The sequence below is a fragment of the Mangrovibacterium marinum genome (assembly GCF_003046625.1).
GTDB classification, from domain to species: Bacteria; Bacteroidota; Bacteroidia; order Bacteroidales; family Prolixibacteraceae; genus Mangrovibacterium; species Mangrovibacterium marinum.
Window position 1 is genome coordinate 1 of sequence record NZ_QAAD01000008.1, and the last position, 190,358, is coordinate 190,358.

Annotated in this window: 156 protein-coding genes and 1 tRNA gene; 96 read left to right on the forward strand and 61 right to left on the reverse strand. The window is 46.7% G+C overall.

Annotated features, from left to right (window positions below; genetic code table 11):
- Positions 1 to 331: 331 nt before the first annotated feature.
- Positions 332 to 1,084, reverse strand: coding sequence for a S1 family peptidase (locus tag C8N47_RS09175; protein ID WP_211316089.1), 753 nt, complete (start codon positions 1,082 to 1,084; stop codon positions 332 to 334).
- 332 nt (positions 1,085 to 1,416) lie between these two features.
- Between C8N47_RS09175 and C8N47_RS09180 the strand changes: the two genes are divergently transcribed.
- The 5 genes from C8N47_RS09180 (at position 1,417) to C8N47_RS09200 (ending at position 5,075) form a co-directional block, all read left to right on the forward strand.
- Complete coding sequence (locus tag C8N47_RS09180; RefSeq protein WP_107822258.1) at positions 1,417 to 1,977, forward strand: helix-turn-helix domain-containing protein; 561 nt, start codon at positions 1,417 to 1,419, stop codon at positions 1,975 to 1,977.
- Between the two features lie 259 nt (positions 1,978 to 2,236).
- Positions 2,237 to 2,665 carry a hypothetical protein gene (locus tag C8N47_RS09185; RefSeq protein WP_107822259.1) on the forward strand — a complete coding sequence of 143 codons (429 nt, stop codon included), beginning with the start codon at positions 2,237 to 2,239 and terminating at the stop codon, positions 2,663 to 2,665.
- Positions 2,666 to 2,674: 9 nt separating this feature from the next.
- Complete coding sequence (locus tag C8N47_RS09190; RefSeq protein WP_107822260.1) at positions 2,675 to 4,159, forward strand: B12-binding domain-containing radical SAM protein; 1,485 nt, start codon at positions 2,675 to 2,677, stop codon at positions 4,157 to 4,159.
- 120 nt (positions 4,160 to 4,279) lie between these two features.
- Positions 4,280 to 4,633 (forward strand): cupin domain-containing protein, encoded by a 354-nt coding sequence (locus C8N47_RS09195; protein ID WP_211316090.1) that lies wholly within the window; start codon positions 4,280 to 4,282, stop codon positions 4,631 to 4,633.
- Entirely contained in the window at positions 4,584 to 5,075 is a 492-nt protein-coding gene (locus C8N47_RS09200; protein ID WP_146161486.1) for a hypothetical protein, read from the forward strand. The genes C8N47_RS09195 and C8N47_RS09200 overlap by 50 nt, the downstream gene beginning before the upstream one ends.
- Here C8N47_RS09200 and C8N47_RS09205 read toward each other — a convergent pair.
- Both C8N47_RS09205 and C8N47_RS09215 read right to left on the reverse strand, forming a co-directional pair.
- Positions 5,037 to 6,128: a GTP pyrophosphokinase gene (locus C8N47_RS09205; protein ID WP_146161487.1), complete on the reverse strand. Its 1,092-nt coding sequence runs from the start codon at positions 6,126 to 6,128 to the stop codon at positions 5,037 to 5,039. The genes C8N47_RS09200 and C8N47_RS09205 overlap by 39 nt on opposite strands.
- A gap of 350 nt (positions 6,129 to 6,478) precedes the next feature.
- Positions 6,479 to 7,651, reverse strand: a complete 1,173-nt coding sequence (locus C8N47_RS09215) for an IS4 family transposase (RefSeq protein ID WP_107822265.1) — start codon at positions 7,649 to 7,651, stop codon at positions 6,479 to 6,481.
- Positions 7,652 to 8,847: 1,196 nt separating this feature from the next.
- Here C8N47_RS09215 and C8N47_RS09220 point away from each other — a divergent pair.
- On the forward strand, positions 8,848 to 9,105 hold the full coding sequence (locus C8N47_RS09220) for a GIY-YIG nuclease family protein (protein ID WP_107822266.1): 258 nt from the start codon (positions 8,848 to 8,850) through the stop codon (positions 9,103 to 9,105).
- Positions 9,106 to 9,581: 476 nt separating this feature from the next.
- Here the strand turns inward: C8N47_RS09220 and C8N47_RS09225 are convergent.
- Positions 9,582 to 9,655 (reverse strand) — tRNA-Met (locus C8N47_RS09225).
- 172 nt (positions 9,656 to 9,827) lie between these two features.
- On the opposite strand from C8N47_RS09225, the gene C8N47_RS09230 reads away from it, so the two are divergent.
- The 10 genes from C8N47_RS09230 to C8N47_RS09275 all read left to right on the forward strand — a co-directional run bounded on the left by C8N47_RS09230 (position 9,828) and on the right by C8N47_RS09275 (position 20,213).
- Positions 9,828 to 10,211, forward strand: coding sequence for an START-like domain-containing protein (locus C8N47_RS09230; RefSeq protein WP_107822408.1), 384 nt, complete (start codon positions 9,828 to 9,830; stop codon positions 10,209 to 10,211).
- A 63-nt stretch (positions 10,212 to 10,274) separates the two neighbouring features.
- The gene (locus C8N47_RS09235; protein ID WP_107822267.1) at positions 10,275 to 11,783 is read left to right on the forward strand and encodes an LptF/LptG family permease; all 1,509 of its coding nucleotides are present in this window, start codon (positions 10,275 to 10,277) and stop codon (positions 11,781 to 11,783) included.
- Complete coding sequence (locus tag C8N47_RS09240) at positions 11,758 to 12,963, forward strand: glycosyltransferase family 4 protein (RefSeq protein ID WP_107822268.1); 1,206 nt, start codon at positions 11,758 to 11,760, stop codon at positions 12,961 to 12,963. Before C8N47_RS09235 ends, C8N47_RS09240 begins: the two co-directional genes overlap by 26 nt.
- Positions 12,956 to 14,128: a glycosyltransferase family 2 protein gene (locus C8N47_RS09245; RefSeq protein WP_107822269.1), complete on the forward strand. Its 1,173-nt coding sequence runs from the start codon at positions 12,956 to 12,958 to the stop codon at positions 14,126 to 14,128. Before C8N47_RS09240 ends, C8N47_RS09245 begins: the two co-directional genes overlap by 8 nt.
- 73 nt (positions 14,129 to 14,201) lie before the next feature.
- Positions 14,202 to 15,425: a bifunctional 3,4-dihydroxy-2-butanone-4-phosphate synthase/GTP cyclohydrolase II gene (locus tag C8N47_RS09250; RefSeq protein ID WP_107822270.1), complete on the forward strand. Its 1,224-nt coding sequence runs from the start codon at positions 14,202 to 14,204 to the stop codon at positions 15,423 to 15,425.
- A gap of 11 nt (positions 15,426 to 15,436) precedes the next feature.
- Entirely contained in the window at positions 15,437 to 15,652 is a 216-nt protein-coding gene (locus C8N47_RS09255; RefSeq protein WP_107822409.1) for a C1orf53 family protein, read from the forward strand.
- Positions 15,653 to 16,717: 1,065 nt separating this feature from the next.
- Positions 16,718 to 17,557 (forward strand): ATP-dependent sacrificial sulfur transferase LarE, encoded by an 840-nt coding sequence (gene larE / locus C8N47_RS09260; RefSeq protein ID WP_170111350.1) that lies wholly within the window; start codon positions 16,718 to 16,720, stop codon positions 17,555 to 17,557.
- Between the two features lie 45 nt (positions 17,558 to 17,602).
- Positions 17,603 to 18,778, forward strand: coding sequence for a nickel pincer cofactor biosynthesis protein LarC (gene larC, locus C8N47_RS09265; RefSeq protein ID WP_107822272.1), 1,176 nt, complete (start codon positions 17,603 to 17,605; stop codon positions 18,776 to 18,778).
- Positions 18,775 to 19,512 carry a nickel pincer cofactor biosynthesis protein LarB gene (larB, locus tag C8N47_RS09270; RefSeq protein ID WP_107822273.1) on the forward strand — a complete coding sequence of 246 codons (738 nt, stop codon included), beginning with the start codon at positions 18,775 to 18,777 and terminating at the stop codon, positions 19,510 to 19,512. Before larC ends, larB begins: the two co-directional genes overlap by 4 nt.
- A gap of 2 nt (positions 19,513 to 19,514) precedes the next feature.
- Positions 19,515 to 20,213, forward strand: a complete 699-nt coding sequence (locus tag C8N47_RS09275) for an urease accessory protein UreH domain-containing protein (protein ID WP_107822274.1) — start codon at positions 19,515 to 19,517, stop codon at positions 20,211 to 20,213.
- A 43-nt stretch (positions 20,214 to 20,256) separates the two neighbouring features.
- Here the strand turns inward: C8N47_RS09275 and C8N47_RS19100 are convergent, their stop codons facing one another.
- The 3 genes from C8N47_RS19100 to C8N47_RS19105 form a co-directional block, all read right to left on the reverse strand.
- Positions 20,257 to 20,550, reverse strand: a complete 294-nt coding sequence (locus C8N47_RS19100; RefSeq protein ID WP_107822275.1) for a type II toxin-antitoxin system RelE/ParE family toxin — start codon at positions 20,548 to 20,550, stop codon at positions 20,257 to 20,259.
- Positions 20,535 to 20,768 carry a hypothetical protein gene (locus C8N47_RS09285; RefSeq protein ID WP_146161488.1) on the reverse strand — a complete coding sequence of 78 codons (234 nt, stop codon included), beginning with the start codon at positions 20,766 to 20,768 and terminating at the stop codon, positions 20,535 to 20,537. The genes C8N47_RS19100 and C8N47_RS09285 overlap by 16 nt, the downstream gene beginning before the upstream one ends.
- A 158-nt stretch (positions 20,769 to 20,926) precedes the next feature.
- A complete protein-coding gene (locus C8N47_RS19105) occupies positions 20,927 to 23,215 on the reverse strand; it encodes an NADP-dependent malic enzyme (RefSeq protein ID WP_107822277.1) in 2,289 nt (762 codons plus the stop codon).
- Between the two features lie 368 nt (positions 23,216 to 23,583).
- Between C8N47_RS19105 and C8N47_RS09295 the strand changes: the two genes are divergently transcribed.
- The 11 genes from C8N47_RS09295 (at position 23,584) to fmt (ending at position 34,873) form a co-directional block, all read left to right on the forward strand.
- On the forward strand, positions 23,584 to 24,231 hold the full coding sequence (locus tag C8N47_RS09295; RefSeq protein ID WP_107822278.1) for an HAD family hydrolase: 648 nt from the start codon (positions 23,584 to 23,586) through the stop codon (positions 24,229 to 24,231).
- A gap of 385 nt (positions 24,232 to 24,616) precedes the next feature.
- Positions 24,617 to 25,777 (forward strand): hypothetical protein, encoded by a 1,161-nt coding sequence (locus C8N47_RS09300; protein WP_107822410.1) that lies wholly within the window; start codon positions 24,617 to 24,619, stop codon positions 25,775 to 25,777.
- A 1-nt stretch (position 25,778) separates the two neighbouring features.
- The gene (locus tag C8N47_RS09305) at positions 25,779 to 26,282 is read left to right on the forward strand and encodes an FMN-binding protein (RefSeq protein WP_107822279.1); all 504 of its coding nucleotides are present in this window, start codon (positions 25,779 to 25,781) and stop codon (positions 26,280 to 26,282) included.
- Between the two features lie 255 nt (positions 26,283 to 26,537).
- Positions 26,538 to 27,881, forward strand: a complete 1,344-nt coding sequence (locus tag C8N47_RS09315; protein WP_107822281.1) for a TolC family protein — start codon at positions 26,538 to 26,540, stop codon at positions 27,879 to 27,881.
- Between the two features lie 10 nt (positions 27,882 to 27,891).
- On the forward strand, positions 27,892 to 29,112 hold the full coding sequence (locus C8N47_RS09320) for an efflux RND transporter periplasmic adaptor subunit (protein ID WP_107822282.1): 1,221 nt from the start codon (positions 27,892 to 27,894) through the stop codon (positions 29,110 to 29,112).
- A gap of 10 nt (positions 29,113 to 29,122) precedes the next feature.
- Positions 29,123 to 29,872 (forward strand): ABC transporter ATP-binding protein, encoded by a 750-nt coding sequence (locus C8N47_RS09325; protein ID WP_107822283.1) that lies wholly within the window; start codon positions 29,123 to 29,125, stop codon positions 29,870 to 29,872.
- A gap of 12 nt (positions 29,873 to 29,884) precedes the next feature.
- Positions 29,885 to 31,105 (forward strand): ABC transporter permease, encoded by a 1,221-nt coding sequence (locus C8N47_RS09330; RefSeq protein WP_107822284.1) that lies wholly within the window; start codon positions 29,885 to 29,887, stop codon positions 31,103 to 31,105.
- 23 nt (positions 31,106 to 31,128) lie between these two features.
- A complete protein-coding gene (locus tag C8N47_RS09335; protein ID WP_107822285.1) occupies positions 31,129 to 31,800 on the forward strand; it encodes a ferric reductase-like transmembrane domain-containing protein in 672 nt (223 codons plus the stop codon).
- A 98-nt stretch (positions 31,801 to 31,898) separates the two neighbouring features.
- The gene (locus tag C8N47_RS09340; RefSeq protein WP_170111351.1) at positions 31,899 to 32,951 is read left to right on the forward strand and encodes a sensor histidine kinase; all 1,053 of its coding nucleotides are present in this window, start codon (positions 31,899 to 31,901) and stop codon (positions 32,949 to 32,951) included.
- Between the two features lie 9 nt (positions 32,952 to 32,960).
- Positions 32,961 to 33,677, forward strand: coding sequence for a LytR/AlgR family response regulator transcription factor (locus C8N47_RS09345; protein ID WP_107822287.1), 717 nt, complete (start codon positions 32,961 to 32,963; stop codon positions 33,675 to 33,677).
- Between the two features lie 233 nt (positions 33,678 to 33,910).
- On the forward strand, positions 33,911 to 34,873 hold the full coding sequence (fmt, locus tag C8N47_RS09350) for a methionyl-tRNA formyltransferase (RefSeq protein ID WP_107822288.1): 963 nt from the start codon (positions 33,911 to 33,913) through the stop codon (positions 34,871 to 34,873).
- Positions 34,874 to 35,653: 780 nt separating this feature from the next.
- Here the strand turns inward: fmt and C8N47_RS09355 are convergent.
- The gene (locus tag C8N47_RS09355; RefSeq protein ID WP_107822411.1) at positions 35,654 to 36,601 is read right to left on the reverse strand and encodes a glucosaminidase domain-containing protein; all 948 of its coding nucleotides are present in this window, start codon (positions 36,599 to 36,601) and stop codon (positions 35,654 to 35,656) included.
- Positions 36,602 to 36,693: 92 nt separating this feature from the next.
- Here C8N47_RS09355 and C8N47_RS09360 point away from each other — a divergent pair, with 92 nt between their 5' ends.
- Positions 36,694 to 37,185, forward strand: a complete 492-nt coding sequence (locus C8N47_RS09360; RefSeq protein WP_107822289.1) for a cytidine deaminase — start codon at positions 36,694 to 36,696, stop codon at positions 37,183 to 37,185.
- A 341-nt stretch (positions 37,186 to 37,526) separates the two neighbouring features.
- On the opposite strand, the gene C8N47_RS09365 is transcribed toward C8N47_RS09360, so the two are convergent.
- Together C8N47_RS09365 and panB are read right to left on the reverse strand one after the other, a co-directional pair.
- Positions 37,527 to 38,219: an RluA family pseudouridine synthase gene (locus C8N47_RS09365; RefSeq protein WP_107822290.1), complete on the reverse strand. Its 693-nt coding sequence runs from the start codon at positions 38,217 to 38,219 to the stop codon at positions 37,527 to 37,529.
- Between the two features lie 79 nt (positions 38,220 to 38,298).
- Positions 38,299 to 39,114: a 3-methyl-2-oxobutanoate hydroxymethyltransferase gene (gene panB / locus C8N47_RS09370; RefSeq protein ID WP_107822291.1), complete on the reverse strand. Its 816-nt coding sequence runs from the start codon at positions 39,112 to 39,114 to the stop codon at positions 38,299 to 38,301.
- Positions 39,115 to 39,540: 426 nt separating this feature from the next.
- Here panB and dnaK point away from each other — a divergent pair, with 426 nt between their 5' ends.
- Complete coding sequence (gene dnaK / locus C8N47_RS09375; protein WP_107822292.1) at positions 39,541 to 41,451, forward strand: molecular chaperone DnaK; 1,911 nt, start codon at positions 39,541 to 39,543, stop codon at positions 41,449 to 41,451.
- A gap of 240 nt (positions 41,452 to 41,691) precedes the next feature.
- On the opposite strand, the gene C8N47_RS09380 is transcribed toward dnaK, so the two are convergent.
- A complete protein-coding gene (locus C8N47_RS09380; RefSeq protein WP_107822293.1) occupies positions 41,692 to 41,928 on the reverse strand; it encodes a Txe/YoeB family addiction module toxin in 237 nt (78 codons plus the stop codon).
- A complete protein-coding gene (locus C8N47_RS09385) occupies positions 41,928 to 42,176 on the reverse strand; it encodes a type II toxin-antitoxin system Phd/YefM family antitoxin (protein ID WP_107822294.1) in 249 nt (82 codons plus the stop codon). The genes C8N47_RS09380 and C8N47_RS09385 overlap by 1 nt, the downstream gene beginning before the upstream one ends.
- 235 nt (positions 42,177 to 42,411) lie before the next feature.
- Between C8N47_RS09385 and C8N47_RS09390 the strand changes: the two genes are divergently transcribed.
- Both C8N47_RS09390 and C8N47_RS19110 read left to right on the forward strand, forming a co-directional pair.
- On the forward strand, positions 42,412 to 42,648 hold the full coding sequence (locus C8N47_RS09390) for a HipA N-terminal domain-containing protein (protein ID WP_107822295.1): 237 nt from the start codon (positions 42,412 to 42,414) through the stop codon (positions 42,646 to 42,648).
- On the forward strand, positions 42,623 to 42,745 hold the full coding sequence (locus C8N47_RS19110; protein WP_425436627.1) for a transposase: 123 nt from the start codon (positions 42,623 to 42,625) through the stop codon (positions 42,743 to 42,745). The genes C8N47_RS09390 and C8N47_RS19110 overlap by 26 nt, the downstream gene beginning before the upstream one ends.
- Before the next feature lie 312 nt (positions 42,746 to 43,057).
- Here the strand turns inward: C8N47_RS19110 and C8N47_RS09400 are convergent, their stop codons facing one another.
- Positions 43,058 to 43,978, reverse strand: a complete 921-nt coding sequence (locus C8N47_RS09400; RefSeq protein ID WP_107822296.1) for an AraC family transcriptional regulator — start codon at positions 43,976 to 43,978, stop codon at positions 43,058 to 43,060.
- Between the two features lie 343 nt (positions 43,979 to 44,321).
- On the reverse strand, positions 44,322 to 46,661 hold the full coding sequence (locus tag C8N47_RS09405) for a glycoside hydrolase family 3 N-terminal domain-containing protein (protein ID WP_107822297.1): 2,340 nt from the start codon (positions 46,659 to 46,661) through the stop codon (positions 44,322 to 44,324).
- A 79-nt stretch (positions 46,662 to 46,740) separates the two neighbouring features.
- On the opposite strand from C8N47_RS09405, the gene C8N47_RS09410 reads away from it, so the two are divergent.
- Positions 46,741 to 47,229 carry a RagB/SusD family nutrient uptake outer membrane protein gene (locus C8N47_RS09410; protein WP_107822298.1) on the forward strand — a complete coding sequence of 163 codons (489 nt, stop codon included), beginning with the start codon at positions 46,741 to 46,743 and terminating at the stop codon, positions 47,227 to 47,229.
- Here C8N47_RS09410 and C8N47_RS19115 read toward each other — a convergent pair.
- Together C8N47_RS19115 and C8N47_RS09420 are read right to left on the reverse strand one after the other, a co-directional pair.
- Complete coding sequence (locus tag C8N47_RS19115) at positions 47,179 to 47,298, reverse strand: type II toxin-antitoxin system YoeB family toxin (RefSeq protein ID WP_107822299.1); 120 nt, start codon at positions 47,296 to 47,298, stop codon at positions 47,179 to 47,181. The genes C8N47_RS09410 and C8N47_RS19115 overlap by 51 nt on opposite strands.
- A 2-nt stretch (positions 47,299 to 47,300) precedes the next feature.
- A complete protein-coding gene (locus tag C8N47_RS09420) occupies positions 47,301 to 47,552 on the reverse strand; it encodes a type II toxin-antitoxin system Phd/YefM family antitoxin (protein WP_107822300.1) in 252 nt (83 codons plus the stop codon).
- A gap of 392 nt (positions 47,553 to 47,944) precedes the next feature.
- Between C8N47_RS09420 and C8N47_RS09425 the strand changes: the two genes are divergently transcribed.
- The 7 genes from C8N47_RS09425 to C8N47_RS09455 all read left to right on the forward strand — a co-directional run bounded on the left by C8N47_RS09425 (position 47,945) and on the right by C8N47_RS09455 (position 63,008).
- Positions 47,945 to 50,827, forward strand: coding sequence for a glycoside hydrolase family 2 protein (locus tag C8N47_RS09425; RefSeq protein ID WP_107822301.1), 2,883 nt, complete (start codon positions 47,945 to 47,947; stop codon positions 50,825 to 50,827).
- Between the two features lie 140 nt (positions 50,828 to 50,967).
- Positions 50,968 to 53,715 carry a beta-galactosidase gene (locus tag C8N47_RS09430; protein WP_107822302.1) on the forward strand — a complete coding sequence of 916 codons (2,748 nt, stop codon included), beginning with the start codon at positions 50,968 to 50,970 and terminating at the stop codon, positions 53,713 to 53,715.
- 127 nt (positions 53,716 to 53,842) lie between these two features.
- On the forward strand, positions 53,843 to 56,062 hold the full coding sequence (locus C8N47_RS09435; RefSeq protein ID WP_107822303.1) for an alpha-galactosidase: 2,220 nt from the start codon (positions 53,843 to 53,845) through the stop codon (positions 56,060 to 56,062).
- A gap of 337 nt (positions 56,063 to 56,399) precedes the next feature.
- A complete protein-coding gene (locus C8N47_RS09440) occupies positions 56,400 to 56,963 on the forward strand; it encodes an RNA polymerase sigma factor (protein ID WP_170111352.1) in 564 nt (187 codons plus the stop codon).
- 77 nt (positions 56,964 to 57,040) lie between these two features.
- On the forward strand, positions 57,041 to 58,033 hold the full coding sequence (locus C8N47_RS09445) for a FecR family protein (protein ID WP_107822305.1): 993 nt from the start codon (positions 57,041 to 57,043) through the stop codon (positions 58,031 to 58,033).
- Between the two features lie 139 nt (positions 58,034 to 58,172).
- Positions 58,173 to 61,469: a TonB-dependent receptor gene (locus C8N47_RS09450; protein WP_245915695.1), complete on the forward strand. Its 3,297-nt coding sequence runs from the start codon at positions 58,173 to 58,175 to the stop codon at positions 61,467 to 61,469.
- A gap of 21 nt (positions 61,470 to 61,490) precedes the next feature.
- Positions 61,491 to 63,008 carry a RagB/SusD family nutrient uptake outer membrane protein gene (locus C8N47_RS09455; RefSeq protein ID WP_107822307.1) on the forward strand — a complete coding sequence of 506 codons (1,518 nt, stop codon included), beginning with the start codon at positions 61,491 to 61,493 and terminating at the stop codon, positions 63,006 to 63,008.
- 156 nt (positions 63,009 to 63,164) lie between these two features.
- On the opposite strand, the gene C8N47_RS09460 is transcribed toward C8N47_RS09455, so the two are convergent.
- Complete coding sequence (locus C8N47_RS09460) at positions 63,165 to 64,031, reverse strand: AraC family transcriptional regulator (RefSeq protein WP_107822308.1); 867 nt, start codon at positions 64,029 to 64,031, stop codon at positions 63,165 to 63,167.
- A 146-nt stretch (positions 64,032 to 64,177) separates the two neighbouring features.
- Here C8N47_RS09460 and C8N47_RS09465 point away from each other — a divergent pair, with 146 nt between their 5' ends.
- The 8 genes from C8N47_RS09465 to C8N47_RS09500 all read left to right on the forward strand — a co-directional run bounded on the left by C8N47_RS09465 (position 64,178) and on the right by C8N47_RS09500 (position 72,922).
- Positions 64,178 to 64,744, forward strand: a complete 567-nt coding sequence (locus tag C8N47_RS09465) for a sugar O-acetyltransferase (protein ID WP_107822309.1) — start codon at positions 64,178 to 64,180, stop codon at positions 64,742 to 64,744.
- A gap of 128 nt (positions 64,745 to 64,872) precedes the next feature.
- Positions 64,873 to 66,036, forward strand: a complete 1,164-nt coding sequence (locus C8N47_RS09470) for an acyltransferase family protein (RefSeq protein WP_107822310.1) — start codon at positions 64,873 to 64,875, stop codon at positions 66,034 to 66,036.
- Between the two features lie 177 nt (positions 66,037 to 66,213).
- Positions 66,214 to 67,077, forward strand: coding sequence for a helix-turn-helix domain-containing protein (locus C8N47_RS09475; RefSeq protein ID WP_107822311.1), 864 nt, complete (start codon positions 66,214 to 66,216; stop codon positions 67,075 to 67,077).
- A 490-nt stretch (positions 67,078 to 67,567) separates the two neighbouring features.
- Positions 67,568 to 68,149, forward strand: a complete 582-nt coding sequence (locus tag C8N47_RS09480) for a TetR/AcrR family transcriptional regulator (protein WP_107822312.1) — start codon at positions 67,568 to 67,570, stop codon at positions 68,147 to 68,149.
- A gap of 23 nt (positions 68,150 to 68,172) precedes the next feature.
- Positions 68,173 to 69,531, forward strand: a complete 1,359-nt coding sequence (locus C8N47_RS09485) for a TolC family protein (protein WP_107822313.1) — start codon at positions 68,173 to 68,175, stop codon at positions 69,529 to 69,531.
- 34 nt (positions 69,532 to 69,565) lie between these two features.
- Positions 69,566 to 70,555, forward strand: a complete 990-nt coding sequence (locus C8N47_RS09490) for an HlyD family secretion protein (protein WP_107822412.1) — start codon at positions 69,566 to 69,568, stop codon at positions 70,553 to 70,555.
- Positions 70,556 to 70,566: 11 nt separating this feature from the next.
- Complete coding sequence (locus C8N47_RS09495; RefSeq protein ID WP_107822314.1) at positions 70,567 to 71,736, forward strand: ABC transporter permease; 1,170 nt, start codon at positions 70,567 to 70,569, stop codon at positions 71,734 to 71,736.
- Complete coding sequence (locus tag C8N47_RS09500) at positions 71,720 to 72,922, forward strand: ABC transporter permease (protein ID WP_170111353.1); 1,203 nt, start codon at positions 71,720 to 71,722, stop codon at positions 72,920 to 72,922. Before C8N47_RS09495 ends, C8N47_RS09500 begins: the two co-directional genes overlap by 17 nt.
- A gap of 57 nt (positions 72,923 to 72,979) precedes the next feature.
- On the opposite strand, the gene C8N47_RS09505 is transcribed toward C8N47_RS09500, so the two are convergent.
- A complete protein-coding gene (locus tag C8N47_RS09505; RefSeq protein WP_107822316.1) occupies positions 72,980 to 73,927 on the reverse strand; it encodes a LysR family transcriptional regulator in 948 nt (315 codons plus the stop codon).
- A gap of 108 nt (positions 73,928 to 74,035) precedes the next feature.
- On the opposite strand from C8N47_RS09505, the gene C8N47_RS09510 reads away from it, so the two are divergent.
- Together C8N47_RS09510 and C8N47_RS09515 are read left to right on the forward strand one after the other, a co-directional pair.
- The gene (locus C8N47_RS09510; RefSeq protein ID WP_107822317.1) at positions 74,036 to 74,500 is read left to right on the forward strand and encodes a Dps family protein; all 465 of its coding nucleotides are present in this window, start codon (positions 74,036 to 74,038) and stop codon (positions 74,498 to 74,500) included.
- A gap of 158 nt (positions 74,501 to 74,658) precedes the next feature.
- Positions 74,659 to 75,360 carry a peroxiredoxin gene (locus C8N47_RS09515; protein WP_107822318.1) on the forward strand — a complete coding sequence of 234 codons (702 nt, stop codon included), beginning with the start codon at positions 74,659 to 74,661 and terminating at the stop codon, positions 75,358 to 75,360.
- A 67-nt stretch (positions 75,361 to 75,427) separates the two neighbouring features.
- Here the strand turns inward: C8N47_RS09515 and C8N47_RS09520 are convergent, their stop codons facing one another.
- On the reverse strand, positions 75,428 to 77,236 hold the full coding sequence (locus C8N47_RS09520; RefSeq protein ID WP_107822319.1) for a glycoside hydrolase family 15 protein: 1,809 nt from the start codon (positions 77,234 to 77,236) through the stop codon (positions 75,428 to 75,430).
- 296 nt (positions 77,237 to 77,532) lie between these two features.
- On the opposite strand from C8N47_RS09520, the gene C8N47_RS09525 reads away from it, so the two are divergent.
- The 6 genes from C8N47_RS09525 (at position 77,533) to C8N47_RS09550 (ending at position 86,066) form a co-directional block, all read left to right on the forward strand.
- Positions 77,533 to 79,740, forward strand: a complete 2,208-nt coding sequence (locus C8N47_RS09525) for a bifunctional alpha,alpha-trehalose-phosphate synthase (UDP-forming)/trehalose-phosphatase (RefSeq protein WP_107822413.1) — start codon at positions 77,533 to 77,535, stop codon at positions 79,738 to 79,740.
- A 277-nt stretch (positions 79,741 to 80,017) separates the two neighbouring features.
- A complete protein-coding gene (locus C8N47_RS09530; RefSeq protein WP_170111354.1) occupies positions 80,018 to 80,824 on the forward strand; it encodes a toxin-antitoxin system YwqK family antitoxin in 807 nt (268 codons plus the stop codon).
- Between the two features lie 4 nt (positions 80,825 to 80,828).
- The gene (locus tag C8N47_RS09535) at positions 80,829 to 82,484 is read left to right on the forward strand and encodes a S8 family serine peptidase (protein ID WP_107822321.1); all 1,656 of its coding nucleotides are present in this window, start codon (positions 80,829 to 80,831) and stop codon (positions 82,482 to 82,484) included.
- 20 nt (positions 82,485 to 82,504) lie between these two features.
- A complete protein-coding gene (xseA, locus tag C8N47_RS09540) occupies positions 82,505 to 83,944 on the forward strand; it encodes an exodeoxyribonuclease VII large subunit (protein WP_170111355.1) in 1,440 nt (479 codons plus the stop codon).
- A gap of 5 nt (positions 83,945 to 83,949) precedes the next feature.
- The gene (gene xseB / locus C8N47_RS09545) at positions 83,950 to 84,150 is read left to right on the forward strand and encodes an exodeoxyribonuclease VII small subunit (protein ID WP_107822323.1); all 201 of its coding nucleotides are present in this window, start codon (positions 83,950 to 83,952) and stop codon (positions 84,148 to 84,150) included.
- A gap of 221 nt (positions 84,151 to 84,371) precedes the next feature.
- Positions 84,372 to 86,066 carry a DEAD/DEAH box helicase gene (locus C8N47_RS09550; protein WP_107822324.1) on the forward strand — a complete coding sequence of 565 codons (1,695 nt, stop codon included), beginning with the start codon at positions 84,372 to 84,374 and terminating at the stop codon, positions 86,064 to 86,066.
- A gap of 132 nt (positions 86,067 to 86,198) precedes the next feature.
- Here C8N47_RS09550 and C8N47_RS09555 read toward each other — a convergent pair whose 3' ends face one another.
- Complete coding sequence (locus tag C8N47_RS09555; protein ID WP_107822325.1) at positions 86,199 to 86,450, reverse strand: DNA-binding protein; 252 nt, start codon at positions 86,448 to 86,450, stop codon at positions 86,199 to 86,201.
- Between the two features lie 230 nt (positions 86,451 to 86,680).
- Entirely contained in the window at positions 86,681 to 89,644 is a 2,964-nt protein-coding gene (locus C8N47_RS09560) for a serine hydrolase domain-containing protein (RefSeq protein WP_107822326.1), read from the reverse strand.
- Positions 89,645 to 89,729: 85 nt separating this feature from the next.
- Between C8N47_RS09560 and C8N47_RS09565 the strand changes: the two genes are divergently transcribed.
- From C8N47_RS09565 to C8N47_RS09575, 3 genes are all read left to right on the forward strand, one after another.
- Positions 89,730 to 90,905 (forward strand): exo-beta-N-acetylmuramidase NamZ family protein, encoded by a 1,176-nt coding sequence (locus tag C8N47_RS09565; RefSeq protein ID WP_245915696.1) that lies wholly within the window; start codon positions 89,730 to 89,732, stop codon positions 90,903 to 90,905.
- Between the two features lie 167 nt (positions 90,906 to 91,072).
- Positions 91,073 to 92,518: a hypothetical protein gene (locus tag C8N47_RS09570; RefSeq protein ID WP_146161489.1), complete on the forward strand. Its 1,446-nt coding sequence runs from the start codon at positions 91,073 to 91,075 to the stop codon at positions 92,516 to 92,518.
- Positions 92,466 to 93,533: an endonuclease/exonuclease/phosphatase family protein gene (locus tag C8N47_RS09575; RefSeq protein ID WP_146161490.1), complete on the forward strand. Its 1,068-nt coding sequence runs from the start codon at positions 92,466 to 92,468 to the stop codon at positions 93,531 to 93,533. Before C8N47_RS09570 ends, C8N47_RS09575 begins: the two co-directional genes overlap by 53 nt.
- Here C8N47_RS09575 and C8N47_RS09580 read toward each other — a convergent pair.
- Positions 93,530 to 94,942, reverse strand: coding sequence for a CCA tRNA nucleotidyltransferase (locus tag C8N47_RS09580; protein ID WP_107822330.1), 1,413 nt, complete (start codon positions 94,940 to 94,942; stop codon positions 93,530 to 93,532). The genes C8N47_RS09575 and C8N47_RS09580 overlap by 4 nt on opposite strands.
- 181 nt (positions 94,943 to 95,123) lie before the next feature.
- Between C8N47_RS09580 and trxA the strand changes: the two genes are divergently transcribed.
- The gene (gene trxA, locus C8N47_RS09585; RefSeq protein WP_107822331.1) at positions 95,124 to 95,489 is read left to right on the forward strand and encodes a thioredoxin; all 366 of its coding nucleotides are present in this window, start codon (positions 95,124 to 95,126) and stop codon (positions 95,487 to 95,489) included.
- Positions 95,490 to 95,521: 32 nt separating this feature from the next.
- Here the strand turns inward: trxA and C8N47_RS09590 are convergent, their stop codons facing one another.
- Both C8N47_RS09590 and C8N47_RS09595 read right to left on the reverse strand, forming a co-directional pair.
- On the reverse strand, positions 95,522 to 96,841 hold the full coding sequence (locus C8N47_RS09590) for a UDP-N-acetylmuramoyl-tripeptide--D-alanyl-D-alanine ligase (RefSeq protein WP_245915697.1): 1,320 nt from the start codon (positions 96,839 to 96,841) through the stop codon (positions 95,522 to 95,524).
- A gap of 44 nt (positions 96,842 to 96,885) precedes the next feature.
- Positions 96,886 to 98,346 (reverse strand): SUMF1/EgtB/PvdO family nonheme iron enzyme, encoded by a 1,461-nt coding sequence (locus tag C8N47_RS09595; protein WP_107822333.1) that lies wholly within the window; start codon positions 98,344 to 98,346, stop codon positions 96,886 to 96,888.
- A gap of 240 nt (positions 98,347 to 98,586) precedes the next feature.
- Between C8N47_RS09595 and porU the strand changes: the two genes are divergently transcribed.
- The 10 genes from porU (at position 98,587) to C8N47_RS09645 (ending at position 110,606) form a co-directional block, all read left to right on the forward strand.
- Complete coding sequence (gene porU / locus C8N47_RS09600; protein ID WP_170111356.1) at positions 98,587 to 101,973, forward strand: type IX secretion system sortase PorU; 3,387 nt, start codon at positions 98,587 to 98,589, stop codon at positions 101,971 to 101,973.
- 92 nt (positions 101,974 to 102,065) lie between these two features.
- Positions 102,066 to 103,244, forward strand: a complete 1,179-nt coding sequence (gene porV, locus C8N47_RS09605; protein WP_107822414.1) for a type IX secretion system outer membrane channel protein PorV — start codon at positions 102,066 to 102,068, stop codon at positions 103,242 to 103,244.
- A 3-nt stretch (positions 103,245 to 103,247) separates the two neighbouring features.
- A complete protein-coding gene (ispF, locus tag C8N47_RS09610; protein WP_107822335.1) occupies positions 103,248 to 103,727 on the forward strand; it encodes a 2-C-methyl-D-erythritol 2,4-cyclodiphosphate synthase in 480 nt (159 codons plus the stop codon).
- 4 nt (positions 103,728 to 103,731) lie between these two features.
- The gene (locus C8N47_RS09615; protein ID WP_107822336.1) at positions 103,732 to 104,091 is read left to right on the forward strand and encodes a CoA-binding protein; all 360 of its coding nucleotides are present in this window, start codon (positions 103,732 to 103,734) and stop codon (positions 104,089 to 104,091) included.
- On the forward strand, positions 104,091 to 104,423 hold the full coding sequence (locus C8N47_RS09620; protein WP_107822415.1) for a thioredoxin family protein: 333 nt from the start codon (positions 104,091 to 104,093) through the stop codon (positions 104,421 to 104,423). The genes C8N47_RS09615 and C8N47_RS09620 overlap by 1 nt, the downstream gene beginning before the upstream one ends.
- Before the next feature lie 58 nt (positions 104,424 to 104,481).
- Positions 104,482 to 106,701, forward strand: a complete 2,220-nt coding sequence (locus tag C8N47_RS09625) for an ATP-binding protein (protein WP_107822337.1) — start codon at positions 104,482 to 104,484, stop codon at positions 106,699 to 106,701.
- A gap of 202 nt (positions 106,702 to 106,903) precedes the next feature.
- Positions 106,904 to 107,497: a LemA family protein gene (locus C8N47_RS09630; protein WP_107822338.1), complete on the forward strand. Its 594-nt coding sequence runs from the start codon at positions 106,904 to 106,906 to the stop codon at positions 107,495 to 107,497.
- Positions 107,498 to 107,507: 10 nt separating this feature from the next.
- Positions 107,508 to 107,948 (forward strand): TPM domain-containing protein, encoded by a 441-nt coding sequence (locus tag C8N47_RS09635; protein WP_107822339.1) that lies wholly within the window; start codon positions 107,508 to 107,510, stop codon positions 107,946 to 107,948.
- Between the two features lie 5 nt (positions 107,949 to 107,953).
- Positions 107,954 to 108,745, forward strand: a complete 792-nt coding sequence (locus C8N47_RS09640; protein WP_107822340.1) for a TPM domain-containing protein — start codon at positions 107,954 to 107,956, stop codon at positions 108,743 to 108,745.
- Positions 108,746 to 108,989: 244 nt separating this feature from the next.
- Positions 108,990 to 110,606, forward strand: a complete 1,617-nt coding sequence (locus C8N47_RS09645) for a dipeptidase (RefSeq protein ID WP_107822341.1) — start codon at positions 108,990 to 108,992, stop codon at positions 110,604 to 110,606.
- A 93-nt stretch (positions 110,607 to 110,699) separates the two neighbouring features.
- On the opposite strand, the gene C8N47_RS09650 is transcribed toward C8N47_RS09645, so the two are convergent.
- From C8N47_RS09650 to C8N47_RS09665, 4 genes are read right to left on the reverse strand one after another with little or no spacing between them, the layout of a single operon-like run.
- The gene (locus tag C8N47_RS09650; protein ID WP_107822342.1) at positions 110,700 to 111,476 is read right to left on the reverse strand and encodes a zinc ribbon domain-containing protein; all 777 of its coding nucleotides are present in this window, start codon (positions 111,474 to 111,476) and stop codon (positions 110,700 to 110,702) included.
- 24 nt (positions 111,477 to 111,500) lie between these two features.
- The gene (locus tag C8N47_RS09655; protein ID WP_107822343.1) at positions 111,501 to 112,598 is read right to left on the reverse strand and encodes a Nif3-like dinuclear metal center hexameric protein; all 1,098 of its coding nucleotides are present in this window, start codon (positions 112,596 to 112,598) and stop codon (positions 111,501 to 111,503) included.
- A 48-nt stretch (positions 112,599 to 112,646) separates the two neighbouring features.
- A complete protein-coding gene (locus tag C8N47_RS09660; RefSeq protein WP_107822344.1) occupies positions 112,647 to 112,985 on the reverse strand; it encodes a MerR family transcriptional regulator in 339 nt (112 codons plus the stop codon).
- A gap of 12 nt (positions 112,986 to 112,997) precedes the next feature.
- Entirely contained in the window at positions 112,998 to 113,969 is a 972-nt protein-coding gene (locus C8N47_RS09665; RefSeq protein WP_107822345.1) for a M23 family metallopeptidase, read from the reverse strand.
- Positions 113,970 to 114,152: 183 nt separating this feature from the next.
- On the opposite strand from C8N47_RS09665, the gene alaS reads away from it, so the two are divergent.
- A complete protein-coding gene (gene alaS / locus C8N47_RS09670; protein ID WP_107822416.1) occupies positions 114,153 to 116,771 on the forward strand; it encodes an alanine--tRNA ligase in 2,619 nt (872 codons plus the stop codon).
- 735 nt (positions 116,772 to 117,506) lie between these two features.
- Here the strand turns inward: alaS and C8N47_RS09675 are convergent.
- Positions 117,507 to 118,679: an MFS transporter gene (locus C8N47_RS09675; protein ID WP_107822346.1), complete on the reverse strand. Its 1,173-nt coding sequence runs from the start codon at positions 118,677 to 118,679 to the stop codon at positions 117,507 to 117,509.
- 262 nt (positions 118,680 to 118,941) lie between these two features.
- Here C8N47_RS09675 and C8N47_RS09685 point away from each other — a divergent pair, with 262 nt between their 5' ends.
- The 6 genes from C8N47_RS09685 (at position 118,942) to C8N47_RS09715 (ending at position 127,585) form a co-directional block, all read left to right on the forward strand.
- The gene (locus C8N47_RS09685; RefSeq protein WP_107822348.1) at positions 118,942 to 119,505 is read left to right on the forward strand and encodes a dihydrofolate reductase family protein; all 564 of its coding nucleotides are present in this window, start codon (positions 118,942 to 118,944) and stop codon (positions 119,503 to 119,505) included.
- A gap of 608 nt (positions 119,506 to 120,113) precedes the next feature.
- Positions 120,114 to 121,871 (forward strand): hypothetical protein, encoded by a 1,758-nt coding sequence (locus C8N47_RS09690; protein WP_146161492.1) that lies wholly within the window; start codon positions 120,114 to 120,116, stop codon positions 121,869 to 121,871.
- Positions 121,872 to 122,101: 230 nt separating this feature from the next.
- Positions 122,102 to 123,520 (forward strand): hypothetical protein, encoded by a 1,419-nt coding sequence (locus tag C8N47_RS09695; protein ID WP_107822350.1) that lies wholly within the window; start codon positions 122,102 to 122,104, stop codon positions 123,518 to 123,520.
- A 370-nt stretch (positions 123,521 to 123,890) separates the two neighbouring features.
- On the forward strand, positions 123,891 to 125,717 hold the full coding sequence (locus C8N47_RS09705) for an O-antigen ligase family protein (protein ID WP_107822352.1): 1,827 nt from the start codon (positions 123,891 to 123,893) through the stop codon (positions 125,715 to 125,717).
- A 290-nt stretch (positions 125,718 to 126,007) separates the two neighbouring features.
- Positions 126,008 to 126,844, forward strand: a complete 837-nt coding sequence (locus C8N47_RS09710) for a hypothetical protein (protein ID WP_146161493.1) — start codon at positions 126,008 to 126,010, stop codon at positions 126,842 to 126,844.
- Between the two features lie 90 nt (positions 126,845 to 126,934).
- Entirely contained in the window at positions 126,935 to 127,585 is a 651-nt protein-coding gene (locus C8N47_RS09715) for a hypothetical protein (RefSeq protein ID WP_107822354.1), read from the forward strand.
- A gap of 285 nt (positions 127,586 to 127,870) precedes the next feature.
- Here the strand turns inward: C8N47_RS09715 and C8N47_RS09720 are convergent, their stop codons facing one another.
- The 13 genes from C8N47_RS09720 to C8N47_RS09785 all read right to left on the reverse strand — a co-directional run bounded on the left by C8N47_RS09720 (position 127,871) and on the right by C8N47_RS09785 (position 140,545).
- A complete protein-coding gene (locus C8N47_RS09720) occupies positions 127,871 to 128,359 on the reverse strand; it encodes a hypothetical protein (RefSeq protein ID WP_107822355.1) in 489 nt (162 codons plus the stop codon).
- Between the two features lie 26 nt (positions 128,360 to 128,385).
- Positions 128,386 to 128,976, reverse strand: a complete 591-nt coding sequence (locus C8N47_RS09725) for a hypothetical protein (protein WP_107822356.1) — start codon at positions 128,974 to 128,976, stop codon at positions 128,386 to 128,388.
- A gap of 135 nt (positions 128,977 to 129,111) precedes the next feature.
- Entirely contained in the window at positions 129,112 to 129,624 is a 513-nt protein-coding gene (locus C8N47_RS09730) for a hypothetical protein (RefSeq protein ID WP_107822357.1), read from the reverse strand.
- Positions 129,625 to 130,140: 516 nt separating this feature from the next.
- Complete coding sequence (gene argB, locus C8N47_RS09740) at positions 130,141 to 130,917, reverse strand: acetylglutamate kinase (protein WP_107822359.1); 777 nt, start codon at positions 130,915 to 130,917, stop codon at positions 130,141 to 130,143.
- Between the two features lie 173 nt (positions 130,918 to 131,090).
- Positions 131,091 to 132,041 carry an N-acetylornithine carbamoyltransferase gene (locus tag C8N47_RS09745; protein ID WP_107822360.1) on the reverse strand — a complete coding sequence of 317 codons (951 nt, stop codon included), beginning with the start codon at positions 132,039 to 132,041 and terminating at the stop codon, positions 131,091 to 131,093.
- Between the two features lie 191 nt (positions 132,042 to 132,232).
- The gene (locus C8N47_RS09750; RefSeq protein ID WP_107822361.1) at positions 132,233 to 133,480 is read right to left on the reverse strand and encodes a glutamate-5-semialdehyde dehydrogenase; all 1,248 of its coding nucleotides are present in this window, start codon (positions 133,478 to 133,480) and stop codon (positions 132,233 to 132,235) included.
- A 250-nt stretch (positions 133,481 to 133,730) separates the two neighbouring features.
- On the reverse strand, positions 133,731 to 134,822 hold the full coding sequence (gene proB, locus C8N47_RS09755; protein ID WP_107822362.1) for a glutamate 5-kinase: 1,092 nt from the start codon (positions 134,820 to 134,822) through the stop codon (positions 133,731 to 133,733).
- An 11-nt stretch (positions 134,823 to 134,833) separates the two neighbouring features.
- The gene (gene proC / locus C8N47_RS09760) at positions 134,834 to 135,625 is read right to left on the reverse strand and encodes a pyrroline-5-carboxylate reductase (protein ID WP_107822363.1); all 792 of its coding nucleotides are present in this window, start codon (positions 135,623 to 135,625) and stop codon (positions 134,834 to 134,836) included.
- Between the two features lie 152 nt (positions 135,626 to 135,777).
- Complete coding sequence (locus C8N47_RS09765; RefSeq protein ID WP_107822364.1) at positions 135,778 to 136,920, reverse strand: aspartate aminotransferase family protein; 1,143 nt, start codon at positions 136,918 to 136,920, stop codon at positions 135,778 to 135,780.
- 80 nt (positions 136,921 to 137,000) lie between these two features.
- Positions 137,001 to 137,975 carry an N-acetyl-gamma-glutamyl-phosphate reductase gene (gene argC / locus C8N47_RS09770; protein ID WP_107822365.1) on the reverse strand — a complete coding sequence of 325 codons (975 nt, stop codon included), beginning with the start codon at positions 137,973 to 137,975 and terminating at the stop codon, positions 137,001 to 137,003.
- An 8-nt stretch (positions 137,976 to 137,983) separates the two neighbouring features.
- Positions 137,984 to 139,177, reverse strand: a complete 1,194-nt coding sequence (gene argG, locus C8N47_RS09775; protein ID WP_107822366.1) for an argininosuccinate synthase — start codon at positions 139,175 to 139,177, stop codon at positions 137,984 to 137,986.
- A gap of 209 nt (positions 139,178 to 139,386) precedes the next feature.
- Positions 139,387 to 140,055 (reverse strand): GNAT family N-acetyltransferase, encoded by a 669-nt coding sequence (locus C8N47_RS09780; protein WP_107822417.1) that lies wholly within the window; start codon positions 140,053 to 140,055, stop codon positions 139,387 to 139,389.
- A gap of 4 nt (positions 140,056 to 140,059) precedes the next feature.
- Positions 140,060 to 140,545, reverse strand: a complete 486-nt coding sequence (locus C8N47_RS09785; protein ID WP_107822367.1) for an arginine repressor — start codon at positions 140,543 to 140,545, stop codon at positions 140,060 to 140,062.
- A gap of 255 nt (positions 140,546 to 140,800) precedes the next feature.
- Between C8N47_RS09785 and carA the strand changes: the two genes are divergently transcribed.
- On the forward strand, positions 140,801 to 141,886 hold the full coding sequence (gene carA, locus C8N47_RS09790) for a glutamine-hydrolyzing carbamoyl-phosphate synthase small subunit (protein ID WP_107822368.1): 1,086 nt from the start codon (positions 140,801 to 140,803) through the stop codon (positions 141,884 to 141,886).
- A 43-nt stretch (positions 141,887 to 141,929) separates the two neighbouring features.
- Entirely contained in the window at positions 141,930 to 145,169 is a 3,240-nt protein-coding gene (gene carB, locus C8N47_RS09795; protein WP_107822369.1) for a carbamoyl-phosphate synthase (glutamine-hydrolyzing) large subunit, read from the forward strand.
- Positions 145,170 to 145,825: 656 nt separating this feature from the next.
- Here the strand turns inward: carB and C8N47_RS09800 are convergent.
- Positions 145,826 to 146,611: a DUF3825 domain-containing protein gene (locus C8N47_RS09800; RefSeq protein WP_211316092.1), complete on the reverse strand. Its 786-nt coding sequence runs from the start codon at positions 146,609 to 146,611 to the stop codon at positions 145,826 to 145,828.
- Positions 146,612 to 146,854: 243 nt separating this feature from the next.
- Here C8N47_RS09800 and C8N47_RS09805 point away from each other — a divergent pair, with 243 nt between their 5' ends.
- The 6 genes from C8N47_RS09805 (at position 146,855) to C8N47_RS09830 (ending at position 152,621) form a co-directional block, all read left to right on the forward strand.
- Positions 146,855 to 147,424 carry a DUF502 domain-containing protein gene (locus C8N47_RS09805; RefSeq protein ID WP_107822371.1) on the forward strand — a complete coding sequence of 190 codons (570 nt, stop codon included), beginning with the start codon at positions 146,855 to 146,857 and terminating at the stop codon, positions 147,422 to 147,424.
- A gap of 145 nt (positions 147,425 to 147,569) precedes the next feature.
- A complete protein-coding gene (locus C8N47_RS09810; RefSeq protein WP_107822372.1) occupies positions 147,570 to 148,496 on the forward strand; it encodes an ABC transporter ATP-binding protein in 927 nt (308 codons plus the stop codon).
- A 3-nt stretch (positions 148,497 to 148,499) separates the two neighbouring features.
- A complete protein-coding gene (locus C8N47_RS09815; RefSeq protein WP_107822373.1) occupies positions 148,500 to 149,846 on the forward strand; it encodes an ABC transporter permease in 1,347 nt (448 codons plus the stop codon).
- A gap of 240 nt (positions 149,847 to 150,086) precedes the next feature.
- Positions 150,087 to 150,998: a cysteine synthase A gene (gene cysK / locus C8N47_RS09820; protein WP_107822374.1), complete on the forward strand. Its 912-nt coding sequence runs from the start codon at positions 150,087 to 150,089 to the stop codon at positions 150,996 to 150,998.
- Between the two features lie 149 nt (positions 150,999 to 151,147).
- Positions 151,148 to 152,026, forward strand: coding sequence for a helix-turn-helix domain-containing protein (locus C8N47_RS09825; protein WP_107822375.1), 879 nt, complete (start codon positions 151,148 to 151,150; stop codon positions 152,024 to 152,026).
- 82 nt (positions 152,027 to 152,108) lie between these two features.
- Complete coding sequence (locus C8N47_RS09830) at positions 152,109 to 152,621, forward strand: NAD(P)H-dependent oxidoreductase (protein ID WP_107822376.1); 513 nt, start codon at positions 152,109 to 152,111, stop codon at positions 152,619 to 152,621.
- An 87-nt stretch (positions 152,622 to 152,708) separates the two neighbouring features.
- On the opposite strand, the gene C8N47_RS09835 is transcribed toward C8N47_RS09830, so the two are convergent.
- Positions 152,709 to 154,229 (reverse strand): bifunctional GNAT family N-acetyltransferase/carbon-nitrogen hydrolase family protein, encoded by a 1,521-nt coding sequence (locus C8N47_RS09835; RefSeq protein WP_211316093.1) that lies wholly within the window; start codon positions 154,227 to 154,229, stop codon positions 152,709 to 152,711.
- A gap of 412 nt (positions 154,230 to 154,641) precedes the next feature.
- Positions 154,642 to 156,534 carry a biosynthetic arginine decarboxylase gene (gene speA, locus C8N47_RS09840; protein ID WP_107822378.1) on the reverse strand — a complete coding sequence of 631 codons (1,893 nt, stop codon included), beginning with the start codon at positions 156,532 to 156,534 and terminating at the stop codon, positions 154,642 to 154,644.
- A gap of 271 nt (positions 156,535 to 156,805) precedes the next feature.
- Between speA and C8N47_RS09845 the strand changes: the two genes are divergently transcribed.
- The 4 genes from C8N47_RS09845 to rsgA all read left to right on the forward strand — a co-directional run bounded on the left by C8N47_RS09845 (position 156,806) and on the right by rsgA (position 164,544).
- Positions 156,806 to 159,616, forward strand: coding sequence for a M16 family metallopeptidase (locus C8N47_RS09845; RefSeq protein ID WP_107822379.1), 2,811 nt, complete (start codon positions 156,806 to 156,808; stop codon positions 159,614 to 159,616).
- A 305-nt stretch (positions 159,617 to 159,921) separates the two neighbouring features.
- Entirely contained in the window at positions 159,922 to 162,210 is a 2,289-nt protein-coding gene (locus tag C8N47_RS09850; RefSeq protein WP_107822380.1) for a GH92 family glycosyl hydrolase, read from the forward strand.
- Positions 162,211 to 162,424: 214 nt separating this feature from the next.
- Positions 162,425 to 163,138: a hypothetical protein gene (locus tag C8N47_RS09855; protein ID WP_170111357.1), complete on the forward strand. Its 714-nt coding sequence runs from the start codon at positions 162,425 to 162,427 to the stop codon at positions 163,136 to 163,138.
- Between the two features lie 344 nt (positions 163,139 to 163,482).
- Complete coding sequence (gene rsgA, locus C8N47_RS09860; protein WP_107822382.1) at positions 163,483 to 164,544, forward strand: ribosome small subunit-dependent GTPase A; 1,062 nt, start codon at positions 163,483 to 163,485, stop codon at positions 164,542 to 164,544.
- 47 nt (positions 164,545 to 164,591) lie between these two features.
- On the opposite strand, the gene arsB is transcribed toward rsgA, so the two are convergent.
- From arsB to C8N47_RS09880, 4 genes are all read right to left on the reverse strand, one after another.
- Entirely contained in the window at positions 164,592 to 165,635 is a 1,044-nt protein-coding gene (gene arsB / locus C8N47_RS09865) for an ACR3 family arsenite efflux transporter (RefSeq protein ID WP_107822383.1), read from the reverse strand.
- On the reverse strand, positions 165,625 to 166,050 hold the full coding sequence (locus tag C8N47_RS09870; RefSeq protein WP_107822384.1) for an arsenate reductase ArsC: 426 nt from the start codon (positions 166,048 to 166,050) through the stop codon (positions 165,625 to 165,627). The genes arsB and C8N47_RS09870 overlap by 11 nt, the downstream gene beginning before the upstream one ends.
- A gap of 77 nt (positions 166,051 to 166,127) precedes the next feature.
- Complete coding sequence (locus C8N47_RS09875; protein ID WP_107822385.1) at positions 166,128 to 166,466, reverse strand: ArsR/SmtB family transcription factor; 339 nt, start codon at positions 166,464 to 166,466, stop codon at positions 166,128 to 166,130.
- Positions 166,467 to 166,577: 111 nt separating this feature from the next.
- Positions 166,578 to 166,973 carry a globin domain-containing protein gene (locus C8N47_RS09880; RefSeq protein ID WP_107822386.1) on the reverse strand — a complete coding sequence of 132 codons (396 nt, stop codon included), beginning with the start codon at positions 166,971 to 166,973 and terminating at the stop codon, positions 166,578 to 166,580.
- Positions 166,974 to 167,090: 117 nt separating this feature from the next.
- On the opposite strand from C8N47_RS09880, the gene C8N47_RS09885 reads away from it, so the two are divergent.
- Complete coding sequence (locus C8N47_RS09885; RefSeq protein WP_146161495.1) at positions 167,091 to 167,354, forward strand: hypothetical protein; 264 nt, start codon at positions 167,091 to 167,093, stop codon at positions 167,352 to 167,354.
- Here C8N47_RS09885 and C8N47_RS09890 read toward each other — a convergent pair.
- The 5 genes from C8N47_RS09890 to C8N47_RS09910 are packed head-to-tail and all read right to left on the reverse strand — an operon-like array spanning position 167,349 to position 170,136.
- The gene (locus tag C8N47_RS09890) at positions 167,349 to 168,386 is read right to left on the reverse strand and encodes a permease (protein WP_107822388.1); all 1,038 of its coding nucleotides are present in this window, start codon (positions 168,384 to 168,386) and stop codon (positions 167,349 to 167,351) included. The two genes, C8N47_RS09885 and C8N47_RS09890, sit on opposite strands and share 6 nt — an antisense overlap.
- Before the next feature lie 17 nt (positions 168,387 to 168,403).
- The gene (locus tag C8N47_RS09895) at positions 168,404 to 169,102 is read right to left on the reverse strand and encodes an aromatic aminobenezylarsenical efflux permease ArsG family transporter (RefSeq protein ID WP_107822389.1); all 699 of its coding nucleotides are present in this window, start codon (positions 169,100 to 169,102) and stop codon (positions 168,404 to 168,406) included.
- A complete protein-coding gene (locus C8N47_RS09900) occupies positions 169,103 to 169,540 on the reverse strand; it encodes a nitrophenyl compound nitroreductase subunit ArsF family protein (protein WP_107822390.1) in 438 nt (145 codons plus the stop codon).
- A gap of 7 nt (positions 169,541 to 169,547) precedes the next feature.
- Positions 169,548 to 169,781: a thioredoxin family protein gene (locus C8N47_RS09905; RefSeq protein ID WP_107822391.1), complete on the reverse strand. Its 234-nt coding sequence runs from the start codon at positions 169,779 to 169,781 to the stop codon at positions 169,548 to 169,550.
- 58 nt (positions 169,782 to 169,839) lie between these two features.
- Positions 169,840 to 170,136 carry an ArsR/SmtB family transcription factor gene (locus tag C8N47_RS09910; protein WP_107822392.1) on the reverse strand — a complete coding sequence of 99 codons (297 nt, stop codon included), beginning with the start codon at positions 170,134 to 170,136 and terminating at the stop codon, positions 169,840 to 169,842.
- 195 nt (positions 170,137 to 170,331) lie between these two features.
- Here C8N47_RS09910 and C8N47_RS09915 point away from each other — a divergent pair, with 195 nt between their 5' ends.
- Positions 170,332 to 171,378 carry a M20 family metallo-hydrolase gene (locus tag C8N47_RS09915; RefSeq protein WP_107822393.1) on the forward strand — a complete coding sequence of 349 codons (1,047 nt, stop codon included), beginning with the start codon at positions 170,332 to 170,334 and terminating at the stop codon, positions 171,376 to 171,378.
- Positions 171,379 to 171,704: 326 nt separating this feature from the next.
- Here the strand turns inward: C8N47_RS09915 and C8N47_RS09920 are convergent, their stop codons facing one another.
- The 3 genes from C8N47_RS09920 to C8N47_RS09930 form a co-directional block, all read right to left on the reverse strand.
- A complete protein-coding gene (locus C8N47_RS09920) occupies positions 171,705 to 172,937 on the reverse strand; it encodes an ammonium transporter (RefSeq protein ID WP_107822394.1) in 1,233 nt (410 codons plus the stop codon).
- A gap of 12 nt (positions 172,938 to 172,949) precedes the next feature.
- Positions 172,950 to 173,306 (reverse strand): P-II family nitrogen regulator, encoded by a 357-nt coding sequence (locus C8N47_RS09925; protein WP_107822395.1) that lies wholly within the window; start codon positions 173,304 to 173,306, stop codon positions 172,950 to 172,952.
- A gap of 112 nt (positions 173,307 to 173,418) precedes the next feature.
- Positions 173,419 to 174,069 carry a porin family protein gene (locus tag C8N47_RS09930; protein ID WP_107822396.1) on the reverse strand — a complete coding sequence of 217 codons (651 nt, stop codon included), beginning with the start codon at positions 174,067 to 174,069 and terminating at the stop codon, positions 173,419 to 173,421.
- A 642-nt stretch (positions 174,070 to 174,711) separates the two neighbouring features.
- Between C8N47_RS09930 and argH the strand changes: the two genes are divergently transcribed.
- The 3 genes from argH (at position 174,712) to C8N47_RS09950 (ending at position 182,463) form a co-directional block, all read left to right on the forward strand.
- Positions 174,712 to 176,043, forward strand: coding sequence for an argininosuccinate lyase (gene argH, locus C8N47_RS09940; RefSeq protein WP_107822418.1), 1,332 nt, complete (start codon positions 174,712 to 174,714; stop codon positions 176,041 to 176,043).
- A 321-nt stretch (positions 176,044 to 176,364) separates the two neighbouring features.
- The gene (gene gltB, locus C8N47_RS09945; protein ID WP_107822398.1) at positions 176,365 to 180,954 is read left to right on the forward strand and encodes a glutamate synthase large subunit; all 4,590 of its coding nucleotides are present in this window, start codon (positions 176,365 to 176,367) and stop codon (positions 180,952 to 180,954) included.
- A 21-nt stretch (positions 180,955 to 180,975) separates the two neighbouring features.
- Positions 180,976 to 182,463, forward strand: coding sequence for a glutamate synthase subunit beta (locus tag C8N47_RS09950; RefSeq protein ID WP_107822399.1), 1,488 nt, complete (start codon positions 180,976 to 180,978; stop codon positions 182,461 to 182,463).
- 168 nt (positions 182,464 to 182,631) lie between these two features.
- Here the strand turns inward: C8N47_RS09950 and C8N47_RS09955 are convergent, their stop codons facing one another.
- From C8N47_RS09955 to C8N47_RS09970, 4 genes are all read right to left on the reverse strand, one after another.
- Entirely contained in the window at positions 182,632 to 183,051 is a 420-nt protein-coding gene (locus C8N47_RS09955; protein WP_146161496.1) for an META domain-containing protein, read from the reverse strand.
- A gap of 233 nt (positions 183,052 to 183,284) precedes the next feature.
- Positions 183,285 to 183,830 (reverse strand): hypothetical protein, encoded by a 546-nt coding sequence (locus C8N47_RS09960; protein WP_107822401.1) that lies wholly within the window; start codon positions 183,828 to 183,830, stop codon positions 183,285 to 183,287.
- Position 183,831: 1 nt separating this feature from the next.
- Complete coding sequence (locus C8N47_RS09965; RefSeq protein WP_146161497.1) at positions 183,832 to 184,797, reverse strand: lysophospholipid acyltransferase family protein; 966 nt, start codon at positions 184,795 to 184,797, stop codon at positions 183,832 to 183,834.
- A gap of 70 nt (positions 184,798 to 184,867) precedes the next feature.
- Positions 184,868 to 185,728, reverse strand: coding sequence for an N-acetylmuramoyl-L-alanine amidase-like domain-containing protein (locus C8N47_RS09970; RefSeq protein ID WP_107822403.1), 861 nt, complete (start codon positions 185,726 to 185,728; stop codon positions 184,868 to 184,870).
- Positions 185,729 to 185,905: 177 nt separating this feature from the next.
- Here C8N47_RS09970 and C8N47_RS09975 point away from each other — a divergent pair, with 177 nt between their 5' ends.
- Genes C8N47_RS09975 through C8N47_RS09985 form a run of 3 tightly spaced genes read left to right on the forward strand, consistent with a single transcriptional unit; the run spans position 185,906 to position 189,799 of the window.
- A complete protein-coding gene (locus C8N47_RS09975; RefSeq protein WP_107822404.1) occupies positions 185,906 to 186,388 on the forward strand; it encodes an RNA polymerase sigma factor in 483 nt (160 codons plus the stop codon).
- Position 186,389: 1 nt separating this feature from the next.
- The gene (locus C8N47_RS09980) at positions 186,390 to 187,253 is read left to right on the forward strand and encodes a FecR family protein (protein ID WP_107822405.1); all 864 of its coding nucleotides are present in this window, start codon (positions 186,390 to 186,392) and stop codon (positions 187,251 to 187,253) included.
- Between the two features lie 5 nt (positions 187,254 to 187,258).
- The gene (locus C8N47_RS09985; RefSeq protein ID WP_146161498.1) at positions 187,259 to 189,799 is read left to right on the forward strand and encodes a TonB-dependent receptor plug domain-containing protein; all 2,541 of its coding nucleotides are present in this window, start codon (positions 187,259 to 187,261) and stop codon (positions 189,797 to 189,799) included.
- The last annotated feature ends 559 nt before the right edge of the window (positions 189,800 to 190,358 follow it).

Genomic DNA, 190,358 nt, shown 5'->3' on the forward strand with positions numbered 1-190,358 from the left:
GTACAAAACAATAATCGAATTTGAACAACTAAATAATAATCAAAGAATAGCAGCGTAGCGCTTAACTAGCCGTACAGTTTTTTGTTGCATATCCACCCCAGCCCATGATTCCGGCTCCCCCTTGAGCATAAGCGGTAACAAGGGTTCAGTTGCTCCTCGTTTCTAACGACAGGAAGCCGGAAATAATCTTCGGTGCCAACTGAAAACTGAACACCGCTACTGACCACTTCTTCCCGCCCGGCAATAATTACATAACAGCTTCCTATAAGAACACCCGCTACGCCTCCCGCTCCGTAAGCCCTAACGCCTTGCAGCCGGTAAGCTCCGTAAACTACACGTACCCGCTTTCGGTCAATTTTAGCAATATATCTGCAAACCAGGCGCAGTTTAACCCCAATGCCTCATCTATTGCTACGTCTCTTCCGCTAACATCCAAACGAGCCGAATGCACCCCTAATAATATCCAGCCCATACCATTTCGAGTGGAACGGTGATCCAGGCAAACGACAGGCGCTCCGCTGGAGCCGCGATGGGTTCTTGCATCCGTAAGGAAATAGCCATTGCCCTGGAATCGCATCACAAATGAAGATGCATTAATCGCATGTCGAACAACCGGTAGTTTGTGCAAGGTGTCGTAAAATCCCAGTGGAAAGCCCACGATTAACATTGAAGTGCCAATGTCGATCGTTTCTTGTTCGCCCAGAAGGTTTTCCGGTGTAAACGTGGTGTAGATCGCATCCGGTGGGAGTGCTGTTTTGTCGATCTTTATGACCGCAACGTCAATTTTTCCCGTCGAGTCTAAACCAGCAACCCATTGGGATACTCCGTTTTGGTATAAGGGGATGGAATATTCAATCGTCTGCGTAATATTACTGGCATCGGTGTGAAACGTTATTTGAATTCGGTCAGGGAAGTGACCGTCCATCTCATCGTGGAAAACGTGCAGACTGGTTACTAAAAATAGGTTGTTCTCTCGTTGAAAAAAGAATCCCGTTGCATTTGTTAACAGTTGCCCAGCTGAATAAGTCAGGATCGGAGTGGCACTCAATAACAGAGGGTCAATAGACATCGATTTATACTTCATAACTTTACGATCCTCCCGGAACCGGTGTTCGTTAAAATTCATTTTCTCCCAAACTTGGCCTTTTCTTATTTGTCGTTCGGCAGATGATTGGCATTTTCAAGTTCCACATAATAATCTGAATTTGCAAGAAAGTAGCTTTAATAACAATCGGCGTCCTGTAAAACTTCATGCTCTCCCAGGTTCCTTTGGGTGTAGCGTTTAACCTAAAGGCTGAGTTATGCGTAAAATTTTCACAAAGATGCGGAACGGCGAGCTTATTACAGGGCAGTGGACTTACTTTTATAATGCTAGGCGAACTTGCAACTTAATTTTGCCCATAACCCATAGCTAAAATGAAAATTTATATCAAAAATATGGTCTGCATCCGATGTCAAATGGTGGTTAGAGCTGAATTGGAAAAGCTCGGGATTCAGTACTCATACGTAAAAATCGGAGAAGCAAATATTTTGGGAGATGTCCACCCGGAGGAGCTGGTGCAGTTGTCGGTTGCTTTAAAAAAATCGGGTTTGGAGCTGATGGACGACAAAAAAAGTATCCTGGTTGAGAAGATTAAAAATGTGATTGTTGAATTGGTTCACTACACCGACGATCAGATTAAAGTAAACCTTTCGGATTACCTGAGTGAAAAGCTCGGTTACGATTATACCTATATGGCCAACCTGTTTTCAGAGGTAAAAGGCATAACGATTGAAAAATTTTATTTATCCCACAAAATTGAACGGGTCAAAGAACTGATTGTCTATGATGAATTGAATCTGACCGAAATATCCTATAAAATGCACTACAGCAGCGTTGCACACTTATCCAATCAATTCAAAAAAATTACCGGCTTAACTCCCTCTCACTTCAAAAAGCTAAGAAATAAGCGACGCGACTCCCTCGATAATGTGTGAATCATGCAAATTTTACTTGGAATTGTGTAATGCGAAGGTGCTTTTAAATCCGGAACTTTACAAGGAGTAAATCCAGCAATCCTGGAAAATCTTACTGTTTTCTACGATTGCTTTGTCCTATGACTGTTCGTCATCGACTTTGTCTGCGGTTTTGGGTGTTGTCAATCTTGAATAACCCATGGCAAATACCAACTATACAGGGTTAACCCATGCCTTTGAATCGAAGGTTGGAATTAAATAACAAATAAAACAACTCCCCTTGAATGAAAATGAAAAATACTACCTGGAAGATATCTTCCAACGCTTTATTGAACCGCATTTCTCAGTTGTCGATTATGTAATTCTTTTTGAGTGGGATCAGGTGTCAAGAGACTATCGGTACGTTGTAACTCCGAGAGGAGATAAAAATAAGTTTATCTGTTTTTACCTCCACAAAAGCAATCAGATTGATGCTTTTGAAATGGTTATTATTTATACCAAGGTTGGTGCATTTAACTTTCACAATACCCAAAAAATACTTTTCCTTCTGGAACATGATGATGTTGAGCGGTTCAATCGGTTTCTACAGGAGTTTATTGATGATTTGGACGAAAAAAGGCTTTACGGTTCGCTGTTTGATGTTTTCAGTCCCGTTTTCTTTCGGAAACCTGAAAAAAAAATATACCCAAAACATAAACCGAAAACATAAACCGAAAACATGAATATTTTATTGATATACCCACAATGCCCCGATTCGTTTTGGAGTTTTAAAAATGCCTTGAAATTCATCGCCAAAAAGGCGGCGGTTCCGCCTCTCGGATTAATTACCGTATCAGCAATGCTCCCTCCAACCTGGCAAAAAAAGTTGGTAGACCTTAATGTATCCAAGCTTCACGAAAGTGATGTAATATGGGCCGACTTGGTGTTCATTAGCGCAATGTACATTCAAAAAGAATCGGTCGGCAAGATCATTGCAATGTGTTTGAAATGGCAGACTAAAATCGTCGCCGGTGGGCCTCTGTTCACTCAGGAATATTTGAAATATCCGCACATCGACCATTTTGTTTTAAATGAAGCGGAAATCACCCTGCCACCCTTTTTGAGTGATTTAGAACAGCAAAAACCAAAGCGAATTTACCAAACCCAGGATTATGCCGATATCTCTCAAACTCCTGTTCCCGATTACCACTTGTTATCGGTTAAAGACTATGCATTTATGAACATTCAGGTTACCAGGGGATGTCCGTTTGCCTGTAGTTTTTGTGAAATTACCTCCCTGTTGGGCCACAAGGTCAGAATGAAGAAAACTTCCCAGATTATTGATGAATTGAATGTTCTGTACCATCAAATAAAATGGCGAGGCCCGGTATCCATCGTCGATGATAATTTCATTGGCAATAAAAGCATGTTGAAAAGCAGTCTGCTTCCGGCGATGAAAAAATGGATGCAGGCACATCGGTTCCCGTTTTCCTTTAATATTGAGACGTCGATCAATTTAGCAGATGATCCCGAATTGTTAAAACAGCTGGTTGAAACCGGTTTTAATTCTACATTTATTGGCATCGAAACTCCGGACGAGGAGTCGCTACACTACTGCAATAAAGTACAAAACAAAAACCGCGACCTGCTTGAGAGTATTCGAATAATACAAAATGGCGGGATGCAGGTATCTGCGGGCTTTATTGTTGGTTTCGACAGTGATACTCCTTCCGTATTTCAGCGGCAGATTGATTTCATCCAGCAAAGCGGCATCGTTTCAGCCATGGTCGGCTTACTAAATGCCCCGAAAAACACCCCACTGTACCATCAACTGAAAGCTGAAAACAGGCTTCTTGAAGACCCGACCGGAAACAACACCGATATGTCTGTCAATTTTATAACGAAAATGGACCGAAACGATTTGCTGAAAGGCTATAAGCACATTATTCACAGTATTTACAGTATAAAACCTTATTACCAAAGGCTGCGGAAACTGCTGTTGAGTTATAACCCCCGGTCTAATCGCGCAACAAAAATCAATTTCTCCCTGTTCCGGGCATTTCTCAAATCCGTGCTCATCCTTGGCCTGCTTAATAAAGGTCGAAGGCAATATTGGAAGTTGCTGACCTGGACGTTATTTAAACGCCCGAGCGCAATTATCGACGCCGTTACTTATGCCGTTTATGGCTATCACTATCGGAAAGTTTACGGATTGCAGAATTAAGGCCTTGATTTAATACACTAATGTGTGAATGATGTAACTTAAATCGTCAATTATGTAACGCTTTCAATAGCTTTTTCAACGACCTTCACGAAAGCACCGTACACTGGCGAAATCATGCAAATGAATGATGAAATAGAGAAATCGAGAGTACAGGTTCTGATCGAACTGGTCGAATATGCTCCGCATTCGGTTGTCAGTAAAACAATCATCCGGAAAACAACCGGAAACGTAACCGTTATTGCAATTGATACGGAAGAGAAACTAATCGAAAAAATTTCTCCTTTCGATACCTTTATCCAAATCATCGACGGCTCTGCTGAAGTGGTTATCGAACAGAAAAAGAGCCGGTTAGAAGCCGGTGATGCGATCGTTGTTCCTGCCCATACTGCCCACTTTATAACGGCAAAAACCCGGTTTAAAATGATTGCCACAATTATCAAAAGTGGTTACGAAGAAAGCACAACCGCAATCTGACGACAGTAATTATTATCGAGCAGAAGCGAAAGCAAAGACATACGAACGAACGAAAAACACGATGAAGCAAAAAATGGAACAGTACTCAAGCTCAACAGGGCAAAAGACAGAAATGAACGAAAAAATTTCAATCGTTCAGGGGAAGAACGTTGATCATTCGAACTACACCAAACCAAGCCCTAAAGCAAACGGGTATCAGGAAGGTGAATTGGTATATGAACTGGCCAATCCTCGGATCGATTTGATTGTGAGACGTAATGTAGGGAAAAGATATTATTGCAACAAAAGAGGCCAATTGGGAGGCAAAGAATTGGTGTTTTTTGAAAGACAGATCGCCCCAATTAATCAGAGGATACAACCAGTTCATATAACCGTTAACATGGGAGGCGACAAACTTAGCCATCTATTTTCGGTGAGTTGCAGCCTTTCGCTGATAAGGTGATAGGATTGCAGAAAATAGCTTTCGATCAGATAGGTACAGGCAATATCGAATTTTAGTATATGGATTCAGAGCTTTTTTTTCGTTTCGGGCGATATCTTCGGCCGTCTGCAAATAGTTCTCCAAAACACGATTCAATTCACCCTCTGTAAATCCCTCTTTTATTTCCAAAATTTCCTGTACAAATCCATCAACCTTAAACTCGATAAAATTATAATCCGGAAAATGTTTTAACGCCACAAATAAAAAACGGAAGACATCAAGGGGTTTATTGCTCTCGGCAGCATCGCCCATTTTTAACCTGTCACTGATTTTTTTCTCCTCCATCGTTATCTCTTCATCAATCCGAAGAAATTCATCGTCAGCAATTTCGAACAAAGCTGCCAAGCGGTTAATGCGTCGTTTCAAACTTTGCGGGATACTCTTTTTATATTTGATCTTATGGTCCAGCACACTCCAGGCATCCTGAATGATCGTTCTGATCTGTAATTCAAACCGAATAGAAGAGTACGCCGAAAACTCCGGGTTTTTATTGTATTTGTCATTAATAGCCAAATCCAGGTGAAGACTTTTATAGCCGAATTTGTCATCTGTACTCTCTATCTGTATGGTTTTATCCGTAATGGCAACTTCCCGGAAATACTTACTGAGTTCCCTCCGAATCGACTTAACGTCCCTAGAGTAAAGGCAAATAACTCTAATTCCAATAAAATCAGTCAGGTAGTCAAATATTTTGTAGCTTTTATTCGACGATGGAATCCCCTTGGCATATTTTCGCTCAAACTTACTTAAGCACTCTTCGTAATCTTTTACCCGCCCCGAAACGCTTTCTACGTTCGGAAGGGTATTTATGAGTTGAATTAGAAATGACAGAGCTTCATTGTAATATCCCAGGTTGGTGTGATAATAGGAATTGAATTCTTTTATTTTTTGATCAATGTTTTTCATGCTGACTGATTGTCGATTTTCTTGACAAATTAATTCATCTGAATATCCCGGCCTTCTGGGGAAAAACCGCTTAGAAGATAATCCCGGAACAAAAATTGTGCGATACAAACAGTAAAAATAATTCGAAAAATAAACTATCCGTTTTTTTTAATTTACCAAAGATGGACTCCATACCCGCAAATTGTCATACAAACGACATTTGCTATTTCGAGCTTATCGAATGCTCCAGTATGTATCGTGATAAAAGCCAATTTAGCGATTTATAATAGGTTTCCAGCTGATTTTCCGTTATCCCGGTATTTTCATTGCTCGGCTTTGGTGTTGGCATTTCGTCCAAAAATGAGTACAGCTCTGGGTAGTATTCCCAAATTACCATGGTCATTCTCAGAATGTCAGAACTTAGGTCTGCCATTGAATCCTGTGCTATGTTTTTACGATTGTCCATTACTACTGATGCGTTAAAAATTTTCACTAAATAAATTCAATTGTTCTTTGACATCTTGATTGATTTGATATTCTGTAAGCAGTTCTTTTATTGGAGTTTTGTCAAACACAGAAATGCCTAAAATTTGCATGATCTCATAAATTGAGAGGTCACTTTTCAAAGAATGCTTGACTTTAGCAACAATGAGGTAAGTGCAGATTGCTACCCATATATGGATATTGACGGCATTTTCAGAGTGGCCCCAAAGTTTTTTAATTGTAAGATTCTGTTTTATCCATTTGAAAAAAATCTCTATTTGCCAACGATTCCGGTATAGATGAGCAATTTCAAGTGCTGAAGCGGATGTGTTATTCGTTATAAAAGTTAAGAGGGTATCTTTTTCATCATCATAAAACTCAACAAGCCTTAATGGCTCAGGGTACAATTTCTTTGACTTGTATCCATTGAGAATGATGATTTTATCACTTCTTAGCCCTGTGGTCTCGTCAATATTGTAATTGACCTCTGTGACAGAAAAATCCATTGTTGTTTTTGCTCTGGATATAAAAAAGGCTTCAGATTCATTCATGCGACATAATGCTTTAAAATCGATATAAGCCTTATCCATGACATAAATTGCATTTACTTCGGGCGTAATAGCATCAAGCACATTGCTATCATGGTATTTGCCGTCGGTGATCAGGATATAGGATGGAATACTTCCTCTTAAATCCAGCAACGTATGGATCTTTATTGCTCCTCTGGAGTATTTGCCCGGTGCCCAACTGAAAAGCTTTAGGCTAAGTGAAACAGTCGTTGAATCCAAAGCAAACACTTCATTTTTGATGTGAACATCGGGAATTGAAGAGTCTGCATATAATGGCCGAACTTCCCGGATCAGGTAGTTGCCAAAATCAGCAAAGATCCTTGAGTCTCTGTTCTCGTTAGCTCTTGATAGTGTGGATTGATTCACATATTGCTTTATCCCAAGATGATAAAGTTTATTTCTATGAGCTTTCAAACATGTACAGATATCTCGTAACGAGTTTCTTGCTGTTAATTGACCAAAGAACAATTGAATAAACTGATTCCAGCAGTTGAAATCTCTTGTTCGATAATCTCCGTTGTATTGTTTCACGAATTTGTCAAACTCATAGTGGTTTACAAACTGCAGCAGCTGAGCAAAAACATATTTACCAGAATTCATAGCCTTGCATTAAAAAGTGCAAAACTAAAAGTCAAATCAAATCAAAAAATCAAAGAACGCCTGTATTATCTTGAAATATAATTTATTACGAAGTAGTTTTAAAAATTAACGCATCACTAGTAATTGTCCATAAACAAAAAACGATTGGTTTTGTATACACGAAGAAAATTCGCGTTGCCTGATATTAATTACGAAGAAAGGGTTTCGCAAGTTCAACTATTGCAACTTCTTTCCGGACAACCACCGCTAGCGCACTTTTGCAAAGTGTGCCTTTGGGGACTTGTAACCCAACTCCCTCGTTTGAGCGCTAGCGGAAACGAGGGAGTCGTAGTCCGTCGTTTTTAACGACAAATCGAAAATGACTGTGACGGCTCGTAAATTGTAAATAGCTAAATCGTAAATCAACACAGTTTGCAGCCACGTTTACCGGGCCAGCCAGAAACATTTGGGGAGTCTGAGCCTTCTTTCATCTTCTGAGCACTGCCCCCGAAACATCGGGGGAAACTGATTACTAAAAAGAGGACATCGGATTCGTAGGATTCATAGGAAACAGGTGCCGCGAATTGAATTCGCTTATTCTGTCTCCTCCCTGAGACTGAAAACCGCGAATGCGACTGACCATTTCCCCAAATCCTACATTTCCTACGTTTCCTACATCCTCCATCTTAAGTTTATCCTGTTGATAGTGCCCCGAAAGCCTTTTTTACCTGTAGCTTGGCTCGCCTCTTGCAGCCCTGTTTCCTAAACCACTCCGGGACATCGGGGGCGACTGCGACTGAAAACTGCGACTGATCACTGGACACTGGCCACTGCGACTAATCACTTCCCATCCCGCCCGGCAATAATTACATAACAGCTTCCTATAAGAACACCCGCTACGCCTCCCGCTCCGTAAGCCCTAACGCCTTGCAGCCGGTAAGCTCCGTGCCTACGCTTACCCGCTTTCAGGCTTTCAGCGGCCTTGCTACCCGGTCTTTCCGCTACGCTCCAAGCTCAGGCCGCAAGAAAGTAAAATGGGCTTACTTACGCGCTTAAGCGGCTCCGCTCTGTCTTATAGGGCCATTATGTAAAAAATGCCTCCCCCCGCACGCTGAACTGGCAACATTTCCTCATCGGGCAGCATCGCACGAATGCCACAAAAATTCCCCAACCACCCTTGCCCTGTGAAATTCCTGCAAATTTTGTAACTTAATTCAATGTACTACACCCATATTTTGCACAGCGAACTGGATGGTCAGTTCTATGCAGGTTACACACAAAATTTGAAGGAAAGATTTGAGTCGCATTGTCAGGGGCATGTTGAGTCTACCAAAAATCGACGCCCCTTGAAACTGATATATTTTGAGGCATGCATGGATCAGGCCGATGCACTCCGCCGGGAGAAGTATTTCAAAACACATTACGGTAAGATGTTCTTAAAGAAGCGACTCAAATCGTATTTCACAGGGCGCTAAGGTGCAGGGCTAAGTGTTTTACGGCCAATGCCTGCGGCCGCTTCGTTCCGCTTCACTTCAGGACACTTCGGCGCTGCGCTATCGCGCAACTACCCTCCGTGCCCTTCCGTTCTGCCTCACTCAGCCGCCTCGGCAACCCGCGCAAGAGTAGCTTGGCATTCCATTTTATTTCATGCCAGGCTACCCTTGCCTTTGCCAACCCACGCCGACGAACATCTAACCCCCTCCCACAAATTACAAACAGGCAAAGGACAACTGGTGTTTGTCTGCATTCTTCGGCAAGCCTGTTGGCATCAATTTCAGAATATTGGATATTGAAAAGGTATATTCCTTTTATTTCGGAATTATTTTAAAAGGTTATTTGTGTTTAGATATGGTGTAAAATCGGAGATGAAGCTGGCTGTTGATTTGTGTGCAAATTGTGTGCAAATAAAAAGAGGTTACAAGTTTTGATCTTGTAACCTCTTGATTTTCAGTAGCGAGAGGCGGGCTTGAACCGCCGACCTCATGATTATGAATCATGCGCTCTAACCAGCTGAGCTACCTCGCCATTTTTTGTAGAACTGATGCGCTTTTGATCATCTGCGTTGTTCAAAATTGCGGTGCAAATATAGCATTTAATTTTTACGATATGCAAGCGTTTTTCTGAAAAATATTTTGCCAATTTTATTTTCATTGGCTAATTGACCGATTATAACTATATTGCACCAAACATTACAACTATGACCGCAAAATCAAAAATTCAACTTGAGTTCCCGATCAAATGTTCTCCAAGTGTATTGTATAATCGTTTTAGTACTGCATCGGGGCTTAGCGAGTGGTTCGCCGACGATGTGCATGTAAAAGGGAAGAATTACACTTTTATTTGGGAGGGCGCCGAGCAAGTTGCCGAGATGATCCAAAATAAAGACAGTCGCTTGGTGCGCTACAAGTGGGAAGACGACGAAGATGAGGAAACTTACTTCGAGTTTTTGATCACCAAAGACGAGCTGACAGGCGATGTTACCCTCCTGATTACCGATTTTGCGGAGGAAGACGAAATTGATGAAGCCACTGAACTTTGGAACTCGCAGATAACCGATTTGCGAAGGATTCTGGGTTGTTAAGATCGATTAACTTTAATTTTTTCCAAAATAGCTTAGCTTTGTATCGTTTCCCAAATCATTCAAATGAAACGATTACATCAATATGTGCTGAAGAGTTTTCTGGGTCCTTTCTTTATGACCTTTTTCATCTGTGTATTTATCCTGCTGATGCAGTTTTTGTGGAAATACATCGACGATATGGTAGGCAAGGGGCTGGAATGGAGTATTGTAGGCGAGTTGCTGCTTTATGCTTCCCTGGGGCTGGTGCCGATGGCCTTTCCGTTGGCCACGTTGCTGGCGTCAATCATGACCTTTGGTAGTTTGGGCGAAAACTATGAGCTGGTGGCTATGAAAGCCTCGGGCATTTCGCTGTTCCGCATCATGAAGCCTTTGGTGTTTGTTGCCGTTGGCCTGGCTTTGTTTGCTTTTTATTTTTCCAATAATATCCTGCCGCAAACCAACCTGAAGTTTGGCGCTCTGATGGCGAGCATTAAGAAGCAGAAGCCAGAGATGGTTATCTCGGAAGGCGTGTTTACCAACGATATTGATGGTTACAGCATCAAGGTGGATCGAAAAAGCAAGAAGAGCAATTTGCTCTACGGAATTCTGATTTACGATCATACCGAAAATCAGGGAAACACCTCGGTAACGGTTGCCGACTCGGGATTCATGAAGATCTCGGAAGATAAGAAGTTCATGATTATGACCTTGTTCTCGGGCGAAACGGCCATTGATGAAAACCCGCGGCAAAGCCGGCGCGACAAGCGCTACTCTTTTCGGCGTACGCATTTCGAGAAGCAAATTGTTACCGTTCCGCTGAAAGGTTTCGATTTTAAGCGCACCGACGAGGATAACCTCCGCAACATGTACCGGATGCTTACCCTGCGGCAATTGGAGCACTTCGAAGATTCGTTGTACACGGACTATAACCAACGCGTGCGGCGTTTTGCCATCAACATGCGCTATAACCAGAAGTTAAACCGCTCGGTGGTGGATCTGACCCAGGTGGTGGATTCGCTAAAGACCTACCATCCGATGGGGGAGGTGCACGCGGTGAATTTCGACTCGTTGATGGTGAACCAGGATCCGATGCAGAAGGACGAAGTGCTGCAGACGGCTCTGAGCCAGGCGCGCATGAACAAGCAAACCATCGATCAGAATGTCTTCGAACTTTACAATATTAAGAAATCGCTGAATAAATATTCGATGGAGAAACATCGCAAGTTTACCTGGTCGGTTGCTTGCCTGATTTTTTTCTTTATCGGTGCGCCCCTGGGGGCCATTATTCGCAAGGGTGGGCTCGGAATGCCTACTGTTGTCTCCATCCTGATGTTTATCCTGTACTATATGGTGGCCATCTCGGGCGAAAAGGCAGCCCGCGAGGATGTCTGGACCATGGTTGAAGGGATGTGGTTGTCGACCTTTATCTTCTTCCCTCTGGGATTTTTCCTGACCTACAAGGCGGCAACTGATTCCGGTTTGTTAAATGTGGAGACATATCAGTACAAAATCCGGAAATTCATCAACTTTATTCTTCGAAGAAAGAATGATTCTGTAAATTCCGATCATGCGAATCCTACAACTAACCAATAAAACTCCCTGGCCACCAACCGACGGTGGTGCTATTGCTACGCTCAACTTGTCCAAAGGATTTTTCCTGCTGGGGCACGAGGTGACTATTTTGGCGATGAACACGGAAAAACATGCCACCCGCCTGGAGGACATTCCCGAACATTTAGCCGCACAAATTCGATTTAAACTGGTTGATGTGCCTGCCCGAATCACCATCCGGGGGGCCTTGCAGAACTTGTTATTTTCGGATCTGCCCTATAATGCCGCCCGCTTTATAAGCGAGGACTACAGTCGCGCTTTGATCGATTTGCTCGAGGCGGAGGAATTTGATGTGATCCAGCTGGAGGGGCTGTACCTCTGTCCTTACATCCCGCTAATTCGGCAGCATAGCAAAGCCTTGATCGCCTATCGGGCTCATAATATCGAACATGAAATATGGGAACGTACCAAGCGGGTTGCTTCAGGCTTTCATCGTCTCTACCTAAGTTGGCTGGCCCGGCGGATTAAAAAATTCGGATTAAGTTACCTGAATTCCTACGATGTTTTGGTTTCTATTACCGATCGCGACGGCGAGTATCTGGATCGCATTGGAAACACCAAGCCCCGGATTACGTCACAAACCGGGATTGACTTGTCAAGCCTGGTGCCTAACGTGAAAGATCTGGACTTTCCGTCGCTGTTTCATATTGGCTCGCTCGAGTGGGGGCCTAACCAGGAAGGTTTGTTGTGGTTTCTGAACCAATGCTGGCCGTTGATCCATCACAAATATCCGGAGTTGAAGTTTTACGTCGCCGGGCGAAATGCGCCGCAATGGCTGGCTGCCAAGCTGAAGATGCCGAACGTGGTTTTTCTGGGTGAAATTGACGATGCCTACCAGTTTATGAACTCCAAGGCCGTGATGATGGTTCCTTTGCGTTCGGGATCGGGTATGCGGATTAAAATTGTGGAAGGGATGGCGCTGGGAAAAGCCATCGTCACAACCTCAATTGGCGTGGAAGGGATTGCTGCCACCGACCGGGAGCAGCTGCTGATCGCCAATGATCCGGATGCGTTTTTGCAGGCAGTTACGGCTTTGATTGAGGATCGGGAGCTTTTTAAAAAGCTTTCGAAAAATGCGGTGGAGTTCATTCGGGAGAAGTTCGACAATATGACCATTGCCTCGTCGTTGGTCGATTTTTACAAGAAACAGCTGAATGCTTGAGTGGACCTTCTGGATAGCACTGATCACCCTCTTTTACACGTATGTGGGGTATGGCCTGGCGTTGGGCTTGTTGGTTGCGTTGAAGCGTTTGTGGCGCCGGCCGCAGCCGCTGTTGCTTCCCGCCGAGTGGCCCGAAGTGTGTCTGTTTGTGACCGCTTATAACGAAGCAGACTGTGTGGCGGCTAAAGTTGAAAACTCGCTGCAGCTCAACTATCCGGCATCCAAACTGAAGTTTTTGTGGATTACCGATGGCTCGGACGATGGAACACCTGAGCTGTTGACGAAATATCCCGGGATAAGAGTGGAGCATTTGCCCGAGCGGCGGGGAAAAGTTCATGCGATGAACCGGGGGATGCAGTTCGTTGATACGCCTTATGTGGTTTTTACCGATGCCAATACCATGCTCTCACCAGAGGCCATTCAGCAGCTGATCCGCCATTTTCAGGATCCGCAGGTGGCTTGTGTAGCCGGCGAAAAGAGGGTGCTGGCTGCCGACTGGAGTAATGTTGCTGCCGGCGGTGAAAAGATGTACTGGAGTTTCGAGTCGACGATCAAGCAACTGGAGTCGGAGCTGAGCTCGGTGGTGGGGGCGGCCGGTGAGCTGTTTGCCCTTCGTACCAGTCAGTTTCAGCCCCCGAGTGCGGATAGCCTGCTCGACGATTTTCAACTATCCATGGGACTGGCCATTGCCGGTTATCGGGTTGTTTACGAACCGGCAGCGGTAGCTGTCGAGCAGGCATCGCTGAATGTGAGCGAAGAACTCAAACGAAAAAACCGGATTGCTGCCGGAGGACTTCAGTCGATGGTGCGCATGCCAGGGCTGCTTAATCCCTTTCGGGTGGGCTGGCTGAGCTTTCAATATTTCTCGCATAAAGTTCTGCGATGGACCCTGGCTCCATGGGCCTTAGTGCTTGCTTTGGTAACCAACATCTTGCTTGTTGCCGGCAATTCTTCAGAATTAATTTACATCATTCTGCTGGTCCTGCAAGGCCTGTGGTATCTGTTTGCAGGTATGGGTTTTATGCTTGAAGGCCGGTGCCGCGGTAACAAGCTTTTTTTTATTCCGTATTACTTTACTGCCATTCATATCGCTGCATTTACAGGTCTTTACAGGCTTGTGCGGCGTAAGCAGTCGGTGGCCTGGGAGCAGGCCCGCCGGGCATAAGCGAGCAAAGTTATTTGTAAATCGATAAAATTGCTTAGTTTTGCAGCGGCATTTTGAAAACCAACCAATTATAATGAGCGAGTTCAAATTAAATACAATTCCTGAAGCGATCCAAGCCATTAAAAATGGTGACTTGGTTATCGTTGTCGATGACGAAGATCGCGAAAATGAAGGTGACTTTATTGCAGCCGCCGAGTTAATGACTCCCGAGAAAGTGAATTTCATGGCTACGCATGGTCGCGGGTTGATCTGTGTTCCATTAACGGAAAAGCGTTGCGATGAGCTGGAGCTCGACCTGATGGTCGGGAGAAACACCTCGTCGCACGAAACACCTTTTACCGTTTCTGTTGATTTGATTGGCTACGGATGTACAACCGGTATTTCGGCCGCCGATCGGGCCAAGACCATTCAGGCTTTGGTGAATAAAGAGACCAAGCCGGCAGAACTGGGACGCCCGGGACATATTTTCCCCTTGAAAGCCAAGGAACGTGGGGTGCTGCGTCGTGCAGGACACACTGAGGCGGCGATCGATTTGGCCCGACTAGCCGGACTGGAACCAGCTGGTGTCTTAGTCGAGATTATGAACGAAGATGGTACCATGGCTCGTTTGCCCGAGTTGATGAAGGTGGCTGAACGTTTCAATTTGAAGATTGTGACGATCAAAGATCTGATTGAGTACTTGCAGGATTCTGAAAGTCTCATCGAGCGGGGAGAGCAAGTTCCCATACCCACCAAATACGGAGACTTCAATATCATTCCCTTCCGCCAAAAGACAAACGGTATGGAGCATGTTGCTCTGGTGAAAGGGAGCTGGGAAAAAGACGAAGAAATCTTGGTCCGCATGCACTCATCCTGCATGACCGGCGATATTTTTGGGTCGATGCGTTGCGAGTGTGGCGATCAGCTGCATAAAGCCATGGAGATGATTGAAAAAGCCGGTAAGGGCGTGATTGTTTATATGTTGCAGGAAGGTCGCGGTATCGGTTTGATGAACAAAATTGCAGCCTACAAATTACAGGATGAAGGGATGGATACCGTGGAAGCCAACATTCACCTGGGCTTTAAAGCCGACGAACGCGACTATGGCGTAGGCGCACAAATCTTACAAAGCTTAGGGGTGAAAAAGATGAAGCTAATGACCAATAACCCGGTAAAACGGGTGGGCATTGAAGGCTACGGCTTAACGGTTACATCAACGGTGAACATCGAAATTGAACCCAATGAGTATAACCAGCGCTACTTGAAGACAAAGCGCGACCGGATGGGACATTTCCTGCAAAAATTTAAATACGATTAAGCGCCATGGGCATGTTTGATCACCTGTTTAGCGACGGGTACGACGATACAGTCGAGGGGATCGACTACTACATGACGAAAGAGGGATACCGGGTGATGACTGAAAGCTATCTGGTAAAACGCGGATATTGCTGTTCGAACGGCTGTCGTCATTGTCCGTACGATCCCAAAGCGATGAAAGGGAACCGAACCCTGAGGCCCGATGTGGCAAAAAAATATAAGTTATAAGTAAGAGGCTGTCCCTCGGGATGGCCTTTTTTTTGAACGTCTCTTTTTTGACGTTTAAGCGAGCGTTCCGTCAATTCTAATTTGTATAAACAAGGATCTTTTGTCCTACCGGACGGGTTTTACTCTTTGCCTTGAAGCAAAGAGTAAACAGAAAATTCAAGGCTAATTTTTATCTTCAGGTGTCAGCTCCCGAAAGCTAAGTTCAACCGGGTGATTTCCTCCTCGCGTCGGAACGTCCCGGTTTCTCTAAGCTTCCGGTTCGCCTCTCACCATCGATAAAAAGTAGGCCGGTCCCGCTCCGAGCGAGCTTTCGTCCTCTCTAAAATGCCTTCTGCTGTCTTCCACCACTTTCATTCCTGTTGGTGATTCCCGGGAATCATGAAGGTTTTTTGTGAAAGTCCCTTTTTCGACGCTTAAGCGAGCGTTCCGTCAATTCTAATTTGTATAAAAAAGGATCTTTTGTCCTACCGGATGGTTTTTCACTTTTCAGCAATGGCTTTAGCCATTCAATACCGATTAGCTTCAAAAGTGTCGCATCCTATCACTTCGTTCCAATGCTCCTTTTTCAGTCTATCGGCATTATACCGTCCTATTTCATAGCATAAATTAGCCTGTAAAACGGTATAATTTGGGTAGCACGAAAGGCAACACGAAGATTCTCCCGTCCCGTATGGGACGGAATTTTCTCCGGTCGTCGTTAAGCTACCCAGATTGCATCCCTCCGGGATTGCAGGAAGCTTTTCGTTTGATTCCGGTCATGATAGAAACAGGCCACTCGGTCCCAACTCTTGCTCGGTGATGCTGTTTTGGACAACAACCCGATAACTTTTGAAAACAATGACAACCCGACAACTCATTGGAACTACGATAACTACGATCTCCGACTTTCCTATCTGCAAGCAATTTCTGTTGAATCACGATGCCTTTTTCGATGCTTTCTTTTTAGCCTGAAGATCCAATAATCCAACAATCCGACCGTCTGTTTTGAATTTTATTGCTTAAACTTGCCTGTGCGGTAGCACCAACAAACCGAAAAGTGTTACCGCTGTTTAAATAGGTATGGAAATGAATAATTCACAAATTCAAAATAAGCTGGAACAACTGGAGGCGTGGTTTAAAGCCAGGAAAGGTTCTATTGTTGCCTTTTCGGGTGGAATTGATTCAACCTTGGTGTTGTTTCTGGCAAGGAAGTTTCAGGGTAAGGACAATGCGATCGGGGTTATTTCAAATTCCGAAAGCTTGAAAAAGAAGGATTTCGAGTTGGCGCAAGATTTTTGTCGTGACTTCGATATTACCCTTGAAGTTATTAAAACGGAAGAGCTGGTTGACGAGCGGTATAACACGAATCCGGAGAACCGTTGCTTTTTTTGCAAGGAACATCTGTTTCACGATTTGCAAACAATACACGCGAAATATCCCGACTTTGATGTGTTGAGTGGCACCAATCACGACGATTTGGCCGATTACCGCCCGGGCTTGCAGGCGGCAGCGCAGTACCAGGTGTTGGCACCTATGGCGCAGTGTCGGCTTACCAAGGAGGAAATCCGTGCTATTGCCCGCCATTTTCAGCTGCCCAACTGGGATAAGCCGGCCAGCCCCTGCCTGAGCTCGCGCATTCCGTACAACCATCAAATTACGCGCGAAAAGCTGAAGCAGGTCGAAGCGGCCGAGAACTTCCTGAACGAGCTGGGCTTTGCCGATGTTCGTGTGCGCCATTACGGCTCGTACGGGCAGGTTGAGGTGCAGCAGGCGGAACTACCGCGTTTGTTTGCAATGGAGAATCAGGTTGTTGATCAGATTAAATCCTTCGGTTTTGCCGATGTGAAACTGGATCGCGAAGGCTTGGTTTCCGGAAAGCTAAACCGGGTAATTAATAGAACAGAAGACGTGAGTCGTGAGTCCTGATACAGGAATACTCAAGACTCAATACTCAAAACTCAATACTGAAAAATGAAAATACTATACTACGACTGTTTTGCCGGCATAAGCGGCGACATGAACCTCGGCGCGCTCATCGACTTGGGTGTTGATGCCGAATATCTGAAAGAAGAACTTTCAAAATTAAATATCGAAGGTTTTCACCTGGAGGTTAAACAGGATCAGCGGCGGGGAATTACCGGCACCAAAGCCGATGTGATTATCGAGAACCCGGATAACGAGAAGCACCGCCACCTGCGACATGTCGAGGAGATTGTGAATGGCAGCACGCTGTCGGATACGGTAAAAAGCAATGCGCTGAAAATATTCCGTCTGATTGCCGAGGCCGAAGCCAAGGTGCATCATATCGACATTCAGAAAGTACACTTTCACGAGGTAGGAGCGTTGGACTCGATTGCCGATATTGTTGGGGCGGCCATCTGCCTCGATGCGCTGAAGGTGGATAAAGTGATGGCATCACCCATTCAGCTGGGCGGCGGAACCGTGAAATGTGCGCATGGCGTGATGCCTGTTCCGGCGCCGGCTACGGCCTTGATCGTTGAAGGGCTGCCCGTGAAAACCGGCCTGGTGAACCACGAAGCCACAACACCCACCGGAGCTGCAATTCTGGCGGCCATGGTTGACGAGTTCACGACTCAGCTTGATTTGCCGATCGTAAAAACGGCTTACGGCATTGGCAACCGCGATGCCGAAGTGGCCAATGTGCTGCGCGTTTACCTGCTCGAAGGACAAGTGTCCGACTCGGATGTGGAGACTGTTGAGGCCGTTTTGCTGGAAAGCAACATCGACGATATGAACCCGGAGCATTACGATTTTATGCTCAATGAGCTCTTTGAGGAAGGTGCCAGCGATGCCTGGCTGACGCCCATCATTATGAAGAAAGGACGCCCGTCCGTCACCTTGTCGGTGTTGTGCAAGCCGGAGTTGGTTGAGGCAATGAAGCAGATCATTTTCATCCAAAGTACGTCGTTGGGGATTCGTGAAAACCGGATTTTAAAGCACCTGCTGTATCGCGAGGAGATTGCTGTGGAGATTCCCCTGGGGACGGTTCGGGTGAAACAAAGCTTCTATCAGGGACGCTTGTTGAAGTCGAAACCGGAGAACGACGACTGCAAACGACTGGCCCGCGAGAACGGACTGAGCATTCGAGATGTTGAGAAAATGGTCATTAATCAATTGGAAGCATGAGCCCGCGAGAAATATTAGAGCAATATAAGCATGGCAAAATCAGCCTGACCGAAGCGCTGGAGCAGCTGCCCACGCACGGGATCGAGGAGATGGGCTTTGCCACCATCGATACCGATCGCGAAATGCGAACCGGACTGCCGGAGGTGATCTATGCCTCGGGCAAAACCCCGGAGCAGGTGGCGCAAATTGCCGACCGGATGTATCAGAAAGGAATTGATGTGCTGGCCACGCGGGCAACACCCGAGATGTTCGATGCGGTGCGGGCTTATATCCCCGAAGCGGTTTATAACCCGATGGCCAGAACCATCATCCACCGAACAGGCAGCGCTGTAAACCCCAAAGGCTACCTTGCGGTGGTGGCTGCCGGAACATCGGATATGCCGGTGGCCGAGGAGGCTGTGGAAACCGCCCGCTTCCTGGGAAACCGCGTGGAGGCAGTCTACGATGTGGGCGTGGCGGGCATTCACCGGTTGTTTAACAAGCTGGAGATCATTCGCAAAGCCCGCGTTGTTATTGTAGTGGCCGGCATGGAAGGAGCGCTGGCCAGTGTCATTGGCGGACTGGTGGATAAGCCGGTGATTGCCGTGCCAACCAGCGTGGGCTATGGTGCCAACTTCGAGGGCCTTTCGGCCTTGCTGGGCATGCTGACCAGTTGCGCCAGCGGAGTGAGTGTTGTCAATATTAATAACGGATTTGGAGCCGCTTGTCAGGCTTCACTGATTAATCGATTATAGCGATGAATGATATTCAAGTTCTTTTATACACGGCCCTAACGCTGGGCTTTGTCCATACCCTGCTGGGGCCCGATCACTATTTGCCGTTTATTGCCATCAGCAAGGCTCGGCAGTGGTCGACCCGAAAAACAATGTGGGTGACACTCTTTTCAGGAATAGGCCATGTGGGAAGCTCGGTGCTGATCGGAGCCGTTGGAATTGCCTTGGGAACCAGCCTGAGTCAATTAAACGGTATTGAAGCTTTTCGCGGCGAGCTGGTCTCCTGGCTGCTGTTTGCCTTTGGTGTGGGCTATACGCTCTACGGCATTTATAAATACATCAGCAGTTCGCATCACGCCCATCTGCCGACATTTCTGATGCCCCGGAAGGTTCGCGAAAATCACCATCTGCCACTCACCGAAGAGGAGGCCGGAAAGGTAAACATCACCCCCTGGATTATCTTCCTGATTTTCGTTTTTGGCCCCTGCGAGGTGCTCATCCCCTTGTTGATGGTGCCGGCCTACACGCACAGCGCTGTTGGAATGGCCTCGGTAGCCTTCGTCTTCTCCATTGGGACGATCGCAACTATGATGACCGTTGTCTACCTCGGGCATAAAGGCGTGTCGCTCATTAACTTTAAACATCAGGAACGCTACATGCACCTGCTGGCCGGTGTGGTCATCCTCATCAGCGGTGCCGGAATGGTTTTCCTGGGCTGGTAGCCGATCGTAAGCGGGTGGCATTGACGTTTACAAGGTGTTTGGCTTAGAGCTGAATATTTAGGGGGTTTCTACGACAATCCCGGATTGTTAATACAACGATGTGGATTTCGGTGATTTCATAGAATATCAAGTAATCGCGAACGACTTTTATTCGCACGTTTTCGATGGAAGTCCGTTTTCCTATAAATGGTCGTTCGACAATTATTTTAAGAGCATCTGTAAAAAGCCGGCTGAGCTTTTTGCTATGGAGGTTTGAGCGGTTCCGGGATGTCCAGTATGCCAGAATTTGTTTGCGCTCATTTTGCGCTTGCTGTGTCCATACTATTTGTCGAGCCATTCGTCAATTTCCTCGTCAGCTTGTTTTTGCGATAGAAACTGCCCGGTGCGGTATTGTTCCCGGCCTTCTTCGACAGCTTTCTTTTGTTCGGGGGTTAATTCCAGAATACCGGAGTCGTCTTCGTCGGTAAGCATCCGGTACAATTCTTCCAGCAAAACATCGTTTTGAGATTGCTTAATGCGATGGATTAATTTGTGTTTTAAATCAGTGATCTTCATGTTTTTCATTTCTTACAAAGATATGAAATTCTGAACTGTGTTTGGCTTGAAACAAAACGATCCGATCTTTTTCCAAGATCGGATCGTTGGTGTCATGCGGCGAATTGCGGTGTATTGACCGGGTCGCTCCAAAGTCGGCCGGTCAGTTGGCTGCTTGCTTAGGCTTGCCCGCTCGATTCTTTAATGAAGATGGCATCGAGCACAGCAATGGTGGCCATGTTCACAATTTCGCGCACGGTGCTTTCCATGGGCAACACGTGGACGGGTTTTTCGATTCCCAGCAGGATGGGGCCGATAATTTCGGAACCCGATAGCTCGTGCAGCAGTTTGTGGGTGATGTTTGCTGTTCCGTGGCTGGGGAAAATCAAGGTGTTCACATTCCTGTCGCCCCATTTGGCAAAGGGAAATTTCTCCATGCGCAGTTTTTTGTTCAGGGCGAAGTTGGCCTGGATCTCGCCATCGACCAAAACCTCGGGATGCTGCTGGTGCAACAGCTCAACAGCCTTGCGGGGCACGGCCGGGTCGCCCGGTTCAGTCGATCCGAAGTTGGAGTGCGACAACAGGGCAATGGCGGGTTCAATGTTGAACCGTCCCACGGTGCGGTTTACCAGCAAGGTAATTTCTTTCAGTGCTTCGGCATCGGGGTTGGGGTTGATGATGGTGGTGTCGGCCAAAAAGATGGGGCCGCGTTTGGTCATCACCATATACATGCCGGCAATTTGTTGGCCCGGGTTGTTGGTCCCAATAATTTGTTTAATGGGGCGGATGGTGTCGGAATATTTGGTGGCGTAACCCGAAACAAAAGCATCGGCATCGCCCATTTCCACCATCATAATGCCGAAGTACTCGTTGGCATACATCATGCGGTTGGCCTCTTGCAGGGTAACCCCCTGGCGCTGGCGTTTTTCGAACAGCGCTTGGGCGTAACGCTCGCGTTGTTCGGCACCTTCGGCGCTGTAAAACTCCAGGATTTGTGCTCCTTCCAGATCAATTTTATTTTCTTTGGCCAGTTGCTGTATGCGCGTGCGGTTTCCTAACAAAATGGGCGTGGCAATACCTTCCTGCAACATAGCCTGAGCGGCTTGCAGCACATTCAGGCGGCTTCCTTCGGGCAATACCAGGCGCTTGCCCGAGTTTTTAATGCGCTCGCGGATGGTGCGGATCAGCGAGTTGTCGTGTCCCAAACGGCGATCCAGTTCATCGCTGTACGCTTCCCAGTTTGTCAGTGTTTTGCGGGCTACTCCCGATTCCACGGCGGCCTTGGCAACGGCCGTCGATATGGTTGAAATCAACCGCGGGTCGAGTGGTTTGGGAATCAGATACTCGCGGCCAAAGCTGATGGTGTTTTGGTTGTAAGCTGTCGATACGATTTCGGGAACAGGCTCTTTGGCCAGCGTTGCCAGCGCTTTTACGGCTGCAATTTTCATTTCTTCGTTGATGGCTTTGGCACGCACGTCCAGGGCTCCGCGGAAAATGTAGGGGAAGCCCAGCACGTTGTTTACCTGGTTGGGGTAGTCGCTGCGGCCGGTTGCAAAAATGATGTCGGGGCGCGATGCGATGGCTTTTTCGTAGGCAATCTCCGGATCGGGGTTGGCCAGGGCAAATACGATCGGCGTTTCATTCATCGATTGGATCATCTCAGCGGTCAGGATGTCGGCAACCGATAGGCCCAGGAACATATCGGCACCGCGCATAGCTCCTTCCAGCGTATGCACATTGCGGGTGGTGGCAAATTCGCGTTTCATCTTGTTGAGGTCGGTGCGCGATTCGTGAATCACGCCCTTGGAGTCGCACATCACCAGGTTCTCGCGTTTCACCCCCAGCGAGAAATACAGTCGCGAGCAGGCCATGGCCGATGCTCCGGCACCGTTGACCACCACCTGAACATCTTCAATTTTCTTTCCGGCAATTTCCAGGGCATTTAAAAAGGCTGCCGACGAGATGATGGCTGTTCCGTGTTGGTCGTCGTGCATCACCGGGATATCGAGGGCTGCTTTCAGGCGCTCTTCAATTTCGAAGCACTGCGGCGCCTTGATATCTTCGAGGTTGATGCCCCCAAAGGTTGGCGCGATGATTTTCACTGTTTCAATAAACTTGTCCACATCTTCGGTATCCATTTCAATATCGAAAACATCGATATCGGCAAAGGTTTTAAACAGCAATCCTTTTCCTTCCATCACCGGTTTTCCGGCCAGGGCTCCAATGTTTCCCAGCCCGAGCACGGCTGTTCCGTTCGAGATCACAGCCACCAGGTTGCCCTTGGCCGTGTAGTTATAGGCATCCTCCGGCTTATCGGCAATTTCGAGACAGGGAGCTGCTACTCCCGGGCTGTACGCCAGCGCAAGGTCTTTCTGGGTACTATACGGTTTTGTTGGAACGACTTCAATCTTGCCCGGCCGACCTTGAACGTGGTATTGCAGGGCATCTTTTTTTAATTGGTCTGACATATTATACCATTTTATAGGTTGATTTACACACTAAAATATGCAGGTACAATGCCGTCTCGATGAATCGGGACTGAGAGCCCACTGGACAACGAAGTGATTTCAGGGGGCAATTTCAAATCGGTATTGTGCTGTATTTTTCAGATAGCTAAAGTTAGCGTATTTCCGAAAACAGTTGTTCGTTCTGTTTTTTGTCTGTTGGGGCTAAGTTGCATTCGGTGAGTTTGTTCCAGTTGTTGTGTTTCCCAATTTTTTCAAAAGCTTAATGTAGGGCTAATTTTGGCGATCCGCGAAAAAGTTGCGACGCGACAATTTGTTGGGAGGATGGGCTGATTAATGTTATTTTTGTGTTCCATACTAAAAGAAGGATCATGCGTTTTAAAGCAGTAATTTTCGATTTGGACGGTACCTTGCTGGATACTCTGGATGATTTAACCGATGCGGTGAACGAGGTGATGAAGGCCCATCATTTCCCGACGCACGATCGTGTGGCCGTTCGCTCTTTCGTGGGATCGGGCCTGCGCACACTAATGCAGCGTGCGCTGCCGGAAGCGGAGCGCAGCGAAAGTAAAATAAACAGCTATTTTGCCGAGATGATGACCGCTTACCGGGAGAATTACAAAAATAAATCGCTCCCTTATGCCGGTATTGCGCCGATGCTGGAGGCGCTGGCCGGGCGAAAGGTGCCCATGGCGGTATTCTCGAACAAGGCCGATGAACTGACTAAAAAGTTGGTGGAGGCCCTTTTACCGTACCCCTTTGCCTGTGTGCAGGGCATGACCACCGAGGAGCTGAAAAAGCCCAATCCCCAAGTTGCCATCGAGTTGGCACAGCAGATGGGGACGACGCCGGAAGACTGCCTCTATGTGGGCGACAGCGACACCGATATGCTGACGGCCACGAATGCCGGTATGTTTGCCTTGGGCGTAACCTGGGGCTTCCGCGATCGCGATGCTTTGTTGGCCGGCGGTGCCCAACAGCTGGTGGACGAGCCCGCTGAGATCCTGAATCTTTTATAGCACAGGGCATGAAAATCAAATTCGACCTGATTGGTTTGTTCGTGGCCGACCCCGAAGGCAACCTGATTGAAATTGCCTCCGACTTTTGGGCCTGAGCCCGCAGGATAACTTTTTTTGAACGTAATATTTTACTCCCCCTTTGCAGCTCATCTAAACACGATTTGTGTTTAATTTGTTGAGCGCTTGTTATTCATCTATTGTTATTTGTACAGTAAGCGTAGTGTGGTTTTTATGCGCATATCATAATGTTATTGGCTCGTCCCTAAAAGTAGGGATTATAAGTGCAATCCGATCGATTTGTAGTCGGAATATGGCCAAAACTGGGGATTGTAGCGACTACCGGCGAATCTAACTTTGCAGGTACAAAACTATAATCTCTATGAAAATGAAAAAGAAAGCATTGTTGGCTATGGTTGCTTTAATAGCCGGAATGAACTGGGTTTTTGCACAAAACACAGCCGATAAGTTGTTGGGATCTGACCAAAAACTGACGATTGGTGGTTACGCGCAGATGGACTACAATCAGAAATTCTCATCCGACACCCGCTCGAACGGCAATTTGGATGTTCACCGGATGGTGTTGATGTTTGGCTATCGCTTTAACGAAAGAACGCAGTTTATTACCGAAATCGAGTACGAACATGTAAAAGAAGTATACATTGAGCAGGCTTTTCTGCAGTATAAAATTAACGACTGGCTGAACTTCAGAGGTGGTCTGTTATTAGTGCCCATGGGCATTATCAACGAGATTCACGAGCCAACAACCTTTAACGGGGTTGAGCGTCCCAATGTAGACAGTAACATTGCGCCAACTACCTGGCGGGAAATGGGGGCTGGCTTTACCGGTCGTCTGCAGGATCTAAACCTGAAATACCAACTGTATGTGGTAAATGGTTTTAAAAGCTACGATGGCGGTGGAATCATTAAAGGAAGTAATGGTTTCCGCTCAGGTCGTCAAAAAGGGGCGGAGTCGTTCATGTCGAGCCCAAACCTCACGGCGAAAGTGGATTACTACGGTGTTCCCGGCTTAAAATTAGGATTGAGCGGATATTTTGGCGATACGCAATCGGAGCTGTATGATGGATTGGATAAAGACGATCAGACAGCAGAAGCAAAAGCTGATTCATCGGTTGTCGGAATCAGCATGCTTGGAGCGGATGCTTCTTATTCGGTGAAAGGCTTGGTTATGAAGGGGCAGCTGTATTATGCCTCGGTAAGTAACACCGGGCAGTACAACGTATTTACCGGAAAAGATCTGGGAAGTGCCATGTTGGGTTACTATGTTGAGGCTGGCTACGATTTGCTGAGTGCTAAAAGTTCAAATCAAAAATTAGTGCCTTTTGTGCGTTACGAAAAATACAATACGCATCAAAAAACCGATGGGGTAGCCAAGAACCTGGCTTACGACCGAACCGACATCACTGCCGGTATTGGATGGTGGTTAACGGCGGGGGCTGTGCTTAAGGCCGATCTGCAATGGATGAGCAACGAAGCATCAGCTACAAAAACAAAACAGTTGAATTTGGGAATCGGAATTGCATTCTAACATGAAAAACTACGCATTCATATTGCTATTCGTTGCCGGACTTTTGTTGGACTATTCGGTTTCGAATGCCCAAAATCCGGGCAAAATTCAGAAATTACTCGCCCGGGAACTGGAGCTTGATAAATCGGAGTTCGAGCTTCAAGCCTGCGATTTAAATACCGAATTAGCCGAAAAGATAAATGCGGCTTATAAGCTCTATGTGAAAGGAGAGCATAGCGGTTTGGTTATTTTAGCCAATGGAATGGGGCGATACGATGAGTTCACATTTTTGGTATTGACCAATCCGGATAAGTCCACCAGGCTTGTTCGTGTGGTAAACTATGTCAGCGAGTATGGGGGCGAAATAGGTTCGAAGAAATGGCTCGGGCAGTTCGTTGGCTATAAAGGTGAAGCATTGAAATATGGCGATGACATTCAGGCTATTTCCGGAGCGACTTATTCGGCCAGTTCAATTACTCATCGCATGACAGAAATAATGGAGTTAATCCAAAGGACAGATTTCTGATTGTATTCGTCGATAAAAAAGGGCGGATCTGGCTGGACGGTTATGTTTGGTAAGATTCGCCTTTTTTTTGCATTTTACTCGTGTTTAGTGCTGTTCGGGATCGTGGCCGACTGTATGGAAGCACCAATTATGCAATTTCATTTTCTGAAAATCACCCCAAACGTCGACAAAATCGCCCCAAACTTCGATTGCTTTTCCCCTTTATAATAGTGTCCGGTACTTTTGGTTTCAAATCAATATAAAAGTATTCGGAACATGAAGCGGAAACAATTAATAATGATGAGTGTCCTGTGGCTGGGAAGCCTGTTTGGCGCGCAGGCACAAACATCGGATCAGAAGTGGTCGTTGGACGACTGCATCGATTATGCCCTGAGCAAGAACGTGAGTGTTGTTCAATCTCAATTGACGACAGAAAGCAGCAAGCTCGATTTGGAGCAGAGCAAAGCGAATGTTCTCCCGAGTTTCACCGGTTCGGCCAGTACCAATTACAGCTGGACCAAAGAGGTTTACACCGAGTCGGACAACTTTGGCGATCGCAGCCGCAATAACACCACCAATTTTGGCGTGAATGCCGGAATGACCCTCTTTAACGGTTTCAAGCTGAAGAATCAGATTAAGCAGTCGGAACTGAATTTACAAAGCAGTGAATATTATTCGGAAACAGTGAAAGAATCGCTGGAACTGAACATTCTGAATGCCTACCTGCAAATTCTCTATGCGCAGGAAGAATTGAACAATGCTCAGGAACAGATTGCCGCAACGCAGGAGGAGTTGAGCCTGGCACAGGAACGGCTGGATGTGGGCGTTATCTCGCGCTCGGACTATCTGCAGATTAAATCGGAGTTGGCTACCGAGCAGTTGACTGAAGCCAACGCCAAAAGTACCCTGTCGATGGCCAAGTTGAGCTTGATGCAGTTCATGGAGCTTCCGGTGACGGATCAATTTGAAATAGAAAGCCCCGATTTTAGTGCCTTATTGGAAAACCCGGACAGCCCTATTGCCAACGAGGTCTACCTGGAAGCATTGGGTTTTAAGCCACAGATTAAACAAGCGGATGCTGATTTGGAAAGTCAGAAGCTGAACGAGAAAATTGCCAAAGCGAGTTTGCTGCCAAGCTTGTCGCTATCGTCGGGCTTGTCAACCGGATGGTCGGACAATGTGTCGGGCTTCAACTACAGCGAACAGCTGAAGAACCAGTTTACGCCAACGGTAGGCTTGAGCCTTTCGATCCCCATCTTTCAGAATAAACAAGGAAAAATTAGCGTGAAACAGGCTAAGATTGCTACCAGCCAGGCTGAATTAACCAAGGTTGACACGCAAAACGAATTGCGGAAGAATATTGAGCAAGCCTGCCTGGATCTGACCACCGCCCAGGCACAGTACCAAGCCAGTCAGACACAACTGGAGTCGGCCCGGGAGTCGTATGAAGTTGCCGCCGAGAAATATCGCGAGGGTTTGCTTAATTCGGTTGACTTCCTGACGGTGAAAACAAGTATGATAACCTCGGAAAGTGACTTTACACAAGCCAAATTTAACATGGTGTTCAGCACCAAAATCGTAGACTTTTACAAAGGAATTCCAATTAGTTTGACCAAATAAAAACGCAGTCATGAAGAAGAAATTAGTATACACAAGTATTGTTGCAGCAGTAGCCCTGATCGGCTTGCTGGAATTCAAAATGTTGGGCAGTTCTGCAACAACTGTCACGCTGAAAACCGAAAAGATAGGTCGCGCGACCATTAGCAATACCGTAACGGCTACCGGAACGATCGAGGCTACCCAAACCGTTGAGGTGGGTACACAGGTCTCGGGGCGTATCGACAAAATTTTTGTCGACTACAATTCATTGGTGACCAAAGGGCAGCTGATTGCCCGTTTGGATACCGAGGCGCTGTCGTCGAGCCTGCGCTCGGCTAAGGCTTCGCTGGATAAGGCAACAGCCGAGTTCAATTACCAGAAAGCTACTTACGAACGTTATCAAAAGTTGATTGACCGTCAATTGATCGCTCAAACCGATTTCGATCAGGTGGTATACAATTACGAGTCGGCTAAGGCATCGTTAAGTTCGGCTGAGGCCCAGTATAAAACGGCCAAAACCAATCTCGACTACGCTTATATTTATTCGCCGATCGATGGAATTGTCCTGGAGCGGGATGTGGAAGAAGGTGAAACCGTAGCGGCGAGCTATTCAACACCAACCTTGTTCACTATTGCCAACGACTTGACCCAGATGGAAATTGAAGCCGATGTGGATGAGGCCGATATCGGTCAGGTGAAAATGAACCAGCGTGTTGAATTTACCGTTGATGCTTTTCCCGACCAGGTGTTTGAAGGATCGGTGAAGGAAATTCACCTGAACCCGAGCGACGACGAGTCGGTGGTTACCTACACCGTTGTGATTGATGCGCCGAACCCCGATCAAATTCTGATGCCGGGAATGACAGCCAACGCTTCATTTTATGTTACCGAGAAGAAAAATATTGTGACTGTCCCCAATCTGGCGGTTGAGTTCAATCCGGATATGCAGGTGATGGCTCAGTACCAGGAAGCGCATCCCGAGGTGCAGCTTGACCTGCCGGCTCCCGGCGAGCAATCGGTCGCAAAAAAAGTTGTTTGGGTGAAAGAGGGCAATAAGATTTACGCACAGGAAGTGACCGTGGGAGAGACAGATGAAATCAACTACGAATTGCTTTCCGGTCCCAATGAAGGTACTGAAGTCGTTGTTTCAATGAGTGCGATCAGCAAAAAAGAAGCGAAAGAAGAAGCGGCAAGAAGTCCGTTTATGCCAACTCCTCCGGGAGGAAACAAAAAGCAAAAAAACAATAACTAAGGAGGTCGTTATGGCAAATAAAATCATACAAGTTAACGGGTTGAAAAAAGATTTTCACGTGGGCGAAATAACTGTTCACGCACTGAAAGGCATCGATCTGGAAATTGAAGAAGGCGAGTTTGTAGCCATTATGGGAACCAGTGGTTCCGGGAAATCGACCATGTTGAATATTTTGGGCTGTTTGGATAAGCCCACCGGCGGGATTTATCAGCTCGACGGGATTAGTATGGGCGATATGAATAAGAACGCCCTGGCCGGATTACGCAACGAAAAGCTGGGCTTTGTTTTTCAGTCGTACAATCTGCTTCCGCGGACAACAGCGCTGGAAAATGTAGAGATGCCACTTTACTACAACGGACGGGTGCGGGCCAAAGAACGGCGCGAGCGGGCCGAGGCAGCCCTCGAGGCAGTTGGTCTGGCCGACCGGATGCACCACATGCCCAACCAAATGTCGGGGGGGCAGCAGCAGCGTGTTGCCATTGCCCGCTCACTGGTTAACGATCCGCGGGTAATCCTGGCCGACGAAGCAACCGGGAACCTGGACACGCGAACCTCCTACGAGATTATGTCGCTTTTTCAGGATCTGAATGATCAGGGAAAGACCATCATCTTTGTGACTCACGAAAGTGATATTGCCCGGTTTATGAAACGCAATGTGGTTTTTAAAGACGGGCGAATTGTGAAAGAAGAATGGGTGAAGGACCGTTTCAATGCCAAGCAACTGTTGGCTGAGTTGCCGGTTGACCAGGATGTTATTTAAAACAAGGACAAGATGAATTACACAAATACCCTAAAAATAGCGATCAACGCACTTCGCCGAAATAAGTTCCGGGCTTTTCTGACCATGCTGGGGATTATTATCGGGGTGGCCTCGGTGATTGCCATGTTGGCCATCGGCCAGGGATCGAAGAAAAGTATCCAGGATGAGATGTCGTCCATGGGAACCAATATGATTTTTATTATGCCCGGTGCCGATATGCGTGGCGGTGTGCGGCAGAGTGCCAGTGATATGCAATCGCTGGAGCTGTCGGATGTCGACGCAATCCGGGAACGATGTCCGGCCGTAACGGCGGTGTCGCCTCAGGTTAGTTCGTCGAGCCAGGCGGTTGTGGGTAACAATAACTGGCCAACAAGTGTGTATGGGGTTGATAATGAGTATCTCGATATCCGGAAATATTCGGTTGAAACCGGGCGTAATTTTTCGGATCGGGAGGTGAAGACCTACGCCAAGGTATGTTTGGTGGGGCAGACCATTGTTGAGAACTTGTTTCCCAATGGCGAAAACCCCATTGGCCAGTCGGTGCGCGTTGGTACCATTCCCCTGAAAATTATCGGGGTGTTGGCCGAAAAAGGCGAAAACGGCATGGGACAGGATCAGGACGACTTGATTCTGGCGCCGTACACAACCGTGCAAAAACGCATGTTGGCCATTACGCACATCCAAAGTATTTTCGCATCGGCCGCCTCGGAGGAACTAAACGACCAGGCCATTGAGCAAATAACCGAAACCTTGCGACGTACGCACAAGCTAAAAGCGACCGATGACGATGACTTCAACGTTCGCTCACAGGCCGAGATGGTGCAGATGTTCTCATCGATCAGCGACATGATGACCATGCTGCTGGGAGCCATTGCCGGTATATCGCTGTTGGTTGGTGGTATCGGTATCATGAACATTATGTATGTGTCGGTTACCGAACGCACAAAAGAAATTGGGCTTCGTCTGTCGGTTGGAGGCCGCGGCAACGACATTATGATGCAGTTTCTGGTTGAGTCCATTTTGTTGAGTGTCACCGGCGGATTAGTTGGCATTCTGCTGGGACTGGGGGCTTCATCGGCCGTGTCGGCATTCATGAACTGGCCAACGGTAATTGTTCCCATGTCGGTTGTATTTGCCTTTTTGGTCTGTACCGTCATCGGCGTATTCTTTGGTTGGTACCCGGCGCGGAAAGCAGCAAGTCTGAATCCGATTGACGCCTTACGTTACGAATAAATAAGTCAATAAAATAAACAGAAATGAACTGGATTAAAAAGAATCGGAATTGGGTTGTCGTTGTAATTCTGGGAATCATTCCATTAGTCAACATACTCTCGATGATTCAGTTGGATTTTTCGTCCTCGGCTGATTCCTGGATCTCCATGGGAAGCCTGTCTATACCCGGTCATCGCCAAGGCGAAGCTGCCCGTATCGTTTCCGGAGCACACATTGCGGTGCGCGAAACAGGAGAGTGGGCCGTTCGTTGGCTGATGGTGATTTTAAGCCTTACGCCGATTGCAATTCTCACCGGAATAAAGTCGCGCTTGTATGTTCGACAAGCTGCCGGTATAATTACATTTCTGTATACGGCTTTGCACCTGTTGTTCTTTTGTATCGATCGCAACTGGATTGAGACCTTTCAGGAGTTTGGTTTTGTAATGGGGTTCATTGCGGCAATCATCATGGCTGCTCTGGCGATCACGTCAAATCGTAAATCGATGCGTTTTATGCGGAAGAAGTGGAAGAAAATGCACAAAACGGCATACCTTGCTGCCCTGTTGACGATCGGTCATCTGGTGTTGTTGAAACATACGACATGGGCTCCCTACCTCCTGATTTTGCTTGTGGGATTTGTGCTTCGCCTGAATTTTGTAAGAAGCAAGATCCGGGAATGGCGCTCTGGAAAAGCCGTGTCGATTGCTCGTGCTTAAAACGAAAAGGGGAATACCTGGCGTATTCCCCCATATCTTGTTTGCCGCTTTTGTTTCCGGGCGAATCACTATATTTGATAAAAATCAACCAAATGTTTATGGCTTTTTCAATACACGATAAATGGATTAAATGGCTACTGCACTCCATAGCCTGGGTTATTGTTGTTATTATTCCATTGTATATCGACAATGCTTTTGGTGATGGAAACCTACACCGGGTGTACGGTTTTTATTTGCACACGGCGACGGCTGCTTTAATTTTCTATTTGGGGTATCTGTGGCTGGTGCCTTCGTTTTATCTGAAAGAAAGACAAATTACCTATTTTGTTATTCTTGTTGCCATCATTATTGGCACCTACTACATTTCGTCATTCATCGAACAGTTTTGGTTCGACGATATGAAAAGGATTGCCGAAGAGGTTGATAAAGACCAACATATTCCGCGAAAAGTGTTTGGCATTTTTAACCATAGTGTTTCGTCGGTGTTGTTGTCCGGTTTTGCAATGGGGCTTGGGGTTTTAGATAAGTTGAAACAAAATGAAAAGAGGCAAAAGGAACTGGAGAAGGAGAAGCTGAACTCCGAATTGGCCTTTTTGAAGAGCCAAGTGAGTCCACACTTCTTTTTCAACACCCTCAATAATATTTACACGTTGATTGGAATTGATACCGATGAGGCACAGGAAGCTGTACTAAAGCTATCGAAGCTGATGCGCTATCTGTTATACGATTCGGAGGAGGGGAATTCGAGCTTGCAGGAAGAAATCAGTTTCATGAACAATTATATTGATTTGATGAAATTGCGGATCAGTTCGAAGGTTGATCTGAAAATTTCGCTGCCCGATTCGGTTCCGGAGATCAGCATTGCGCCGCTGCTTTTTATTGCATTTATCGAAAATGCGTTTAAGCATGGAATTAGCTACCGGGAGCATTCGTTTATTGAAATCGGCATGGATGTCGATCAGGAAACAATTCGGTTCGAAACCCGCAACAGCATCGGTAAAACCAGTACCGAGGGCGAAGGCCGACACTCGGGCATCGGCCTGGAGAATGTCAAAAAACGTCTGACCCTGTTGTATCCCGGTAAACACGAGTTGCGGATCAGCCGCACAAACGATACTTTTAGGGTGAAGCTCGAAATTAACCTGCAATAAAACAAAACGATGAAAATTCGCACAATAACGATCGACGATGAGCCACTGGCGCTAAAACTTTTGGCTGCCTATGTTGAGAAAACGCCCTTTCTGGAGTTGGCGGGTTCTTTTGATAACCCCATGGATGCCATGGATTTTTTGTCGGAAAATGAAGTTGACCTGATTGTACTCGACATCCAGATGCCCGACCTGAGCGGGATTGAATTTGCGCGTGTGCAAAGCAGCAAGGCCAAGTTGATTTTTACCACTGCTTACGAAAAGTATGCTTTGGAGGGCTTCAAGCTGAGTGCCATCGATTATTTGTTGAAGCCCTACAGTTATCAGGAATTTTTGGTTGCCGTGAACAAGGCCAAAAAGCAAATCGATCTGGAGGGTAGTGCTGCCACAACGCTGGAGGCCAATAACCAGTTTTTGTTCCTGAAGTCGGAATACAAAATCCGCCGCATCAACTTCAACGATATTCTTTATGTAGAAGGGCTGAAGGACTATGTGAAGGTTTTTCTGGCACATGAAGAGAAGCCCATTTTATCGCTCAGTTCCATGAAAGCGATGGAGGAAAAATTGCCTGTCGATCAGTTTATGCGGGTGCATCGCTCGTATATTGTCAACCTCAATAAAATTGAAGTGATTGAGCGCAGTCGCATTGTTTTCGGGAAAAACTACATCCCCGTTAGCGACCAGTATAAAGAGAAATTCCAGGATTTTCTGAACCGCAATTTCTTGTAAAGTTTCAAGTTCCAAACTGAGAAACTTCAAATCCCCAAAAGAAGATGCTAGCTTTCAATGTCTCCAGGCAAACTTTTTTGGAATTTGGATTTTGGAAGATGGTATTTCAAATTTGGAATTTATTTCCCCTTGTATTTTATCCGATTTTCGAATAACGGTTGGTAAATAGTCAATCCGTCAATGGTAAATCTGGTCTGTTCCTTATCTTTGTATCAAACTATTCAAAAGAGATTATGACCGGAAAAGATTTACGGATTGTATTTATGGGAACGCCCGATTTTGCGGTGGCCAGTTTGAAAGCGCTGGTTGAGGGCGGTTACAACATTGTTGGTGTAATTACGGCACCCGACAAGCCGGCAGGACGTGGCCGTCAGTTGCAACAATCGGCTGTGAAACAATATGCCGTTGCCCAAAACCTGAAGGTGTTGCAGCCCGAGAAATTGAAGAACCCGGAGTTTATTGCAGCGCTCGAAGCATTGAAGGCAGATCTTCAGGTTGTGGTGGCTTTCCGGATGCTGCCCGAAGTGGTGTGGCGCATGCCTCGTTTAGGGACCTTCAACCTGCACGGATCGCTGTTGCCACAATACAGAGGTGCTGCCCCTTTGAACTGGGCCGTGATTAATGGAGAGAAGGAAACAGGGGTGACAACCTTCCTGTTGTCGCACGAGATTGACACCGGTGCGATTCTTTTCCGGGAAAAAATTACCATTGGTGACAACGATAATGTGGGCGATATTCACGATCGGCTGATGGACATTGGTGCCCGGTTGGTGGTGAAAACCGTTGATGCCTTGGGTGAAGGTCGTTATACGACTGTTGAGCAGGACGAAATACAGGCCGGAAATTTGAAACCGGCGCCCAAAATCTTTAAGGAAGATTGCAAGATTGACTGGGAAAAACCCGCCGAAGAAGTGCGTAATCTGATTCGTGGACTGTCGCCCTACCCGGCAGCCTGGACAGAGCTGGTGGATGGCAAAGGAAAGTTGATGAGCCTGAAGATATTTAAGGCTGAAATTGAGCCCAATGAAGGCCTTGCTCCCGGAACGTTGGAAACCGATGGCAAGAACAGCTTTAAGATTGCCGCTAAAGATGGCTGGTTGGTGATCAGCGACTTGCAATTGTCGGGCAAAAAGCGGATGTCAACTGCTGATTTTTTGCGCGGAGTGCACGAACCGGAGACTTTTAAGTTGCCGTAAAAGCCGAATACGGTCAAAAAAAATGCTGATGATCTTGATGAGACATCAGCATTTTTTTTTGAAAGTCTTACTCCGCAGAGGTGCTGAGGCGCAATATCAATAACTGGTTTCGATACGATGTAGACCGACAACCCGATAACTTTTAAAAACAACGACAACAGCATCGTCGAAAACTACTACACTTTCATTCCTGTTGGTGATTCCCGGGAATCATGTAGGTTTTTTTTGAAAGTCCCTTCGGGTGATGTGCCTGCTGCGGTAGGCAGGGGTTCCAACTGCATCGGGGATGCCTTGAATAGCGGTTCAGCTTGAGCCTAGAGCAAAGACTCATCCTGTCGCAAACTTTTGTTGGTGGGACTTGCTCCAACCCGACTGCTTTTTCTATTCCTTTTTTTTGATCAAAAAGGAACCTTGTCCTACCGGACGGGTTTTCATTTTTCAGTAATGGCTTTAGCCATTCAACTTGGGTAGTATAAAAGATGATAAGAAGATTCTCCCGTCCCGTACGGGACGGAATTTCCCCCTGTCGTCGTTCAGCTACCCAAATAGCATCCCTCCGGGATTGCAGGAAGCTTTTCGTTTGATTCCGGCCTGGATAAAAATAGGCCAACCGGGTTTCCACTTTTTCTCATTGATCGAACGTCATTCTTGCAGGTTAATGCTTTTGGGAATGACACCCCGACAACAGTATGCCCGAAAATCCCCGACTTTCATCCTTGTTTGTGAATCCGGGAAGGTATGAATGGGCTAGACGAAAAGCTATCGTCGCGTTTCGCCGATTTATTTTCGCGGTGCCTTGTCGCGCAAATAGAGAACCGTTCCGGCTACGGGGCGTTCACCCAGGCGCATTCGGTTTAAACGGTACAGTTTCTTGAGACGGACACCATATTTTTGCGATACGTAGTGCATGGTTTCGTCGGACTGGAAGACATGCGTTTTGAAGTTGCGAAGCGCTTTGTTGCGTTTCGGAACGATGTACAGGATTTCGTTTACCTGTAAGCGGTGATCGTCGGGCAGATCGTTGTATTTGTACAGTTCCCAAAGGTTCATGTTAAACTCGTCAACGATGCTTTGCGGGCTGTCGCCGGCTTTTACAACGATCGATTTCAGTCCGTTGCGGAAAACAACCTTCCGTGTTTGGTACGGGTTAATCAGGTTTTTGGTCGATTGTTGCTGGTGGTTGTTGTTGGTCGTAATCATGTCCAGCTCATCGCCGGTAAGCAGCTGGTCGTATTCGTAAAGCTTATACTCTTCAATAATTTTGATCAGCGACTCGGCGTAGTGCGAGGCTGTTGCGTAGCCGGCTTTTTTCAATCCGCGGGCCCAGCCTTTATAGTCGGTAATGTCGAGCTGAAAGAGTGCGGCATAGCGGGGGTTGGCCACCAGAAAGTCGCTGTGGTCGATGTACGAATCTTCAACCGAGTTGTAGTGACGGAAACACTCATTGCGCATATCGTCGTCGTGATAAACGCGTTTGCCGGTCCAATTGCGTTTGCACTTAATTCCGAAATGGTTGTTGGATTTACGACTTAGCTCGCTATTTCCGTTGCCCGACTCCAGGCAGCCCTGCGCGAGTGTGATACTAGCCGGAATCCCGGCGCGTTGCATTTCGTGAATGGCCAGTTTTCGGTATTTCTGGATGTATTCGTCGCGTGAAAGTACCCGTTGAGCGATACTTGCCATTGCCAGCGAACAAAATAAGATCAGTAAACCTGTTTTCTTGAGCATAGTTTTTGTTTTCAGTAAAATAAATGTTTCACAGCTTGCTTTTTGCGCGAATACAATTTTAAGCTGTATTTTTGGTATAAAGCTTTCTGACAATGCAAACAAAAGAAATCAAAATATTGGTAACCGAGTACAAAAATGCCGATGAGTTAATAACAAACGATCGTGAATTAGTACTGGCCGCACGCGAAAGTGCTGCTACCGCTTATGCTCCTTACTCGCACTACCGGGTAGGGGCAGCACTTCGCCTGGCCGATGGCACCATTGTTCGGGGCAGTAATCAGGAAAATGCCGCCACACCGGTGGGGATCTGTGCCGAGCGCTCGGCTTTGTTTTGGGCCAACGCCAATTATCCGGAACAGGCTGTGGTGTGTATGGCCATTTCAGCCATTGACCAAAACGGGGAGCATGCTGCGAATCTGAGTCCTTGTGGCATTTGCAGGCAGGCCATGCTGGAAAGTCAGCACCGCTACGGGCAGCCCATTCGCATTATTTTGGATAGCCGTAATAAGATTGATGTGCTGAACAATGTGGAATGCCTGTTGCCGCTTAGTTTTAACGGCAATTCGTTGAATGGGTTCAAATAGGGCTGCGGCAGTGGGGACTGCTAAAAAACAGAGAGGATTTCCGCGAATTGCGGATCGAGAGGAAAGTTGGGGGGGCCAGTTGTCTTGGTTATCGGGTTGTCCTTGTTGTCGGGTTGTCGTTCCGCAGAAATATGTTAGAGACGCACGATCGTGCGTCTGTACATTGTTGTTTTGGTTGTCGGGTTGTCGTTCCGCAGAAATCAAAGTCATACTGATAGACCATTGTAATTTCAGCGTTTCGCGTAAAGCTCAGGCTGAAAAATAATTGGATCTCTTGCTGGTATGGCGGTTTGGGCAATGAAAAAACTCCGCCAATTGCCCGACGGAGTTTGTAGCACGAATTAATCTTTTAAATCTTTAATCAGAATGAGTTCGTCCCAAATCGGATCGCCTTTGGGAGGCTTTGCAATCAGGGTCATGGGTTCTTTACGCACCGGGTGAATGAACTCCAGCTTTCGGGCGTGCAAGTGAATGCCTCCATTCGGGTTGCTTCGTTCGGCGCCATATTTCAGGTCCCCTTTAATATGACAGCCAATGGTTAGTAACTGCGCGCGAATTTGGTGATGGCGACCTGTCTCCAGGTTAACTTCCAGTAAGTGATAACGATTCAAACTTGCTTTATGCACGTAGCTCAACGAACAAAGTTTGGCTCCTTTCTTTTTTTTGACTGATGCAAAACTTTTATTCTTGCCCTCGTCTTTCCACAGGTAGTGTTCCAGTGTGCCTTCCATTTCTTCGGGCAGCAGGTCAACAACAGCCCAGTAAGTTTTTTTGATGGCTGTTTTGTCCTGAAACATCTCATTTAGTCGGGTTAGTGCTTTGCTGGTTCGGGCAAAAAGTACGATCCCGCTTGTCGGCCGGTCGAGCCGGTGTGGAGAGCCCAGGTAAACATCGCCGGGCTTATTGTATTTCTTTTTAATGTAAGCTTTTACCTTATCAATTAAAGGCTCGTCGCCGGTTTTGTCACCCTGCACAATTTCGCCACAGGCTTTATTGACCGCAATCAGGTGGTTATCTTCGTAGATTACTTGCATTGGTTGAAAATTTCAAATCCCAGGTTTCAAATTCCAAGCTTCGCAACATAAAACTTGAAGCTCAGAACCTGGAACTGGATTAGTATTGTTCACGTTCGTTGGGGAAATCCCTCGATTTAACATCGGTTATATAGTGCGATACGGCTCCTTTAATATCTTCGGCCAGGTTGGCATAACGACGCAGGAAGCGAGGTGAAAATTCCTGGGTAATACCCAGCATGTCGTGAATAACCAATACTTGTCCGTCGACCCCGTTACCGGCACCAATACCGATTACCGGGATGCGTAACATTTCGGCAACCTGTTTACCCAGTTTGGCCGGGATTTTTTCAAGCACAACCGAGAAACAGCCGGCTTCTTCCAATAATTTGGCATCGGCAATTAGTTTTTGAGCTTCCTCTTCCTCCTTGGCCCGCACCGAATAGGTGCCGTAGCGGTTGATGGATTGCGGCATCAGTCCGAGGTGTCCCATCACCGGAATGCCAGCCGAGAGGATGCGATCAATTGATTCAATGATTTCCGCTCCACCTTCCAGTTTAATCGCATCGGCGGCGGTTTCTTTCATAATGCGGATGGCTGATTTTAAGGCTTCTTTGCTATCGCCCTGGTAGGTGCCAAAGGGCAGATCGACAACTACCAAGGCCCGGTTTACAGCTTTGCGAACCGACACGCCGTGATAGATCATCTGATCCAAGGTCATGGGCAGGGTTGTCTCGTTTCCCGCCATCACATTCGAGGCCGAATCACCGACCAGAATTACATCGACTCCCGCCTGATCGACCAATTTGGCCATGCTATAGTCGTAGCTGGTCAACATGGAAATTTTTTCACCCTTCAGTTTCATCTCTGACAAAACGTGCGTGGTAACCCTTTTTACTTCTTTATGTACTGACATCTCACAATAAAATTAATACAACATGCAAAGTAAGTAACTTTTATTGAATGTACGGAGAACAGGGAGAGTCAAAAGTCAAAAGTAGGAAGTCAAAAGGCAAAAGTTAACAGAGACACTAATCGGAACCTTCTCCGGGCGAGAAGTTTTGAGCTTCAAGGCTAGAGCTTCGAGTTCCAAAGTCCAAATTTCAAAATCTAAATTCCAAGTTCCGGTCTACAACCAGTAACCAGTAACCAGCAACAGGTAACCAGTAACTGGATGTTATGTCGTTTTGTCACCAAGTCTGTCAGCCATCCCGACGTTTTATTTGACGATTATGCCAATTTTTCATTCGATCGGGACCTTCTGCGACTGGCACGGTGATTGATGAAAGCTGATCGAATTCGAACATGAATTGGAAAGTAAAATTTTAAAACTATAGATAAAATGGGAAAAATTATTGGAATCGATTTAGGAACAACGAACTCATGTGTTTCCGTAATGGAAGGAAACGAGCCGGTTGTAATTCCTAACAGCGAAGGAAAACGGACTACTCCGTCAATCGTCGCTTTCGTTGAAGGTGGAGAACGCAAGATTGGTGATCCGGCAAAACGTCAGGCCATCACAAACCCGCATAAAACGGTTTATTCAATCAAACGGTTTATGGGTGAAGGCTTCTCTCAGGTTAGCAAAGAAATTTCGCGTGTACCTTATACTGTTGTGCAGGGTGATAATAATACACCTCGTGTACAAATTGACGATCGGAAATATTCACCGCAAGAGATTTCAGCCATGGTTCTTCAAAAAATGAAGAAAACAGCTGAAGATTACCTGGGACAAGAAGTGACAGAAGCCGTAATTACCGTTCCTGCTTACTTTAACGATGCGCAACGTCAGGCAACCAAAGAAGCTGGTGAAATTGCCGGTTTGACAGTTCGCCGGATTATTAACGAACCTACGGCAGCATCGTTGGCTTATGGTTTGGATAAGATGGATCGCGACATGAAAGTTGCTGTATTCGACTTAGGTGGCGGTACGTTCGATATCTCCATTCTGGAGTTGGGCGACGGTGTATTCGAAGTAAAATCAACCGATGGTGATACACACCTTGGTGGTGACGACTTCGACCAGGTGATTATTGACTGGTTGGCACAAGAGTTCCAAAACGAGGAAGGCATCGATTTGCGCAAAGATCCGATGGCTTTGCAACGTTTGAAAGAAGCTGCCGAGAAAGCAAAAATCGAGTTGTCGAGCTCAACATCAACAGAGATCAACTTGCCTTATATTATGCCGGTGAATGGTATTCCAAAACACTTGGTGAAAACATTGAGTCGTGCCAAATTCGAGCAGTTGGCTGACAGCTTGATCAACGCAACAATTGAGCCTTGCCGTAAAGCCTTGCAAAATGCCGGATTGTCGGCTTCCGATATCGACGAGGTAATTTTGGTTGGTGGTTCAACCCGTATTCCTGCAATCCAGGAAAAAGTACAACAGTTCTTCGGCAAAGCGCCTTCAAAAGGTGTTAACCCCGACGAAGTAGTGGCCGTAGGTGCTGCAATCCAAGGTGGTGTGTTGACCGGTGAAGTAAAAGACGTGTTGTTGTTGGATGTTACTCCGCTGTCATTGGGTATTGAAACCATGGGTGGTGTAATGACTAAGTTGATTGAAGCCAACACAACCATTCCGACTAAAAAATCGGAAACTTTTACCACTGCTGCCGATAACCAGCCTTCAGTAGAAATTCACGTTCTGCAAGGTGAACGCCCGATGGCCAACGGTAACAAAACAATTGGCCGTTTCCACCTCGACGGTATTCCACCCGCACAACGTGGAGTTCCTCAAATTGAAGTGACTTTCGATATTGATGCTAACGGTATTTTGCATGTAAGTGCGAAAGATAAAGCTACCGGTAAATCACAATCAATCCGTATCGAAGCTTCTTCCGGTTTGAGTGACGATGAAATTAAACGTATGCGCGATGAGGCAGCTGCCAATGCCGATGCTGACAAAGCAGCACGCGAAAAAATAGACAAGCTGAATCAGGCTGACAGTTTGATCTTCCAAACTGAAAAGCAAATGAACGAGTTTGGCGATAAATTGCCGGCCGACAAAAAAGCGCCGATCGAAGCTGCATTGAACAAGCTGAAAGAAGCCCACAAAGCGCAGGATGTAGCAGCTATCGACGCTGCAACTGCTGAGTTGAATCAAGTGTTCCAGGCTGCTTCTCAGGAAATGTACAATGCCCAACAAGCACAAGGCGGTGCCCAACCGGGACCTGATGCCGGTGCTCAGGCAGGAAGCCAGCAATCGGCCCAGGACGGTGAAGTAACCGATGTTGACTTTGAAGAAGTCAAGTAAGGTACGATAAATCGGAATAAACAATTATAACAGCCGCAGTAGGATTCGTCTTACTGCGGTTTTTTTTGTTCTTGACTGGAGTCGAGATGCTTGATTTTGAGACGAGCATGACAGTCGAATTTATAGAAATTACAGGAATTCAATTCCAAGAATAGAGAAAGGTTAAATTTAATAAACTTCATTTGCGGACCATCGCGTAATCACCGTCAGAGGATAAATAAGTTAGTAATGATAACGGCACTAAGCGATGTACCAAACATCATTTTTAACCTTATATACAAGCCGATGCTCACCGGTAATACGGCGAGACCAAAAGCCAGATAGATTTAGTTTTAGAGCTTCCGGTATACCGGTTCCTTCAAATGGAGTGCGTTGGCATTCTTTAATCAGATAATTGATTTTCTTTAGAGCCTTATTATCAGTATTTATCCAATGTAAATAATCCTCCCGGGCAAATTTGTCCCAGAAAATATCCATTATTGTTCAATAAGTGGGTTGTTGAGCAAGTTCGCCTTTTTGTTAATGTTCTCAATGGAGCTTTCAAGGCGTTCGCGGTTGCTTTTATTCAAGTGGAATGTTTCCTGCAAAGCGTTAAACTCTTCCAAAGACATCATGACAATGCTTTTTCCTTTCGGGCGATGAACAATCAGCAACTCATCCTCGGCAACAGCGTCCAGGTTGGCTTTTAGATTTTGTCTCAATTCTGAATAATATACTGCTTTCATACTTTGCGATCTGTATTAGGTACAGAAGATATACGTACTTGTTTGCGCATTCACAAGCTTTTTATCTTTTCAATCTATTTTAGTTAGATGGTTGTTTTCCTTATAACAATTGGAAAAAAGAATTCAGAGAAGCTTTCCCGCTCTAGCCGGTAGTAGCCTTGCATATCGTCTATCTCCGAAAGAAAACAAGATTATTTCGTGCGAATGCTAATAAGTTAGCAGTTACTTCTGACAAATGAGACAAGCTAAGGTATTTTATAAGGATATGGAAGTGGGAGTTCTGACTCAACTCGACGAGGGAGCATTTGTTTTCCGGTATAGTGATGCATGGATGGTAGATGATGGCAAACCTTCGATAAGCCTCACTTTGCCAAAATCGAATAAAGAATATCATTCAAAAAATCTTTACCCATATCCGAAACAATATGAAAAACGTGCTGATGGAAATGAAAGACAAGATCTTGCTCCGTAAACGATCGGTAATTGAAACCATTAACGATGAACTGAAAAATATTTGTTCGATTGAGTATTCCCGCACAGGTCGTTCGAAAACTTCATTACAAACCTAATCTCAGGGTTAATTGCTTATTGCTTTTTTTTCCAAAAACCAGCAATAAAATACGAGGTGATCAAAACTGAACAAATTGCTCTATTTTAAAATCGAACTGAGGTTAATAATTTCTTCTTCATACATCGTTTATTTTTTGAATACGATGCAAAGTTCAGCTGTTTTTCCGGGGATATGAAATTTTGTGTAATATAAAAATGGCATTTGTTGAATATGTACCTAAAAACATAGGATTGAGAAGTCTTCATTTGCGACTTTTCAATCCTATGTCTTACAAAACTCGATGACAGAAACTATTCTATGGGGGGGACATTCAAATATTGAACGCCATACTTTGAAAAGATGCCCGGTTACGATAGTCCTTCGGTGTAATGCCAGATTTTTTCTTAAAGAACTTCACAAATGCAGAAGCGTCCGAGAAATAGAGGTCAGATGCTATTTGCAGAATGCTTTTGTCCGGATTGTTCAGTTGCAATTTCGCCTCGCTATACAGTAAATCTCCGATAAACTGCACAACAGTTTCCCCGCTCAGTTTTTTCACGATAGAGGTGAGATACTGCGGTGTTATGTTCAGCCTTTCAGCATAAAACGGGGTCCAGTGTTCTTTTTTGAAATGAGTAATTGCCGATTCAACGAAAGACTTGAAGATAACATCATTGCGATGTATGCGGTCGTTCTCATGATCGAATGGTGATACCTTTTCTATCAGATTGGCTGTTTCTATAAAAAATCCCACAAGGGCGTTCTGTATGGCGGCCTTCTGAAGAGAATGCCCCGTATCACGGATTTTTCGGTTGATATGCCAGAGGCTACCTGATAAAGAATCCCTCAGCTCCACTGGTACTGATACTACGGGACTGATCTGTCTTTGTATGGAAATGGTACTTCTCATGATTCGGTCTGTCGAAGCAATCTCTTTTTGAAATTCTCTGGATACAAACAGATATACCGCTTTGAACTCCTTACTGAACTTGCACATGTGGAACAAGTGAGCAATAGACAGCATCAAAAGGTCCCCCTCCTTAACTTTATAAGATTTAAAATTGATTACGGCTTCCGCCGCACCCGAAAGAATGTAAATATACTGGTCCGACTTGGTGTAGCAGGGCAGCATAGGGGTTCTTTTCATCTGGTCGTAGTCGAGGGCGAAACATGAGATACCCGAGCCGAATTTGTCCGATTGCTGTAGGTATTGAAGCACTTCTTCTATGTCATGAATTCTCTGTTCTTGCATAAGGATTACTATTACCGGTTTTCTTATTCAATTTACGACGCAAATGTTCCATAATCCAGTTGGCGGGTGGCCTAGCCGAGTGCCTTGATGCTCTGCGGGGCATCGAGAGGGGCCAGTTTCAATTCAATGAAACCGGCACAATCGTTGTTCATAACAGCGTCGAGAACATCCTCTAGTTCGTCTTCCGTGTCAACCAAAGTACAATACACATTCTTACCGGATGCAAATATATGGGGAAGTTCTGTATATTTCCAATCGGCAACATCATTGTATGTGCCTAGCGAACTGCGATTTTTATTTGTGATATTTTTTACTCAAATCGATATTTTGATTATGTCATGTCTTATTTGGAAAAGACAGAAATTTGTGTCTTTGGTCTTAAAATGTTACCGACAGGTACTGTATTCTGTTTGCCGATACGGAGTTCTTTAGTGAGTCGGATATCTCGTGACGAACTACCAAACAGGAAAGAGTATATTCCCTTGTCAGTTTGCCATGCACTGATATCCTGATTAAATGAGGCTAATGCTTCGTGTGGAATAATCATCGAGATTGCTTCAGTCTCTCCCGGTTGTAGCATTCGGGTTTTGGAAAAAGCTTTAAGTTCCCTTTGGGGTTTTTCATAAGCCGGATTCAAAGGGGAAGATACATAGAGTTGCACAATCTCCTTTCCTGCTTTATCACCGATATTTGTCACATTTATACTGACATTGTAATTCCTACCATTATCGACTATGCGGGGGGATGAGTAGGTAAACGTTGTATAAGATAATCCATAACCAAAAGGATAAGAAACATCCTTCTTAAAAGTGTCGAAGTAGCGATAGCCTACGTAAATGTCCTCTTCATAATCCGTATAGTCCCAGTTTTTGCCAAAGCCGGAAGAATCATCCGTTGGGTTGTCAATTTGATGTTCACCCATTGGAAAATTTGTAGTGGATGGAATGTCTTCAAGTTTTACGGGAAAGGTCATTGTTAATTTCCCCGATGGCGAAACTTTGCCACTTAAGACATCCACGATACTATTGCCCATCTCTTGCCCACATTCCCATGCCAGCAATATTGCATCTGGCAAATCTTTCCATGATGCGGTTTCGATTACATTTCCCACATTGAGTAAAACAAGGACTTTTTTGTTTGCCGCATGAAAGGTACGGCACGTATTTTCAATCAGTTGCCTTTCGTCCACACTCAAATTGAAATCCGACGGAATACAATCTTTTCCTTCTCCTGACTTGCGGCCTACGGTGAGAATAGCAATATCTGTTTCATTAGAAAGCCGGTTAAGAATTTCTTGTGACATCGTTATTTCCGATGGTGCAGGTTGCGACATGAACATTAATTTCTTAATCTGTTTCAAACTGTCTTGATATTTCTCATCCAGTTCTTCTATATGTTTTCCATATAATTGTTCTGTTTCTGCATCAATTTCATATCCGGCATTCTTCAATCCTTCAGCCAGAGAAACCATATATGCGCTGTGCACATCACCGGAACCGCTTCCTCCGGGAGTCAGACTGTAAGATGCGGAGCCAAGTAGTGCTATTTTATGAACAGACGTCTGTGATAGTGGAAGCGTATTATTTCTGTTTTCCAACAATACCATGCCTTCTTGTCCTGCCTGTCGTGCAATATCTGCATGAGATTTCAGATCAGGGTGATTAGAATAAGCATATTTTTTGAAATGCGGTGTACGAACAATCATTCCTAACACGTTACTGACATTACGGTCTATGATTTTTTCATCCAGCTCTCCTTTTTTTACAGCACTTATAATATCATTGTATTGCTTTTCCGTTCCTGGTTGCAACATATCATTGCCTGCCTGCATTTGCCGAACAGCATTCTTTCCTCCAAACCAATCAGACATAACCAGTCCTTTGAAACCCCATTCTTGACGAAGCAGATCCGTAAGCAACTCACCATTCTCAGATGTATAAATGCCATTCAGAAGGTTGTAAGATGTCATAACTGTCCACGGGGCCGCATTCTTTATCACTGTTTCAAAACCTTTCAGATAAATTTCTCTTAAGGCACGTTGTGACACGCGTGCATCATTGCCAGTACGATTACTTTCCTGATTGTTTGCTGCAAAATGTTTGACAGATACACCTACACCGTTGTTCTGCACCCCCTTCACATAGGCAGTTGCCATATTGCCCGAAACGACCGGATCCTCCGAATAATACTCAAAATTCCTTCCGCACAACGGGTATCTTTGTATATTCAAAGCCGGGGCAAGCAATATGTCCACACCATATTCCAAAGCCTCATTTCCTATCGCTTGGCCTACTGATTGTACAAGCTCTGTATTCCATGTGGAAGCCAGCGATGTAGCAATAGGGAAATGTGTACAATAATAAGTAGCAGTATCATTCTCGCGCTTTGGAGAAATTCTAACTCCGGCAGGACCATCAGCCAACACGACTGCCGGTATTCCCAAACGAGGAATGGCATAGGTTGTACCCGCTGCACCGGGAACTATGTTTTTGGTTTCACCAATGACAGGCTGGTCATTAATTATTCCATCCATGCCGGTTCCTATCAGGAGATGGACTTTTTCTTCCAAAGTCATCGCTTTTACAACTTCAGCAATTGTTGCTTGTCCAAGTTGCGGAATGTTTTGTGCATGAGCCACCAAGCTGAAAGTAGCTAACATCAATCCCATAATACACTTCTTCATATCTAAAATTGGTACTTTGTATTTCTTACGCAAAATTATTCAGCTTACTATGTACATGAAAGTTTGAAATGATAAGAAAATGGTTTTTGTTGAAACAATGACGTGGTGTTATGTTGAAATTGTAATTTGTAAAATAGTTGAGATTTTTCGGCAGTTAAAATATTTTGGCGTGGCGCTGCTGTTATCTTCCTCCTCGCCTAGGGGTGTTTGCATGATATATGTTTATGTGAACAGCCGTTATGCCGATGTATTGCTGATGTTGGCTGAAGCCTACACTAGGACCGGACAGGTGGCGAAAGCTGCGCCGCAGGTGCATCGTGTCCGAAACCGGGCTTTGTTGACTGACAAGCTTTCTGAAATGATACAATATTCCGAGGATGAAATGATGCAGGAGATCCGTCGTCAGCGAAACCTGGAATTTGCGCGCGAAGGATTGCATTTCTACGATTTACGTCGCTGGGGTTTGTTGGAGTCAACAATTAAAAATGCCAAGCAATTGGGCTATCAAAACTACACTTCAAAATGGAGTGCATTGGCATTCTTTAATCAGATAATTGATTTTCTTTAGAGCCTTATTATCAGTATTTATCCAATGTAAATAATCCTCCCGGGCAAATTTGTCCCAGAAAATATCCATTATTATTCAATGAGTGGGTTGTTGAGCAAGTTCGCCTTTTTGTTAATGTTCTCAATGGAGCTTTCAAGGCGTTCGCGGTTGCTTTTGCTTTTATTCAAGTGGAATGTTTCCTGCAAAGCGTTAAACTCTTCCAAAGACATCATGACAATGCTTTTTCCTTTCGGGCGATGAACAATCAGCAACTCATCCTCGGCAACAGCGTCCAGGTTGGCTTTTAGATTTTGTCTCAATTCTGAATAATATACTGCTTTCATACTTTGCGATCTTTATTAAGTATAAATATACGTACTTATCCAGCACCTTTTTAAACTGGCGTGAAAAGTAGAATTGATCGTCAAAGCCCGATTTTACGGGCGATGTCAGCCATCGACCGATCGTCAGTGTCGAGTAATCGGCAAGCCCTGCTGAATCTTTAGCTGAGTAAAATAGTCAATAGGCGAGCGTCCGGTTCGGGTTAAAAAAAAGTGCGAATAATGGGAGGCTGACAGTTTTATGGTGGAAGCGAGTTCGTTCAACTTAAATTTCGGTTGATTGTTTCGGGGGTGAAGTTGATGCTGCATTCTTTTGTGGTTCCTGACACATTCCCGATATTTGATTCTCCGCAATGCCGGAGTTATACTATTTAATCTACTAAAACTACGACTACATGAGACTAAACTTATTCTTAATTGTAATCATATTAATTCTTTCAGCCTGTGAACAAAAGGATGCGGACAGGATTGATCTCGCCGGCGAATGGCAGTTTGCAACCGATCCCTCCGACATTGGAAAATCGGAAAAATGGTATTCCGAAAACTTCAAGGAGACTGTTTTGTTGCCGGGATCAATGGCAGAAAACGATAAGGGAGATATTCCAGATTTACATACGCCATGGACGGGAACGATATACGATAGTTCATTTTATTTCAACCCGGCGTTGGAAAAGTACCGACAGGAAGGAGATGTGAAATTTCCGTTCTGGCTGACGCCGAATAAATATTACAAAGGTGCGGCCTGGTACCGCAAAGAAATTACAGTGCCTGCCAATTGGGACGACAAGCGCGTGGTGCTTCATTTGGAGCGCCCGCACTGGCAAACAACGGTCTGGGTGAACGACCAGAAAGCAGGTTATCAAAACAGCCTGTCGACACCTCACGAATATGATGTGACCGCGTTGCTGACAAGCGGAAGCAATTTTATTACGGTTTGTGTTGATAACCGTACCGACTCAATCAATGTTGGCCCCGACTCGCACAGTGTTTCGGATCACACGCAAGGCAATTGGAACGGCATGGTTGGTGAGCTTTACCTGCAGGCTGCCTCGCCTTTGTACATCGCGGATCTGCAGCTTTATCCGAACATCGATGCGAAAACGGTTAAAGCAATCATTCAACTGAAAACGGAAGACGCTGCTCCCGTTGATGCAGAACTGCATTTGCAGGCGCGGTTGAAGACCGGTGAAGTGAAATCACTGCCAATGCTTAGTCAAAAAGTGCAGGTTTCAGCCGATGGAAAAGTGCTTGAAATGGATTATGATATGGGTGACGACGTCAAACTTTGGGACGAGTTTAGCCCGAATTTGTATGAAATGACCGCGAAAGTTGCGGCTCCAGGAATGGACCCAGATGAGCTTCAGCAAACATTTGGTATGCGAAAAGTTGAAATTGCCGATGGCAAAATCAGGGTGAACGGTCGCCCGGTATTTATGCGCGGAACATTGGAATGTAACACCTTTCCGTTAACCGGCTATCCGCCAACCGATGTGGAGTCGTGGAAGGAAATCATGCAAACCTGCAAGGAGAGCGGCTTAAATCATATTCGTTTTCACTCGCATTGCCCGCCCGAAGCAGCTTTCATTGCTGCAGATGAATTGGGAATTTACCTTCAGCCCGAAGCGGCTAGCTGGCCCAATCATGGTACTTCGCTGGGCGATGGTCGGCCAACCGATGATTATATTTTGGCCGAAACGGAGCGAATCATCAAAGCTTATGGTAACCACCCGTCTTTTGTGATGTGGGCCTATTGCAACGAACCTTGCGGCAACTATGTGCCCTTTCTCGATAATGATTTGCAGAAATGGAAAAGCATAGATCCCCGGCGCATTTACACCGCAGCTGCTATTGGTCGCAGTTGGAGTGTGAACTCTGGAAGTGAATTTTTGGTGCGTTCGGTGCCGCGTGGACTGCCATTCAAACAACAACCGAATGCCACATTCAATTATGACGAACGCATTGCTGATGAAAGCCGTCCTTATGTGACCCACGAAATGGGACAGTACTGCGTTTTTCCGGATTTCTCAGAGATTGACAAGTACACCGGCGTTTACAAAGCCAAGAACTTTGAGTTGTTCAAAGGTATTTCGGAAGATAATCATCTGGGTGACCAGGCTCACGATTTCCTGATGGCTTCCGGAAAGTTGCAGGCTCTTTGTTATAAAGCTGAAATTGAAGCCGAACTCCGGACTACGACGCTGGATGGGTTTCAATTATTAGGCCTGAATGATTTTCCCGGACAGGGAAGTGCAATTATCGGTATGCTCAATGTGTTCTGGCAAGAAAAAGGCTACATCACCAAAGAGGAGATCAGCCATTTCTGTAACCAAACCGTGCCGCTGGCGGAGTTTCCAAAATTCGTATTTACGAATGCCGAAAGCCTGAATTTTCCGGTAATGGTTTCGCATTACGGGCCGGAGGTGCTTCATAGCCCAAAAGCTGGTTATACCATTACTACGGTTTCGGGTGAGACACTGGCTAACGGAGGATTTGAAACCTATGATATTCCGACCGGTGAGTTACATCCGTTGGGACAGGTTAATTTTTCATTGGAGAACCTTAAAAAAGCTGTTCAGTGTAAATTGGAGGTGGGCGTTGATACGTTTACAAATAGCTGGGATTTCTGGGTGTTTCCCGCGACCCAACCAAGCATAGAAAAAGACGCCGTTTATTATACTGATAAGCTGGATGAAGCTGCTTTGAAAAAACTGGACGTCGGAGCTTCAGTTTTGCTGGATGCTTCCGGCAACATAGAAAATGGGAAAGACATTGTTGCCAATTTCACGCCGGTATTTTGGAATACTTCCTGGTTTAAAATGCGGCCTCCGCACACCACCGGAATTTTGGTGCAGGAAGATCACCCGGCTTTGAAAGACTTCCCAACGTCCTACCATAGCGACTACCAGTGGTGGGAAATCGTAAACGGCCAGCAGGTGATGTGCATCGACAGTTTCCCGCCGGCATTCCGCCCAATCGTTCAACCGATCGATACTTGGTTTTTGAGCCGCCGCCTGGCACAACTGTTTGAGGCCAAAGTGGGGAACGGAAAGCTGCTTGTTACAACCTTAAATATTGATCTTTCAAACGGGTCGGCGTCAGCTCAGCTGCGTCAAAGCCTTGTGAACTATATGAATTCCATCGACTTCAACCCTAAAGATGAATTGGAGCCTGCCGTGATCCTGGAACTGTTTGAAAAGGAAGATCGCCGGGGAGTGAATTTGTACACCAAAGGAACACCTGATGAACTGAAACCGTCTAATCAAAAAATAAAAAGGTAATAATAGAAGCGAGTTGAAAGCATCAAGCTGCCAGAGAGCGAAGAAGGCAACGGTTTCGTTGTTGCTCAGAGCCCGTTGAGAAATCCTTTGCGGTAAAAACAAAATGAAAAAGTAATGACTACACAATCAAACCAAAAACAATGAAATACATCTGCTACTCAATCCTGTTGCTGTTTTTCAACGTCGCAATTGCCGGAGCACAAAACCTGAAGCGCATTGATGCGTCGAAGGCCAGTTCGAAGGTGGTATCCGGGCAACTAAAAATGGGAAATCCAGGGCCTGATGGGAAAAAGCTGGAAGTGAACAACCACTACCTCACACTAAACGGAAAGCCAATTATTCCGGTGATGGGAGAGGTGCACTACTCGCGTATTCCGACGGAGCAGTGGGAAGATGTGTTGCTGAAGATGAAGGCTGGTGGTGTCAACATCATTGCATCCTATGCGCTTTGGAATCATCATGAGGAAATAGAAGGGCAGTTTGATTGGAGTGGCAATAAAAACATCCGCGAGTTTGCGAAACTCTGTGCAAAACATAACTTGTACTTTTACCCTCGCATTGGCCCCTGGTGCCATGCCGAGGTGCGCAATGGGGGTACGCCCGATTGGATTCTGACGAAAAAAAATATCAAAGATCGTTCGAACGATCCGGTTTACCAGCAGTATGCCGAGGAATGGTACAAGCAGGTTGGCCTGCAGTTACAAGGTTTGATGTACAAAGACGGTGGCCCAATCATTGGTGTTCAGCTGGAAAATGAGTACCGCAAAGGAAAAGGTGGCGAAGCTCATATTCTGTGGTTGAAAGAAACTGCGCAGAAATATGGATTCGATACCCCGCTGTACACTGTAACCGGCTGGCAAAATGGCTCCGTTCCCCCTTTGGAGGTTATTCCTTTGTGGGCCGCCTATCCTGATGCTCCCTGGGCCGATAACCTGAGACGAAACGAAGCTAAAACCGACTTCCTGTTCAAAAAATACCGCGATACCGATGCCGTTGGCGATAATGTGCAAAAGGACAGGGAAGCCTACATCGATTACGACGCTTATCCGTACTTTACCTGCGAGATTGGAGTTGGAAATATGAATACCGATCATCGCCGATTGCAAATTGGGTCGCGTGATGGTTTGGGGCTGATTATGGCGAAAATGGCATCGGGTAGTAACCTGCCCGGTTATTACATGTTTGCCGGCGGTTCCAATCCACTTGGGCAGTTAACAACTCTGGAGGAAAATCGCGAAGAAAGTGGTTACTACAATACCAACCCGGTTATTTCCTACGATTTTCAGGCGGCGATAAACGAGTCTGGTCGCCTGAACGGACCTTACCACGAGGTGAAAAAACTGCATTACTTTTTGCATGAATTTGGCGACCGTTTGGCACCCATGGTACCGGTGTTCCCCGAAGACAATGCGGACTTCCAGTATGTGGTTCGCTCATCTGGTGAATCAGCTTTCGTGTTCGGAATGAACTACTTCCGTCACCACGATTTGGAGGCGTTGAAAGGGCTACAGTTCGAAGTGAAATTGGGAGGTGGAACGGTAATTTTCCCATCGAAAACTGTTACCATTTCGGACGGTGCAATTTTTATGTGGCCGATGAACTTTGCGTTGGGAAATATCAGTTTAAATTACGCCACGGCGCAACCACTTTGCCATGTTGGTAACAAATGGATTTTTATTGAAGATGCTGATGCGTCGCCGGAGTTTTGCCTGAAAGCTGAAGGTTTAAGCAGCGTAACGGCGAGCACGGGTAAAGTGAAAGAAAAAGATGGCACCTATGTCGTTAGCGACCTGAAGCCGGGTGTTGATTGCGAAATCAATATGAAGGAAGCTGACGGAAGCGAACAAAAGATTATTGTGCTGTCGAAAGCAGAAGCATTGAACAGCTGGTTGCTGGATCTCGAAAATGGTGAAAAAGCTTTCTTCGTGTCCGCTGCTGATTTGTATGCTAATCAAGGAGAAGTATTTGCTTTCGATACAAACCCGAATATTTCTGTTTTGAAACTGAATGCAGAAGGCGATGAAAACTTCGAAAAATACGAATATCAACTACCTGAGAAAAAACTTCAGCTTGAAGTAGAAAGAGTTGAGCCACTTGCAGATGCAGTCTTCCTGAAAACATCGGCAGTGGATGAGTTGGATAGCAAAAATAGCCTGCGTCACCGTTTCTTCCTGAAAGAGTTCAGCCTGAATAATCCGTCGGAAGTAAAGCGCGCTAAACTCCTGATTTATGCCGAAACAGATTGCAAAGTCCAGCTGAACAATCGCTGGGTGAACCAAGCAGTTGTGCCCGGGCAATTAACAGTGCTGGATGTGACCGGTTACACGCAAAAAGGCGAAAATAAGCTGATGCTGGATTTTCCGTTTGAAGCCGGCGATAAAGCTTTTGCGGCAGAACTGCAGGTGGAATATTTCAACTCGAACCGGGTGGAGTTCACGACCAATCAGTCTTGGTTGATGCGGGATTCGTATATCTACCCGAGTTTCTTAACCGGCTTTGGTGGTTTTGCTGCGCCTGAGCAGGTTGGTCGTCGTAAAATTAGCGGAACGGAACAATTGGCGAATCAGTACTATGTGTTCCGCTTGCCGGAGAATTATGCGGATGGCCTGAATAATGTGTACCTGCAAATTGACTATACGGGCGATAAAGGGAAGCTGTATTTCAACCAACTGTTGGTGGCCGACAATTTTTACAGCGGCGATTTATGGGAGATTGGTCTCAACCGACTTCACTTACCACTGGATGGTCAGCCACTGAAATTGGAGATTAGTCCGCTACCGGCCAATGCCCGGGTGTATTTTGATGATGCGGAGGCAAAAGAAGCGGCGACAAACGTTTTGGTAAAATCGGTGAATCTGTTCCCGGAATATCGGGTGGAGATCCAGTAAAGGCGCCACTTGCCCTAAAATGATCAAATCAATATCGATTTTAAAATGGCATTTTTGCATGGCATTTTGGGGAAAGTGTCCCTTTTCTCCGTTTTAAAGGAAGAGATATCAACTAAACCGATCAAATATGAAAACGTATCTGAAATGTATTTTTTATAGTCTGGGGATGGCGTTGTTTTTCAGCACAACAGCAGTTGGTCAGCACAGGCAGCTAATCGAAGTGAAAACCAAATCGAGCTCGCTGGTGTACGTCGTTGATCAAAGCAAACGCGTGGTCTTTCAGTATTACGGAAAGACTGTTGACGCGCCCGAAAGTTTTCTGCTGCAGCAAGCCTATCCGAAGCCGGATACCAACCGCGATTTTTCGTACGAAGCTTATCCAACCTTTGGTTTGGGGAATATTAACGAGCCCGCTTTGTCGGTCATTCATGCCGATGGAAGTTTAAATACCGAGTTGGCTTTTGAGGGCGTAGAAACGAAAAAATCGCAAGCGGGGGTGTCGGAAACAGTCATTCATTTAAAAGACCGGGTTTATAACTTGACCGTTGAGCTTCACCTGAAAGCTTTTGAGGAAGAAGATGTGATTAGCCAGTGGGTTGTGGTTAAAAATCAGGAAAGAGGCCCGGTGCAGCTTACGCGTTTTTCTTCTTCTTTTTTGCCCCTAAAAGCCGAAGGGTATTATTTAACACACTTTTACGGGGCCTGGGCCGGCGAGATGAATGTTACGGAAGAAAAACTGGAGAATGGCTTAAAAGTGATTGAATGTAAAAAGGGCGTGCGTACCACACAAACCGAAAATCCGTCTTTCCTGGTAAGCCTCAATCACCCGGCACTGGAGAATGCCGGCGACTGTTATGGCGGAGCTCTGGCCTGGTCGGGCAATTATCGCCTGGCTTTTCAGGTCGACGAGTGGAAACGCTTGAATATAACGACCGGGATCAATCCGTTTTTGTCGACCTGGACGTTGAAAGCCGGAGAGCACTTCTCAACTCCCGAAATGATATATACGTTCAGTGCTGAAGGGCGAGGGCAAGTTTCGCGCAACCTGCACGACTGGGGGCGGAAATACGGCTTGGTTGGCGGAACCAAGATACACGACATTGTGCTGAACAGTTGGGAAGGAGCCTATTTTACCTTTAACGAAAACACCTTGACAGGCATGATGGATGATGCTGCCGAAATGGGCATTGAAACCTTTGTGCTGGATGATGGCTGGTTTGGGAACAAATATCCAAGGAACAGCGATCATGCCGGGTTGGGCGACTGGCAAACGAATCAAAAAAAATTACCTCGCGGATTGGATTATTTAATCGATTATGCGCATTCGAAGGGCCTGAAGTTTGGCCTGTGGATTGAACCGGAAATGGTGAACCCCGAAAGCGAGCTGGCGGAGAAACATCCGGAATGGATGGTGCAAAGTCCGGGACGCGAGAAAATAACCTGGCGAAACCAGTTGTTGTTGGATTTGTCGAATCCGAAGGTGCAGGATTTTGTCTATCAGGTGTTTGATAGTCTGTTGACCGCCCATCCCGGAATTGCCTACATCAAGTGGGATGCCAACCGGCATGTGGAACAGGCTGGTTCAACATTTTTACCGTCTTCGGAACAAACTCATTTCTGGGTTTCATACACGGAAGGTTTGTACAATGTTTATAAACGGATTCGCGCCAAATACCCCGACTTTGTTATTCAGGATTGTGCTTCGGGCGGAGGTCGTTTGGATTATGGTGCCTTGAAATATCACAACGAGTTCTGGACCTCGGATAATACCGATCCCCTGTCGCGGATTTTTATTCAGTATGGAACGAATTTAATTTATCCGCCGGTTGGAACAGCATCGCATGTATCAACCAGCCCCAACCACCAAACCATGCGGGTAACGCCCCTGAAGTTTCGGTTCGATGTTGCCATGACCGGTCGCCTGGGGATGGAACTTCAGCCTAAAGATATCCAAGGGAAAGACCGGGAGTTGGCCATGGAGGCCATCCGAAATTACAAGCAGTACGTCAGGCCGCTGATTACCGACGGAGATTTGTACCGGCTAAAATCGCCTTACGATGAAGGCGGCTGGGCTTCACAACTGTATGTCTCGAAAGAGAAAAGTTCGGCGGTGTTGTTTGTTTTCAGCCTGGAGCCTCATTTGCGGGGCGTTTTCCCCACCGTTCGGTTGAATGGTCTGGATCCGGCCAAAACTTACCTGGTTGAGGAAATCAACTCGGCTGGACGATCCTGTTTCTGGGGAAACGGGCAAACATTTCGGGCCGATTATCTGATGAATGCAGGGGTGGAGCTTCAGCTAAGCGGCCAATATGATAGTGCTGTTTTTCGATTGAAAGAGCTTAAATAACCCGGGTGATTAAAGTGTTGGAAGAGAATCAGGTTGATGATGAAGTCGATCTGATTTTTTGTGTAATTCAATTCAAATGCAGATTGTTTCGTTGTCATCGCTGTAAGGTTTTGTGGAATAAGTGTCCAGCGAACAAGATAATTTTTGATGGGAGGCTGCCCGATGACCTTGGGGATTGTTTTGCTGAATGCGAAATTTGAAATAATTTTAGGGTGAAAATATTCTCATGGAGTATTGCCCAAAGCCCGGTTTTTTAAGGCCTTGAGAATAGTACTTAACGACAACCTAAAATCCCAACGCATTGGACGAGAAGGGGAAAAATATATTTGAGCAATTTGTGATCCGAAAAGACCAGGAAACATTCACGCATCTTTTCGAGCATTATTTTGACCGGCTCTTCCAGTTTGCCATGTCCATGGTGAAATCCGAAATTCTGGCTGAGGAAATTGTGCTGGATATTTTCACCAAACTTTGGGGCAAGAGAGAGGATCTGGCCAGGATTACAAACATTAAAGCTTACCTGTATATTTCCGTTCGAAATAGCGTCATTACGGCTATCCGGGCAAAGAAAAAAGTAGTCTTCGAAATTTTCGACAGTGCCACTGTTGCCGTGGCCGACGGCCATTTGTCGCCAGAAAATGAGCTGATCGAAGAAGAAATGTTCAAGGATTTGAATGAGGCCGTGAAAAGCTTACCTGAAAAATGTAAGATCATTTTCAAACTGATCCGGGAGGATGGATTAAATCGAAACGAAGTGGCCGATATTCTTGGTGTTTCTGTTAAAACGGTTGATAATCAGATTGCCATTGCTGTTCGGAAAATTGCCGATCGACTCAATATAGACCTTCGTAGTCCCGCCAAATCAGTCAGCTTATTAGCCCTTCTCTTGTGTTCAAACTAAATTTTTCAAAATAAAACGATAATCTTTTGGGGATTATCAGCCAGTGCTCAGTCTTATTAGTAAACGAGCATCCTGATATGGAGAAAAAGTTGGCTGAAATTATCGGAAGATACCTGATGCGTGCCGAATCCGCCGAGGAAAGACACGTGTTGGAGCAATGGGAAAACGATTCACCGGAGAATCATTCGTTTGTGAATTTGCTAAAGCAATATTGGGAGCATCCGGAAAAGCCGGAAACGACCGAAAGGATGGAATCGGCGAAAGGCCGGTTGCTCGTTCGTACCAATGAAAATATGGCCGGCAGATCTTCCGGTAAACTACGTTTAATGAATCTGAACTTCGGAAGAATTGCTGCTGTGCTTTTGATTGCTTTGTCGATTGTGGGCGTAACCGCTTATTTTCTTGGTCGGCAAAACGCCCTGTCCGTCCAGGATCAATTTGTAATATCAACCCTTCCGGGACAGAAAAGCAAAGTTAAATTGCCCGATGGCACCAATGTGTGGATTAATTCCGACTCGGAACTTGACTATTCAACAGATCGGAAGAACCGGGTTGTTCACCTCAGGGGCGAAGCTTATTTTGAAGTGGCACATTCCAAAGATCATCCGTTTGTTGTGAAGCTGGGAGGCTGGGACATCCGCGTGTTGGGCACAAAATTTAATGTCTCCAATTACCCGGAGTCGGAGGTGAGGGAAGCATCGCTCCTGGAAGGAAAGATCGCTGTTGAAACTGAAAATCATAAGAACGATATGGAAATTGTGCCCGGAGAAAGGATTAGCTATTATGCTAAAACAAAAGATATCGTCACACAAAAAGCTTCGGTAAAAGACGATATCCTCTGGAAGGACGGGGTGTTAAGCTTCAATAATGATTCATTCCGGGAAATTGTGTTCAGGCTGGAGAAATACTACGGGGTCAGGTTTGAGTATAACCCGAATGATTTCAAGAATATACACTACACGGGACAGATTGACAACTTGAGCCTTCGCAATGTGTTGGAATTTATGAGTTTAACGATGCCTGTAGAATATGAAATTGAGCAAACCAAAGTAATTATAACCAGAAAATAAAGAAGGGTGGTACCCGCGCCAACGAAATACCACCCGAAGTAAATTTGATTTTAGTAACCAAAATCCTAGCTAAATTATGGAAAAAATCGAACTATCAACCGCTTTACTCAGGTCAAGGTGGTTGAAAATCTTTAGAATTATGAAACTAACAACCTGTTTCTTGTTGCTGTGTTTATTGCATGCAAATGCGACTGTTTATTCTCAACAATCGAAAGTAACGCTGAAGCTTCAGAATAATTCTCTGAGTGCAATCTTGGGACAAATAGAAGAGGTGACTGCGTATCGCTTTTTTTATCAAAATGAACAAATCAAAGATGTCAGTCACTCTTCAATTGACGTCGTCAATGAAGATATTGACGATTTGGTTTCCGAATTGTTGGAAGGAACCGAACTGACCTTCAAAATTGTGGATCGGAGCATTGTGATTTTCCCCAAATCGGAAGCCGGTCAGAATGCGAGCGTGCAACAAAATCTGTCCGTTAAAGGAACCGTCTCGGATTCATCCGGTAATCCGCTGCCCGGTGTGACCGTCGTTCTGAAGGGCACAACACAGGGAACAATTACCGATTTTGACGGAAATTATACAATTAATAATGTTCCCGGCGATGCCATATTGGTTTTTTCATTTGTTGGCATGAGTTCGCAGGAAGTTGTTGTTGGCGGAAAGTCGACTGTTGATGTTGTGCTTCAGGATGAGACCATTGGTCTGGAAGAGGTTGTCGCCATTGGATACGGTACCGTCAAAAAGAGTGACCTGACCGGTTCAGTAGGTGTGGTTAAAGCCAATCAGTTGGATCAGCAGACCAATAGCAACCTGGGAACGGCTATCCAAGGTAAAATTGCGGGGGTATCCGTTGAGTCAGCAGGTGGTGCACCGGGGGCCGGAATGAACCTTCAGATTCGTGGCGCCGGATCGCTCAACAATAATAACCCACTGATTCTGGTGGACGATATTGCCGTGAGTTCCATGAACAATATCAACCCGAACGATATCGAGTCAATCCAGGTGCTTAAAGACGCTTCGGCTGCCGCAATTTATGGTTCGCGTGCCGCAAACGGCGTTGTCCTGATAACAACCCAAAGTGGTAAAAAGGGCGCTGTGAAAATTACCGCTTCCGTTGATTTGGGCATGCAGGAAGTTGCCAAAACATTGGATCTGGCAACTACCGATCAGTGGATAAAGATTATTACAGAAGCTGCCACGGCTGCCGGGAACAGTGTCCCGGAGATTGCCCTAAACCCGGAAGAGCCCGGTAAAGGTGTGGATTGGCAGGACGAGGTTTATCGCAATGCCTTGGTTCAGAACTACAGCGTTGGCGCCTCCGGTGGTTCCGAGAACCTGAAATATAATTTCTCGCTTGGGTACCTCGATCAGGAAGGTATTGTTGACCAAACAGATTACAACCGCCTGAATTTACGATTGAAATCAGAGTTCCAAAAAGGGAAAGTGAAAGTGGGTGAAAGTATCCTTTTAACTCAGGAAACGGTGCACGATATGCCCGGTGTGGCCGGTCAGGGCGGAAACGTTGTTGGTGCGACAGTGATGATGATCCCCGGCTTCTCCGTTAAAGATGAAGATGCTTTAGGTGGTTATGGTGGTGCTTCAGGTGCGGTGCTCGATGTTTTTAACCCGGTAGCAGCCCTGAACCTGAAGAGCAGTAAAAGCGATTATTATAAGGCGCTGATTAATCTCTATGGTGAAATCGAGATTATGGATGGTTTGAAGTACCGGTTGAGCGCTGGGGTAACTTTAAACGAACACAAAAACGACAGCCGGGAAGCAGCTTACCAGGTTGGAACGTTCTTCTCGAATACCCAAAATTATGCTTACAGAAGCAGTGCAATGACAAAATACTGGCAAGTTGAGAATACCCTCTCGTATGCCAAGGAGTTTGGAAAACACTCGGTAAATGCCGTTGTTGGTTATACAACATATAAGAATAAGTATGACTCATTCTCGGCTTCCAAAAAAGGGATGGCCGACGGAATCTGGACAATGGATGCCGGTTCTGATTCTCCCACAGCCGGAGGAACAGCCTCTACCAATACCATGTTGTCTTATTTAGGCCGTGTTATTTATTCGTACGACAACCGTTATATCTTCACCGGGACATTCCGACGTGATGGCTCCTCCCGCTTTAGCGACACCAAGAAATGGGGTAATTTCCCCTCGATTTCAGCAGCTTGGAATGTGGCTAACGAGCGTTTCTTTGAAAGTATGAGTCGTACAATTTCGCAAATGAAGGTTCGTGCGAGCTACGGAAAACTGGGAAACCAGGAAATTGGCGACTATCAGTACGTTGGTGCAATTACTTCCGGGGTTAGCTATGCTTCAGGCGATCCCAACAGCCTGTGGGTGGGAAATATTCAAACCGAATATGTGCCGAATAATTTGAAGTGGGAAACGACCTCCACGACCAATGCCGGTTTGGATCTTGGTTTTCTGAACGGAAAAATAAATTATTCATTGGATGTGTTCCAGAAGAAAACAACCGACTTGTTGTTGCGCGTTCCTATTCCATTGTCTGCAGGGGCTAATCAGAACCCGTACAGTAATGCCGGAGAAATTAAGAATAAGGGTTTTGAGATGATGTTGAACTACAACGGCAGTGTTAAAGATTTCAAATTCTCGGTAACAGGTACGTTGTCTCATATCAAGAACGAAGTCATGGAGCTGTCCACCGGCTCGCAAGTGTTGACCGGTAGTGGCGCTACCCACGGCGGATCGGCTGTTACTTACACCAAAGTTGGCTATCCCATCTATTCATTTTTCCTGATTAAAACCGATGGTTTATTTCGGTCGGCAGATGAGATTCAGGCCCATAGTAAGGATGGTGAATTGATTCAGCCCAATGCGCAGGTTGGAGATATTCGTTTTGTCGATGCCAATGAAGATGGTCAAATTGATGGAAACGACCGTGTTTACGCTGGTAGTCCGTTCCCGAAATATGAATACGGCCTGAGACTCGAAGGTGCCTGGAAGTTTCTCGACGCCAGCGTTTACCTGCAGGGAACGCATGGGAACAAAATTTACAATGGTATCCGTACCTATACTGAATCGGCGATTTACACCTGTGAGTATTCTATGGAGTTGTTGAATAGCTACTCATTCAACCCAAATTCAGATATTCCACGCTTAGATCAGAATGATGCAAACGGTAATGGAGTTGATAACAGCGATCGTTTCCTGGAAGATGGCTCTTATTTGCGGATCAAAACGGTTCAAATTGGATTTACCTTGCCCGATAATTGGACAAAACGGATTGCTTTCGAAAATTGCCGGTTCTATATCGGCGCAAATAACCTGGTTACCTGGACCGATTATAAAGGTTATAACCCGGATATTGGTAACAGTTCAATTTCTGCCCGGGGGATCGATTTCAGACAATACCCCTTAAACAGATCTTATCATATCGGATTACAGATGAATTTTTAAGACCATAAATAACCAGATAATATGAAACTAAAATATTTTCCAACGATCATTCTGTTCATCCTTGTTTTGAGCTCGTGCTCAGAATCTTTTCTGGATGAATCGGATCCAAATCAGATTACAACAGCTGAGTTTTGGAAAAGTGCAGATGATATTGAATCTGCTTTAGCCACCGTTTATAATGTCATTACAGATGATTATAACGGGCATTACGGTACCTGTAACTGGCAATTGATGGAGTCGCGCACCGAGAACTTTATTGAACGCAATGACGTCCGTGCGCGCTACGAGATTTCAGTCTTTCAGAATACCTTTAGTAACGATTATGCGGCTAACTTGTATAAAGGCGCTTATGTGGGCATTTTCAGGGCAAATCAAATCCTTCAATATGGGGGGGCAATCGAGGGGATTGATACCAATCTGCATAATAAGCTTTTGGCCGAAGCCCATTTTCTGCGGGGATTGAACTATTTCTTTTTGGTAACCGATTTCGGTGCCGTTCCGATCACGACAGCTGTTGCTGAAAGTTCCAATGATTACTTCAAAGAAAAATCAAGCATGGAGCAGGTTTGGAATCAGACCATCAGGGATTTTAAAGCAGGGGCCGAATATTTGCCGAATATCCGGGAAGCCGCAGAGAAAGGACGTGCTACCCGTGGCGCTGCTTTGGCCTTCCTCGGCCGGTCGTATTTGTACCAGGCCGACTACGACAGCACCATTATCATGCTGGAGCAGATCGTCGATCACGAAGGTGATTTTGGTTACGGACTGCAACCCAACTATGCCGAGTTGTTCGATGGACAACACGAAAATGGAGTCGAAGGGGTGTTTGAAATTCAGTACAGTAATATTGGCGGTACAAGTATTTGGGCTGGCAATGAGGTGGATAAGCCACAAACAACTTTTATTGCACAGGAGTGCGCGCCGGGCGAAGTTGGAGGTTGGTTCGAGATGCAACCCTCGCAAGTGTTGCTCGATTCATTTTTGGTTGAGCCAACAGCCGACGATGAAGTTGATCCCCGAGCTTTGGCGACGATTGCCTGGGACTATCCGGGAAGCATGTACTACCAGCTCGACTTTGGCGCCACCTTTGGCGATGAAATCTGGCTTCGTAAAAACCAAAACTGGTGGGATGCCAACGAGGGGGAATGGAAGTCGGAGTTAAATGAGTACGGTATCCGTTATGCCGATGTATTGCTGATGTTGGCTGAAGCCTACACCATGACCGGACAGGTGGCGAAAGCTGCGCCGCTGGTCCATCGTATCCGAAACCGTGCTTTATTGACTGATAAGCTTTCTGAAATGACGCAATATTCCGAGGATGAAATGATGCAGGAGATCCGTCGTCAGCGAAACCTGGAATTTGCGCGCGAAGGATTGCATTTCTACGATTTACGCCGCTGGGGCTTGTTGGAGTCAACAATTAAAAATGCCAAGCAATTGGGCTATCAAAACTACACGTCGAAATTTGAATACTATCCAATTCCTGAAAACGAATTGAATAACAATCCGAACATGTCTCAGAGTGATCCCTGGAAGTAATCACCAACGGTCAATTGAGTGGGCAGCTTGCAAAAGATGAAAACCAAGTCAGCACACGACCGTTCACGATAAGTAATTATTGAACAGCCGCAGTAGGATTCGTCTTACTGCGGTTTTTTCCGGGCAAAGCGCTTGCAGATCGTGCGACAAGAATCTTTAAGCTTTTTGGTGTCGGTATGCGTTCGGAGTCTGCCCTTTCAGTCTTTTAAATGTCCGGTTAAAGTGCGGAACGTCGTTAAATCCAGTGGTATAGCAAATGTCGGCAATGGGCATGCTTGTTTCCCGCAGCATCATGCACGAACAATCGATGCGGTATTCATTTAAACCGGCAAAAAAGCTTTTCCCTTTCTCGCGTTTGTAAAACGAACAGAACGACGAGCGGTTCATGCCAATATGCTGCGCAACCTCGTTCAGCGAAATAGTTCGTTGGTAATTGGTGATCATAAAACGATAGACTTCCCGGATTTTGGCCTCGCTCTTGTTTTGGCGAACCGCAGATCCAACAACGGCGCTTTGTTTTGATGATGCAATCAGATCCACAATTTTCAGGAAGTACGACAGCTGTTCGAGATCGGTTTTCTGTTGCATTGCCACAAGAATGTGTTGCAGTTGATTTCGGGTTTCACCCTCGAAACAAATCGCATCATGGTTTTTTTTGATTTGGAGAACATCGCGCGCCGCTTCGGGAAACTGACCGCCAAGCCGGTTTAACAGTGCCTCGGGGAATAGGATGGTGATGTTTTCAATTTTTCCCTGATCGTCTTGGTCGTAGTTGTTGAAATACCAGCCGTGCGGAAGATGTGGCGGAATGAGGATGATTTCGCCGCTTTTGAAGGTTGTCATCTGTTCGCCGATTAGCCGGGTACCACTGCCCTTGATAATATACGACAATTCCCAGTCGATACTTTGATGGAAGGTGATTTGCTCGTCCGCCCGGATGTGTACATGATCGTAGATGAATGATTTATCGGGCGAAAATTCGTTGTGGCAGTATTTCGGGTTTTCGGCGTCGATTGGTTTCATGATTCGGTAAATATGCAAATATTCAACAAGAATAGCAGACGAAAAAACAATTAAAGCAAGTTCGCAAGCGCTATTTTTGGGTGTTGAATTTTCGAAATACGAAGGAATAGCTTGAAGCGATGTGAAACAAAGAACAATGGATTGCGATGACAGAAAAAGAAAAAATGTTGGTAGGTCAGCTCTATCAAGCGTCGGATAAGCATCTTGTTGAAGAAAGATTGAAAGCCCGACAAATACTGTTTGAACTCAATCAGTTGAACCCGGCACAGATCGGGGAAAGAGACAGGCTGTTGGCCTTGCTTTTCGGAAAAATAGCGCCACCCATACAGGTGGAGTCCCCATTCCGATGTGATTACGGATATAATATCGAGCTTGGGAAAAACTTCTTTTCAAACTTTAATTGCACAATTCTCGACTGTGCAAAGGTGATTATTGGCGACAATGTTTTATTTGGTCCCAATGTTTCAATTTTTACAGCCGGGCATCCGGTTGATGCCGCCAGACGAAACGATGGCTGGGAGTACGCTCTGCCTGTCACGATCGGAAACAACGTCTGGATCGGCGGAAACGTAGTGATTAATCCGGCTGTGACGATTGGCAACAATGTCGTAATCGGGGCAGGAAGTGTGGTGACCAGGAGCATTCCCGACGATGTTGTGGCCGCTGGAAACCCTTGCCGGGTTTTGCGGTCAGTTGCAGGCGGCGACAGGTAACATGGCCGCAAAAAGCGACCGCCGAAGGATACGGATCTTTGAGCGACCGGCAGTGACGGACCCATTGGGGGAGACTGAATGGAACGAAAACAAATATCAACTCGTTAACTACACAAATAGAAAAAGAGATGCAGCTTTTAAGAGCCTCTGGCGTCGGCTTCACCGATTCCAAAAAACACTATCCCATACTGGATGGTTTGCGCGGTGTTGCCGCCATCATTGTTGTGTTGTTCCACATTCTGGAGACATTTAGCGGCGGCGACCATGCCAAACAAATCATTAACCACGGCTACCTCGCCGTCGATTTCTTTTTTGTGCTCTCCGGTTTTGTAATTGGTTATGCCTACGACGACCGATGGGGAAAAATGACATTAAAGGATTTTTTTAAGCGGCGCCTGATCCGCTTGCACCCCCTGATTATTGTGGGGATGCTCATTGGCGCGGCAGCGTTCTGGTTTCAGGAAAGCGCCGGTTTTCCGCTCATTGCCGAAACCCCGCTTTGGAAAATGGTCCTTGTTATGTGCATTGGTTTTACCTTGGTGCCGGTCGGGCCGTCGCTCGACATTCGGGGATGGGCCGAAATGCACCCGCTGAATGGTCCGGCCTGGTCGCTGTTTTTCGAGTATCTCGGAAACATTCTTTACGCGCTGTTCATTCGCCGGCTTTCAAACACGATCTTGGCCATCCTGGTTGCTATTGCCGGGGCTGCGCTGATTCATTTGGCGGTTACAAGTCCGCATGGCGATGTCATCGGCGGGTGGTCTGTCGAGCCGGAGCAGTTGCGAGTTGGGTTCACCCGCCTGCTTTATCCGTTTCTTGCCGGACTGTTGCTTTCGCGCATTGTGAAGCCGGGGCAAATCAAAAATGCTTTCTCCTGGGCGAGCCTCGTCTTAATCGTTTTTTTAGCAATGCCCCGGGTTGGAACAGCTGAGGCTGTTTGGATGAATGGTCTTTTCGATTCATTGACCATTATTCTGATATTTCCCCTCATCGTTTATCTTGGCGCCAGTGGCGAGCTGCAAACAAAACTGGCTTCTCAGCTAAGTCGTTTCCTGGGTAATATTTCCTATCCGCTGTATATTATTCACTACCCGTTTATTTACCTGTATATGGCCTGGATTGACAGGAATCAAGGGGAGTGGGGGAGCTCAGCTAGAACCTTAATGGTGGCTGCGGCCATTGCAATACTGCTTCTTACAATTGGACTGGCATACATGCTTTTTAAGTTTTATGATGTTCCGGTGCGGAAGTGGTTGTCGCAAAAATTCATGGCGAAGAAACAGGCAGCCTGACATATTTTTGCGTGTAAATTAGCTGATAAAACGTCGGATCGAATGACAGCATAGCAGGTTAGTTGTCGCTCGTTGGTGTCGGTGCCGCTTTGTTTGGCCCGTACAACTTAGCTAAGGGGTGAAGGTCGTTGCGGGTTTCCGGAAAACGGAGCCTGAAAACTGAACCTTTGCCGTTCAATGCAGGTAGAAAACAAGACATACCGGTGGGCTGCTGAAACTGTTGTAAACAAACGAGAGGAAAAAGCTTTGGTGAAAATCGACACATATAAACCCGGACAATTCGCGGAGCTGATAGACCGTATTTGGCTGATGGAGGTTCACAACGAAGATGTTGAACTGCTCGTTCCTCCCAGTCAATATGTGAATCTTGTTATTCCAATCGGCGATTGCTCCTATGAACGTGAGAAATCTGTTGTGAAAGAAATTCAGGTAGAAGGGGGTTCGCTGAAGAGTACCAAATTCCGTTATTCTGCCGGCAGCCGGGTGATGGGCGTGCGCTTTTTCGCCTATGGATTGTACCCGTTTATTCAACTTCAAGGGAACAAAATCCTAAATCAGTCTATCACTTGTCCTGGTGGGGAGGCGAAACGGTTTGACGGAGACCTTTCGTCACCGGAACTTGTCGCGGACTTGAACCGGATGCTGGAAAATTGGTATGTTGAGAAAGCGGAAGAATCAATTGTGCCGATTCGCGATTTTTATCGCCATTACCGTTGGGGCGGCGAGAATGTGCCGATTGAGCAATACTGCCGCGACCGACAGACAAACTATAGCATGCTTCGCCGTCGGTTTGAAACGATTGTGGGAATATCGCCCAAAAAGTTCGAGCGACTGGTCAAGTTTCGAAAGGCGCTTTGTCAATTGATTGACGGTGACGACAAGCTGAGCGCTGTAAGCGCTGATTCCGGTTATTTCGACCAGGCCCATTTTATCCGCGAGTTTAAGCTTTTCCTGAATGCCACCCCCTCGCAATACCAGGCTTTCATTTCCCGTGCAAAAAAAGAAAGCGGGTTGGTTAACTATAATTTTCGATTGTTTTAAGCGCCATTCGTCCTCGGTTCCACGGCTAGTTCGCCGATGGTTTGTAAAGAAGGAAAATCAGATGACAGCGGTCTTTTGTACGCGGATGTCCTTCATCTACCGGAACTGCATCCCTCCGTGATTGTGCAAGCTTGTGGGGCGCCTTTTACCTCTCCAGATGAAAGTGAGCCGATTTTAACGTCGCCCTGCTCCTGCTTTGAGAGAGGGGCCAGGATTGAATCGATCCGTTAGGATTGGTTCAATTCATGGGAGAATCACGGAGGGTATTTCGTAACACCAAGCCGCCGGATCATCAAGTAGTTTCGGCGCTATTTGGGACGACAACCCGACAACTTGTGACAACCCGGATAACAAGATAACCGAAAATCAACGACTTTACCGCTGTTGGAGATTCCTTTGCAGCCAGGCGTTTTTTTAGTTTGAGCTTCTTCTTTTTATATTATTTTTGATGGCTGAATGTTCATTCATTAATTGATAGGTTGAAAAAAAGATGGCACGACCAACAGATGAAACGAAACTGGATGCAATCAAAAAGGCGGCGATACAGCTTGTTGTTGAACAAGGGATTTCGGGAGCTTCGATTGCACAGATTGCCCGCAAAGCGAAGGTTTCCGACGGTTATTTGTATCGTTTTTACAAGGGTAAGCGGGAGTTGCTGGAGGATTTGTTTTTGGAGCGGTCGGGGGGGATTTACGATTTGCTTGAGCAGCAGCTCCGCTTGCATAACACGGTTTCGGGTATCATACGGGCTTTCGTAGTAAAAGTGTTTGCGAGTGCAGCGCAGGAGCCCGAGGCGATTTGTTTTTATCACAAACTATTGAATGATTTCTCCTTCGAGATTCCTGAAAAAATAAAAGAAGCAAACAGTGCGTTGTGCCGGGCGATCCTTGACTTGGGACAGGCCAGCGGTGAGATCAGGGCAGGAGTCAGTCCCGAGCACTTTTTTTCGGTGGTAACTGGCGGAACATTACAGTTTGTGATGATTCGCTTGCGAATGGTGTTTCAACCTAAACCGCTTGATCAGGAAGATGCAGAGCACCAGATAGAAATTATTTTAAAAGCGTTGCAATAAGTTCAAGACAAAATCGATTCAATATGAAACTTTCGGTAATTCTCTTTTTTCAGTTCCTGCTAATCGTCTCCGGCGGGGCGGTTGTTGCTCAGTCGTTATCGTACGGCCAGGCCAGGGACCTGATGATCCGCAACAATAAGAAGTTGCAGTCGCTCGATAAACAGCTGGAATCGGATGAGTACGTCCGAAAACAAGCCGGTGCATTGCGCTTACCTGATTTGAAACTCACGGGAATGGCGGTTCGCTTGGATGAAGACCTGGGCCTGGATTTGAATGAAAAGCGCGATCAACTGTCGCAACTGTTACAGCTGCCGTCGGCCGACGTTTTAGGAAATTGGAATTTTGTGATGCAACAGAAAAGCTTTTGGACGGTCAGCATGAACCTGAATTATCCGCTTTTTACCGGCGGAAAAATAAATGCCGCAGTGAATGCCGCAGATTACAAGAGCCAGATTAAACAAAGCGAGGTGACCAAGGAGCAAAACGGATTGCTAACGGCCCTGACCACCCGTTATTTTCAGTTGCAGTTGGCGAACGAAGCAGTGGTGGTTCGCGGCCAGGCGGTTGATGCGGCCAAGCATCACTGGGAGGATGCCCGGAAGCTCGAAAAAAACGGCATGGCAGCAACCGTTGAGCGGATGCAGGCCGAAGCTGCTTTTGCCGATGCTCAGCGCGAGTTGATGGCCGCCCGGAAAGATGCCGACCTGGCACGGACAGCGCTTCTGGGGGTTCTAGGCGTCGATTCGATTCCCGATGAGCTGACCACGCCTTTGTTTACCAGCCCGCAACTTCAGGTGCTGGCCGATTACGAAGGGCTGGCCGTTCAGTATTATCCCGATATCAACAAGCTTTTTCTGATGCAGGAGTTGTCCGAACAGGGACTGAAAGCCAAAAAAGCAGCCTATGTCCCCGATGTGGCTTTGATGGGCAATTACGAGTTGCTGTCGGGCAATGTGGCCGAAATTGTCCCCAAATGGTTTGCCGGTGTTGGCGTTTCGTTTACCCTGTTCGACGGGATGAGCCGCAAAAATGAGATCCGCGAGTACAGCGCAACGAAACAAAGCATTAGCCTGATGAAAGAACAGGCACAGCAGGATATTCGCGTTCTGGTGCGCAAGCAGTACCAGGCGCTTGAGAAAAATGCCGAGCAGCTTGTGGCACTCGAAAAAGATGTTGCATTTGCTGAAGAACTGTTGCGCATTCGCGAAAAAGCTTTTGTGGAAGGGTTTGGAAAGTCGGTGGATGTGGTCGATGCGAACTTGTATCTCTCGGCGATTCGTTTGAAACGTGTGCAGGCGCTTTATGAATATGATATCACCCTGGCTGCTTTGCTCGAAACCTGCGGACAAAGTGATCAATTCGAAACATACATTCCCCGATAAAAAAAAACGACGATTGACGAAAATGAAAAACGATATGAAAAAGAATCAAAAATCGAATATGCTGATTGCTGCCATTTTGGTTGTGGTGGTGCTTGCCCTGGCCTTTTGGTTTATGTTGAAGCCCAAAGTTTACTATATCCAGGGGCAGGTTGAAGCCAAGCAAGTGCGGGTATCTCCTGAAATTCCCGGGAAAATTCTCGAACTCAAGGTCGAAGAAGGCGATGCCGTAGTTCCGGGGCAGCTGCTGGCGGTGATGAAAACCACCACAATTGATGCCAAGTTACAACAGGCACAGGCCGCCCACGATGCTGCCCTGGCCCAGCTGGAGAAGGCGCAGTCGGGCGCCCGGACCGAACAGATTACGGCGGCCTACAACCTCTGGCAGCAAGCTGAAGCGGCATCGCAACTGGCTGATAAAACCTATGAACGGGTGACGAACCTGTACCAGGAAAACGTATTGCCCGAACAAAAACGCGATGAAGCTTACACCCAAAAGGTAGCCTTGCGTAAGCAGGCCGATGCAGCCAAAGCCAACTACGAAATGGCCAAAAACGGTACCCGGAGTGAGGATAAAAAAGCAGCCGAAGCGCTTGTTCAACAGGCTCGGGGGGCTGTTAGCGAGGTGGAGAGTTATAAAAACGAAGCTCAGGTGCTGGCACCCGTAGCCGGCGAAGTACAGGAAGTAATTCCCGAAGCCGGAGAGTTGGTAAATGCGGGCTATCCTATTGTCAATATTATAGACCTGGATGATGTGTGGGTGATTTTGAACATCCGCGAGGACTTGATGAACAAGCTGCGAAAAGGCGCTCAATTTGAGGCAATAATCCCGGCCCTGGGAAATGAAAAAGTACAGTTGGTGGTCCGGAACATTGCACCCCTGGCCGATTTCGCGACCTGGACAGCCACGCGCGCCCAGGGCGATTTCGATCGTCGCACCTTTCAGATTAAAGCCTATCCGGTCGCCAAAACCAAAGACCTTCGCCCCGGCATGAGCGTGTTGGTTGAACAGTCCATTCTCGAATAAAGTACGAAACGATGAAGAGCGGTTTTACACGGGTATTTTATGCAGAGTGGCGGAAGTTCTTCCGATCACCGCGCCTGATGGTTTGGGTGCTCGCTGTACCTTTACTAATTTTCGTGTTCTTCGGTGCGCTGTTCCATCGGGGGGTGCCACGTAATTTGCCGGTCAATGTGGTCGACTATGACAATTCAGCGCTTTCCCGCCAATTGTTGCGCTTTGTGGATGCCTCGCCCATTATGGCCATTACGCAGCACTGTACCAACGAGGCAGAGGCGCAGGTCGCCCTTCGGCGGGCCGACGTTTTTGCAACGATTCTGATCCCCTCCGATTTCGAAAACAACATTTATCAGGGCAAAAACCCGCAGGCGGTTTGCTATGTGAATAGCCAGTATATTTTGCCTGCCGGTTTAATTCAAAGCGCTTTTCTGTCGACTGCCGGAACTTTTTCGGCCGGGGTAAAGCTCGATAAACGACAAAAGCAAGGACAAACTTACGGACAGGTGATGACCGACATTTCAAGCGTGAAGCTGGATAAACACATTCTTTACAACCCCTACATGAATTATAGTTACTACCTGAACCTGGCCATGTTGCCTATGATGTTCCAGATTGTGGTCATGGTTGTTTCGGCCTATGTGCTTGGTTTGGTCATGAAGCGCCGGAGAGCGGAAAAACTGTATCGCCTCGGCAACCAAAACGTGTGGGCTGTGCTGGCCGGCAAGCTGTTGCCCTATACACTCCTGTTTTTGTTGATGGGCTGGTTCATGAATGTGTTTTTGTTTTACAATATTGGCGTCCCGCGAAAGGGAACAATGGGCTGTATTTTGCTGGTGAGTGCCCTGATGGTGCTGGCCTATCAGGCCATGGCGGTTTTCTTTGTGGCCTTTTCGCGCAACCTTCGCTCGGCCTTAACCTATGGCGGTGGTTTCTCAGCCCTGGCCTTTTCGTTTTCGGGCTATACCTTCCCTTACGAAGGAATACCGAAGTCGATGGTTGTGGCCGGTCAGCTTTTCCCGTACAGCCACTTTCTGAAAGCTTACGTCAATACGGCGATAAAGGGCTTGCCTTTAGGGGCGTCGGGCGTGCAATTACTGGCCTTGCTGGCCTTCGTCGTTGTCGGGATGGCGGCAATCCCCAAATTTTCGAAATTGTTAAAAAATAATGGCTATGAGCCTGAATACTAAAAATAACAACATGACGGTTTTTTCGAAATTTGGCTACGCATTTAAGAATGAGTACCGCTTTATTTTTAAGGACGCGGCGGTCGTATTTTCCATGTTGCTGATTGCGGTGGTCATATCCTTCGTGTACACCTATATCTATTCAAACCAGGTGTTGACAGGCCTCCCTGTGGTGGTGGTCGATCAGGATCAAACAACCGAAAGCCGGATGCTTACCCGGATGCTGGATGCTACCGAGCAGGTTGATGCCTCCTGCGTAGTGGCGAATCTTACCGAGGCCGAGCGTTTGTTCGATCAAGGCCGTGCCCGGGGGATTGTGCTCATTCCACCTTATTTTGGCCGCGATTTAAATCGGCAGGCGCAGCCAGCGGTGTCGGTCTTTGCCGATGCCTCATACATTCTGTATTACAAGCAGGTTTATAAAGCCATGTCGTTGGTAACGGCTTATATGAATGCCGGAATTGAAATTCAAAAACTTAATGCCCGGGGATTGACCGAAGATCAGGCGCTGAAGAACGCTACACCTGTACAGTCGACGGTGGTGGGTTTGTATAATCCCGATTCCGGTTATGCCATCTTTGTAATGCCGGCGGTTTTTCTGGTAATCATCCAAACCACCATGCTCACCGGGATCGGTTTGCTGGGAGGGACTTTTCGCGAACGCAAGCGCTTTGCCAATGCACATACCGCGGTGACCAATATTTTTGATGCGATTGCCATCGTGTTGGGCAAAGCATTGGCTTACACCTCGGTTGGCCTTTTTGTGTTTACGTTGATTGTGGGTCTGGACCTGCCCCTTTTCAATATGCCGCAGCGCGGAAATATTGCGGACTTGTATCTCTATATTTTCCCGTACCTGTTGGCCATTTCGCTGTTGGGGATCACGCTGAATCGTTTTTTCCGTCACCGCGAGGACGCCGCCATGACCATTATCTTTAGCTCAATTCCGGTGTTGCTGCTTTGTGGCGTTTCATGGCCGGTGGGGGAGATTCCGGTGTTTCTGTCGGCCTTGTCGCAGATCATTCCATCGAGTGCGGCAACCAAAGGTTTTGTCGCTCTTAGTCAAGCCGGTAGCCGCCTGGGCGAAGTGAAAGATCTTTGGCTTCATGTTTGGGCCTTGTGTGCTTTATACTTTGTATTGTCGGTTTTTACAATGAAGAGCTTGCTGAAAGAAAATCCCGAAGCCTGATTTTTCGGGCTTCTGATTCCGGTGTCGCAGCCTGAAGCTTGGAGCAGGTTCACTTGCTCATATCCGTATTTGGGTGTCGATTGAAGGTGTTGCTGGTTTCTGCTGCATACGCGCCGGAATGCAGCTGCTTAAGAGTTCAATCAGGGCTTTGGCTGTTCGTTTAAGCCCCGTGGTCCGTAAGTAAGCCGCACTGATCTCCCGGGTGGGCGTGGGCTGTGCAATCGGTTTGACCATATTCTCATATTCGGCGGCGATTTGGCTGGTTGCCAGCTCCGGAATAAAGGTCATCCCACCCTCACTCTCCACAATGCGTTTAAGCGATTCAATGGAGTTGGAGGCATACTGAAACGGAAGCTCGGATTGCCGGATGTCACGGATTTCGCAAACGGTGTTCACCTGGTTTTGAAAGCAGTTGCCCTCGTGGAGGTACCACAATTCATCCATGTTAATTGCTTTCAGTTCAATGGAGTCCTGATCAAACAAAGGATGGTCGGGCGAAAGGTAAACATAGAAGTGTTCGTAGAACAGCGGCACAAATCCGATTTTTGAAGCTTTTACAGGTGTCGAGATCAGCCCCAGGTCCAGTTCATTGTGCGCAAGCTGATCCAGGATTTCATCGGTTTTCAATTCTTCAATATGAATGCCCAGTTTCGGGTAGGTCTTCTTCAGCTTGCCCATAAATAAGGGAACCAGGTAGGGCGAAAGTGTTGGGATAATGCCAACCCTCAGGATTCCTTCAATTTTTTCCTCAATTTCCAGGTTCAGGTTTTCCAGGTGCTCCACCAGCTGAACAATCTCAAGGGCTTTTTCATAAAACAGCTCCCCCTCTTCGGTTAGGGCCAACGGCTTCTTGGTCCGGTCCAGCAACTTATACTCAAATTCGTCCTCCAGTTTTTGGATTTGCAGGCTCAAGGCCGGTTGACTAATGGACAGCACCTTGGCCGATTCGGAGAAATTTCGAACCCGGGCAAGCTCAATGAAATATTTTAACTGGTTGAAATTCATTCTTTATAAGTATTATTAATGGTGATATAAAAATAATAAATAAAGCCTATTGTAGATTTGTATCAACGAAAAAATCAAAAGATTAATAACTTATAAAATTACAAAACGATGAAAACACAAGTAAAAACACAAGCGGTAAACGAAACCATGGTAAACGAGTTGAATCAATTTTTGGCCGATATGCAAATTCATTATCAAAACCTGAGAGCATTTCACTGGAATGTGAAAGGGAACATGTTCTTTGTGCTGCACGCCAAGTTTGAAGAATATTACAACGAAGCAGCCGAGGTGGTTGACGAAGTTGCCGAACGGATATTGATGATTGGCGGGAAGCCATTGCACAGCTTTTCGGATTACCTGTCGGCGGCTTCGATCTCCGAAGTGAAAGATGTTACCGACGGAATTACAGCAGTAAAACACGTGATTGAACAACAGCAGGCTTTGCTCCAACAAATGAATAAAATTCAGGCCAATGCTGCCGACCGTGGCGACGAGGCAACCAACGCCCTGTTTAGCGATTTGATTAGCAATACCGAAAAACGCCTGTGGATGTTGCGCACATTTTTAGCATGATAACAATTCAGGAGCACTGTGATTGGCGGTTATCGAACTTATCGCAGTGCTCTTTCCTTTATACTGAAAATTTTAGGCTGATATTTTTGTTATAATGAACAAATGTGTTAAATTTAATAGCTGAAAATTGAATTCAACAATCATGTAATTTTACGATTATGGCATGTGCAAATGGTATTAAACCAATAAAAAAGAAAAGAAACCCGGAAAATGGAGTTGAAAATTTAAAAATGGAGGAAAAAAAGATGAGTTCGACAATGGTAAGACAAGAAATGCCTCAGTTTGAAATGGATGCTTATGACGCAAAAACAGGACATTTTACAACAGTTTCAAGTGACAACTACAAGGGCAAATGGGCAGTTGTTTGTTTTTATCCTGCTGATTTTACCTTTGTGTGTCCTACGGAGATTGCCGCAATGAATGCTCATTATGACGAGTTTCAGGAACTGGGAGTGGAGATTCTTGCCGTATCTGTCGATTCAAAATTTTCGCATAAAAGATTTGCCGAAACGGAGCCAATCCTGAAAGGCCTGAAACTCATGATGGGGGCAGATACCACGCAGGAGGTCAGTAAGGCTTTCGGAGTATACGTTGAAGATGAAGGCGTGGCACTTCGGGGCCGGTTCCTGTTTAATCCTGACGGCATTTGTGTGGCCCAGGAAGTTCAGGCTGATTCTGTCGGACGCAATGTTAAAGAGTTTCTTCGTCAGATTCATGCGTGGCAACATGCCAGTAAAACGGGTGAAGTTTGTCCTGCCGGTTGGAGACCAGGCAAGAAAACATTACCTGTCAATACCGATGTTGAAAAAATGACAGGTCGTGTAGGTGACTATATTACGATTGAGGAGATATTAGATTAGAATAAGCTGGTGTATTGGACTGTAAAACGAGGCTGTTTCAACTAAAATAGGAAACAGCCTCTTCTTTTTAATGAATAACATCCATGATCGATTCGTCATCGGTAAGCTCGCCATCCGAGATAGTGATGGCCGTTTCAATAACGGCCAGGTGTGAATAGGCTTGCGGAAAGTTGCCAAGCATCCGTTTGGTGTCAAAGTCCAGATCTTCGCTAAATAATCCCAGGTGATTGGAATAGCTCAGCAGGGTTTTGAACTTTTGAATAGCCTCTTTTTTGCGGCCGATTTTATACAGGCTTTTAATCAGCCAGAACGAACAGATGGTGAAGGCCGACTTGGGAGTGCCAAAGTCATCCTTATTTTTATAGCGGAACATCAGACCGTTGTGCTCCAGGTCCTTCTGAATTGCTGTTACCGTGTCGATAAATCGTTGGTCTTTGGCGTCGATAAAGCCATACGACTCCATCAGTAAAACCGATGCATCCAGATCGTCGGTTCCGTAAGCCTGGGTGAATGCTCGTTTGTTTTCCGACCAGGCTTTTTGGTGAATGTCGGTTTTGATTTTGTCGCGTAGTTTGCTCCAGTTTTCAATATAGGCATCGCGTTTCAGCAGTCGGGCGATTTTTACGGCCCGGTCGATGGCAGCCCAGCAGAGCACCTTGCTGAAGGTGAAATGTTTGTTCTCGCTACGGATTTCCCAGATTCCACGATCGGGCTTTTGCCAGTTGTCTTTCACAACCTTTACAATGTTTCGCACAATGGTCCAAAGTTCTTCGCTGTGCTCCAGGCTTGTTGAGTACAGCTCGAAATGTTGATATACTACATCCAGCAGGATTCCGTAAATGTCGTTTTGCTTTTGCCGGTATGCCGCATTGCCAATACGCACGGGGTACGAATTTTCGTAGCCCGAGAGGTGCCCCAGTATTTGCTCGGTGAGTTTTTTCTCCCCTTTGATGCCGTACATGATCTGCATCTTTTCATCTTTCTCGGGTAAAATGTCGATGATAAAATCGAGGTAATGGCGGGCCATTCGGTAATGCCCCAGCGAGGTCATGTTTTTCACCACCATGGAGGCATCACGAATCCAGCAAAAGCGATAATCCCAGTTCCGTTCTTCGCCAATGGTTTCAGGCAGCGAGGTGGTTAGTGCAGCCAGAATTGCTCCGCTTTTGTCGAAGCTCAACATTTTTAAAGTTAGCGCACTGCGGATAATTTCTTCCTGAAAGTGTTTGTAAAAGGTTGTGCGTTCCGACCAGTTCAGCCAGTATACTTTGGTGCGTTCCAGTTTCAGCCTCGAGCGCCGCACATCCTGATGCAGCAGTTTCTGGTTATAGCTGATCAAACAATATCCATCTTCCTTAAGTCGGGTCGGTTTGGAGCCATCGAAAAGATTGAGGTCGAAGCTCGAATACAGATAGAGCGAGTCGTAGGGCCCCTTTGTTGTCGACGATTTTAAATATTCCTCTTTAATGGTGTGTTTGGTTCCGGGAACGCCGTATTCCAGTTTCGGATGATAGTGCAGATAAATCTCCGGGTCGCCGACAATGTGTTTAAAATAGCGTACCAAATCGGGCGGAATGTAGTAGGCTTCATTGCGGTCGATGCGGTAGCGGGGCATGAAATCATGAATTTCGAAGACACCATCCAGGCAGTGAAAACGCGTTACCAAAATGTTGGTTCTGGGAATGTAATGTTGGCTGGTTCGTTCCAGGTATTTGGGCTTCACCGAGAAAAATCCGCCGCGTTCTTTATCCAGTATCGAGGCAAAGACTGACGAGGAGTTAAACTGCGGTAAACAAAGCCATTCAACTGTTCCTTGTTCTGAGACTAGGGCTGCACTTCGGCAGTTTCCCACAATTCCGTAATTTAAATTATCCATAGGCAATTTTTAGTCCTGTTATGAAAATGAGAGCGGGTAGTATTTTGTTAACCCGTCAAATTTGACTATATTCGTGACTCAAGTTCAGCATATTTGCTCAAGCGATTAGGTTTATTTTCATGAACCGCGAGCTTCGGTTTCTCAAATTTAGCTATTCTGCTCCGAAGCTCCTATTTTCTTCGGATTTAATCGAAATGCCACCCGGGCTTACCAACATTTTGCAGGCCGATATGTTGAATGAGAACAGACGACTTTTCATTTTAAAAGAGTTTAAGATTAAAATAAAAAAGGATCTTATGAATAAAATTCACATTGTTTCCAATCGATTACCAATTAGTATTAAACAGGATGACGATCACTTTTCCTTTACGCCAAGCGTCGGAGGACTGGCAACAGGAATGCGGTCGATTTACAAAGATTTTGGAGGACAGTGGATTGGCTGGTCCGGTATTCCGTCCGATGATTTGGAGCCGCAGCAGATTGCTCAAATTGATGAAAAACTCACCGACGAGCGTTGTCAGGCGGTGCATCTCTCGGCCGAGGAAATTAACCTTTATTACGAAGGTTTCAGCAACGATGTTATATGGCCGCTGTTCCACTATTTCACACAACATATTGAGTATAATCCCGACTATTGGGAGGCGTACCAGGCCGTTAACCGGAAGTTTGCCGACAAGGTTGTTGCTGTGGCCAACCCGGGCGATACGATTTGGGTGCACGACTATCAGCTTTTACTTGTTCCGCAAATGATACGCGAAAAATTGCCGGATGTAACCATTGGTTTTTTCCTGCATATTCCGTTCCCCTCATTCGAGGTATTTCGCATTTTGCCCTGGCGTAAGGAATTAATTGAAGGGATGTTGGGTGCCGATTTGCTGGGCTTCCATACCTACGATTACGAGCGGCATTTCTTCAGCTCGGTACGTCGCTTGTTGGGCTACGAGGTTTCTTTCAATCAAATTCATCTGGAAAACCGGATCGTTTTGGGCGATGCCTTCCCGATGGGAATCGACTATGCCAAATTTAAGGGTAAAGCCAGCGAAGTGTTTCGCAAGTCGTTGCCGGAGAAGTCGGAGTTGCATAAGGAGCTGGAGAAGTATTTCCTGATGGCTCCCGACCGAAAGCTCATTCTTTCGATCGACCGGCTCGACTATACCAAGGGAATTCCCAACCGGATACGTGCTTTCGAGTATTTCCTGGAGAAATATCCGGAATACCGAAACCGGGTTACCTTGATTATGCTGGTTGTGCCTTCGCGGGCTGAAGTAGAGCAATACAAGCTTCTGAAAAGCGAAATTGACGAGCTTGTAGGGCGGATTAATGGTCGCTTTGGACGTATCAACTATACGCCAATCTGGTATTTCTACCGCTCGCTGCCTTTCGAAAATCTGATTGAGCTGTACAGCTCCTGCGATGTGGCCTTGGTTACTCCGGTGCGCGATGGCATGAACCTGGTGGCTAAAGAATATATCGCCTCGCGAATTAATCAAACCGGGGTTATGGTGATCAGCGAAATGGCCGGTGTTGCCAAAGAGCTGGGCGAGGCAATCATTATCAACCCCAACAACGAACCCGAAATTGCCGAGGCTCTTCATCAGGCTCTGAACATGCCCCTGGAGGAACAACGCGAGCGTATGGCAACCCTGCAACAGCGCATTAGCCGTTACGATGTGTTTAAATGGGCTTCCGAGTTTGTTGAATCGCTGAAGAAGGTACAGACCTTACAGCAGAATTTCCTGGCTAAAAATATCACGGCCGGTGTGCGCAAAGAACTGGTGAAGCGTTTTAAGGCTGCTCGCAAGAGAGCTATTTTCCTGGATTACGATGGTACCCTGGTGGGCTTTAAAAACGATCCGCAGGCCGCGAAGCCTGATCAGGAGTTGCATGAAATTCTGACAGCTTTGGAAAATGATCCGAAAAACATGGTAACCATCATCAGCGGGCGCGACCGCGATACGCTCGAGAATTGGCTGGGTGATCATCAGGTGAACCTGATTACCGAACATGGCGTGTGGCTTCGCCGGCTTGGGGGCGACTGGGAAATGATCGAAAATTTGAATGCCAACTGGAAGCCGCTTATCCGGCCGCTGCTCGAGTCGTATGTCGACCGTACGCCCGGAACTTTTATCGAAGAAAAAAACTACTCGCTGGTTTGGCATTTCCGTAAGGCCGAACCCGAGCAAGGCGAGCTCCGGGCTAATGAGCTGAAGGATGAGCTGCACACCATGGTGGCCAACCACAACCTCGAGATTATGGAGGGGAATAAAGTTATTGAGGTTAAAGCCGGCGGCATCAATAAAGGCGTGGCTGCCTTGCGCTTTTTGAACAATCAGCAGGTGGACAACATTATCGCCATTGGCGACGACTGGACCGATGAATATATGTTTCGCGAGTTGCCCGAATCGGCTATCACGGTGAAGGTTGGCTTGAAAAATACTGCCGCCGCCTATAAAGTTGAGTCGGTGAAATCAGTGAGAACGCTGTTGAAATCGTTGATTGACTAGCTGTTTTGTCGGCCTGAAAATCAAAAAAGCGGAATCTGTCACAGGCTCCGCTTTTCTGTGAAAGTCATACTCCGCAGAGGTGCTAAGGCGTCATGTCAATAACTGGTTTTGATTAGACGTGGAACGACAACCCGACAACTTTTGAAAACAACGACAACAGCATCGTCGAAAATAGTAAACTTTCATTCCTGTTGGTGATTCCCAGGAATCATGAAGGTTTTTTCATTAGTTTTGGTTCAATATGATTAAGCAAAAAATAAATGCGCATAGCATGGTTATGCGGACAATGATCAGCACTGGCTTGCTATTTCTGGCCATGGTGTTGCCCGGACTAGCACAGGAAGCCGGCAACCGACTCGATGAAAATGGCCAAAAACAAGGATACTGGGAGAAAAAACAGCCCAACGGGAAGTTCCTCTATCAAGGGTATTTTCAGGATGATAAGCCTGTTGGTGAGTGGAAACGCTTTCATACCAATGGTGTTCTGAAAGCCCGGATCAACTATGCGGAAGATTCGGATACGGCTGCCGTGACCTTGTTTGATAACTATGGGAACAAGCTAGCCGACGGGTTTTATCTGGGGCGCGAAAAAGCAGGGCACTGGGTGTATTACGATAAAAGGCAGAAAGTAGCGGAAGAGAATTATGTAGATGGTAAAAAGAACGGAACGGCTCGGACATATTACTCCTCGGGCGAGTTGTTTGTTGAAACAAATTATGTTGACGGCGTGGAAGAAGGCGTATACCGGGCGTACCAAAAATCAGGAACGGTTTATTTTGAATGCCAGATGAACGATGGCCGACGCGATGGATATTGTCAGATTTTTTATCCCAATGGTGAGTTGGAAACAGCGGCTTTTTACCGTGCGGGCGTGCGGGAGGATTGTTGGACATATTACGATGAAAACGGCCGCCTGCAATATTCCCTGGAATACGAAAACGGGCAGGTGCAAAATCCGGCCGTGTTGGACAGTGTGGAGCAGATTCGCTACCGGCAGCTGGATGAAAATAGAAATAAAATAATGGATCCGGAGCAGTTTATGCAAGATCCGGTGCAATATATGATGCAACAAAAAATTCGCTAAGTGGATGTTTTCAAAACCAGGGATAGGGCTTGTTTTGTTGGGCTTGCTGATCGCGAGCCTTGTCCAGGCACAGCCACTTGTCAATTGTTACCGCGTTGCTTTTACCGATAAAGCGGGCACAGCATTTTCGGTTGATGCGCCTGAGCAGTTCTTGTCGCAACGGTCCTTGCTGCGTCGGGCCAGGCAAGCAATCCCGATCGATGAAAGCGACCTGCCCGTGTCGGAGGTTTATCGGGATAGCCTGAAAAGCCTGGGTGCCGTAATTCGTTACCAGTCGCGCTGGCTGAATGCCTGCACCGTTCAGGCAGATTCCCTGTTGGCCGGCCAAATTGCTGCTTTGGACTTCGTAAAACAAGTTCAGCTAACCAAACCTGGACTGGCCCCCAAATCCCTTCAGTTAAAATGGAATGACGAACGCGGCGATTCAACAATTGATTCGGTGCAGTATGGCTCTTCGTCCGACCAGATCGGTCAGCTTAATGGTCAGTTTTTGCACCAACAGAATTTTACCGGCAGCGGTATGCAGATTGCCGTGTTGGATGCCGGTTTTTTGAAGGTGAATGAATTGGATGCTTTTGCAGCCTTGCTGGCCGATAGCCGGTTGCTGGGCACGCGTGATTTTGTGGAGCCCGGCAGCGATGTCTTTGCCGGACACTATCATGGCATGAGCGTTTTATCAACGATGGCGGCTAATCTGCCGGGCGAGCTGGTTGGTGCAGCGCCCGGAGCTTCCTATTACCTGTTCCGAACCGAAGATGCTGCCTCCGAATATCTCATCGAAGAGGATTATTGGCTGGCAGCTGCCGAATATGCCGATTCGCTGGGGGCCGACATGATAAACTCGTCGTTGGGGTATTTTCAGTTTAACGATACCACCACCAATTACGACTATGACGATATGGACGGGGCAACAACCTGGGTTAGCCGAGCGGCCAATATGGCCGCTAATAAAGGGATGCTGGTTTGTGCAAGCGCCGGAAATGAAGCCAACAACAGCTGGCGCTACCTTGTTGCTCCATCGGATGGCGATGGAGTATTGAGCGTGGGGGCTGTTGACCGAAAGGGCGAGTGGGCATCGTTTAGCTCGCTGGGGCCCGCTACCGATGGCGATGTTAAACCCAATGTGTCGGCTCTGGGGGTGCAAACAGTCCTTGTAACTCCCGACGGAACAATTGGACGACGGAATGGCACTTCCTTCGCTTCGCCCCTGGTTGCCGGGCTGGCAGCTTGCTTGTGGCAGGCCAATCCCGATGTAACGGCAAGGCAGCTAAAGACGGCTATCGAGCAAAGTGCCAGTCAGTATTTGGCGCCCGACACGTTGCTGGGATATGGGATTCCCGATTTTGAGCTGGCCGACCAGCTTCTCAAACAAGGTGCGCTGGCTGTCGCCAATGAATTATCGGCACAGTCGGGCTGGAAGCTGTATCCCAATCCGGTTGTCGATTGGCTTTATCTGGAACCGGAAAGCTCTTTACGGGCCAAAAACATCGAGCTTAAACTGACGAATCTGTCGGGAGTAACCATCCGGAGGCAGAAAATTTATTCAACTCAAACTGTTTTTTCTATTTATCTGGGCAGTTTGCCTGCCGGTTTGTATCTTGTCCACCTCCGGAGCGGGAACGAACAAGTAAGCCTGAAAGTGGTTAAGAATAACCCGTAAAACAGAATCAAAATTGGATGATGAGAGATACGCAACTTTCCTTGTTGGAATTAAATCAGCTGGTGAAAAATACCCTGGATGATGCTTTTTCAAACTTGGTTTGGGTGAAGGCCGAAATCAGTGAGATGACTGTAAACCGAACCGGGCACTGTTACCTCGAGCTGGTGGATGTTGATCCCGCAACCAAAGCGGTTTTGGCTCGGGCGCGTGCAACAATCTGGTCGTACAGCTTCCGGATGTTACGCCCCTATTTCGAAACCACAACGGGGCAGGCGTTCTCGCAAGGCATCAAGGTTCTGGTTAGTGTTAAGGTTGAATACCATCCGGTGTACGGTTTTAGTTTGAATATCCGCGATATCGATCCCAGTTATACCATGGGCGACATGGCCCGAAAGCGGCGGGAGATCATTCAGCAGTTGCAGGAAGATGGTGTTTTCGATATGAACCGCGAACTGGAACTTCCGTTGGTCCCGCAGCGCATAGCCGTTGTGTCGTCGCCAACGGCTGCGGGGTTGCAGGATTTTATGGATCAACTGGCGAATAATCCACAGGGAATTCATTTTTACACCAAGTTGTTTCCGGCCGTCATGCAGGGCAGCGAAACTGCCGATTCGATCATTCATGCGTTGGAGCAGGTTTTTCAATACGAAGATTTTTTCGATGTTGTCTGTATCATGCGGGGCGGTGGTGCTCAGCTCGATTTGGCTAGTTTCGATCATTACGAGCTGGCCTACCATGTTGCGCAATTCCCCATTCCGGTGATTACGGGCATCGGGCACGATAAGGATGAAACGGTGATCGACCTGGTGGCGCACACCAAAATGAAAACACCCACTGCCGTTGCCGAGTTTCTGATTAACGGTGCAGAGCGTTTCGAACAACTTTTGCAGGATCTTCAGGTTCGCTTTGCCGATCTGCTAGCCCAACGGTTGGCCGAAGAACAGGAGTTTCTCGAGGAAGCGGTTGCAAGCCTCAAGCAAGGGGTGCGGCAATTGGTGAGCGAGGAGGAACATCGCTTCGAGATCAGTCGGCTTCATCTTCAAAATAGGGTGCCCCGTTTTTTGAAACAGAAAACGGATCGGTTTCAGAAATACTCACAACGATTGTCGGGGGCCGGGCAGCGCTTGCTAAAAGATGAAATGTACAGGCTGCACCGTAAAGCAGGAGAGTTGCAGTACCGGAGTCAGCGCTTGCTGGCCGCGCGGCAAACCAAACTCGACGAATGTCGGCACGTGCTGAAAATCAGAATGACCGATGGCTTTCGCCTGCAAACAAACAAGCTGGAAGCTTTTGAGGTGAAAAAACGGCTGGTTGACCCGGTAAGGGTACTCCAGCGGGGCTATAGCCTGGCCTATAAAAACGGGCGAATTGTGAAGTCGGTGGCCGATTTGGGCGAAGGTGACCAGCTGGAAACCCGCCTGGCTGATGGTAAGGTAATTAGTAAAATCATAAACAAATAAAAAGTATGGCTGCAAAAAAGTTGAACTATAAAGACGCCGTTGAAGAGATTGATGAGATTCTGGAGAAAATCGAAAATGAGGAGCTCGATGTGGATGAGCTGTCGGAAAAGGTGAAGCGTGTCTCAACGCTGATTAAGTTTTGTAAGGAAAAATTGCACAAAACACAGGCCGAGGTCGAGAATATCCTCAAGGAAATGGATGAATAGAAGTTGGATGGGGAGACCGATAGTTTGAATTGGTGTTTAAATTAGTTGATTTTCAGATTGAAATGGCGGATGTTGTTTTTTGTAAGAAAATTAGATTACCTTTGCAGCCTCAATTCTAGGGCATAGGTGGCAAGGGGGCTATTGCAAAGTAAATTTTTTTGTCATCAGTGCTATTGGATTAAGCGTGCGGTTTGCACATTAAATTTTTTTAGAACACAACGATGACATTTGAAGAAACGGGTTTGAAGCCCGAACTGCTGAGTGCTATTTCAGAAATGGGATTTCAGCAACCTACACCTATCCAGGAAAAAACAATTCCTCATCTTTTACAAGCCGACAACGACCTGATTGCCTTAGCGCAAACAGGAACCGGTAAAACTGCTGCCTTCGGATTGCCGCTGTTGCACAACGTCGATCTGAAAAGCAAGTCGGTACAGGCACTCGTTTTGTGCCCTACTCGCGAGCTGTGTTTGCAGATCTCGCGCGATTTGGAAAGCTTCTCGAAAAATCTGAAAGGCTCGAAAAATATTGCCGTTTATGGTGGTACCGATATCTCGAAGCAAATTCGCGAATTGCGAAGTGGCGGGCAGATTGTAGTGGGTACACCGGGACGTGTAAATGACCTGATTCGTCGGAATGTGCTGAATGTAGGCGACATTCGCTGGTTGGTGCTCGATGAGGCCGACGAAATGCTGACAATGGGCTTTAAGGAAGAGCTGGATGCCATTTTGGCCAACACTCCTTCAACAAAACAAACGTTGCTTTTCTCGGCGACCATGCCTGCCGAAATTGCCGAAATGTCGAAAAAATACCTGCATAACCCGGACGAACTGTCTGTTGGTAAACGCAACCAGGGCTCCGACAATGTTGAGCACCATTATTATTTGGTTCACGCCAAGGATAAGTATCAAACGTTGAAACGGATTGCCGATAATTATCCCGATTGTTATGCCATTGTTTTCTGTCGCACCCGGATGGAAACCCGCGATGTAGCCGAAAAATTGATGGCTGATGGCTATAATGCCGATGCCTTGCATGGCGATTTGTCGCAGGCACAACGCGATCAGGTGATGGTGCGTTTCCGGAATAAGAACCTGCAGATGCTGGTGGCTACCGATGTGGCTGCGCGCGGTTTGGATGTTAACGAGCTGACACACGCTATTAACTACAGCTTGCCCGACGATCCGGAGGTGTATATCCACCGTAGTGGCCGTACCGGGCGTGCCGGGAAAAAAGGAATCTCAGTTTCGATTGTTAACCTGCGCGAAACCGGAAAGATCCGTCAGATTGAAAATGTGTCGCAAAAGCGTTTTGAACGGAAAATGGTGCCTGGTGGCGAAGAAATTTGCGAAGTGCAGCTGATGCACCTGATCGACCGGGTGGTGCAAACCGAGGTGGATGACAAGCGGATTAATCCCTATATGCAGGCCATCAAGGATAAATTTGGCGATCTGAATAGCGATGAGATTCTGAAACGTTTTGTTTCAGTTGAATTCAACCGCTTTATCGAATATTACCGGAATGCTCCCGACTTAAATGTGAAAGAGAAAGAGCCGCGCGGACGTGCTAGTCGCGGTGAACGCGGTGGCGACCGGGTGAACTTTTCACGTTTGTTTATCAATGCCGGTAAAAAGCAAAATCTGAATGCTTCGCGTTTGTTGGGCATGATCAACGAGAACCTGCGTAAAAAGAATATCGAGATTGGTAAAATTGATATCCAACGGAAATTTTCCTTCTTCGAAATCGACAGTCGCTTCGAGGCCGATTTGATTAAAAGCATGAACCGTGCTTCAATCGATGGATACAGCGTAAAGGTTGATCGCGTTAGCGGGGAGGGGCCTGCCGGATTCCAACGCAGCCGCGGACGTAAGAAAGACTTTGGAAATAACAGTTTCCACAAAAAGAAACAACGATAAGCATCGTTATTTTTATAAAATAAAAAACGGTTGTATTCGCAGTTCTCTGCTGATGCAACCGTTTTTCGTATCGGGCAGCTTGGTCGTTTTAACGCGCCAATTGCCGAAACTTAAACCTTGATTTTTTTTTAATTAGTTAACGTCTTTAAGAAGTTGTTCTGCACGTTCAAGTATCTGTGTGTCGTCTAATAAAACAATTCCTCCATTAGGCCCTGGCTCAACGTGAATTCCAACAGATCGCCCGCGATCGTAATTTGCTCCACCAAAGTAATTTCTGACAGTTTCTACTTCTAAATGAAATTCATCGGCTAACTGATGAATTGCGCCTTCCGGCAAACTGTCTTTGATTTTACGAAGCTCGTTGAAGGTGATTTTTCTCTCCATGGCGGTAAAATTTTAATGGTTTGAAAACTGTGTTAACTCCCCTAAAGTTAAAATTAATAATTTAATAATGTCCTGATTTTACGGGGACAGAACAGCTGCTTCAGAATGGATATGGTGTGGAAATGAAAAATGTAACCTTTTCAGATAGTTACACTTCTTACAGGTCAGGGGGTTTGGCGCTTGTTGCTGGTTGAAATTCAGAAAGATGTTAAAAAACATTTTAACAACTTTTAATGCTCTTGTGGGCCCCGAAGCAGTGCATCGTAGATCACCTGGTGCATCGCCGGACGGATATTCAGGCGGCTGAGTTTGTTGTTGTTGCGTGTAGGGTAAACGCGGTTCGACAGGAAGATAAACAGGATTTTGTACTCCGGATCCATCCACACAAAAGTGCCGGTAAAGCCGGTATGTCCAAAACTCTCGGGACTTGCGTCAATGGCCGGGAAGGCGTGCTCGAGGGTGTTCTTGTCGTTGTCGATAAATGGCTTGTCGAAGCCTAGTCCCCGGCGGTTTTCGTTTTGGGGATATTGAATGCGCGTGAACTCAGCCATGCTCGTTGAGTCCAGGTAGCTGCCCCCTCCGTAGTGCCCAAACTGCAAATACATCTGCATGATTTTTGCCAGGTCGTTAGCATTGGAAAACAGGCCGGCATTGCCGGAAACTCCGCCAAGCATACTTGCTCCTTCATCGTGAACAAAGCCACGGATGAGCTCGTGCCGAAAGTTGTCATCCTGCTCGGTAGGGACAATTTCATCCAGCGGAAAATGTTGATAAGCATTATAGGTGAGCTTATATGCGCCCAGGGGCTGGTAGAAGTTCTTCTTCAGAAATTGTTCGTAGTCGCTGTGGCTTAGCTCTGAAATAACCTTGGGGAAAATCATAAAGCCCAGATCGGAGTAAGTATATTTTATGCGAGGCAAAAGTGGCGACTCCTTGATTTCGTTGTAGATGCGCTGGATATTGCGATGATCCATGTACAGGTGAGAAGAAACGCGGACATTGAAGTTATTGTCGGGCTGTTCGCGAAAAACAGCTGTTCGCAGGTTGCCGTTATTTTTTAGTTCGTTTTGCCAAAACGGGATCCAGGGCTTCAGTCGGGCTTGATGGGCCAGGATCTGGCGCGAGGTTATTTTTTCTTTATTGGTTCCCCTGAAAGGAGGCCAGTAAAAAGAAAATGGCATATCCAGTTTGAATTTTTTTTCATCGTAAAGCTTGATCAAAGCCGGAAGTGCTCCGGTTATTTTCGTTACCGAGGCGATATCGTAGATTGAGTTTTCATCTACCTCCCGACGCTTGTTGTAGGTGTAATATCCGTAACTTTTATTCAGAATAACCTTTCCATCTACGGCAATCAGCACCTGGCAGCCCGGAAAGGCTTGCTGGGTGATGCCCAAATTAGCCAGGCTGTCGATTCGGCGCTCCAGGTAGGCCGATGATATTTTTACTTCTTCGGGAATGGTATATTTCAACCGATCAATTTTGGGCAGGCTAATACCATCGTTCATGCGAAAGTAGGCATTCACATTAACCGGAAGCTTGCCGGAGGTGGGTATCGCTCCGAAGATAGCTTGTGCTGCCAGCTCCTCGGTAATCTGGTTTTCCTGGTAGCACAGCACAAGTCCGTCGGCAGTTTCTATTCCGCTTAACTTGTCCAGCGCGTAGGCATTGCCGAAGACGGAGACCAGCAGCTTTTTGTGTTTTAGTTTTTGGACGACTTCCTTCATGGCACTCGATGTGCCATAGTTTTTGGCGGGCGATAAGTTTAGGTTGTGAATGCCGCAGATGACCAGGTTGTAGGATCGCAGTTGCTTGACCAATTGATCGACCTCGGCCGTTGTTGCTTCCTTTTTCAGGTTGAAAATATCGACTTTGGTGTAGCGTGCGGCCATCTTTTGAAACGCGGTTTCTGAAGTCCGGCCAATTGATACAACGGCAACATTTAGGGTGTCGAGCCGCATCAGGGGCATTGAGTGCTCCCGGTTGATCAGGCAGGTCAGGCTTTGCTCGTGTAACCGACGGCGTGTTAACTCATAGCCCGGCTGGTTAAGGTCTTCCTGCAGGTTTTCTGGCTCGACTGTTCTTCGGGCGTCGAGCCCCATCCATTTCTTTAAGGCCAGTACTTTTCGGCAATGTTGATCGATGGCTTCCGGACGAATTCGATTTGTTCGGACAGCCTCACTGACGGCGGCAACAGCCTGGTCTAAATCCGGCACAATTTCCAGCATGTCGTTTCCAGCCTTGATAGCCAGAACAGCGGCCTCTCCCGGGGAGTACAGTTGGCTTACCCCGTGCATATTCATGGCATCGGTGAAGATCATTCCGCCGAATCCAAACTCGTTAATCAGTATGTTTTGAATGATATTTGGCGACAAGGACGCGGGTAATTTTGTGTTGGGCTCCAAGGCCGGAACCTGGATGTGGGCGGTCATCATCCCGCCAATACCCTGGTCGCTTAATTTTTTAAAAGGATATAATTCGATGGCATTTAAGCGGGCTGTATCATGTTTGATAACCGGTAGCCCCAGATGGGAGTCCACATTGGTATCGCCGTGTCCGGGGAAGTGTTTGGCAACAGCCAGCAGACCGGCATCCTGCATCCCCCGGGCATACAGCAATGCTTTGCGGGCTACCTTGTCCGGATTTTCGCCAAAGCTACGGTAGTTAATCACCGGGTTGTTCGGGTTGTTGTTCACATCGCTCACCGGAGCAAAGTTGATGTGTACGCCCATCCGGCGGAACTGCTGCCCGATTTCTTGCCCCATCTGGTAGATCAGGCTGTCGTCCTGAATAGCACCCAGCGCCATTTGTACCGGATAGCGTGGTGTGTTTTTCAGCCGGAAAGCAGGGCCCCATTCTCCATCAATCGCAATTAGAAGCGGGATGGGGCTGGCTTCCTGAAATTTGTTGGTCATTTCGAGTTGACGTGGAGCCGTTCCCTGCATAAAAATGACACCTCCCACTTCGTGGCGGTGGATATCACGCAGCACGCCATCGGGCGTTTTTCCGTCGGTACTGTATGCCTGAACGATGAAAAGCTGACCGATTTTTTGCTCTATGGTCAGGCTGTTCATCAAGCTGTCAACCCAGCTGTCGTGCAAATGTTGCAAGAAGGCCGGTTGGCGTTGTGCTGATAAAGGGATATAGGAAAAGCTCAGAGCAACTATCCAAAATAGTGCATGGCGAAGGTGTTTCATAGTTATCTGTTTTCGCTCTCAAAATTAATAAAGTTTCATTGATTGTTTGAAAAGCAGATTGGTTTAACGCTGAATTGTTACATTCGTGAGCATTAAAGAAAAAGTGATGAGAATCTTGTTGGTGATTTTGTTTTGTGCAAGTTTGGCAGGTTGTGCCCAAGCGCAGCAATTGAAGTGTGGAGCCGATCAGCCGGAGCAGTATTTAGGTCTTCTGGAAGGAAAACATGTTGGTTTGGTGGTTAATCCATCGTCGCGTGTTGGCGATGAGCATCTAGTCGATTTTTTACTGCGCAATGGTATTGCCGTCGAGAAAATATTTAGTCCCGAGCACGGCTTTCGGGGCGATGCCGATGCGGGCGAACAAGTTCGCGACCAAAAAGATCAGAAGACCAGCTTGCCGGTGATCTCGTTATATGGCGACAATAAAAAGCCCCGGGCAGATCAACTCGACGATCTTGATCTGCTGGTTTTCGACATTCAGGATGTCGGCGTGCGTTTTTATACCTACCTGAGTACGCTGCACTATGTGATGGAGGCCTGTGCCGAAGAAAACAGGAAACTGCTGCTGCTGGATCGTCCCAACCCGAATGGAGATTATGTGGCCGGTCCGGTGTTGAAGCCGCAATTCAGCTCCTTTGTTGGCATGCACCCCATTCCGGTTGTGCATGGTTGTACATTGGGCGAATTGGCGCGGATGATCAATGGTGAAGGGTGGCTCAAAGGTGGACTTAAATGTGATCTTACAGTCGTTGCTGTTGCCAATTACAGCCACCGGATGCCTTATTCGCTGCCGGTTAAACCATCTCCCAATTTGCCGAACGACCGGTCAATTCGTTTATATCCTTCCTTGTGCTTTTTCGAGGCGACAACCATGAGTATTGGCCGGGGAACTTATTTCCCTTTTCAGGTTATTGGTTATCCTGATCCGAGCTTCGGAACTTTTCAGTTTACACCCCGCAGCATTGTTGGCATGGCGAAAAGTCCCAAGCAGGAAGGGCAGCTTTGTTACGGCGATGATCTGCGTACGGCCGGCAACGAGGATCGCTTCACGCTGCGATACTTTCTGCACTACTACCACGCTTTTGAGAATGAGTCGGATTTTCTGAGCTCTCCCCGTTGGTTTAACCTGTTGGCCGGAACCGACGAGCTTCTGAAAATGATTCGCGAAGGAGCGCAGGAGTCGGATATAGAGGCCTCCTGGAAGCCTGAATTGGATAAATACGGCAAGATGCGACAAAAGTACTTGCTGTATGAAGACTAGTAAAAATACCCGAAATCAACTCGGCCGGTAAAAAAGTAGTTGAGCGGAGAATTTGACTTGTTTTAGAGCATCATCTGGCTTCGGTAGATTTGTTAAAAAATGTGAAAATCATTTTGTACTTTAGCATACTAAGTCCCCTGAAAATCCGTTCAATCTAAAACAAGCTTTTGAAACAGTCCGTTTATATATTTTTAGTCATCCTGTCGTTGGTCTATCTTGTTTCCTGCGAGGATGAAAAATATACGACTTCAACTGATGCCCGGCTTGTATTCTCGGTTGATACCGTGATGTTTGATACCATCTTTACTACGGTTGGATCCACGACTCAGCACTTAAAAGTTTATAACCCTTACGATCAGTCGGTGAAAGTTTCGGCGGTGCGTCTGGCCGGGAGTCCCGATTCCGATTTTCGCTTAAATATCAATGGAATTCCCTCCGATGAATTGGTGGATCTGGAGATCCCGGCGAATGACAGTATCTACATCTTTGTTGAAGTGACGATTGACCCTCAGGGGGAAAATCAACCCATCGTCGTCAAAGATTCGATCGAGTTTTTAACCAATACAAATTTGCAGTATGTGCGGCTGGTTGCCTGGGGACAAGATATTGAGCTGGTTAATACGCCCATAACTGTTGACACCGAATGGACCGGTGCTCGCCCCTATGTTGTGTATGAAAATGCATTGGTTGAGAAAAATGCAACATTGAAAGTCGGTCCGGGAGCACGCATATATTTTCATGCCGGTACCGGCTTGTATGTGAAAGGCAAATTGCAGGTTAACGGAACGCTTGAGAAGCCCGTTGTTTTTCAGGCCGACCGCCTGGAAGAGGTTTACCGCGATGTTCCGGATCAGTGGAATGGCATCTTTTTGTATTCCGGAAGCCATGACAATCTGATCTGCGATGCTGAAATAAAAAATGCAAACATCGGATTACAGGTGGGCAATATCGAGAATGAAGGCTATGCATCGGTCGATATTCGGAACAGCCGGATTTATAACCATTCGTATGCCGGAATATTTGCGCTAAAATCCAAAATATCAGCATACAACACCTTGATCTACAATTGTGGCTATTATGCGGCTGCCTTGTTGATCGGGGGCGAGTACGAGTTTTATCATACCACCATTGCAAACTATTGGGGCGGCTATACCGGGCGCATTCGTTCTACTTCGTCGCTAATGATTTCCGATCATGTTGTTGTTGATCAGGGCGACGGCTCATCGACAACCTATTCGGGCGATTTGCGGAAAGCCTATTTTGCTAATAGTATTATCACCGGCAATATTCTCACCGGTAACGAGGTCGAATTAGCCCGTCTGGGAAAGCAGGAGTTTAACTATTTCTTCGATCATTGCTTGCTGAGCCTCGCTGATACGGTGAACGTGGAAAACCCGACGCATTACAGTGGAATTTTGAAAAATGCACTGCCCAAGTTCGTTGATCCTTATGTGAAGATGAATTTTGAGTTGGATACGCTAAGTGCCGCGAAAGATGCCGGCTCGCCCGAGATCGGAAAACTATTTCCATTCGATCTAGTCAATCAAAACCGAACCCTTGATGCAGGTCCCGATTTGGGTGCTTATGAACGTGTGGAAGAGCAGGCATATTAGATTGATTGTTTTGCTGGCCGGCTTGTTGCTAAGCGCGCCTGCTGCCGCTCAGGTTCAAAAATCGGATACCGGTTTTTCGGTTCTCTTTTACAATGTTGAAAACCTGTTCGACACCTCGGATGATCCGCTAACGGAGGACGACGAGTTTTGCGCTGGTGGACTGCGCAACTGGAACTCCTTTCGTCTTCGCGATAAGCTGAATAAAATTTCAAAAGTTGTTATGGCAGCTTCTGGTTTTGATGCTCCCGCCATTATTGGGTTTTGCGAAGTTGAAAACAGCTGGGTTTTGCAGCAGTTAACTGAAAATACAGCACTCCGCCGGTTCAATTACCGGATCATTCACAAACAGTCGCCGGATGATCGGGGCATTGATGTTGCGATCATTTACCGACCGGATAAGGTGGTGCCAATCCGATATCAGTACCATCCCCTAATCAGCAAATCAGGCGATACGCTCCATAGTCGCGAAATACTGGAGGCCACCTTTGGCTTTGTCGACGATAGTCTGCATATTTTTGTCAACCATTGGCCTTCGCGGTACCGGGGACAGGCGCAGACTGAACCCGACAGGATGCTGGCAGCCGAAACGTTGCGTAAGGCCGTGCTGGCAACTTACCAAAAGCAGGAAAAAGCGAAGGTGATTCTGATGGGTGATTTTAACGATCAGCCCGATAATGCCAGTTTGACGAAGGGGCTTCGGTCAGTGGAGGCTGATCGGCCCGAAATACAAGGTGAATTGATTAATCTGTCGGAAAACTGGAACCCCCGGGGGACGCTGAAGCATCGCAACAGCTGGCAAATATTCGATCAGATTATTGTCTCCGATTATTTATTGTCAGCCAACCGGTTGCACTTGTCGGCATCGGATGCGCAAATTGTTGAGTGGCCGTTTTTGTTTGAGGCAGATGATCGTTGGGGCGGAAAACGTCTGTTCCGGACCTACCGCGGGTATCACTATGCCGGTGGTTTTTCCGATCACCTGCCGGTTATTGCGCATTTACACTATACACACTAGCCCTGATTCGGTGAAAGGCCCATCTCGGAAGCTTTGTTCAGCATATATTGATAGGCATCGTCGTGATTGTTGCGAATTTCACCTTCCAGAATTGCCTCTTTGATGGCGTTTTTAATTTCGCCAACCTCACGGCAGGGGGGCAGCCCGAAAGTCTCCATGATCTCCTCGCCCGAAACCGGAGGCTGAAAGTTGCGGATATGATCCCGCTCCTCTAAATCTTTGAGCTTCTCGCGCACCAACTGGAAGTTTTTCAGGTAGCGTTTTACTTTCTCGGCATTTTTCGAGGTGATGTCAGCTTCGCAAAGGGTCATCAGGTCGTCGATATCGTCACCCGCTTCAAATAGCAAGCGCCGAACGGCCGAGTCGGTAACCTCCTCTTCCGATAAAACGATGGGCCGCATGTGAAGCGATACCATCTTTTGGATGTATTTCATCTTCTCGTTCATCGGCAGTTTCATGCGCCGAAATAACTTGGGGAGCATTTTTTCGCCAACATAGTTGTGGCCGTGAAAAGTCCATCCGGTGCCCGGAACAAAACGTTTGGTGCGCGGTTTTCCAATGTCGTGCAGCAGAGCCGACCATCGGAGCCACAGGTTGTTGGTGTTGGGAACAATCCGGTCGAGCACCTCCAGAGTGTGGTAAAAGTTGTCCTTATGGGCCACACCGGATTTTTCGTCGATTCCCTTCATTTTGGCTAACTCGGGGAAGATGAGTGGCAACAGGCCGGTTTTGTCCAGTAGTTTAAACCCGATTGAAGGCTTGTCGGACAGAATGATTTTGTTCAGTTCTTCAATAATGCGTTCTTTCGAGATAATCTCGATCCGGTGGGCATAATCGCTGATTGCCTGTAGGGTTTTATCTTCTATTCTGAAGCTCAGTTGTGTTGCAAAGCGGATGGCGCGCATCATGCGAAGCGGGTCGTCCGAGAACGTGATGCCCGGTTCAAGGGGAGTACGGATGATTTTGTTTTCCAGATCGGCTATACCGCCAAACGGATCGACGAGCTCTCCGAAATTAGCTTTATTCAGGCCTATGGCCAGGGCGTTAATTGTGAAATCGCGTCTTTTCTGATCGTCCTCCAGGCTGCCGTCTTCAACAACCGGTTTACGCGAATCGTGCGTGTACGACTCTTTGCGGGCACCAACAAATTCAAGCTCAAGATCTCCTTTTTTGATCATGGCCGTGCCAAAATTCTTAAAAACACTAACCGGTGTTTTGGGCCCCAGACGTTTAGCGACCCGCTTGGCCAGCTCAATCCCACTTCCCAACGTGACAATATCGATATCTTTTGAATTGCGGTGGAGAATTAAATCCCGGACAAAGCCGCCGATGACAAAACAGGCTTGTTGCAGTTGGTCTGCTTCCTCTGAGACTATTGAAAATATCGGGTCTTTTAAATGCTCTTTCATGAAATGGATATCCGTTTTTAAACGATCTTAAAGGATAAATATGTCATTTTGTTCAAAACTGTGACAAAATTACAATTATTTCGGCACGAGTGGGATGAAATAAAGTTTTTAATTTATTGGCATGTTTGTTGATATTTAAATATCTAAAAAATTATATATTTGTGATTTAAATCAATTAGTTATGCTAGAACATTTGACCAAAGAGACGTTTAAAGAAAAAGTATTCAACTTCGAACTCAATAAAGAATGGAAGTATGAAGGAAGCAAACCTTGTTTGATTGACTTTTATGCCGACTGGTGTGGTCCTTGTAAGATGGTGGCTCCAATTTTGGACGAACTGCAGGCCGAGTACGGCGACAGCCTTCATATTTACAAAGTGAACACGGAAGACCAGCAGGAATTGGCCGGTATGTTTGGTGTTCAAAGTATCCCGTCTCTACTGTTTGTTCCGGTTGACGGGCAGCCGCAAATGGCAATGGGAGCTCTTCCCAAGGCAACCTTTGAGCAGGCTATTGCGGAGGTGCTGAAAGTTGAAAAGCCGGCCTGATTGAATTCAGAAAAGGGGAATCTGATTGTCGGTTAAAAATTGTCCAGAATTTTTTCCAGGCGAATGCCTCTGGAGCCTTTAATCAGGATCAGATTGTTTTTTATTTGTTTTTGTTGAAATAGGTAGTTTGCAAGAAGTTCGATGGATTCGAACTTCTTTGCTTTTGTACCGGCATCAACCTGGTTAAAGCAAGGGCCAATCAGGAAAACCTGTTCAAATTCCTGACTGGCTATAAAATCGGCAATTTTTTGATGTTCTTCTTTCGAATATTCTCCTAATTCGAGCATATCGCCCAGGATGACGGTTTTTGCCTTTTGTGCCAGCTGGCTGAAGTTTTGCAGCGAGGCCATCATGCTGGTGGGGTTGGCATTATAGGCGTCAAGGATGATGCGGTTTGTTCCGCGTTGAATTAATTGCGAGCGGTTATTGGTTGGTTCGTATTTTTCGACTGATTTTTGGATCAGCAGTGGGTCGATGTCGAAATAGGAGCCAACGCGGGCAGCAGCCATGATGTTTTCGAAATTGTAAGCACCGACCAGCTTTGAGCGAAAATAGAGCCATCCCTTTGGGAACAGAATTTTTGCCGTCAGGTAGTACGACGAGTCCTCCGGCTCACCGCGCAGTTGTGCCGTTTCGTTATTGCCGTAGCTCAGTAGTTCCAGTCCTTCAGCTTGTTTTAACAGCAGTTTGTTATCGGTATTGATAAAGCACTTTCCACCGGTTTCGCGCAGAAAGTCGTAAAGTTCGGTTTTGGTTTTGACAACGCCTTCAAAAGAACCAAATCCTTCCAGGTGAGCTTTCCCCATATTGGTTACCAGTCCGAGATCGGGCTGTGCAATATCACACAAAGCAGCAATCTCGCCCGGGTGATTAGCGCCCATTTCAATCACAGCAATTTGAGTTTCGGGTGTCATCCGAAGCAGGGTGAGCGGAACACCAATATGGTTATTGAGGTTCCCTTGTGTAAAGATCAGGTTGAACCGGTTTTTCAACACCGCTGCAATTAATTCCTTACTGGTTGTTTTCCCGTTTGTGCCGGTAATGGCAAGTACCGGAATACCGAGTGTTTGCCGATGTAGGCGGGCTAATTTCTGTAAGCTTTTTAAAACATCGTCGACCAGGATAATATGCGCATCGTTGGCGTACTGCGGGTTGTCAACAATGGCGTACTTTGCTCCTTTCTGCAGGGAGTCGGCGGCAAATTTATTGCCATCGAAGTTCTGTCCTTTCAGGGCGAAGAAGATACTGTCCGGGAGAATGGTCCGGCTGTCGGTTGATACGGTCGGATGTTGCTTGAATATTTCGTAGAGTTCTGCCGTTTTCATAGGGGTATAGAAAAAATAAAACCTCATTGCAAAAATGAGGTTTTTATCTGTTTTATCAAGAATGTTTCTAATTAAAATCCTTCCGGACTTCCTACGCGGGTCATAGCGCAGCGGAATCCCAGGTCGTTGGCCGATTCAGATTGGTCTCTGAAGCGACGTGTGCCGGGTATCATCCAGTACGGGCGGTCTTTCCATGATCCACCTTTGTATACCCGTATTTTATCGGTAATCAACGATGTAAAACTTCCTTCGTTGCTGTTGGATTGAACATACATGTCTTCTGTTGTCAGGTTGTCTTTTACCATATTCCAGTCCTGACCTTCGATAATTTGCGATTGATAATCACCATCCAGGTAGTTTCGGTAGTCGGCAACGGTGTCAATCAGTAATTCACCAAACTCATCGCGAATCAGGTCTCCGTTGGCATCCTGGCGGTATTTGGTGTATACAGTCCCGCGGAATGGTTGAAATTCGGCCACATCTTCCTGCGACAAGGGACGGTAGATATCGGCAACCCACTCGTTAACATTACCGGCCATACAGTAGAGGCCGAAGTCGTTGGGTTTGTATGAGTTTACCGGAGCGGTAATATCTGCATTATCGTTCAGGTAACCAGCCATACCCATCATGTCACCACGTCCGCGAACAAAGTTGGCATTCAGTAAGCCACGATCCCGTCGGCTGTCGTCGCGCAAATAGCTGCCGTTCCAGGGGTACAATTTCCGCTCGGTCAACAGTTCGCCGTCGGTATTTCCGATTAACCCGTAAGCGGCATATTCCCACTCAGCTTCTGTTGGCAGTCGATAGTCCGGCATCAGGATGCCATCTTCCCAGCGAATTTTACGTGGGTTGCCAGCTGCATCTTCAATGGGTTTGTCGCCTTGTTTACCTTCGTATAAACCAGCCAGATATGTTTCGGTTGTAAATACATTTTCGCCTTGTTGGGTGTTGTCGTGAGTCAGCACACCTTTGTTTACCAAAAGTTGTTCGTTTACACGGTCAGTACGCCATTTGCAGTAGGCATTGGCTTGTTCCCAGCTAACGCCTACAACCGGATATTTGCTGTAGGCGGGGTGGCGCAGGTAGTTTTCCAGATAAGGTTCGTTATAGGCCAGAGCTTCGCGCCAAACCAGCGTGTCGGGTAGAGCCTGCAGATAGCGCTCTTTGCTTTCGGGATATACGCGTTGAATCCAGAATAAATATTCCCGGTAGTCCAGGTTCGACACTTCACATTCGTCCATATAGAACGAAGCCACCGTTACGCGGCGTGGTGCGTTGTTCCAGTCGTACATCACATCCTGCTCCACACGTCCCATCGTGAAGGTACCACCTTGTATGAATTTTAAACCAGGACCGGCAAACTGAGCATAGTCAGCATCTGTTTGAAATCCTCCGTTTTCAGGATCATTGTATTCCCAACCAGTTGTGTTTGATGAATTCTTTTTACTGAAACCACCGCTGTCTTTTTTGAAGACACTGCAACTCGCCAGAAGCATCGTTAAACCAACGAAAAATATGGCTTTAAATTTCATCTTTTTGTATTTACAGTTTGGTTTTTCTCTTGGCAAATATAATTAAATAGTTCTATTGCTTTTGATTCGCTTTCAGAACTTTTTTGTAACGCTGTACGCCTTGTGTTTATTGTATTCTGACCCGATTAATGTGCAAAAACACTAAGTTTGCCAAAGATTAATTTCAGATTAAAATAAACTTTGTTCAACTTCGTTATTGCACCGAATACATTGAAACACCGCATGACAAAAACGCAATACTTGATATTAATATTGTTTTTCATCTCGAAACTTTTGCTGACCGTTTCCTTGTCGACGGCAAGTCCGGTTGAAAAGGAAACGCCCCGCCGGGAGCTGCGTAATTTGGATTACAATTCAGTTTTGTCGGAAGGGAATTGGGTGAAGATTTCCACTTCCGGTTGTGGGATCTATAAAATCAAGTACAGCATGCTGGAATCATGGGGGTTTACGAATCCCGAGGCTGTTGGAGTTTATGGGAACGGTGGGTTCATGTTGTCGAAAGTGAATGCGGTGAGTTTATCCTCCGATTTGATGCAAAATGCGATTTGGCACGCGCAGGATGGCGATGGCGAAGATTGCCTGTTTTTTTATTCTACCGGAACAATCCGGTGGACTTTTAACGAACAGCTGAATGCCTTTACTCACCAGTCGAACGATTATGCCGATAAGGCGGTGTATTATTTGTCGGATCAGGGACCTGCGAAGCTGGTGGAGCTAGTGGATGATGATGTTGTTGTACTAACAGACACCGTTTCGCAGTATGCCGACTATCAGCTCTATGAGCAGGATTTGGAAAATTTGATCCAATCCGGAAGGGATTGGTACGGCGATCGTTTTCAGCCGGGGCGAACCATAAATTACAGCTTTCCGATCAAAAACAGTGTTGCCGATCGTCCGGTCAATGTTCTGGTGAAAGCTGCGGGGCGCTCATCGGGCAGTTCTTCCTTCTCGGTGTTGTGGAACGGTAACCGTCAGCAGCTTATTTCATTTCAGGGTGTCGATACCGGGAGTCAGCTGACGGAATATGCCCGTTCGGGGCAAACGCGTTTCTCGGTATACTCCGGTTTGGCGACTTCGGTGGTCGGGTTAACTTACAACTCGTCCAACAGCTCGGCGTTGGGATGGCTCGACTATATTGAGCTAAATTGTTGGCGTCGTTTGGAATACGAAGATGACCCCTTGTTTTTTCGGAATCCTGAGACGGTTGGCGAGGGAAGGGGAAGTTTGTACCAAATTGAAGGACTGAATGATCATGCACAGGTGTGGGATATTACCGATTACTTAAATGCCCGGCATATAAGGCTGAGCTGGTCGGGAAATACGGCGACTTTTGTAGCCGCGAGTGACAGCTTGCGTGAATTTGTTGTTTTCGATCCCACCGGTGAGATTCCTGAGCCGCAGATTGTTGGGCCTGTCGATAATCAAAATCTCCACGGCCTGACGGTCCCCGGGATGCTTATTCTATGTCATGCCGACTTTCGGCAACAGGCTGACGAGTTGGCTCTTTTTCACGAACAGCATCAGCTTTCGGCGGCTGTGGTCGATGTTGAACAGATATACAACGAGTTTTCGTCGGGGATTGCCGATGTTGCCGGAATCCGGAATTTTATTCGATATTGTTACGAAAAATCGAAGCAGACTACCGGCGATTTAAAATATGTGCTGTTATTTGGCGATGGGAGTTACGATAGCAAAGATGTGAGCGGACAGGGCTTCAATTTTATTCCCACCTATCAGTCGGCCAACTCGTTATTGCCCACTTCTTCTTTCGTAACCGACGATTTTTATGTATTGCTCGAAGTCGGCGAGGGCGAAGCCGAAGGCTCTATGGATCTGGCTATTGGTCGAATTCCGGCACAGACCACCACTGAGGCAGAGGCTGTCGTTAGCAAGATTATTCGTTATTCGTCGGAAGAAGCGATGGGAGAGTGGCGCAATGTTATTTGTTTTATCGGCGATGATGAGGACTCAAACATTCATGCCTATCAGGCCGAAAATCTGGCTGAAAATGTTGTTGCCAGTCAACCGGCATTTGTGGTCGACAAAATCTATTTCGATGCCTTCGAGCAACAAACCAGCCCTAGTGGCGAGACTTATCCCGATGTAACCAGCGCGATTAACGGTCGGGTAAAAAAAGGAACACTTATTTTAAATTATACCGGCCATGCCAACGAAATTGCCTTGGCCGAAGAAAAGGTGTTGACAACCGATGAAATTGATGCGTGGACAAATGAAAATAAACTGCCGGTTTTCATCACGGCTACCTGTGAGTTTAGTCGCTTCGATGCGGATGAACAGTCCGGTGGCGAGCATATTCTGTTTAACGCTAATGGTGGAGCTGTTGCCCTGTTCAGCACAACGCGCATTGTCTATTCAAGTCCCAACTATGTGTTGAACTCTCAGTTGTATAAGCATTTCTTTCAGGTTGACGATCAGGGGCAATATCTGGCCATGGGAGAGGTGGTGCGGCGGACTAAAAATGCGCTTTCGTCCGGCATCAATAAACGAAATTTCATGTTGTTGGGTGATCCGGCTATGCGCTTGGCTATTCCTCAGTATAATGTTGTTACCACGTCGGTAAACGGCCTTCCTCCGACGCAGATTTCCGAGCCAATAGCTGCTTTGACCAAGGTGGAGGTGGAGGGTGAAGTTACCGACAATGATGGAAATAGGCTGACTAATTTCAACGGACAGCTCATCCCTGTGGTATACGATAAAGCCCGGCAGACACAAACGCTTGGCAACGATGGAGAAGAGCCGTTTGAGTACATCTCGCGAAACAATCCGATTTACAAAGGATTGGCAACGGTTGAAAACGGGAAGTTCGCTTTTTCATTCCTGGTGCCTAAAGACGTGTCGTATGCCGAAGGTACGGGCAAAATCGTTTACTATGCTTACAGCGCTGAGCTGGATGCCCATGGTGCAACTACCGATCTGCCAATTGGTGCTTCCACGGACAGTTCGCTGGACGATTCGGATGGTCCGCAGATTGGTCTTTACCTGAATACGTCGTCATTCGAATCCGGCGATCAGGTTGGTGCCAATTCAATTTTATATCTCGACTTATTCGACCGCAGTGGCATCAATACACTGGGAACGGGCATTGGACACGATATAACAGCAGTACTGGATGGCGATTATTCCAATATCATCGTTTTGAATGATTATTATCTGGCCGGTTTGGACGATTATACAAGCGGTTCGGTTGTTTATCCCTTAACCGGTTTGGAAGAGGGCGAGCACACCCTGACCGTTAAAGTATGGGATGTTTTCAACAACTCGACCGAGATAACCGTTCGTTTTGTCGTTAGCGAAGCATTATCGATTCAGGATGTTGTTTGTTATCCCAATCCAATGAGCGATCAGGCAAATTTTCGGATTATTCATAACCAACCCGACGAACTGCTGGATGTACGAATTGAATTTTTCGATTCAAAGGGTAGTGTCGTGGACATTCTTGAAAAATCATTGGTCTCGAATGGTGTTGAAACCCCGGTGATTAGCTGGCGGCTTTCCGATCGGCAACTGATGGTTCGAAACGGAAGTTATTTTTATCGGGTTATCCTGAAAAATACCGAGGGCGCGCAAAATTCCCAAAGCGGGACAATAATTATTTTGCGGAGATAAGGCAGCCGCAGATACTTTTTCGGGGCCTTTACCGTTCATTGTTTGAATAAGATTTAGACCAAAATTATTACTATTGCAACATGATCAATAAAATGAATAGAATGAAAGTGCAGCTGAGCCTGGCGCTGGTTGCTGCAATGTATTTGTTAGTGCCCAATCAGTTGTTTGCACAAAGCTCTACATCAGGAGCGAATGTGGTTTCTACGGCTGTTCCGTTTCTAACAATTGCGCCCGATTCGAGGGCTGGTGCGATGGGGGATGCCGGGGTAGCAACATCGCCCGATATGAACTCGCAACACTGGAATCCGGCCAAATATGCTTTTATAACAAGCGATGCGGGTGTTTCATTATCATACTCGCCTTGGCTTAAGAAATTAGTTAATGATATCAATTTGGCCTATCTGGCCGCTCATAAACGCATTGATGATCAGCAAGTCGTCAGTACTTCCTTGCGCTACTTTTCATTAGGTAGCATTGTTTTTCGGGATTCTTACGGAACGGAAACCGGATTGCAGAACCCAAATGAATTTGCCTTTGATGTGGCTTATACCCGCTTGTTGTCCGAGCAGTTTTCGGGCTCGGTTGCCTTGCGCTATATCCGTTCCGATTTAACCGGAGGGCAGGAGGTGAACGGAGTAGCAACCCATGCCGGCAACTCGTTTGCTGCTGATGTAGCCTTCTATTATCGCAACGAAATGAGTCGCCGCGGACGCGAATCGGTTTTCTCCGCCGGTATTGACATCTCCAATATCGGTAGTAAAATTTCGTACACCGAAGGAGAAACAAAGGACTTTATTCCAACCAATATGCGTTTGGGGGCTGCTTACGAGATGGAACTGGACAATTACAATTCGTTCGCCATTGCTGTAGATCTGAACAAACTGTTGGTACCGACGCCCGATGCTGAGAGCTTTACCGATGATGACGGGACAATTGTTGTTAATTCCGGCTTCAGTCAGGACAAATCGGTGATTGGTGGTATTTTCAGTTCATTCTCAGATGCGCCGGGCGGCATGAAAGAAGAATTGCAGGAAGTGAATGTATCGCTGGGGCTTGAATATTGGTACCAAAAGCAGTTTGCTTTGCGCGTAGGCTATTTCCACGAAAATGAAAATAAGGGGAACCGTAAATATTTCACGGCCGGAGCCGGTTTTAAGTTGAATGTATTTACACTCGATTTCTCGTACCTGCTTCCCACGCAGACCAATAATCCATTGGAAAATACGCTTCGTTTTTCCCTGGCTTTCGATTTCGATAATTTAAGAAGATAATTGATGGTGATACGTGTAGGAATGGGCTATGATGTGCATAGCCTTGCTGAAGGAGAAAGTTTGTGGCTTGGTGGTATTGAGGTGCCGCATACGAAGGGAACGGTTGCGCATTCGGACGGCGATGTGCTGCTGCACGCGATCTGCGATGCCATCCTGGGGGCTGCAAAATTACGGGATATCGGTTATCATTTCCCGGATACTTCATCGGATTTTAAGAATGTTGATAGTAAGATTTTACTTCGGAAATGTTCGCAGTTGATCGCTGAAAAAGGCTACGAGATCGGCAATATAGATGCCACAATTGCCGCACAACGCCCCAAATTGAAAGATTTTATCCCCCGGATGGAAGATACCATTGCCGAAGTTCTTCAACTGGATATGGACGCGGTTTCGGTGAAAGCAACAACCACCGAAAGGCTCGGCTTTGAAGGTCGCGAAGAAGGAATATCGGCTTATGCCGTGGTGTTGATTCAAAAACAATAATAGGATGAAAAAAACAATCGTGATCGGGGCTAGCGAAAAGCCCGAACGTTATTCGAATAAAGCAATCAGGGCACTTCGTCATCATGGACACGAAGTAATTGCAATAGCACCCAGACCTGGTAAGGTTGAAGATGTGGAGTTCGTAACAGCGTCCAAAGAATTTGAAAACGTCGATACCGTAACGTTGTACGTAGGTCCAAAGAATCAACCCGGCTATATGGAATACATCCTGAAGTTGAAACCCAAACGGGTTATTTTTAATCCGGGAACTGAAAACGATGAGTTTGCCGACCGGCTCAAAGCAGCGTCTATTGAACCGGAGATTGCATGCACCTTGGTCTTACTCAGTACCGGACAATATTGATGGAATCTTTTGCAAATAGTCTGCACGAGTTTCAGCAGCTTCTGGCGTCCAACGATGCGGTACTGGTGTATCTTTCAACAGACGAATGCCAGGTTTGTCATGTGCTTAAACCCAAGCTTGAGCGTTTGCTTTGCGAACAGTTTCCAAAGCTTCGGTTGGTGTATATTTCAATTAACGAGCAGCCCGAAATTGCCGGACAGTATCGCGTGTTTACGGCTCCCACAGTACTCGTTTTTTTTCAAGGGAACGAGTATTTAAGGCAAAGCAGAACGATTAGTATTGAAAAGTTTATCACAGATATTTCCCGCCCTTACCGGCTAATGTTTTCATAACTGTCATTTGAAAAGGCGGGAAATAAAACTATTTTAGCATTCACAAATCCTGTGGCGTTTGAAAAGAATTGTTTATCAGTTAGTTTGTATTGTCATTGGTTGCCTGTTTACGCTGAGTAGTAACGGGCAAACAGCCAAGATCGATAGTCTGACGAATCTTATTCCCGGATTAAGGGGGACGGAGCTGTGTCAGGTTTATCTCGATTTGGCCAAAGAGTATAATTTTGTCGATCCCCGACAGGTTATCTACTATGCAAATTTAGCACTGCCTATTGCTGAGCAACAGAAGGACAAAGTGCAGCAAAGTATGGCTTACCAACGACTGGGAGCCGGCTATATCTTTTCCGGAGAATTCGAGCAGGGATATCAGGTTTCGGAAAAAGCGCTCAAGCTGGCTCGCGAAGTTGACGACGGCATGTCAATTATTGGGGCACTTAATGCCATGGCTGCTTGCCACATGAATTTGGGCGAGTATCCCAAGGCGTTGGAATTGTTTCGTGAAGCCTTGACAATTGCCGAGAAAATAGATGCTGTGGAGGCACAGGCTTCCATCGAACTGAATATTGGAGCCGCACTAACCACCCAGGGCGATCGCACCAATGGCTTGCTGTATCTTTTTAAGGCTTTGAAGTACTACGAGAACAGAGGCGACCATCCGACTTTGGCCCGGATACTGAATAATATTGCGGTTAATTATCACTATTGGAAAGATTATAACCGGGCCTTGGATTACTACCTTAAAACCTTGGAGGCCTACCAGTCCATGGATGATCGTGCCGGTCAGATCATCGTTCTGAATAATATCGGTGAGATTTATAAGGACAAACGCGAGTTCGCGAAGGCTGTTGATTTCTTTGACAGGGTGGTGCAAGTGGCCGATAGCTCCGAGCTTAGCACTTTTTACAAAGCGTACGGCTGGGTCGGTTTGGCTGAGGCTTATATGGAAATGGGCGAATTCGAAAAATCGTCCGTGAATGTTAGTCAGGCACTCGCGGTGTTCGAAAAAGTGAAAATGCAGGAGGGCATTGCAACGGCTAACCTGATCCGTGCGCAATTAAGCTTGAAAAATAATCAGCCAGAGGCAGGCCTCGTACAAGTGAATCGCTGTTTGGAAATTGCACAAGCCTCGGGGGTTGTCGACCTCGAACAAAAGGCTTATCGGGTAAGGGCGCAGATCTATAAGATGCAGAATCGCTTCAAATTGGCCTACGACGATGTCGATCGTTATGCGACCATGTCCGATACGCTGTATCGGACTGAAATAGCCGAGAAGTTTGCCGATATCCGCGCGGCTATCGAGATCACCAAAAAGCAAAACGAAATTGAGTTGCTGCAAATGGATAACCAGATTATGGATTTGAAAATCAAAAGGCAACATTCGAGTACGGTCATTTTAATGTTGATTGTGCTTTCGCTTTTTGTGGTGTCCCTGGTGATGTTTGGGTATTTGAAGTCGCGCAAAAGAGTGAATGAATTGCTGACTGAGAAAAACTCGAAAATCCGGATTCAGCACGAGGAATTGATGAAGGTGAACGAAACCAAAGATAAGTTTATGTCGATCATTGGTCACGATCTGCGCAATCCCATCGGTGCCTTCAAAGATGTGATCAGTCAGTTAGCCGATTTTCCGGAGATGTTCACCGACGAGCTTCGGCAACAGATTGTCAAAGAGTTGCGTGAAGAGGCCGAAAGTACCTATTTCCTGCTCGATAATTTGCTCTCGTGGGCTAAAAATCAAAAAGATGCCATCAGCTTTAAGCCCGAAAAACTGGATTTGCGACGCGTTGTTAAAAGCAATATTCAGCTCAATAACCGGCTTTTGGAGGCCAAGTCGATTGCGTTCACAAGCGACCTGGAGGGCGAACTTCTGGCCTTAGCCGATCATAATATGGTGAACCTGGTGCTGCGTAACTTAATCTCGAATGCGATTAAGTTTACGAACGACGGCGGACAAATTCAGATTGTTGGCCGCGAAGAGCAGAATCTGCTGGTTATTTCTGTTAAGGACAATGGCGTTGGAATCGCCGAAGAAGACCTTCCTTTGGTTTTTGATCCCGTTCGGCACCTTTCCACTTATGGAACAAAGCATGAAAAAGGATCCGGCCTGGGCTTGCTATTGTGTAAAGAATTTGTCGAGATCAATGGCGGCACCATCACGGTTGACTCACACAAGGGAGTGGGCAGCACCTTTACCTTCACCCTGCAAAAGCTTACTGGCGAGGATCTTGATTACAGCACGACCGAGTCGGGGAAAGTCAACGGCTCAAAGGTGGTTTAATTTTTCGCACTGCACTTGCCCCGTATTAAGTATTCTTCATCATAAGCCGTTTTGGCCTATCCCGGAAGTTTGGTTTACCTTTTGTAGTAGGCAGCTGGCGGTCTGAAGTGGTGATTTCCCCGAATAAAGGGAGCCGGTAAAGATCAATTTTGCCATATTTACGTTCTTAGTAACAGAAATTAATTTGAAAATTCGAAGAAATATGAAAAAGTCATGGGTCATTGGGGCCGTTATCGTGGTTGTAGCGTTAGTGATTTACTCGTCGGTGAAAGGAACCTATAATAATATGGTGAGTATGGACGAAGGTGTGAATGCGAGCTGGGCACAAGTTGAAAACGTTTATCAGCGACGGGCCGATTTGATCCCGAATCTGGTGAATACGGTTAAAGGTTATGCCTCGCACGAAAAAGAAACGCTGGAAGGGGTGATTGAAGCGCGCTCGAAAGCCACCGCGGTGAACCTGAATGCTGATAATCTGAACCCCCAAAGCTTGCAGCAGTTTCAGCAGGCTCAGGATGGCCTGTCATCGGCATTGAGCCGCTTGATGGTCGTTGTGGAACGATACCCGGAGCTAAAAGCCAATCAGAATTTCCTGGATTTGCAGGCCCAGCTGGAAGGAACAGAGAACCGGATTGCGGTAGAACGCCGAAAATTTAACGAGTCGGCGCAGTCGTTCAATACCTTCATTCGTAAATTCCCGAAGAATATTTACGCCAACTTGTTTGGCTTCGAGAAGAAGGCCTATTTTGCCGCCGAACAAGGCGCCGAAAAAGCACCGGAAGTAAATTTTGAATAAACACAGCAGGATGGCAGTAGCAGATTTTTTTAGCGAAACAGAGAAAAAGCAGATCACCGGTGCAATTAAGACCGCCGAACTGAATACCTCGGGCGAAATCCGGGTTCATGTTGAAGGTCGTTGCAGGGGCGATGTGCTGGATTGTGCGGCTTACTGGTTTGGCAAACTCAAAATGCACCAAACCGAAGCCCGGAACGGTGTGCTGTTTTACCTGGCCGTAAGCGATCGGAAGTTTGCCATTTTGGGCGATGCCGGGATTAATGCCAAGGTGCCGGAAGATTTTTGGGATACTATTAAAGAGCAGATGTTGATCCGCTTCAAGGAAGGTCGTTTTGCCGATGGACTTTCGGAGGGAATTTTATTGGCCGGGGAGCAGTTGAAAGCACACTTCCCCTATCAAACTGATGACGTGAACGAACTACCCGATGAAATTTCGTTCGGAAAAAAATAGATGAGATGAAACAAATACTATTCATAGTAGCACTGTTTGTAGGGCTAACTTCTTTTGCGCAGGATATTCCGGAAAAAACCAACCGCTTGGTGAACGATTTTGCTCAAGTGTTAACGACCGGCGAGGAAAACCAGCTGGAGACGAAACTGGAAGACTTTGCCCGACGCACGTCTACTCAAATTGTGATCGTCACCGTGCCTGACCTGGCTGGCTACGATGCCGGAGATTTTGCATTCCGGCTGGGCGAAAAGTGGGGCGTTGGTCAGGGCGATAAAGATAATGGCGTAGTGGTGCTTTTTAAGCCCAAAACGGCCGATTCGCGGGGACAGGTTTTCGTAGCAGTGGGCTACGGCCTGGAAGCGGTGATCCCGGATGCCATTGCCAATCGCGATATTGTAGACCGCGAGATGGTTCCCCGTTTTAAGCGAAACGATATTTACGGAGGCTTGCAGCAGGGCACGCAGGTGATTATGGCCCTGGCAGCCAAAGAATTTACGGCCGAAGAATACCACGAAAAGGCAAGCGGGAAAGGTGCCGGTTCGGGGATTGGCATTTTTGTGCTGATTCTTTTTGCCTATTTTTTCCTGTCCATCTTCCGCGGACGCCGACGCTATTATACCGGTGGCAGTAACTTACCCTTTTGGTTGTTGCTCGGCAGTATGATGGGATCCGGCAGCCGGCATGGCTCCTGGGGAAATTTCTCCGGCGGTGGCGGCAGCTTTGGCGGCGGCAGTGGCGGCTTTGGCGGTTTCGGCGGCGGTGGCTTTGGTGGCGGTGGTGCCGGCGGAAGCTGGTAATCGCTCCAAAACAGTAAGGAGACTAAAAAGCAAAGGCTAACTGATACGGTTAGCCTTTGTTTTTTCCGCGCACCGACGATGGTGTGCCTGGTGTGGCGGTCGGTTGGTGAGTCGCCGAAAGTGTGTCCTGTTTTTGCAAAGAAAAGATTACAAATGGCCGATAGTTGAACACGAAAGGGCGTATGGTGCCCGATTATGGCTATCTTGGCCGTTGACATTAGAAGAACAACGAAAACTTTAAACCATGTTTAGATCGATTTTATCACTACTTGCCGTCTTTTTAGCCGGCCAGCTTTCTTCCCGGGCTTGTACCAATATTTTGGTTAGCCCCGGAGCATCGAAGGACGGTTCGGCCATGATTGTTTATTTGAATGATGGCGAATGGATTCAGCAATTAACGAAGTATCCTGCTGCGGATCACCCCAAAGGGGAGTGGCTGCAAGTGGGAAACGGAAAAGTAAAGCAAGTGGCCCACACCTACGGCCGTATCGGTTTTCAGATGAATGAAAAACAGGTGGCTATTGGCGAAACAACCTTCACCGGACGCGAAGAACTGTGGAACCACGATGTGTTTCTGAAGTACTGGCACCTGATGGAGCTGGCCCTGGATCGGGCGGCCTCGGCACGCGAAGCAATCGAGGTGATGACCTCCCTGGTTGACGAGTACGGCTACGGCAGTGAGGGTGAATCGTTCTCGATTGCCGACAAGCACGAAGCCTGGATTTTGGAGATGATTGGCGCCGGTGCTGACCAGAAAGGAGCCGTATGGGTAGCCCGTAAAGTTCCCGACGGAATGATCTCGGCGCACGCCAACCATGCACGTATCGGTGAATTTCCGCTGGACGACCCCGAGAATTGTCTGTATTCCGACAATGTGATCTCGCTGGCCACCGAGAAAGGCTGGTACGATCCGCAGCGTGGAGAACCTTTTCGCTTTAACGAAGTGTATTGTCCGGCAACTCCGGCAACCCTGCGCTATTGCGAATCGCGTGTGTGGAGTATCTTCCGTAGAGCAGCTCCCTCGCAGCATTTTTCGCCCGACTATCATCGTGGGGTGGTAGGAGCCCAGGCTTACCCGTTGTTTATCACGCCCGACTATAAAATCGGTGTTGCCGAACTGGCCGCCTTGGTTCGCGACCACTACGAAGGTACTCCCTGGGATATGACTAAAGGCCTGGAAGCCGGCCCCTACGGAACGCCCAACCGTGATCGTCCCCTGACCTTTCAGGTGAACGGTGAGGATTGTGCCTGGGAGCGCCCGATTTCGAATGTGAATACAGCCTTCTCGTTTATCAGTCAGAGCCGTGCCTGGCTGCCCGATGCCATTGGCGGACTGATGTGGTATTCGCCCGACGATACCTACACCAATTGTTATACGCCTTTCTACCCGGCTATCAGCGAAATTCCGGATGCATACGCGCATGGCGATCAGGGCAAGTTTTCGTGGCAGTCGGCCTGGTGGGCTTTCAATTTTGTGTCCAATTATATCAACCTGAAGTACAGCTATATGATTGACGATGTGATTCCGGTGCAGAAACGGTTGGAAGATGCTGCCCTTGCCCGGCAGGATTCCGTTGAACAGGCAGCCTTGAAACGCTACAACAGCGATCCGGCAAAAGCCATCGACATGCTTACCGGCTATTGTTCGGCTACAGCCAACCAAGTTGTGGACGAATGGCGCAACCTGGGACAGTTTCTGATTATGAAATATATTGATGGCTATATTAACGATGAACGAGGATCGGCGCAACGTGCTCCTTATCCACAGGAGTGGTACGAGCGTGCGGTGAAGGATAAAGCCAGTCTGAAAAATGCCGTGTGGGAAGAAGATGCCGAAAGCAAAGAGCCACGCAGTTATTAAACCGATTTTGCGGTTTGAGGATAAAGCCTGTAAAATTTAAAAAGGCCGTCGGTTTGAATACCGACGGCCTTTTTTATAGCGTTTGTTGATGTATTAATCTTCAGCGCCCACTTCCACATCCATAATGTCTTTGTCAACCAAAATGCGACCACAGTATTCGCATACGATAATTTTTTTGCGGTTGGCAATATCCATCTGGCGTTGAGGTGGGATTTTGTTGAAGCAACCACCGCAGGCATCACGTTGTACCGTTACAACAGCCAACCCATTGCGGGCATTTTTGCGGATACGTTTGAAGGCTGTTAACAGGCGAGACTCGATCATGCTTTCGATTTTTTCGCCTTTGCTTTTCAGCTTTTCTTCTTCAATTTTAGTTTCCGCAGTAATCTCGTCCAGTTCTTTTTTCTTGCGTTCCAGGTCCTCTTCGCGTTCCGACAGCTGTTTTTTAGAGCTTTCAATCGTTTCTTTTTTCGATTTCATCTCCGCTGTGAACTCTTTAATTCGTTTTTCCGACAGTTCGATTTCCAATTTTTGGAATTCGATTTCCTTGCTTAACGAATCGTATTCGCGGTTGTTGCGAACATTGTTTTGTTGTTCGGTGTATTTCGCGATCAGTGCTTCTGATTCTTTAATGGCAGCTTTCCGGTTTTGGATTGAAGTTTCCAAATTTTGTACATCATCCTCGAAATTGCTGACACGAGTGCTCAAACCAGTAATGTCATCTTCCAGGTCCTGAACTTCCAAAGGAAGCTCCCCGCGTAAGGTTTTGATCTTGTCGATTTCGGAGGCAACAGTTTGTAATTCGAAAAGTGCTTTCAGCTTCTCACTGATTGGCACGGTTTTGTCTTCTTCGCGATACTGTGTATTCATATTTAGAATGCTGTTTTGTTCTTTTTAAATCAGATAGTTAATCGGGTTGGTATTCACAGCCGATAAACGAACGGCAAATTTAGGGAATTTTTTTGTAAGTAATTCATAAAAAACTTCTTTAGTGAATTGTTCGCTTTCGAAGTGCCCGATATCGGCGATCACAATTTTCCCCTCGGCCTCGAAAAACTGATGATATTTCATGTCGCCGGTAATAAAAATGTCGGCTCCCGAGCCAATGGCCTGACGGGTCAGAAAACTTCCGGCGCCACCGCAAACCGCTACCTTTTTTACTTTTCGTCCGCGTAAAGGACTGTGGCGGACAAGCTCACATTGAAATTGTTTTTTGGTAAACTGCAAAAACTCGAGCTCCGAAATTGGTGTTTCCAACTCGCCAAGCATGCCGGCACCAACTTGTTCAAAAGCATTGTCCAGCGAATAAATATCGTAGGCCACTTCCTCGTACGGGTGGGCTTGCAGCAAGGCCGAAATAACGGCACCTTGCAGGGCTGCCGGAAAGATGGTCTCGAAGCGCACTTCCGGCTCCTGATGCAGTTTGCCGGGCTCACCAACAAAAGGCGTGGTCGATTGGTTACCACGAAAACTGCCCGTGCCCGGCACGCTGTAGCCGCAGGAATCGTAATTGCCAATATGACCGGCGCCAGCCTTAAAAATGGCTTGCTTAACCTGGTCAGCTTGTTCCAGCGGAATGAACGTGACCAGCTTTTTGAGCTGTCCTTTAACCGGCGCTAAAATTTGGCAGTTTTTGAGCTGCAACTTCTGGCAAATCTTGCTGTTTACCCCACCGTGAACGCTGTCCAGGTTGGTGTGTGCCGCATAAATGGCAAGGTCGTTTTTGATGGCTTTCATCACACAGCGCTCCACCTCATTTTTGCCGTTCAGCTTTTTCAATCCTCCGAAAATCAGGGGGTGGTGAGCAATAATCAGTTGAAAGCCGCCCCCGATGGCTTCGTCGACAACCGCTTCGGTTACGTCCAGACAAATCAGGGCCTTTTCAACTTCGTCGTTGGGCTTGCCAACTAAAAGCCCGGCATTGTCGTAGCTCTCCTGGTAGGCCAGCGGGGCAATCGATTCAAGATAACGTGTAATTTCTGCTATTTGCATAGGTCGTGCAATTGGTGATGTTGTAAACAGGTTACTCCGAACGCCACTTTAGTTTAGTTCGTCGCGGATGTCGATCAGCATTTGGCGGATGGTCTTCAGCCGATCAACCAACTCGTGATTGTCGACTGTTTCCTCCTTGTTGTCTTTCAGCTTTTGCTTGGCTCCTTTAATGGTCAGGCCCTTTTCTTTCACCAGATGATGAATCAATTTTAAATGTTCCAGATCATCGTTGGTAAACAGCCGGTTGCCTTTTTTGTTTTTGAAAGGCTTCAGAACATCAAACTCCTTCTCCCAATAACGAATGTGCGAAATGTTTACATTAAACATCTTCGCAACTTCGCCAATGGTGTAGTATATTTTTTCTATTTGGGGCTTTTTGTAGGGCACGGATCCAAAAGGTTAATCCATCGACTGGCCGGTGTTCGACGACAAGGCAACCATTCGGTCGTATTCTTCCGGAGTCAGATCTTTAAAGTAGTAGAACTGCGGGTTTACCGCTTTGCCGTTTTTGTGTACTTCGTAGTGCAGGTGCGGACCGGTTGATTTGCCGGCGTTGCCCACGTAACCAATTACACTGCCGCGTTTCACTTTTTCACCAACTTTTACGTTGAACTTGCTCATGTGGCCATACAGGGTTTCGTAGCCAAAACCGTGGTCGATAATCACCCAGCGGCCATAACCGCTTCGCGATGTTTTGACGGCCTTAACTACGCCGTCGCCGGTGGAGTAGATTTCGGTTCCGATTGGAGCCGAAAAGTCCATCCCGTAGTGGAAGCGGCGAATCTTGTAAACCGGGTCGATGCGGAATCCCCAGCCCGAGGCTGTTCGTTTCAGGTCTTTGTTGGAAACCGGCATGACCGCCGGAATACTGGCCAGCATCTTTTCTTTGTCCAGCGCCAGTTTTACCAGCTCGTCGTACGACTTGGACTGCACGTAGGCTTGCTTGGAGATAATGTCCAGCTTGCGGGCTGTCTTAATCACCAGTTCCGAGTTGTCCAAACTTTCCAGCTGGGCATATTTATTAATCCCTCCAAAGCCTGCTTTGCGCACGGAGGTGGGAATCGGGTCGGCTTCAAAAATTACCCGGTATAAATTATCATCGCGTTCCTGAAGGTCGGTCAGCACTTTATCGACATCTTCCAGGTTCTTGTACATCAGTTCGTATTGAGTTTCCAAACGCTGATTTTCGCGTTTCAGCATTTTGGTTTTTGGGGTTTCGTAAAATTGCAGGAAGATCACCGTCATGGCAATGCTCATCACCAGACTGACCGAGAAAAACAAAAGCAGGCGCGATAATTTGGCTTTCAGGTTGTGTTCAACCTTTACGTAATTCAATGTTTCGGGGTTGAATTTATACTTTGCTTTTACCATATAAAAACCAATTTCTTTTTGACAAGTGTAACAAATTTAAGTAAATAATCTAACTTTGCAAGACTTTTAAATCGAGCTGATTTGATAAGTTGCAAAAGTAAACTTTTGTTGTGGTAACGCAGCTCGATGATTACGCAAATAGAGCTTTTTAACAAAAATTAAAACTTAGCAGAAACGATGGAAATGAATTCCAAAGCGATTCGGAAAGCTTTTCTGGATTTTTTTATTTCAAAGCAACATACAATCGTCGATTCCGCTCCGATGGTGGTGAAGAATGACCCGACACTGATGTTTACCAATGCCGGGATGAACCAGTTTAAGGATATCTTTTTGGGGAACGAACCGGCAAAATCGACCCGTGTGGCGGATACCCAAAAGTGTTTGCGTGTGAGCGGTAAGCATAACGACCTGGAAGAGGTGGGGCACGATACCTATCACCATACCATGTTCGAGATGCTGGGAAACTGGTCGTTTGGCGATTATTTTAAAACTGAAGCAATTGACTGGGCCTGGGAGTTCTTACACGACAAAATGGGAATTCCGGCCGATCGGATGTATGCTACCGTTTTTGAAGGAAGTAAAGACGATAAGCTGGATCTGGATGAGGAAGCCAAAAATTTATGGTTGAAGCACCTGCCGGCCGATCGTGTGCTGCACGGTAATAAGAAAGATAATTTCTGGGAAATGGGCGATACCGGTCCTTGCGGCCCTTGCTCCGAAATCCACGTCGATCTGCGCGACGATGACCAGCGGGCTTTGATTCCCGGCGCCGAGCTGGTGAATAAAGACAATCCCCTGGTGATTGAAATCTGGAACCTGGTGTTTATTCAGTTTAACCGCAAGGCTGACGGTCGTTTGGAAGACCTGCCGGCTAAGCATGTGGACACCGGAATGGGCTTCGAGCGCTTGTGCATGGTGCTGCAAGGCAAAAAGTCGAACTACGATACCGATGTTTTCCAAACCATTATTGGCGAAATTGCCGCTCTTTGTGGTATTCAATATGGCGACAACGAGAAGAGCGATATCGCCATGCGCGTAATTGCCGACCACCTTCGGGCCATCTCCTTTGCCATTGCCGACGGACAATTGCCATCGAACAACAAGGCCGGTTATGTGATCCGACGGATTTTGCGCCGTGCGGTGCGTTATGGCTATACCTTCCTGAATTTCCGCGAAGCCTTCATCTACAAATTGGTTGAAGCGCTGAAAAACAATATGGGCGATGCTTTTGCCGAACTGGGCGCTCAGCAACAGTTGATCGAAAAAGTGATTAAGGAAGAAGAAGAAAGCTTCCTGCGTACTCTTTCAACTGGTATTAAATTGCTGGACGAACTCATCGGAAAAGCCAAGGCCGACCAAAAAACGGTTATCGCCGGTAAGGATGTGTTTACGTTGTACGATACTTACGGTTTTCCGCTGGACCTGACACAGCTGATTGCTCGCGAAAATGGCATGAGCGTTGATGAAAAAGGTTTCGACATTGAAATGGCCGAACAGAAAAACCGCTCGCGCAGTGCTGCTCAGCAGGAAACCGACGACTGGGTAGAGCTGATGCGTGTTGATGCCACCGAGTTTTTGGGCTACGATCGTCTGCAAGCTGATGTGCGGATTGTTCGCTACCGTAAGGTAACGCAAAAGAAAAAAGCATACTACCAGCTGGTTTTCGACCAAACTCCATTTTACGGCGAGTCGGGAGGCCAGGTGGGCGACTGCGGTTATATTGAAGCCAAAGGAGTGAAAACGCCTGTTTTCGATACCCAAAAAGAAAACAACCTGATTGTTCATCTGGTGGAAAGGCTGCCGGAAGATCCCGAGCGTACCTTCCAGGCGGTTGTTGACGCCAACCGTCGCCAGCAAATTGCCAACAACCACACCGCAACGCACTTGTTGCATGCGGCCCTGCGCGAAGTGCTGGGAACTCATGTGGAGCAAAAGGGCTCGCTGGTGAACGCCGATCATCTGCGTTTCGACTTCTCGCATTTCCAAAAGGTAAGCGACGAGGAATTGCAGCAGGTTGAACAGCTGGTGAACGAAAAGATCCGCCGGAATGCAGCTCTGGAAGAAAGTCGTGCCGTACCGATGGATCAGGCCAAAGAGCTTGGTGCGATGATGTTGTTCGGCGAGAAATACGGCGACAAGGTGCGGGTGATCAAGTTTGGCGAATCGGTAGAGCTTTGTGGCGGAACCCATGCGCAGGCAACCGGTCAGATCGGGATGCTGAAGATCGTTTCGGAAAGCGCCGTAGCAGCTGGTATTCGCCGTATTGAGGCAATTACTGCTGCCCGTGCCGAGAAATATGTCAACGATCAGCTGGACTTGCTGAAGCAAATTAAAGATGCGCTGAAAGGATCGAGCGATGTGCTGGCCGGAGTATCGGCCTTGATGCAACAAAACAACGAGCTCTCGAAGCAAATTGAAGGTTTCCAGCGCGAAGGCCTGAAGATTGTGAAATCGAATTTGAAAAGCAAAGTGCTCATGGAGCGCGGCGTCAACATTATTGCGGCTAAAGTGGATCTGGACAATGCTGCGCTCATTAAAGATTTGGCCTTTCAGCTGAAGGCCGAAGTGGACGATTTGTTCCTGGTTGTGGGCGCCGAGGTAGCCGGAAAACCTTTGTTGACCGTGATGATCTCGGATAAACTGGTTGCCGAAAAAGGCTTGCATGCCGGTAAGATTATCCGCGAAGCAGCCCGCGAAATGAAAGGCGGCGGCGGTGGTCAGCCCTTCTATGCTACGGCTGGTGGTAAGGATGTGGCCGGTTTACAGGCTGCAATCGATAAAGCTTGTTCATTCCTGAATTAATTCAGCGAACATAAACAATATGCAGGGTGTCCCGAACAATCGGGCACCCTTTTTTTTGAAAGTCACTTTGGGTGATGTGGTTTCCAACCGCATCGGGGATGCCTTGAATTGCGATTGAGCTTGAATCAGGAGCCACTACTCACTTTGTAGCAAACTTGTGTTAATGGGCGTTGTTCCAAACCCGACTGCTTTTTCGATTTTACGTTTGATCAACGCGGATCTTTTGTCCTACCGGACGGGTTTTACGCTTTCAGCAATGGCTTTAGCCATTCAATACCGATTAGCTTCAAAAGTGTCGCATCCTATCACTTCGTTCCTATGCTCCTTTTTCAGTCTATCGGCATTATACTGTCCTATTTCAGAGCATAAATTAGCCTTTAAAACGGTATAATTTGGGTAGAACAAACGATAACACGAAGATTGTCCCGTCCCGTACGGGACGGAATTTTACCCGCGGAAATGCCAAAGCTACCCAAATGTCATCCCTCCGGGATTGCACGAAGCTTTCCGTTTGATTTCGACCTCTTAAGAAACATCACGCTGTTTCTTTTCTTTATAGCATTTTCGAATGTGAACACTCGATAAAAATAGGCCGGTCACCTCCCAACTTTTTGGCATTGATCGAAACGCCTTCTTGCTTGTTGATGGCGTTTTAGGACGACAACCCGACAACTCGTGACAACCCGACAACTATAATTTCAGCCTTTCGCTTAAAGCTCGTGCTGAAAAATACGACTATTTGCGAAGCGCGAAGGGGATGAGCTGTTTGTTTTGCCAGCTTTTGAAAATCAGAATCAGGCCGCAGGCTACAATCAAATACGATGCGCCAATGATGGCCGTGTAGTTCACCGTTTTTCCCGAATCGATAGCGGCACCGCCGCTCCAGGCACCAAGGGCATTACCCATATTGAAGGCGATTTGCAGAAATGCAGCGCCCATCATCTCGCCTCCGCGCGAGTTTTGCAGAAGCATAATCTGGGTTGGCGAGGACACGGCAAAAAGCGAGGCCGCCGCAATCAGCAACATGGACAGGACAATGGGCTGAACGCCTGCAAAAAAGAAGAGCACGGTCATGGCCAGCGCCGCGATGGCCTGGATGCTGCTTAACACCGAGGGCATATCGTATTTGTCGGCCAGGCGACCACCCAGCAGGTTGCCGCTAACCATGGCTAAGCCGCAAAGCACCATAATCCAGCTCATCGAGCCGGTACTAAAGCCAGCCACACCGGTCATCAGCGGGTTGACATAGCTGTACAGGCAAAAAACGCCGCCGTTTGCAAAAGCCGTTGCGGCAATCAGCAGCCAGGGCGACAGGTTTTTCAGAAAGGCAAACTGCCCTTTCAGCCCGTTGTTTGGCAAGGCATCCATCCGGGGAAGCCAGCGCAGCATGGCCAGCAAATTGAAAATTCCCCAGCAGCCGGTAAACAGAAAGATCAGGCGCCACGAGGTTAGGTTGCTTAAAAAAGTTCCGAGGGGAACACCAATCAGGTTGGCAACGGTCATCCCGGCCACCATCAGCGCCATGGCACGGGCGCGTTTGCCTTTGTCGGCCAGCTTTTCGGCAACAATGGCGCCAACGCCAAAAAAAGCCCCGTGCGGAAGTCCGGAGATAAAGCGCATGACGAAAATAGCCGCGTAGTTGGGCGAGAGGGCCGTGAAAAAATTCCCCACCGCGTAGAGCGATACCAGCACCAGCAAGATCTTTTTTAGCGGATAGCTGCGGGCAATGAGCACCATTAGCGGGGCTCCCACGCATACCCCCATGGCATAGGCCGAAATTAAATGCCCCGCCTGCGGAATGCTGACTCCAAAATCGCGCGCTACGTAGGGGAGAATTCCCATCATCACAAACTCGGCCATCCCTAGTCCAAAGGTGCCGAACGACAGCGTTAGCAAACTTTTCTTCATGCTTTATGTTCCTGCGCGACCAACTTGCAACTGGTCGTGTTTTCTGAATTTGTTTCCGCAGCAAAATTACATCGGCTTTTACAAATCGGTTGGTGTGCAGTGGACAGTTTCCCCGAAATATAGCGCAAACTTAATGGTGATTTTCGGCTGTGGAACCAGGGCGAAAGGCAACCGATCGCCTGGGGCGTGACTGCCTCCAAATGCGAAACATCCTTATCTTTGCGCGTGTTATTGAAGTTGACAAAATGACAAAATAGAACGCATGCGAAAAATCACAGCTTTTGTTTTTACAACACTCAACGGTTACTATAAAGGAGCCAACAACGATCTGGACTGGCACAGTAACGGAGCCGAGGAAATTGAATATGCCCAGAACAAACTGCAGGAAGGCAACACCTTGCTGTTTGGCCGCAAAACTTTCGAAATGATGCGTAACTTTTGGGTGACGCCTATGGCTTACGAGCTTTTTCCGGCCGTAGCCCTGCGTATTAACCAAACCGAAAAACTGGTGTGCAGCAGCAGCCTGAAGACCACCGACTGGGCCAATACCACAATTCTGGATGGCGATATTGTTGCTCAAATTCGTGCGTTGAAAGCCACCGAAGGCAGCAACATCACCCTAATGGGCAGCGCCAGTTTGGTAAAGCAACTGGCACAGGAAAACTTAATTGACGAGTTTGAATTGATGGTCGACCCCGTGGTGCTGGGCCAGGGCGAAACGCTCTTTGAAGGTATCGGCAAACCATTGAATCTGCAGATCACCGAGGCACGCCTGTTTCGCGAAAGCGGCGTGTTGCTGCTCTATTATAAAAAGGCCGACGATTAACAGCCTGAACGGTCGTGGTCGGGCGTGGCCCTTTAACGCAATTGCCCGAAGGCGAGTTGGTGGCGACAGAAACGATCCGAAATCCTTGCCGGTAAACTGCAGGCAAGGATTTTTTTCGGAGAAAGTCCCTTCTGCTTTTCCTTTCTATCTAATGTACCCACCCTGGCCGTCCCTCGCGAGGGAGGGAAATTCCGACTTTGTCGGAATGGGAGGGTCAATCTAATTCAAAAGAATCCACTTTCCTCCCTGTTGATGCTTCCCCGAAATCATGCAGTTTTTTGTGCGGAATAGCGCAACTCTGCAACCAGGAGCGAGAAGAGATAAACAAAATGTGATTTGTAACATATTTTTTGCATTAGTATTGTTCGTAGTTTTAGCTTGTTCATTAACTACTACTGCTACTCTAAAATATGTATAATGACTTTGGGCGATACTTATTGCAATATGTTGTATTAATTAGGAGGATATTATTGGGCTTGGGCTTGATATTACTTACTAATTGTATGCAATGCCCGGTGGATGTAGAATCGACGGGCAAATTACAGACAGCCCGTCAAACGCTAAGCTTCGCTGATCCTGATTCCTTGTTGAAATTTACGGGATATTTTATGCATCAGAAACCGGATAGCGATATTGTAGCCGCTCAGTTTCCGGAATACGCTGATTCGCTTTACACCGGCATGAAGATCATTCCATTTCGCTTTCAACAAATAGAAGACTCAACTTACCTCGATTCTTCCTTCTTTAGCACGAACTTGAAACTAGCCCGGCAGGCCTTAACTAGTTCCCCATGGAGAGAAAAGATTAGCGAAAATGACTTTGATGAGTATATATTGCCCTACAAGATTGATGACGAGCTGGCAGACAACTGGAGAGCGGTTTTGTACGAAAAAAATCAACTGCTTCTAAAAACCAATCCCCAGTTAAATAATGCCGATAGCCTCTACGCCTACCATACGAAAAAAACTTACTTTGCATTGCGCTCCTCAAACCAGTTTGGTCACTACTATCCGGCGCAAGCAAACTATTCCTGGCTTAACCTAAGCCGCGAAGGCGACTGCGCCGATCGCTGCCGATATGTTATATACCATTTACGGGCAGCCGGTTTGCCGGCAACTTACGACTACATACCAAATTGGGGAAACCGTCCCAAAGCACAGCATACTTTTGTTGGATTGGCGAATAAGAAGCAACAGCTGAAAAAGCGGTTAGAAAATAGCAATGATACATCCAAGCTTGTCGATGATTTTAATGCAGCGATGACTTCAAAGTACAGGCCTGTTTTTTCGCAGGGTGATGTTCCGTCGAATTTAACCGTCCAATATGAAAAGACCATTCCTAAAGTTTACCGGCAAACCTGGAGTAAACAGCCACGAATGGAAGATCTGGTAACATCTGTTCCTAAGGGTCAAATCTATGAAAAACTACTTCGTACAAATATGCTGGATGTTACGGATCAATATCTGAAAACGGCAGATGCGTCGGTTTGGCAACGCCCGTTCGGCCAATGGGACATGGCTTACCTCGCAACCTTCGATATTAGCGGGTGGACTCCTGTAGCTTTTGCCCAATTTGGTTGGTGGGGACAGGCCAGATTTAAATCGATGGGGAAAAATATCCTCTATCTACCCATGGTCTGCAAAAATCAAAAATTATTGCCCGTTGCTGTTCCATTTATTCTGAACAATAATGGTGATAAAAAGGAATTGAACTGCAACTACGACCAGAAAATTGATATGCGACTTATTCGTAAGTTTCCTCTTTTTTCCTACACGGCGGCGCATGTTGTCGATTTAAAAGGCTGCATCGTATATGGCTCTAACGATTATCGGTTTGGTGAAAAAGAAAAGCTTGCCGAGATTGATTATTATCCTTTTTTCATGGATGAGATTGAGATACATAGCCCTAAGAAGTACCGCTATGTAAAAGTTGAAGCACCCGACGGGAAGTTGATTCGTTTAGCTCAGCTGGCTTGTTATTCCGATAGTGCCGATACTCCTGTTCTCCATAATGATGTGCGGTACTTAGCAGGTAAAATAAGAGGGCACTATGGACATCTTTTCGATGGCGACTTAAATAGCTATACCCTTGGACGAATGTTTTTGGTCGATCTTGGCGAGCCAGTTCGACTTTCCGCAATCCGGATTTGCCCACGTAACGACACCAATTATATTATCCCGGGTAATCAGTACGAGCTGTTTTACTGGGACAACCAATGGCAATCGGCCGGAAAACAAACAGCCACCAATTATTTTCTGGAATACCGTAATGTTCCATCCGGCACTATTTACTGGCTCCGTTGCCTGAACGGAGGCCGGGAAGAACGCATATTCACCTACGAAAACAATAAGCAAATATGGTGGTAGCTTACTGCACCAATAAAAACAAAATAATATGAATACCAGCTAACTGAATCTCACACTAACCTGAAACTTAAAGTAAACCAAGTTGCCGGTTACGGAAAACGGAAAAACAAAAAGAAGCCTCCAACTCCCGAACGCCGAAACAGTTCAAAAAAGCGGAGACTTCAACCAATTTTAATCTCGAAGGGGAAGATTCTAGCACAATCTCCCCTTCAACTAAAACACACGAAAATATGAAATTTAGATGGAAAAACAGCAGCTTGCGCTTTAAAGCCAGTCTTTGGAGCGTCGTTGTTTTGTTTAGTTTTGTTGCCATACAGGGATGCTCTAGAGAGGATGATCTGGTTGAGCAAGTACAAACAGTATCGCAGAAATCAATGCTGATCGATTCGCAGAATTGTTTTGAAGAACTGGTTGTCCAGAATATGGAAAATACGGATCTCGATTTTGAGCATACTTTATACCCGGGAGAGTACACGCCGCAGTGGGATGAAGCTTACAGTTCAACGGCCAGTGGTTATGAATATATGAATGTTCCAATACTGAGCGAATATCAATTTTCTGTACGGAAAAATATAGGGACTCTTGAAAGTCCCAAGACAAGGCATGTAGGTGCAGAACAGCTGCTTAGTTTCCGCAAGGCTAACGCAACCGGCAACATGCAAGCCATGTACCTCACTTTCGTGCCCACCGCATGGTATTTCGACCGAAATAAAAACAATGTCATCGAATCATTCTACACGAATGAGAACAATGGAAATTTCTCCGGGTATATTCTTTATAGTTCAGCAAGAAATCTTAATTTGCAGATAGTCGAATGCTATAAGGATGGTCTCATGATAGAAAGAGCAACCAGATCAACGATGAACCTAGCCGATTTCATCTCTCTGTTCGGTCAAATGATAAATAGCGATGTTTTTATTAAGAACGCGAGATTCCGATTGAAGTCAAGCACGGAGGGCGAAGATGACACTGCAGCTCATGTTGATCTTGGAGAAGTAGAAGTTGTCGGCGATGCGCCAGACGAAGAAGAAGATTCGACAGATCCTGATTGTGGTTATGCCGGAACAGACGACGGTAGCGGTTCTGAATATGGCAGTTCCGGATATGGTACTGGAGCAGATATACCTGAAGGTGGCTCTTCCGGTGGCGGTGGTGGTAGTAGTTCTAGTTCCAATAATAATGTTGAAGGGACCCCTGGGGGGAGTTTTCCTTCACCAATCATAAAACACGAGTACACAGTTTTGGTTGTTAACGGAAAAACATATGTATTGGTAAAAGGTAATTGGATTTTACAAGCAGGAACAGAAGGGCAGGCAAAGAGCGTCAACGGAACTGACTACATATATTACAACGGACGTTGGCGTCCCATGTATAGTCCAAGTGTCGATGTTTTAAAACAGTATTATACGGCTGAGGCATATAAAGAGTTAATAAAAGGAGGAGTGGCATATTGGGCAGGTGCTGGATTATCTTATTCAGGGGTTGGAACTCTTATGGCTTTACTTGTCGGAGGTGGAGAGGCGGGACTTACTGATGCCAATTATTTCATGAGTCGTTATTATACAGAAGGAGAAAGAAGCTCCATCTATCAAAAAGCTGTAGAATTAACAAATCAATTAAGACTGGAAGCAGGAGGTTTAGATGAATAGTATTTGGAATCGAATAAAGTTAGCTATAACAGCCCGGGAACGGAAAGAATGGAATAAAGCGAAAGATATGGGTTTAAAACGTTATTTTTTCATTAATGGAACCTACAAGGGAACTTTAGTAGGGCTATTCTGTTTATGTCTCGATTACATAAGTAGCATCAACTTTCGTTTCATGTCTATTGATCTTGAAACATTATTTCGAAAATACCTGGTATGGCTTCCTCTTGCAATTTTACTATTCATATTAATCTTAGTACTTAGCTATTATAATTTCGAAAGCAAATACGGTAATGACGAAACAAAGCAGTAATTAGCCATGTAAAGCTGCTATTTGTAGAAATCACTTTGATAACAAAATTCTGCCAGCTATATGAGCTGGCAGAATTTAACATCATGCGTAATTATTAAACAAATGCAGATACCTATCAAACTTCAAAAGCTTTTAGTCGGAAGTTTATTCCCAGTAGCTTTTCTTCTTCAGACAACAATAACCGGATTCTTACAGACTCCCTTGGTTACTACTATTTTTGCGCTTTGGGCTGTTTTTATGTTTATATTGGTATTACTTGCAAGCTTAATCAAAAACAAGCGGGAAACGATAAATATAAATCTATTTGACCTGATTGCAGGAAGCTACATCACCTATCGATTTGCTGTCGGTTTCATGAATAAAGGGAGTGATTATTTCTCCTCTCAGTTTATTGGAGAAGTGGGCATTTGTTTGGTCTACCTGATCATCCGAATAAAAAGGGATTTCTGCAAACCTGTTATTTGGTCGTGTTTGTTTGTTGGTTTTGCTGAAAGCGTACTGGCCATGCTACAGGCGATGCATTTGTTAAATAGTAGTCATGTATTTTTCAACATGACCGGCACGTTCAGCAATCCAGGACAATTGGGCGGTTTTGTTGCTATTCAGCTATTCTTGGTAGGGCATTTAATCGAAAAGTATTGGTCGCGGACTTCCCGATTATTCAAAGTCCTCCTGCTTTCTTTCGCATTACTACTAGTTTCAACCCTCCTTTTAAGTCAATCGCGGGCGGCCTGGCTCGCTGCAATCGGTGGTGGCATTTACGTCCTGTTTTCCTACATGAAGAAATCTCACATAAAACTCAAACCTCAACAATTGAGAGCCATTCGTACCCTCGGCCTTAGCTCTATTGTGCTGCTGATTGTGCTGCTCTACCATTATAAAAAAGACTCGGCCGACGGCCGTTTGCTAATTTGGCGGGTAACTCTGGATATGATCGCCGATCATCCGGTCTTTGGGAGCGGGCCTGGTACATTCTCTGCCAATTACTTTACATATCAATCTAATTATTTTGCGACCAATCCAGATTCCCGTTTTCTATTGCTGGCAGGCAACCCATCGTATGCCTTTAACGAGTTTTTACTAGCTGCGGCGGAATTGGGTGCCGTGGGGCTAGGATTTCTACTGTTAATTATCATTTCAGTATTTAACGCAAAGCGGGAGGTGAAGGAGGATGTATTCCTAAAAGGTGCATTCCTGGCCTTTTGTATTTTTGCCTTCTTTTCCTACCCTTCCTCTGTATTTATGCTGGCGGTTTTACCGGCGGTATTGTTGGCTATCATGTATTCTCCTTCGTTAATTAAAATGTCTTTTCCATGGGGCATGCAGTTAGTAGTGATCGCTACATCTGTTGCAATCGGTATCATTACATTGAACCATCATCAATTGCTAAAGAACGCAAGTCTACAATTGCAGATTGTAGCCTCAGCCAAAGATGCGCAACCGACAAGTGCATGTTTTAACCTTAGATCCAACTATTCCAGATTAAAGAATGAACCTAACTTCCTGTATCCCTACGCTTATTACTTTACTGAAAAACTAACTCATTCGGAGCAGATAAGCATATTGGAAGACGCAAGCCAAATAGTTCCCTCCGTTGAAATCTTATGCAAGCTGGGAAAGCAGTATCAGAAAATACATCAATATTCAAAAGCAGAACAATGTTTTACTTTGTCGGCAAATGTTGTTCCGGCGAGAATTTTACCCAACTACTATTTGTTCGAACTTTACAGAGAGCAGGCAGATACAATTTCAGCTTCAAACATCGCAAACAAGCTACTGAATCAGCCTGTTAAAATTGAAAACACCGAAACTATCAAAGCAAAAGCCAAAGCCAGAACCTTTTTAAAACAAACTGCAACCTGCCCCAAAACACATCCCGTTGCCTGAACGAAGGCCGGGAAGAACGAATTTTTACCTACGAAAACAATAAACAAGTCTGGTGGAAAACACCGCAACCAAATAAAAACCAAACTCCCATGAATACCAGCTAAACGAAATACAAACTAACCGGCTTCCAAAGTAAATCAGGCTGCCGGTTACGGGTATGGGAAAAACAAAAAGAAGCCTCCAACTCCCGAACGCCGAAACAGTTCAAAAAAGCGGAGACTTCAACCAATTTTAATCTCGAAGGGGAAGATTCTAGCACAATCTCCCCTTCAACTAAAACACACGAAAATATGAAAAATAAATTTTCAACCAGAGATATCATAACACCTGTTTTAAGCCTTCTCCTGATTTCTCTACTTCTTTTTTCTTGTCAAGAAGATGACATTTATATGGAAACTCCTTCATCCTCGGACTTTTTAACAATTACGGGAGGCATAGATACGCCCGGGACACTATACGATCCGATCAATGCAGAGATATACAGAAGAGCATTTCAGAGAGTGTTATCTGTTTCCAAACAAACTGAAAACCAGGTTGAATTTCTTATCGATTCTGGGTCGGAGATTAATATTTCGGAAGAAATCTACAAAAAAATCTCTTCTCATTTAATAGAAGTCATTAGTTCTGGCAAAGTAGCAATTGTAGAGAGGAATGGGATAAATTCGCTGGTTCGTAGCCATGGCGTTTCATTATCGAAAGTACGTTTAAAGTCGGGGAGTACTGAGTCCGAACCGTATGCAAGGGGAACTTTGTCGGAAGGCGATAATATTTCTCAAAATGTAATGAATGGGCTCAAAGATTATGCAGCTAATCCTGATGCTTTCGCAAATACGAATGACATTTGGGATCTATCTTCCGGCAACTTTCCTGCTTCTTCAAACTATAAGATGTCAGGTGGCTTCACTTACAAGGGGTATAGTTTTAGTTACTTTGTTGGCAATTCATGTGAAGCATGGGATCAGCTTGGGAATTGCCCAGACAATGACATCAACACAAATCAAATAACCCGGGAGGCAGGTGGGACCTATCATTTCTCAATCGATAATACCATGCAGCTACCGATTGCGAATATTAGCACTTCAGATCCAAAGGGATTCGAGGTTATGAAAGAGTTTTTGGGTTGGTGACCCGCTGTTTAAACTGAAAAAAGTTAATACCTCAGAGTAATCTTCAATAAGTTTGCTCTGAGGTTCTAGGTTAAATTAAACTTGCTACCAATGAAATATGTTAATCCGAGGTTTGTGATCGTTTTAACCCTTACTTTCCTTCTACTTCAATCAAAAAGTGGAGGAGCTCAAAATCATAGAAGTCTAATTTGTGAAATGGACTCCTTTTTTCGTCAAACGCTAATTGTCACTTACGGTGAACTTGCAGACGAACAGCTCTATTTGAAGTTTTTTTCTGACTATATTGAAAAAAGAGGAGTTGTCCGTTTGAATATCGACCGTGAAGAATTGAATAAAATCAATAAGTCATTGTTTATTGATCGTGTTTATACCTATTTTTTTCCGAAAATAATTTTCGCAGATGAATTTGAATCTCTTCCGGCAGATGAGATAAGAAATAGTCTTATTTTTTTGGGAAAGAAAGATAATTTGCTGACTAAATATGGAGTGTACTTGACCGGAGAAGGTTATATCGAGGATCTTAAAATCAGGAACCAAAGTAACCCATTCGTTTTTGAGTTGTACGAATATCGCAAGTTGACAGGAATTGTGTCTTATTTCTACTGTGCATATTTTGTTATGAATAACCCAGGTTGTCTAAAGGTGCAGTCGACCAGAGACCTGATAGCAGTTATTTTTTGGAAGTTCCTGTGTGACCAATCCGAAATAAGATTTTACCTGACCAGACATGAATCGGAATAGGCCTGCTCTACCTCTTGAAGTATTCTTTCTTGCCCTCTTTACCGGGAGTGTATTCCTCACTTCCGGTAAATTTGTAAACACAACCAATAGCCCCAAGTTCTACTTTACGGTTTCGACATTACTTGTTGCGCTCATCTTTTTTACCGCGTTTGATTGCAAATCCTGACCAGCCACCCCGAGCAATGTTGGTGCATATCCGGAAGAGCGGGTTTGGGCTTGCTTTATAGCTCGTCTGCATTTCAGCTATTCTAAAGCTCTAAACTTTGGAATAGCTGAAATGTTTTGTTAAAAGAAAAATCCCAAGGCGATAACAGCATGAGAGTCTTCCTGCTGCAGCAGCATATATTCGAGCGTCAAGTTGAGGTGCTTTACCATTTTGGCTCCAACCCGCACTGAGCCCCCAAAGTAATCAAAATCAACTAGTCCGGCACCGATACCTCCATACAGGTCGAAATTATGTTTTTTGAAAAAATGATAGTTCGAAATAATAAAATCGGTATCAACTTTATTATTGTCGTCGGTATCGCTGCTGATTTTTAGAACAGAACGTGCTGTTTGAAAGCCAAGGTCGATAGGAATTGATTTTAAGTTGTACCGATATTCGAATCTTAAGTAAGGGCCAATTCCCCCGTTGTTATAGAGATTGTTATCGGCACCGAAAGTCATCCCTAACCCAAACTCAATATCACTCCGCTTGAATTCTTTATTTTTTTCTTGTGCTTCTGCCGAAATCGCAAAAGCAATTGCTACAAACAATAATGCTATTTGTTTCATGTTTTAAATATTACGTATTATTTTTTTTACTTTTTAACAATTACAGCTCCTCCCCAAGTACTACCAAGCCTTCCTCCGACATAGGTGTAAGCTTTTTGAATCGTAAAACGATCCGAACTGCTTTGTCCTACGGATTGAACAGCTTCCTTAACATTTGACGGAAGATCTGCTAAGTCGATCGTTACTTTGAATGCGATATCAGAGTTGAAGACTTTCCTGAGTTTTTCGACGTTATCTTCTCGTAATTCACCTTTTGTGTTGTAAAAATAGACTTTATCCTTTGTAAAAAACACAACAGATTCCATCTTATCAAGATCGATACTATAGCCAGTCATATTGGTTAAATAGCGACGAAGCGCGGTTGATCCTGATTCCAGTGCATTTTGTAGCTCTGTATTATCTTTATATTCAATTCCCATAATGTAGGTGATCCAGGTACTTATATTGAATCCAGGGACTCTTCCGTATTCGTAGCCTAACAATTGAGGAGTTGCATTTGCAGGGTAGGCATATTTGCCCGGTTTAAGGGCCATTATTACATTTTTCCATCCGATTGCGATCTCGTCAGCCTCGGTTCCACTCCAACCGATCCAATTCTTTTTCTGCATTTCTCCCATGATTCCAATTTCGGAATACGCTACATAGTCATAGAAATAGAGTTTGCATTTCATTCTTCTTTTCGATGACAGCTTGTCATAGACAGCCTTGTTGCGGCCGAAAAGATCTTGTAGCCAGCCTCCAACGATCGTTCTTTAGTCAGCGTCAAACTCCTCAAAATTAGAAGTTGGAACATCAATTGACGTACTCTTTGTTTGATAGCTAATGTTCTTGTCGTCGACTGTTGTAGAATCTCCAATTTCAATGGTCATATCATCAGCGAATGTCTTATATAAGAATATTCCATCAGCCAATTGATATGTGTTGGGGGCGGTTTCTATTCCAGATAGTACGCGTAGTGAATCGAAATTAGCTCTCGCATAATCGGCATTATATTCACTATAATAGAATGTGCCTTCAGGTGCGATCCGATAAACGGTATCTCCAACCTGTATTTCTCCGTTAACATTGAGAAGTGCAGCGAAATTTTCGTTTGGAACAAGGTCAGCATAGCCCATTGCATCATAATAGCTAAGCGTGCTATCTGCTCCTGCATTGCTGGAATTTGCTGACTTAAGTTTAATTAATGGGCAGGTCGCGAATAGACTTACAAAATTTTCAGGCTTATTTACAATTGCAGATTTTGTGTTCGTTTGTTCGTTCCCCAATAGTGCTTTTAATTCATCTTTCGATGATAGTTTGATATAAGCACTAGCATTCGAGTCATCATATAAAACAACTGGATCATTAACGATTACATTATTTTCATGATTGCATGCAGATAAAGTACTACAAAAAATCAGAGCATAGAGAGAGAGAGGTTACATTTAGTCATTATATTTGAATATTTATTAATAAAACATACTTAATGCATGTTTTAGTAAAAAGGTAACCCTGAGCGAGACACAAAAATAGAAAATACGATATTTATAGAGCGGTGTCAATGTCAATTCAATTTCGTTTGAAGCGATTGAATTCTGAATGTAGCACTGGTGCAGTTTATAGTAGAATTGGCTTTTTTTACCTTTCCAATGTTTTAGATCTTGGAAAAGTATTGATTGTGACGAATAAAAAAGCTCCGCCTCAAATTCGAGGACGGAGCTTTTTCGATTGTATTTAAAATGCTTATTTGTTCTCATTATTGACCGGGTGACTGGAAGTCAACCGGTCAACAATCAGGCAACTTAGTCGGGCAATAAGCTGGTGCCGCCGGTTTGCAGACCGGGGATGTTGGTAATGCGCACTTTCGACACACCTTTGCTGATGGCATTAAAGCTATTGTCCAGCTTGGGGATCATGCCCGCGTGAATGGCGCCACTTTCCTGAAGCGCCTTAAACTGCGCGTGGTTCAGCGAGTCAATCACCGAGTTGTCGTCCTCCGAATCTTCCAGTACCCCCGGCTTCTCGAAACAGAACACCAGTTCCACATCGAAATGGCCGGCAAAAGCTACAGCTGCTTCGGCCGCAATGGTGTCGGCATTCACATTCAACATACTGCCCTGCTTATCGTGCGACAGGGGCGCCAGCACGGGAATCACTTTCTTCTCGAGCAGCAGGTTCAGCTCGGCCACATTTACAGCTACAATATCGCCCACAAAACCATAGTCGATGGTTTTTACCGGGCGCTTTACCGCTTGCATATAGTTGAGGTCGGCGCCGGTTAGCCCGATGGCATTCAGACCCAGCGCTTGCAGTTGTGCCACAATGTTCTTGTTCACCAGTCCGCCATACACCATGGTTACCACTTCGAGCATGGCCTGGTCGGTAATGCGGCGGCCTTCCACCATTTGGGTTTCAATGCCCAGGCGTTCGGCCATGGCTGTTGCCGATCGGCCACCACCATGTACCAGTACTTTTAATCCTTCCAGTTTCGAAAAACGAGCCAGCAAATCGGCCAAAGAGTCCTTCTCCTCAACCACTTTGCCGCCAACTTTTACGATTGTGAGCTTTTGTGTCGTCATAAAATGTAGAATATCGAATAATCAATAAGAAATGTAAAAGTATGAAATGTCATTTGTTGTCATTCTTAGTCATTAGGTCACTTGTTGTGCCGGTGTGTTGACTATCGAATGACCATCAATGACTATTTAATGACCATGAATGACAATTAAACGACCATCGAATGACATTCTTCCTATTTCATCTGATCCAACAACAGTTTCAGCACGGTTTGGGCCGAGAACAGGCGATTGCCGGCTTCTTCCACAACAATGGAGTTGGGGCTGTCGATCACCGAGTCGCTCACAATCATGTTCCGGCGCACCGGCAAACAGTGCATAAACTTCGCGTTATTGGTTACGGCCATCTGGCGGTCGCTCACGGTCCAGTCACGGTCTTGCGACAGGATTTTACCATAGTCGTTGTAGGCCGCCCAGTTTTTGGCGTAGATGAAATCGGCGCCTTCAAATGCTTTCATCTGGTCGTACTCCGGTTTCAGGTCGCCCATAAACTCGGGAGCCAGTTCGTAGCCTTCGGGGTGGGTAACCACCAGCTCGTAGTCGGTTGCACGCATCCACTCAACAAACGAGTTGGGCACGGCCTGCGGCAGGGCGCGTGGGTGCGGCGCCCAGGTCATCACCACTTTGGGGCGGGCTTTGGTTTTGTGTTCCTCAATGGTCAGGTGGTCGGCAAACGACTGCAAGGGGTGGCGTGTTGCCGCCTCCATGCTCACAACGGGCACCCCGCTGTAATCGATAAACTGCTGGATGATTTTCTCCTCGTAATCGTCGGCTTTGTTTTCGAATTTGGCAAACGAACGCACACCAATAATGTCACAATATTTGCCGATTACCGGCACGGCTTCGCGAATATGTTCCGGCTTGTCGCCATCCATAATCACGCCCAGCTCGGTTTCCAGTTTCCAGCCGCCTTCGTTAATGTCGAAAACAATCACATTCATCCCCAGGTTCAATCCGGCCTTTTGTGTGCTTAAGCGGGTGCGTAAGCTCGAGTTGAAAAAGACCAGCAGCAGGGTTTTGTTTTTGCCCAAATCCTGGTACTTGTAAGGATCCTTTTTTAATTCCAAAGCCAGCTTCAGGGCTTCATCCAGGTTGTCTAAATCGTGAACCGATGTGAAATGTTTCATATTTTATCGTTTTAGAAGCCTCTCCCCAACCCTCTCCGGAGGAGAGGGAGTAAAGTGTGCATTCATCTGTTGTTTCTTATTATTAAGACTTTAGTTCGTTTCTATTTTTCTATCCATTAATTCATCCGGTACTGTTGTCCCTCTCAGTTTATGGCTTTCTCTCCCCTGGGGGCGAGTCGGAGGGGGCTTCATTAATCCCGGATCTGTCCTTCGCCGTCGATCAGCCATTTGTAGCTGGTCAACTCTTCCAATGCCATGGGGCCGCGGGCGTGTAGCTTTTGGGTTGAAATGCCAATCTCGGCTCCCAAGCCAAACTGTGCGCCATCGGTGAAAGCCGTCGACACATTGCAGTAAACCGACGATGCATCCACCAGCTTGCGGAACAAATCCTGGCGTTCGGCATTTTCAGTAACAATGGCTTCGCTGTGTTTCGAGCTGTAGGTGGCAATGTGGTCCAGGGCCTCGTCGAAACTGGCAACGGTCTTCACCGACATCTTATAATCGAGGAACTCCGTTCCGAACGATTCGTCGTTGGCCCATTCCAGCAAGGTGGAAGGATAACTTCCTTCCAGGGCGTTGTGCGCCTGTTCGTCGGCATAAACAACCACCTTGCTTTCCGCCAGCTTGCTGCATATTTCAGGCAGGTCGGCCAGGCGGCTGTCGTGAATAATCAGGCAGTCCAGCGCATTACACACGCTTACACGGCGGGTTTTGGCATTATTCACAATTGCTTTTCCTTTGGCGGTGTCGCCAAACTCGTCGAAATAGGTGTGGCAAATACCGGCTCCGGTTTCAATAACCGGGATGGTGGCGTTTTTGCGCACAAACTCAATCAAGCCTTGCGAGCCGCGGGGAATAATCAGATCGACATAGCCCTGCGCATTCAGGATCTCGGCGGTGGCTGCACGGTCGGCCGGTAACAGTGTCAGAATGTTTTTGTCGATACCGTGTTTTTCCAGCACCGCGTGAATCACCTTCACAATGGCCGTATTGGAGTCGATGGCGTCGCTGCCGCCCTTCAACACACAGGCATTACCCGATTTCAGACAGAGCGAGAATACGTCGAAGGTGACATTGGGGCGCGCCTCGTAAATGATGCCGATTACCCCAAAGGCAACCGACACTTTTTGGATGCGCATGCCGTTGGGGCGAACCGTTTCGCTCAGCACGCGCCCCAATGGCGAAGGTAAAGAAGCAACATTGCGAATGTCGGCAGCAATACCGGCAATACGCTCAGCCGATAATTGCAACCGGTCGTATTTGGGATCCGTTGGATCCATGCGTGCCAGATCTTTGTTGTTTTCGCTCAGGATGGCATCCGTGTTGGCGATCGCTGCTTCAGCTACATCGGCCAAAACTGCGTTGGTTTGCTCTACAGTCAGCAGGTTTAACGATCTGCTGGCCTTTAATGTGCGCTTTAATTGTTGTTTTACCTCCATAGTTGTATCGCTAAAATTAAAAGTCCCCTTCCCTGGGGGAGGAAGGGGACAACTCAGAATATCTTAAGAATTTGTTGAAGTCAACAAAAGGGGGTTATTAGAAAAGGGTATATTGAATTATTCTGAGCTTATAATGATTCTTGTTTTGATTTGCCTCGTTTCGTGTTACAAATTTAAGCAATGAGAGGTTAAATCGTAAACAATTACATTCAAAAACTTTAAAAATTTAATCAAAAAACGAAAATTGCTTTCAATCTTCAATTAAATACAGGTAATCGTAATGAACAACCGGCTTTTTGTACTTTGTTCCGGCTTCGCTTGTTGCTTTCTCCGAATCGAACTGTGCTTTGCCCCAACCAATCAGGTTGGCTTGTTCATCGACAATCTTCACAATGTCGCCTTTTTCGAAATTCCCCTTCACCTGAACCACGCCAATCAGCAACAGGCTGGATGCAACCTCGGAGAACAAGGCTTCGGATGCCCCCTGGTTGATGACCAGTTCGCCTTTGGCAAAACTGTCGGAATAGGCAATCCATTTTTTGACATTCGACGCTTTTCGCTTTTCGGCTTTAAAGATGGTATGGGTGACATGCATTTCGTTCAAAAGAATGTCGGTCAGAACATGGTCTTTCAAACCACTGGCAATGTGAACATCAATTCCTTCTTTGGCAACCTTGCGGGCGATGGAGCTTTTGGTCAGCATTCCGCCGCGTCCAAAGCCAGACTTTTCCGTCGAGATGTTTTTGATCCACTCCTTGTCCTTCACCTGAATTTCTTCAATGATTTTGGACTCGGGCAGGGACGGATCACCGTCGTAAATTCCGTCGACATTACTCAGGATGATTAAAGCTTCCGAGTTCTGCATGGATGCAATCAGGCCCGACAGTTCGTCGTTGTCGGTAAACATCAGCTCGGAAACCGAGATCGTGTCGTTTTCATTGACAATCGGAACTACATCGTTTTCCAAAAGGGTGCTGATGCAGTTTTTCATGTTCAGATAATGATTCCGATCCGAGAAGTTGTCCTTGGTGGTGAGCACCTGGGCGCAAACAATCCCCTGGTCCTGGAACAAATCGGCGTAGCGGTTAATTAGTTTAACCTGCCCCACGGCCGAGTACAGCTGTCGCGAGGAAACCGTGTCGAGTTTTTTGCTCAGTCGAAGTGTGCTGCGACCGGCAGCAACAGCCCCGGAGGAGACCAGAATGACTTCGATTCCTTTTTTATGTAGCCAGGCAATTTGGTCGACCAAATGGGCAATGCGGGCGACATTTAAGGTCCCGTCAGGCTTGGTTAGAACGTTACTACCGACTTTAACGGTAATTTTTTTATAGCGAAAGCTCATAGTTGTTCGTCTTATGCCATTTTGTTGAACGAAGCGATCAGTCCCTGAATGACTGATGAGCTAAAACCTTTGTGTTCCATTTCGTTAATTCCGGTGATGGTTACACCACGCGGAGTGGTTACTTTGTCGATCTCGCGTTCCGGGTGGTTGCCGGTATCCATAATTAACTCGACAGCCCCTTTAACGGTTTGTGCCGTGATAAACTGCGCCATTTCGGCACCAAAGCCCATCTCAATTCCGCCTTGCATGGCTGCACGTACATAACGCAAAGCGAAAGCCGTACCGCACGAAGCCAATACGGTGGCAGCACCCATCAATTCTTCCTGGATAACAGCCGTTTTTCCCAGCTGGTCGAAAAGCTCTTTAACAGTCTCCAGGCAATCTTTGGTGTTGCCATTTCCGGCGATGCAAGTCATGGATTCCAGCAACGAAATCGCGGTATTGGGCATCACCCGCAGGATCTTCTTATCGTCACCAGCCATTTCTGCCAGATCTTTTAAGTTTACCCCGGCGACAATCGATACCAGAATCTTGTCGGGTGTCAACACGTCCTTCAACAGGTCGATGACTCCCTGAATGTGGTAAGGTTTTACCGCAAAAATGACAAGCTCTGCCGACTTCACCGCTTCGGCATTGTCGGCAGTTGCTGCGAATCCTTTGGCTTTGAGCTCAATTAGTTTTGCTTCGCGCGGATCGGAAATTGAAATAGAAGATGCCGGGAGATAACCTGACTTCAGAATCCCGTTTGCGATTGCACCACCCATATTTCCTGCGCCAATAATGGCAATTTTTCCGACTTTCATAAAATTCCAATTTTGTTCCGGACTTCAACTTTAGCGCTTGTCATTTAGGGGCATTTGTTGTCATTTATTGTTTTGCTTCACAACGAATGACCACTTATATGGCTACCAATGACCTGAGTTAAATGTTCCTGCAAGCCCGGAGGTTTGTTCAATTACGCTTCCGCGTATAATTCGTTTAATACGTTGTCAAATTTAGAAATAAAATATTCAGCTTGATCCATGGTTAAGCAAAGTGGCGGTAACAAGCGGATAATATTGGTTCCGGCGACTCCGGTGAAGATCTTTTCTTCTTCCAGAAGTTTCTGGCGAATTGCTTTGATCGGGGCATCAAACTCGAGCCCGATGATCAATCCGTGGCCGCGAACTTCTTTGATTTGTTTGTAGCCTGCCAGTTTTTTCATCAGGTAGTCACCAACCTTTGCGGCGTTCTCAATCAGTTTTTCCTGCTCCATAATTTCCAGCACAGCGATGCCCGCAGCGCAGGCCAGGTAGTTGCCGCCAAAAGTGGTGCCCAGCATGCCGTACCAGGGTTTCAGTTCGGGTTGAATGAGCAGGCCGCCAATTGGAAAACCATTGCCCATGCCTTTGGCCGTGGTAATTAAATCAGGTTTAATGTTGGTGTGTTGGAAGGCAAAGAACTTGCCGCTGCGTCCGTAGCCCGATTGAACTTCGTCCAGAATCAGCAGACTGCCGTATTCTTTACATTGGCGTTCCAGCTCCTCCAAAAAGGCTGGCTCGGGAACACGAATGCCACCAATGCCCTGAATGCCTTCGATGATCACTGCGGCAACATCCTGGTTTTTCAACTGCTGCACAACTTGCTCAATGTCGTTCAGCGGCAGGATGATTGCATTTTCCGTTTCGTTTACCGGAGCTACAATCTTCGGGTTGTCGGTAATGGCAACAGCTGCCGATGTGCGGCCGTGAAATCCTTTGGCGAAGCTGATGATCTTTTTGCGACCTGTTGCAAACGAGGCCAGTTTGATGGCGTTTTCGTTTGCTTCGGCGCCCGAGTTACACAGGAACAGCTGGTAGTCGTCGACACCGGAAAGTTCCCCCAGCTTGTCGGCCAGTTCCTGCTGTTGCGGAATGATCACCGAGTTGCTGTAGAAACCAATCTGATTTAATTGGTTGGTAATTTTTTGCACATAGTGCGGGTGACTGTGTCCTACGGAAATCACGGCATGACCTCCGTAAAGATCCAGATATTTATTGCCTTCGCTGTCCCACATGTAGGCTCCTTCGGCCTTTACGGGAGTGATATTAAACAGCGGATATACATCGAAAAGTTTCATAATTTTTCAAATTCCAAAGAGTGAAAATCCAAATTCCAAAAGTCTGAAAATCCAGCTTTCTGAATATCCAGAGATCTGTCTTAAAATGATACCGGTTTTAAATTCAGTCCGGTTTTTTCGTCTAAGCCAAATTGCAGGTTCATGTTTTGAACTGCTTGCCCCGAGGCTCCTTTCAACAGGTTGTCGGTCACACTCAGGATCATCAGTTTGCTGCCATGTTTTTCCAGGTGTAAGATGGCTTTGTTGGTATTTACCACCTGCTTCACATCCGGGTTTTCCTTGGTGACAAAAACAAAGGGATGTTCGGCATAATAGTTTTCGTACAGGCTGATGGCCTCGTCCAATGTTCCGGCAAATTCGGTATAGGTCGAAGCAAAAATCCCTCGGGTGTGGTTGCCGCGTACCGGTATAAAGTTGATGGCTTTATCGAAGCCCGGTTGCAGTTGTTTCACACTTTGCGTGATCTCGCCCAGGTGTTGGTGTTGGAATGCTTTGTAAACCGAAACATTTCCGGAACGCCAGCTGAAGTGCGATGTTGATGAGGGAGCCTGTCCCGCGCCTGTTGATCCGGTAATTGCATGAACATGCAACTCGTCGGTAATCAGGCCGGCTGCGGCAAGGGGCAACATGGTCAATTGGATCCCCGTGGCAAAGCAGCCGGGGTTGGCAATGTGCCCCGATTGTCGGATGGTTTCGCGGTTCAACTCCGGCAAACCGTACACAAAGTCATTTCCTTTAGCTTTTAAGCGATAGTCGTGACTCAGGTCAATAATTTTGACAGTTGAGGGAATGTCATTCGCGGTGACAAATTCTTTCGATTTGCCGTGACCCATGCACAGGAAGATTACATCGCACAGGCTAAAGTCGGGCTCTCCGACAAAAGTGAGATCAGTTTCTCCCAGCAGGTCACGATGTACTTCGTAAACCGGGTTGCCCGCATTACTGCTACTCTGAATAAAGGCAAATTCAGCTTGCGGGTGGTTCAATAAAATCCGGATTAGTTCGCCTGCCGTGTAACCGGCGCCTCCAATAATACCAACTTTAATTTTACTCATCTTCCGGATTAAAATTTCTTATTGACTGAATTGTAGATTTTTAAGGATGTTCCCAGAATTTTGGTGAAGCCTTTAACGTCTTGCGAAGTCCAGGCTTTATTCATTTCGCCGTATTCGCCGAAGTCCGATTTCATCAGGTCGTAAGGCGACTCGATACCAACCAAAACGAATTGGTAGGGGCGTAATTTAACGATTACCTTTCCGGAAACCGTTTGTTGGGTGTTTTCGAGGAACTTCTCAATGTCGCGCATCACCGGATCTAGGTAAAGCGACTCGTGCAGGAACATGCCGTACCAGTTGCTCAGTTGTTCTTTCCAGTACATTTGCCACTTGGTTAAGGTGTGCTTTTCGAGCATCTGGTGCGCTTTAATGATCAACAAGGGGGCAGCAGCTTCGAAGCCAACACGACCTTTAATGCCGATGATGGTGTCGCCGATGTGCATATCGCGTCCGATGCCGTATTTTCCGGCAATTGCTTCCAAATCGCGAATAGCTTCAACGGTGTTGAAATAGCGTTTGCCGTCAACCCCTTTCAGTTCGCCTTCTACAAAGTCGAGGGTGATTTCGCGCTCTTCTTTTTCTTCCAGTTGCGAGGGGTAGGCAGTCTCGGGCAGTGTTTGGTCCGAGGTCAGTGTTTCCTTACCGCCAATACTGGTTCCCCACAGGCCTTTGTTGATGGAGTAGGCCATTTTAGTCCAGTCGGCTTCAACGCCATGTTCTTTCAGGTAGTCGATCTCTTGCTGGCGGGTAAGTGTCAGGTCGCGGGTGGGAGTCAGAATTTCGATGTCGGGAGCAAGTACTTCGAAGGTCAGGTCGAAACGAACCTGATCGTTTCCGGCGCCTGTGCTACCGTGAGCTACATATTTAGCCCCGATTTTCTTGGCGTATTCAATGATGGCGATTGCCTGAAAAACACGCTCTGAGCTCACCGAGATCGGGTAGGTATTATTGCGCAACACATTGCCGAAAACCATGTACTTGATACATTTCTCGTAATAGGTGTCGGTTACATCCAGCGTGACGTGTTTGGCCGAGCCCAGTTCGTAGGCTTTCTTTTCGATTGTTTCCAACTCTTCCTTGCCAAAACCACCGGTGTTTGCAAGAGCGGTGTAAACTTCCAAACCTTTTTCTACTGACAAGTATTTTGCACAGAACGAAGTGTCTAACCCACCACTGTACGCTAATACTACCTTATCTTTCATTTTTGTTTGTTTTAATAAAAAGTGATGACACGAACCCGGCAATTCACTGAAAACTTACAACTTTACTAACCTTGAAACCTGCCTTGAACGTACTGCTTAACAATTAATCCTGAAAATTCCTATGATACTGATATTGTCCAAGCACAGGTATTTATGAAAAAAAATTAATCCTGAAACGACTGCCGAACAGTGCCATCACTTATATTTGGTTATACTCTTTTAAATACTTTAAAGTTTGATTCTTTGCTCTGGTTATTTGATTTGGGCTTTAATTTCCCGATCATCTCCAGAAGCGAAATCTTTTTGGGCTTTGCCGCCTTGGCTTTGGCAACTTTCTCCCAGGCCGGGTCGAACAACATGCCGGTGCACAAACACTTGCTGCGGTTGGTGCGCTGAAGGATGTCGTAGTTTACGCAGCTTTGGCAGCCTTTCCAAAAGCTTTCGTCGTCGGTAAGCTCCGAAAAGGTCACCGGACGATAGCCCAGCTCGTGGTTTATTTTCATGACAGCCAGACCGGTGGTCAAACCAAAAATTTTGGCATCGGGGAATTTCTTCCGCGATAACTCAAAAGCTTTCTTTTTGATTTCCCGGGCTAAGCCGCCCCCGCGGTATTCTTTCACTACAATGAGCCCCGAGTTGGCCACAAAGCGGTTGTGACCCCACGATTCCACGTAGCAAAAACCAGCAAATGTTTCACCAGCCAGTGCGATGATGGCCTTTCCCTCGCTGATTTTCGAGATGATATACTCATCGGTGCGGCGGGCAATACCCGTACCTCGCTCTTTCGAGGCGGCATCGATGGTGTCGTTGATGGTGCTCACATATTTTAAGTGAGAATCATCGGCAACAACAACTTTAATTCCTTCTGCTTTACTCATTTCTTTATTTGCCAATCTTGTCCTGTAACTTGGGCATAATTAATATCAGACTATTTTTTAAATCTCGGGCAGTTACCCCTTCGCGCATGACCAACATGATGGTGTCGTCTCCGGCGATGCTCCCGATGATCTCGTAAGGATCTGCATTGTCCAACACGGCAGCGATGCTGCTGGCGTACCCTGGTCGTGTTTTCAATACGGCCAGGTTTCCCGAAAAGTTTAGCTCCCGAAAGCCATCAGCCAGAAAATTAACTTCGGCTGTTTCTTTTTTGGCCTCGGCGTTTACTCCTTCCGGTATTACATACATGTAGCCTTGGTCTCCGGCGGGAACCTTGGCTACTTTTAAGGCTTTTAAATCGCGCGACAGGGTGGCCTGTGTTAAATGATATCCCAAGGCTTCCAGCTTGCTCAGCAATTCGTCCTGACTGTGAATTTCAGAGGTCGATATGATTTGCCGAATGGCTAAATGTCTGCTAACGCGATTTTTCATTCTGTATTTTTATACAATTACAATGCAAAATTATGCATTTTTTGTAGAAAACAAATTTTAGTTTCGGAATTATTTCTATTTTTGTAGCGGATTTAAAAATCAGAAGACTGCCCCGAGGGCAAAAAACACAACAGAATAATTTCTGAAAGACGTGAACAGAATACATCAATTAATAGCGAAAAATAAGCACAATGCGTTTGAACTACTTCCGTAGACAGACGCATTTTTTTTAATCAATATAAGCGATCATAGAAAATGACAGAGGCAAAAAAAGTCAGTTTGGTTTTAGAAGATGGGACCCGTTTCGAAGGAATTTCTTTCGGATATGACAGGTCGGTTGCCGGCGAGGTAGTTTTTTACACCGCAATGACCGGCTATCCGGAAAGTTTAACAGATCCTTCATATACGGGCCAAATTTTGGTTTCCACTTTCCCGCTGATCGGTAACTACGGTGTACCGTCGGATGGCATGAAAGATGGAATTCACCAGTTTTATGAATCCAACAAAGTGCACATTAGCGGCTTAATTATTTCGGATTACTCGAAAGAATACAGCCACTGGAATGCCATAAAAAGTTTGGGTGAATGGTTAAAGGAATGGAAAGTTCCGGGCTTGTATGGTATTGATACCCGTGCGTTAACAAAGATCCTGCGCGTGAAAGGATCGATGCTGGGTAAAATCGAGTTCTCCGATGAGCCGGTAGAATTTTCAGACCCGAATGCGGAAAACCTGGTGGCTGTTGCCAGCTGCGATAAAAAAGAGGTGTACGGCAATGGCGAGCACAAAGTCGTATTGGTCGACTGTGGTGTGAAATACAACATCATTCGTTGCCTGCTGGATCGCAATGCAACGGTGATTCGTGTGCCATGGGACTACGATTTCACCCAGGAAGAATACGATGGCATTTTCCTGTCGAACGGACCGGGCGACCCGGCCAAATGTGGTACGACGGTTGAATACATTCAAAAAGCAATTCAACAAGATAAACCAATCATGGGGATTTGCTTAGGAAACCAATTGCTCGCCCGTGCTGCCGGTGCTGAAACCTATAAGTTGAAATTCGGACACCGTAGCCACAACCAACCGGTTTTGCTTGCCGGTACTGATCGCTGCTTTATTACCTCTCAAAACCATGGCTATGCTGTAGCGCCGGAATCACTTCCGCAAGACTGGGAGCCTATGTTTGTCAATGTGAACGACGAAACCAATGAAGGGATCCGCCACAAAACGAAACCTTTCTTCTCTACGCAATTCCACCCCGAAGCCGCCAGTGGCCCGGTTGACACGGAATATTTGTTCGACGAGTTCATTGAAAACATTGTAAAATTCAAAAAAGGCTAACCGAAGCTTTTTAACGCAAAACAGCAGCATAAACATTCAAATTATGGTACGTTTAAATACAAGTATAAAAAAGGCGATCGTTCTGGGGTCGGGAGCGCTTAAAATCGGTGAAGCCGGTGAGTTCGACTACTCCGGGTCGCAAGCCTTGAAAGCATTAAAAGAGGAAGGCGTTGAAACCATCCTGATCAACCCGAACATCGCAACCATTCAGACTTCTGAAAATATTGCCGATAAAATTTATTTCCTGCCGGTTACTGCTTATTTCGTAGAGCAGGTTATTAAAAAGGAGAAGCCCGATGGCATTTTGCTGGCTTTCGGTGGCCAAACGGCCCTGAACTGCGGGGTGGATTTGTTCCATCAGGGAATTTTGGAGAAATACAATATTCAGGTTGTCGGTACGCCGGTTCAGTCGATTATCGATACCGAAGACCGGGAGATTTTTGCCGGTATCCTGAAGGAAATCGATGTGAAAACACCACGAAGCATTGCCTGTACCAATATGACCGAAGGTAAAGCCGCAGCCGAGAAACTGGGTTTCCCCATTATCGTGCGTGCAGCCTACACTTTAGGAGGTTTGGGTAGTGGTTTCTGCTCGAACGAAAAAGAGCTAGACAAACTGCTGGCCAATGCCTTTTCGTATTCGCCGCAGGTGCTGGTCGAAGAGTCGCTGAAGGGCTGGAAAGAAGTGGAATACGAGGTTGTACGCGACAAGTACGACAACTGTATCACGGTTTGTAACATGGAGAACTTCGACCCGCTGGGGATTCACACCGGTGAGTCGATTGTTGTTGCGCCTTCGCAAACACTGTCGAACTCGGAATACCACAAACTGCGTCAGATTGCCATCAAGATTATTCGCCGCATCGGGGTTATCGGTGAGTGTAACGTGCAGTTTACGCTCGATCCGCATTCGGAAGATTACCGCGTGATCGAGGTGAATGCCCGTCTGTCGCGTTCATCAGCCCTGGCCTCCAAGGCAACCGGTTATCCGCTGGCCTTTGTAGCCGCCAAGCTTGGTTTGGGCTATGGCTTGCACGAGCTGAAAAACTCGGTAACCAAAGTCACAACGGCCTGTTTCGAGCCGGCTTTGGACTATGTGGTTTGTAAAATCCCGCGTTGGGACTTAAATAAATTCAGCGGCGTATCCAAAAACCTGGGTAGCTCCATGAAATCGGTGGGCGAGATCATGTCCATCGGCCGCAGTTTCGAGGAAGCTATTCAGAAAGGAATCCGCATGGTTGGTGTGGGTATGCACGGCTTTGTCGGCAATAAGGACGAAATCACCATCGACGAGATTGATGAAGAACTGATCAACCCGACCGACCGTCGTATTTTCGCTATTGCGGCAGCTTTCGCGAAAGGTTATACGGTTGAGCAAATCCACGAGAAAACAAAAATTGACCGCTGGTTCCTGCAAAAGCTTCAAAATATCGATGAGCTGAAGAATGCGTTGAGCGAAAAATCAACGATTGAAGAGGTGGACGATACCTTGTTGCTGGAAGCTAAAAAAGCTGGTTTCTCCGACTTCCAGGTTGCCCGCCTGGTGATGGAATGCCCGAACAAGGAAATCAACGATGGTTTGCTGAAGGTTCGCGCTCACCGGAAAGCCCGCAATATTGTGCCCTTTGTGAAGCAAATCGACACCCTGGCAGGTGAATATCCGGCACAAACCAATTATCTGTACCTCACTTATCATGGTTCGGAACACGATATCGAATTTAAAAACGACGATAAGTCGGTGATTGTATTAGGATCGGGTGCCTACCGCATTGGTAGCTCGGTTGAGTTCGACTGGTGTTCGGTGAACGCGATTAACACCATCCGCGAGGAAGGTTACCGCGCCATCATGATTAACTACAACCCCGAAACGGTAAGTACCGACTACGATACTTGCGACCGCCTGTATTTCGACGAGTTGACTTTCGAGCGGGTGATGGACATCCAGGAAATGGAGAATCCCAAAGGGGTGATTGTTTCGGTGGGCGGACAGATTCCGAACAACCTGGCCATGAAACTGTACAAACAGAATGTCCCTATTTTGGGAACATCGGCCTTGAAGATTGACAACGCTGAAGACCGCAAGAAATTCAGCGCCCTGTTGGACGAAATTCATGTTGACCAGCCGCGTTGGAGTGAGCTGACCAGCATCGACGATATCTATAAATTTATTGAAACGGTTGGTTATCCGGTGCTCATCCGCCCGTCGTATGTGCTCTCGGGAGCCGCGATGAACGTGGTGTCGAACCCCGACCAGCTGGAGCACTTCCTGCAAATGGCAGCCGATGTATCGAAGGAACACCCGGTGGTGGTGACCGAGTTCATTGAACAAGCCAAGGAAATTGAAATTGATGCCGTAGCCGATAAAGGCGAAATGGTGGCTTATGCCATCTCTGAGCACGTTGAGTTTGCCGGGGTGCACTCGGGTGACGCAACGATCGTATTCCCGCCGCAAAAATTGTATGTTGAAACCATCCGCCGGATCAAGAAAATTTCGCGCGAGATTGCCAAAGCTTTGGAAATTTCAGGGCCCTTCAATATGCAGTTCCTGGCTAAGGACAACGACATCAAAGTTATTGAGTGTAACCTGCGGGCATCGCGAAGCTTCCCCTTTGTGTCGAAGGTGATGAAGATCAATATGATTGAAATTGCGACCAAAGTGATGATGGGTGTACCCTACGAAAAGCCTGACAAGTCGTTGTTCGAGTTGGATTACGTGGGCGTTAAAGCACCGCAGTTTTCTTTCCACCGTTTGCTGAATGCCGACCCGGTATTGGGCGTTGACATGTCGTCGACCGGTGAGGTTGCCTGTATCGGCGAGAACTTCTACGAAGCTATTCTGAAGTCGATGTTGTCGGTAGGCTACCGCATTCCGAAGCAAAATGTGCTGATCTCGTCGGGACCGGCACGCTCGAAACTGGAATTGCTGAACAGCGCCCGCTTGTTGCAGGAACGTGGATTCAACATCTATGCAACAGAAGGTACACACCGCTTCCTGCGCGAAAATCAGGTGGAATCAACCATGCTGCACTGGCCGGACGAGGAAGATTTGCATCCGAACACGGTGGAGTACATGCGCGATAAAAAGATTGACCTGGTGGTGAATATCCCGAAAAACTACTCGAAACGCGAGTTGAGCAACGGGTACAAAATCCGCCGTAGCGCCATCGACTATAATGTGCCGTTGATCACCAATGCCCGTGTGGCAAGTGCCTTCATCTATGCCGTATGCAAATACAAAATGGATGATATCGCCATCAAACATTGGGACGAATACAAAGCGTAATTCAAGCCAAACAAATAAAGTGAAGAAGGTCTTTCCGCAAGGGAAGGCCTTTTTTTCGATTTAAAGTCGCTTTGGCTGACACGCCTGCCTGCGGTCGGCAGCGAGTCCAAACCGCATCGGAGATGCTTTGAATGGCGATTCAGCTGCAACCAAAAGGCACGACTCATTTGTAGCAAATTGGTGTTGATGGGCGTTGTTCCAAACCCGACTGCTTTTTCTGTTTGCACTTTTGATCAAAAAGGAACCTTGTCCTATCGGACGGGTTTTCATTTTTCAGCAATGGCTTTTGTCATTCAATTTGGGACTGCTTCTAATCGAAAATATTATAATCGCAATCGGATTAGAAGAGTAATGATAGTGATTAGAGCTGTTATTGATTGTAATTTATAAGAAAACGAAATTTTAATCATGAAGCTGATTGTAAATTGATGAACGATGAAATACTTTTAATCAATTTCGATTTTGATGAATGGCGCAGTGCCCGGAGCGAAGGTCAAGCATACCGCTTGTTGTTTCCGCTAGCTTGATGTCGGGGTGGTAAGTGCTTGTTTAAGCAGTATCCGGTTAAATGAGACCAGTTGTTTTTACGATAAATATGCTTAAGCCAGAATACGCAAAATTAACACACGTTCTGAGTGTCTATTTATGGCTGTTCGTTAAGGTTTTAGCCAGTTGCTTTGAGGTTTTACAATCAATCGCGCATTATTATAGGCCATCTTTAAGGTCAAACAAGTTCTTGCGGTATAGGTATCCTCATTAAGTTTATGAACGACGAGCGCTAAATCAGGATTCGGAGAACCGGCAGTTAAACAGAGAGGTAGTAGTAATTGAATTTTTCCGTCGTAATACTGCGGAACAGCAATTTTATAATTTGTTCGCACTTTTTTCTTTATTTCGTCAATTGCACCCACAAGTTGTCGCCTTAATTCACCATCATCTGCTCCTCTTAAATGTGTAGGAAATCTTCCGATATTATCTTGAATAATATGGTCAATGTCGGGGATAAGTCTGCACTTTGGATTGAAGATTAAAAGCTCAGGTTTTTCAAAAAAATTAGCAACATCCGGAATATTACCTGAGAAATTTCGAAGAATATTATTATCACTTTCTTTCAAGAATGCTTTAAAACAAAATGGAACTGTTGAGCCAGGTCTTGGATTTCGATATTCTTCAAAAAATGCATAAATATCTTCTAAATTGTCGGTTACAAGGCCCGTATTAAAGCACGCAAATTTGTTGTCGGAGGTGAAGGCTACTTTATTTTCTTGTTTTAATTTTCGGAAGGTAAATTCTAAGTAGTTTTTTAAGATTGGGTATTTTTTTTCGTGAGCGTCTGAATAATCCCATTCTTCAGTTGAGGCTAAATCTTCTGCTAAAAATTTAATCGCATTATTATAACTCGGATAAACTGCGAAAGAAAATAGTTCTGATTTGTATGCCATATTGATTTATTTAAAAATGAAGTATAGATAAAAAAATAAGAGCTATCAGCAATTCTGGATAGCTCTTTATCTGTTTTTTTGTTTTTATCTTCGTTTCTGCAGATAGACCTGCAGGCATCTTTATGTCTCAATATATGTTGCAAATATAAAGCAGATACTTAATTTTTGCAATAAAATTGGTTCAGTTTTTATAATGTCTGCTCATTTTTACTCATATTAAATCTCATCCTAAAAACAAGTTCGATGAAAAGATTTGTTACCTATTTCATGCAGGGCCTGCTTCTGGTCGCCCCAATAGCATTGACCATTTACTTTATCTGGTTTGCTTTTGATCTGATCGATGGATTCCTGCGACGGTTGTTGGAATCGTGGCTGGGGCACATTGTTCCCGGTGTTGGTATCCTCATTTTGTTTCTGCTGTTAACCTTATTGGGTTTCGTCGGGCAATATATTGTTCTTAACCCGGTCAAAAAGCTATGGGAGGGGATTCTCAGACGCACTCCTTTGTTGAAGCTGATCTACGGTTCGCTGGTCGACCTGTTTACGGCATTTGTGGGGAAAGAGAAGAAATTTAATACTCCGGTGATGGTGTGTCTCAATAAAGAAAATAACCAGTGGCGGATGGGCTTTCTGACGCAACCAAACCTCGACGAACTCGATATGCCCGGGATGGTGGCGGTGTATTTCCCGCATTCGTACGCCTTTTCCGGACAATTGTATATGGTTGAAGCGTCGGCGGTGAAAAAGCTGGATATGCCACCGGCCGAGGCCATGAAGTTTGTGGTGTCGGGCGGCGTTACCCGCGTCAATTAGGCCGAAAGTCCGTATGGCCGGAGTCCTGGTCTGTTTTTTTCGGCGGTTTGCCGATTGCCTTGGGCGGTGCCACGGCCTTTTCGTAACTTTGAGCTAATCATAAATAACTCGCAAATTCGACTAACAGAAATTCAATCTTATCGTTATGGAATTTTTTAAAGCGGAGGATGTTGTTAAAGACTATGCCGGACACCGGGCGCTCGATCGGGTTAGCCTCTCGGTTCGCGAGCAGTCGGTATTTGGACTGCTGGGTCCCAACGGAGCCGGCAAAACAACCTTGATCCGGATTATCAACCAGATTACCGCCCCCGATTCGGGCGAAGTGTACCTGATGGGGCGTAAGCTGAAAGCCTCCGATATTCAGCATATCGGCTACCTGCCCGAGGAGCGCGGCTTGTACAAAAAGATGAAAGTGGGCGAGCAGGCCTTGTACCTGGCGCAGTTGAAAGGCATGTCGCGGCGCGATGCCCTGCGCAACCTGAAAAAGTGGTTCGAGAAGTTCGAAATTCAACCCTGGTGGAATAAAAAGGTGGAAGAACTATCGAAGGGGATGGCCCAGAAGATCCAGTTTGTAACCACGGTGATTCACGAGCCTAAACTGCTGATTTTCGATGAACCCTTCAGCGGTTTCGACCCCATTAATACCAAGTTGTTGAAGGACGAAATCCTGTCGTTGCGCGATCAGGGGTCAACCATCATCTTTTCGACCCATAATATGGGCTCGGTGGAAGAAATTTGCGACCATATTGCCCTGATCAATAAGTCGAAGAAAATCCTCGATGGCAATATTTACGATATCAAGGAGCAGTATAAGCTGGGTGAATACGAGCTTGAGACGCCCGAATTGGGTGAGCTGAATCCCTTGTTTACAGCCAATGGATTTGAGTTACTCGAAACGGATATCCGCGGCAACCGGCAGTTGGCCAAGTTCCGAAAGGCGGATGGCGAAAGCAATCGCGAAATATTGCAGAAACTGACCGGCACGCTCGACGTTTCAGCCTTCCGCGAAGTGATTCCGAGTATGAATGAAGTTTTTATTCAAGTTGTTGAACAAGCCAACCAAAAGCAATAAACCATGAACAAAGCGCTGTTAATTTTAAAACGCGAATACCTCACCCGCGTACGCAAAAAGTCCTTCATCATCATGACTTTGCTGGTGCCCTTCATTTTTGCGGCCATGACTATTTTGCCCGCCTGGCTGGCCATGCAGGACGACCACGAAGAGCGAACCATTGCCGTGTACGATGGCTCCGGCATTTTCCTGGGCCGCCTGGAAAGCTCCGACTATACCCGGTTTCATTTTATACCCCGCGAAGAATATCTGCGGGTGAAAGAGGATTTGAAAAGCAGCCCTTTTTACGCGCTGTTGTTTATTCCTCCCAATATTTTAAGCGCCAACCGCGCTCAGCTGTTTTCCGACAAGCAAGTGACCATCGATGTGAAAAACGGGATCGACCGTCGGTTGGAACAGATCCTGGAAGGCGACAAAAAGCAAACGGTGATCGACCAAATCGGCATTCCCGATCTGGAGCAAAAGCTGGCGGCTACGCATACCAACATTCAGCTCGAAACCATTAAGGTGGGCGAGCAAGGCGAAACGGTGAAAAGCTCGACCGAGATTGCCATGGGCGTGGGTTATATCGCCGGCTTTGTTATTTATATGTTTGTGATGATGTACGGCATGATGGTGATGCGTGGCGTGATGGAGGAAAAAACAAACCGGATTGTCGAGGTCATCATTTCATCGGTAAAGCCCATGCAGCTCATGTTTGGGAAAATTATTGGCATTGGCCTGGTCGGCCTCACGCAGCTGGCCTTTTGGGTGATTATTGGCGGGGCCGTTATTGCGGGCGTACAAACCTTTGGTGGGGGCGAAGGGGTGCAAAGCGTGCAGGCTACCCACGATCTGATGAGCACGCCGGGTATGGCTGCCGCGCCCATGGTGCAGGAACAACAGCAAAACATGGCAATCGAAGTGATCGACATGGTCGGTAATCTGAACCTGTGGCTCATTGTCGGCACCTTTATTTTTTATTTTCTGGGCGGCTTTTTTATTTATGCCTCGCTGATGGGGGCTGTCGGCTCGGCCGTCGATCAGGATGAAGATGCCCAACAGTTTATGTTTCCGCTGATGTTGCCCTTAATTTTTTCGATCATCATTTTGTTCCCGGTGGTGAAAAACCCCGAGGGAGCGCTGGCCTTTTGGGCTTCCATCATTCCGTTTACCTCGCCCATCATCATGATGGTGCGTGTTCCGTTTGGAGTGCCCGGCTGGGAGCTGCTCCTGTCGATGACTGTTTTGCTGGCTTCAATTGTTGGGGTAATCTGGGTGGCCGGGAAGATTTACCGCACCGGAATTTTGATGTACGGCAAGAAAGTTAGTGTTAAGGAAATTGTAAAATGGCTGTTTTATCGAAATTAATTCGGTAAAAAACTTTGTTGGTAAAATATTTTATTTAGATTTGTTCCAGATAACGAAAAGAAAAAAATGACGACAAACTTCTTCAATATGTATATGTGCTGTTGTATGCAAATACAAAATGGGGAAGGTGTATGTCTACTTGATTAAGACTGTTTCGCAATACAATGCATATAGAGCCTTCCCGTTGGGAAGGCTTTTTTTTTGAATTTATTTTTAAGAACGCTATAAAAACAAAGACAAATGAAATTTAACAACATCTTGGAAACCATCGGCAATTCGCCGCTCGTTCGTTTAAACCGTCTGTTTCCGTCAGACTATGAAGTGTATGTGAAAGTAGAGAAAACCAATCCAGGGGGGAGCATTAAAGACCGTATTGCCCTGGAGATGGTTGAGGCCGCCGAGGCTGAAGGCGTGATTAATAAAGACAGCTTGCTGGTTGAGCCAACATCGGGAAACACCGGTATTGGGCTGGCTTTGGTTGCGGCCGTGAAAGGCTACAAGCTGATTCTGGTAATGCCTGAATCGATGTCGATTGAGCGTCGCCGTATCTTAACAGCCTATGGTGCCGAGCTGGTGCTTACGCCTAAGGAAAAAGGCATGAAAGGTGCGATTGCCAAGGCTGAAGAGATTGCCGCCGCAAACAGCAATGCCTGGATCCCGTCGCAGTTCGATAATGTGGCAAACATCAATGCACATCGCAAGAAAACAGCACAGGAAATTATTGCCGATCTGCCCGATGGCTTCGACTATTTAATTACCGGAGTGGGTACCGGAGGTCATATCTCGGGGGTGAGCGATGTTGTAAAGGCCAAGTTTCCGAATGTAAAAACATTTGCTGTTGAGCCGGATGCCTCGCCTGTTATTGGAGGTGGTGCTCCCGGGCCACACGCCATTCAGGGAATCGGCGCCGGATTTATTCCGCAAAACCTGCTGACTGATCTGTTGGATGGAACAATTCAGGTGTCGAAGGAGGAAGCTTTTGAATATGCCAAGCGCGCTGCCAAGGAGGAAGGTTTGTTTGTTGGTATTTCGTCGGGAGCCTCACTGGCAGCGATTGCCAAAAAATTACCCGAGCTCCCCAAAGGTTCGCGCATTGTAACCTTTAGCTACGACACCGGCGAACGCTACCTCTCGGTTGACGGCTTGTTTTAATCGAAGAAAAGATACAAATAGCCATGACAATTTTTTGTTTCTTTTAGAATGATTGATAATGATGAGAGATGAGGCCACACTTTTAATAAGCTGTGGCCTCTGTCTTTCCCCGAAGTTAAATAAGTTGCTTATTTTTGGGCTGAAATACCATGATGTGCACGAGGGATATGCTCACCTTTCATTTTTCAAAAGCTAAAAACGGCGATCAACAATTGGTGGATTGCCTTCCGTTTGAAGCCATTGCCGGCTATAGTAATGGTTTGAAAGACCCGCATACGACTTCTTTTTACGAGCTTTTTTGGTTTCCCCAAGTTGAGGGGAAGCTGTGGGCGGATGGCGAGCCCATAGAGCTGAGTGGCCCTACGGCAATCATGCTTCCTCCCTTTACAGTGCGCAGCTGGCAGGTTGATCAGAGTGCCGATTCCTATGTTTTGTTTTTTGTTGAGGACTTTGTTGATGGTTTTCTTAAAGATACGGCTTTTTTGCATCGGCTTCACTTTTTTAGTTATAAACAACAGTCGCCGGTGTTGCCTTTGAGCAAGGAGCATCTAGCCAGGATTAGTGAGCTATATGCCTCGATTCGCAGCGAGCTCGGAAAAAGCAATCTCGACCGGTTGTTTTTTGTACAGGCCTACTGGTACCAGCTTTTGCTGCACTTAAATCGGTTGTATGGCGAACATTACCGGCTTTCGGACCGCTGCTACGAGAATACGGAAATCATCCGGCTGAAGACCTTGCTTAAACAGCATATTCAGCACAAGCAAACCGTGCAGGATTATGCAGAAATGATGGATATTAACCGCAATCAGCTGAATGCGCTTTGCTTGCGTTTTTACGGGGAGAATGCCAATGTTGTGATCAGAAATAGCTTGCTGCAGGTTTGTAAAAGCGAATTGCTGTCTTCGAAACTCACCATTGCCGAAATCAGCTATAAGTTTAATTTTTCGGCACCTCCGAATTTTTCGCGCTTCTTTAAAAGGTATGTCGGACTAACGCCTGCCGAGTATCGCGAGAAATATTCCGTTTGATAAGCATCGGTGCAAATTGATAACAGATAAAAAAGTCTTCTATCTATTTTTGACAGTAAAACATTTAAACACGAGGAAAATCATGTCGAAATTAGTTATTGTAGCTCATCCATCATTAAAGGATTCGCTGATCAACCGTATTTGGCTAGCCGAGTTAGCCAATCATCCCGATGCCCTGGAAATTCATTCGTTGTACGAAAAATATCCCGATTTAAACTTTGATGTTGCAGCCGAGCAGGCTCTGCTTTCAAAATACGATGAGATTGTTTTTCAATTTCCTCTGCATTGGTTTAATGTGCCTTTTGCTTTGAAAAAGTACCTGGACGAGGTGTTTACTTACGGTTGGGCTTTTGGTCCGGGGGGCGATAAAATGAAAGGTAAAAAGATTCGTTTCGCGGTGTCAACCGGAGGAACGAAGGATACTTACGAAAGCCGGATTACGCTGGATGATTTATTGAAACCAATGTCGGTAACTTTCCACTATTGTGGCTGTGAAGTACTTCCCAGTCATGTCTTCTATGGTGCAAGCACTCAGCCAGCTGAAGATGCGGTGGTTTCAAACGCCAGGGAATATGCAAACCAGATTCTGGGTTAAGACGCTATAGCAAGGTAATAGACAAAAGAAGGCTCGTTCAAAATAACTTGTGAACGAGCCTTCTTGTTGTATTATTTCATGTTGAATTTATTTCACTTTTAATTCGTAGAGGTCGGTTCGGCGATCGCGCAGGTTCCGAACAGCTCCAAATTGGTTCAGCTCGCGAAGCATGTCAATATCCACATCGGCAATCAGAATCATCTCGGTGTTTGGCGTTGCCTCAGCTTTGATTCCGGCTGCCGGGAAGGAGAAGTCGCAGGGCGTAAATACCATGGATTGCCCGTATTGAATATCCATATTGTGAACTTTGGGCAGGTTGCCCACACTACCGGTAATGGCCACGTAGCATTCGTTCTCGATGGCCCGCGACTGCGCACAATGGCGAACCCGGGAGAAGCCGTTTTGTGTGTCGGTGAGGTAGGGGACAAACAAAATATCCATGCCTTCGAGGGCTAGCAGGCGGCTGAGTTCCGGAAATTCAACATCGTAACAAATTAAGATGCCTATTTTGCCACAATCCGTATCGAAGGTTTTCAGTTGCGAGCCTCCCTGTAAGCCCCACACTTTCTCTTCGTCGGGGGTGACGTGCAGTTTTTCAAAGCGGTCGATGCCGCCGTCGCGTTTACACAGGTAGCCCACGTTGTACAGTTTGCCGTCGACCAGCTCGGGCATGCTGCCGGTAATAATGTTGATATTGTACGAAATGGCCAGCTCGGCAAAGCGTTGTACCAGCGACTCGGTGTAGGAGGCCAGCTCCCGAATGGCATCGGCCTCGCCCAGATGGTTGTTCTCGGCCATCAGCGGAGCATTAAAAAATTCGGGGAACAGGGCAAAGTCGGAGCGGTAGCCCGACACGGCATCCACAAAATACTCGGCCTGCTGCATTAACTCTTCCACATTTTTATAGAGGCGCATTTGCCATTGTACCAAGCCCAGGCGGACGACTTTTTTCACGGTTGTGGCCGTCACACTAGGCTTTTCGTAGTAGATGTTGTCCCATTCCAGCAGTACGGCGTAATCGTTCGATTCTTTGTCGCCAATCAGGTAGTTCTTTAAAATTCGTGCCGGGTGAAAATCGTTCGAAATCTGGAAGTCCAGTACCGGATCGTGAATTTCTTTTCGCCGAACCTTTTCGATGTATTGTTTGGGCGTCATCTCGCTGGCGTACTTGTGGTAATTGGGTATTCGTCCGCCGAAAGCAATACCGCGCAGGTTCAGGCGCTCGCACAGTTCTTTGCGGTAGTCGTACAGTCGTCGGCCCAAGCGCAAACCGCGGTATTTGGGACGAATGAAGATGTCGATCCCGTAAAGCATGTCGCCGTTGGGATCGTGTGTTTTAAAGGTATGGTTTCCGGTGATTTGCCGGTAAGTATGGCCGTTTTCAAATTTGTTGTAGTCCAGGATGATGGATAAAGCTGCCCCGGCGAATTGCCCGTTTACCTTAATGGCAATCTGGCCTTCCGGAAATTTTGAAATCAGGGTATCAATATGGGTTTTCTCCCAATACGATTCCTGCATTTTGTGGTACGCTTCGATCATGGCTTGTTTAAGCTCCTCATAATCGTCCATGGTTAAGTAAACAAGTTCAATGTTTTCAATTTCTTCCATAATATTTCGGGTGTTTTAGTTGAATTAATCCGCTCCCAGTGAAGATAATACTTTGTTGGTTGAAATTGTTCATCGGGACCAAGATATTGTGCGGTATGTATCCTGTTGATTGGTGATCTGCCGGAAGGGGAGAATGTGCGTTGTTTCTAAGCTTTTTGTTGTTTTGATGTACTTACCGGGAGGTGGAAATACAAAAAGCACAGATGATTCCGGGGAATCTCGAACAGGGATGAAAGTTTACTATTTTTCGACGATGCTGTTGTCGTTGTTGTCAAAAGTTCTCGGGTTGTCGCTCCACCTCTAATCAAAACCAGTTATTGACATTGCCCTTAGTGTGTTTGCGTGGTAGACTTTCAGAAAGAAAAAGCCATCCGGTGAGGGATGGCTTGTGGTATCTGTAAATTGGATGATCTTACTCTAAATAGGTATACCCGTAGAGGCCCGATCGGTAGTTGGCCAGGAACTCTTTGCCTTCTTCGGCTGTGATTTTTCCGGCTTTCACCGACTTGGTCACCCAGGTTTCGACGGCACGAACCATCTTTTTGGGATTGTACTGCACATAGTCCAGCACTTCGGCTACGGTTTCCCCGTCAATCACCTGATCGATGTGGTACCCTTCATCGTTCACCGAAACGTGAACGGCGTTGGTATCGCCAAACAGGTTGTGCAGGTCGCCCAGAATTTCCTGGTAGGCTCCAACCAGGAATACACCAATATAATACGATTCGCGGGCTTTCAGCGAGTGCACCGGCAGGTTGTATGAAATATTTCGGGTCGAGATGAAGTTGTCGATCTTCCCGTCTGAGTCGCAGGTAATGTCCTGAAGGGTGGCCGAGCGATCCGGTTTTTCATCCAGCCGATGGATGGGCATGATCGGGAACAACTGATCGATGGCCCAGCTGTCGGGTAGCGACTGAAACAACGAGAAATTGCAAAAATATTTATCCGACAATAGTTTCGACAGCGATCCCAGCTCTTCGGGATAGTGGCGCATTTTGCTCACCATTTTGTCGATGTCGCGGGCAATTGACCAGAATAAACGTTCGATCTGGGCGCGTGTTTTCAGATCCAGCAAGCCCAGCGAGAAACGATCCAGTGCTTCTTCGCGGATTTGTTGCGAGTCGTGCCATGCTTCCAGCATCCGTGGTTGGTTCAGGTTGTCCCAAATGTCGTAGAGTTCCTTTACCAGATCGTGGTCGGTTTCGTGCAGATCCAGTTCCTCGTCCCAACTGGGCAGCGAGGCCGACTCGAGCACTTCGAAAATCAGCACCGAATGATGAGCCGTCAGCGAGCGCCCCGATTCGGTAATAATGTTGGGGTGGGGAATGCCGTTTTTGTTGGCAGCATCAACCACAGCCGAGATGGCGTCGTTCACGTATTCCTGGATGCTGTAGTTTACGCTGCTTTCGCGGTTGGCCGAGCGGGTGCCGTCGTAGTCCACTCCCAGTCCGCCGCCAATATCCACAAATTCAACATTGAAGCCCAGTTTGGCAAGCTGTACGTAAAACTGCGATGCTTCGCGCAAGGCAATCTTAATGCGGCGAATTTTATTGACCTGGCTACCAATGTGGAAGTGTACCAGTTTCATGCATTCTTTCAGATTGTTGCGCTCCAAAAAGTCCAGCGCTTCCAGAATCTCGCTCGACGTTAATCCAAATTTACTGCCATCGCCACCCGAGCTTTCCCACTTGCCACTGCCGCTGCTGGCCAGTTTTACGCGAATACCCAGGTTGGGCTTTATTTTCAGTCGTTTGGCTACGCGGGCAATCAGTTTCAGTTCGTTGAGCTTTTCAACAACAATAAAAATGCGTCGTCCCATTTTCTGGGCCAGCAAAGCCAGCTCTACATAGTCTTCGTCCTTGTAGCCATTACAAATAATCAGCGAGTCCGAATCGGTGTTAATTGCAATAACTGCATGCAGCTCGGGTTTTGATCCGGCTTCCAGACCGATGTTGAATTTTTGGCCATGACTGACAATTTCTTCAACAACAGGGCGCATTTGGTTCACCTTGATCGGGTAAATCAGGTAGCTGTTAGCCTGGTAATCATACTCCTTGGCTGCGATTTTGAAACAGCTGGTCATCTTTTCAATCCGGCTGTTTAAAATATCGGGGAAGCGGACCAAAACCGGTGTTGCTACATCGCGAATTTGCAACTCTTCTACCAGTTCTTTCAGATCTACTTGAGGTCCACCTTTTTGAGGTGTTACCACTACGTTGCCGTTGTCGTTTACCGAGAAATAGTTAATGCCCCAACCATTGATGTTGTAAAGCTCTTCGGTATCCTCAATGCGCCATTTTCTCATTCTACTAACTTGTCAATAAGGGTTAATTTTAAAGCGTGCCAAAGATATTTTTTTTTAGCAAACTATCTTGCAGCTCAAAGCTTTGAATTTAAGGAAAATCATAGAATTTATCGAAATTGATTCCTTGAAAATTTGATGGCGCAAAACTGATGTTTAACATTTTTTTTGAATCCGTGTTGTAATGAATGTATGATTGTGCTGACAGATAGCATGAAGTAAAAATTAATTTCAATAGAACGCTTAGGCTTAGTCGTTCGAAAATATCACAACAATGAAACTGAAACTGGTAAATTTGATTGCCCTTTTTGTTGCACTAAGTGGAGTTGCACAGGCTCAGATGAGTACAACAATCCCCTTGGATGATCGTGTCGTAAGTGGTGTGTTGCCCAATAAAATGCACTACTACATCATGCATAACGAGTTCCCCAAAGAGCGGGTTAGTTTTTATTTTCCGCAAAATGTCGGATCCATTCTCGAAAATGACGATCAGAAAGGCTTAGCGCACTTTTTGGAGCACATGGCGTTTAATGGTACCGAACATTTTGCCGGCAAAGGCTTTTTGAAAATGCTGGAAAAGCAAGGTGTTCGGTTTGGTGCCGACATCAACGCTTACACCGGATACGACGAGACTGTTTACAATATCAGCAATGTTCCGGTAGGCGAAGACTGGCTGATTGACTCCTGTTTGTATGTGTTGCACGACTGGTCGGGGAGCTTGCTGCTTCAGGACGACGAGATTGATGCCGAACGGGGCGTGATTCGCGAGGAGTGGCGTACACGCCGGAATGCTTCGCTGCGTATTTACGAGCAAACGTCGCAATGGCAGTTTAAAGGTTCGAAATATGCCGACCGTATGCCCATTGGTGATATCAATATTGTGAATAATTTTGAATACCAGGTTCTACGCGACTACTACCACAAATGGTATCGCCCCGATTTGCAGGCGGTGATTGTTGTGGGGGATATTAATCCACAGGAAATTGAAAGCAAGATTAAAGCCATCTTCTCTGAAATTCCATTGGCTGCACAGCGTGCTGAACGCGGCTTTGAACGCATTCCTGATCACGATGAAACTTATTTCTGCCTGGCAACCGACAAAGAAGAAAAGTACACCCGTATATTTTACAAGGAAATGTCGGATAAGCCCTTGGTGAAGGATGAAAACTACATGCGCGAAGATGCCATGAGCTCGCTGGTGTTTACCATGCAGAATAAGCGTTTCGAAGAGTTCATTCAAAATAATGAAACCGCTTTGCTGGCTGCTCAGGCCGGCATGTATTCCGCCTCCAGATTGCAGCAGAACTTTACCTTGTTCGCTGTTCCAAAGCCCGGACAAAGTCTGGAAGCATACCGCGAGGCTTATACCGAATGGGTACGTGCCCGGAAGTTTGGTTTCACGCAAGCTGAATTGGACCGTGCCAAGCAGAATATTATCAGCCAATATGAAAATATGGTTGCTAATCAAGATAAAATTCAGAACGATGCCTGGGCACAGCAGCTTTATAACTATTTTCTCGAAGCTGATCCGTTTTTGACGCCCAAGGGAGGGCTGGAAATGCAAAAGTCGGTGCTGGCCGGTATTAGCTTGCAGGATGTGAATAAAGCGGTGGCGCAATTCCAAAACAACAAGAATGTGAATATTACCGTGACTGGTCCCGAAACGGAAGGTGTTGAATATCCGGAGCTGGCCGACATTGAGTCGGTGATGGCCGATGTTGAAGCTGCCGATCTTGAGGCTTATCAGGAAGAAACAAACGATACACCGCTGGTGCCCGATCAATTGACACCGGCCGATGTGAAAGAAACCTTCGCGATCCCCGGTGTTGACGAGGCTAAAGGTTATGTGCTGGCCAACGGCGCCCGGGTTATTATTTATCCGACCGATTTGGCCAAGGACGAGATCTTGTTCTCCGCTTATTCTTTCGGAGGTACTTCATTATTGCCCGAAGACGAACTGGCCTCGGCCGATTTCTCGGTAAGTGTGGTTGAAAATTCGGGCTTGGGAGCCTTTAAAGCCACCGACCTGGCTAAAAAGCTGACCGGCCAGATTGTGAGCATCACTCCTTTCATTGGTGAAAACACGGAAGGCTTTAGCGGATCGAGCAATATTCGCGACTTTGGTACTTTGTTGCAGTTAACTTACCTGTATTTTACGGCTCCGCGTTTCGACGAAAACTCCTATAAAAAGATCGTCGATCAGTATTCGGCATACCTGGCCAATGCCTCGGCCGATAACAAGAAGGCCATGCGCGACACCATTACCCGGGTTGTTAACAACTACAGCCCCCGTGCACAGGTGCTGAATCAGCAATTCCTCGATGCTGTTAGTCTGGATAAAGCCAAGCAGGTTTATCAGGAACGGATCAGCAATGCGAGCGATTTCTGCTTTGTGTTTGTGGGCAATGTGAGCGAGGAGATGTTGTCTCAAATTCAAACTTACATCGGGAACATCCCGGGAACCGGTAAAACAGAACAATTTGTCGATCACCGGATGGTTCCGGCAAAAGGCAAAACTGAACGCACCGTTGTGCGTGCGATGGATACGCCTAAGACCAGTGTTTACCTGAACCTTTCGGGCGACATGAAAAATCAGGAAACCAGTAAGCTGAGCATGTATTTCCTTGGCCAGTTGTTGTCGAAAAAATACCTCGATACCATTCGTGAGCAGGAGGGTGGCAGTTATGGCGTTGGTGTAGGAGCCAGCTTCTCGACCATCCCCGACGATCGTTATCGCGTGGTAATCAGTTTCGATACCGACCCCGAAAAGCTGAACCGCCTGCTGGAGGTTGTTTACGAGCAGATTGACCTGCTGAAAAACGGCACCATCGATATGGAGGATTTTAACGAAGTGAAGGCTTCGGTTTTAAACCGACGCGAAGAAAGCGTTAAAACCAATAAGCATTGGTTAACCGACTTGGTTGATTATTTGCAAACCGATGATCCGATATATAACGACGAACAATACAAAGCTTTAGTTGAGAAAATTACACCCGAGCTGCTTGTGAAAACAGCGAAGAAAGTTTTCGACAAAGCCGATACCGTTCAGGTGGTGATGAGCCCCGAGGTGGTGGCTGCCAACTAAAACGAAGCATCCAATTTTCCGGAAAGAGGCTGTCCTTTATACAAGGGGCAGCCTTTTTTGTATGCTGCCGGGGGCTTTTGTTGGATGGAGAATCCACTCGGCATAAGCGTTGACAAGCCGCGGGGCGTGGGCTCTTGCCGAGAATTGGCGATAGTCGCCATTGCTTGTCGTGCTGTTCGATATGGCTTACGTACTTTAATAATCTGCCGAATTGTGTTATTATTGTACGCTGCCTGAGCATGCAGGACACCTTCAGCAACGACATTTTTACCTGAATCAAATATTTATATCAACGCTATTGAGCTATGAACAGAAAACTTAGAACATTAATGCTTTTGTGCTTTTTTGTGTGCGGCCACAGCTTGTTCGCCCAACAAAGCAAACCGCTGGATTACGTGAGTACGCTGATGGGAACCGATTCGGAATTCAAGCTTTCCAACGGGAATACCTATCCGGCCATTGCACGCCCCTGGGGGATGAACTTCTGGACTCCCCAAACCGGTAATATGGGCGATGGCTGGGTCTATGGCTACGACGCCGATAAAATTCAGGGTTTTAAACAAACCCACCAGCCCAGCCCGTGGATTAACGATTACGGACAGTTTTCGCTCTTCCCGATGACGGGCGACTTGAAGATTAAAGGCCAGGAACGCGGAAGCTGGTTTTCGCATAAGGCCGAAGTGGCCAAACCACACTATTATAAGGTATACCTGGCCGACTACGATGTGGTGACCGAAATTACACCAACCGAGCGGGCGGCCATGTTCCGTTTCACTTTCCCCGAAACCGACAAATCGTTTGTTCTGGTTGATGCCTTTGATCAGGGATCTTATGTGAAGGTTATTCCCGAAGAGCAAAAGATCATTGGCTACACGACCCGCAACAGCGGTGGCGTGCCCGATAATTTCAAAAACTACTTTGTGGTGGTGTTCGACAAGCCGTTTGTGAAAAGCGATGTGTGGAGCACCGATGCCCTTGTTGAGGGCGTGAGCGAGCTGAAAGACCAGCACGTTGGTGCCGCCCTTCAGTTTAAAACCAGCAAAGGCGAACAGATTTGTGCTCGCGTGGCGTCATCGTTTATCAGCTTCGAGCAGGCTGAGCGGAACCTGAACGAGCTGGGCAACGACTCGTTCGACCAGGTGAAAGCGCAGGGAGCCGACATCTGGAACCAGGAGCTGGGGCGTATTGCTGTGTCGGGCGGAAGCGACGATCAGCTCGAAACGTTTTACTCGTGCCTGTACCGGGTGCTGTTGTTCCCGCGTAAGTTCTACGAGTTCGATGCCGAGGGCCAGGTGGTTCACTACAGCCCTTACAATGGGGAAGTTTTGCCGGGCTACATGTTTACCGACAACGGTTTCTGGGATACGTTCCGGGCTGTGTTTCCCTTTTTCAACCTGATGTACCCGTCGCTGAACGAACAAATACAGGAAGGGCTGGCTAATGCCTACAAGGAGAGTGGCTTTTTGCCCGAGTGGGCCAGCCCCGGGCACCGCGATTGTATGATTGGATCGAACTCGGCAACCATTATTGCCGATGCCTATCTGAAAGGCTTGCGCGGCTACGATATTAACACTTTGTGGGATGCCGTGGTGAAAAATACCACCAACAAAGGGCCGGTGAACTCGGTGGGCCGCTATGGCTGGGAGTATTACAATAAGCTGGGCTATGTGCCCTACAACGTGGGAATTAACGAAAATGTGGCCCGCACGCTCGAGTATGCTTTTGCCGATTATTGTATTTACGAGTTGGGAAAAGAACTGGGCAAGCCCAAAAAGGAGCTGGCTGTTTTTGCCAAACGGGCCATGAACTATAAGAATGTGTTCGACCCCGAAACCAAACTGATGCGCGGGAAAAACGAGGATGGCACATTCCAGTCGCCATTCAGTCCCTTTAAGTGGGGCGATGCCTTTACCGAGGGAAACAGCTGGCACTACAGCTGGTCGGTTTTTCACGATGTGCAGGGCTTGATTGACCTGATGGGCGGCAACGAAAGCTTTACCAGCATGTTGGATTCGGTATTTGTGGTTCCGCCAATTTTTGACGACTCGTACTACGGGCAGGTGATCCACGAAATCCGCGAGATGCAGATCATGAACATGGGCAACTATGCGCACGGCAACCAACCCATTCAGCATGCCATCTACCTGTACAATTATGCCGGACAGCCCTGGAAAACCCAGTATTGGCTGCGCGAGGTGATGAACCGGTTGTACACGCCTCAGCCCGACGGCTATTGTGGCGACGAGGACAATGGGCAGACCTCGGCCTGGTATGTGTTCTCGGCCATGGGCTTCTACCCGGTAACGCCGGCTGTTGACGAATATGTGCTGGGGGCACCGCTGTTTCAGAAGATTACGGTGACGCTCGAAAACGGTAAAACCATCGAGATTGAGGCGCCTGAAAACAGCGCGCAAAACCGCTATGTGGAGTCGATGACCTTCAACGGTAAGGCGTACAGCAAAAACTACCTGAAGTACGACGAGCTGATGAAAGGTGCCAAAATTACCTTCGAGATGGGAGCCGAGCCCAACAAGTTGCGCGGTACCCAAGCCGAAGATTTCCCGTACTCGTTCTCAAACGAGTTGAAAAAATAAAGTAGATTGTCGAACTGCGAACAGAAGGCGCTTTCCCGGTTGATGCGGGGAGGCGCTTTTTTTGTGAAAGTCTTAGTCCGCAGAGGTGCTAAGGCCATGTCAATAACTGGTTTTTATTGGAAGTGGACCGACAACCCGACAACTTTTGAAAACAACGACAACAGCTTCGTCGAAAATAGTAAACTTTCATTCCTGTTGGTGATTCCCAGGAATCATGAATGTTTTTTGTTTGCACCGGTCGGCAGTTCTTGTTGAGGGGGCGGAGTCGGCTCGAATGCTGTGGGTGAATCGTTTTTTACCGACGTTAATGACAGGCTCATATTCTCATCCCCTCGGCCTGAGAATGGCAGGTTGGGAGGATCTGCTCATGGCGTGGGCAAGCAAAAAAGAGTTGTTTTTTTCATGCTCATGGCGTGGGCAAGCAAAAAAGAGTTGTTTTTTTCGTGCTCATGGCGTGGGCAAGCAAAAAAGAGTTGTTTTTTCCGTGCTCATGACGTGGGCAAGCAAAAAAGGGTTGTTTTTTTCGTGCTCATGGCGTGGGCAAGCAAAAAAGAGTTGTTTTTTTCGTGCTCATGGCGTGGGCAAGCAAAAAAGAGTTGTTTTTTTCGTGCTCATGGCATGGGCAAGCAAAAAAGACTTGCTTTTTTCATGCTCATGGCGTGGGCAAGCCATCCTTGCTCGACATTTTTGTGCTCATGTCGTGTTTGGAATTGAAATTCAGCCAACTTTAGGCCATCAGCAATTGTTGCCGGAAACGACGAACAGGACTATCGAAAGCTCGTACATAATTCAGAAAGTATCGTTCAATTTTTTTTGTTGGGCAAAAGACCGGAAAAAAATAAACTCTATTCCGCGTGAATCACGATCAGGGATGAAAGTAAAGGGGATTGGGTTGTCGTGGTTGTCACGAGTTGTCGGGTTATCGTAGTTGTCACGAGTTGTCAGGTTATTATGGTTGTCGTTCAAAACAGGATCAACGCTTCTTGACGATGCGGCGGTACGGCGTTCGCAGACGTTCAGGACCTACCGACACTCTCCCCTGAATTGAACCAACCTAACGGATTGATTCAATTCTGTCCCCGCTCTGCACGCAGAGCGGGGTAAACTGATCAGGAGGCTTTCCATGCAGAGAGAGGGAGTTGTGATCCGGCTGGCCTTCTGTTATCAAGGCCGGAATCAAACGGAAAGCTTCCTGCAATCCCGGAGGGATGCTATTGGGGTAGACGAACGAACGATCTCAGGGCACTAACGAAGAAGTAAAAAAAGCAGAATATGAAACTCGAAGATTTAGGATACCCGAACGAACTGGAGGAATACCGCCGCGAAAAGCAGCTGGAGCACTTTGCGGTAGCCCGGGTTATTGCCGAGCACAAAGAACGCTATATGGTGCAAACAGCCGATGGTGAATACGAAGCCGAGATTTTGGGCAACCTGCGCTTTGCAGCCCAAAGCCGGGCCGATTTTCCGGCTGTTGGCGACTGGGTGGCCATCGCGTTGTACGGCGACGACAAGGCCCTGATTCATGCTGTCTTTCCCCGAAAGTCGGTTTTGGAACGTCAGGCAGTTGGCAAAACGGGCGAAAAGCAGATCATCGCGGCTAATATCGACTATGCCCTGATCGTGCAGGCTGTCGACCGCGATTTCAGCATCAATCGGCTGGAGCGCTACCTGACCATCTGCCATACGGCGAAGGTGCAGCCGATTATCATTCTGAATAAAATTGATTTGGCCGATGAGGCGACGGTCGACAAGCTGCTCGAATTGGTGCGCAAGCGTATTCGGGGCGTTCCGCTGCTGGCCGTCAGCAACGAGTCGGGGCAGGGTATCGCCAGCTTGCAGGAATACATCCGCAAAGGCTGCACCTACTGTTTGCTGGGATCGTCGGGGGTGGGCAAGTCAACGCTGCTGAACAGTCTGCAGGGCACACAACTGATGAAAACCGACGACATTAGTGCGCACTCCGATCGCGGGCGCCACGTGACCACCCGCCGCGAGTTGCGGATTTTGGCCAATGGCGGCATTTTAATCGATAATCCGGGAATGCGCGAAGTGGGCATTGCCGACTCGGAGGCCGGCATTGGGATAACCTTCGAGACGATTGCCGAACTTGCTCAAGCCTGTAAGTTCAAGGATTGCAGCCATACCGCTGAGGCGGGTTGTGCGGTGGTCGCAGCTGTTGAGGCGGGTGAACTCGATCGGGCAGCCTACGAAAACTACTGCAAGATGGAGCGCGAAAAAGCCCGGTTTGAATCGACCCTAGCCGAAAAGCGCAAAAAGGATAAGGATTTTGGGAAGATGATCCGGAATTATAAAAAAGGAAAGGATCAGCAGTAGCCGATTGACCGGGTGATTTCGAAGTCACCCGGTCATCAGTTCATCACCTAAGCCAGCTGAAAATAGCGTTTCTTAAACCAGAAGGCCAGGTTAACCAGCGAGATCAGCACCGGCACCTCGACCAGGGGGCCAATGACGGCGGCAAAAGCTTCGCCCGAATTAATGCCAAATACGGCAACCGCTACTGCAATGGCCAGCTCGAAGTTGTTGGAGGCTGCCGTAAACGAAATGGTCGCCGTTTTTTCGTAGTCGGCACCCGACTTTTTGCCCATCACGAAGGACACCACAAACATGATCACAAAGTAAATCACCAGCGGAATGGCAATGCGCACCACGTCCATCGGGATTTTAACAATGTACTCACCCTTGAGCGAGAACATCACAAAAATGGTAAACAGCAGGGCAATCAGGGTGATGGGGCTGATCTTCGGAACGAATTTCTCCTTGTACCACGCTTTACCTTTTCGTTTAATCAGGCTAAAACGGGTGAGGAAGCCCGCAGCAAAGGGGATGCCGAGGTAAATCAGCACCGATTCGGCAATCTGCCCGATGGTGATGTCAAGCTCGAAGGTTTGCAGTCCCAGCAAGTCGGGCAGGATGCCCAGAAATACCCAGGCGTAAACCGAGAAAAACAAAATCTGAAAGATGGAGTTGAAGGCTACCAATCCGGCTGCATACTCGCGGTTTCCACCGGCCAGGTCGTTCCAAACGATCACCATGGCAATACAGCGCGCCAGGCCAATCAGGATCAGGCCGGCCATGTACTCGGGGTAATCGTGCAGAAACAAAATGGCCAGGGCGAACATCAGCAAGGGGCCGATCAGCCAGTTTTGAATCAGCGAGAGGGTGAGCAACTTCACATTGCGGAATACCTGCCCCAGCTCCTCATAGCGCACCTTGGCCAGTGGCGGATACATCATTAAAATGAGTCCGATGGCCAGGGGAATGTTGGTGGAGCCCGACTGAAAGCTGTTCCAGAAATCGCTGATGCCGGGCGACAGGTAGCCAACAATGACCGCAACGATCATCGTCGCTAAAATCCAAAACGTGAGGTAGCGATCCAGAAATGACAGTCGTTTGTTACTGCTCATTTTTAATGTTCTTCAGGTAGAAATCGTAGAAGCCGGCTTTAATTTCGTCGCGCACGCGGTAAAACTCGCTCATGATAAACTCGTCGGTTCCCACGGCGTGCGAGGGGTCGTCGAAGCCAATATGCAGGCGGGTTTTCACTTTCCCGGTAAAGGCCGGGCAGCTTTCGTTGGCACCACCGCAAACGGTAATTACGTAGTCCCACTCGTCGTTTAGGTATTTCGATACCGAATCGGACGTGTGGCCGCTAATGTCGATTCCTGCTTCTTTCATCACCTGTACGGCTTTGGCATTTAACCGGCCCGACGCCTCGGTGCCGGCCGAGCAAACGGTGATGTTCGGATCGAACGACTGTAAAAAACCATGAGCCATCTGGCTGCGGCAACTGTTGCCGGTACAAAGAATTAAAACTTTCATTGAATGTGTATTTATAAAATTTATTTCTCTCTTTTTGTTGGAGTGTCCTTGTTGGCGAAGGAGCAGTACCCTTTCGCTTATTTGTTGCAGCTGAAGTTGTCGGGTAGTGTTATGGCCCCTAGAAAATCGCCCAAGAGCTGTTTCAAGGCCATTACTTTTTCGGTGTTGAGGCAATAATTTACCTTGGCTCCTTGTGTCGTTCCTTTGATCAGGCCCAGGTTTTTCAATTCGGACAGATGCTGATTAACGGTGGTTCTGCTTAAGGGCAATTCGTTGGTAATATCGCCCGAGATGCAGCTCTTCGACTCGGCTAAGTATTTCAAAATCGCCAGACGAGCCGGGTGGCCCAAGGCTTTAAAATAGCTGGCAGTGTGCTGCAAATCGTCATCAAATAATTCAACTTTGGCTGTGGTCATCGCTGTAAATTAATAATGTCGTAAAAATACGTCATAAAAGAATGAGGCGTATAAATACGACATTAAATTTTGATTACAGTTGCAGGCTGTAAATTGAGAAACGCTGATTTGCTAGGCGAAGAACAGCGAACTGTAGGTTTTGTAGGCTTTCACCCAGGGATCGATGATGTCCTGCGTAAAGTTGTTGCCGAATCCGAACGACAAGGTATCGACAAACACGACGCCAACCGTGTTTAGTACCTCTTCGTTGAACTTGTAGTATTTCAGTTTGGCTTCCATCTTTTTGATTTCGGGCAGCAGGGCTTCGGGGCTGTTTAAATGCTCAACTGCTTTGCCGAACAGTGCCACGAAAGCCTCGCCATGCTTGCTTTTGTCTTCCTCGAACAAGGGATCCAGATCCGAGTCGAGCTCGTTGGCCCGGTTAAAAAAGTATTTCGCCATACGGGGCAAGGCGGCCTCTATCTGGGCGTATGATTTTTCGATTACGGTGATGTCTGCTTCGGTCATAGTCGTTGTATTTTTTGATTTTGAATCGTAAGGTAAAGACTATTTCGTGTTTTTGATTTTGCGGCCGAGCTTAATGCTTGCTTTAATCAGGATTAGTTAACAAACTGTGTTGGTTTCTTGGCTTGGTGTATCTATATGTCGTTTGTTTGTGGTGAATTACTCTATGTTGAAAGTATTGATGTGGTTGAGGTGATATTTTATCGTTGGCGGACATCGTTTCTTTTTTCGGTGAAGATCCCTTCGGGTGATGTGGTTTTCAACCGCATCGTGGATGCCTTGAGAGGTGGACCGACAACCCGACAACTTCTTGAAAACAACGACAACAGGATCTCCGTTGCATTCCTGTTGGTGATTCTTCTGAATTATGTCTGTTTTTTATAAAACCAGGTTGAAGATAAAGCCGATGACCAGAATGCCTGAAGCGACGATCGCCACGAAGCTCAGGATGAGCGGCCATTTCAGTACTTTTTTCAGAATAATGATCTCGGGTAGCGACAGGGCAATGACCGACATCATAAAGGCCAGTGCTGTTCCCAGCGACACGCCTTTTTCAATCAGCACGCTAACAATTGGGATGATACCCGCGGCGTTTGAGTACATCGGCACGCCCACCAGGATGGCCAAAGGAACGCTGTACCAGTTGCCTTTGCCGAGGATGGAGCCCATTAAGTCTTCGGGTACATAGCCGTGTGCTCCGGCACCCACGGCAATACCGATAAGAATGTAAATCCAGATTTTGCCCAGGATCTCCTGCACGGTTTCGAAGCCGGTTTTAATCCGTTGAGAAAACGGAATTTTCATATCTTCTGCTTCTTCCTGGTTCGTTTTCACCTTAAAAACCCACTCTTCGACATATTTTTCGAGCCGGAGTTTTCCGATGATCCATCCGGCGACAATGGCAATCAACAAGCCTGTGCTAACATAAATCAGGGCTACTTTCCACCCGAACAGTCCAACTAGTAAAACCAGGGCGACCTCGTTCACCAGGGGGGCGGCAATCAGAAACGAGAAGGTTACGCCAATGGGGATACCAGCTTCAACAAAACCCAAAAAGAGCGGGATGGCCGAGCAGGAACAAAAGGGCGTAACAATCCCCAGGAATGCAGCCATCACATTGCCGGTAAAAAGTGATTTGCCCTCCAACAGTTTGCGCGTTTTCTCGGCCGAGAAATAACTCCGAATCACGCCGACAATAAAAATGATCAGCACCAGTAGTAACATCACTTTTGGAACTTCAAAAACAAAGAAGCGGATTGACTCGGTTAAATGAGTGGACGGTTTCATCTGGAAAAGTCGGTCGATGATGAAGTCGGCGATGCGCTGCAAGTTAAAATAGAGAATTAGCCATACAGGCAGCAATATTGCCGGAAGGGACCAGTTCGTTTTAGTATTGGTAGAAATAAGATGTTTCATGTCGATCGACTTATTATTTAGAGATAGATTGTGATGAAGTAATAAATGCCTACAGCGATAAAAACAACAGCGACTATTCTGCGAAACCATCGTTCGAATAGTTTTACACGATCGTAAATCTTACCAACTGAGTTTATGCTGAATGCGATAACCCACGAAAAAATGATAACCGGGATGCCGGTTGCTAAGGCAAAGACGATCGGCAAAAGCAGACCTTGAGGACTGGCAATTGTCATTGGGATGAGCATACCAAAATACAGAACGCCGCTGTATGGGCAAAAAGCCAAGGCAAATACAAGGCCCAATAGCAAAGCTCCCCAGTACCCCTTTTTTGCTTGCGACTCAACTTTGTCGGTTAGTTTGCTTAGCCCCGGAATTGTGAATGAAAATACCCCGAGCATAAACAGTCCGATAACAATCAGGAGCGGGCTCAGGAGTTTCTCTCCCCATTGTTGCAGAAATCCTGACAATTTAAATTGATTGGCTCCGAAGAAAAAGAGCAGGCCGATTGAAGTGTATGATACAGCTCTCCCGGCCGTGTAGGTTATTCCGTTAAACAACACCCGACTGCGGCTTTTGATGTCTTTGCTAATAAACCCGACAGCTGTGATGTTGGTCGCCAGCGGACAAGGGCTAATGGCGGTCATTAGGCCAAGTATAAACGCCGAAAGCAACTGGAGCTGCGAGTTTTCGAGTATGTTTTGAAGAAATTCCATTTAGCGCATGGTGTCAATTGTGTCCTTGATCTTAGCTTTTAGCTTGTCCGGGTTGGTGCGGGCGTTCATGAAAGCATCGGTTGTCAGGTCAACCGTTTTTCCCGGGCCAACAATCAGCAATGTTTGTCCGCTCACCTGGTATTTTTCAACTAAAGCTTGTTGGCTTTCATCTTCCACGTCGATTGATAAAAAAGGCACTTTGACTTTGCTGTATTCTTCAGTTGCTTCTTTGCTCACAGCTTCTACGGCTTTGCAGGTTTCGCAGCGACGTGATGTGTGAAAGTAGTAAGCGGCTATCGTTGTTTTTACTTGGGAAGAATCGGATGAACAACATGTTTTGTTCTCGGCTTTTGTTTCTTCCGCTTTATTGCAGCATTGAGCTTGAGCATAGCATGTGGCAATAAAAATGACGATTAGCGTGATAATGGTTTTTTTCATGGTTCTTTTACTTTTGAATCAGTTCTTTGATCTCGGCTAGTGAGGCAACCCTTCCTTTTAGTACAACGTTGCCGTCGATAACCAGTGCCGGGGTGGTCATAACGCCAAGTTTCATAATTTCCAGCATATCTTCAACTTTAATAATCGTAGCCTCAATGCCGGTTTCGGCTACGGCTTGTTTGGTTGTTTCTTCCAGTGTTCTGCATTTTCTGCATCCTGTTCCCAGTACTTTAATTTCCATTTTATGTTGTTTTAGTATTCGTTGTTCGCAAAACAACGAACGAGTGATTTAAAAATTTTTAATAGTTCAAAATGGCACTGAATAGTTCTTGTGCCTGTTTCCAGTTTTCGCGGTTGATACAATATTTCACTTTGGGGCCTTCAATTTCGCCTTGGATCAAGCCGGCATCCTTGAGTTCTTTCAGGTGTTGCGATAGCGTTGACTTTGCAATGGGCAAAATGTCTGTCAGGTCGCCGCTGTAGCAGCAGCTTTGTTTATTCAGCAGTTCCAGTACATACATGCGAACCGGGTGGCCCATGGCTTTGGCAAAGCGCGCAGCCCGTTTTTGTTCGTCGGTGAATACGGAATACTTCATTTTTTCTGTCTGTTCGTTAATTTGCGAACAAAGCTACGGTTTTTTTTAAACTTAGCCTATTGTGTGGTTCTTTTTGTTCGAAAAGGGAAACTTTTCTTAAATGTCATGCTTTTTTAATAAGGGCTTGTGTGGTGATCATTGAATCAGGTGTTACTTTAGCAGGCAATATTCGTTTTGTTACTTTAATTTAGTTCGATGGAAGAATACATTCAACTTTTACGGTCGATGATTCAAACTCCTTCTTTTAGCAGGGAGGAGGGGCCGGTTGCGGATTTGGTTCGTAATTTTTTAACTGCACGGGGCGTTGACTTTCAGGTCAAGGGGTTTAACACTTGGGCCCGGAATCAGTTTTGGCACGAAGGGAAGCCGGTGGTGTTGCTGAATTCCCATATCGATACCGTAAAACCATCGAAAAACTGGACCAAAGACCCGTTTGGGGCAGTATTGGAGGGCGATTGCCTGGTTGGATTGGGTAGTAACGATGCGGGGGCGTCGTTAGTCAGTTTGATGGCTGTTTTTAACCACTTTTATGCAGAAAAGGATTTGCCTTTCAATTTGATTTTTGCGGCTTCCTGCGAGGAGGAAATCTCGGGGCCCAATGGAATGGAGAATTTGGTTCCTGAGCTTGGCGAGGTGAGTCTGGCAATTGTTGGCGAGCCAACGCAGATGCAGATGGCCATTGCCGAGAAGGGGCTGATGGTGCTCGATTGTACGGCGCACGGTAAGGCCGGGCACGCAGCACGTAACGAAGGCGAAAATGCCTTGTATAAGGCTGTTGATGATATTCAGATTTTGCGCAACTACCGGTTCGGGGAAGTGTCGGAGGTGTTGGGCGAAGTGAAAATGTCGATTACGCAAATTAATGCGGGCTATCAGCATAATGTTGTACCTGATACGTGCAGTTATGTTGTCGATGTGCGAATCAACGAATTTTATTCAAATCAAGCGGCTTTCGAAATTATTGCCGGCTTGGTGGGATCCACCGTTGTGCCGCGTTCAACCCGCTTAAATTCATCGGGTATTCCGGTGGATCACCCGATTGTTGAGCGGGGATTAGGTTTGGGCTTGAGCTACTACGGTTCTCCAACCACTTCCGACCAGGCGGTAATGCCATTCCCATCCATTAAGATTGGTCCGGGTGATAGTGCCCGCTCGCATACGGCCGACGAGTATATTTTGATTTCGGAAATTGAAAACGGGTTTAAAATCTATATTGATTTGCTGACTGGCCTTCATTTGTAATTCCTGCGATGCAAACGGCGAAAAAAAGGATATTGCCTGCTTGGGTGGTATCCTTTTTTTTTTTTGAAAGTCTACCACGCAAAGAGGCTAAAGCACAATGTCAATAACTGGTTTTGAATAGCTGTGGAACGACAACCAGACAACTACAGACAACAAGGATAACAACGGCAACTTGGATAACCCGATAACACGAAAATCCGTTACTTCCCTCCTGGTGGATATTCCGCGGGAATCGTGTATGTTTCGTCGTTCCATAGAAAGCAGAAAAGGGCCTGCCAACGGCAGACCCTTTGAGAAAGCTACAGACTTAAAGGCTGAAGAAATTATTAATTGTAGGCACTTTCTCCATGTTCGTAAATGTCCAGACCTTCTTCTTCGATACGTGCAGTAACACGCAGGATACCAATTTTCTTCAGAACGAAGAACAGGATTAAACCAAGGCCGAAAGCCCATACGAAGTAAGAAAGAACACCAATTGCCTGAACGCCCAGTGCTTTCGCACCGAATCCGTATACCAATCCTTCGGAAGTTGAGAATACACCAACCAGTAAAGTACCTAAAGCACCACACACGCCGTGTACTGAAATGGCACCAACGGGGTCGTCAATCTTTAATACTTTATCGAAGAATTCAACAGCAAATGGTAATACCAGTCCGGCAATGATACCGATAAACAAGGCACCAATCGGGTTTACGGCGTCGCAACCAGCCGTGATAGCTACCAAACCAGCCAGGGCACCGTTCAGTGTGATAGACAGCGTTGGACGCTTGTAGCGGAACCAGGCAACAATCATTGCCGTGATGGCACCCGCAGCAGCAGCCAGGTTTGTTGTTACGGCAATGTGGCCGATGGCAACAGCATTATCAGTTCCGGCAGCTGCCAGCTGAGATCCGGGGTTGAAACCGAACCATCCGAACCACAGGATGAATACACCCAGTGCTCCCAATGCCAGGTTGTGGCCGGGAATGGCGTTTGCAGTACCGTCTTTTTTATACTTTCCAATACGAGGTCCAATGATGGCTGCACCTGCTAAACCTACCCATCCACCAACAGAGTGAACAATGGATGAACCGGCGAAGTCGTGGAAGCCCATCTCGCTTAACCAGCCACCGCCCCAGGTCCAGTGACCGGAAATCGGGTAGATGAATAATGAGATGAAGACAGAGAAAATCAGGTACGAAATGAACTCGGTACGTTCTGCCATGGCTCCCGAAACAATTGTTGCTGCAGTAGCGCAGAATACAGTTTGGAAGAACAGGTCGGCGTAGTTCGAGTAGTTGTCGCCAAATCCGTCACTCATGTAGAAGAAATCCGGAGTTCCAACAAATCCGCCGATTGAATCACCATACATCAGGGTGAAACCAACGAACCAATATAGTAATGAACCAATTGAAAAGTCCATTAAGTTTTTCATCAAAATGTTTGCGGTGTTTTTCGAGCGGGTAAAACCGGCTTCTACCATCGCAAATCCGGGTTGCATAAACATTACCAGAAATGCTGCAATCAGCAACCACATGTTATCTATACCTATTTGTAGGCCTTGTAAAGTATCTTCCATGATCTAACTTTTTTAATCTTCTTTACCTTTAATAAATAATGACTCATCTCCGAATTCTCCGGTGCGGATACGATAGGATTCTTCCATGCTTGAAATGAAGATCTTTCCGTCACCGATTTCGCCGGTTCTGCCGGCTTTCATAATTGCCAGTACTGTTTTCTCCACGTTTTTGTCGCGCACAACAAGCGAAAGCAGTGTCCGTTCAATGGAGCTTGTGTCATAAGCTACTCCGCGGTAAACGCGTCCCTGACGTGTTTGGCCTACGCCGCGGACATCCCAGTAAGAAAAGAATTCGATGTTAGCTTCGTGAAGTGCCTCTACGACCTCGTCGAATTTGGTTTTTCTAATAATTGCTTCAATCTTTTTCATGTGATATTAGTTTATATTTTAAAGGTCACATGGAATAACCATGGGCAAGCCCTGTCCATGGAGTTGGCTTGCCATCCATGGTTATTTCATTAAATCTGTAAATTGTTGTTCTTTAGAAGGAAATACCAGCTGTGATGAAGAAACCGCCAGTAGATGGGTTCAGGATAACCGAACCGGAAACAGGTAATGTCCAGCTGTCTGTAACTTGAATTTCTTTGGATGTGCCTACGCTGATGTTACAAACGTTGAAATCGCCGTCGTCGGTGTATTGTCCGTCTCCGGCACCCAGGGCTACGTCAACTTTTCCAAATGAATAACCCGCTTCGATGTAAGTGTCGTCTACATCGTAATAGTCGTTCATCATGTAAGCTCCCATAAGTGAGAAATCTCCCAAGCTGAAAGTAATGCTTGGTTCCAGAAAGTGCTCATCGCCACAGGTCCAATCTCCGCCAAAATAGTAGTCAGTTAAATTAACTGATACAGGACCAAAATCATAACCTGCGTAAAGGTCCATTTCGTAACCGTCCATTTCGTCGGTTGTTGTAGACCCCCAGGCGCCTAATGCAAATCCCCCGGTGCTGAACTCAATATAAGGTTGAAATGCTACGCCGCTACCGAATTTGGCACCACGCCAGATGTAGCTCGAGTAAATGTCTAATCCAGTGTCCCAGGATGAGCCTGAAGCTTCATCTTGCGCCTGAACGTTTAAAGCAAAAATGGATGCAAGTCCAAAAACTAACAATGCTTTTAAAGTCTTTTTCATGTTTTAAAAATTTAAGGGTTTAACTGAACTTTAATAAATAATCTTGTTTGGTTTTGCTTTAACGTGTGATCTTTTAAAATGCTCGTTTTTTTTGAATGGAACCCCATTCGTTTGTTGTCTCCGTTTCAAAAGTAGATATGTTTTTGAATGAGGGGGTGTGAAAAATAAGGGGTGTGTTTTGAATTAATATAAAATTAACATTGAAATAGTGAAAAAGTCGTCCATGGTGGTGTTTTGCTGTCAAAAGGATGGAAAAACAGGTGAAAATAAAGCTAAGAGATAGAAAAATAAAGCATGATGTGGAAGAATGAGTCGGTTTTTATTGGTGGTAATCGGGGCTTTGATATGGGAAATCAGGCGATTTGGTCAATTTTACTGTATGATTCATTTTTGGTAATTCTGGAGTCGGGGGTTCTTTTGGGGAGGGGGATGTCGCGAAAAATTGTTGTTTTTCAAATTCGGAGGTTGAAAAGTTTTAGGAGGATTGGAAAATTGCTCAAAAATTTTCGGGGAAAGCAATTGCCGGCTGCGAATCCGTCCATTTCAGTATGATAATGGAATAGCCGTTTTGATTTGGGGATGCTAAATAGTGGCACAGCTTTAATAATATAAATGAGTATATTTGAGCAAAAATCTTACAAAATGAAACTTTGGGATAAGGGGTACTCTGTTAATAAATTAATCGAAGATTTTACTGTTGGCAAGGATCGTGAGTTGGATTTATATTTGGCTCCGTTCGATGTGTTGGGGTCCATGGCGCATGGCACCATGTTGTCCGAAATAGGACTGTTACCTCAGGATGAGCTGACGAAATTATTGGCAGAGTTGAAGGAAATTTACAAGCTGACACAGGATGGCAGTTTTGTGATTGAAGAAGGTATTGAGGATGTCCATTCTCAAGTTGAAACAATGTTGACGAAAAAGCTGGGTGACATTGGTAAGAAAATACATAGCGGTCGTTCGCGGAACGATCAGGTGTTGTTGGATCTGAAATTATTTACCCGGCACGAATTGCGCGAAGTTTTGGAGCTGGGGCACCGATTGTTCGGAACCTTAATCAAACAAGCGGAGAAGTATAAGTCGCATTTGATGCCCGGCTATACGCACTTGCAAGTGGCTATGCCGTCGTCGTTTGGTTTGTGGTTTAGTGCCTATGCCGAAAGTTTGGTCGACGACTTTATATTATTACATGCGGCCTATCGTGTGGCCAACCAAAATCCATTGGGCTCGGCCGCAGGTTACGGATCGTCCTTCCCGCTCGATCGGCAAATGACGACAGACTTGCTGGGATTTGAGCAGATGAACTACAATGTGGTATATGCGCAAATGGGACGTGGTAAAATGGAAAAGATCGTCGCTTTTGCTTTGTCGTCGATTGCAGCAACCTTGTCGAAAATGGCTTACGATGTTTGTTTATACATGAGCCAAAACTTTGGTTTTGTGAAGTTGCCCGACGAGTTGACGACCGGATCGAGTATTATGCCGCATAAGAAAAACCCCGATGTGTTCGAGCTGTTGCGCTCGCATTGCAATAAAATACAGGCGATGCCAACCGAAATCACACTCATGATTAATAACCTGCCCAGTGGGTATTTTCGCGACCTGCAGATTGTGAAGGAAGTTTTTCTGCCTGCTTTTAAGGATCTGAAAAATTGTTTGGAAATTGCTGACTTTGCCTTGAGCGAAATTAGCATCAATGAGGATATCCTGGACGACGATCGCTATAAATTTGTTTACAGCGTGGAAGATGTCAATAAGATGGTTATCGATGGTGTGCCTTTCCGCGACGCTTATAAGAAAGTAGGGATGGCCATTCAGGCCGGTGAGTATGAACCGACCCGTGAAATTAAGCACAGTCATGCCGGAAGTCTGGGGAACTTGTGTTTGCCCGAGATTGAAGCTAAGATGGATGCAGTGGTTTCTCAGTTTAATTTCGGTCAGGTTGATCAGGCGATTGAACGCTTGCTAAAATAGTGTGAGCCTGTTAATTAATCGTTATGTTTTAGCCCGTTCGAAAACCGCCTGGTTGGTCGTTTGCGACGATAAGTTGTTCGATTTCATTTCATTAAGGAAATTAGGCATGAAAGTACAGCGCTGAGCATGTGTTTTTGAGCAGCTTTTTTGAAAGCCGAGATTGGTTTATATTCATTTAATAGCTATTTTTGCTTTCACTTCGTAAGATTTTCGCGGGTTTTGCTTATAGTTTTAAATCACTGGCCTCTGGAGCGGTGATTTTGTTCTGTCTTGTGGGCTTAATACAAGACTTAGGTGATTAAAATAAAAATGTAAAATAAGATGCAGTTAGAAACTCCCAAACAACAGGGCTTATATCGCTCTGAATTTGAACATGGTAGCTGTGGGATTGGATTTGTAGCCAGCCTGAAAGGACGCAAGCAACATAGCGTACTTTCAGATGCTTTGTCGATGTTGGCTCGAATGGAACACAGAGGCGGTACCGGTTATGATATTAAAAGTGGGGATGGGGCTGGTATTTTGATTCAGATCCCTCATGAATTATTTTTGGAAGAATGTCCTAAGGATGGAATCAAGCTTCCCGGCTTTGGCGACTATGGTGTGGCTATGATTTTCTTCCCGATGGAAGACCGAAAACGTTCGGAATGTAAGGATATCATCTCCCGGAACCTGAATAAATTTGGCTTGCCCTTCCTGGGCTATCGGAAGGTGCCGGTGGATAATTCAGACCTGGGGCGCGACTCTCGTGCTACGGAACCTTGTGTGCAGCAGTTGTTTATCGGTAAGCCGGCTGATATGTCGGTTGAAGAATTTGACCGGAAGCTTTTTGTATTCCGCAAATATACCGAACGTTTAGCCCGCGAATCGGTAGCCGGCCTTGGCTACGACGGAATGAATATGATCTCCTGTTCGTATAAAACCATTATTTATAAAGGTCAGTTAACCACCGAACAGGTGTCCTTATATTTTAAAGACTTAACCAATCCGTTGGCCGTAAGTGCCATCGCATTGGTGCACTCGCGTTTCTCAACCAATACTTTCCCTTCGTGGAAATTGGCACAGCCTTTCCGCTATATTGCGCACAACGGCGAGATTAATACCAACAAAGGTAACGTGAACTGGATGCGTGCCCGTGAAGCGCTGCTGGAATCGACCTTGTTTACCCGCGAAGAGCTGGAAATGATTTTCCCGATTTGCGATCTGAAAGCATCCGACAGTGCCAACCTGGATATGGCCATCGAGATGTTGGTGTTGAGTGGCCGTTCATTGCCGCAGGTGATGATGATGCTCATCCCGGAGGCTTGGCAAAACGATCCCGAGATGGATCCGAAGAAAAAAGAATTCTACGAGTTCCACTCGGCCATGATGGAGCCTTGGGATGGTCCCGCTTCAGTATGTTTTACCGACGGGGTGCTGGTGGGTGCTACGCTCGACCGTAACGGCTTGCGTCCTTCACGCTATTGCGTAACCGAGGATGATATGCTGATCATGTCGTCCGAGTCAGGTGCTTTGGATGTTGATCATGCCAAAGTGAAGATTCGCGGACGTTTGCAACCTGGTAAAATGTTTGTTGCCGACCTGGAACAGGGACGCATTATTTCCGACGAAGAAGTAAAAGGCGATATCATCTCCCGTCAGCCTTATGGCGACTGGGTGAAAAATAATATAACTTACCTGGATGATCTGCCATCGATTCCCGATTTGGAATTGCGGGAACCGGATCAGAAAACCTTGTTTAAGCGTCAAAAAACCTTTGGTTTCACCCACGAAGAATTGGAAGTGTTGTTGAAACCAATGGCCGAAACCGGAAAAGAAGCGATTGGCTCAATGGGCGCCGATAACCCCTTGGCTGTCTTGTCTGACCGCCCGGTCTTGTTGTCGCACTACTTCAAGCAATTGTTTGCCCAGGTAACCAACCCGCCAATCGACCCGATTCGCGAACGAATCGTTATGGACTTGCGGACCTATGTTGGTGGGTTCAAAAATATTTTGACAGAGTCTCCCGAGCACTGCCGCCGTATCGCTATTCCGCAACCGGTACTGACCAACGAGCAGCTGGTGAAGTTGAGCTATGTTGACCATGCGCACTTCCAAACCAAGAAAATCAGCATCGTATTTCATGCCGATGGTAACGAAGGTACGCTGGAGAAAAAGCTGGAGCGTTTATGTACTTACGTTGAAGATGCGATCGACGAAGGATATTCAATCATCCTGTTATCCGACTTCTCGGTGAGCACCGATCATGCACCAATTCCGTCGGTATTGGTTGCTTCTGCGGTGCACCATCACCTCATTCGTATTGGTAAGCGTGGTAAGGCCGACATTATTATGGAAGTGGGTGATGTTCGCGAAACACATCACCTGGCCGTCTTGTTGGGTTACGGTGTTTCGGCGGTGAATCCTTATATGGCCATCGATACCATTAAGCAAATGGCTAACGAAGGCGTTTTGGGCGATTTAACTCCGGAGAAAGCAGTTAAAAATTACATTAAAGCTGTGAATGGCGGCTTGTTGAAGATCTTCTCAAAAATGGGAATCTCAACTTTGGCCTCCTATCAGGGAGCACAAATTTTCGAAATCCTGGGTATTAATTCCGAGGTGGTCGATAAATACTTCACGGGTACGGTAAGCCGTATCGAAGGGCTGTCGCTGGACGATATTGCCCGCGAAGCATTAGCCCGTCACCGTCAGGGATTCCCAACACGTTCGGGAGGAGCGAAAGTGCTCGAACCCGGTGGCGATTACCACTGGCGTGTTGGTGGCGAACGTCACTTGCTGTCGCCCAAGGCTGTGAACCTGCTGCAGCAGGCTACACGCGAAAACGATTTTAAAGCGTACAAAAAATATTGTCAGGTGGTTGATGATCAAACCCGCGCAGCCTATACTTTGCGTGGTTTGATGGACTTCAACTCCGACCGGGAACCTATTTCTATTGACGAGGTTGAACCGGCCGAAAACATTCTGAAACGCTTTGCAACCGGTGCCATGTCATTTGGTTCCATTTCATGGGAAGCACATACCACCCTGGCGATTGCCATGAACCGGATTGGCTCCAAGTCAAACTCGGGTGAAGGTGGTGAAGACCCGATCCGTTACACCAAGTTGCCAAACGGCGACGATATGTGTTCGGCAACCAAGCAAATTGCTTCGGGACGTTTCGGTGTAAACAGTTACTACCTGAGCATGGCCAAAGAGCTTCAGATTAAAATGGCTCAGGGGGCAAAACCGGGTGAAGGTGGTCAGCTTCCGGGACACAAAGTAAACGGATGGATTGGACGCGTACGGGGCTCAACCCCGGGTGTAGGCCTTATCTCGCCTCCACCACACCACGATATCTATTCAATCGAGGACCTGGCACAGCTGATCTTCGACCTGAAGAACAGTAACCGCGATGCCCGCATCAACGTGAAACTGGTTTCCGAAACTGGTGTTGGTACGGTTGCTGCCGGTGTTTGTAAAGCAAAAGCCGATGCGGTATTGATTTCCGGCTTCGATGGCGGTACCGGTGCTTCGCCACTGAGCTCCATCAAGCATGCTGGTTTACCATGGGAGCTAGGCTTGTCGGAAACTCACCAAACCTTGGTGCGCAACCGTCTGCGTAACCGCATCACTGTTCAGTCTGATGGTCAGATGAAAACTTCACGCGACCTGGCAATCGCAACACTGTTGGGTGCCGAAGAGTGGGGTGTGGCTACCGCAGCACTGGTGGTTGAAGGTTGTATCATGATGCGCAAATGTCACAGCAATACTTGTCCGGTAGGAGTTGCTACGCAGGATGAGCGCTTACGTGGCTTGTTCAAAGGAAATCCGGATCATGTTGTGAACTTCTTCGAGTTCCTGGTTGAAGGACTGCGTGAGATTATGGCAGAGCTCGGCTTCCGTACCATCAACGAAATGGTTGGCCAGTCGCAATGTCTGAAATTTAAAGAAGATGTAGATCACTGGAAATATAAAAACCTGGATCTGAGCCCGATCTTATACAAAGAAAAGGTTGGTGAAGATCAAGGCCTGTACAAGACAAAAGCTCAGGATCACCAGATGGAAGACATCCTGGACTGGAAGTTTGTTGAAGCAGCACAGAAAGCCATCAAAACAGGTGAGAAGGTGTACGCTGAATTCCCGATTATTAATATTAACCGTAGTGTCGGTACCGTTCTTTCGCACGAGGTAACTAAAGTACACAAAGGCGAAGGTCTACCTGATGGTACGATTCACTTTAAAATGAATGGTTCTGCCGGACAATCGTTCGGGGCATTTATGTGTAAAGGTATCGAGCTGGAAGTTGAAGGAGATGCAAACGATTACTTCGGAAAAGGTTTGTCGGGCGGTCATCTGGCCATCTACCCAAACAAAGATGCGCAGTTTGTTGCCGAGAAAAATATCATTGTTGGTAACGTTTGTTTCTACGGTGCAACAGGCGGCGAGGCCTATATCCGTGGCGTGGCCGGCGAACGTTTCTGTGTTCGTAACTCCGGAGCGAAGGTTGTTGTTGAAGGAATCGGTGACCACGGTTGTGAATACATGACCGGCGGAAAAGCAGTGATCCTGGGTAAAACAGGCCGCAACTTCGGTGCAGGTATGTCGGGTGGTGTTGCCTATGTGTTGGATGCCGATGGTACTTTCCCTTCGCAATGTAATATGGAGATGATCGGACTTGAAAAAGTTGAAACTCCGGAAGAACAGGCTGAACTGAAAGCAATGATTGAAAAACATCTGGAAAAAACAGGATCGGCCGTAGCTGAATATATCTTATCGGACTGGGAATACAGCTTGTCGAAATTCGTGAAGGTGCTTCCAACGGACTACAAACGCATGCTCGGATTTATCGAAAAAGCCCGTAACTCAGGCAAATATGAAAAAGAAAGCGATATTATCGATGCTGCATTCGATATGTCACTGGAAAGTAAGTAATTCAACTTTGGAAAAGAAAAAATGGGAAAACCTACTGGATTTTTAGAATATACACGAGTTGCGAATCCAACTCGACCAATTCCGGAACGTTTGAAGGACTGGAACGAAGTCTACGTTCTGAGAGATAAAGAAACCTGCGAAACGCAAGGTGCCCGTTGTATGGATTGCGGAATTCCGTTTTGCCATCGGGGCGAACTAATGCACAATGGTGCTTCCGGTTGTCCGGTTTACAATTTGATTCCGGAATGGAATGACTTGATTTACCGCGGTCGCTGGCGCCAGGCGCTGGATCGTTTGCACCACACCAATAACTTCCCCGAGTTCACCGGACGCGTGTGTCCGGCTCCCTGCGAAGCTGGTTGTGTGCTCGGAATTAACGAACCAGCCGTAACCATTCACGATAACGAGCGGACAATCATCGATTGGGGCTTTAAAAACGGATGGGTGGTGCCTGAACCGCCGGAGCATCGTACCGGAAAAACGGTTGCTGTTGTTGGTTCCGGTCCTGCCGGACTGGCGGCTGCTGCACAGCTGAACAAAGCGGGGCACCTGGTGACTGTTTTTGAGCGCGACGACCGTGTGGGCGGATTGCTGATGTACGGAATTCCGAACATGAAGCTGGATAAAGCCGTGGTTCAACGTCGTGTGGATATTCTGGCCGAAGAAGGCGTTGTTTTCAAAACCGGCGTTGAAGTTGGTAAAGATATTAGCGCGAAGAAACTGCACAAGGAGTTCGATGCTGTGGTATTGACGACCGGTGCAACTAACCCGCGCGACTTGAAAGTAGAAGGCCGCGAATTGAAGGGTGTTCACTATGCCATGGAATTTTTACGGGCCAATACCAAAAGTTTGCTGGACAGCGAGCTGAAAGACGGAAACTTTATCTCGGCTGAGGGTAAGAAAGTTATTGTGATTGGTGGTGGTGATACCGGTACCGACTGTGTGGCCACTTCGTTGCGTCACGGCTGCGAGAATGTGCGCCAGTTCGAGATTATGCCGAAGCCTCCGGTTGAACGGAACCGCGAAGTAAACCCCTGGCCCGAGTGGCCGGCATCGCTGAAGATCGATTACGGTCAGCACGAAGCAATCTTCAAACAAGGCGAAGATCCTCGTGAATACTTGGTGATGACCAAGAAATTCGAAGGTGACAAAGACGGTAATTTAGTTGCTATTCATACGGTAAATATTGCCTGGATGCGCGACGACGAAGGTCGTATGTTCCCGAAAGAGATTGAAGGAACGGAACGTCGTCTGGAAGCTGACCTGGTATTGTTGGCAATGGGATTCCTCGGACCGGAAGACAAAATTGCTGAAGAATTGGCCTTCGACCGCGATGGCTGCTCAAACTATAAGGCTGAGTACGGCGAGTTTAAAACAAGCACTAAAAAGGTGTTTGCTGCCGGCGATGCCCGTCGCGGACAGTCGTTGGTGGTTTGGGCCATTAACGAAGGTCGTGCCGTTGCACGCGAAGTTGACCGCTACCTGATGGGCGATACAGTTCTTCCGTAGTTATTGGAAAAGTGTGAAGTACACGAAATAAAATAAGAAAATCCCGGCAGCTGTCGGGATTTTCTGTTTTTGGGAAGCTCCTTCAAGCTGAGCAGGTTGGCGCGCAGGCGTCCAGGAGGCTCTTTAGTGGGGGATCAATGCTGCTTATCGCGTTGCATCAGCAGCATTTCAATCTTTAGTCGTTTTTTCGAGTAAAATAGTCGAGGACGGATTGCTCATGGTCAATTGGTTTTCTTGCAGACGGAGTTTCCAGCTGCTGTTGGTGAGCAGGCGCAGCATGGTGTTCTCCAGGGTATTATCCGGGCAATACATTTTGGTTGCAAGCATCATCCCGATTTTTAGCGAATCGTCGTCGAAAGTAATCGACCCGTTGAAACTGTTACAACCCGCATTGCCGTACAGATGTTGTTTGGCTGCTTCGAAGCCGATAAAGGCATCTTGAACATCGACTGGTTCATGATCGACCATTTTGATTGTCCAGCGCCCATCGATTTGTGGCGCTTGTTGTGCCGTAATTTGTTTGGTGCTGTTGCAGGCTGTTGCTATGAGCATACAAGCCAGTGCGGGTATTGCAAATCGTTTCATCATTTGTTGTTTTTTGTGTTTGTTCAATTGTATGAGCTGTTCTCCTCTGAAAAAGGATGCTTGTTCTTACGGAAGGTTGCGTGAAATTCTTTTGCAGAATCTGTCGTTGCATATTTTTCCGATGCCTTTCCTTCTTTAATTGGCGAATGTGTGAAATGAATCAAAAAGAATACCAAGTTTGCTTGCCGGCTGGCAGGGGAGGCGACACTCCAGCCCGATGGCCGTTATGATGGCTGTTATTTCCGGGTGTTGCCTTGTCGTATGAGTGTTTTATGGCTTCGTTGTAGCTTTTGAAGTTGCTCGGAGCACTGGTTGACAGCCTGGATTACATCGAACAGTTTCTGGTTAATCACGGTCGGCTGGCTTTCGTCTAAAAGGCTTCGCAATAGATGTTGGATCCGCGAATTGCTTTTTTGAGCCTGTTGAAGCTGTAGGGTAAGGGCTTCAAGCTGCGCCGCTTGGCCGGAGGAGTTGTCCTTTGGCAAAAGATAGCCCATGTCGTCGGCCTTAAACAGTGCTTGCTGTAGCCTGAACTCGACACTGTCGATTGCAGGCAGCGACTCGAAGCAATAGTAATGAATATCTTCAACCGAACTTGCGCCATCGCACAGCTGAATCTGATCGGCAGCTTGGCTCAAAAACCAGGATGCCTGGTCAATCAGCTCAGCACTTTGTTGAACTGCCTTCGTGCTTTTACTTTGCCCATAGGACTGGCCATAGCCGGTGAACAGACCGATTAGCATCAGCAATAAATAAAGGTGTGTATTTCCGGCTTTCTTCATCTCAGAGCGATTTTAGTTGGTTAAGCTCGTTCAGCATCTCATCGATTTGCTTTTCAAAGCGGGGCTTTGTATTCCTGGCAATCAACTGCTGTTCTTTTTTGCGCTGGTGTTTCCATCGCCGATGCGACCAAAGCCAGTATTCGGGTTGTTTGCGGATGATCTGTTCCACAATATCGACATAGTCCAGCAGAACGGCGTGTTCCTCGTCTTTGCCCGGATTGGAATTAATTTCCACAAATTCAACTAAATATTGCCCGCGTTTTACCTTGTGGATATGGTGGTAGAATACCGGGCTATTGGTTTTTAGGGCAATCTTTTGGGGACCGCTGAAAAATGGCGTTTCCTGGTTTAAAAATGTCGTCCAGTATTGAGCTCCCGATGGGGGTGTTTGGTCGGCCGCCAGCCATAGCAGATTATAGTCAGGGCCTTTGTTGATGCTCAAACCTGCGCGTGGAGCCTGGTTCATCGGTACGCCTTTGGCGCCGTATTGCTCGCGCATAGCTACCATATATTTTTCCATGGGCGGATTGCTGTACATCGGGCTGTAAACCATCAACAGCGAATGATCGAGTATGTGTTGCACGCTCGAGTTCCACTCCCAGTTGTTGTAATGCGCGCACAATACAATAATGCCTCTGTTCTCGTGAAAATAGCGGTTCAGTAATTCCGGGTTTTTAAACACGATGTGCTTTTTCATTTTCTCGATGGGCAAGCGATTCATCTTGAGGGTTTCAACAGTAATGTCGCAAAAATGATGGTAGTATTTCCGGGCGATTTCGTTAATTTCCTTTGGCGATTTTTCCGGGAAAGCATTCTCCAGATTCTTGAAAACGACTTTTTTACGGTAGCCGATCAGGTGAAACACCAGCAGATAAAAGATATCAGAAAATAGGTACAGAACCGGGAAGGGTAGGTAGGATAGTGCTTTTAAGAATACAATTGTCAGTTTTTGTCCCAATGTTTTCATGCCTTTTCGTTTCAGTCCCCAAAAGTAGAATTTTTTGGTGAAAAGTTCGGAACCCGTATTGCCTGCGCAATTAGTTTGGCCGGGCAATCATAATTCCGGTGAATGATTTTTTTCCGGGCAGGTAGTCGGCAAGCGGCCGATCTGATATCACGACTTTCTCCAAAGCCGATGAGGCATGCAGCAGGTGCACTCGTCCATCAACCCAAATTACAAAGCCGACATGGGCAATGTCGAGTCCTGCAATGCTGGTGGTGATGGCCACCAGATCACCGTCTTTTAACTGCTTTTCGTTCGCTTGTATGTCGGCCTTCGGCAGAAAATAGCTTGTACGCTGACTGATCAGTCTTTCCTGGTTGGCGATTTTTGTGATTAATTCCGGATGTTCTTTTAACACCGGGTAACTTTCGGCATGGGTCGACATGAAATTGATCGTTTTTTCGAAAGCTGTTTGAAAGTCGGGCGACAGGGAAGCAATGAGTCCTTTTTGCTCATTGTCGTACAGCCAATCCGTGAAATAATGAAGCCGCGACAGATAGCCCTCGCGCAGCCCATGGCGATAACGGATTTTTTCAAGCTGCCGCGCATAGGATTCGAAATCCGTTTTCCCGGCTTTAATGGTTGTTGCCAAAGCCAGACAAGTCTCGTCGAAGGTGGTGCAGTCCAGCTCGCGCAGGTTCACCACCAGCTTTTCATCCATTCCGGTTTCCAGCGTTTGGGCAACATAAGGAGTTCCCAGCATGGCTTTCCCGATTTCAACGATCAGCTTTCCGGTAGGCTGTTGGCGCTCTTGGGCAAATTCGTTCAAAAACCTCGACACAAGCAGACTATCATCCTTGCAAGCGATCGGTTTTTCCGGCTGAACAGTCGTTGTTTGACTGTTGCAGGCTTGCGCAAAGGCAATCAAAATCAGGATTACAGCGAGGATCTTCATGGTGCTTTAAATTTGTTTTCGAATGCGGAATTTACAAAAATTATCATCCCCGGGTAGGGTATTCCCGAATTGAAACGGTATGAGCGTGAAAAGATCGCAGAATTCCTTAATTTAATTGATCTTTTTGGGATTGATAAATTTGGGGAGGTGACACACGAATACAAAACGTTTTGAACTTTGACAGCGCAAGAATTTAAACGGTTGTTTGATCAGTATTTCGATGCCATACGGCGGTATATTTACTACCGTTCGGGCAATCGCGAATTGGCCACCGATGTGGCACAGGAGGCTTTTATGAAGCTTTGGGAAAAGCAGTTGCCTTACCGGGAAAAGGAAAATGTGGGGCTGCTCTACAAAATGGCCTCCGATTTATTTGTGAGCCGCTACCGGCATCAGCAAGTTGAATGGGAGTATCAGAAAAAACTGACGCTGGATGTTGAAACGCAATCGCCTGAAGACGAACTGGAATACGGAGAACTAAAAAGCCGCTACGAAGAAGCCTTGGGCGCGCTGTCGGAAAAGCAAAGGACCGTCTTTCTGCTGAGCCGCCTGGATGGCCTGAAATATTCCGAAATTGCCGAACGACTGGAAGTCAGCGTGAAAGCGGTGGAAAAACGGATGAGTGCAGCCTTGAGCCAATTGAGACAGAAACTGAGTTGACATGAAAACACAAAATGAACATACAAATCCGGATTGGGAAAAAGTGGAAAAGCTGAACTCCAAGCTGTCCGTTGCCTGGGGCGAGTCCAAGGAGGATATCTGGGCGAAAATGGAAGCTCAAATGCAGCGTCCGAAACCAAAGGGAAGAGTGATTCCTTTAAATCGCAGTGTCTGGCAGTGGGCTGTAGCTGCGGTTATCCTGGTTTTGCTGGGCTCTACAGCATTCATGCGATTCTACACCGAGAGGGCAGTGGTGCCCGCTGGAGAACACCGGCTTGTTGAGCTGCCCGATGGCTCGTTCGTGCAGCTGAATGCCGGTTCCGAAGTTCGCTATCATCCGTACTGGTGGGCATTTTCGCGCGAAGTACAGTTTGCCGGTGAAGCTTATTTCGAGGTTGAAAAAGGAAGTCGTTTTCAGGTTGAATCAGAGAACGGGATCACAACTGTTTTGGGCACCAGTTTCAACATTTATGCCCGCGATGCCAATTACCGCGTAACTTGCCTTACCGGAAAAGTGCAGGTTGAGAATGCCGGTCAAACGTGCAGGGTTTTGCTGTTGCCAAACGAAAAGGCCGAACTGGTCAGTAATGAGCTGAGAAAGCAGTCGGTTGAAGCTGCGCAGGATATCAGCTGGATCAGTAACCGTTTCACCTTTACAAATCGGCCTTTGCCTGAAGTGTTCGACGAAATTGAACGGCAGTATGACGTTTCGATCGAGCTGCCCGCTGACTTGCGCTTCTCGTACAGCGGTAACTTCGATAAAGGTTCCGATGTAAAGCAAGTACTAAGGTATGTTTGCCGCCCGTTTAATCTTAACTTTAAGGAAGAAAAAAACGGTGTGTTCCGGATTGAAAAAAACAACTAACCAGCTTGAAAACTTTTGCATTGCTCTGTTGTCTTTTGCTTTCGGGCTTGCTTGGTCGCAGCCAGCAACTCGAATTGCACTATCGGGAAAAATCCCTGAGTGAAATACTATTGGACCTGCGCGATCGCTACGATTTGCAGTTTTCTTTCGACAACGAGCAGCTTTCAAACTATAAAATTACCATTGACCATTCGTTCCAGGGCCTTCCGCAAACCTTGGATTTCCTGCTGAAAGACCTTCCGCTGACTTATGAAAAAGCAGGAAAGGTATTTTTGATTTATAGTATCCCTCATGTAAAGCCGGTGATCTACTTCCGGATTTCAGGCGTAGTTGAGGATGAATTTTCAGGGGAAAGTTTGCCGTACGCCCATTTATATTTGAACGAAAGTGGTATGCTGACAGATCGAAATGGCGCATTTTCCTGGCAAACAGTTGCCGATAGTTTGGTTCGTGTTCAGATTTCCTACCTTGGCTATTTCCCGTTGGATACTTTCGTTGCCGGCGGAACAGTGGCTCGATTTAAGTTGAAACCAGCTCTAATTCGGCTAAAAGAAATCAAGGTTGAAGGGCTTTCAGTGGTTCGATCGGAGCAAATCGGGCAGCAGGCCGGCGAAATTCGGTTGAATCAGAAAGTGGCCGGCAGTTTGCCCGGCTATGGCGACAACTCGGTTTTCAACCTGTTGCGGCTGCAACCAGGAATACTGGCTGCCGGCGAGCAGTCGAACGATCTGATGATCCGCGGAAGTTACGAAGGCCAGAGCCAGGTGCTGTTTGATGGTTTCACCTTGTTTGGGATGAAGAACTTCAACGACAACATCAGTGCGGTGAATCCGTTTATGGCGAAGGATATCCGCGTGATGAAAGGAGGCTTTCCCGCTGAGTTGGGCGGCCGGGTTGGTGGTGTCGTTGAAATTACCGGTGTGAACGGCAGCACCGACGATTTGCAAATGCAACTGAGCGTAAATAACATGACCATGAATGGCTGGCTGAACCTTCCGCTGGGGGACAACAACGCGCTGGTGGTGGCCATGCGGCAGACGTATTACGAACTGTACGATAAAAACCAACTGACTTTGGGAACCAGCGGACGAACCGGCCGCGGAAGTTCAATCGACCGCTACGTGTACCCCGATTACAATTTCCGCGATTTAAATGTAAAGTTCTCCGGGAAGACCGATAGCGGTGATTTTTACAGTTTCAGTTTTTTCCGTGGCGACGACAGCTATGTTTACGGACTGGAATACGAAACCCGCAGCCAGCAGAACCAGCTTTCGTACGAGGACGAAGAGGATAATCTTCAATACGGTGCATCGGCGCGGTACAGCAAGGCCTGGCATAATGGCCTGCGTTCGGAACTAACGGTTGCCTATTCATCGCTCGAAACACAGGTGACCAATTTGCGCGAGTCGGCCGGCCAGCAAGGGGGCAGTGGCACCGGAGGTAGCGGAAACGGACAGGGGGGTAGCGCAACTTCAGGAACCAGCTGGATTACCGATACCGACGATTACAATCAGAATAAAATTGGAGAGCTTCGGCTGGTGCTGCAAAATCATTTGGCAATAGGGGAGTCGCAACGCCTGGGCTTTGGTCTTGGGCTGACTCAAAACAGGGTGCACTACCGCGAAGACTCGTTCGATGTGAACCTGGCGCACGATGAAAATACACTGACGCGCGTGAATGGTTATTTCGAGGATCATTGGGCTGTTAGCCGACAGCTGCAGGTAACAGGAGGCCTGCGGGCTGATTTGCCCTTCGACCTGGATCGGCTTGATCTGCAGCCCCGTTTTTCGGCAGCCTGGGCCATCACCGATAGCTGGAAAGCGACGGCAGCCGTTGGTACTTACCGGCAATACATCTCGCATAGCTCTGTTGTCGACCCGTTGGGCAACTTCCGCTACTTGTGGACGCTTTGCAATAATGACGATATTCCGGTGCTGGAGTCGCAACAGGCAATCCTGGGCATTAGCTGGCACAAAAACGGTTATCTGCTGAGTGTTGAAGGCTACCGCAAACACACCACCGGACTGAGTCGCTATGTGGATATGCCCGACGGTACCGGCCTTTACAAAGGCGAAGCCCAAACGAAAGGGCTGGATTTGCTGATCAAAAAAGATTGGAAAGGCCATTCGTTGTGGGTGGCTTACACCTTGAGCGAAACCAAAGAACACTTCTCGTATTTCGACACGGCCGACTATTTGCGGGCACTGCACGATCAGCGGCACGAGCTGAAAACAGCCCTATTGCTGAATTTCAAACCTGTTTATATTTCGGCGAACTATGTTTATGGTTCGGGCTTTCCCGGCCTGCCCGACGACCCCGCTGTTGGCAACCGTGCTTATCAGCGGATGGATGCAGCCGTGAGTTATCGGCTCAATAAGCCGAAGTACAGCCTCGAAGTCGGTGTGTCGATCCTCAATGTTTTCAATTACGAAAACATCAAGTACGACAACTTTGTCCGCATTCCCGACGACCAGGATGCTACTTTAAATGTATCGGCCGAAGCCGTTCCGTTTACCCCAGCCATGTTTGTGAAGGTGGCCTTTTAAGATGTTTCGATTCCCGTCATGCTGACCCTGTTTCAGCATCTGGTCCTGTTTATTAAAGGATCCGGAAACAAGTCCGGGATGACGTAATGAGCAAATCTTTTGGATGCGTTTTTTAGCAAGTTTATTCGGTGGATATAATCTGCCGCATCCGAATATCCACCTTTCATCTTCCCCCCATTCTCTTCCTCTCAAAAGAAAAAATCAGAAAAAACCTTTATGATTCCGGGGAATCGCCAAGAGGGATGAAAGTGGTGGAAGACAGCAGAAGGCATTTAAGAGAAGACGGAAGCTCGCTCGGAGCGGGACCGGCCTACTTTTTATCGATGGTGAGAGGCGAACCGGAAGCTTAGTGAATCCGGGAAGCTCCGCTCCGGCAGCTGCCGGATTGGAGATCACCCGGCTGAACTTAGCTTTCGGGAGCTGACACCTGAAGATAAAAATAAGCCTTGCGTTTTCTGTTTCGTCTTTGGGGCAAGCCAAAGATGAAAACCCGTCCGGTAGGACAAAAGTTCCGAATTAATCAAAAGTAGGAGTGAAAAACAGCCAGTTTTGGGGCAAC

Coding starts and splice junctions, on each gene's coding strand:
- C8N47_RS09175 (WP_211316089.1), bottom strand. CDS start 1,084: ATGAAGTATAAATCGATGTCTATTGACCCTCTGTTATTGAGTGCCACT.
- C8N47_RS09180 (WP_107822258.1), top strand. CDS start 1,417: ATGAAAATTTATATCAAAAATATGGTCTGCATCCGATGTCAAATGGTG.
- C8N47_RS09190 (WP_107822260.1), top strand. CDS start 2,675: ATGAATATTTTATTGATATACCCACAATGCCCCGATTCGTTTTGGAGT.
- C8N47_RS09195 (WP_211316090.1), top strand. CDS start 4,280: ATGAATGATGAAATAGAGAAATCGAGAGTACAGGTTCTGATCGAACTG.
- C8N47_RS09215 (WP_107822265.1), bottom strand. CDS start 7,651: ATGAATTCTGGTAAATATGTTTTTGCTCAGCTGCTGCAGTTTGTAAAC.
- C8N47_RS09220 (WP_107822266.1), top strand. CDS start 8,848: ATGTACTACACCCATATTTTGCACAGCGAACTGGATGGTCAGTTCTAT.
- C8N47_RS09230 (WP_107822408.1), top strand. CDS start 9,828: ATGACCGCAAAATCAAAAATTCAACTTGAGTTCCCGATCAAATGTTCT.
- C8N47_RS09235 (WP_107822267.1), top strand. CDS start 10,275: ATGAAACGATTACATCAATATGTGCTGAAGAGTTTTCTGGGTCCTTTC.
- C8N47_RS09240 (WP_107822268.1), top strand. CDS start 11,758: ATGCGAATCCTACAACTAACCAATAAAACTCCCTGGCCACCAACCGAC.
- C8N47_RS09245 (WP_107822269.1), top strand. CDS start 12,956: ATGCTTGAGTGGACCTTCTGGATAGCACTGATCACCCTCTTTTACACG.
- C8N47_RS09250 (WP_107822270.1), top strand. CDS start 14,202: ATGAGCGAGTTCAAATTAAATACAATTCCTGAAGCGATCCAAGCCATT.
- C8N47_RS09255 (WP_107822409.1), top strand. CDS start 15,437: ATGTTTGATCACCTGTTTAGCGACGGGTACGACGATACAGTCGAGGGG.
- larE (WP_170111350.1), top strand. CDS start 16,718: ATGAATAATTCACAAATTCAAAATAAGCTGGAACAACTGGAGGCGTGG.
- larC (WP_107822272.1), top strand. CDS start 17,603: ATGAAAATACTATACTACGACTGTTTTGCCGGCATAAGCGGCGACATG.
- larB (WP_107822273.1), top strand. CDS start 18,775: ATGAGCCCGCGAGAAATATTAGAGCAATATAAGCATGGCAAAATCAGC.
- C8N47_RS09275 (WP_107822274.1), top strand. CDS start 19,515: ATGAATGATATTCAAGTTCTTTTATACACGGCCCTAACGCTGGGCTTT.
- C8N47_RS19100 (WP_107822275.1), bottom strand. CDS start 20,550: ATGGCTCGACAAATAGTATGGACACAGCAAGCGCAAAATGAGCGCAAA.
- C8N47_RS09285 (WP_146161488.1), bottom strand. CDS start 20,768: ATGAAGATCACTGATTTAAAACACAAATTAATCCATCGCATTAAGCAA.
- C8N47_RS19105 (WP_107822277.1), bottom strand. CDS start 23,215: ATGTCAGACCAATTAAAAAAAGATGCCCTGCAATACCACGTTCAAGGT.
- C8N47_RS09295 (WP_107822278.1), top strand. CDS start 23,584: ATGCGTTTTAAAGCAGTAATTTTCGATTTGGACGGTACCTTGCTGGAT.
- C8N47_RS09300 (WP_107822410.1), top strand. CDS start 24,617: ATGAAAAAGAAAGCATTGTTGGCTATGGTTGCTTTAATAGCCGGAATG.
- C8N47_RS09305 (WP_107822279.1), top strand. CDS start 25,779: ATGAAAAACTACGCATTCATATTGCTATTCGTTGCCGGACTTTTGTTG.
- C8N47_RS09315 (WP_107822281.1), top strand. CDS start 26,538: ATGAAGCGGAAACAATTAATAATGATGAGTGTCCTGTGGCTGGGAAGC.
- C8N47_RS09320 (WP_107822282.1), top strand. CDS start 27,892: ATGAAGAAGAAATTAGTATACACAAGTATTGTTGCAGCAGTAGCCCTG.
- C8N47_RS09325 (WP_107822283.1), top strand. CDS start 29,123: ATGGCAAATAAAATCATACAAGTTAACGGGTTGAAAAAAGATTTTCAC.
- C8N47_RS09330 (WP_107822284.1), top strand. CDS start 29,885: ATGAATTACACAAATACCCTAAAAATAGCGATCAACGCACTTCGCCGA.
- C8N47_RS09335 (WP_107822285.1), top strand. CDS start 31,129: ATGAACTGGATTAAAAAGAATCGGAATTGGGTTGTCGTTGTAATTCTG.
- C8N47_RS09340 (WP_170111351.1), top strand. CDS start 31,899: ATGGCTTTTTCAATACACGATAAATGGATTAAATGGCTACTGCACTCC.
- C8N47_RS09345 (WP_107822287.1), top strand. CDS start 32,961: ATGAAAATTCGCACAATAACGATCGACGATGAGCCACTGGCGCTAAAA.
- fmt (WP_107822288.1), top strand. CDS start 33,911: ATGACCGGAAAAGATTTACGGATTGTATTTATGGGAACGCCCGATTTT.
- C8N47_RS09355 (WP_107822411.1), bottom strand. CDS start 36,601: ATGCTCAAGAAAACAGGTTTACTGATCTTATTTTGTTCGCTGGCAATG.
- C8N47_RS09360 (WP_107822289.1), top strand. CDS start 36,694: ATGCAAACAAAAGAAATCAAAATATTGGTAACCGAGTACAAAAATGCC.
- C8N47_RS09365 (WP_107822290.1), bottom strand. CDS start 38,219: ATGCAAGTAATCTACGAAGATAACCACCTGATTGCGGTCAATAAAGCC.
- panB (WP_107822291.1), bottom strand. CDS start 39,114: ATGTCAGTACATAAAGAAGTAAAAAGGGTTACCACGCACGTTTTGTCA.
- dnaK (WP_107822292.1), top strand. CDS start 39,541: ATGGGAAAAATTATTGGAATCGATTTAGGAACAACGAACTCATGTGTT.
- C8N47_RS09380 (WP_107822293.1), bottom strand. CDS start 41,928: ATGGATATTTTCTGGGACAAATTTGCCCGGGAGGATTATTTACATTGG.
- C8N47_RS09385 (WP_107822294.1), bottom strand. CDS start 42,176: ATGAAAGCAGTATATTATTCAGAATTGAGACAAAATCTAAAAGCCAAC.
- C8N47_RS09390 (WP_107822295.1), top strand. CDS start 42,412: ATGAGACAAGCTAAGGTATTTTATAAGGATATGGAAGTGGGAGTTCTG.
- C8N47_RS19110 (WP_425436627.1), top strand. CDS start 42,623: ATGAAAGACAAGATCTTGCTCCGTAAACGATCGGTAATTGAAACCATT.
- C8N47_RS09400 (WP_107822296.1), bottom strand. CDS start 43,978: ATGCAAGAACAGAGAATTCATGACATAGAAGAAGTGCTTCAATACCTA.
- C8N47_RS09405 (WP_107822297.1), bottom strand. CDS start 46,661: ATGAAGAAGTGTATTATGGGATTGATGTTAGCTACTTTCAGCTTGGTG.
- C8N47_RS09410 (WP_107822298.1), top strand. CDS start 46,741: ATGGTTTTTGTTGAAACAATGACGTGGTGTTATGTTGAAATTGTAATT.
- C8N47_RS19115 (WP_107822299.1), bottom strand. CDS start 47,298: ATGGATATTTTCTGGGACAAATTTGCCCGGGAGGATTATTTACATTGG.
- C8N47_RS09420 (WP_107822300.1), bottom strand. CDS start 47,552: ATGAAAGCAGTATATTATTCAGAATTGAGACAAAATCTAAAAGCCAAC.
- C8N47_RS09425 (WP_107822301.1), top strand. CDS start 47,945: ATGAGACTAAACTTATTCTTAATTGTAATCATATTAATTCTTTCAGCC.
- C8N47_RS09430 (WP_107822302.1), top strand. CDS start 50,968: ATGAAATACATCTGCTACTCAATCCTGTTGCTGTTTTTCAACGTCGCA.
- C8N47_RS09435 (WP_107822303.1), top strand. CDS start 53,843: ATGAAAACGTATCTGAAATGTATTTTTTATAGTCTGGGGATGGCGTTG.
- C8N47_RS09445 (WP_107822305.1), top strand. CDS start 57,041: ATGGAGAAAAAGTTGGCTGAAATTATCGGAAGATACCTGATGCGTGCC.
- C8N47_RS09450 (WP_245915695.1), top strand. CDS start 58,173: ATGAAACTAACAACCTGTTTCTTGTTGCTGTGTTTATTGCATGCAAAT.
- C8N47_RS09455 (WP_107822307.1), top strand. CDS start 61,491: ATGAAACTAAAATATTTTCCAACGATCATTCTGTTCATCCTTGTTTTG.
- C8N47_RS09460 (WP_107822308.1), bottom strand. CDS start 64,031: ATGAAACCAATCGACGCCGAAAACCCGAAATACTGCCACAACGAATTT.
- C8N47_RS09465 (WP_107822309.1), top strand. CDS start 64,178: ATGACAGAAAAAGAAAAAATGTTGGTAGGTCAGCTCTATCAAGCGTCG.
- C8N47_RS09470 (WP_107822310.1), top strand. CDS start 64,873: ATGCAGCTTTTAAGAGCCTCTGGCGTCGGCTTCACCGATTCCAAAAAA.
- C8N47_RS09475 (WP_107822311.1), top strand. CDS start 66,214: ATGCAGGTAGAAAACAAGACATACCGGTGGGCTGCTGAAACTGTTGTA.
- C8N47_RS09480 (WP_107822312.1), top strand. CDS start 67,568: ATGGCACGACCAACAGATGAAACGAAACTGGATGCAATCAAAAAGGCG.
- C8N47_RS09485 (WP_107822313.1), top strand. CDS start 68,173: ATGAAACTTTCGGTAATTCTCTTTTTTCAGTTCCTGCTAATCGTCTCC.
- C8N47_RS09490 (WP_107822412.1), top strand. CDS start 69,566: ATGAAAAAGAATCAAAAATCGAATATGCTGATTGCTGCCATTTTGGTT.
- C8N47_RS09495 (WP_107822314.1), top strand. CDS start 70,567: ATGAAGAGCGGTTTTACACGGGTATTTTATGCAGAGTGGCGGAAGTTC.
- C8N47_RS09500 (WP_170111353.1), top strand. CDS start 71,720: ATGAGCCTGAATACTAAAAATAACAACATGACGGTTTTTTCGAAATTT.
- C8N47_RS09505 (WP_107822316.1), bottom strand. CDS start 73,927: ATGAATTTCAACCAGTTAAAATATTTCATTGAGCTTGCCCGGGTTCGA.
- C8N47_RS09510 (WP_107822317.1), top strand. CDS start 74,036: ATGAAAACACAAGTAAAAACACAAGCGGTAAACGAAACCATGGTAAAC.
- C8N47_RS09515 (WP_107822318.1), top strand. CDS start 74,659: ATGGCATGTGCAAATGGTATTAAACCAATAAAAAAGAAAAGAAACCCG.
- C8N47_RS09520 (WP_107822319.1), bottom strand. CDS start 77,236: ATGGATAATTTAAATTACGGAATTGTGGGAAACTGCCGAAGTGCAGCC.
- C8N47_RS09525 (WP_107822413.1), top strand. CDS start 77,533: ATGAATAAAATTCACATTGTTTCCAATCGATTACCAATTAGTATTAAA.
- C8N47_RS09530 (WP_170111354.1), top strand. CDS start 80,018: ATGCGGACAATGATCAGCACTGGCTTGCTATTTCTGGCCATGGTGTTG.
- C8N47_RS09535 (WP_107822321.1), top strand. CDS start 80,829: ATGTTTTCAAAACCAGGGATAGGGCTTGTTTTGTTGGGCTTGCTGATC.
- xseA (WP_170111355.1), top strand. CDS start 82,505: ATGAGAGATACGCAACTTTCCTTGTTGGAATTAAATCAGCTGGTGAAA.
- xseB (WP_107822323.1), top strand. CDS start 83,950: ATGGCTGCAAAAAAGTTGAACTATAAAGACGCCGTTGAAGAGATTGAT.
- C8N47_RS09550 (WP_107822324.1), top strand. CDS start 84,372: ATGACATTTGAAGAAACGGGTTTGAAGCCCGAACTGCTGAGTGCTATT.
- C8N47_RS09555 (WP_107822325.1), bottom strand. CDS start 86,450: ATGGAGAGAAAAATCACCTTCAACGAGCTTCGTAAAATCAAAGACAGT.
- C8N47_RS09560 (WP_107822326.1), bottom strand. CDS start 89,644: ATGAAACACCTTCGCCATGCACTATTTTGGATAGTTGCTCTGAGCTTT.
- C8N47_RS09575 (WP_146161490.1), top strand. CDS start 92,466: ATGCAGGTCCCGATTTGGGTGCTTATGAACGTGTGGAAGAGCAGGCAT.
- C8N47_RS09580 (WP_107822330.1), bottom strand. CDS start 94,942: ATGAAAGAGCATTTAAAAGACCCGATATTTTCAATAGTCTCAGAGGAA.
- trxA (WP_107822331.1), top strand. CDS start 95,124: ATGCTAGAACATTTGACCAAAGAGACGTTTAAAGAAAAAGTATTCAAC.
- C8N47_RS09590 (WP_245915697.1), bottom strand. CDS start 96,841: ATGAGGTTTTATTTTTTCTATACCCCTATGAAAACGGCAGAACTCTAC.
- C8N47_RS09595 (WP_107822333.1), bottom strand. CDS start 98,346: ATGAAATTTAAAGCCATATTTTTCGTTGGTTTAACGATGCTTCTGGCG.
- porV (WP_107822414.1), top strand. CDS start 102,066: ATGAATAGAATGAAAGTGCAGCTGAGCCTGGCGCTGGTTGCTGCAATG.
- ispF (WP_107822335.1), top strand. CDS start 103,248: ATGGTGATACGTGTAGGAATGGGCTATGATGTGCATAGCCTTGCTGAA.
- C8N47_RS09615 (WP_107822336.1), top strand. CDS start 103,732: ATGAAAAAAACAATCGTGATCGGGGCTAGCGAAAAGCCCGAACGTTAT.
- C8N47_RS09620 (WP_107822415.1), top strand. CDS start 104,091: ATGGAATCTTTTGCAAATAGTCTGCACGAGTTTCAGCAGCTTCTGGCG.
- C8N47_RS09630 (WP_107822338.1), top strand. CDS start 106,904: ATGAAAAAGTCATGGGTCATTGGGGCCGTTATCGTGGTTGTAGCGTTA.
- C8N47_RS09635 (WP_107822339.1), top strand. CDS start 107,508: ATGGCAGTAGCAGATTTTTTTAGCGAAACAGAGAAAAAGCAGATCACC.
- C8N47_RS09640 (WP_107822340.1), top strand. CDS start 107,954: ATGAAACAAATACTATTCATAGTAGCACTGTTTGTAGGGCTAACTTCT.
- C8N47_RS09645 (WP_107822341.1), top strand. CDS start 108,990: ATGTTTAGATCGATTTTATCACTACTTGCCGTCTTTTTAGCCGGCCAG.
- C8N47_RS09650 (WP_107822342.1), bottom strand. CDS start 111,476: ATGAATACACAGTATCGCGAAGAAGACAAAACCGTGCCAATCAGTGAG.
- C8N47_RS09655 (WP_107822343.1), bottom strand. CDS start 112,598: ATGCAAATAGCAGAAATTACACGTTATCTTGAATCGATTGCCCCGCTG.
- C8N47_RS09665 (WP_107822345.1), bottom strand. CDS start 113,969: ATGGTAAAAGCAAAGTATAAATTCAACCCCGAAACATTGAATTACGTA.
- alaS (WP_107822416.1), top strand. CDS start 114,153: ATGAATTCCAAAGCGATTCGGAAAGCTTTTCTGGATTTTTTTATTTCA.
- C8N47_RS09675 (WP_107822346.1), bottom strand. CDS start 118,679: ATGAAGAAAAGTTTGCTAACGCTGTCGTTCGGCACCTTTGGACTAGGG.
- C8N47_RS09685 (WP_107822348.1), top strand. CDS start 118,942: ATGCGAAAAATCACAGCTTTTGTTTTTACAACACTCAACGGTTACTAT.
- C8N47_RS09690 (WP_146161492.1), top strand. CDS start 120,114: ATGCATCAGAAACCGGATAGCGATATTGTAGCCGCTCAGTTTCCGGAA.
- C8N47_RS09695 (WP_107822350.1), top strand. CDS start 122,102: ATGAAATTTAGATGGAAAAACAGCAGCTTGCGCTTTAAAGCCAGTCTT.
- C8N47_RS09705 (WP_107822352.1), top strand. CDS start 123,891: ATGAGCTGGCAGAATTTAACATCATGCGTAATTATTAAACAAATGCAG.
- C8N47_RS09710 (WP_146161493.1), top strand. CDS start 126,008: ATGAAAAATAAATTTTCAACCAGAGATATCATAACACCTGTTTTAAGC.
- C8N47_RS09715 (WP_107822354.1), top strand. CDS start 126,935: ATGAAATATGTTAATCCGAGGTTTGTGATCGTTTTAACCCTTACTTTC.
- C8N47_RS09720 (WP_107822355.1), bottom strand. CDS start 128,359: ATGAAACAAATAGCATTATTGTTTGTAGCAATTGCTTTTGCGATTTCG.
- C8N47_RS09725 (WP_107822356.1), bottom strand. CDS start 128,976: ATGGGAGAAATGCAGAAAAAGAATTGGATCGGTTGGAGTGGAACCGAG.
- argB (WP_107822359.1), bottom strand. CDS start 130,917: ATGACGACACAAAAGCTCACAATCGTAAAAGTTGGCGGCAAAGTGGTT.
- C8N47_RS09745 (WP_107822360.1), bottom strand. CDS start 132,041: ATGAAACATTTCACATCGGTTCACGATTTAGACAACCTGGATGAAGCC.
- C8N47_RS09750 (WP_107822361.1), bottom strand. CDS start 133,480: ATGGAGGTAAAACAACAATTAAAGCGCACATTAAAGGCCAGCAGATCG.
- proB (WP_107822362.1), bottom strand. CDS start 134,822: ATGAGCTTTCGCTATAAAAAAATTACCGTTAAAGTCGGTAGTAACGTT.
- proC (WP_107822363.1), bottom strand. CDS start 135,625: ATGAAAGTCGGAAAAATTGCCATTATTGGCGCAGGAAATATGGGTGGT.
- C8N47_RS09765 (WP_107822364.1), bottom strand. CDS start 136,920: ATGAAACTTTTCGATGTATATCCGCTGTTTAATATCACTCCCGTAAAG.
- argC (WP_107822365.1), bottom strand. CDS start 137,975: ATGAGTAAAATTAAAGTTGGTATTATTGGAGGCGCCGGTTACACGGCA.
- argG (WP_107822366.1), bottom strand. CDS start 139,177: ATGAAAGATAAGGTAGTATTAGCGTACAGTGGTGGGTTAGACACTTCG.
- C8N47_RS09780 (WP_107822417.1), bottom strand. CDS start 140,055: ATGAGTAAAGCAGAAGGAATTAAAGTTGTTGTTGCCGATGATTCTCAC.
- C8N47_RS09785 (WP_107822367.1), bottom strand. CDS start 140,545: ATGAAAAATCGCGTTAGCAGACATTTAGCCATTCGGCAAATCATATCG.
- carA (WP_107822368.1), top strand. CDS start 140,801: ATGACAGAGGCAAAAAAAGTCAGTTTGGTTTTAGAAGATGGGACCCGT.
- carB (WP_107822369.1), top strand. CDS start 141,930: ATGGTACGTTTAAATACAAGTATAAAAAAGGCGATCGTTCTGGGGTCG.
- C8N47_RS09800 (WP_211316092.1), bottom strand. CDS start 146,611: ATGGCATACAAATCAGAACTATTTTCTTTCGCAGTTTATCCGAGTTAT.
- C8N47_RS09805 (WP_107822371.1), top strand. CDS start 146,855: ATGAAAAGATTTGTTACCTATTTCATGCAGGGCCTGCTTCTGGTCGCC.
- C8N47_RS09810 (WP_107822372.1), top strand. CDS start 147,570: ATGGAATTTTTTAAAGCGGAGGATGTTGTTAAAGACTATGCCGGACAC.
- C8N47_RS09815 (WP_107822373.1), top strand. CDS start 148,500: ATGAACAAAGCGCTGTTAATTTTAAAACGCGAATACCTCACCCGCGTA.
- cysK (WP_107822374.1), top strand. CDS start 150,087: ATGAAATTTAACAACATCTTGGAAACCATCGGCAATTCGCCGCTCGTT.
- C8N47_RS09825 (WP_107822375.1), top strand. CDS start 151,148: ATGATGTGCACGAGGGATATGCTCACCTTTCATTTTTCAAAAGCTAAA.
- C8N47_RS09830 (WP_107822376.1), top strand. CDS start 152,109: ATGTCGAAATTAGTTATTGTAGCTCATCCATCATTAAAGGATTCGCTG.
- C8N47_RS09835 (WP_211316093.1), bottom strand. CDS start 154,229: ATGGAAGAAATTGAAAACATTGAACTTGTTTACTTAACCATGGACGAT.
- speA (WP_107822378.1), bottom strand. CDS start 156,534: ATGAGAAAATGGCGCATTGAGGATACCGAAGAGCTTTACAACATCAAT.
- C8N47_RS09845 (WP_107822379.1), top strand. CDS start 156,806: ATGAAACTGAAACTGGTAAATTTGATTGCCCTTTTTGTTGCACTAAGT.
- C8N47_RS09850 (WP_107822380.1), top strand. CDS start 159,922: ATGAACAGAAAACTTAGAACATTAATGCTTTTGTGCTTTTTTGTGTGC.
- C8N47_RS09855 (WP_170111357.1), top strand. CDS start 162,425: ATGAATGTTTTTTGTTTGCACCGGTCGGCAGTTCTTGTTGAGGGGGCG.
- rsgA (WP_107822382.1), top strand. CDS start 163,483: ATGAAACTCGAAGATTTAGGATACCCGAACGAACTGGAGGAATACCGC.
- arsB (WP_107822383.1), bottom strand. CDS start 165,635: ATGAGCAGTAACAAACGACTGTCATTTCTGGATCGCTACCTCACGTTT.
- C8N47_RS09870 (WP_107822384.1), bottom strand. CDS start 166,050: ATGAAAGTTTTAATTCTTTGTACCGGCAACAGTTGCCGCAGCCAGATG.
- C8N47_RS09875 (WP_107822385.1), bottom strand. CDS start 166,466: ATGACCACAGCCAAAGTTGAATTATTTGATGACGATTTGCAGCACACT.
- C8N47_RS09880 (WP_107822386.1), bottom strand. CDS start 166,973: ATGACCGAAGCAGACATCACCGTAATCGAAAAATCATACGCCCAGATA.
- C8N47_RS09890 (WP_107822388.1), bottom strand. CDS start 168,386: ATGAAACATCTTATTTCTACCAATACTAAAACGAACTGGTCCCTTCCG.
- C8N47_RS09895 (WP_107822389.1), bottom strand. CDS start 169,102: ATGGAATTTCTTCAAAACATACTCGAAAACTCGCAGCTCCAGTTGCTT.
- C8N47_RS09900 (WP_107822390.1), bottom strand. CDS start 169,540: ATGAAAAAAACCATTATCACGCTAATCGTCATTTTTATTGCCACATGC.
- C8N47_RS09905 (WP_107822391.1), bottom strand. CDS start 169,781: ATGGAAATTAAAGTACTGGGAACAGGATGCAGAAAATGCAGAACACTG.
- C8N47_RS09910 (WP_107822392.1), bottom strand. CDS start 170,136: ATGAAGTATTCCGTATTCACCGACGAACAAAAACGGGCTGCGCGCTTT.
- C8N47_RS09915 (WP_107822393.1), top strand. CDS start 170,332: ATGGAAGAATACATTCAACTTTTACGGTCGATGATTCAAACTCCTTCT.
- C8N47_RS09920 (WP_107822394.1), bottom strand. CDS start 172,937: ATGGAAGATACTTTACAAGGCCTACAAATAGGTATAGATAACATGTGG.
- C8N47_RS09925 (WP_107822395.1), bottom strand. CDS start 173,306: ATGAAAAAGATTGAAGCAATTATTAGAAAAACCAAATTCGACGAGGTC.
- C8N47_RS09930 (WP_107822396.1), bottom strand. CDS start 174,069: ATGAAAAAGACTTTAAAAGCATTGTTAGTTTTTGGACTTGCATCCATT.
- argH (WP_107822418.1), top strand. CDS start 174,712: ATGAAACTTTGGGATAAGGGGTACTCTGTTAATAAATTAATCGAAGAT.
- gltB (WP_107822398.1), top strand. CDS start 176,365: ATGCAGTTAGAAACTCCCAAACAACAGGGCTTATATCGCTCTGAATTT.
- C8N47_RS09950 (WP_107822399.1), top strand. CDS start 180,976: ATGGGAAAACCTACTGGATTTTTAGAATATACACGAGTTGCGAATCCA.
- C8N47_RS09955 (WP_146161496.1), bottom strand. CDS start 183,051: ATGATGAAACGATTTGCAATACCCGCACTGGCTTGTATGCTCATAGCA.
- C8N47_RS09960 (WP_107822401.1), bottom strand. CDS start 183,830: ATGAAGAAAGCCGGAAATACACACCTTTATTTATTGCTGATGCTAATC.
- C8N47_RS09965 (WP_146161497.1), bottom strand. CDS start 184,797: ATGAAAACATTGGGACAAAAACTGACAATTGTATTCTTAAAAGCACTA.
- C8N47_RS09970 (WP_107822403.1), bottom strand. CDS start 185,728: ATGAAGATCCTCGCTGTAATCCTGATTTTGATTGCCTTTGCGCAAGCC.
- C8N47_RS09980 (WP_107822405.1), top strand. CDS start 186,390: ATGAAAACACAAAATGAACATACAAATCCGGATTGGGAAAAAGTGGAA.